Origin of the sequence: Streptomyces sp. NRRL B-24484 (assembly GCF_000717715.1) — a bacterium.
In the GTDB taxonomy this organism is placed as follows: domain Bacteria; phylum Actinomycetota; class Actinomycetes; order Streptomycetales; family Streptomycetaceae; genus Kitasatospora.
This window is the reverse complement of the sequence record NZ_JOAI01000006.1, coordinates 1-230,686: the sequence shown is the minus strand read 5'-3', so window position 1 is coordinate 230,686 and position 230,686 is coordinate 1. Positions and strand designations below refer to the sequence as shown.

Here is a 230,686-nt window from a genome sequence, read left to right as displayed (position 1 = left end):
CCTGCTGCAGGACCACCTGGTCGACCTGCTGCTGGACGCGGCGGCGATGGGCCGCTCGTACGTGGAGCGGGAGGGCGTGTCGGTGCGGCACGCCGCGCGCTTCCTGCTGGTGGGCACGATGAACCCGGAGGAGGGCGAGCTGCGGCCGCAGCTGCTCGACCGGTTCGGCCTGACGGTGGAGATCGCGGCGACCCGGGACCCGCAGGAGCGGGCCGAGGTGGTGCGCCGCCGGCTGGCCTACGACGCCGACCCGGCCGGTTTCGCCGAGCGGTTCGCCGAGGAGGAGCGGGCGCTCGCCGAGCGGATCACCGCCGCCCGGGAGCTGCTGCCGAAGGTGGAGCTGACCGACACGGCGCTGCGTCAGATCACCGCGGTCTGCGCCGCCTTCGAGGTGGACGGCCTGCGGGCGGACATCGTGATGGCCCGCACGGCCGTGGCGCTGGCGGCCTGGGCGGGTCGGACCGAGGTGCTGGAGGAGGACGTCCGCAAGGCCGCGCAGCTGGCGCTGCCGCACCGGCGGCGCCGCAACCCCTTCGACGCGCCCGGCCTGGACGAGGAGCAGCTGGACCGCACGCTGGAGGAGCACGCGGGCGCCGAGGAGGACGGCCCGGACGACACCGACCCGGACACCGATCCGGACGGCGGCGGCCCGCAGGACGGCGGCCCGGACGACCCCGGCGGCGCCCCCGCGCCGGCGGACGGACCGGACGCCTCGGCGGCCTCCGACCCGGCCCGTGACGCCTCGCAGACCCCGGAGCAGACCCCGGAGCAGGCCCCGCCGCCGCCCCGCCCGGCGCCCGGCGCCGGCCGCGAGAAGGCGCCGGTGGCGAGCGCCGACCCGTACCGGACCCGGCTGTTCAGGGTGCCGGGCACCGGCCGGGGGGCGATGGGCCGGCGCTCGGCCGCCGAGACCGACGGCGGGCACACCGTGCGGGCGCGCCGCCCGCAGGGCCGGCTGGCCCGGCTGCACCTGACCGCGACGCTGCAGGCCGCCGCCCCGCACCAGGCCGCCCGCGGGCGGTCCGGGCGGGCGCTGGTGCTGGCCAAGGACGACCTGCGGGAGCAGGTGCGCCGGGGCCGCGAGTCCAACCTGGTGCTGTTCGTCGTGGACGCCTCCGGTTCGATGGCGGCCCGGCAGCGGATGGGCGCGGTCAAGGGCGCGGTGCTGTCCCTGCTGATGGACGCCTACCAGCGCCGGGACAAGATCGGCATGATCACCTTCCGCGGCACCGGCGCCGAGCTGGCCCTGCCGCCGACCTCCTCGGTGGAGGTCGGGGCGGCCCGGCTGGAGCAGCTGCCGACCGGCGGGCGGACGCCGCTGGCCGCCGGACTGCTGCGCGCCCACGAGGTGCTGCGGGTCGAGCGGATGCGCGACCCGGACCGCCGTCCGCTGCTGGTCGTCGTCACCGACGGCCGTGCCACCGGCGGCCGGGACGCCCTGGCCCAGGCCGAGCGGGCCGCGGGCCTGCTGGCCGGGCAGGGCGTGGCGAGCGTGGTGCTGGACTGCGAGTCCGGTCACGTCCGCCTCGGCCTGGCCCGCACCCTGGCGGCCCGCCTCGGCGGCCCCGCCGTCACCCTGGACGAGCTGCGCGCCGAGGGCGTGGCGGCGCTCGTCCGCGACCACCGTTCCGTCTCCACCCAGCGAAAGGCGGCCTGAGCCGTGCCCAAGGGAGTGCCCGAGAGTGTCCCCGACGACGGCCTGACGACCCGTCAGCGCCGTACCCTGCCGATCACCGCCGTGCACACCGGCCCGGGCAAGGGCAAGTCGACCGCCGCCTTCGGCATGGCGCTGCGGGCCTGGAACCAGGGCTGGCCGATCGGGGTGTTCCAGTTCGTCAAGTCCGCCAAGTGGAAGGTCGGCGAGGAGAACGCGCTGCGCGTGCTCGGCGCCTCCGGCGAGGGCGGCACGGTGGCCTGGCACAAGATGGGCGAGGGCTGGTCCTGGGTGCAGCGCGGCATGGAGTCCAGCGAGGAGGCGGCCAAGGAGGGCTGGGAGCAGGTCAAGCGCGACCTCGCCGCCGAGACCTACCGCTTCTACGTGCTGGACGAGTTCACCTACCCGATGCACTGGGGCTGGGTGGACGTGGACGAGGTGGTGTCGGTGCTGAAGGACCGCCCGGGCAGTCAGCACGTGGTGATCACCGGCCGGTACGCCAAGGAGCCGCTGACCGACTTCGCCGACCTGGTCACCGAGATGACCAAGGTCAAGCACCCCATGGACGCCGGCCGCAAGGGCCAGCGCGGTATCGAGTGGTAGTCCGTTGAACATCCCCCGTCTCGTCGTCGCCGCGCCCTCCTCGGGCGCGGGCAAGACCACCGTCGCCACCGGGCTGATCGCCGCGCTCGCCGCGCGCGGCCTCGCGGTCTCCCCGCACAAGGTCGGCCCGGACTACATCGATCCGGGCTACCACGCGCTGGCCGCGGGCCGGCCGGGCCGCAACCTGGACGCGTTCATGTGCGGGGAGGACCGGGTCGCGCCGCTCTTCCTGCACGGCGCGGCCGGGGCCGACGTCGCGGTGGTCGAGGGCGTGATGGGGCTGTTCGACGGGGCGGCGGGCCGCGGCGAGCTGGCCTCCACCGCGCAGGTCGCCAAGCTGCTGAAGGCGCCGGTGGTGCTGGTGGTGGACGCCTCCTCGCAGTCCCGCTCGGTGGCGGCCCTGGTGCACGGCTTCGCCTCCTGGGACCCGCAGGTGCGCCTCGCCGGGGTGATCCTCAACCGGGTCGCCTCGGACCGTCACGAGCAGCTGCTCCGCGAGGCCCTGGAGGAGGGCTCCGGGGTGCCGGTGCTCGGCTGTGTGCGGCGCGCCGCCTCGGTCGCGACGCCCTCGCGCCACCTGGGCCTGGTGCCTGCGGTGGAGCGCTCCGCGGACGCGCTGCGGGCGGTGCGGGACATGGGCGAGCTGGTCGCCGCCTCGGTGGACCTGGACGCGCTGCTGGCGCTGGCCCGCAGCGCCCCGCCGCTGGACGCCGAGCCGTGGTCCGCGGCCGCCGAGGTCACCCCCGTCGCGGGCCGGCCGCGGATCGCGCTGGCGGGCGGGGCGGCGTTCTCCTTCTCGTACGCGGAGAACGCCGAGCTGCTGGCCGCGGCGGGTGCCGAGGTGGTGCCGTTCGACCCGCTGCGCGACGAGGAGCTCCCCGCCGGCACGCGCGGGCTGGTGATCGGCGGCGGCTTCCCCGAGATGTACGTGGGTGAGCTGAGCGCCAACGCGGCGCTCCGGGGGGAGATCGCCGCGCTGGCGGCGGGCGGTGCGCCGATCGCCGCGGAGTGCGCCGGGCTGCTCTACCTGGGGCGGGAGCTGGACGGCAAGGAGATGTGCGGGGTGCTGCCGCACACCGGCCGGATGACCGAGCGGCTCACGCTGGGCTACCGGGAGGCGGTCGCGCTGGCGGACAGCCCGCTGGCCGCGGAGGGGACCCGGGTGCGCGGGCACGAGTTCCACCGCACGGTCTGCGAGCCGGGCGCCGGGGAGCAGCCCGCCTGGGGCTGGCGCGGCCCGGCGGGGCCGACCGTGGAGGGTTTCGTGCAGGGTCCGGTGCACGGTTCGTACCTGCACCTGCACTGGGCGGGGGCGCCGCAGCTCGCGGAGCGCCTCGTCCGGGCGGCGCTCTGACGGCCGCCGTCCGCCGCCGTCAGTTCGGGGCGAGCCGGAAGACCGGGTAGCCGGGGGCGATCCGCAGCAGTTCGGCGTCGGAGGCGTCCGCGTCGACGCCGTCGAAGAAGACGCCCACCTCGAACTTCCAGCGCCTGAGGTAGGCGCGGAGCACCGCGGGCTTCTCGGCGTCGGGGAGTTCGGTGGCGCGGAAGGCCTCGGCGCGGCGGCCGAGCCGGAGTTCACCGGTGCCGGCGGCACGGAGGTTGCGCACCCACTGCGTGTGGCCGCGCGGCGCGACCAGGTAGCGCTGCCCGTCGTGGGTGAGCAGGTTGACGGGGGTGGTCCGCCACTCGCCGCTCTTGCGGCCGCGCACGGCGAGGACGCGGGAGCCCCAGAGGCTGAGGCCGGCGCGGGTGAGGGCGGCGACGGTGCGGTTGGACAGGCCCAGCAGGGCGGTGCTGATCCGGCCGGTGGGCATCACGTAGCGGCTGGCGGTGTCGGACACGGGAACCCCCGGGTTCGTGAGCGGCGGACTCTTCCGAGAGCAGTGCTCTCGCTCCTGGACACGACTGTGCCACCACTCCCGACCGCGGTCAAGAGCAGTGCTCTCGTTTCTGTGCAGCGATCCCTGATGTGGCAGGCTGTCCCCATGACCGCCATCAGGACCGCCCGCGAACGGGCCCGCGAGGAGCTCACCCGCGAGATCAAGCAGGAGGCCCGCCGCCAGCTCGCCTCCGAGGGCGCCCAGCGCCTCTCGCTGCGCTCCGTCGCCCGTGAGCTCGGCATGGCCTCGTCCGCGATCTACCGCTACTTCCCCAGCCGGGACGAGCTGCTCACCGCACTGATCGTCGACGCCTACACCGACCTCGCCGACACCGCCGACGCGGCCCTCGCCGCCGCACCGGCCGCCCCCCGCGCCCGCTGGCGGGCCCTGTGCACCGCCGTACGGGACTGGACGCACGCCCACCCGCACGAGTACGCGCTGGTCTACGGCACGCCCGTGCCCGGCTACCGCGCCCCGCAGGAGACGGTCGGGCCGGCCGCCCGGCTCCCGCTCGCACTGATCGCGGTGGCCGGCGAGGGCCGCGCGGACGCCGGTGCGCCGCCCCCTCCGCCCGCACCCGCCGGGCCGCTCGGCGAGCAGCTCTCCCGGCTCCGCGCGGAGCTCGCCCCCGGCCTTCCGGAGGCCGTGCTGGCCCGGGCCGCGATCGCCTGGACCCAGCTCTTCGGCATGATCGGATTCGAGCTCTTCGGGCACCTGGTCGGGTCCTTCGACCCCGCGGACGCCTTCTTCGCACACGCCGTCGAGGAGATGGCCGACCTGGTCGGCCTGCCCGCCGAGGGCTGACGCCCCGCCGGCCGCGCCCCGCGGTCAGGCCCGGGCCGGGGCGCCCCCGGTCACCGACGGGTGGCCGGGGCCGCGCAGGTCTGCGACCGGGGCCGGGCTCTCCGTCCGCACCCCGCCGGGCGCGCCGCCGCCGTCGTGCCGGCCGTCACCGGTCGCCAGGCCCAGCGCGGCCCGGACGGCCGCCGGGCGCTCGAAGCCCAGCAGCTCCTCGGCCGCGGCGAGTTCGCGCTCCAGCGCCTTCGGGTCGGTGGCGGTCCTCGCGGTCTGCAGGTGCGTCAGCGCCTGCTTCAGCTCGTCCTTCAGCGCACCGACCGGAGCCGCGGCCGACCCGCCCCAGCTGCGCCGGCCCAGGTCGCCGACCTCGGCGTCGACCGCGACGGACAGCTTCTGCGCCCAGTCCCGGTAGGCGGCCGGGTCCGCGGCGGGCTTCCCCGGCGGCTGCTCGTCGTACGCCCGGTCGACCCCGTGCTCGGCGCGGAGGTAGGCCATCTGCTCGTCGGTCAGCGCGGTGCGGTCCTGGCGGACCATGCCCTTGGCCGCGGCGCTGCCGTCGGTCAGGAAGCAGGTGGCGTAGTGGTCGTCGTCGAGCGCCCAGGTCGCCTTGTCCGGGTAGAAGAAGTGGATGTCCGTGTCCTCCGGGATCGCCCAGCTGTCCGGCGCGTAGTCGAAGATCGCCTCACCGCAGCTCTTCTGGGCGCCGGCGACGACGCCGTCCTTGCCCGGGTAGGCGTGCTCCGTGTAGCGCGGGGTGGCGTAGACCTCGCCGTAGTGCGGCTCGGAGCAGTCCACCGTGTCGACGTCGGTGAGGTCCTCGCCCCTGCCGCCGCCCAGCTTGACGAAGCACTCGCCGGCGGCGAGGTCGAAGACGCCGGTGGAGGTGGACGTGCCGGAGCCGCTCCCGTCCCGGAACGGGTCGTCGCCGAGCGGGCCGCGGTCGCCGAGGAGCAGGCCCAGCACCATCACCACGGCCAGCACGACGCCCCAGACGCCGCCGAGCACGATGCCGGCGATCGCCAGCCCGCGGCCGCGCTCGTTGCGCTCCTTGACCGTCCGCAGGGCGGCCACGCCGAAGCCGATCGCGCCGACCCACATGCAGCAGGCGAGGCCGAGGACACCCAGCACGAGCGAGGTGATCGCGTAGCCGTTCCAGGCGGTCGGCGGGCCCATCGGCGGCTGCTGCCAGCCGTACGGGCCGGCGCCGCCGCCCCAGGCCCCGCCGCCCCAGGGCACGCCCGGCGGCACGGCACCGGGCGGCACGGCACCGGGCGGCACGGCACCGGGCGGCACGGCACCGGGCGGGACCGCTCCGAACGGCGGGGTCTGCGCCGGCGGGGCGAACGCCCGGGCCAGGGCGTCGTCCCCGGCGGGCGGCGCGTACGGGTTCGGCACGGACGCGCCGAACGGCGGCGGGGTGTGCACCAGGGGCTGCTGCGGGTCCTGCGGCGGGGCGAACGCCCGGGCCAGGGCCTCGTCCCGGGCCGCCCGGTCGTCCGGCTGCGGGCTGTACGGGTCGGACGGCATGCGGGCTCCCTGTGCGCCGGTGCGCGCCGGACACTGGTCGTTCGACGGCGGCGCGAATATAGCGGATCACTCGGACGGCCGTCCGACCATATTCGGGGGCCGGACGCACCGGCCGGTGAGCCCCCTCCCGCGGCGCGGGCCCGCCGCCCGAGGGACCGTCACCGCGCCCGCTGCGGCCGCCGCCCACCGCCGGCGGATCGGCTCAGCCCAGGTCGCGGCGGTCCAGCGCGGCCAGGCCCGCCACCGTCAGCACCGCCGCGAGCGCGGTCAGCCAGAGCAGCGGAACGGCGCTGAACGCGCCGCCCGGCAGGCGCGGGACGTGCGTGAACGGCGAGAGGTCCAGCGCCCACTGCGGGAGGCGCAGGACGGGACCGAGCCAGCCGATCAGCAGGAAGAGCGCGAGGGCGCCCCAGCCGGCCGTGCTCCACCGCGGCAGCGCGCCGACCACGGCCAGCGCGACCGCCGCCGCCAGCCACACCGCGGGCAGTTGGGCCAGCGCGGCGGGCACCAGCCGGGCGGCGGCCCGCCCGGCGCCACCCATCGCGGCCCCCTGCCCGAGGCCGGTGAAGACCCCGGCGACGGCCAGCAGCACGGCGCTGCCGGCCAGCGGGAAAAGCAGGTGACCGCCGGCCCAGCGGAGCCGGGAGACGGCGGTGGCCAGGACCGGCTCGGCCCGGCCGGAGGTCTCCTCGGTGCGCAGCCGCAGCACCGCCTGCACCGCGTACCCGGCGACGACCATGCCGAAGAGGTTGGTCATGGTGCCGAAGTAGGCGTCCAGGATGCCCTGTCGGCCGCCCAGCCGGGCGATCACGTCGGCGACCCGGGCGTTGTCGCCGACCAGGTCGACGACGCCGCGGGAGACCCCGCCGAAGACCAGTCCGGCCGCGGCGAGGCCGGCCGCCCAGCCGGCCAGGGTGCCGCGGTGCAGCCGGACGGCGAGCGCGGCCGCGGTGCGCAGCGCCGGGGCGCCGGCGGCGGGGCCGGGGCGCTGCGGCAGCAGGCCGGCGCCGAGGTCGCGCCGGGCGACCAGGGCGTAGGCCGCCGCGACGGCGAGCGCGGTGCCGGCGGCCGGGAGCAGCAGGACCCACCAGCGGTCCCCGGCGAACGGGCGGACCTGCTCGGCCCAGCCGATCGGCGAGAGCCAGCCCACCCAGGCGGGACCGGCGTCGCCGACGGCGCGCAGCACGAAGGCGGTGCCGAGCAGCGCGCCGGCCAGGCCGTTGGCGGCGCGGGCGGTGCCGGCGACCTGGGCGGTGACCGCGGCGGTGCCGGCGAAGAGCATCCCGCAGCCGCCGAGCGCGAGTCCGAAGGCGAGCGAGCCGGCGGGGGCCTCGCCGGTGGCGGCGAGGCAGCCGGCGACGAGCCCGGCGAGCACCAGGTTGGCGGTGGCGGCGGCGAGCAGCGCGGCGGTGAGCGGGGCGCGGCGGCCGACCGCGCCGGCGCCGACGAGTTCGAGCCGGCCGGCCTCCTCCTCGGCGCGGGTGTGCCGGACGACCAGCAGGGTGCTCATCAGGCCGGCCAGCACGGCGCCGAAGACGCCCATCCGCCAGGCCGTCAGCCCGCCGATGGTGGACGCGTCGTGCAGGGGGCCGTAGAGGGCGCGCAGCGAGGTGTTGGCGGCGATGCCGGCGGCGAAGCGGAGCCGGGCGCCCTCGGTGTCGTACAGCGAGCGGAAGGACACCGCGGTGGAGACGACCGACGCGGCCAGGACGTAGACCCAGACGGGCAGCACGATGCGGTCGCGGCGCAGCGCGAGGCGCAGCAGGACGGGCGTGCCGGCGAGGGCGTTCACCGGGTCACCGCCGGATCCGGCGCCCGGTCGCCGTCGCCGGGGGTGCCCGGCTGCTCGTAGTGGCGCAGGAACAGCTCCTCCAGCGTGGGCGGCCGGCTGGTCAGGCTGCGCACGCCGACGGCGCTCAGGGCACGCAGCACCTCGTCCAGCCGGTCCGCGTCGACCTGGCAGCGCACCCGCCGGCCGTCGGTGACGAGGTCGTGCACACCGGTCAGTTCGGGCGGCGGGCCGGCGAGTTCGGCGTCGATCGCGGTGCGGGTGAGGTGCCGCAGCTCGGCGAGGGTGCCGGTCTCCACGGTGCGGCCGGCGCGGATGATGCTGACGCGGTCGCAGAGCGCCTCGACCTCGGACAGGATGTGGCTGGAGAGCAGCACGGTGCGGCCGCGGTCGCGCTCCTCGGCGATGCAGGTGCGGAAGACCTCCTCCATCAGCGGGTCGAGGCCGGAGGTGGGCTCGTCCAGGACGAGCAGGTCGGCGTCGGAGGCGAGGGCGGCGACCAGGGCGACCTTCTGGCGGTTGCCCTTGGAGTAGGTGCGGCCCTTCTTGGTGGGGTCGAGTTCGAAGCGCTCCAGCAGGTCGGCGCGGCGGGCCGGGTCGAGGCCGCCGCGGAGCCGGCCGAGCAGGTCGATGGCCTCGCCGCCGGAGAGGTTCCGCCAGAGGGTGACGTCGCCGGGCACGTAGGCGAGGCGGCGGTGGAGTTCGACGGCGTCCCGCCACGGGTCGCCGTCCAGCAGCCGGACGGTGCCGGCGTCGGCGCGCAGCAGGCCGAGCAGGACGCGGACGGTGGTCGACTTGCCGGAGCCGTTCGGGCCGAGGAAGCCGTGCACCTCGCCGCGGGCGACGGTGAGGTCCAGCCCGTCCAGGGCGCGCGTCCGGCCGAAGTCCTTGACCAGGCCGGTCACCGAGATGGCGGTCGTCATGGCTCGACGGTACTCTCGATTCACAGATTCGTGAAGTTCATGAATTCAGTGGATTTCCGCAAGGGCCGACCGGTCCCCGATGATGGTCCGGACGGGCGTGGCACGGGGCAGGAGGCGTGGTGGAACGGGACGGCGCGGCGGTGGGGGCCTTCGTGGAGCGCTTCGCCGCGGTGATGGCGGACGCCGGCTTTCCGCGGATGCCCGCCCGGGTCTTCACCGCCCTGCTCGCCAGCGACTCCGGCCGGCTGACGGCCGCCGAACTCGCCGACACCCTGCGGATCAGCCCGGCCGCCGTGTCCGGTGCGGTGCGCTTCCTCGGCCAGGTCAACCTGGTCACCCGCGAGCGCGAGGCGGGCTCCCGCCGGGACCGCTACCGGGTGCACGACGACGCCTGGTACGAGGCCTCCGTCCACCGCGACCGGGAGCTCGTCCGCTGGGAGTCGAGCCTGCGCGAGGGCATCGAGGCACTCGGCCCCGACACCCCGGCCGGGGCCCGGCTGGCCGAGTCGCTGGCCTTCTTCGGCTTCATGCGCGAGGAGCTGCCCGCGCTGCTCGGCCGCTGGCACGACCGGCGCGAGCAGCTGCGCACGGAGCTGACGCAGACCCAGGACGCCGGCGCGCGCTGACCCGGGCCCGGCACGCCCGCCGCGCGGCCGGCGGCGCCGCGGCGCCCGGTCAGCCGAGGTAGGCCGGGGCCACCGCGGAGCGGGTGAGGACGGCGGGGCTGCCGGAGCCGTCGGCCGGGACGGTCCAGAGGTCGGCCCCGTAGTCCCCGGCCAGGGCGTACACCAGGGTGCGGCCGTCGGCCCACAGCGCCTGGTCGTCGACGTTGCGCTGCTCGGCGGTGGCGGTCTCGGTCATGGTGGCGAGGTCGAGCACGTACAGCCGCCACGGCGCGTCCGGGGAGGCGCCGGCCACCCGCTTCTTGTAGGCGACCCGGGTGCCGTCCGGCGAGAGCGAGGGGCACTCGACGTTCTGGTGCAGGGTGGTGAGCGTCCGGGCGCCGAGGTCGCCGCGGACGAGGTAGGTCCGCCCGCCGGTCGCGACGGTGGCGTAGAAGCCGTTGTCGTCGGCGAAGGTGACGCCCCAGATGTTGGTGTCGGGGGCCTTCAGCGGCTTGCCGCCGTCCAGGACGGTGAAGGTCTCCAGGTTGTCGTACAGGGTCCGGCTGCGGGTGTCGACGATCGAGGTCCGGGTGGAGAAGTCGGTGCCCGCGTACGAGTCGCCGCTGACGAAGACCGTCCAGGCGGCCAGGTGGCCGGAGGGCGAGACCCGGGAGCGGGTGGGGATGCCCGCCGCCGGGTACCGGCCGAGCTCGTGCAGGCCCGCGTCGAGGACGACCGCCCAGTAGCGGTCCCCGAGCCCCTCCTGTTCGCCCCGCAGGCAGATGCCGGTGCCCGCGGCTGCGTGGAAGCGCAGGCACTTGACGCCGGAGGCGGTCCGCGGGCCGTCCGGCCGGTCCGCGGGCACGGCGGTGATCTCGTCGCGGTGCGGGCCCCAGGCGGTGGAGCGGAACAGCAGCCGGCGGGGCCCGTCCGGGGCGAGCGGGACGGGGCCCGGGGTGATCGCGGGACCGCCCGCCTGCTCCCGGTCCTTGCGGCCGGAGCGGTCGGCGGCGTGCAGCACCGCGACGGTGCCGACCGCCCCCAGCAGCAGGACGGCGACCAGCAGGGTCAGCAGCCGGGCGGTGCGCGTCATGCGGGGTGCTCCTCGGTGGTGCCGGTGCTGTCGGCGGTGCTGGGGGTCTCGGCGGTGCGGGAGGTCTCGGGGGTCTCGGCGGTGCGGGAGGTCTCGGGGGTCTCGGCGGTGCGGGAGGTCTCGGCGGTGCGGACCAGCAGGAAGGCGAGGCCTGCGGCCACGGCCAGCGCCGCGGCGGCGATCGCCAGCACGGTCCGCCCGCCCCAGAGGGTCCAGCCGGCGCCGAACGCCAGCGAGCAGCCGAAGCGCGCCAGCGCCTGCCCGGTGCCGACCAGGGCGAGCCCCGCGCCCTGCTGCTCAGCGGGCACCGTGGCGGAGGCCGCCGCGGCCAGTACGCCGTCGGTCGCGGCGTAGAACGAGCCGTGCAGCAGCAGCACCGGCGGCGCCGTCCACCAGGCGTGCAGCGGGGCGAGCAGCAGCCCGTACCCGGCGAGCAGCACCAGGTGGCCGAGCAGGAAGAGCCGGCGGCGGCCGATCCGGTCCGCGGCCGCGCCGAACGGCACGGCCAGCAGCAGGAAGGCGGCCGCGGTGCCGAGCGGCAGCAGCGGGAAGAGGTGCGCCGGCAGGTCGAGCCGGCGCTGCAGCAGCAGGTACAGGAAGGAGTCGCTGACGGTGGTCAGTCCGAGCAGGACGGCGGCCAGGGTGAGCCGCCGCAGCGCGGGCAGCCGCAGCAGGGCCAGCGAGTCGCGCAGGGCGGGGCGCGGCCCGTCGGCCGGTTCGGCGGTGGCGGCGCGGCCGGGGACGAAGAGCAGCAGCACCAGCACGCCGAGCGCGGCGACGCAGGCGGAGACGGCGAAGACCGCGTCGTACCCATCGGTGGCGAGCCGGAGCAGGGCGAAGGCGACCAGCGGGCCGAGCAGCGCCCCGGTGGTGTCCATGGCGCGGTGCACGCCGAACGCCCGCCCGCGGTGCTCGGGTGCGGTGGACAGCGAGATCAGGGCGTCCCGCGGGGCGGTGCGCAGCCCCTTGCCCGTCCGGTCGACCGCCAGCACCGCGCCGATCAGCGGCAGGGTGTGGGCGAGCAGCAGCAGCGGCTTGCAGGCCGCGGACAGGCCGTAGCCGATCGCGGCGACGGCCTTGTGCCGGCCCCGGCCGGCGTCCGCGGCGTGTCCGCCGACCAGCCGGACGAGGGCGCCGACGCCGTTGTTGATGCCGTCGAGCAGGCCGAAGCCGAGCGGGGAGAGCCCGAGTCCGGCGACCACGTACAGCGGCAACACCGCGCTGACCATCTCCGAGGAGACGTCGGTGATCAGGCTGACCGCGCCGAGCGCCAGCACGGTGCCGGGCACCGCGGCGGCGCGCCGCCCCGGGCGGATGCCCGGGACGGCGGCCGGATCGGTGCTGCGGCTCGCGGCGCTGTCGGCGTCACCGGTGCCTGCCCCGGTGCTGGCGGCCTTGGTGGTGGCGGCCTTGGTGCTGCGGGAGTCCGCGAGGTACACGGGCGTCAGTTCCAGATGCCGGTGATGTCGGAGGCGCTCGCGGCGTTGCCCGCGTGGCTGGTCAGGCCGGCCAGGTCCTCCAGGGTGCGCAGCGTGTTGTAGTGGTTGTAGGTGGTGGCGGTGGAGCTGCCCGCGGCGACGTGCTCGCCGTAGAAGATCGTCGGGATGCGGTTGCCGGAGAGCTTGTTGTCCTCGTCGAAGGTCACCACGAGCATGCTGTTGTGGGTCTTCGCCCAGGTCGCGTAGGCGCCCAGGTTGTTCTGGATCCAGGTGTCACCGGTGGAGACCGAGCAGTCGTGCATGTCGCTGCACAGGTTCGGCACCACGAACGACACCTTGGGCAGGGTCGTGTAGTCGGTCGGGAACTGGGTCATCGTCTTCGCCGTCGAGGTCGGCACGTTGGAGAAGCCGAACCACGGGTTGTGCTTCTGCGCGTACTTGCCCGAGCTGCTGGAGCAGACGGTCGAACCCTGGCTGGGCAGGCCCTCGTTGTAGCTCGCCCAGGTCTGGCCGGCGGCGATCAGCTCGGAGGCGAGGTTCGGCGCCGAGATGGAGCCGACGGTGACGCAGCTGTCGTCGGTGCGGCCCTGGTTGGAGCCGGAGAACAGCTGGTAGTAGTTGGGCTCGCTGGGGTGGGTGAGGCCGTAGGACTGGGTCAGGTTGGCCCCGCCCGCCTTCAGCGTGTTGTTCAGGTACGGCGCGCTGGAGCTGCCGATGACCTGCGAGTAGGCGTGGTTCTCCATGACGACGACCACCACGTGGTCGGGGGTCGGGAGCGTGGCGGCCTGGGCGGTGGCGCCGGTGGCGGCCCAGATGCCGAGCGATCCGGCGGCCATCGCGACGGCGCCTGCGAGGGCGGTGAAGGTGCGCCGGGTGTGCTTCGGGGTCCGAGCGGCGGTCATGCTGTCCTCCGTACGAGGGGCGGCAGTTGGGGGTGGTGCGAGGCAGTGCTGGCTGCGACCGGTCGAGCGGCCAAACCCTAGGCGGGGGCCGGTGGCCGGGGCCGCGCCGCGGAAGTGAAGAACGGAAGAACAGCGTCCGACGCCGGTACGTTCCATCTCACACCCGTCACGATTGACCCGCCCGTCGCGCCCGTGGTGGGATTTCCGGCAGGTCACAGGGGTTGCGGAGGCGCGGTGGTGGAGCTGCACGGCCCGCTGGTCGCCGGTGTCGGCGCCCGTCCCGGCACCCCCGCCGACGCCGTCCTGGCCCTGCTCGACGAGGCGCTCGCCGGCGCCGGACTCGACCGCGCGCAGCTCGTGCTGCTGGCCACCGTCGAGGCCAGGGCCACCGAACCCGGCCTCCGCGAGGCCGCCCGGATCCTCGGCGTCCCGCTGACCGCACACCCGGCGGCCGTCCTCGCCGCCGTGCCCGTGCCGAACCCCTCCGCGGCCGTCCGCGCCGCCCTCGGCACCCCCGGTGTCGCCGAGGCCGCCGCCCTGGCCGAGGCCCCCGGCGGGCACCTCGTGGTGCCCAAGACGGCCTCCCGGACGGCGACGGTCGCGATCGCCCGCCGCGCCGCCGCGGACACGGCCGGCAGCCCCGACCGCCCCGCGACCCCTCGGGAGAACACCGCGATGAGCACCGACTTCGACCTCCGGCACCACGGTGACGCGGAGGTCCGCGCCGCCGGCCTGGTCGACCTCGCCGTCAACGTCCGCACCGGCACGCCGCCCGGCTGGCTGCGCGACCGGCTCGCCGCCACCCTCGCCGACCTCGCCGCCTACCCGGACCCGGCCGAGGCCCGCGCCGCCGTCGCCGCCCGGCACCGCCGCCCGGCCGGCGAGGTACTGCTCACCGCCGGCGCCGCCGAGGCCTTCGTGCTGCTCGCCCGGGTCGTGGCGGCCCGTCACGTCTGCGTGGTGCACCCGCAGTTCACCGAGCCGGAGGCCGCGCTGCGGGACGCCGGGCACACCGTGCACCGCGCGGTGCTGCGCGCCGGGGACGGCTTCCGGCTGACGCCCGGCGCGGTGCCCGAGGAGGCCGACCTGGTGGTGATCGGCAACCCCACCAACCCGACCTCCGTGCTGCACCCCGCCGAGGACGTCGCCGCACTCGCCCGCCCCGGCCGCACCCTGGTGGTCGACGAGGCCTTCATGGACACCGTGCCGGGCGAGAGCGCCGCCCTCGCCGACGTGCGCGGCCTGCCGGGCCGGGTGGTCGTGCTGCGCAGCCTCACCAAGACCTGGGGCCTGGCCGGGCTGCGGATCGGCTACGTGCTGGGCCCGGCGGAGCTGATCGCCGAACTCGCCGCCGCCCAGCCGCTCTGGCCGGTCTCCACCCCGGCGCTGGCGGCCGCCGAGGCCTGCTCCGCGCCGGCCGCGCTCGCCGAGGCCGAGGAGGCCGCCCACGAGCTGGCCGCGCACCGGGCGCACCTGCTGGCGGGCCTGCGCGGCGTCCCCGGGGCCCGGGTGCACGGCACCCCGGCCTCCTCGTTCCTGCTGGTGGAGCTGGACGGTGCGGCCGCGGTGCGGGAGCGGCTGCGGGCGGCCGGGTTCGCCGTGCGGCGCGGCGACACCTTCCCGGGGCTGGGGCCGGACTGGCTGCGGATCGCCGTCCGCGACCCGGCCACCGCCGACCGCTTCCTCGCCGCGCTGGCCGCCGCCGTCGGCGACCCGCCCGCAGGCCCGGTCACCGCAGGCTGACGGCGTCCCCGCGGCGGACGGTGCCGCCCGCCAGCACCCGCGCGTACACCCCGGCGCAGGGCATCGGACCCGTGCCGGGCAGCGGCTCCACCCGGTTGAGCCGGGCCGCCGCGCGCAGCGCCTCGGGGTCGCGCGGCAGCACGCCGTGCGCCAGGGTCGGGACGGCGCAGCGCGGGGTCGCCGCCAGCACCTCCAGCCGGACGCCGGCGCCGATCCGCAGTTCGCGGCCGACCCAGGCGTTCTCCGGGAAGCCGCGCTCCCCCGGGGTCTCCACCACCAGGTTGGGACGGTAGCGGGCCGCCGCGACCGGCCCGCCGGTGCCTCCGCCGAGGGCCGCCAGGGCCGCGGTGCTGACCAGGTGGACGGGCGCGAAGTCGAAGAACGTCCCGGGCGGCGCCGCACTGCCGAGGGTGTGCACGGTGGCCGGGACGTCGGCGTCCGCGCCGCGGTCGAGCACCTCCTCGGGGACGCTGCGCTCCAGCTCGGCGCCGGGCGGTGGTACGTCGACGGCCCGTACCTCCCGGCCGAGCAGGGCGGTGAGCCCGGCCTCGTCCAACTCCCGTCCGTCGGCGGCGAGCAGGCGGATTCCGTACGGGGTGGTGCGGGCGGTGACGGTCAGCAGGGCGCGCCACAGCCGCGGGTTCTTGGCGCTGACCACGCGGCCGGTGGCGGTGTCGAGCAGGGCGCGGACGCGGTCGCCCTCGATGCCGCGCCCGGTGATCCGCGCCCGGGCGATCTCCTCGCCGAGCGCGGACTTCAGCGGGTGCCGGTGCAGGCTGCGCACCGTCCCGGCGGTCACCGGCCGGCCGCCGGGAGCTGCTCGGCCCAGCGGGCGAGGGCGGTGAAGTCCGGTGCCCGCAGGCCGTGCCGGTGGTCGATCGGCAGGGTCAGCGCGGGGGCGGGGTGGTGGGCCGCGATCCAGGCGGTGTCCTGCGGTTCGATCTCGTCGTCGACCCAGGCGAACGGCCGTCCGGCGGCCCACTCGGTCAGGTGGCGGGTCTTCCAGTGCAGTCCGTCGGGGTCGCCGTGGTGCATCCGCGGCCAGCGGACGAAGGGCAGCCGGGGCAGTCCGATCGGCGGCCCGATCCACTCGTTGGCCTCGTCCTGCCAGGTGGTGCACCAGACGAGCCGGTACGGCAGGGCGAGCAGGGCCGGCCCGTGCTCCGGGTTGAGCCAGAGCCGCAGCGGCTTCACGCGGGCGGGCGGTGTGTCGCGGTGCCGTTCCAGCCAGGAGGCGGGCTTCACCCGGTGGGTGAGGTAGCCCTCGGGCCGTCGATGCGGCTGCGCCCGGTACGGGTTGAGCGGCCCGTCCACGTCCAGCAGCAGCAGCGGCCGCCCGTCGTCGTCCCGTCGTTCCACGACCCCTCCCCCGTACCGCGGTGTCCGCCGCATTGTCGTCGGGGGCGGTGCCGCCGGGCCACCGGGTTTCGGCGGGCACGCCGCGGGGCGCGGACGGCGGTGCCGTCCGCGCCCCGGTGGTGGCGGTCCGTCAGTGGTGCGGGTGGCGGGCGGCCTGCTGCTGGAGGAGCGCGGCGACGTTCGTGACGTCGTCGATGACCTCCAGGAAGTCGTCGAAGTCGGCGGCCTGGGTGTTGTTGACGCCGGCGAAGAAGGTGTGGAGGCGGCCGTTGCCCGCGTCCAGGTAGCCGGCGACGGTCTCCGCGCCGACGGCGAGCTGCTGGTTGAGGTAGTCGAAGCCGGCGACGGTGCCGGTCTTCGCCCAGACCTTGCCCTTGGCCGGGCAGTCGGTGCAGTTGTCGGCGAGGGTGCCGTCGACGCCGAGGATCGGCAGGGCGTTGCGGAAGGTGTCCGCCTCGGGGGTGCGCAGCCAGTACGCGAGGATCTGGTTGATCGCGACGGGCGTGATCCGGTCGACGGGGTCGCCGCCGCGGCCGTCGGCGAGCTGGACCTGGGTGAGGTCGACGCCGGCCCGCTCCAGGAACGCCCGCAGGACGGGGAAGCCGTCCAGGCAGTCGTGGCTGCCGGCGGAGACGGCCATCAGGCAGATCGCCAGGTTGGCGCCGAGGTTGTGGCTGACCTTGAGGATGAGCCGGGTGTACTGCTCGAACGGCGGGGAGACGTACGCGGCGACCCGGGAGCCGGCGGGGTAGGAGGCGGGCAGCAGGTCGACCGGGTTGGGGCCGACCGGGCGGGCGCCGACCGTGACGCCGGCCCGGGCGAGCGCCTCGATCAGGGCGGTGCGGGCGAAGGCGTTCGGGTCCTGGACGTGCGAGATCCGCAGCACCGGGGCGGCGTCGGCGGCGATGGTGCCGGAGAGGGTGATCCGGGTGCCGTCCGGATTGGCGGACACCTGGATGTCGGTGGTGCCGCCGGCCGGGACGGTCCGTACGTCGGAGGTGACCTGGTACGGGGCGACCTGCGGCCGCCAGAACAGCTGGGCGGTCTGCCCGGGGGCGGTCGGGGTGGTGAGCAGGTCGATGACGTTGTCGTTGACGATCATCGGGGTGGGCGCCGGGTCGAGCGGCGGCCCGGCGGTGAACAGCCGCGGGTCGACGACGACGTTGCCGCGGACCTGGGTGATGCCGGCCGAACGGACCTGCTGCGCGATGGTGTCGAGGCCGGCCAGCGGGTTCTCCGGGGTGAGCGTGGCGCCCGGGACGTCGTTGGCGTAGGTGTGGTCGACGGGCGTGTAGGAGACCTGGCCGTCCGGCGCGGTCCGCCCGCCCATGGTCAGGTCGCCCTGCGCGACCATCGCCAGGTTGCCGGTGAGGACGGAGCCGGAGCGGGTGCCCAGCGCGTTGACCGGGGTGGTGAAGCGGTGGTCGCCGCCGAGCGTGTCCCAGACGCCGGAGACGCTCATCAGCTTGGCGACCGAGCCGGGGATGAAGAACTTGCCGCCCTGCAGGTCGTGGATCGTCCGGCCGGTCTGCGGGTCCTGCTCCAGGATCCCCCACTGGGAGTGCTGGTACCGCGGCTTGTCCAGGATCGCGGTGATGGCGGGGCCGAGGTCCTGGCGGGGCCCCTTCGACGGGGCGGCCGCACCGGTGGTCGCGGTGACCGCGATCAGCGCGGCGCCGAGGCCGGCCCACACCCGCAGGCGCCGGGTCTTCACTCGCATGCGTTCAACCATTCGGGAGTCGGAGAGCCGGTCGCACCGGGCCTGACGTCGCAGAATAGGAACGCGGGCACCGCCCGGGACGTTCAGCGCGCCGTTCGGTGACGGCACGTCACCCCGACGGGCGGCGGGTTGGTCCGATCGGCCCCGGCCGCCCTCCCCCGGGCCCGGGGCGGGACCGCGAACGGTCCCGCCCCGGGCAGCACGGTCAGCCGCGCTTGGCGAACAGCAGCTTCCACGGCGCGAGCGCCGACTCGACCTGCACGCCGAAGCTCATCTTGGAGGCGCCCTTGGTCCGCTCCTCGAAGCGGATCGGCACCTCCGCGATCCGCAGGCCGCGGCGGACGGTGCGGTGGTTCATCTCGACCTGGAAGGAGTAGCCGTTGCTGTGGACCGACGGCAGGTCGATCGCCCGCAGGGTGTCCGCCTTCCAGGCCTTGAAGCCGGCGGTGGCGTCCTTGACGTGCAGCCGCAGGATCGCGTTGACGTAGAAGTTGGCCCAGGCGGAGAGCGCCTTGCGGTGCCACGGCCACTCGGCGGCGGTCGAGCCGCCGGGCACGTAGCGGGAGCCGAGTACCACGGCGGCGTCGCCGGAGAGCAGCGTCTCGACCATGACCGGGACGACGGCGGTGGGGTGCGACAGGTCGGCGTCCATCTGCACGACCACGTCGGCGCCCTCGTCGAGCGCCCGGCTCATGCCGGCGATGTAGGCCCGGCCGAGGCCGTCCTTCTCGGTGCGGTGCAGCACGCCGACGGTGCCCGGCGCGTCGGCGACCAGCTTGTCGGCGATCTCGCCGGTGCCGTCCGGCGAGTTGTCGTCGACGACCAGCACGTGCAGGTTGGGCATCCCCAGGTCGGCGATGAGGCCGACGATGACCGGCAGGTTCTCCCGTTCGTTGTACGTGGGTACGACGACGACGACCTTGGGGGAGCTGTCCACCATGAATCAGATTCCTTGTTCGATACGTTCCGTGACGGCTCCGGTGAGTCTACGGCCGGACACCGGACCGCCCGTACGGCGGTGCGCCGGGCCCGCGCCTCAGCCGCCCGGTCGTGCGGCCGCCGGGTGCCAGGCGCGGGCGGCGGCGATCCGGCGGGTGGCGCTGGGATGGGTGCCGAAGAGCAGCACCAGCGGGCGCGGCGGATCGACGTCGGACACGTTGGCCACCGCGAGGCGCCGCTGCATCGCGATGAACTGCTCCGGGTCGTCGGTGAGTTCGAGGGCGTGCCGGTCGGCCCGGGCCTCGATCCGGCGGCTGGCGGCGGCCTGCAGCGGGCCGGTCGCGGAGCCGATCAGCGCGGCCAGTGCGAGCAGCAGCGGCAGTGAGCGCGGGTCGGCGGCACTGTCGGCGCCGGCCGCGTCCAGCAGCGGCGTCCAGTTCGCCGCCAGCCCGATCAGCACGGTGGCCGCGGCGGCCCCGGCCGCGCCGAGCAGCGTGCCGGTCAGCACGTCCCGGTGCTTCACGTGGCCGAGTTCGTGGGCGACGACGAGCTCCACCTCGCGCGGCTCGGCGGTGCTCAGCAGGGTGTCGTAGGCCACGATCCGGCGGGTCGAACCGAGGCCCGAGACATAGGCGTTGAGGGCCGTGGTGCGCCGCGACGCGTCAGCGACGAGGACGTCCCGCACCCGGACGCCGTCCCGGTCCGCGAGGCCGAGCAGGGCGTCCCGCAGCGGGCCGGCCGGCATCGGCGAGAAGCGGTTGAAGACCGGCTCGATCAGCAGCGGGTGCAGGAAGGACAGTGCCGCCACGAGCAGCGCGGCGAGCACCGCGCCGGGGATCCACCACCCGTCCGGGGAGCGGCCGGTGAGGGCGTACAGGCCGAGTGCGGCGGGCAGGAACAGCGCGAGTCCGAGGCCGAGGCCGCGCAGCGCGTCCAGCGCCCAGCCGCCCCAGCCCTGGGTGACCAGGCCGTAGCGGGCCCGGACGGCCCTGACCCGGGCCCCGAACGGCAGCCGGACGGCCTGGCCGATCACCGCCAGCGCCGCCGCACCGCCCAGCACCTCGGCGGTGCGCGAGCCGCCGAACAGGCCGCCCGCCCAGGTCACCAGGCCGGCGCCGGCCGGGGTGAGGCCCAGCACCAGGGTCAGCGCGAGCGCGGTGAGCGCACCGCCGAGCACCCACGGCACCTGGGCGCGCCGCAGCGCCCGGCCGCGGGCCACCTGCTCGGGCGTGAAGTCGGGCGTGGAGTCGGGGTCGTCCGCCATGGCACCACCCTACGGAAGGCAGCGCACGGCAGGGACGAAAGCGCCCGCCGCTCGCCTCCGCGGTGCGGAGGGAGCGGCGGGCGGGAGCTCCGGGGAGCGCGGATCAGACCTGGCCGGCCTTCTCCAGCGCCTCGCAGCAGGTGTTGATCAGGAGGCGGGTGACGACGTAGGGGTCGACGTTCGCGTTCGGGCGACGGTCCTCGATGTAGCCCTTCTGCTCCACCTCGACCTGCCACGGGATGCGGACGGAGGCACCGCGGTTCGAGACGCCGTAGGAGTAGACGTTCCACGGGGCGGTCTCGTGCTTGCCGGTCAGGCGGGACTGGATGTCGTCACCGTACTGGCTGACGTGCTCCATCACCTTCTCCTGGGAGGCGCCGAGCGACTCGCAGGCGGTGATGATCGCGTCGTAGCCCTCGCGCATCGCCTTGGTGGAGAAGTTGGTGTGCGCACCCGCACCGTTCCAGTCGCCACGGGCCGGCTTGGCGTCCAGGGTGGCGTCGATGCCGAACTCCTCGGCGGTGCGGTAGAGCAGGTAGCGGGAGATCCACATGTCGTCCGAGACGGTCAGCGCGTCGACCGGGCCGATCTGGAACTCCCACTGGCCGGGCATGACCTCGGCGTTGATGCCGCAGATCGCGAGGCCCGCGTCCAGGCAGCGGTCCAGGTGCAGCTCGACGATCTCGCGGCCGAAGACCTCCTCGGCACCCACGCCGCAGTAGTAGCCGCCCTGCGGGGCCGGGAAGCCGCCCTCGGGGAAGCCGAGCGGGCGGGAGCCCTTGAAGAAGGTGTACTCCTGCTCGATGCCGAAGATCGACTCCTGAGCGGCGTACTGCTCGGCGATCGGGCGGAGCTTCGCACGGGTGTTGGACACGTGCGGGGTGCCGTCGATCTCGAAGACCTCGCACAGCACCAGGATGTTGTCACCGCCGCGGATCGGGTCCTTGACGACCTTCACCGGCTCGAGCACGCGGTCCGAGGCGTGGCCCTCGGCCTGGTTGGTCGACGAGCCGTCGAAGCCCCAGGTGGGGATCTTGTCCGCGTTCGGCAGCACCCGAGTCTTGGAACGGAGCTTGGCGGTCGGCTGGGTGCCGTCGATCCAGATGTACTCGGCCTTGATTGCCATTGCGGTGAACCTCACTGCTTGGGTGGTGGGTGCCCGCGTAGCGTCGCAAGCCGCCGTTTCCCGGTTGTTCCTCCTATGTAACGCCCATGTGAACCAACCGTCCGCGGCGGCACGCTCACCCTCGGACAGTGCACGTCTCGGGATGTGGGCGCATCGGTGGGACGGTTGGTTCACCGGGGCCGTCAGTGACGGCGCGCGTGGGCCCGCCGGCGCCGGGTGGCCCAGAGCACCGCACCGCCCGCGACCAGCAGCGTCGCCGCTCCGCCGACCATCGCGCCGGTGCCGCTGCTGCCGGTGGATGCGAGCGCACCGGGCTGCCCGGCCGGGCCCGGCAGGTTCGCCTTCGCGGGCTTCGGAGCGGGCGAAGAGGTCTGGACCACCGGCGCCGGCACGGGCTTCTCGCAGGAGACGGAGGCCACCGTCACCCGGCCCGTCACCCGGGCGACATTGAGGTTGAGCGGATTGACGTCGACCGACACCTCCAGGGCGGAGGCCGCGGCGGTCGCCGAGGTGACCGTCTTCTTGGAGAACTCCACCTCCACCGTGCCGACGCCGGGCACGGTGACCCGGCTCGGGCTGTTGAGGCCCACGCCGACCGGCCGGCCCAGCACGGTCAGCTTCGACGGGGAGGTCACCTCGGCGGTCGGCCGCCCGTCCGCCGGGCAGGTGACCTCGGCGGAGAGCGCCTGCAGGCCGAGCAGGGTGGTACCGGGCAGGCCGGGGGCGTGCACGTTCGCGTCGGCGAGCGTCACCGAGGCCGAGGTGCCGCGGTCGTCGGCGTGCGTGACCGAGCGGCCCACGTCCGCCCTGACCAGGGTGACCGGGCGGCCGCGGTCGACGCCGTCCACCGCGGCGGTGAGCATCGAGGCGTCCCGCTCGGCGGGAGTCTGCACCTTGTTGAGGGTCGCGTCGACGGGGACGCGCACCGCCTTGTCGAGCAGCGACACCTCCAGGTCGACCTCGGCGGTGACCGCCCGGGCACTGCCCGCCGACCCCTTGGGGGTGGCGGCCCGCGCGGTGGCGGCCGGCAGCGAGAGGGCGAGCGCGGTGGCGGCGAGCGAGGCGGCGACGGTGCGGACGGAAGAACGGGACGGCATGACGGAGTGACCCCCACACATGGACAAGGAGGAGCGCGCCACCGACGTCACCCCGCGCGGGGCGCGGGAAACCTCGGGGCGCGCACCGGTCCGGGGGTAGGGGCTCGTGCTCTGGACTGACATTCAGTCTCACTCGAACCGTGCGTCACCCGAGCACCACGGAGCGTCGGTTCACTCCTTCGGGTGAGGTTGACGCCGCGGCCCGGCACGGGCGGGCCGCGGCGCCCGAGACTGACGCCAACTCCGTTACGCCAGGCGCCAGTCCACCGGCTGCGCACCCTGCCGGACGAGCTGCTCGTTGGCCCTGCTGAACGGGCGGGAGCCGAAGAAGCCGCGGTCCGCGGACATCGGACTGGGGTGCGCCGACTCGATCGACGGGATCGCGCCCAGCAGCGGGCGGAGGTTGCGGGCGGCCGAGCCCCACAGGATCGCCACCAGCGGGCCGCCGCGGGCGGCCAGCGAGCGGATCGCCTGCTCGGTGACCTCCTCCCAGCCCCTGCCCTTGTGCGCGTTGGGCGTGCGCGGTGCCACCGTGAGCACCCGGTTGAGCAGCAGCACGCCCTGCTGCGTCCACGGAGTGAGATCGCCGTTGGACGGCGGCGGGAAGCCGAGGTCCGTCCCGTACTCCCGGTAGATGTTCACCAGGCTCGCCGGGATCGGCCGGACCTCGGGCGCCACGGAGAAGCTGAGGCCCACCGCGTGGCCGGGGGTGGGGTACGGGTCCTGACCGACGATCAGGACGCGGACCTGGTCGAAGGGCTGCTGGAAGGCGCGCAGCACGTTCGGGCCGGAGGGCAGGTAGGTGCGGCCGGCCGCCAGCTCGGTGCGCAGGAAGTCGCCCATGGCGGCGACGCGCGGCGCCACGGGCTCCAGGGCGCGGGCCCAGCCGGGTTCGACGATCTCGTGCAGGGGACGGGGTGCCATGGTGATCACCCTAGCGGCCCCCGCCGACACGCCGTCGGGGAGCTTGACGTCCGGCCGTCGCCCGTACTCGCGGCCGCCGCCGGGGCCGTACCGCTCAGGCCACCACGCGGCCGCGGAGCACCACGGCCCGCGGATCGGCCAGCACCCGGACGTCCGCCCGCGGGTCCTCGGCGTACACCACTAGGTCGGCCGGCGCGCCCTCGGTCAGGCCGTCCCGGCCCAGCCACTCCCGGGCCGCCCAACTCGCCGCCGACAGCGCCTCGGCGGCCGACAGCCCGGCCTTCACCAGCTCGGCCACCTCCTCGGCGACCAGGCCGTGCGCGAGCGAGCCGCCCGCGTCGGTGCCGACGTACACCGGGATGCCGGCGTCGTGCGCGGCGCCCACCGTGTCGTACCGGCGCTCGTGCAGCCGCCGCATGTGCGCCGACCAGGCCGGGAACTTCTCCTCGCCGCCCGCCGCCAGCTTCGGGAAGGTGGCGATGTTGACCAGGGTCGGCACGATGGCCACCCCGCGCTCGGCGAACTGCGGGATCAACTCCTCGGTGAGGCCGGTCGCGTGCTCGATGCAGTCGATGCCGGCCGCGATCAGGTCCGGCAGCGAGGCGGCGGCGAAGCAGTGCGCGGTGACCCGGGCGCCCTCCTCGTGCGCGGCGGCGATCGCCTCGCGCAGCGCGTCCCCGGGCCAGCAGGCGGTGAGGTCGCCCTCCTCGCGGTCGATCCAGTCGCCGACCAGCTTGACCCAGCCGTCGCCGCGGCGGGCCTCGTGCCGGACGAACGCGGCCAGGTCGCCGGGCTCGATCTCGTGCGCGTAGTTGCGGATGTAGCGGCGGGTGCGGGCGATGTGCCGGCCGGCCCGGACGATCCGCGGCAGGTCCTCGCGGTCGTCGATCCAGCGGGTGTCGGCGGCCGAACCGGCGTCGCGGATCAGCAGGGTGCCCGCGTCCCGGTCGGTGAGCGCCTGCTTCTCGCTGGTGGCCTCGTCGACGGCGCCGTGCGCGTCCAGGCCGACGTGGCAGTGCGCGTCGACCAGGCCCGGCATCGCCCAGCCGGCGACGGTGCGGACGTCGGCGGCGTGCGCGGGGCGGTCGAAGGTGACCCGCCCGTCCACCACCCACAGCTCGTCCCGGACGTCCTCGGGCCCGACCAGCACCCGCCCCTTGATGTGCAGCACCGCGCCATCGCTCATGCTCCGCACTCTACCCACGGGCCGCTGCGGCCAGGGCGGGGAAGCAGGTGTCAGGCGACCGCCGCGAGCGCGACGAACCCGCCCCGGGCGGCGTCCCCGCCGAACACCTCGGCCAGGTCCACCTGCTCGGGCATCGCGTCGAGGGAGACCACCACGGCTCCGCCGGCCTCCGCCACCTCGGCGCACCAGGCGTCGATGTGCGCGGCCTCCTCCGGGTCGCCCGGTGCGGTGAGCGTCGGGATCACGCAGCCGGCCCCGCCCGGCCCGTCGACCACGCACATGATCAGGCTCGGCACGAGCGTCCACCCCGCGCAGACCGGCAGTCGCCCGTCGGGGCCCTCGCTCAGCGCGGGCAGCGCGGTGTGGAAGGTCGCCGCACCGAGCAGCAGCAGCGGGGGCACCGGGCCCGTGACGAAGCGGGCGTTCTCGGGGGGCAGCAGCATCCGGTCACTGTGCCACGGCGGCCCGCCGCCGTCACGGGGTGTACGACTCCACGACCGGGTGCCAGGCGTCCTGGAGCTGCGGCTGGGTGGAGCCGACCGCCCACAGGGCGCCGCCGCCGGGGACGGGGGCGACCGAGAAGAACGAGGCGCCCGCGGCCGCCGGGTCGGCCGGGTGGTACGTCCAGGCGCCGTCGCGGTACCGGAGGGTGAAGGCGGGAACGGCGGCGCCGGGCTGTTCGCCGGCCGCCCAGAGGGTGCCGTCGGGGGCGGCGGCCACCGCGTGCAGCTGCCCCTCGGCCTCGGCGGGCGGGTCGGCCGGCTGCCAACCCCGGCCGTCCCAGTGCAGCAGGTACGGCCGGGCCGGGCCGTCCTCGTCGGTGGCGGAGCCGACCGCCCACGCGTCGTCGGGGGCGAGCACCGCGACCGACTCCAGGGTGGTGCTGAGGCCGTCCTCGCCGGGAGCGTCGACGATGCGCCAGGAACGGCCGTCCCAGTGCTCGGTGAGGGGTCGGCCGGTTCCGTCCGGGTCGTAGGCGACGCCCACCGCCCACAGGCCGCCCGCCCGGTCGGCGGCCGCGCCGAGCAGCAGGGCGTCGCCCTCCGTCCCGGGCGTGGGGACGGTGCGCCAGGCCGAGCCGTCCCAGTGCAGCGCCAGCGGGCGGGGGGCGGTGGTGCGGTCCTGCGCGGTGGCGCCGACCGCCCACAGGTCGTGCGGACCGCCGGCGGCGAGCGCCAGCGGGTGCACCGACCGGTCGGCGGGCTCGGGGCCCAGCGGGACCTCGCGCCAGGCGCGGCCGTCCCAGTGCAGGGCGAGACCGCGGTCCTCGCCGGCCGCCGGGTCGCTGCGGCTGCCGACCGTCCAGACGTCGCCCGGCCCGAACGGCAGCACGGCCTCCAGGCTGCCCGCACCGCGGTGCCCGGGCACCCGCAGCCGGCGCCAGACCCGCCCGTCGTACCGTTCGACCAGCGGGGCGCCGGCGGCCTGGCTCTCCTCGTAGCCGACCGCCCAGACCGCGTCCGGCCCGAGCGCGGCGACCGAGCGGAGCTCCTGGTTGCGCGCGGCGGGCGCCGGCCGGACGGCGTGCCAGCCGGGTGCGGCGGCCGGGCCCGGGACGGCCCGGCCGGCCGGGCCTCCCGGGCCGTCCGGGCCGGCGACCGGGACGGGCGGGGCCGCCGCGGTGGCCGCCGCACAGGCGAGCGCCAGCGTGGCCGCCCGCCGGAGCAGCCGCTCCGCCCGGCCGATCGGTCCGGTCCGTGCCATGGGGTTCCCCTCCCTCGCGCACCGGCCCCGACGAACCGTGCAGCACGAGTGCACCAACCCGCGGCCGTCCGGGCGAGCCCCACCACCCGAGTCGCCGCACACTCGACCCGAACGGGTGATGCCTGACGAGGTTTCAACCCGCCTCTCGCACGCCCGGCCGACCGCGGACGGCAGCGACCGCCGGGCCGTCACGACGGCCCGGGATCTCACGACGGGTCGTCAGCCGAAGGAGACCCGGCCGAGTGCCACGGACGGCCCGGCGGGGGGGTGCGGCTGCGGTCAGTCGCCGTCGCGGGCGTGGCGGGAGAGGGCGGAGGAGGCCAGGGAGTTGTGGATGGAGAAGGCCACCGTGCCGGGCAGGTAGCGGTCCTGGGACCACTCGACGGGCGTGCCGGTGGGGTCGGTGGTGCGGCGCTTCTCGCGGAGCAGCGGGCTGCCGCGGCGGCAGCCGAGCAGGCGGGCGTCCTCGGTGTTGGCGGCGACCACGTCGATGGTGTGGTCGGCGTCGGTGAAGAGGATGCCGTGCTCGCGCAGCGGCTCGGTGTGCGAGACGGCGTCGGCGGGCAGTTCGGCGACGATCTCGCCGACCCGCGGCGGGTAGACGGTGCGTTCGACCATCACCGGCGTGCCGGAGAGGGTGCGCAGACGGAGGGTCACGTAGACCTCCGAGCCGGGCTCCAGGCGGAGCAGCTCGCACTCGGTGGCGTCGGCGGGGCGGCGGACGAGCGACTCCAGCCGGCCGCCGGGCTCCTCGCCCATGGAGCGGGCCCAGTGGGTGAAGCTGAGCAGTTCGGAGAAGCTCTGCACGCGGGCGGTGCCGAGCACCACGCGGCGGGTGCCGCGGCGGGAGGTGACGAGGCCGTCGGCGCGCAGCAGGGCGAGCGCCTGACGGACGGTGCCGCGCGAGACGCCGTACCGCTCGGCGAGGGCGCCCTCGGCGGGGAGGCGGCCGGCCTCGCCGTAGCGGCCGGCGGTGATCGCCTCGCGGAGGTCGGCGGCCACCGTGCGGTAGAGGGCGCCGGTTGCGCGGTCCGGGTCTGCTGGCACGGCGGTGTGGTCCTTCCTGGCAGGTGTCCGCCGCATTCGGCACGGGGCGGACGGCACCGACTGTAACCGTTGTCGATCACCGATCGGCGGGCCGGTCTCCACCGTTCCCGCAGCCGCCCCCTGCACTGGGGCGTCCGTTCACCTTCCCGTCACCGCCCTCCGGCGTACTTACCGGCGTCGCCGAAAGTTGGCTGGCCAACTTGGCCGGCCCGACGGCGCCTCCCCGAGCGAATCCCGCAGCAGCGCCCCTCACCCTGGAGAACCATCCGTGACCGTGCACCGCGCCCGTGCCGCCGCCTTCGCGGCCGTGCTGACCGCCGCCGCGCTCTCCCTGTCCGCCTGCGGCTCCGCGGGCTCCTCCGCGGCCTCCGGCGACGCCGGCAAGCCCGCGGCGGGCGCCAAGGCCGCCAAGGACGCCGCCTCCGCCGCCGACCTCGGCGGCATGGACGCCCTGGTCGCCGCCGCCAAGAAGGAGGGGAAGCTGCACGTCATCACGCTGCCCCACGACTGGGCGAACTACGGCAAGATCCTCGAGGGCTTCAAGGCCAAGTACGGCATCCAGGTCGAGGAGGAGAACCCGGACGGCTCCAGCCAGGACGAGATCAACGCGATCACCTCCCGCAAGGGCCAGGACCGCGCCCCCGACGTGGTCGACCTCGGCAGCGCCTTCGCCCTGCAGGCCGCCAAGGACGGGCTGCTCGCCCCGTACAAGGTCGCGGGCTTCGACAAGATCGCCGACACCATGAAGGACCCGGCCGGCCTGCGGGTCAACGACTACGGCGGCTACATCTCGATCGGCTGCGACGCCAAGCGCGTCGGCACCTGCCCGAAGACCTTCGCCGACCTGCTGAAGCCCGAGTACAAGGGCAAGGTCGCGCTGAACGGCAACCCCACCAAGTCGGGTTCGGCCTTCGGCGGCGTGTACGCGGCGGCGCTCGCCAACGGCGGCTCGCTTGACGACGTCCAGCCCGGCATCGACTTCTTCGCCAAGCTGAAGCAGTCCGGCAACTTCAACCCGGTCGAGTCGACCCCGGCCACCGTCGAGAAGGGCGAGACCCCGATCTCGATCGACTGGTCCTACCTGAACGCCGGCTACACCGACGAGTTCAAGGGCAAGGGCATCGACTGGCAGGTCTCCGTCCCCTCGGACGGCTCCTACGCCCAGTACTACAACCAGGGTGTCAACAAGTTCGCCCCGCACCCGGCGGCCGCCCGCCTGTGGCAGGAGTACCTGTTCAGCGCCGAGGGCCAGAACCTCTACCTGGGCGGCTACGCCACCCCGGCGCTGTTCGACGCGATGAAGAAGGACGGCACCCTCGACACCGCCGCGGCCGCCAAGCTGCCGACCGTCGAGAAGCCCTTCACCACCTTCCCGACCCAGGACCAGATCACGGCCGCGAAGAAGGTCGTGACCGAGAACTGGACCAAGGCGATCGCGGGCTGATCGACACCATGACCACGGCTCCCACCCCGGTGCCGGCCCCGGCCGCCGCTGACCCCAGCGGCGGCCCGGGCGCCGTGGCCGCCGGGCCCGCGACTCCCCCGCCCGCCCCCCGGGCCCGCCGCCTGCGCGGCGGAGCCTGGCTGGCCGCGCTGCCGCTGCTGGCGTTCTTCGCGATCGGCTTCGGCCTGCCCGCGATCGCCATCGCCACCGGCGCGTTCACGCTCTCCTCCGACGCCGAGGCCGGCGCCGGCTCGTTCACCACCGCCAACGTCACCGACTCGGTGCAGGGCGCCTACTGGACGGCCCTGCTGAGCAGCGTCAGGCTCTCCGCGCTCACCGCCCTGATCGGCACCGTGGTCGGCCTGCCGCTGGCCCAGGCCGTGGTGACCTCGCGCTTCCGCGCCGTCCGCGAGGCGGTGCTGACCGCCTCCGGCGTGCTCGCCAACTTCGGCGGCCTGCCGCTCGCCTTCGCCTTCGTCGCCACTCTCGGCAACGCCGGCGAGGTCACCAAGCTGTTCCACCTCACCGAGCACGGCTGGACGCTCTACGGCTTCACCGGCCTGACCGTCGCCTACCTGTACTTCCTGGTGCCGCTGATGGTGCTCACCATCACCCCGGCCCTGGACGGACTGCGCCGGCAGTGGCGCGAGGCCGCCGCCAACAACCGGGCCACCGCCCTGCAGTACTGGCGGCACGTCGCCCTGCCGATCCTGCTGCCCTCGCTGCTCGGCGGCTACGTGCTGCTGTTCGGCAGCGCCTTCGCCGCGTACGCCACCGCCGCCGCGATGGTCGGCGCGACGGTGCCCCTGATCAGCCGGTCGATCGCCGACGCGCTCTCCGGCAACGTCCTGGTCGGCCAGGGCAACCTCGCCCTCGCCCTCAGCCTCGACATGATCGTCGTCGCCGTGCTGGTGATGGCCGTCTACCTGCCCCTCCAGCGCCGGAGCGCCCGATGGCTGAGCTGACCCCGAAGGCCGTCGGCGGCCGGCGCCCGCGCCCGTGGCGCGGGGCCGTGCTGCTCGTCGCCGGCCTGTACTTCCTCGTCCCGATGGCCGCCTCGGTCTGGTTCTCGGTCGACGACCCCAACGGCGGCGTGCAGTTCGACGCCTACACCGGCCTGCTGAGCGCCCCCGGCTTCACCGACGCGCTGCTGCTCACCCTCGAACTCGCCGCCGCCACCGTGGTGGTGCTGCTGGTGCTGCTCGTCCCGGCGCTGATCGCCGCCCGGCTCGGCACCGCCCGGATGCGGGCCGTGCTCGAAGTGGTCTGCACCCTGCCGCTGGTGGTGCCGCCGGTCGCCTTCACCGCCGGCCTGATCGGCGTGCTGCGCTGGGGCCCGGACCACCTGATGGACACGCCGTTCTTCCAGACGGTCGTGTTCGTCCAGCAGCCCGAGTTCCCGCTCGTCCTGGTGATCGCCTACGTGCTGATGTCGCTGCCGCTCGCCTACCGCGCCCTCGACGCGGGGCTGCGCGCCGTCGACGTCCGCACCCTGGTCGAGGCCGCCCGCAGCTGCGGCGCGAGCTGGCCGCGCGCCGTCGTCACCGTCGTCCTGCCGAACCTGCGCGGCGCCCTGCTGAACGCCGCCTTCCTCACCCTGGCCCTGGTGCTCGGCGAGTTCACCGCCGCCTCCATCCTCGGCTACCAGCCCTTCGCGGTCTGGGTGTACTCGGTGGGCAACAGCCAGGGCCAGATGTCCGTCGCGGTGTCCGTGCTCAGCCTGCTGATCACCTGGGTGCTGCTGCTCCTGCTCGCCGCCGCCGGCCGCGAGCGCCGCCCCGCACCCGCCCGTTCCTGACCCGGAGACCCCGCATGAGCACCGCCGCCCCGCACACCCTGCCCGCCGCGACCGCCGCGGGCGGTGCCACCGTCGAGTTCCGCGGCCTGCGCCGCGCGTTCGGCGCCACCACCGCCCTGGACGGCCTCGACCTGGACGTCCGCCCCGGTGAACTCCTCGCCCTGCTCGGCCCGTCCGGCTGCGGCAAGACCACCGCACTGCGCATCCTGGCCGGCTTCGAGACCCACGACGCCGGCGAGGTCCTCGTCGACGGCAAGCCCGTCACCGGCATCCCCGCGCACCGCCGCGACGCCGGCATGGTCTTCCAGTCGTACAGCCTCTTCCCGCACCTGACCGCACTCGACAACGTCGCCTTCGGGATGCGGATGCGCGGCACCGGCAAGGCCGAACGCCGCGCCCACGCCCAGGAACTGCTGGAACTCGTCGGCCTGCCGCAGCACGCCGCCCGCTACCCGCACCAGCTCTCCGGCGGCCAGCAGCAGCGGATCGCGCTCGCCCGCGCCCTCGCCCTCACCCCGCGCGTGCTGCTGCTGGACGAGCCGCTGTCGGCCCTGGACGCGAAGGTCCGGCTCACCCTGCGCGAGGAGATCCGCCGGCTGCAGCGCGAACTCGGCATCACCACCCTGTTCGTGACCCACGACCAGGAGGAGGCGCTCTCGATGGCCGACCGGGTCGCGGTGCTGCGGGCCGGCCGCCTGGAGCAGTGCGCGGCGCCCGCCGAGCTGTACGCCCGCCCGGCCACCGCCTTCGTCGCCGAGTTCGTCGGCACCATGAGCCGCATCCCCTGCGAGCGCGCCGGCGCCGGCGTCGCGCTGCTCGGCCGGACGTACCCCGTCGACGGCGCGCTGCCCGCGGACGGCCCGCTGGAGGTGCTCGTCCGACCCGAGAACGTCGTGCTCCGCCCCGACGCGGACGGCCCCGCCCAGGTCACCGGCGCCTCCTTCCTCGGCGCGGTCACCCGGCTCACCGTCCGGCTCGCCGACGGCACCGAGGTCAAGGCCGACCTGGCCACCGAGGCGGCCGCCGCGCTGCCGCCCGGCAGCCGCGCCCACCTCGTCCTGCCCGACCGCCCCGTCCTCGTCGACCGCCGCCGCTAGAGCGGCCCCGGGGGCGCGGGGACCTGCGCACAGCGGAGGGCTCGACCCGTGTCGCCCCGGCACCGGTCCCGGACCGCGCAGCGCCCCGTGCCCCTTACGACCATCCGACTGCGTAAGGTTCACCCATGCCGCACACCCCCGCCGCCGTCCTCTTCGACATGGACGGCACGCTCGTCGACACCGAGCCGCTCTGGTGGCAGGCCGCCGCGGAGACCGCGGCCGAGCTCGGCCTCTCCCTCGACGACTCCGACCTCCCGCACGTGCTCGGCCGGGCCGCCGAGCACACCGCCGCCCACCTGCACCGGGCGAGCGGCACCGACCGGGCCGAGACCGAGCTCGTCGAGCAGCTCAACCGGGCGTTCGCCGGCAAGGTCGCGGCGGAGGTCGTCCCGCGGCCCGGCGCCCTCGACCTGCTCGCCGCACTGCGCACCGCCGAGGTGCCCACGGCGCTGGTCTCCGCCTCGCCGCGGCGCGTCGTCGACCTGGTGCTGGGCGCGATCGGCGACCGCTGGTTCACCACCACCCTCGCCGCCGAGGACACCGAGCGCACCAAGCCCGACCCCGACCCGTACCTCGCCGCCGCCGCCCGCCTCGGGCTCGACCCGGCCGCCTGCGTCGCCGTCGAGGACAGCCCGGCCGGGGTGGCCTCCGCCGCGGCGGCGGGCTGCGCGGTGCTCGCCGTGCCGTCCACCGTGCCGATCGCCGCGCACGGCCGGATCACCCTGCTCGACAGCCTCGAAGAGGCGGACGTGGCCCTGCTGCACGCGCTCGCCGCCGCCCGGCCGGCCTGATGCCGTACCTGCTGCTCGCGCTCGCCATCGCCAGCGAGGTCTGCGCCACCAGCCTGCTCAAACTCACCGACGGCTTCAGCCGGCTGTGGCCGAGCATCGGGGTGGCCCTGGGCTACGTGCTCTCCTTCCTGCTGCTCGGCCGCGCCCTGAAGCACATCCCCGTCTCGGTGGCCTACGCCGTCTGGTCCGGCGCCGGCACGGCGGCCGTCGCCGCGATCGGCGCCACCTTCTTCGCCGAACCCCTGGGCCGCCTCCAGTGGCTGGGCATCGCCCTGGTCATCACGGGCGTCGTCGTCATCAACCTCCGCGGCGGCCACTGACGCCCCGACCGGCCGGTGCCTTGTGACCCGCCGGTTCGGGGCAGGGTTCGCGGTTCGCCCGACGGGGCGTCATGTCGCGTTCACGCGGGGGCCGCCGGGGGCCGGGTCAATGGTCCGAGTTGTTCAGCCAACTCGAACCAGCTGCGCCAAGGGCGGTGCGGCGGACAGGACTTCCGTGGCGACAGGCTCGACGCTCGTCATCGCGACGCCGGCGAACCCGACCGAGGGCGACCGGATCACCTTCCACTGGACGACCGGCTCCCCGGACCCGAAGAACTGGGTGGGGATCTACGACGGCACCCGGCAGCCGGGCACTGGCTCCTCGCTGCTGTGGAAGTACACGCCCGGCGCCTCCGGGGACGTCCAGCTGGACACCTCGGCGCTGACCGGCGGCCCGTACACCGCGTACCTGCTGGCGAAGGACGGCTACGGAATCCTGGCGCAGACCGCGCCGTTCACCTTCCGCCCGAAGCCGGCGGCGCCCCGGCCGCACGCCGTGGTGGACTCCCTGACGACGGCTCAGGCGGCGCCCGGCGCGGCCGTCTCGGTGAAGCTGGCCGGCCTGTGGACGAAGGGCACCGGCACCGCCGTGTACCGGAAGGTCTCCGGCGACTCCTGGCTGTCGGTGGCCGCCGACGGCACGGTGAGCGGCACCGCGCCCGCCGCCCAGGCGCACCCCGCGGTGGTGACCGTCGGCATCAAGGACCCGGCGGGTGCGACCGACACGGTGACCGTGCAGGTCCCGGTCCGCGACCCGGCCGGGCAGCTCACCCTCAAGGCGGCGAGCTGGAACCTGGCGAACGCCGGTGCGGCGTTCACCGACGCGGTGGAGAAGCAGCTGGCGGCCGTACTCACCCAGGGCCTGGACGTGGTCGCGCTGCAGGAGACCGCCGGCACCGCCGCGCAGTCCCTGGCGACCGCCCTGGGCTGGTACGCCTACCAGAGCTCCGGCAGCGTGGGCATCCTCAGCCGCTGGCCGCTGACCGCCGTCACCGCGCCGACCGCCGCGCTGCCCGCCGCCGGCGCGACCGTGCAGCTGCCGGGCGGCCGGACCGTCCGCTTCTGGGCCGCGCACCTGGACGAGGCCGACTACGGCCCGTACGCGGTCCAGGACGGGCAGGGCGCCGCCCAGGTGCAGGCCGCCGAGGCCGCCTCCACCCGCGGCAGGCAGGCCGTCGCGCTGGCCGCCGCGGTGCAGGCCGACATCGCCGTCGGTCAGCGGGTGGTGCTCGCCGCCGACCTCGCCTCGCCCTCGCACCTGGACTGGACGGGCCAGGGCGGCCGCCCGGCGCTCGCCTGGCCGGTCACCACGGCCCTGCGGGACGCGGGCCTGACCGACGCCCACCGCAGTGCGCACCCCGACCCGGTCGCCTCCCCCGGGAACACCTGGTCGCCGACCCGGGCGGTGCGCGGCGGCAAGCCGGAGCCCCAGGACCGGATCGACCAGGTCCAGTTCGCGGGCGCGCTGACCCTCGTCGAGGCGCACACCCTCGCCACCGGCTGGCCGCAGGCCGAGCCGAACGCCGCCGCCAACGGCTGGCCGAGCGACACCGCCGCCGCCGTCGCCACCTTCACCCTCTGAGAGGCCGTGCCATGACCCCCCAGCTCAGCCGCCGCAGCTTCGTCGCCGCGACGGCGGCCACCGGCGCGGCCGCCGCCGTCGGCCTGCCCGCCACCGCCGCCCGGGCGGCCGCTTCGGTCGCCGACGTGCAGCACGTGGTGATCCTCATGCAGGAGAACCGCTCCTTCGACCACTACTTCGGCACCCTGAACGGCGTCCGCGGCTTCGCCGACAGGCAGGCCCTGCAGTTCCCGGACGGCACCGACGTCTTCCGCCAGCCCGACGCGGGCCGCAGCGACGGCGGCGCGATGCTGCCGTTCCGGATGGACACCACCAAGTACAACGCGCAGAACGCCGGCGGCCTCGCCCACGACTGGGCCACCGGCCACCAGGCCATCAACGGCGGCGCGATGAACAAGTGGATCGCCGCCAAGGGCGAGCGCGCCATGGGCTACTTCACCCGCGAGGACATCCCCTACCAGTACGCGCTGGCCGACGCCTTCACGCTCTGCGACGCCTACTTCTGCTCGATGGCCGGCCCGACCGACCCCAACCGGCTCTACCTGTGGACGGGCACCGCCGGCCCCGGCCGGGACGGCACCACCGGCCCGTGGATCGACAACACCCCGGTCACCGACAACCCCGTCGCGGACTGGACGACCTACGCCGAGCGGCTGCAGACCGCCGGGGTGAGCTGGCGGGTCTACCACAACCCGAGCAAGGACGACCGCACCGGCGACTACGACGACAACGCGCTCTCCTACTTCAAGCAGTTCCACGCCTTCCCCGCCGCCGACCCGCGGTACGTGAACGCGATGACGAAGTGGGACCTGACCGCCTTCGACCAGCACTGCAAGGACGGCACCCTGCCCACCGTCTCCTGGCTGGTCGCGCCCTACCTGTTCTGCGAACACCCCAGCGCCAGCCCGGACTACGGCGCCCACTGGGTCAACACCGCGCTGCAGTCGCTGATGTCGAACCCGGCGGTCTGGCAGCACACCGTCTTCCTGGTGATGTACGACGAGAACGACGGCTACTTCGACCACGTCGTGCCGCCCACCCCGGAGCCGGGCACGGCGGAGGAGTACACCCAGGGCCGGGCGATCGGCCTCGGCAACCGGGTGCCGCTCTGGGTGGCCTCGCCCTGGTCGCGCGGCGGCTGGGTGAACTCGCAGGTCTTCGACCACACCTCGGTGCTGCGCTTCCTGGAGCTGGTGACCGGCGTCCAGGAGCCGAACATCTCCGCCTGGCGGCGGGCGGTCTGCGGCGACCTCACCAGCTGCCTCGACTTCACCGCACCGGACTTCAGCATCCCCGCGCTGCCGGACACCGTCGCCCTGATGGCCAAGGCCGACGCCGGCGCCAAGCTGCCCGCGGTCAAGCTGCCCGCGACCGGCGCCCAGGCGATGCCCGCCCAGGAGCCGGGCAGCCGTCCGCACCGGAGGCTGCCGTACCGGCCGTGGGCGGACGCCGCGGTCGACCGCGGCACCGGCGCGGTCACCTGCACGCTGGCCAACTCCGGCACGGTGGCCTTCCCGTACACCGTCTACCCGAACATCGCGCTGCCGTTCGCCGGCACCCCGTACACCGTCCCGGCCGGCGGGAGCCGCACGTACACCTGGGACGCCGCCACCACCGACGGCCGCTACGACTTCACCGTGCACGGCCCGGACGGCTTCGTCCGCCGCTTCGCCGGGACGGTGGTGCGCGCCCCGCAGGACGACGTCGCCGTGCCCTCCGTGACCGCCGACGCCGGCACCGGCACCATCGCGCTGCGGCTCGCCAACGACGGCCGCACCGAGTGCTCGTTCACGCTGACGCCGAACGACTACGCGGGCACCGCGCGCACGGTCTGGGTAGCCCCCGGCTCGGCCACCACCGTCGACTGGCCGCTCGACCAGGGCCGCTACGACGTCGTGGTGACCGCCGGCACCGGCACCCGCTTCCTGCGGAGGTACGCGGGCACCCTGCACTGACGTCCCGCCCGCGGGACCCGGGGACGGCGAAGGGGCGGTGCGCACCCATGGGTGCGCACCGCCCCTCGTCCGCGGGTCAGCCGGCGGCGGGGGTGCCGACGTAGCCGGTCATGTCGGTGGTGGCCCAGGAGGTGCCGGCGTAGGTGGCGCTGAGGTGGCCGCCGTTGGTGGAGCCGACGGTGAAGATGTAGTGGGTGCCGTCGGGGGCGATGGCGTTGCCGATGCTGCCGCCGGTCACCGGCGTGCCGGCCAGGGCGGTCATGTCGGCGCCGGTCCACTGCCCGCCGTTCGGCAGGTAGGTCATGTGGACGTGGCCGTCGGCCGAGTCGGCCGTGACGACGCCGACCGTGCCGTCGGGCTGCAGGAACGCGGCGGGCGCGCCGCCGGCCGAGGCGGGGGTACCGGCCTGGTTGGTGAGGTCGGCCAGGGTGGTCATGTCGGCGCCCGTCCACTGCCCGCCGTTCGGCAGGTAGGTCATGTAGACGTGGCCGTTCGCCGAGTTCGCCGTCACCACACCGACGGTGCCGTCCTTCTGCACGAACGCCGAGGGCGCGCCGCCGGCGGAGACGGGCGTGCCCACCGTGGCGGTCATGTCGGCCGTCGCCCACGTGCCGGCGCTGTTGAGGTAGGTGGCGCTGAGGTGGCCGCCGTCCGCGGAGCCGCGGCTGAAGATGTACAGGGTGCCGTCGGGGGCGACCGTGTTGCTGACGCCGCCCCCGGTGACGGGGGTGCCGGTCTGCCCGTTGAGGTCGACCGTCGCCCAGTTGCCGCCCTTGGGCAGGTAGGTGATCCGCAGGTGGCCGTTCGAGCAGGTAGGTGACCTGCAGGTGGCCGTTGGCCGCGTCACGGGTGAAGGTGTACTGCGTCCCGTCCTCGGCCACCACCGAACCCTCGGCGCCCAGCGACGGAGCCGGAGCCGGCGGCGGGGTGGTCGACGGGTAGGGGTCGGCGTGGTCCGCTCCGAGGCCGGCCTTGGGACCGCACACCGGCCACGCGCCCTGCCCCTGGCCGGCCAGGACCTTCTCCCCGACGAGGATCTGCTGCTGCTTGGTCGCCTGGTACGGGTACCCGGCGTACTGGCCGCCGCCGTAGGCGAGCCAGGTGCTCCGGGAGAACTGCAGACCGCCGTAGTACCCGTTGCCGGTGTTGATGGCCCAGTTGCCGCCGCTCTCGCAGGCGGCGACCTTGTCCCAGGTGCTCACCGAGGCGGCCGAGGCCTCGCCGGCGGCGAGGACCGGGGCGGCGCAGGCGAGGAGACCGGCGGCGAGGGCGAGGGCGGGGATGCGGCGGGGGCGGGTGGTCACGGTCTGCTCCGGTGGTGTGGCGTGGCGGCGGCGGCGGGCGGCGCCGGTCGGGGTCGGTTCCGGCCGGCGATCGGCAGGGCTGGGCCGCCGGGTGCTCCCGCCCCGGTGGGCGGGGCGGGAGCACCCGGCGCGGGCGGGCCCGTCAGCCGGCGGCGGGGGTGCCGACCTGGTTGGTCATGTCGGTGGTGGCCCAGGAGGTGCCGGCGTAGGTGGCGCTCAGGTGGCCGCCGTTGGTGGAGCCGACGGTGAAGATGTAGTGGGTGCCGTCCGGGGCGATGGCGTTGTTGATGCTGCCGCCGGTCACCGCGGTGCCGGCCAGGGTGGTCATGTCGGCGCCGGTCCACTGCCCGCCGTTCGGCAGGTAGGTCATGTGGACGTGGCCGTTCGCCGAGTCGGCGGTGACGACGCCGATGGTGCCGTCGGGCTGCAGGAACGCGGCGGGCGCGCCGCCGGCGGAGGCGGGGGTGCCGACGTAGCCGGTGGCCAGGGTGGTCATGTCGGCGCCCGTCCACTGCCCGCCGTTCGGCAGGTAGGTCATGTAGACGTGGCCGTTCGCCGAGTTCGCCGTCACCACACCGACCGTGCCGTCCTTCTGCACGAACGCCGAGGGCGCGCCACCGGCGGAGACGGGCGTGCCGACGTAGTCGCTCATGTCGGCGGTGGCCCAGGCCCCGACGCTGTTGAGGTAGGTGGCGCTGAGGTGGCCGCCGTCCATGGAGCCGCGGCTGAAGATGTACAGGGTGCCGTCGGGGGCGACCGTGTTGCTGATGCCGCCTCCGGTGACGGGGGTGCCGACGTTGTCCGTGAGGTCGGAGGTGGCCCACTGGCCGCCCTTGGGCAGGTAGGTGATCTGCAGGCAGGTAGGTGACCTGCAGGTGGCCGTTGGCCGCGTCACGGGTGAAGGTGTACTGCGTCCCGTCCTCGGCCACCACCGAACCCTCGGCGCCCAGCGACGGCGCCGCGGCCGACGGCGGTGCGGAGGGCGGCGGGGTGCTGCTGCCGCCCTGCGGGGAGACGTAGCCGCTGATCCGCTGGCTGCCGTAGTACGAGCCGACGGCGGAGCTGTGGGTGGACTGGTGGACGGAGGAGGTCGCCGACCAGTTGCCCGAGACGCCGCTCTCGTTTCCGCCCACGGTGGTGACGGTCCCGTTCCCGACCGCCGTCACGACGGCGACGTGGTCGGCGTAGCCGCGGCCGTCGTAGTTGAAGAGCAGGGCGTCGCCGACCTGCGGCGTGGAGTGCAGCCCCGACCCGTACCGGCCGAAGCTGCCCGCACCGGCGGTCAGCCCGGAGACGTTGTAACCGGCCCGCGCCCACACCCACTTGGCGAAGTCCGCGCACCACGCCTCCGGAGCGCCGTTGGCGCCGGTGCAGCTGGAGTAGTAGCCCGTCCCGCCGGTGCTGTTGGTCGAGCACGCCTTCTTGCCCAGGTTGGCGTTGGCGACGCTCACGATGGTGTTGGTGTCGGCGTGGGCGGACGGCACCAGCAGACCGCCCACCATCGCGGCGGAGGCGAGCAGGGTGGCCGAGGACTTGGCGGCGATGCGGCGGGAACGCAAGGACATGGGAGAACTCCTGACGGGTCGTGGAAGAAAAGTCGAAGGGGGTGCACGCGGCCGGACACCGGCCGGGCGGCACGACGGCCGGGCGGCGGGGCCGTCGGCGCTGTGCGGGGTGCAGCGGGCACGGCGGGACGCGCCGCGGTGCCGTTGGACGATCGGAAGGGGGTGGGGCGGCCCGTGGGCACCGGCCGGAGGGCCGGGGCGGGGACGGCTGTCCTGCAGGAACAGCGGTCACGGCCACGGGTGCGCCGCGGTGGACCCGCCGGGGCGGAGGCCGGTGGCCCGCCGGTTCAGGGCAGGGCGGGTCGGGCGGTCGCCGGAGCGGGTGCCGGTGGCAGGTACCGGCGGCGCAGCAGGGGTGAGGCCAGGTGGCTCCGGTCCATCAGCGCACGGGCACGGGCGGGGCCTGCGTCCGCGTCGGCGGGGCCGGGGGTGCGGGTGAGGAGGTAGAGCAGGAGGTCGACCCGGTCGTCCTCGATGCGGGCGGAGACGTGCTGGAGGCCGTCGTCGGGCCGGGCGTGCGCCCACAGGGCGGCGAGGACCTCGGCCGCCTCACCGGGCGGAACCGGCCCGGGGCACCTGCGGCGCAGGCTGGCGTAGACGATGTCCATGGGGTGGGATCAGCCGCCCCAGCCGAGGCTGTCGGAGGTCCGCACGCCGGTCTGCGCGGCGGCGGTGGCGGCGGTGGCGCCGGCCGGAGTGGTGGGAGCGACGGCCAGGGCGGTCAGGGCGATGGCGGCGACCGCGGCGGCCTGGGCGATACGGGTGCGGATCATGGCGGAGTCCTTCGGCGTTCGAATCTGTACGGGCAAGTCCGTCGGCGCGTCCCGCGGTTGACGCTCCGTCCGGCTGCCGCCCGGCCTGTCGTCCTGGCGGCGATCACTAGCTTCGTCGCTCGCGGAAGCCACCGGAAGGGCTTCCGGGTGTCGCCAACCGGCCAGTCCGACTCCGGACATGCAGCCATGTCCACGTCAGTCAGATTCCCGTCCCGGACGGCCTGCCGGACATCGGCACGACGGTCGATCGGGGGCGATGCGACACAGGACGGAATCAGGCGACATATCCCCTGACCTGCGACGAAAGGCCACCAATTGATCTTGAAAGGGCGTGGCCGGGCTGCGAGGATGCCGTTCTGCCGCCACCGCGGCGCCTGAACCATCGATCCGGGGGGATCTCATGTTGGAGGCACTGGGCCTGTCGGCCGCCGCCACCGCCGTCTACCGGGCCATGCTCGACCACCCTGCCGACGGCGTGGACGAACTGGCCGCCCGCTGCACGCTGACGGCCGTCCAGGTCCACGGCTGCCTCGACGAACTCGGCGAACTCATGCTCGTCCGAGCCTCGGCCGACCACCCGGGGCAGATGCGGGCCATCGACCCCGCGATCGGACTCGCCGACATGGTCGCCCGCCAGGAGGCCGACCTCGCCGCCCGCCAGGCCGCCCTCGCCGCCTCCCGCGCCGCCGTCACCCGCATGGTCGCCGAACGCGCCGAACACCGCGCCTCCCACGGCGAACGGCTGCTCGGCATGGACGCCATCCACGCCCGCCTCGAACAGATGGGCCGCTCCACCACGACCGAGGTCCTCAGCAGCCAACCGGGCAACCAGCGCCCCGAGGACCTCGACGCCTCACGCCCCTCCGACAACGAGGTCCTCGCCCGCGGCGTCACCATGCGCACCCTCTACCAGGACGCCACCCGCCACCAGCCGCACGTCACCGCCTACGCGCACTGGCTGCTGGGCCGGGGAAGCGAGGTGCGCACCGCCCCCGCCGTCCCCCAGCGCCTGATCATCACCGACCGCAGCCAGGCCCTCGTCCCCATCGACCCCGCCGACAACCGCAAGGGCGCCCTCCACATCACCGAACCCGGCATCCTCCACGCCCTGCTCGACCTGTTCGAACAGGCCTGGAACACCGCCGTCCCCCTCGGCGCCACCAGCCCCGCGGACCCGGCGACCGGCCTCACCCCCAACGAACGCGAACTGCTGCGCCTGCTCGGCACCGGAGCCACCGACGACACCGCGGGTCAGCGCCTCGGCATCTCCTCCCGCACCGTCGGCCGCCACATGGCCTCCATCATGGAACGCCTCAACGCCACCAGCCGCTTCGAAGCCGGCATCAAAGCCGCCCAACGGGGCTGGCTCTGACCCGGAGCAGGCCCTCAGGGGCGCGCGGGGTCACCTCGTGTGCACGTGAAGGAACGCCCTAGTGAAGGGCGCCCCGCAGGGTGGCGATCCGGGCGGTGGCGGTGGTGAAGCCGACCCGGTCCAGCCGGCCGTCGGCCAGTGCGCCGGCCAGTGCCTGCGCCGCGAGGTCGCCCTGCCGGGCGTCGCGCGCGGAGCAGAGCACCAGGTCCATCCCGGCCGCGGCGGCCGCCACCGCCCGCTCGCCGGTGCCGCCGAAGCCGTTGAGCGCCCCGGCCTCCAGCGCGTCCGTCACCGTCACCCCGCGGAAGCCCAGCCGCTCGCGCAGCTCCCCCTGCACCACGGTCGGCGAGAGCCCGGCGGGCCGCTCGGCGTCCAGCGCCGGGTAGACCGCCCAGGAGAGCATCACCAGCGGCACCCCGACGGCCAGCGCCGCCCGGTAGGGCGCCTCCTCCACCGATCGCAGGCGCTCCAGCGGCACCGGCAGGCTCACCGGGCCGGCGTCGGTGTTCATCCCGGCCGGCGCCGTGCCCAGCCCGGGGAAGTGCTTGACGGTCGCCGCCACCCCCTCCTGCCGCTGGGCCACCGCGAAGGCCGCCGCCAGATCGGCGACCGCCGCCGGGTCCTGTCCGTAGGAGCGGTGCTTGGCGTCGATGAAGTTGCCGGGCGTCCCGTACACGTCCAGCACCGGCGCGAGGTTGACGTTCAGCCCGGCGGCGGCGAGGTTCTTCCCCGCCTCCGCGCCGGTGCGGGCGGCCACCGCCACCGCGTCCGCCGACTCGCCGACCTCCCGCGCGGACAGCTCCGGGGCACCGGGCAGCCGCCGCACCTTGCCGCCCTCCTGGTCGGTCATCAGCAGCAGCGGCGCCGTCACCGGGCTCTGCCCCTGCGCCTCGCGCAGCCGCTCCACCGCCGTCCGCAGGGTGGCGGTGTCGGGGATGTTCTCCGCGAAGAAGATCACCCCGGCGGCCCGCCCGCCGCGGACCGCCGCCAGCACTGACTCGGGGACGACCGGGCCCGGGTAGGAGTACACGATCCGCTGCCCGGCCAGCTGCTCGTCGGTCACCGGCCCGGACGCCGGGGGCGTCAGCGTCCGCCAGGTGGGCTCCGCCGAGTCGGCGGACCCGGACGAGGGCGGTTGCGACGGGCTCACCCGGGCGCTCCCCGTTCCCGGAGCGGAGGGCGACTGCGGCCGCGCGGCCGCGGAGGACTGCCCGGCACCGGTCCGCGGCGCGGTCGCGCAGGCCGCCATCAGCATCACCAGGGAGACGATCAACCAGCGGGCATGCGACGACACGGGCGCCCTCCTCGGTAGCGGCCCGGTCCGGCCGCCCCCTCACGCTAGACGGCCGCGTCCCGATCCCCGTTCGAGCCACGCACGCCGTCCGGGCGACACACCGCGGACGCCCGGGACCTCGGCGCGGGACGTCGGCGCAGGTCAGCGCAGGTCGGCCCAGGTCACCTTCCCGCCCGCCGTCGGCGCCGTCCCCCAGCGGTCCGCCAGCGTGTCGACCAGGGCGAGCCCGCGGTGGCACTCGTCGTCCTCGGCGGCGGTGAGCAGCGTCGGCGGGGTGCGGCAGGCGTCCTCGACGCTGATCCGGACCCGGCCGTCGAGCCGGCGTCGGACGGTGACCCGGATCCGCCGGCCGCCGCAGTGCCGGACGCTGTTGCCGACCAGCTCGGAGACCACCAGTTCGGCGTCCTCGACGAGGGCGGCCAGCCCGAGGTGGTCGAGGCGGGCCCGGACCAGCCCGCGGGCGAGCTGCGCCGACCGTTCCTCGCACGGCAGTTCGGCCGCGGCGGGCGGAGCCTGGCGCGTCACGGCGGTCGATGACCTCGCGGCGGTCGTCATGGGTCGCTCCTGCTCTCCCGGGACGGCGGGGGACACGGCCTGCCGCCGGTGGGGGGAAACCGGGGCAGGCCGCAGGGAGCCGTCGGATCCAGTCCCTCCAACGGCTCACGTTCAGTCAACTCGTTTACTCCACAGGAGAGAACAGTCCATGCTGTGGACAGGGTTGAACCGGTTGAACACGAGTCGAGGCCGACATGGGACGACGCACGCGTACACCGAACGCCGCTCTCGCCGCGCTGATGCGCGAGGCGGACTGGGGCAACGACCAGCTCGCCCGGGCGGTCCGCCGCACCGGCGCGGAGGCGGGGCTCAGACTCACGTACGACAAGACCACGGTGTCGCACTGGCTGGCCGGGTCGCGGCCGCGTGCGGAGGTCGCCGGGGTCGTGCGGGAGGCGTTCGCGCGGCGGCTGGGCCGGCCGGTGGCGGCCGAGGAGACCGGGCTCGGCGACCGCGAGGCCACCGATCCGGTGAGCGGGCTGGTGGCGCTCGGCCGGGCCGACATGGACCCGTCCCGCCGGAGCGTGCTCGCCGCCGGGCTGTACTCGGCGGCGCTGGCGGTGCCCGGCTTCGGCGAGGCCGCCGAGCGGATCGACCGGGCGGCCGCGGGCCGCACGGTGCGGATCGGCGACGGCGAGGTGGCCACCGTCCGGACGATGACCGACCGGCTGGCCGGCATCCTGGACGAACTCGGCGCGGCGCACGCCCGCCCGATGATGGCGAGTTTCCTGGTGAACAGCGTCGGCCCGTGGCTGCAGGCCGCCGGCAGCGACCGGTCGAAGGGCGGGATGCTCTCCGCCGCCGCGGACCTGACGTACCTGGCCGGCTGGTCCGCGGTCTACGAGCTCGCGCAGGGCCTCGGCCAGTCGTACTACGTGCAGGCGCTGCGCCTCGCCGACCAGGCCGGCGACCACGTGACGTACTGCCGGACGCTGCGCGGCATGTCGCTGCAGGCGTCCAGCCTGGGCCACGGGCCGCGCGCCCTGGAGTACGCGGACTCTGCGGCGCAGGCCGCGCCCGCCGCCGGCCCCCGGCTCACCGCCTTCCTGCGCGGCCAGCAGGCGCACGGGGCGGCGATGGTGAAGGACCGGCGGCAGGCCTTCGCCCGGCTCTCCGAGACCGAGGCGGCGCTCTCCAGGGCGGACGGCCGCAACGACGCGGTCGGCGGCTACGACCTGGCGGCGTACCAGTTCCACCTCGCGCACGTGCTGTACGAGCTGGGCGACCTGCCGGGCTCGATCTCGGCGCTGCAGACCTCCAACCGGGTCCGGCCGCGGGCCGAGCGGCAGGGCCGGGTCCACGGCCTCGGCCTGCTGGCCCGCCGCCAGATGGAGCACGGCCACGTCGAGGCGGCCGCCGCGACCTGGTCGTCCTTCCTGGACGACTACACCGGGATCAGCAGCGTCCGCGGCGACGAGCACTTCGGCGCACTGCGCAGCGGGCTGCGCCCGCACCTGGGCAACCGGGCGGTCGCCCACCTCGACCAGCGGGCCCGCGTGGTGGCCCGGCTGAAGGCGGCCTGAGGCTCCCCCGGCCCGCCGTCAGGCGCCGAGCAGCTCCGGCAGGTCGGCGACCGAGGCCAGCACGTGGGTGGCGCCGTCCGCGCGCAGCCGCTGCTCCTCGTGGGCGCCGGTGAGGACGCCGGCGACGACGGCGGCGCCGGCCCGGGTGCCGGTCAGCATGTCGTAGCCGGTGTCCCCGGCGACGGCGATCTGCCGGACGGAGTCGGTGCCGGTGCGCAGCAGCGCGGTCAGCACCATGTCCGGGTAGGGGCGGCCGCGGCCGGCGTCGGCGGGGCAGAGGGTGAGGTCGGCGAGGTCCTGCCAGCCGAGCGCCGCGAGGATCCGGTCCTGGGTGGCACGGGAGAAGCCGGTGGTGAGGACGGTCGTCAGGCCGGCTCGGCGCAGCCGCCCGATCGCCTCGGCGGCACCGGGCAGCGGGGTGCAGTGCCCGGCGTCGACGAGGTCGTGGTACGCGGCCTCGAAGGAGCGGTTGGCCCGCCGGGCGCGGTCCTCGTCGCCGAAGAGGTGCCGGAAGACGGAGATCTTGGACTCGCCCATGGTGGCGCGGACGTGGTCGAGCATGCGGGCGTGCTCGGCGCTGCCGTCGGCGACGCCGAGGTCGGCCGCGGCGGCGCGGAAGGCCTGCTCGACCAGGCCGCCGTCGGCGACGGTGGTGCCGGCCATGTCGAGGACGACGAGGCGGATGTCGGTGCTCATGCGGGGTGTTCCTTACGGCTCGGCTTACAGCTCGGCGAGGTCGGCGGTGGTCTCGGCGATGGCCGGGGAGCAGGTCATGCCGCGGCCGCCGGGCCCGGTGACCAGCCAGACGCCGTCGCGGATCCGCTCGCGGTGGACGACGCGGGTGGAGTCGAGGCACTGGGCGTAGACGCCAGCCCAGCGGCGGCGGATCCGCGGCAGCGGCCGGCCGAGCAGCTCCTCGGCGACGGCGGTGAAGTGCTCGTACGGCTCCTCGACGGTGTCGAAGCCGAACGGCTGCTCGTACTCGTGGGTGTCGCCGATGGTGAGCCCGCCGTCGGTGCGCTGGACCATGAGCAGCTGCATCCGGTGCTCGGCGGCGGTCTCGCCCTGCGGCTGGACGGCCTTCAGGGCGTCCAGGGCGGTGCCCGCGTAGGCGGGGTAGTAGCGGAAGCTGTCGCCGTCGGCGACGGAGGTGGTCAGCGGCTCGTCCAGCGGGTCGGTCTGCATCATCTGCAGCCGGACCCGGCGGACGGGCAGCTCGGGGGCGAGTTCGCGGACGAGGCCGCCCGTCCAGGCGCCCGTGCAGAGCAGGACGAGGTCGCCGGCGTGCACCCGGCCGTGGTCGTCGCGGACGGCGGAGCCGCCGATCACCTCGCGGACCTCGCGGCCGGGGAGGAAGGTGTAGCGGCCGGTGGCCTCCAGGGCGGCGCGCAGCGCGGGCTGGGCGGCGCGGGGTTCGACCGCGGCGTCGCGGGTGCAGTGCAGGGCGCCGAGGTGGTTGCCGCGCAGGGCCGGGTTGACGGCCCGGGCCTCGGCGGCGTCGAGCAGCCGGAATCCGCGTGCGGCGGCCTCCTCGCCCTTCACCACCTCCTCGGCGACGGCGAGTTCCGCCTCGGTGCGCAGCGCGGTGAGCGAGCCGTTGGCCCGGAAGTGCAGGCCGGGAACGCGCTCGCCGATCCGCTGCCACAGCTCGCGGGCGCGCTGCGCGGTGGCGAGCTCCTCACCGGAGGCGCGACCACCGACCCAGATCAGGCCGAAGTTGCGGACGGAGGCGCCGCGGGCCTCCGCCTCGCGCTCCAGGTGGACGACCTCGTGGCCGCGCTCGACGGCGTGCCAGGCGTGCATGGTGCCGAGCACCCCGGCTCCTACGACGATGACTCTCATGCGGCCAGCCTCGGGCGCCCGGGTGTCCACGGATCGTCCGGTCGGCGGCCCGCAGATGAACCGGCCGCAAAGTTGTACAGACAAGATGCACCGGTCGTTCCGCCGGACCGGGCCCCGGACCAGCCGTCAGCGCAGGCGGGCGGTGCGCTCGACCACCGCCTCGGCGCCGACCCGCACGGCGGCCCCGGGCCCGCTCCCCCGCAGCGCGGCCGTGACGGTGGCGGGGGCGCCGAGCGCGTCACCCATGTCGACCGCGACGGAGGGCACACCGGCCCCGGCCAGACGGGCGGCGACGCACGCGGTGCTGTTGACGTTGGCGATGTCCTCGGGGACACCGATCGACGGGGCGAACATCCGGGCCGCCAGCCGGCCCCCGGCGGTCGGCGGGCCGTACGCGTAGCAGCCCAGGAGACCGAGCCGGTCGCAGGCCGCCCGGAGCCGGTCGGCGTCCGGGGCGAGCGCGGCCAGTTCGGACCGGCCGGCCACCGGGACGAGCAGCCGCGGCCGCCCCGCCGAGGCGACCCGGGCACCCCCCGCGGGCCCGCCGGGCGGAAGACCGAGCGCCTCCAGCACCTCGTCGAACGCACCGGCCGCCGCGGGCCCGCACACCTCGACGGCCCCGACGTCGAACGAGGCCGTGAGCATGCCGCCGACCCGGGCCGCCCGACCTGCAAAGACCCCGGCCGCCGTCCGCACGACGGCCCGCAGCTCCCCGCCCCCGGCACGCTCGGCCAGCAGGGCCAGCGCCGCCAGCGTCCCGTGGCCGCACGCGGGCAGCTCCCCCGCGGCGGTGAAGAAGCGCAACGACACGTCCGGGCCGCCCGGCCCGGCGTCCGCCACCGAGACGAACACGGCATGCGAGGCCCCTGTCCGAACGGCCACGTCCCGCCCCACGGCCTCCCCCGCCCCGGCCCCGACCACCACCGCCGTCGGACTGCCACCGCGCCCGTCCCGCAGACAGACCCGCACGACCGTCACGGACAGACCCCCACCGTCGACCACCGCCCCAGCACAGCACCCGCCCCGGCTCCCGTAAAGACCGCCGCTGCCGGGACCGGCCGCCGTCCGGAGCCCGGCGTCAGGCCCCGGCGAGGACCCGCAGGCGGCCGTCGCGGACCTCGGCGATCCGGTCGGCGGCGGTGAGGTGGGTGCGGTCGTGGGTGACCAGCACGGTCGCGGTGGACCGTTCGCGGGTGAGGGCGGCGAGCAGGTCGACGACGGCGGCGCCGCGCTCGTGGTCGAGGGCGCTGGTGGGCTCGTCGACCAGCAGCACCTGCGGCTCGTTCATCAGGGCACGGGCGATGTTGACCCGCTGCCGCTGGCCGCCGGAGAGCCGGCCGGGGCGCCGGTCGGCCAGGTCGGCGAGACCGACCGCGTCGAGCAGGTCCAGGGCGCGGGCCCGGGCGCCCCGGGCGGGACGGCCGGCCAGGTGGGCCATCAGCTGGAGCTGTTCGACAGCGGTGAGCGAGGGCAGCAGGTTGGGCTGCTGGAAGACGATGCCGATCCGGTCGCGCCGCAGTTCGGCCCGCCCGGCTGCGGTGAGGCCGGCGGTGTCGGTGCCGTCGACGAGGACCCGGCCGCTGTCGGGGGCGATCAGGGTGGCGGCGACGGCGAGCAGGCTGGACTTGCCGGAGCCGGACGGGCCGACCACGGCGGTGAGCGAGCCCCGCGGCACGTCCAGGCCGACCCGGTCGAGGGCGGTGAGGCGGCCGTCGCCGTCGGGGTAGCTGAGGGTGATGTCGGCGAGGTGGAGGCTCATCGGGTGCTCCCCAGGGCGGTCAGCGGGTCGACGGAGGTGATGCGGCGGACGGCGAGCGCGGCGCCCGCCGAGCCGAGCGCGACCATGACCAGGGCGGGCAGCAGCAGGGTCGGCGCGTCGAGGACGAAGGGCACCGTGCCGGAGACGGCGGCGCCGGCCGCCGCCGCGATGCCGCTGCCGAGTGCGGTGCCGAGCACCAGCAGGACGGCGGCCTGGCCGAGCGCGTCGCCGGTGAGTCGGCGGGTGGAGGCGCCGAGCGCCTTGAGCACGGCGATGTCGCCGGTCCGCTGGATCGTCCAGACGGTGAAGAAGGCGCCGATCACCAGCGCGGAGATGGCGAACAGGAAGCCGCGCATGAGCTGCAGCGAGCCGTTCTCCGAGGTGTAGGCCCCGATCGCGGTGAGCGAGTCGTCGCGGCTCAGCGTGCGGGTGCCGAGCCGGGCGTCGGCGGCGGCGAGGTCGGTGCCGGGGCCGGTGCGCAGGGCGACCACCGTGGCGTGCGGGCCGTCCCCGGCGGTGCCGGGGGAGATCGTCTGCCAGTCGGCGAGGCTCGTCCAGACCACCGGGGTGTGGTTGTACGCGGCGTCCCCGGCGATCGCGGCGACCGCGAGGGAGCGGCGGGCGAGGACGACGGTGTCGCCGGCCCGCACCCCGAGTTCCTCGGCCGCGGTGGCGGAGAGCACGGCCGTGCCGTCGCGGACGGGCTGCGGGGCGAGGCCGGCGCCGGGGCGGCTGCCGAAGGCGGAGACGGCGGTGGAGCGGGGGCCGGCGACGGCCTTGGTGGTGGCGACGCCGAGCGGTTCGGCGGCGCGGACGCCGGGCACCGCCGCCCACTGCTGCCAGCTCCGCTCGGGGAGGACGGAGTCCCCGAAGGAGGGCCCCCGCCCGTCGGCCGGGGCGGCGAAGGCCAGGTGGTCGGCGTCCAGTCCGGTGACGGCGGAGACGTTGCCCCGGGCGAGGCCCGCGGTGAGGCCGGACAGCAGCCCGACCAGCACGGTGATCAGCACGACCACCGCCCCCATCAGGGCGAACCGGCCCTTGGCGAACCTCAGGTCCCTCCAGGCGACGAACATGACGGCGCGGGCTCCTTCCGCAGTGGTTCCGGTGGACGGGCTCCACTCTCGTCACCGCGCCTCGGCTTCACATCGCGCCGCGGTTCGATCCTTCGGAATCGAAGGGCGGTGACCGGAATCAACCTTTTGATCGATCGGTGGGCCGGGGGTCGCCGGGTACCGTGGAGGCACCATGAACCCCCGCGCCCTGACCCCCGTGCTGCGTGTCGTCAACCACTGCCTGCACCTGCTGGTCGCCGGGCTGCTGGCGCTGGCCGCGGCCCGGGCGGTGCACGGCGGCGGGCCGGACGCCCCGCGGGCGGTGCTCGCCGCCCTGACCGCGGGCGCGGTGTACGCGGCGGGCCCGCTCACCCCCGCGGTGGGCCGGCGGCGGGCCGCCACCGTGCTGTGGCTGGCCGCCCTGGGCGCCGCCTGGCTGGCGCTGCTGGCGGTCAGCCGGGACGGCGTGTGGCTGGCCTTCCCGCTGTACTTCGTGCAGTTGCACCTGCTGCCGCGGCGGGCCGGCCTCGCCGCGGTGCTCGCCACCGCGCTGGCCGCGGCCGGCGGCTTCGCGCTGCACCAGGGCACGCTGGAGGCCGCGGCCTTCATCGGCCCGGTGCTCGGCGCGGCGGTCGCCACCGCGACGGTGCTCGGCTACCAGGCGCTGTACCGGGAGAGCGAGCAGCGGCGGCGGCTGATCGAGGAGCTGCGCACCGCCCGGACCGACCTGGCCGCGGCCGACCACGCGGCCGGGGTGCTCGCCGAACGGGAGCGGCTGGCCCGCGAGATCCACGACACCCTGGCACAGGGCCTCTCCTCGATCCAGCTGCTGCTGCGCGCCGCCGAGCGCGCCCTGCCGGGCGACCCGGCCGCCGCCGAACGGCACGTCCGGGTGGCCCGGGAGGCCGCCCAGGACAACCTGGCCGAGGCCCGCCGGTTCGTCCGCGAGCTGGCCCCGCCGGTGCTGGACGGGCTGCCGCTGGCCGGCGCCCTGGAACGGCTCTGCGCGACCTCCGCCGACCGGTACGGGCTGCCGGTGCACTTCACGCTCTCCGGCTCCCCGGCGCCGCTGCCGGGCCCGTACGAGCCGGCGCTGGTCCGGGTCGCCCAGTCGGCGCTCGCCAACGCGGCGCAGCACGCCGGGGCCCGCCAGGTCGAGGTGACCCTGAGCTACATGGGCGCCGAAGTGGCGCTGGACGTGGTCGACGACGGCTCCGGCTTCGACCCGGCGGCCGTCACCGGCGACGGCGGGAACGGCGGCGGGAACGGGGGCGGCGGCTTCGGGCTGGCCGCGATGCGGCACCGGGTGCAGGCCCTCGGCGGCAGCCTGACGGTGGAGTCCGCGCCGGGCCAGGGCACCGCGGTGGCGGCCCAGCTCCCGCTGCCCGCCCCGGCCGGCCACCGGAGCGAGCCGACCCCCGCGGTCCACCGGGCCTCCGCGACCCACCGGACCCCCGCGGAGCCGGCCCCCGTACGGTCTGCGGACCGGGGCGTACCGGCGGCGCGCGAGGCGCAGGAGGAGCGGGTATGACCGCCGCGATCCGGCTGCTGCTGGCGGACGACCACCCGGTGGTGCGGGCCGGGCTGCGCGCCGTCCTGGAGACCGAACCGGACCTGGTGATCGTCGCCGAGGCCGCCACGGCCGAGGAGGCCGTCCGGCTCGCCGCCGAGCAGCCGGTCGACGTGGTGCTGATGGACCTGCAGTTCGGCGCCGGGATGAACGGCTCGCAGGCCACCGCCGAGATCACCGCCCGGCCGGGGGCGCCCCGGGTGCTGGTGGTGACCACCTACGACAGCGACGCCGACACCCTGAGCGCGATCGAGGCCGGCGCCACCGGCTACCTGCTGAAGGACGCGCCGCCCGCCGAGCTGGCCGCGGCCGTCCGGGACGCGGCGGCCGGACGCACCGCCCTCGCCCCGGCGGTGGCCGACCGGCTGCTGCACCGGATGCGCACCCCCGCGACGGCGCTCAGCCTGCGCGAGGTGCAGGTCCTGGAACTCGTCGCCCGCGGCCTGGCCAACCTGGACGTGGCCCGCGAACTGCACATCAGCCAGGCCACCGTGAAGTCCCACCTGGTGCACATCTACGCCAAGCTCGGCGTCGACTCCCGCACCGCCGCGGTCGCCGCCGCCACCACCCGCGGTCTCATCCGCCGCTGACCGGCCGGGGCGCGGACCGCCCGGATGCCGGGCCGCGGGCCCCGCGCCGGGCGCCCCGATCAGGCGGGTGCGCCCACGCCGAGGACACCGCCCAGCCGCCCGGCCCGGGCCCGCTCCACCAGCGGCGCGGCGCGGCCGGCGGCGGCGCCGAGCAGCACCCCGGCGGCCAGCCCGATCACGGCGCCCGCCAGCACGTCGTGCGGATAGTGCACGCCGACCCAGACCCGGGAGGCGCCCATCAGCACGGCGGCGACCGTCGCGACCGCGCCGAGCCTGCGGTTCGCCGTCCAGAGCGCCGCCGCGGCGGCGAAGGCGATCACCGTGTGGTTGCTGGGGAAGGACCAGTCCCCGGCGGCCGGACAGCTCTCCAGGGTGACCCGGACGGCCAGCTGCCGGCACGGCCGGACCTCCTCGACCGCGGACTTGAACACGGTGTCCGCGACGTAGGCGGCGACCACCACCACCGGTGCCGCAAGCGCCCGGGCCATCACCGCCGGTGCGGCGCCGCGCGCCTGCCACCAGGCGCCGAGCATGAGCAGGGCGAACACCCCGAGCCCGAGCGCCGACCAGTCGGCGATCAACCCGTCCAGCCAGCCCGGGGCGGAGCCCGCCCATCCCACGACCCGGGTGTAGAGACCGCCGTCGATCCCGCTGCCGTCGTAGGCGAGCAGTGCTGGTGTCATCGGCGGACCTCCGGTGCGCGTGCAGCGGCTCCCCGGGGACGCCGCGATCGTCTACATGGACGTAGACGGTCGACACGACTGTAGACGACCCCCGGACCGCCCGCCGCCGCACCCGGGCACCCGCCGGCCCGCCCGCCGGCGCCGACCGCCCGCGCACGCCCCCTGACGGAACGTCACCACCCGTGCACGCGGCGGCCGTCCGCGCCGGAGCCGCGCCGCCCGCAACCACGCGAACCGGCCATCATGGCCGATCCGGGACGGCAAAAATGAGAATTCCGACTCCCTCGGCATGTCCAGATCGAGCAGCCTTACCCTGTCTGCGGACCGGGGAGAGTCGACGAAGGGCGGGTGATGGGTGTGCGCAGCACGCACCGGCCTGCCCGGAACCGCCGCGCGCCGCTCTCCGCCACCGCCCTCACCACCACCTACGACCTCGTCCTCGGCGCCGGCCCGCACGACACCGACCTCGCGGGCCCCGTCCCCAGGCCCGAGATCACCGACTCCTGGGAACGGCTGCGCCGACTGGGTCTCGACCCGGACGCGGGCCGCAACGTCCGCCGGATCGGCGTCGCCGACGTCCAGCACCGCCGCCGCGCCTCACAGCTCGACACCCTGCTGCCGATGCTCCGCACCACCCTGCTGGCCTCCGACGACGCCCCCGTCCTGCTCGCCGTGACCGACCCCGAGGGGCACCTGCTCTGGCTCGACGGTGCCCGCCACCTGCGCCGCAACGCCGACGACATCGGCTTCGAGACGGGCGCCCGCTGGACGGAGGACGAGGTCGGCACCAACGGCATCGGCATGGCGCTGCGCACCGAGCGGCCGATCGCGGTGCACTCCGCCGAGCACTACCTGCGCAGCCACCACGCCTGGACGTGCGTCGCCGCACCCGTCCGGGACCCGCGCACCGGCCGGCTGCTCGGCATCCTCGACCTTAGCGGGCCCGCCCACCAGGTGCAGCCCCACCTGATGCGGCTGACCGCCACCGCCGCCCGGCTCGCCGAGGCCGAGCTCCGGGCCGCCCAACTCGAATCGCTGCACCGCCTGCGCACCCTCGCCACCGGCCTGCTCGCCCGGGTCAGCGGGCCGGCCCTGGTCGTCGACGGTGCCGGCTGGACGGCGGCCGCGGTCGGTGTCCCGCCGGTGCAGCGGTTGCGGCTGCCCGCCGAGGGCTGGGGCAGCCGACCCGTGGAGTGGCTGCCGACGCTCGGCGAGTGCGCGGTGGAGCCGCTCGGCGGCGGCTGGCTGGTCCGCCCGCTCGGCGCCACGTCCGCCGGGGTGGCCGAACAGAGCACCGGCACCCGTGTCCGGCTCGACCTGCGGCAGCCCGGACGGCCCGAACTGCACGTATCCGGCGGCGCGGGCAGCTGGTCGCACGTCCTCAGCCCGCGGCACGCCGAAATGCTGCTGCTGCTCGCGGTGCACCGCACCGGGCTGAGCGCCGCCCAGCTCGCCGAGGGCCTGTTCGGCGACCGGGCGCGCACCGTCACCGTCCGCGCCGAACTCTCCCGGCTGCGGCGCTACCTGGGCGCCCTGCTGGACCACCGCCCGTACCGGCTGACCGCCTCGGCCGCCGTCGCGGTGGACGGTCCGGCGGAACCGCTGGACCTGCTCGCGACCTCCTCGGCCCCGGCGGTCCGCGACCTCCGCACCGCCCTCCACGCCGGCACGGCCCGCCTGCCGGTCTGAGCGGCCCGCGAGGGGCGCCCGCCGGTCAGCCCGTGGCGAGGAGGGCGGCGAGTTCGGCGTCGGTCGGGCCCGCGCCCAGTTCCTCGTCGGCGGAGATCAGCGCGTAGGTGCGGTCCAGCCAGGCCCGCACCCGCGGCAGCGAGGCCTCCAGCATGGCGCTGCCGTGCGGGGAGTCCAGGGCGATGTGCAGGGTGGAGCCGTGGCAGGGGCAGTACGCCGGCCACAGCTTGATGTCGCCCTGTCCGCTGATCACGTCCATCCCGTCGCGCAGCAGGTCGCGCGAGAACACCCAGTCCGCCTCGTCGGGACGGCCCAGGTGGAAGGTGAGCAGCACCTCGCAGGGCCGCTCGGTGTCGTACCGGAAACGGGTACGCACCTCTCCCACCTGGTCGTCGTCCAGCGCGATCCGCAGGGTCATCACCTCGTCCAGCACCGCTCGTGCGGCGGTGGTTCGGCCCGGGTCGTCGCCCGTGGGGGTGGCGGCGATCGGGTCGGAGGGTACGGACAGCGGGTCGCGCGGCATGACGGTCTCTCCGAGGCGGCTGGGGTTCGCTCCAGCCTGCGGCACGCGGGCGCGCGGGGCAACGGTTGCAAGAGGTTGCACCGACCGCGGAACCGTACGATTGGACGGTGCGTCAGTTATCCGCCACAGTACGTCATTACGGTTAACACATCCGTTGCGTTCCGGGTCTGGCGGAGACCGCGGTCACCGCTGCTACATTCGTGCCCTTGTCACTGCGGCCGGGGGCCCGCGGCACCCCGGGAGCAACGGCATCGGGTGGGGAGGAGGGGAGCCGGTGGCGCTCCGCGAGGACACCGGGCCGGGCCGCACGGCCGTCCGGTACGGACGGCACAGCCGGCCCAAGCCGATCGGGGGCAGGTTCCGGCTGCCCACCATCCGCTTCTCCGGCGCGGCGGTGGCGATGTCCACGGTGGTCGGGATCAGCATCGCGACGACCTGGCTGCTGAACGAGCAGCAGGGCGTCGGACGCCGGCCCGGCATGTCCAACGTCGGTGCCAGCCCGCCGCTGCCCAGCCCGGACGGACACGGCACCACGAGCGCCGCCGCCGTGGCGGAGACCGTGCACACCGCGCCCACCGCGCCGACCCGCAGCACGCACACCGGCAGCGCGCCCGCGGCCGCCTCCGGGCGCCCGTCGGCGGCGGCCCCGGGCAGCGGCGCGCCGTCCGCGGGGGCGCCGAGCGGCTCGCCCTCGCCCTCGCCGAGCGGCACCGCGGCCACCGGCACGCCCGGCACCTCGCCGTCCCCGCAGCCGCCCGCCGCCCGGCCGCTCGCCCCGCAGCCCGCCCGGCCCGGCCCGGCCACGCCGACCGGCCGTCCGACCCCCGACGGGAAGACCGGCGTCGAGCCGCTCTCCGGCCGGGCGAACGTCGAGCTGATCGGCCCGGCCGGCACCCGGCACACCCTGCTGCTGGAGGTGCGCGAGCCGATGACCGCGCTCCAGGTGGAGCTGCGGCTGCTGCGCCCCGTGGTGCTGCCCGGCACCGCACCGTGGACGAGCCTGCCCGGGGCGGTCACCACCGTCTCCCAGGAGCGCGGCGTGCTGGTCCACCGGTACACCCTGCCGGGCGGGCTGGACATCGAGCCCGGCACGTACGCCTTCGAGGTGCTCGGCACCCGGCTGCCCGGCAGCGGCCGGCCCACGGGCACCGTCCAGGAGACGTGGAGCGCCTCGGCGTTCGTCCCCCACGGCCGCGATCCGCACGCGGTCGCCGTCCGCGGCGTCTTCGAGTGGCCGCGCGGCTCCTGACCCCGGCATGCCGTCGGTGCCCGCCCGTCCCGCGGGACGGGCGGGCACCCGCGCGGGTCAGCCCCGGTGGGCGAGCGCCCGCCGGAGGTCGTCCAGCTCGTCGGCGAGCACCCGGCGCAGGGTCGGCGTGAGGTCGGTGCGGGCCAGGCACGCCTCGGCCGCGCGGACGGTGCCCGACAGCGCCAGCCCGGTCGGGAAGAGCGAGTGGCCGAGCGCCTTCACCACCGCGCCGCCGCGCGCGCCCACCGCCGGCATCTGCTCGAAGTACCGCCGCATGTAGGCCTGCTGGAGGTCCGGGCGGCCGGAGCGCCAGAAGCCGTCCGCGGTGGCGACGAGCAGGTGGTTGGAGAGGCCGTCCGGGGTGAACAGCGTCTGCCAGGCGCGCTCCTTGGCGGCCGCGTCGGGCAGTGCGGCGCGGGCCCGGGCGGCGCCCTGCTCGCCGGTGTCGCTGGGGTCGGCGGCGAGTTCCGCGGCGATCCCCTCCTCGTCCACCGCGCCCGCTGCGGCCAGCTGCACCAGCACCGCCCAGCGGAGCTCGGTGTCGAAGGGCACGCCGCCGGGCAGGTCGCGGCCGTCCAGCCAGCCGGCCAGTTCGGCGAGCCGCTCGGGGCCGGCCGCGGTGGCGACGGCGGCGCGCAGGGCGGCGATCCGCAGGCTCTCCCCGGCGTCCGGCCGGGCCAGCACCGCACGGGCGGCGTCGTCGACCAGCGCCAGCGCGGCGGGCCGGTCGGCGGGGTCGAGGTAGCGGGCGACGACGTGCTCGGCGGCGAACTTCAGCACCGCCTCGGTGATCGTCACCTCCGTCTCCGCGGGCAGGTGGTCGGCGACCAGCCGCAGGTACCCGGCGGCCGGCAGCTCGGCCGAGCGCACCAGGTCGCGGGCGTGCTCCCAGAGCACCGCCCGGGCGAGCCCGTCCTCGATCCGGGAGAGCGAGGTGCCGACGGTCGCCGCGGAGTGCTCGTCCAGGCGGATCAGCGCCCAGGTGAGGTCGCCGTCGTTGGGCAGCAGCAGGGCCGGACGGGCGGCGCCTGCCAGCTCCGGCAGCGGGGTGCGGCCGCCGGGGGCGACGTCCGCGTCGATCCGCTCGCGGAGCACCACCGCACCGTCCGCCCGGTCGTACACGCCGACCCTCACCCGGTGCGGTCGGGTGCCGTCGTTGACCAGCACCACCGAGGCGAGCACGTCGCCCTCGGCCTCGACCTCCAGGCGCAGGGTGTCGACGCCGCTGGTCCGCAGCCAGGCCTCGGCCCAGCCGGGGACGTCCCGGCCGCCGGCGGCGCTCAGCGCGGCGAGGAAGTCGGCGAGGTCGGCGTTGCCCCAGCGGTGTTCGGCGAAGTACGCGTTGAGGCCGGCGAAGAAGGCCTTGTCGCCCAGCCAGTGCACGAGCTGGCGCAGCGCGGAGGCGCCCTTGGCGTAGGAGATGCCGTCGAAGTTGACCAGCGCCTCGGCGACCGAGCCCATCCCGGTGGCGGCGACGGGGTGGGTGGAGCCGCGCCGGTCGGCGTCGTAGCCCCAGCCCTTGCGCTTGACCGCGAAGGACGTCCAGGCGCCGGTGAAGCGGGTGGAGTCGGCGGCCGTCCGGTAGCCGAGCATCTCGGCGAAGGACTCGTTCAGCCACAGGTCGTCCCACCAGGCCATGGTGACCAGGTCGCCGAACCACATGTGCGCCATCTCGTGGCAGACCACCATGGCCCGCATCTCGCGCTGCGCCTCGGTCGGCGCGGAGCGGAAGAGCAGTTCGTCGCGGAAGACCACGCAGCCCGGGTTCTCCATCGCCCCCCAGTTGAACTCGGGGACGAAGGCCTGGTCGTACGTCCCGAAGGGGTAGCGCTCGTCGAAGAGGCCGTGCAGCCGGTCGAAGGAGGCCCGGGTGACCTCGAACAGCTCCTCGGCCTCGCGGTCGAGCTCGGCGGCGAGCGAGCGGCGGGCGTACAGGCCGAGCGGGATGCCGTCGTGCTCGGTGCGGACGGCGTGCAGCGGGCCGCCGACCACGGTGACCAGGTAGGTGGAGATCGGGCCGGTCGGGGCGATCTCCCAGCGGCCGTCGGGCAGCCGGGCGGAGCTGCCGTTGCCGATCACCGTCCAGTCGTCGGGCGCGGTGACGGTGACGGTGAACGGCGCCTTCAGGTCCGGCTGGTCGAAGCAGGCGAACAGCTGCGGCGCGAGGTCGGGGCCGAGGCTCGCGAAGACGTACACGGCGCCGTCGGCCGGGTCGGTGAAGCGGTGCAGGCCCTCGCAGGTGCGCGAGTACGCCATGTCGGCCTCGACGAGCAGTTCGTTCTCGGCGGCCAGCCCGGGCAGTGCGAGGCGGTTGCCGTCCAGCGCGGCGGGATCGAGCGGCCGCCCGTTCAGCTCGGCGCGGAGCAGCCGGGCGGGGGCGACGTCGACGAAGGAGTCCCGGCCGGGCTCCGCGCAGCCGAACCGGATCACGGTGGTGCTGCGGAGGAGCTCCTCGCCGCGGGTGAGGTCGAGGTCGACGGAGTACGACCGCACGTCGAGCAGCTGGGCACGGACGGCGGCCTCGGAACGTTGCAGAGCTGGCATTCCAGCATGCTTTCCCAGCCGGACGGGCTCGACAAGCCCTGTTCTCTCACAGCGGGAAGCGACTGACAGCGGGTCACCCCGCGTCCGGCGGCCGGGGTGCCCTAGGGTGGCCGGGGACACGCCCGGACGCCGCGAGGAGCGAGGAGGAGCACCGTGACCACGGTCCTGACCCAGGGCGGCAACGCCCCACTCAACGCCGACCGGGTGACGGTCGAGGTGACGGCGCCCAAGGCGCTCGACGTCTCCGGCCTGCTGCTGACCGAGGCCGGCAAGGTCCGGTCGGACGACGACTTCGTCTTCTTCAACGCCCCGCACGGCCCCGGTGTCACCCACCGCCCCGGGGGCGGCGGCACCCCCGACGCGATCACCGTGGACACGGGCTCGGTGCCGGAGGGCATCGACAAGATCGTGGTGACGGCGAGCCTCGACGAGGCGGGCGCCACCTTCGCCGGCACGGAGCCGACCGCCACCGTGCGGGACGCCGGCAGCGGCGAGGTGCTGGTGACGTTCACCCCGCCCAGACTCAGCAGCGAGACGGCCCTGGTGGTGGTCGAGGTCTACCGGCGCGGCGGTGTCTGGAAGGTCCGCGCGGTCGGCCAGGGCTACGCGAACGGCCTGGCCGGGATCGCCACCGACTTCGGCGTCAACGTGGAGGACCCCGGTCCGGCGGCCGCGGCCGCCCCGCCGCCGATGCCCGCCGCGCCGCCCCTGCAGGCCCCGCCCGTGCACGACGTGCAGAAGCCCGCCGCGCCGCCGCAGCCCGCCGCTGCGCCCGCCGCTCCTGTTGCGCCGTCCGCGCCGTCGATGACCAAGGTGACCCTGGACAAGGGCCGGGTCAGCCTCACCAAGGGCGGCTCGGTCTCGCTGGAGAAGGGCGGCAAGCCGTTCCTGTCCGCCGTCCGGATGGGTCTCGGCTGGGAGCCGGCGGGGCGCGGCCGCAACGTCGACCTGGACGCCTCCTGCATCGCCTTCGACGCGCAGCGCAAGAAGATCGAGACGGCCTGGTTCATGAAGCTGTCGATCTTCAACGGCGCGATCGCGCACTCCGGCGACAACCTGACGGGTGCCGGCACCGGCGACGACGAGTCGATCACCGTCCACCTGGACGGGCTGCCGCCCGAGGTGTGCGGCCTGGTCTTCGTCGTCAACTCCTTCTCCGGACAGAAGTTCACCGACGTCAAGAACGCCTACTGCCGCCTGCTGGACGCGGGCAGCGGCCAGGAGCTGGTCCGGTTCGACCTCACCCACGCCGAGTCGCGCACCGGCGTGGCCATGTGCAAGCTGGTCCGCCAGTTCTCCGGCGAATGGGTGATGACCGCGCTGGAGGAGTACGTCGACGCCAAGACGGCCCGCGGCATGGTCGACCCCGCGGCCCGCATGCTCTGACGGCCCCGCAGCACGGCATGACGAAGGGGACGGGCGCCCACACGCCCGTCCCCTCCTTGGACCGGCCGGCAGCTGTCGGCCGGTCCCACATCCCCCGCGGCTGACGGTGCGATCAGCCGCGGGTGGCCATGGCGCGCAGGAAGAAGGTCAGGTTCGCCGGGCGCTCGGCGAGGCGGCGCATGAAGTAGCCGTACCACTCCTGGCCGTAGGGCAGGTACACGCGCATGGTGTTGCCCTCCTCCGCGAGGCGCAGCTGCTCCTCGGGGCGGATGCCGTACAGCATCTGGTACTCGAAGCTGTCGGTGTCGCGCTTGTTCCACTCGGCGAGCTGGCCGGCGATCCGGACCATGCGCGGGTCGTGGCTGGCGATCATCGGGTAGCCCTCGCCGCCCATGAGGACCTTGAGCGCGCGGACGTAGGCGAGGTCGACCTGCTCCTTGCCCTGGAAGGCGACCGACTCGGGCTCCTTGTAGGCGCCCTTGCAGAGGCGGACGCGCGAGCCGGCGTGCGAGAGGTCGCGGCAGTCGGCCTCGGTGCGGCGCAGGTAGGCCTGGAGGACGACGCCGAGCCACGGGAAGTCGGCGCGCAGCTCGCGGGCGATCTCCAGGGTGGAGTCGGTGGTGGTGTGGTCCTCCATGTCGAGGGTCACCGTGGTGCCGGCCGCGGCGGCGGCCTCGCAGATCCGCCGGGCGTTCTCCAGCGCGATCTTCTCGCCGTCCGCCGGCAGGAACTGGCCGACCGCGGAGAGCTTGACCGAGACCTCGGCGTTCGCGGCGAGGCCGGTCTCCTCCAGGGCCGCCAGCAGGTGCTCGTACGCCTCCGCGGTGCCGGCCGCCTGGGCGGCGTCGGCGGTGTCCTCGCCGAGGTGGTCCAGGGTCACCCGGCGGCCGCTGGCCACGAGTTCGGCGGTGGCGTCGATGCCCTGCTGCAGGGTCTCGCCGGCGACGAAGCGCTTGACGATGGCCTGGGTCGGCGGGAACTTCTCGACGACGGTGCGCACCTGCGGGGAGCGGGACGCTGCGAGGAGGGCGGAACGGAGCATCGGTGACTCCTGGGCTTTCTTCCGGAGTGGTGGAGAGGGCGGGACGGCGGCCCCAGGGGGTGTCGCGCGCAGCGCGTCCCGTGAGGGTGGCGGCGGGCGACGGGTGGGCGGGCCGCCGTCCCGGAGGTGCAACGGGGTGTCAGCCCATGTGCGGGTAGCGGTAGTCCGTCGGCGGGACGAACGTCTCCTTGATGGAGCGGGTGGACGTCCAGCGCATCAGGTTCTGCTTGGCGCCGGCCTTGTCGTTGGTGCCGGAGGCGCGGCCGCCGCCGAAGGGCTGCTGGCCGACGACGGCGCCGGTCGGCTTGTCGTTGATGTAGAAGTTGCCGGCGGCCTGGCGCAGCACCTGCATGGCGTGCTGCACGGCCTCGCGGTCCTGGGCGATGATCGAGCCGGTCAGCGCGTACGCGGCGACGGACTCCATCTGGGCCAGCATCTCGTCGTACTTCTCGTCCTGGTAGACGTGCACGGCGAGGATCGGGCCGAAGTACTCGTCGCGGAAGTACTCGCTCGCCGGGTCCTCGCAGACCAGGACGGTCGGGCGGACGAAGTAGCCGACCGAGTCGTCGTAGGTGCCGCCGGCCAGGACCTCGACCTTCGGGTCGGCCTTGGCGCGGTCGATCGCGGCCTTGTTCTTGGCGAAGGAGCGCTCGTCGATGACGGCGCCCATGAAGTTGGTGAGGTCACAGACGTCGCCCATGGTGAGCCACTCGACCTCGTCGCGGAAGTCGTCCTTGATCTCGGCCCAGAGCGAGGCCGGGACGTAGGCGCGGGAGAGCGCCGAGCACTTCTGGCCCTGGAACTCGAAGGCGCCGCGGGTCATCGCGGTCTTCAGCACGGCCTTGTCGGCGGACGGGTGGGCGACCAGGAAGTCCTTGCCGCCGGTCTCGCCGACGATCCGCGGGTAGGTGCGGTAGCCGGCGATGTTGGTGCCGACCTCGCGCCACAGGTGCTGGAAGGTCGCGGTGGAGCCGGTGAAGTGGATGCCGGCGAGCGCGGGGTGCTTGAGGGCGACCTCGGAGACGGCCAGGCCGTCGCCGGTGACCATGTTGATGACGCCCTTGGGCAGGCCGGCGGCCTCCAGCAGCTGCATCAGGTAGTGCGCGGCGAACTGCTGCGTCGGGGACGGCTTCCAGATCACCACGTTGCCCATCAGCGCGGGCGCGGTCGGCAGGTTGCCGGCGATCGCGGTGAAGTTGAACGGGGTGATCGCGTAGACGAAGCCCTCCAGCGGGCGGTGGTCGCTGCGGTTCCACACGCCGTCCGAGGAGATCGGCTGCTCGGAGATGATCTGCCGGGCGAAGTGCACGTTGAAGCGCAGGAAGTCGACCAGCTCGCAGGGGGTGTCGATCTCGGCCTGCTGCGCGGTCTTGGACTGGCCGAGCATGGTGGCGGCGGCCAGGGTCTCGCGCCAGGGGCCGGCCAGCAGGTCGGCGGCGCGCAGGAAGATCGCGGCGCGGGAGTCGAAGGAGAGCGCCTGCCACGCGGGGGCGGCGGCGAGGGCGGCCTCGACGGCGTCCTGCGCGTCGTCCCGGGTCGCGTTGCGCAGGGTGCCGAGGCGGGCGGCGTGGTTGTGCGGCTGGACGACGTGGATCTCGTCGCCGCCGCCCATCCGGTGCTCGCCACCGACGGTCATGGTGAGCTGGAGCGGCTCCTGGCCACCCAGCTCCTTCAGCTTGGCCTCCAGGCGGGCCCGTTCCGGGCTGCCGGGGGCGTAGCTGTGGACCGGCTCGTTCACCGGCGCGGGGACCTGGGTCACAGCATCCATGGCGCGCACGCTCTCCTTCTCGTCATGGGTCGGCCGGCGGGGGTCGCACGTCGGCCTTGCGGCAACGCTATGCCGCGGCCGGGGTCCGCTTGATTGGCCGGGCCGCCAAAGTGCGGCCGATACCCTTGTACGTGTGAACAGACCAGCCGACCAGCCGAAGACCGCCGTCCGATGAGCGCCGCCCGCTCCGCGCCCGGGGCGGCCCGGTGACCGCCGTCGCGGGCCTGCCGCTGCGGCAGTTGCTGATGTCGCTGGGCGAGCCGTTGGTCGAGCTGCAGGCCGCCCCGGCCGGCCTGGACGTTCCGGTGCGCGACGTGGCGATCCTCGACCCGGAGGAGCCGCCCGCGGCCGGCCCCGGCGAGCTGGTGCTGGCGATCGGCGTCCGCGGCCGGGCGGCGCTGCCGGTGGTGCGCGCGGCGGGCCGGGGCGGGGCCGCCGCGGTCGCCGTCAAACTGGACGCGGGCGGTGTCCCGGACGCCCTGCGGGAGGCCGCCGCGGAGGCCGGGGTGGCGCTGCTGTCCGTCCGTCCGGAGACCCGCTGGGAACACCTCGACGGGCTGGCCCGGATGCTGATCGCCGGCCCCGACACCCCGGAGGCCGCCGAGCCGAACGCCGGCGACCTGTTCTCGCTCGCCCAGACCGTCGCCGTGCTCACCCACGGCGTGGTCTCCATCGAGGACACCTCCAGCCGGGTGCTCGCCTACTCCCGCTCCTCCGACTCGGACGAGCTGGACGACCTGCGCCGGCTCTCCATCCTCGGCTGGCAGGGCCCGGAGCCGTACCTGTCCAAGCTGCGCGAGTGGGGCGTCTTCCAGCACCTGCGCGGCTCCGACGCCGTGATCGAGATCGACGCCCACCCGGACCTCGGGATCCGCCGCCGGCTGGCGATCGGGATCCGGGCCGGCGCCCAGCCGCTCGGCACCATCTGGGTCCAGGAGGGCGCCCAGCCGCTCGCCGAGCAGTCCGAGCAGACACTGGTCGGTGCCGCCCGGGTCGCGGCCGGGCAGTTGGTCCGTCGGCGGCGCGAGCTGTCCGCGGACGTCCGGCTGACCCGCACCCTGCTGACCGGACTGCTGGAGGGCTCCACCGGACCGCAGTCGCTGGCCACCCACCTCGGCCTCGGCCTGCGCCGCCCGGCGACCGTGCTGGCGTACGCCGCCGACTCCCCCTCCGAGGGCGCCGACCCCGAACTCACCCGCGCCGAGGTGACCGGCCTGATCTCGGTGCACGCCGCGGCCCGGCACCGCGGGGCGCTGCTCGCCCCGATCGAGAACCGGGTGTACGTGCTGCTGCCCGAACTGCCGCCCGCACTGCCCGCCGCCACCCTGCGCGGCTGGGCGCAGGAGGTGGTCGATGCGGCCCACGAGCACCTCGGGGTGCGGCTGCGGGCCGCGATCGGCACCACCGTGGACGGCCTGGCCAAGGTGACCGAGTCCCGGGCGCAGGCCGACCGGATCCTGGACGCGATGGTCCGCGGCGGGGTCGCCCGCCAGGTCGCGGCGCTCTCCGACGTCCAGGCGGAGGTACTGGTCAGCGAGGTGCTGGCGCTGCTGCAGGAACACACCCGGCTGCGCGACCCGCGGCTGACCGAACTCGCCGAGTACGACCGGAAGCACGGCACCCGGCTCGCCGAGTCGGTGCTCGCCTGGCTGGACGCGCTCGGCGAGGTGCGGGTCGCCGCGGACGCCCTGCACATCCACCCCAACACCCTGCGCTACCGCGTCCGCCGGGCCGAACAGATCACCGGGCTCGACCTCGCCCAGCCCCAGCAGCGGCTGCTGGCGATGCTGCAACTGCGGCTGCCCGCCGAGGACGCCTGACGGGGCGTCGACGGCGGGCAGCGGACGGGTCCTTCCCCGGCCCGCGGGCCGGGGGCCGGTCAGTGGCGGCGCAGGCGGTGCCACGGGCCGGTGATCGCGAGCATGATGCCCGGCTCCTGGATGTTGGCGAACAGCGTCCCGCCGTCGGCCGAGAAGGTGACGCCGGTGAACTCGCTGAACTCCGGCGCCTGCGCGGTGCCGAGGTTGAGCTCGTTGCGGGCGATCGGGAAGGTCCGGCCCTCGTCCGTGGTGCCGAACAGGTGCTGCTGGCCCTCGCCGTCCTCGGCGATCACCAGGCCGCCGTGCGGGGAGACGGTGATGTTGTCCGGGCCGTCGAAGTTCCCGTTGTCCGCCCAGACGTCCTTGTTGACGCCGAGCAGCACCTTCAGGGTGACGGTGCGGCGGGCCGGGTTGTAGAACCACACCTGGCCGTCGTGCTGGACGGGGCTCTCCTCGCGGGCGTAGCTCGCCACGAAGTAGGTGCCGCCGTCACCCCACCACATGCCCTCCAGCTTGCGGGAGCGGGTGACCTCGCCGTCCTTGAACTGCTTGCGGACGGAGACCGTCTTCGCGTCGCGGTCCGGCACCTTCACCCAGTCCACGCCGTAGGTGGTGCCGATCTCCGTCGCCCGCGACAGGTCGTCGACCGGCTTGCCGTGCGAGTCGAAGCACGTGAAGGCCTCCAGCACACCGGCGTCGTCCGCCAGCGTGCGCAGCCTGCCCCGGCCGTGGTGGAAGCCGGCCGGCGGGGTCCACCGGTAGAGCAGGCCGTTCGGGCCGGACGCGTCCTCCGTCAGGTACACGTGGCCGCGCTTCGGGTCGACCACCGCCGCCTCGTGCGGGTAGCGGCCGAAGGCCTTGACCGGCTTCGGGTCGCGGTTGGCGTCCTGGTCGTACGGGTCCACCTCGAAGATGTAGCCGTGGTCCTTGGTCATGCCGTTCTGGCCGGCCCGATCCTCGGTCTCCTCGCCGGACAGCCAGGTCCCCCACGGGGTGGCGCCGCCCGCGCAGTTGGTGGAGGTACCGGCGATGCCGACCCACTCGCGGACCTGCCTGCCGTGCTCGGCGACCTCGACGACGGTGCAGCCGCCGGCCGCGGCCGGGTCGTAGACGTGGCCCTCCAGCAGCGGCACCGGGTGCGGCCAGCTGCTCCGCTTCCCCTTCAGCTCGTGGTTGTTGACCAGCAGGGTCGCGCCGTGCCGGCCGGGGAAGGCCGCGGTGCCGTCGTGGTTGCTGGGCGTCGACTCGCCGGTGACCAGCGTCGTCTTCCCGGTGTACGTGATGATCCGGTAGCTGAAGCCCCTGGGCAGCGCCAGGACGCCCTCCGGGTCGGACACCAGCGGGCCGTAGCCGAGCGCGGTGTGCGCGCCCTTCCCGGCCGCCGGGGCGTCGCCGCCGAGCGGGGCCGCGATCGCGCCGGGGGCGGTGGCCAGCACCTCGGCACTGCCGGCGATGAGGACACCGGCACCGAGCACGGTCGAGCGGTTCACGAAGTCCCGGCGGGACAGCGACATGTCGGTCACTCCAGAGGGTGGGCGTACGGGAAGGACGCGCAGCAGACTCTTCGCGGCGGGTGAACCCGGCATGAACCGGGGGCTGCGGCACCGTGGTGTTTTGCCGTCCTGATGCGAACCCATGACCTGCTCTTCACCTGGGACCGCTGTGCTCAGCCCCGGCGCAGCAGTCGCCAGTCCTCCCAGGACTCCAGCCAGAGCGCCTCCGCACCGTCCGCACCGCCCGGCTCGCCGCCCGCCCACAGCCGCGCCCAGGCCAGCTGCGCCGACAGGCTCGGCACCTCGCTCGCGAAGGCGGTGTACCGGACGGACTCCGCGACCGCCGCCTCGCCCTCCGCCGTCCCCACCAGCCAGTCCGTCCGCTGGGCCAGCCGGGTCAGCTGGTTGACCATCGCGGAGACCGCCTCCACCGCCTCCGGCCGGCTCTCCGACGCCAGCCGCATCTGCTGCCGCACCGCCGCCTCCCAGCGCTCCGCGCCGGCCTCCCCGCGCAGCCGCCGCGGCATCCGGCCGGAGCGCCGCGAGCACAGCTGCGCCTCCATCGCGATGGCCTCCTGGATGCTGTGCTCGATTACCGCCCGGTGCGCCTCCAGCCCGGTGACCGGCGGCAGCTCCCGCTCCTCCACCGGCACGGTGCGCCCGCTCCGGCGCTCCGACAGTTCCCGTGTCAGGGCGGTGCGGCCGCGGACGAAGGGCTCGGTGTCGACGACCCGGCGCAGCTCCACCCCGCCCGGCGGCAGCCCCCGCACGGTGACCGTCACGGCGACACCGTCCACCTGCAGCCGGCCGGCCCAGACCGGCGAGCCCCCGGCCACGGGGTCCGCGCCGTCGGGTCCGACCGGCCGGCTGTCCTCGTGGATCTCCACCGGGAGCGGCTCGCCGTCGACGGAGATCCAGCCGCGCAGCGCCCTCGTCCGCCCCGGCCCGTCACCCTCGTCGATGTCCAACTGGTCGTACACGCGGTCGCGTTCGTCCTCGACCAGGTCCTCCAGCTCGGGCAGCGGCGGCCCGGCGGGGTCGGCGGCGTGGGTGCGCACCGAGACGTACGGTCCCTGCGGGCGGGTCCAGTCCCCGCGGCGCAGCTCGACCCAGCGGAGCCGGCCGTCGAGCACCTCGTAGCCGGCCAGGCAGTCCCGATCGGCGGGGCCGCCCGTCCCACCCGGTTCGACGGCGGCGTACAGCGGGAAGTCCGCGCCGGCCAGCACCTGGCGGTCGTGCTCCTCGTGCTCCAGGTCCTCGCGGCGCTGCAGGTCCTCGCGGTGCGCCCGCCCGCCGTGCCGGCCGGGGTGCTCCGGGGCCCGCCCGGGGCCGGCGGGGGCGTCCTCGGGGTCCTGGGGCCCGCCCACGTGCCGTCTGGTCATGCTGGCCGCACCCCCGGTCCTCGCCGCGCCGACCGCGGCGGCCGCCGGGCGCGGACCCGGCCACCGCACCGCGTCCGCCCCACGATACGGGTCGGCGCACCTGGCAGGCCATCAGGCCGCACGACCCGCCGACCGCCCGGGAACACCCGCCGGATGTCGGCGGCGCTGCCTACCCTGAGCGGCATGACTTCGACCTCCGACTTCCCGGCCCGGATCAGCATCGTCACCCTCGGGGTCACCGACCTGGGCCGGTCCACGGCCTTCTACGAGGCGCTGGGCTGGCGCCGCTCGGCGGCGTCCAGCCCGGAGATCGTCTGGTTCCGCACCGCCGACTCCGTCCTCGGCCTCTTCCCCACCGAGGAGCTCGCCGCCGACGCCGGGGTGCCGGCGGCGGGCGAGCCGTCCTTCCGCGGGGTGACCCTCGCGGTGAACCTGGAGTCCACCGCGAGGGTGGACTCCGCACTCGCCACCGCGGTCGCCGCCGGCGCCACCGTGGTCAAGCCCCCGACCGCCACCTCCTGGGGCGGCTACTCCGGCTACTTCGAGGACCCGGACGGCCACCTCTGGGAGCTGGCCCACAACCCCTTCTTCCCCTTCACCGAGGACGGCAGCCTCGACCTGCCGTAGGCCGACCGACGAACGGGCGCGCCAACCGGGAGCCGTCGACCGCCCGTTCGGGTTCCGCCGAACGGGCGCGTCACGGTGTGCTGCTCATTCCGCCGTTACCCGCGCCCTACTGGGTGGCGAAGTCCGACCACGGTCGGGCACCGGACGCGACGTCGCAGACCTCGGAGAACGACGTGAAGAGTGCTGCGTCACCCTTACCCGTCCAGAAGAACCTCCACGACACGGCGGGGTCTGGGCTCAGCATGAAGATGCCCTCGCTTGCCTCGGCGTTGACCGCCACCGGCACCAACGCCACCCCCTCGGGCACACCCTCGTCAAGGTGGACCTCCGTGTCCAGGACGGCCTGCAGGAATTCCTCGGCCCGAGCCAGCACCGCGGAGGCCGGACGGTCCCCGCAGCCGAGGACCGACATATTGAGGTGGAAGTGCTCCATTCCATCGGTGTACGCAAGGAATTCGGCGTAGGCGGATTCCACCGGCATCCCGATCGACCGTTCGAGGGCCGCGATGTCCTGCGCGGTCGCCGGGGGGCGAAGGGCGGGCGACCCGGAGCCGCTTCCGGCGTTCTCCGCCGACCATTCGAGCCCACGCACGTGAACCAGCCGCGCGATCCACTCTTGCATCACAACCGTCCTCGCTATCGGGTGATTTCACAGATGCCGTGCGCACCGGCCGAGACGGACCCGCTCACGCGTTCCGTGGTGTACGTGCTCGGATTGCCCGCCACTCCCGCGTAGAAAAACTCGGTCGGCTTGTAGCCGAGCTCGTACTTCTGTGCATAGGAGCCAACCGTACTGTTCACCCGGGTGTCCTGCTGGTGCCAGCAGTACGGGGACCACTTGCCGGACCACGTCGTGTCTGGCAGGTGCCCTGCCACCTTGCCGTTGTACTCGTACGGCGTTCCCTCGACCTCCTTGATGTGCTTGTCCTTGACCTTCTCGGCCAGGTACTCCAGGTCGAGGCACGGCTTCCGGCCGGACCTGTCGGCGCCGACGCACTCCGCCTTGGGCGAGACACGTCCCTTGGGGGAGAGGTACTGGCGTGTCGCGTTCAGCGCGGCAATGTGGTCCTTCAGCTCCTCGATCTGCTCGGCTGTGGCTCCAGACGGTGCTCGAAGACAGACGATGCCTGCCTGACCGCGCTGCGCCCGAGTCTTCTGAAGGTGCTTGGTGCAGTCATCCTGCTGGTCGTCCGTGTCGGTTCCCCCGCCTGACCCGGGACTCGCTCCCGGCGCGGGCTGCGTCGCGTCCGCCTGGTCCGGAGTCAGCCCACGATCGTCCTGGGAGTTGTTCAGCATGTCCCAGATCTCGTAGATCCGGGTGACCGTCTTGATGAGTTCCTGGTAGTCGGGGCGCTTCCACTCCGGGGCCGGCGGGCGGCGGTCGGTGTTGGGCCTGGGGTTGACCCGCGGGAGCGGCTTGGGCTTGGTGGCCACCCGCGGGTGGGTGCCCCCTCCGCAGTGGCTGCGGCAGCGGCCGTCGTCGGTGTCCGTGTCAGGTGTCGCGGCATCGGCGGCGGCAGCAGCTGCGGCAGCTGCAGCCGCGGCGGCCGCACCCGCGTTGCCACGGCAGTAGAGGTAGTAGCAGCCTGCGTCCCACGCCTGCGGCGGCGAGTAGGTCGTGGCGCTGGAGCCTGCGTGGGAGTCCGCCCACTGGTTGCTCTTGTAGTTGTCGTACGCCTTGTCCGCCGCGATGGCGGTACCGCCGATGACGATCGTGGTTGCGGTTGCCGCCGCCACGGCCTCCCAGATCGCCATTCCACCGAGGATCACGAGCGGGAGGAAGTGCCCGGACGGGTCCGTGTTGAGGGTCGGGTTGCCGTTGCCGTAGGTGTAGCGGTTGGCCTGGACGGACGGGCTGGGGTCGAGCTGGTAGCTGTCGCGGCTGGTGAAGTTGCCGGCACCGGGCTGGTACCAGCGGGCGTGCATGTTGACCTGGCCGGTGGCGGGGTCGGTCCAGCCGCTCTGGTAGCCGAGGCTGGTGCCGGTGCCGGTGCGGGCGACCGGCTTGCCGAACGGGTCGTAGGCGGTGCTGGAGCCGACGGAGGTGCCGGCGGTGTTGAGGGTGGCCGTCACGTCGGTGTGGCGGTCGGTCCTCAGACGCTGGGCGCCGTTCGGGTCGGCCGCACCGGTGGCCGTCCCGGAGGCGTCCCGGGTGTAGCGCCAGGTGCCGTCGGAGATGAGGTTGTTGGTGCCTCCGTCGTAGGCGAGGCTGGTGCTGCCGCGCAGGATGAGGCGGTCGAGGCCGTCGTAGGTGTAGCCGGTCGAACCGTCGGTGACGAGTCGGCCGAAGGCGTCGAACTTCTCGGTCTGCTCGGGGCTCGTGCCGGTGGTGGTTCCGGCGAGGGTGCCGCGCGCCGTGTAGCGGTAGGTGCTGGTGCCGTCGGCGAGGAGGCGGTTGCGCTCGTCGTAGGTCGAGGTGGCGGTGCCGTTCCCGGTGCGGTTGCCGGCGTTGTCCCACGCGTACGCGGTGGTGGTGGTGCCGTTGTTCCAGGAGGTCAGGCGGTCGGCCTGGTCGTAGGTGTAGCGGTTGTCGGTGGTGGGGTCGCCGGGCTTGCCGGTGACGGCCTTGCGGGTGAGGCGGTCGTCGAGGTCGTACTCGTACGTGGTGCCGGTGACCGGTGTCCCGGCCGTGTCCTCCTGGACGACCCGGTCGCTGCTGAGCCGGCCGAGGCCGTCGTACGCGAGGTAGCGGCCGGAGGTGGCCTTCCACTTGGTGGTGTCGGCGGGGTCGCGGGTGACGTAGTACTGGGTCTTGAGGCGTCCGTCGCCGTCGTAGCCGTACCAGAGCTGGGAGGCGGTGAGCTGGTCGCTGGACCAGGCGACCTGGCCGTCGGCCTTGTAGCCGAAGGTGGCCCAGCCGGTGGTGCTGTCCCAGCGGTCGGTCGTCCGCCCGTCCTTGTCGTACGCCCATTCCTGGTCGACGCCGGAGATCCGGGCCCCGGTCAGCTGGCCCCGGTCGTTGTACGAGAAGGTCTGGGTGCTGACACCGGCGCCGTTGGCCTCGACCATCCGGCCGGCCTTGTCGTAGGCCAGGGTGCGGTCGGCGGTGGCGGCCTCCGCGCCGCTGCCGGTCTCCTTGGTGAGCCGGCCCATCGGGTCGTAGCTGCGGGTGCGGACGACGCCGCCGGGTTCGGTGAGCTTCACGGCCTGGCCGGCCACGTCGTAGGCGGTGGTCCAGGTGCGGTCGGCGGCGGCCGGGTGGGCCGCGGTCGAGGGCTCGACGGTGGACTCCGGCAGGCCCCAGGGGGTGAAGGTGTAGCCGGTGGTGTTGCCCTTCCCGTCGGTCAGACGGGTGCGGTTGCCCGCGGCGTCGTAGCCGAAGGTGGTGGTGATCGTCCGGCCTGCCGCCACCGGCTCGACCTGCTTGGTCAGCCGGCCGATCGGGTCGTAGCTGCGGGTGGTGACGGCGCCGGTGGTGGGGCTGGTGCCGGTGAGCAGGTGCCCTTCGAGGTCGTAGCCGGACTGGCGGGTGCGCAGCACGGTGCCGGCGGGGTCGAGGTCGACGAGCCGGGTGGCGTTGCCGAGGCCGTCGTAGCCGTAGGTGGTGGCCTCGCCGAGCGGAGCGGTGGTCTTCACGGTGCGGCCGAGGCCGTCGTAGTCGGTCCTGGTGATCCGCCCGACGGCGTCGGTGACGGTCACGGGCTGGCCCGCGGCGTTGTAGGTGGACGCGGTCACGTTTCCGCCCGCGCTGGTGAGCGAGGTCTGGTTGCCGGCGTCGTCCCAGGCGTACCGGGCCGTCAGGTTCTGCAGGGTGGGCTTGCGTTCGACCACGGTCGCGGTGAGGGTGCGTCCGAGCTGGTCGTAGGTGGACTCGGTGCGGCCGCCGACGGGGTTGGTGACGGACAGCTGCAGGCCGGTCGGGGTCCACGTGGAGGCCCAGGTCGGCGGGTTGGCGTCGACCGGGGGCTGCAGGGTGCCGAGCGAGTTGGGGTCGGTCCGCTGGACCTGGTGGCCGAGCCGGTCGTAGCCGAAGACGGTCTTGCGGCCGGCGGCGTCGTAGGACGCCGACACCCGGGACAGCTTGTCGAACTCGGTGCGGGCGACCGCCACGAGCGGGGCCGACGCCCCGGGCGGGGTGTAGTCGGGCAGGCGGGTCTCGGTGACCCGGCCCATCCGGTCGGTGGTGCGGGTGGTCGTCCGGCCGAGCGCGTCCTTGGTGGAGACCGCTTCGCCGAAGGTGTTGTAGCCGGTGGTCGCGGTGGGCCGGCCGGCCACCGCGGTGCCCGCGGTGTTCTCGTTCGAGACGGTGGGGGACGCCGTGGTGGTGAGGCGGCCCAGCACGTCGTACTGGTAGGTGGTGGTGAAGGCGGCGGGGTCGGCGCCGGACGCGTTGCCGTTGGGGCTGGTGCTGGAGGTCACCAGGCCGCGCTGGTCGTAGGTGAAGGTGCTGACGGCGGTGGGCCCGCCGGCCGTGGAGGAGAGTTCGCTGCGGGTCATCCGGCCCGCGGTGTCGTAGGTCGCGGTGGCGACCCGGTTCTCCGTGGCACCGGCCTTGCTGGTGGTGGAGGTGACCCGGTCCTCGGCGTCGTAGCCGAGCGTCGTGGTCCGGTCCAGGCCGCCGGGGTCGAGCACGGTGCGGGTGGTGCGGCCGGCCGCGTCCACGGTGGACTCGGTGGTGGTGCGACCGCCGCCCGTCACCTGCTTGACCAGGTGCCCGGCGCCGTCGTACTCGTTGCGCTCCAGCACCACCGGGTGGCCGGACCCGTCGGACTGGGTGACCGCGCGGGCGGTCACGGTGGCGGTGAGGCCGTCGTCGAAGTAGGTGTAGTCGGTGCTGGAGCCCATGGCGTCGGTGACGGACGCCAGGCGGCCGGCCGGGTCGTAGGCCCGCGACTCCGCGGTGATCGTCCGGACGGGCTGTCCGTCGCCGTTCCAGCCCTCGACGAGGGTGTCGGCGAGCTGGCCGGTCGGGGTGTAGGTGAAGCGGGTGATCTGGCCCAGTGCGTCGCTCACGGAGTTGACGCGGCCGACGGTGTCGTAGCCGTACGTGATGACGCCGCCCTCGGCGTCGGTCTCGGTGGCGGGCCGGCCGAGCGGGTCGTAGGTGGTGCTGGTGGTGCGGGCGGTGTCGCCGCCCAGCAGGTCGGACGTGGTGGCGGACAGCACGCGGCCGTCCTCGTCGAACTCCCGCGTGGTGCGGGCCTGGTGGGCGGTGCCCGAGACGGCGTCGACGGTCCGCGGGCCGGTCTGCGCGATCTCGCGGGAGAGCGCGTCGTAGGTGGTGCCGCTGCTCACTCCGCCGGGCTGAGCGTCGGAGTACTCGGTCTCGCCGATCTTGCGGCCCATCGGGTCGTAGTCGTACGTGGTCCTGAGGCCGGACGGCTCGGTCGTGGACGCGAGGTCGCCGGAGGCGAGGTAGCCGAAGGAGGTGGTCGCGCCCGAGGCGGTGACCTGAGTGGCGACCAGGCCCGCCGGGGTGGTGCCGCCGCCCGTGGCCGGCTCGCTGCCGGTGGTGTAGGTGGTGCGGCTCACCCGGCCGTCGGGCAGGGTCGTGCTCTCGGCGAGGCCGAGCGCGGTGTAGCCGATGGTGGTGCGGTACCGGTTGTCCGTGGGCCCGCCGGAACGGGCGTCGCGGGTCTCGGTCGGCTTGTCGTTGCGCGGGTCCTTGTCGTTGTCCCTGTTCAGGAAGTACGAGGTGTAGCTCGTCCAGCAGGAGTTGGCGTCGCGGCAGGTGGTCTTCGAGACGGTGTTGCCGCGGGCGTCCTGGCCGGTGATCGTCGAGTGCCCGTTGGGGTCGATGACGGTGTGCAGGAAGCCGCCGGTGTCGTACGAGTACGTGGTGGTGCCGCCGGAGGCGTCGGTGCGCGAGATGAGGCGCATGCCGCGCTGGGCGTCGTGGACGTCGGTGGAGACCGCGCCGGACGGGTCCGTGACGGTCACCAGGGACGCGAGGCCGGTCGCGGCGGAGAGCGAGCGGGCCTGGTAGTGCGCGGCGACCCGCTCGGCGGTCAGCGGGTGCTGGTAGAACGCGACCTCGTCGATGCTGCCGGTGAAGCGGCTGACCTCGGCGGGAGCGGACGGCCAGCCCTTGACGGTGCCGCCGCCGACGTAGGTGTGGACGTTGGCCTGGTGGTTGACCGCGCCGGACTGGGTGCCGAGCGGGGCGCCGTCCAGGTAGAGGGTCTGCTGGGTGCCGTCGGCCGAGAGCACCGCGTGGTGCCAGGCGCCGTCGGTCACGGTGGCGGGCGAGGTCACGCTGCCGGCACCGCCGAAGAAGCGGCCCCACAGCTTGTTGTCACTGCCGACGTACAGCAGCGGTGACCAGTCGCCGCCGGCACCCGCCGGGTCGTCGATCGTCCGGGACTGGTCGCCGAGCACGACGCCGGGCTTCGTGGTCTGGAACCACAGCTCGACGGCCGGAGTGGCCGACGCGTGCAGGATCGCGGAGGGAACCTCCGCCACCGAGTCGGACGCACCGGTGAACTGCGCGGCCCGGCCGTCGCCGACGCCGAACACGCCGGAGGCCCCGCGCTGGACGCCGTTGCCGTAGCTGCCGTTGCCGTTGTTGGCGGCGACCTCGCTCACGACGGTGCTGCCGGACGTCTCGTCCAGCCGCCAGAAGGCGGCCGGAGCGTCGGCGACCACGGAGCCCCGGTAGCCGATGCCCTGCCCGGCGACCTGGGCACTGCGGGCCCGGTAGTGGGCGAGTGCGTCGGCCGCGGTGAGCGGGTGCTGGTAGACCGCGACCTCGTCGATGCCGCCCGTGAAGTGGCTGATGTCGGCCGGGGCGGACGGCCAGCCCTTCACGAAGCCCGCGCCCACGTAGGTGTGCACGTTGGCCTGGTGGTCGACCGCACCGGACTGGGTGCCCACCGGGACGCCGTCGAGGTACATCGTCTGCTGGCTGCCGGCCGCGGAGAGCACGACGTGGTGCCAGGCGCCGTCGGTGACCGGCCCGGAGGAGGTGATGCTGCCGGCTCCGCCGAAGAAGCGGCCCCACAGCTTGTTGTCACTGCCGACGTACAGCAGCGGCGACCAGCTGCCGCCGACCCCGGACGGATCGTCGAGCGTCCGGGACTGGTCGCCCAGCAGGGCGCCCGGCTTGGTCGTGTTGAACCACAGCTCCACCGCGACGTCCTTCGACGCGTGGAGGACGCCCTCGGGGATCTCCACCTGCGCCTGGGCGCTCCCGTCGAACTGCGCGGCGGTGTCGTCCGTGGTGGAGAACACGCCGGGGGCGCGCTTGGTCACGCCGTCGCCGTACCCGCCGTCGAGGCCGCTGCCGACCTGGCTGACGGCCACCGCGCCGTCGCGCTCGCCGAGCCGCCAGTACCCGGCCGGGCCGTTGGCGCCGACCGCGTTGTTGTAGAGGAAGGAGCCGCCGGTGTAGCCGGGCGCGGAGACCTTCCAGGCGTTGCCGGCCCCGTCCTTGACGGCGGTGACCCGGTCGGTCGACGCGTCGTAGGAGACCTGGGCGGACGTGCGCCCGGACGGCAGGACCACCTTGGCCAGCTGGGCGCTGCCGCCCCGCAGGGCGGAGTGCTCCGCGGCGGCCTGGTCGGTCACCGGGTAGTCGTAGACCGCGACCTCGTCGATCTGGCCGTTGAACCAGGACATGCCGCCGTTGCCGCCGGGCCAGCTGCCGGTGTAGCCGCCGCCCAGGTAGGTGCGGTCCATGTCGAGGTGGTCGATGGCGCCGGAGGTCACGCCGACCTTGGCGCCGTCGAGGTAGAGGGCGGCGCTGTTCTGGGCGCTGGACAGCACGACGTGGTGCCAGGCGTTGTCGGTCACGGTTCCGGAGGAGGTGACCGGTGCGCCGGACATGTTGAACTTGCCGCGGAGCTTGTTGTCGGAGCCGACGTACAGGGCGGGCACCACGTTGTACGGGGGCTCGGCCATCGTCCGGTTCTGGTAGCTGAGGATGACGCCGGGCGCACCGGTGCGGAACCACAGCTCGATCGAGCGCTGGGTCGATCCGCTCACGGTCTTGAGCGGCAGCTCGACGTAGGAGGACCGGCCGTTGAAGGAGGCGGCCTTGTCCGACGAGCCGGCGACGGGCCCGTCCGCGCCCCAGGTGACGTCGGTGGCCTGACCGGGTGCGCGGTCGGTGACCCGGGCGGCGTTGGAGACGCTCGCGCCCTCGGTCTCGCCCAGGCGCCAGTAGCCGATCGGGCCTGCGTCCTGCACCGCGGCCTGGTAGCGGGAGCCGGTGCCGTACTCGTAGCCGGTGCAGCCCTTGTCGGCCGTGGTGGCGACGCCGGGCGGGCAGACCTTCACCAGCCGGTCGCCGCTGTACACGTAGCTCCAGGAGCCCGCGGCTCCGGACGCGGTCACCGAGGTGACGTGGGAGCCCGTCCAGACGAAGTCCAGGTACCGGCCGGAGAGGAGGTCCTTGGCCCGGCCGAGCCTGCCGTTGGCGTAGGTCAGCTCCTGGGCGTGGCCCGCGCCGTCCGTGACCTTCACCAGGCGGCCGGCCGCGTCGAAGGTGTGGACCTTGCCGGTGCGGTCGGTCAGCGTCCAGCCGCCGCCGGTCTCCTTGCGGAGGTCGGCGGCCATGCCGCCGCCGGTGACGTAGGCGTTCTTGGCGGCGTCCCAGGCGAACCGGGCGCGCGAGCCGTTGGAGGAGGTCAGCAGGACGTTGCCGGGCAGCGCGAGCCAGGAGCTGGACTCGACCTGGATCCGCATGTCCCAACGGGTGGTCCAGCCCGCTCCGAAGGCGCCGTCGGTGCGCGGGTCGAGCGAGTTGTAGCTCCGGGTCACCGAGAGCTCGGGCCCGACCGTCGGCAGGGCGGCGTCCGTCGCGGCGTTGGTGTAGTTGCCCACGGCGGCGTTGAACGAGCGGCCGGCGTCGGCCGCGGTGCTGTACTGCGCGGGCTGGGGCAGCAGCGTCCGCAGGAAGGAGGCCTGGGACTTGGGGCTGGCTCCGTCGCCGTCGCCGGCCTCCGCGTACCAGGCGTACTGCTCGTTCCAGGTCAGCCAGCCCTCGGGCACCACGAAGCTGCTGGACGGGAGCCACGCGGACTGCTTGCAGTCGACGCGGGCGTCCTGGCCGACCACGCGGCAGACCTCGTAGCGGTAGTCGAGGTTGGGCTTCGGCGACCGGTCCGGGTCGGTGCCCTCGGCGGTGAGGGTGGGCTGGAGCTGCTGGACGACCGAGTGCGACGCCGGCGCGAGCCTGGTCAGCGACGGCAGCATGTTGACGGACGAGAAGCGGATGGTCGGCGGAGCGATGCCGTTGTCCGCGTAGAAGTTGCTGTGCTGGTAGTCGTCCATCGTCCAGGCGATGGTGTACGTGCCCTGCGGCAGCGCCCGGATGTGCGCGTCGAACATCGCACCCGCCGACGGCGGGGTGTCCGACGGCACGGAGGTCCAGGCGATGTTGGTGCCGTAGTTGGTGATGTTGTTCCCGTTCTGGTCGAACAGGAGGTACGACATCTTGTAGTTGCTGCTCGGGGTCCAGGTGTCCTGACCGCGGTTCCACGCGCGGATCCGGAAGATGCCCTCCTGGGTCGCCGTCACCGGCTGCACCCAGCCGAACAGTTCGTAGTCGGCGCCGTACTTGGACCAGGTGACGTCCAGGCTGGGGGCGGTCGTGGAGTTGTTCTCGCTGTCGAACTTCTTCCAGCCGTAGGCGTCGCGGTCGTCGGCCTTCACGGCGAGGCCGTAGTTCGCCTGCCAGCCGTGCGTCCACCGGTTGACCAGGTCCTTGCCCTCGGCACCGAGGTCGATGGACCGCCAGTTGGGCTGGCACACCCAGTTGCCGGTGTTGTTCGGCCGCCAGCCGAACGCGAAGCTGTCCGACACCAGGGCGCTGCCGACGGACGGTCCGGGCCAGGTGCGGACGGAGCCCTGCGACCAGTCCGAGGTGATCGGGTGCACCGTCACCGGGCGGGCGTTGCAGGAGTAGGACCAGTTGTTGTACAGCGCCAGCTTGGCGTTGAGGATCGTGGCGTTGCGCAGGGTGTTCTCGACACCGGTGAACTTCAGGAACGACGCCGCCTTGGTGGAGCCGTCGTACGTACCGACCTTGAGCAGCGAGTCGGAGGAGAAGTCGGCGTTCTGTCCGGACAGCACGTAGGTGCCCTGGACGGCCTTGGCCGAGTACACCGACGGGTCGACCTTGACCGGGAACACCCGCTCGGACGCCTTCAGCCACGCCTGGTCGAGGACCATCCGCAGGATCCGGGTGCCGCCCTGCTCGGCCAGCTCGTAGCGGACGCCGCCGGAGACTGCGCCCTGGCCGCCGGAGTTCGGGGCCCCGTTGGAGTCCTCCATCCATCCGGAGGGCATCCGGCCCCGGACCGCACCCGACGCGTCGGTGAGGACGAGCGCACCGCCCGCGTCGATCGACGGCGTGACGCCCTGGAGGCGGAGCGGGAACTCCCAGACGGCGGGCGCGGTCGCGTCGTTGAGGATCAGCGTCTCCTTGAAGGAGTCGCTGCCGGCCTTGACGGACAGATCGGCCTTCGGAGCCACTCCGGCGTAGGTGACGGTGTCGCCCTCGGCGGCGCCGCGGACGGCCGCCGCACCCTTCAGGGCGTAGCCGACCGAGGCCCCGTCGCCGAGGTCCAGCCTGACCAGCGGATCGGCGTCGGCCCGGACGGCGAGACGCACCTCGCGCTCGCCGGACTTGGTGATCCACGCGTCCTGCACGGCCTCGGCGCGCCCGAGCGAACCGTGGCCCGCCGGGATGAGTGAGGTGTCGATCGGAGTCCACGACCCGTCGGCCCTGCGGAAATTCACGGGATTCGTGTAATACCGCGTGGTGAACGTTCCGTCGGCGTTCTGGAAGGTGCGCTCGCGTTCGCCGCGCTTCGTGGCGATCTCCCGGCTCTTCGCCGGGTCGAATGCGTCGCCGAGCCCCTCGGGGGTGGGCGGCGCCGCGACGACCTCGGTCTTCGGGGCGGCCGGTGCGGGCGCCTTGGCGGCCACCGGCCGGACGGGTCCGGCGGCGTCCTCGGCGAGTTCTCCGGCGGCGGGCGCGTGGCCCGCACGGCCGCCGGCGGCGTCGGCGTCGGTCTGGCCGGAGGCCGCGCGGTGCGACAGCCCGGAGGCCGTCCTGCCGCCCTGCCGGGGCAGCGCTCCCGGGTCGGCCGCGACCTTGTCGCGGGCCGCCCACAGCCCGGCGGCGACCGCCCCGTCGGCTGCGCCGAGCACGGCCAGGCACACACACACGAGAACGGCAACGAAGCGACGCAACGTCAACACTTGGACTCCACCCCGGGATTACGCAGATCCCCAGAGGTATATCCATGAATGGATTCCGAGCGTTAGCTGTGAGCAGCCTGTGCAGGCATCGAGTGACGAGTATCACATTCGCAAAATTCAGGTAATGCAGCAATGGGCCATAAATCGTCCACAGTCGAATTCTTGGCTGCTCGGTCCGCACGAGAACTTCCCGGAATGCAACGGCGCCCCCACCGGCCGTCCGACCGGTGGGGGCGCCGCGGCCCGGAGTCCGTTACCCGTTGCCCTGCTGCGACTTGGCCTTGAAGGCGGCCTTGCGGGCCTCCTTCGCGACGGCGCGGTCGGTGTGGAGCTCGCCGACGGTGTCGAGGACCTGGGCGGTGTAGGGGTGCGGCACCCGCCACAGCTCGCCGAAGAAGGAGGCCGGGTTGTCGGTCACCGGCAGGCCGCCGACGAGCTCGCGGAGCTGGCCGGCGTCGCCGCGGCCGACCAGCAGCACCGCGGCGAAGTGGTCGACGGTCCGCCAGAGCGCGACCGGCCGGTCGGCGGCGGCGACGTCCCGGCCGTGGGTGCGCAGCAGTTCGCGGGCGAGCCCGCCCAGCTCCGGGTCGTCGACGACCTCGGCGAGGGCGGTGTCCCCGGCCTCGCCGAGACCGTCGATCGCGGCCGCGGTGTACATCCGCCGCACCGGGCTGTGCGCGTCCAGTCCGCGGGAGGCGGCGAGCAGCTCGCGGGCGCCCTCCAGCGGCTCGCGCCGGGCCAGCCAGACCTGGACCTCGCGGTCGGGCAGCACGTTCGGGGACTCGGCGAGTCCGCGCAGCAGCGCGGCGGCGTCGCCCTGGGCGAGGTCGCCGATCAGCGGGGCGTCGTAGCCGTCGGCGAGCAGCCACTCGCGAACGCCGTACTGGCCGAGCGGGGTGAGCCGGACGAGACCGAAGCGGGCGGCGTCCTCCTCGGTGGGCTCCCCGTCGGCCGCCCCGGCGTCCGGCCCGGCCTCCGTGCCCTCGTCCTCCTCCTCGAAGAGCTCCGGGTCGATCGGCCGGTGCTCGACCAGGCCGAGTTCGGCGAGGTCGGCGAGCATCGGGTCGAGTTCGACCATGAGGTCGGTGATCTGGCCGAGCATCTCCTCGTCGGGCTCCTCGCCCTCGGGGACGACCAGCAGCGCGGCGAGCACGCCCAGCGGCACGGTCTCCTCGCCGGGCTCGGCGAACGCGGTCAGCTCGTACAGCACCTGGAGCGCCTCGTCGAGGAGCTCCGCGGCGGCCTCGCTGGCCTCCTCGACCTCGGCGAGCGCGCTCTCGGCGGCCTCCTCGTCGGCGGCGTCGCCGCCGCCGCCGTCCCCCGCGTCCTCGCCCTCGATGTCGAGCAGGTCGGTGTCGACGGCGAGCTCGCGGACGATGCCGGCCGCGGTCAGCCACAGGTCGAGGACGGTGGACGGGTCGCCCGCCTCGGCGTCCGCGACCTCCTCCATCGGGACGGCGACGTGCTCGCCGGCCTGGGTGGTGCCGAGCTCGACCAGGTCGAGGTCGCACGCCAGCGACCAGGCCCGCAGCACCTCGACCACGGCCTCCTCGGACACCTCGCCGTCCTCCGGGGCGAGCCCGATCAGCCGGGCGGCCGGCCCGCGGTCGTCCTCGACCAGGTCGCCGAACTCGTCCACGACCCGGTGCGGGGCGGCCCAGCGGGCCAGCTTGACGGCCTGCGCGATCAGCGGGACGGCCAGCGCGGCGGCGGCCAGCTCCGCCTCCGGCGGCAGTGCGATCGGCGGGACGAGCACCGCGGTGTCGTCGAGGTCCTCGTCGTCCTCGTCGCGGCCGCCGGCCCCGTACAGCTCGGCCAGGTCGTAGTCGGCGGGCAGCAGGCTCTCGGCGGGTGCCGCCTGCGGCCCGGCACCGGCCGAGTGGTCAGGGGTGTTGCGGCGTCGTCCGGCCATCGTTGGCGATCTCCCGTGGTGGCTGTGGTGGGCCCGGGCCGTCGCGTGTCGGCCCATCCACTCAGCGTATCGGGCGGCGCGGCCCACTGCCGTGCCCGCGGGGCGCGCGCCGCCCGGGGTGTGACGGAAAACCGCCGGTCGACGGGGGTCCGAACGGCCCGGCGCCCCCGCTCGGGCGCGTAAACTGCTGCGGGCGCCGCGCACACCCCGCGCGGGCCCCTCGGGCAACGAAGCCCTTCTCCCCTCCGTTCCCTCCCACGGGCCGGAGGGTCCGTACGCTCACCGCGCCGCCCGGGCTCGTTGTCGCGGCCGCCACCCCTGGCCACGTCGTCCCCGGTGGTGCCCGGCCACAGGAGACCCCTGCCATGGCGGACCTCTCCCCCGCCGGCCCCGGCCTGCGCTCCGCGCACTTCCCCGGACGCCGACTGTCGGAGGCCCTGCTCCCCCCGGAACTCGCGCCGCGCGCGCAGCTCCGCCTCGCCGCGATCAGCCGCTGGAACGCGCTGCGCGGCATCCGCGTCGGCCTGGTGGCCGGCGCCCTGCTGCTGATGCTGGTCGGCGCCAACCTGGCCACGCCGATCTACCCGCTGCTGCAGCAGCAGCTCGGTCTGACCCCGCTGCACACCACCGTGCTGTTCACGGTCTACGTCTTCGCGCTCGTCCCGGTGCTCGCCGTGGTCGGCCACTGGTCGGACCACCTGGGCCGGCGGGCGCTGATCCTGCCGGCGGTGGCACTGGCCGCGGTCGGCGACCTGATGTTCGCCAACGCGCACGGCTTCGGCCTGCTGGTGGCGGGCCGCGCCGTCCAGGGCGTGGCGGTCGGCCTGTCGACCGGTGCCGCCGGTGCGGCGCTCGGCGACCTGCTGCCGGACCGGCCGTCGCTGGCCGCGAAGCTGACCCTGGCCTGTTCGGCGGGCGGCGTGGCGCTCGGCCCGGTGGTCGGAGCGACCCTCGCCACCGGTGCGCACCCGCTGCTGACCCCGTTCCTGCTGCACGCGCTGGCGCTGCTGGCGCTGTGCGTGCCGCTGGCGATGGTGCACCCGCGGATGCCCGGCCGGGTACGCCCGCCGGCCGCGCCGCCGCGCATCACCACCCCGGCCCACCTGCGTCCGCAGCGGCTGCGGCTGCCGCGCCGTGGCCGCCGGACCTTCCTGCTGGCCGCCGGTGCGGGCTTCGTCTCGTACGCGGTCTTCGGGGTGTACCTGTCGCTGGCGCCGGCCTTCGCCGCCCGGCTGCTGCACACGGACTCGCACCTGACCGGTGCGGTGGTGGCGGCGCTGCTGCTGGGCTCCTCCGCCGCGGCGCAGCTGCTGGTGCCGCCGACCTCGGACCGTCCGGTGATCGCCGCGGGCCTGGGCGGTCTGGCGACCGGCCTCGCGCTGGTGGTGGCCGCCGGGTACACCGGCACGCCGGCGCTGCTGTTCATCGGCAGCGTGCTGGGCGGGGCCTGCCAGGGCGTGGCGTTCCGCTCGCTGTTCACGACGGCGGTCGCGGCGATGGACCCGGAGCGCCGGGGCAGCGAGCTGTCGGCGCTGTGGGTGATCGTCTACCTGGGCAGTTCGCTGCCGATCGTGGCGGTCGGCTGGCTCACCCAGCGCTACGGCCTGCTGCCCGCTGTGAGCGGGTTCGCGACCGTGGCGGCGCTGCTCTGCCTCGGGCTGGCGGCGGCCGTGGTGCTGCCGCGGGGTGCCCGCAGGCCGTAGGAGTTGTTGTCGTCGTCGACGAAGGCCCGGACGCTTCCGCTGACCAGGCCGAGCACGAGGAACAGCACGACCAGCGCCTTGGCCCCGCCGGTGAGGATCAGCGGGCGGGTCGCGGAACGGGCTGCCGCCACCGGCGGCAGCCCGTCGTCGCCGAACAGCCGCTTCGGGTAGGCCGGGGTGAGCAGCAGCACGTAGGCGCCGAAGCGCATCGCGTAGCGCAGGGCCGCGGCGGTCGCGCCGAACAGCGGCTCGGGCATCCGGCCGAGGATCAGCGCGATCAGCCAGACCACGAAGGAGATCGCGTACCAGCCGCTGAGCACCAGGCTCTGCACGATCGCCGCCGGGATCATCAGGATCAGGCGGAAGAACACGGCGAGCCGGTTCAGCTCGCCGGGCCGCAGCTCCACCCGGACGGGGTAGTCCTCCGGGCGCCAGGCGAACGGCGGGTAGTCGTCGACCAGCAGCATGGCGGAGGCCCGCACCCGGGTGTCCCAGCCGATGAAGCCCGAGAGGTACTCCTCGATCGGCTCCGGCAGCCGGCCGAGGAACAGCGCGCCGAACCAGCCGACGATCACGGCCGGGATCGCCAGCACCCCCAGCACCCACACCACGACGAACTGCGGGATCAGCAGCAACCAGCGCAGCAGAACGGTCCAGCGGCGCTGCGGCCCGGCCTTCGGGACGTCCAGCTCGGGGAGGAATTCCAGCGGCGCGCTGCCCTGGGGGACCTGCCAACTGCCCGTCGCCACGCTGTGCTCCCTGGTCTCGACCGGTGGGGACGAGGGGATGACATTCCCGGTCGGGACGGGCCCCGACACCTGCCCGGACCCGTACGGCGCAAAGGGACGGCCCGGCCGGGAACGCCGCCGCCCCCGGCCCGGCGAGCGGGACGGGGGCGGTGCGGTCCGCGCGGGGCGCGCGTCAGACGTTGAAGCCGAGGGCGCGGAGCTGGTCGCGGCCCTCGTCGGTGATCTTGTCGGGGCCCCACGGCGGCATCCAGACCCAGTTGATGCGCAGGTCCTTGACCAGGCCGTCGGTGGCGGTCTTCGCCTGGTCCTCGATGACGTCGGTCAGCGGGCAGGCCGCCGAGGTGAGCGTCATGTCGACGGTCGCCACGTCGTCCTCGTCGATGTGGATGCCGTAGATCAGGCCGAGGTTGACCACGTCGATGCCGAGCTCGGGGTCGACGACGTCCATCAGGGCCTCGTGGAGGTCCTCGACGGAGACGGTGCCGGCGGTGGTGAAGGCGACGGGGGTGTCGGCCTGGGGCTCGGCGGCCTGCTCGGCCGGGGTCTCGGTGTCACTCATGGGAGAGTCCGTCCGTTTCAGTCGTTGATGGCGGGCTGCTCGCCCAGGGCCTTGGCGGTGGCGTCCTTCCAGGCCATCCAGCTCAGCAGGGCGCACTTGACCCGGGCCGGGTACTTGGAGACGCCGGCGAACGCGACGGCGTCCTCCAGCACCTCCTCGTCGCCCTCGGCCTGGCCCTTGCTCTGCATCAGCGCCAGGAAGGCCTCCTGGACGGCCTGGGCCTCGCCGACGGTCTTGCCGACGACCAGGTCGTTCAGCACCGAGGCGCTGGCCTGGCTGATCGAGCAGCCCTGCGACTCGTAGCTGACGTCCGCCACGGTGGCGCCGTCGAGCCTCACCCGCAGGGTGATCTCGTCGCCGCAGGTCGGGTTGACGTGGTGCACCTCGGCGTCGCCCTCCCGCAGCCCCTTGCCGTGGGGGTTGCGGTAGTGGTCCAGGATGATCTCCTGGTACATCGAGTCGAGCTTCATCCCGTCACCTCAGCCGAAGAAGTTGCGGACGTGGTGCAGGCCGTCGATCAGCGCGTCGACCTCGCCCGGCGTGGAGTACAGGTAGAACGACGCCCTGGTGGTCGCCGGAATTCCGTACCGCAGGCAGACCGGCCGTGCGCAGTGGTGACCGACGCGCACCGCGATGCCCTGCTCGTCGAGCACCTGGCCCACGTCGTGCGGGTGGATGTCGCCGAGCGTGAAGGAGATCGCGGCGCCGCGGTCCACGGCCGTGCGGGGGCCGATGATCCGCAGGTCCGGGACGTCCAGCAGGCGCTCGATCGCGTACTCGGTGATCGCGTGCTCGTGGGCGGCGATCTTCTCCATGCCGATGGCCGACAGGTAGTCGACGGCCGCGCCGAGGCCGACCGCCTGGGCGATCGGCGGGGTGCCGGCCTCGAACTTGTGCGGCGCCGGGGCGTAGGTGGACGAGCCCATGGTGACGGTCTCGATCATCTCGCCGCCGCCGAGGAACGGCGGGAGGTCCTCCAGCAGCTCCTGACGGCCCCACAGCACGCCGATGCCGGTCGGGGCGAGCATCTTGTGGCCGGTGAAGGCGACGAAGTCGGCCTCCAGCGCCTGCACGTCCAGCACCATGTGCGGGGCGGCCTGCGAGGCGTCGATCACGACCAGCGCACCGACCGACTGGGCCTTGCGGACGATGGTCTCGACCGGGTTGAGCGTGCCCAGCAGGTTGGAGACCAGGGTGAAGGAGACCACCTTGGTCTTCTCGGTGATCAGCTCGTCGATGTTCGACAGATCGAGCCGGCCCTCGTCGGTCAGCCCGAACCACTTCAGCTTCGCGCCGGTGCGCTGCGAGAGCAGCTGCCACGGGACGATGTTGGAGTGGTGCTCCATCTCGGTGATCACGATCTCGGCGTCCGCGTCGACGCGGTAGGGCTCGTCGGCCCAGCCGAGCATGTTGGCGACCAGGTTGAGCGACTCCGAGGCGTTCTTGGTGAAGATCACCTCGTCCCGGCTCGGCGCGTTGACGAAGGCCGCGACCTTGTCGCGGGCGCCCTCGTACAGTGCCGTGGCCTCCTCGGCCAGCACGTGCACACCGCGGTGCACGTTGGCGTTGTGCCGCTCGTAGTACGCGTTCAGCGCCTCCAGCACCTGGCGCGGCTTCTGCGAGGTCGCCGCGTTGTCCAGGTAGACCAGCGGCTTCTCGTCGTGCAGCAGGCGCTGCAGGACGGGGAAGTCCTTGCGGATCGCGTCGGTGTCGAGGAGCCCGGTCAGCGCCGAGCCGGTATGAGTCGTCGTCACTCGGAAGCGCCGCCCTTCACGTAGCTCTCGTAGCCCTCTTCCTCCAGCTTGTCGGCCAGCTCGGCACCGCCGGACTCGACGATGCGGCCTGCCGCGAAGACGTGGACGTGGTCGGGCTTGATGTACCGCAGGATGCGGGTGTAGTGGGTGACCAGCAGGGTGCCGACCTCGCCGGTCGAGCGGACCCGGTTGATGCCCTCGGAGACGACGCGCAGCGCGTCGACGTCCAGGCCGGAGTCGGTCTCGTCGAGGATCGCGATCTTCGGCTTGAGGAGCTCCAGCTGGAGGATCTCGTGGCGCTTCTTCTCACCGCCGGAGAAGCCCTCGTTGACGTTGCGCTCGGCGAAGGCCGGGTCCATCTGGAGCGCGGCCATGGCCTCCTTGACCTCCTTCACCCAGGTGCGCAGCTTGGGGGCCTCGCCGCGGATCGCGGTGGCGGCGGTGCGCAGGAAGTTGGAGACGGAGACGCCGGGGACCTCGACCGGGTACTGCATGGCCAGGAAGACGCCCGCGCGGGCCCGCTCGTCGACGGACATCTCCAGCACGTCCTCGCCGTCCAGCAGCACCGAGCCGCCGGTGACGGTGTACTTCGGGTGCCCGGCCAGGGAGTAGGCGAGGGTGGACTTGCCGGAGCCGTTGGGGCCCATGATGGCGTGGGTCTCGCCCTGCTTCACGGTCAGGTCGACGCCGCGGAGGATCTCGCGCGGGCCGTTCTCGGCCTCGACGGAGACGTGCAGGTCGCGGATTTCAAGCGTTGCCATGGGGCTCAGGACTCCTGGTTGACGGAGACGAGCACGTCGTCCCCTTCGATCTTTACGGGGTAGACGGCGACCGGCTTGGTGGCGGGCAGCCCGGACGGCTTGCCGGTGCGCAGGTCGAAGCTCGATCCGTGCAGCCAGCACTCGATCATGCAGTCCTCGACCTCGCCCTCGGACAGCGAGACGTTGGCGTGCGAGCAGGTGTCGTTGACGGCGAAGACGCCCTCGTCGGTGCGGACCACCGAGACCGGGACACCGTTGAGCTCGACCCGGCGGGGGACGTCCTCGGCCAGGTCGCTCAGCGCACACGCCCGGAGGAAGCTCATGCGACCGTCGCTTCCAGCTCGGCCTCGATCTTCTCCATCAGGTGGTCCTGGATCTCGGCGACGCCGATCTGCTGGACGAGCTCGGCGAAGAAGCCGCGGACGACCAGGCGGCGGGCCTCCTCGGCCGGGATGCCGCGGGCCTGCAGGTAGAACAGCTGCTCGTCGTCGAAGCGGCCGGTCGCGGAGGCGTGGCCGGCGCCGACGATCTCGCCGGTCTCGATCTCCAGGTTGGGGATCGAGTCGACCCGGGCGCCGTCGGTGAGCACCAGGTTGCGGTTGAGCTCGTAGGTGTCGGTGCCCAGCGCGGCGGCGCGGATCAGCACGTCGCCGACCCAGACCGCGTGCGCGTCCTGGCCCTGAAGGGCGCCCTTGTAGACCACGTTGGACCGGCAGTGCGGGGTGTCGTGGTCGATGACCAGGCGGTGCTCCAGGTGCTGGCCGGCGTCGGCGAAGTACAGGCCGAACAGCTCGGCCTCGCCGCCGGGGGCCGCGTAGGTCACCCGCGGGTGGATGCGGACCAGGTCGCCGCCGAAGGTCACCGCGACGGACTTGAAGGTGGCGTCGCGGCCGACCAGGGCGGTGTGCTGGGCGGCGTGCACCGCGTCGCGCTCCCAGTCCTGGACGGAGACGAAGGTGAGCTTGGCGCCCTCGCCGACGAGCAGCTCGACGTTGGCGGCGCGGGTGCCGGTGCCGGTGTGGTTGATCACCACGACGGCCTCGGCGAACGGCTTGACGTCGACGACCACGTGGGCGAAGCGGACGCCGCCCTCGCCGTGCACGTCGATCTTCACCGGCTCGGTGAGCACCTGCTCCTTGGGGACGGTGACCACCAGGGCCTGCTCGAAGGCGCTGAACGCCTGGGCGGCGACCCGGTCGACCGGCTTGCCGGCGGTGCCGAGGCGGGCGTCGTCACGGCCGACGGTCTCGGCGGTGACGCCGTCCGGCAGGGCCAGTTCCAGCTTGTCCTGGCCGGTGGCGCCCTCGGCGGCGGTGCCGTCGTGCAGACCGTTCAGGCGGTGCAGCGGGGTGAACCGCCAGTCCTCCTCGCGGCCGTGCGGCACGGGGAAGTCGTTCACGTCGAAGGACGGCTTGACCGCGACGCGGGCGTCGATCGGCTGCTGCACGGCGGTGCTGCGGCCGGTGCCGGGGCCGGCCAGCTGCGCGCCGGCGGTGCCGACCTCGATCGAACCGGCGGTGGTGGCACCGCTAGGGGTGTTGACGTCAGCCATGGCTGTCGTAGTGCTCTCTTCCTGGGGAACGGGACGGACGGGGGCGGCGGGGCGTCAGCCGACCGCACCCTCCATCTGCAGCTCGATCAGCCGGTTGAGCTCCAGCGCGTACTCCATCGGCAGCTCGCGCGCGATCGGCTCGACGAAGCCGCGGACGATCATCGCCATGGCCTCCTGCTCGGTCATACCGCGGCTCATCAGGTAGAAGAGCTGGTCCTCGCTGACCTTGGAGACCGTCGCCTCGTGGCCCATGGAGACGTCGTCCTCGCGGACGTCGACGTAGGGGTACGTGTCGGAGCGGGAGACGGTGTCGACCAGCAGCGCGTCGCAGAGCACGTTGGACTTCGCGCCGTGCGAGCCCTCGCCGATCTCGATCAGGCCGCGGTACGAGGTGCGGCCGCCGCCGCGGGCCACCGACTTGGAGACGATGGACGAGGAGGTGTGCGGGGCCATGTGGACCATCTTGGCGCCCGCGTCCTGGTGCTGGCCCTCGCCGGCGAAGGCGATGGAGAGCGTCTCGCCCTTGGCGTGCTCGCCCATCAGGTAGACGGCCGGGTACTTCATGGTGACCTTGGAGCCGATGTTGCCGTCGACCCACTCCATGGTCGCGCCCTCGTACGCCACGGCACGCTTGGTGACCAGGTTGTAGACGTTGTTCGACCAGTTCTGGATGGTCGTGTAGCGGCAGCGGCCGCCCTTCTTGACGATGATCTCGACGACCGCGGAGTGCAGCGAGTCCGAGGAGTAGATCGGCGCGGTGCAGCCCTCGACGTAGTGGACGTAGGCGTCCTCGTCGACGATGATCAGCGTCCGCTCGAACTGGCCCATGTTCTCGGTGTTGATCCGGAAGTAGGCCTGCAGCGGGATGTCGACGTGCACGCCCTTCGGCACGTAGATGAACGAGCCGCCCGACCACACGGCCGTGTTCAGTGAGGCGAACTTGTTGTCACCCACCGGGATGACGGTGCCGAAGTACTCCTTGAAGAGCTCCGGGTGCTCCTTCAGCGCGGTGTCGGTGTCCAGGAAGATGACGCCCTGCTGCTCCAGGTCCTCGCGGATCTGGTGGTAGACGACCTCGGACTCGTACTGCGCCGCGACACCGGCGACCAGGCGCTGCTTCTCCGCCTCCGGGATGCCCAGCTTGTCGTACGTCGCCTTGATGTCGGCGGGCAGGTCCTCCCAGGACTCGGCCTGCTTCTCGGTCGAGCGCACGAAGTACTTGATGTTGTCGAAGTCGATGCCCGACAGGTCGGAGCCCCAGGTCGGCATGGGCTTCTTACCGAAGAGCTTCAGGCCCTTGAGACGCAGGTTGAGCATCCACTCGGACTCGTTCTTCTTCGCCGAGATGTCGCGCACGACCTCCTCGCTGAGACCGCGCTTGGCGACCGCGCCGGCCTCGTCGGAGTCGGCCCAGCCGTACTCGTAGGTGCCCAGGCCCTCGAGCTCGGGGTGTGCGATGTCAGTCATGCGAATTTCCTCCGCGCGGACGAGCCGTTTCATTGGGGGACGTACCGGCAGTCGGCACGGCACCGGGCGCCCGCTCGGCGGACGACGGTGCGGCACCGGATGCCGGCACATAGGTGGTGCAGACCCCGTCGCCGTGGGCGATCGTGGCCAGTCGTTGCACATGGGTGCCCAGGAGCTGCGAGAAGACCTCGGTCTCGGCCTCGCAGAGCTGCGGGAACTGCTCGGCGATGTGCGCGACCGGGCAGTGGTGCTGGCAGAGCTGGGCGCCCGCCGGGGCCTTCGCGGCCGCGGCGGAGGGCACGCGCCGCACCGTGGCAGCGTACCCGTCGGCGCTCAGCGCCTCGGCGAGCGCCTCGGCGCGGTGACCGGCCGCGGCCTGCTCCAGGCTGCTCAGGTACTTCTGGCCCTGCTTGGCGAAGCGGGCCCGGGCGAAGGCGGCGACCGCCTCCTCGCCCGCCGTGCCGCCGCCCACCGACTCCGAGATCCAGCGCAGGGCGTCGGCGGCGATCTGGTCGTACGCCTGGTAGAAGGCGTCCCGGCCGGACTCGGTCAGGGCGAACACCTTCGCCGGACGGCCGCGGCCGCGGCTGCCGTAGACCCGCTGCTCACGGGACTCGACCAGGCCGGCGGCGGCCAGCGAGTCCAGGTGGCGGCGGACGGCCGCGGCGGTCAGGCCGAGGCGGCTGGCCAGGTCGGCCGCGGAGGAGGGGCCGTGGTCGAGGATCGAGCGGGCGACCCGGTCCCGGGTCGCCCGATGGCCCTCCAGCAGGACCTCCGCCGCCGTCGCGGGCACGGCGCAGCCGGGGGCCGTCTCGGCCGCTCCGTCCTGTGCCGGGTGCTCGCGCATGTTTTTCACAACACCATTGTTGCGTAATTCGTTCCGGAGGAACAAGCCGTGATCCACGCCTCAGCGGTGTCCTCAATCACGCAGGTAAGGCTTACCTGACCCGCATGGACGGGCGGCGGCGGCCCGGTGTCCGGGGCCCGGCCGGCCGCCTCTTACACTCGCCGGTATGCGACTCGAACCCGCCGTAGAGGTGGCCGGGCTGGTCAAACGGTACGGCGAGAAGACGGCCGTCGACGGCCTCGACCTCACCATCGCCCGCGGCACCGTCACCGCCGTGCTCGGCCCGAACGGCGCCGGCAAGACCACCACCGTCGAGATCTGCGAGGGCTACCGCCGCGCCGACGCCGGCACCGTCCGGGTGCTCGGCCTCGACCCGGTCGCCGACGGCGCTGCGCTGCGCCCGCGGATCGGCGTGATGCTGCAGTCCGGCGGCGTCTACCCGGGCGCCCGCGCCGTCGAGATGCTCCGGCACACCGCGAAGCTGTACGCCGACCCGCTGGACGTGGACGCCCTGGTCGAGCGACTCGGCCTCGGCTCCTGCGGGCGCACCGCCTACCGCCGGCTCTCCGGCGGGCAGCAGCAGCGGCTCGCCCTCGCCATGGCCGTGGTCGGCCGCCCCGAGCTGGTCTTCCTGGACGAGCCGACCGCCGGCCTCGACCCGCAGGCCCGCCGCGCCACCTGGGAGCTGGTCCGCGAGCTGCGCCGCGACGGCGTGACCGTGGTGGTCACCACCCACCACATGGACGAGGCCGAGCAGCTCGCCGACGCGGTCGCGGTCGTCGACCGCGGCCGGGTGGTCGCCGCCGGCTCCCCGCAGGAGCTCTGCCGGGCCGAGGACGGCGTCCGCTTCGACGCCCCCACCGGCCTGGACCTGGACGGCCTGCGGGCCGTCCTGCCGTCCGGCGCGGTCGCCGTCGAGGCGGCCCCCGGCTCGTACCGGGTGGACGCCCCGGTCGACCCGCAGCTGCTCGCCGCCGTCACCGCCTGGTGCGCCGGGGCGGGTGTCATGCCGGAGGGGCTGGCCGTGCAGCGGCGCAGCCTGGAGGACGTCTTCCTGGAGCTGACCGGACGGGAGCTGCGCTCGTGACCGACTACTCACCGCGGCCGGCGGCCGCCCCGGTCGGCCGGATGCTGCTGGCGCAGACCGCGCTGGAGACCCGGATGCTGCTGCGCAACGGCGAGCAGCTGCTGCTGACGGTGATCATCCCGACCGTGCTGCTGGTGCTGTTCAGCGCCGTCGACATCGTCGCCGCGGACGGCCCCGGCAAGCGGGTCGACTTCCTGGCGCCCGGGCTGCTGGCGCTCGCCGTGATGTCCACCGCCTTCACCGGGCAGGCGATCGCCACCGGCTTCGAGCGGCGCTACGGCGTGCTGAAGCGGCTCGGTGCGACGCCGCTGCCGCGCTGGGCGCTGCTCACCGCGAAGACCGGCTGCGTGCTGGTCACCGAGGTGCTGCAGGTGGCGCTGCTGACCGTGATCGCGCTGGCGCTGGGCTGGTCGCCGCAGGGCGGTCCGCTCGCCGTCGCCGGGCTGCTGGTGCTCGGCACCGCCGCCTTCTCGGGCCTGGGCCTGCTGATGGCCGGCACGCTGAAGGCGGAGGCCACGCTGGCCGGCGCGAACCTGGTCTTCGTCCTGCTGCTGCTGATCGGCGGCGTGGTGGTGCCGCTGTCGCGCTTCCCGGAGGCCGTGCGGCCGGTGCTGGAGCTGCTGCCGATCAGCGCCCTCTCGGACGGGCTGCGCTCGGTGCTGCAGTACGGCGCCGGGGTGCCCTGGTCGGACCTCGGGGTGCTGGCCGTCTGGTCGGTGCTGGGGCTGGCCGCGGCGGCGCGGTTCTTCCGCTGGGAGTGAGTCCCGGCGCGGCGGTGCCCCCGTACCCCTCGGGTGCGGGGGCACCGCCGCGTCCGGGGCCGGTCAGGCGCGGCGCCGGCGGACGGCGAGGACGATGCCGCCGCCCGCGGCCAGCACCAGGGCGCCGCCTATCGCCAGCGGGACCACGCCGTCGGCGCCGGTGAAGGCGAGCCCGCCGGTGGTGGAGCCGGTGGTGGCGGGCGGGGTGGCCGGGATGGAGCCCGAGGGCGTCGGGGACGGGCTGCTGCCGCCGGTGGTGCCCCCGGTGGAGGTCCCGCCGTTCGTCGACGCACCCGTCGCACCTGTGGTGCCCGTGGTGCCGGTGGAGCCGCCGCCGGTGGTGGCCGGCGGGGTGGAGCCGGAGGGCGTGGGCTTCGGGGTGTCCGTGCCGGGCAGGCAGCCCGCGAACGGGTAGTGGTGGGTCTCGGCCCCGCCGCTGCCCTTGAGCGACTCGGCGATCACCGAGCCGTTGACCGGGCCGCCGGAGCCGAGGTCGAAGGCGGCGTTCGGGGCGAGCACGCTGCCGGGCCAGGCGTTGCCGCTGTTCTTGACGACCTTGGTGGCGGTCGGGAAGTTCCACAGCAGGCGGGCCCGGACGGCGCCGCCCGAGGCGGACCGGCTCTTGTCGTCGAGCACGTACGTCGCGGCCGCCGCGTCCCACAGGAAGAAGCCGGTGGTGTGCGCCGCCGCCTGGTCGTAGCCGTCGCCGGTGACGCTGACCACGGTGACCGCGCCGACGGGCACGTGCAGGTAGACCTCCTCGGCGCCCTGGAGCTGCGCGGCCGTCAGCACGAAGGCGTTGAGGCCGGCGTCGGTGCCGGTGAGGGTCAGGGTTCCGCCGGCGGCCTTGATCGCGGTGCCGGGGGTGGTCAGCTTCGCCAGGTCGGTGGAGACCGCGCGCAGCTTCGCGAACTCGGCGGCGAAGTCGATCGGCGAGGCGCCGTGCACGACCGTGCCGTGGTGGGCCTCGGCGGTGCCGGCGAGCGTGCCGCCGTACACGCCGTTGCCCTGCATGACCTGGACGCCGCCCCTGATGCCGCCGGCCACCACCAGGGCGTTGCCGCCGGGCAGGGCGGCCACCTGGGCGGCCGTCAGCTCGTTGCCCACCGAGAAGCCGCCGCGGAAGTCGGCGTTGCCGCCGACCGCGACCGCGCCCTCGGCGTCCGGCGAGTGGGTGTCGTCGCCCTCGACGAACTCGCCGTACAGGCCGGCCGTGCCGAGGCCCGGGCAGGTGCCGCCGGACGGGGCGGCGTGCGCGGCCGGGGCGAGGGCGCCGAGGGCGAGGGATCCGCCGAGCACCAGGGCGGCGACGGGTCGGGATATGCGCATGGGAAGGGGGCTCCGCGGAGAGAGTGGGAGTGATCAGTGCGCACTCTCCCGACCCTCCGGGCCATTGGTCAAGACCAATGCCCGAGGTGCGCCGATTGCCCCCGTTCCTCCCGCGGTTCCGGCGGCGCCCGGCGCTCCTCCCGCCGAGGGGCCGCCAGCGGCGGGGCCGTCCGCTCCCGCACCGGCGGCACACCGGGGACCGATCGGGCGATCGCACACGGCAGTCCGGTCCGCACCCGAGGCGCCCACCGCACGTCTCGATCCGGTCACAAGCTCACCGCATATCTCCCCACATCGGACATTGACACTGATTCAGGTCGACCGGGTGCACTACGGTCTGGCAGGCGGCGGTTCAGCGCGCCCGCCTGACCCTGGAGGGCCCGGATCCCGATGTCGATCTCCCAACCCCGGACGGACGACCCGGCTGCCATACCCACCGGAGCCGAGCCGGCACCGGTCTTCGTGGACGAGTCCGGGACCCGCGGCCGCCTCCTGCGGCACCTGGGCTGGATGGTCGGCGGCAGCGGGCTGCTCTTCACCGTCGGCATGGTGGTCAGCCTCTTCGGCGCCGTCGCCCAGGCCCCGCCGCTGGAACTGCCCGACTCGCTCGCCTCGTCCACCGCGGTGCCGAGCCCGCAGCCCGTGCCGACCGTGTCGGCGAGCCCCTCGCCCACGTCCTCCAAGGCCACCCAGATCGGCCACCCCGGCGCCTCCGGCAAGCCCAGCGGTTCCGCGTCCAAGTCCGGCACCGCCAAGGCCACCGCCTCGCACTCCGCGGGCACCAAGACGTCCACCACCGCCAAGCCCGGCACCACGGTGAAGACCGGCACGACCGCCAGGACCGGCACCGCCACGACCACCACCGGCCACTGAACCGGCACCCCGTACCGGCCCACCAGGAACACCCATGCCCCGCAGTCAGCACCGTCGGCAGTCGGTCCTCCGCGCCCGCCGCCTCGCCGCCCCGCCGCTGAGGCCCTTCCTGCCCGCGGCCCTCGCGGTCTGCCTGCCCGGTCCGGTGCTGCTCCGCGGCACGGCGACCGACGCGGTGTTCCACGACGGGCGCACCGGCGTGCTCGCCGCCCAGGGCCTGCTCGCCCTCGTCGCCGTCCTCGCCCTGCGGCTCGGCCGCGAGGCGCCCGGGCACCCGATCACCCCGCCGGTCCAGCGGACGGTCCACCGGCGACCCCTGTACTTCGTGCCACCGCAGTCGTCGATCACCGCCGTCACCGGCGGCCGACCGCGTCGGCACAACCTGCGGCGTACCGGCGAGGTCTCCGCCCCGATCGTGGAGGTTTGACCGTGTCCGAGCCGACCGAGCGGCCCGATCCGGCCGAGAGCTTCTTCACCCCGCGCAAGCGCCCCCAGCCCGGCGAGGGCACCGACCGTCCGGCCGCCCCGGGCCGTCCCGGCGCGCCCTCCGGTCCCCCGCCCGGCGCCGCCGGCGCGCCCCGCGGCACCGGCGGCCCGGGCCGTCCCGACCCGACTGGCCGCCCGCAGGGACCGGGTGCGCCCAACGGCCCGCAGGGACCGGGCAACGGGTACCGCCCGCAGGGGCCCGGCCCCCGCACGGGCGGGCGCCCGGGCGCCGGCGAGCGCCCCTCCGCACCCCGGAGCGGCTTCTCCCCCGACGAGACCATGGCCCTGCGCGTCCCCCCGCCGCCCGGCGGCCGCGGCGGCCTGCCCCCGCAGCGCCGAGGCCCCGGGTCCGCCGGGCCGGGCCGTCCGCAGCCCGGCCCGGAGCACACCGGGCCGCGCCCCGCCCCGGCGGCCGCGCAGCGCACCGCCGAGCGGCCGGTCTTCGACGAGCCCGCACAGGACGGCCCCGCCGGGGGCGACTGGCCGGCGCCGCCCACCGCGGCCCGCAACTCCGTGCCCCGGCACGACGAGACCCTCAAGCTCCGCGTCCCGGACGAGCTCGCCGCGCTCGCCAAGGCCTTCGACGCCCAGTACGCCCGCCCGCCGGGCTCCCCGGCCGAGGAGGAGGAGCAGGAGGCCTCCCCGGAGGCGAAGCCCGCCCGCAGCGGTGGCGGCCGCGACCGCTACCTCGACCTGCTGCGCGGCCTGGCCCTCGTCCGCGTGGTGCTCTACCACAACTTCAGCTGGGCGTGGCTGCCGCTGGTCTTCCCGTCCATGGGCGTGATGTTCGCGCTGGCCGGCTCGCTGATGGCGCGTTCGCTGAAGCGGCCCGCGCTGACCGTCATCCGCGGCCGACTGCGCCGCCTGCTGCCGCCGATGTGGCTGTTCGGCGTCGTGATGATGACCCTGTGGATCCTGGACGGCTGGGGCCCGGACTCCGAGGGCCACCCCAACTGGTGGTGGGGCAAGCTCGCCTTCTGGATCCTGCCGATCAGCACCCCGCCCTACCCCGTGGGCGAGCTGCACGGCTTCGGGCTCATGGAGGACAGCTGGGGCACCCAGGTCGGCGTTCCGCTCTGGTACCTGCGCGCCTACCTCTGGTACGTGCTGCTGTCGCCGCTGATGCTGCGCGCCCTGCGCCGCTTCCCGCTGGTGACCGTGCTCACCCCGCTGGTGCTGACCTTCTTCTCCGGCCTGCTCCCGGAGGACGGCCGGATCTGGGAGACCTACTCCGACTTCACGATCTTCGGCTCCTGCTGGATCCTCGGCATGGCCCACAACGAGGGCCTGCTGAAGAAGATCCCGCAGTACGTCGCCCCCTCGGTGGCGCCGCTCGTCATGGTCGCCGGGTACTGGTGGTACGTCAGCCGGCCGGCACTCGACCCGACCGAGGTCGGCGACCTGGAGGGCGTGCCGATCGCCCAGGCCGTCTGGTCCTTCGGCTTCGTCCTGCTGCTGCTCCACCTCAGCCCGTCCTGGGAGCAGTGGCCCCGGCGCCTGGAACCGTTCAACGGCATCATCAGCCTGCTGAACGCCCGGGCCGTCAGCGTCTACCTCTGGCACACGCTCGCCCTGGAGCTGTCCGTCCCGGTGATCGACCAGCTCTGGCGGGTCGACTACCTCGCCGACAACTGGGGCTCGGTGCTCGGCAGCCCCTATCCGCAGCTCTTCGCGGCGATCCCGCTGATCGGGCTGTTCGTCCTCAGCTTCGGCTGGATCGAGGACGTCGCGGCGAAACGCTCGCCACGGCTGTTCCCGTACCCCCGCAAGTCCCGCGGGAGGCGGCGGGCCGCCGGCTGACCGCCGCGGCCGGGCCGCGGTCGGTGATCGGATAAGGGCAATCTAGGATGAAGCGGTGTTCACCCCCACCGCACTCCTCGCCGACCGCTGGCACCCGACGGCCGCGACCGTCCGCCGGGCGGCGCTGTCCGCCCTGGTGATGAGCGTGGTCATCGTGCTCACCGGCGGCGCCGTACGGCTCAGCGCGTCCGGCCTCGGCTGCACCACCTGGCCGCGCTGCACCGGCGAGAGCATCACGCCGACGCCCGAGATGGGCATCCACGGCGTCATCGAGTTCACCAACCGGATGCTCACCTACGTGCTCTGCGCGGCGATCGCCTGGGCCACCCTGGCCGCGCGCTGCGCCGCGCCGTGGCGCCGCTCGCTCACCCGGCTCGGCTGGGCGCAGTTCTGGCTGGTCATGAGCAACGCCGTGATCGGCGGCATCACCGTGCTCACCGGTCTGAACCCGTACGTGGTGGCGGTGCACATGGTCGCCGCGATGGGCCTGGTCTGGGTCGCCGTGCTGATGTGGGAGCGCACCGCGGAGGGCGACGGCACCCCCGAACTCCTCGTGCCCCGGCCGCTGCTGCAGCTGTCGTACGTCCTGGTCGCCGTGGTCGGCCTGCTCGTCACGGCGGGCACCCTGGTCACCGGCGCGGGCCACCACCCCGGCTCCTCCAGCGACGTCTGGCGCATCCCGGTCGACTACGACCGCCTCGCCCAGGCCCACGCCGACCTGGCCTTCCTGTCGATCGGCCTCGTGCTGGCCGCGGTGTTCGTGCTCGCCGCGGTGAAGGCCCCGCGGGCGGCCCGGGCGCGGGTGCGGGACCTGCTGGTCGTCCTGCTGCTGCAGGGCGTGCTCGGCTTCGTCCAGTACTTCACGGACGCCCCCGAGGTCATGGTCGGGCTGCACATGGTGGGCGCCGCCCTCACCTGGGCCGCCGCCCTCCGCATCCCGCTCGCCCTGCGCACCCGCCCCGCGACCGACCCGGCCCCCGTCCCGGCCCAGCTGGTCCCCGCGAGCTGACCGGCCGGACGCAGGGCGCAGAACAGGGGCGCGGTTCCCCGCGCCCCTGCGTGGTTCTCGGCAGGCCTCAGATCTGGATGCCGGCCATCCGCTTCCACTCGTAGGCGCTCGTCTTCACCTTGAGGCCGAGCTCGCCCTCGAAGCTGTCGTGCAGGGTGACGCCGGCGAGCTGGGCCGCACGCTGCCCGATGGCGTAGGTCGGGGCGACCTGGTCGCCCCAGGCGCCGTCCGCACCGACGAGCACGATCCGGGTGGCGGTGCGGCCGACGTACTCGACGACGCCGTCCGCGCTGCCGCCGTGCTGGGCGGTGAAGGCGGTGATGTGCTTGGCGATGCGCTTGGCGCGCCGCTCGGCGCGCGCGTCCTGCGCGGTGGGGGTGGCGGTCTCTGCGCTGGTCATGCCCGCATGCTACCGAGCGGTAGAACGCGTGGCGACGGCGGCGAGGTGTGCGGCGGGCCACACCGGCGCGCCCTACCCTGGCAGGATGACCTTCGATGGCTGGCCGGCCGAGGCGCTCGAGTTCTACGAGCAGCTGGAGGCCGACAACTCCAAGACCTTCTGGACGGCGCACAAGGACCGCTACGAGCGGTCCGTCCGGGCCCCGATGGCCGATCTGCTGGACGCCCTGGAGGACGAGTTCGGGCCGGGCAAGATCTTCCGTCCCAACCGGGACGTCCGGTTCAGCGCCGACAAGTCGCCGTACAAGACGCACATCGGCGCCTTCCTGGAGGCCGGCGGCTACGTCCAGCTCTCGGCGGACGGCCTGGCCTGTGGCAACGGGATGTACCAGCTGGCGACGGACCAGCTGACCCGCTACCGGGAGGCGGTCGCGGAGGACGTCACCGGCGCCGAGCTGGAACGGGTGGTCGCGGCGGTCGGGGCGGCCGGGCCCTCCGTGGTCGGCCGGGACCCGCTGAAGTCGGCGCCCCGCGGCTACCCCAAGGACCACCCGCGGATCGGGCTGCTGCGCAACAAGGGCCTGATCGCCTGGCAGGAGTGGGAGCCCGCCGCCTGGCTGGGCACCGCGCAGGCGTACGAGCGGATCACCGGCTTCCTGCGCGCCTCCCGCCCGCTCAAGGACTGGCTGGACGGACACGTCGGCCCGAGCGAGCTCCCGCCGCGCTGACACCGGCGCAGCCGCCCGACACCCCTGTCCGCACCCTGGCCGCCCCGCACCGCCTCTGGTAGACCTGCCGCATGCAGCCCTCCCGAGGTGACGCGACCACGCCCGACTCCCCCGTCCGCGGCCGCTACGACGTCGTCGTGGTCGGCGGCGGCCACAACGGCCTGGTGGCCGCCGCCTACCTGGCGCGGGCCGGCCGCAGCGTGCTGGTGCTGGAACGGCTCGGCCGCACCGGCGGGGCCGCGGTCTCCACCGAGGCCTTCCCCGGGGTCGCCGCCCGGCTGTCCCGGTACTCGTACCTGGTGAGCCTGCTGCCGCAGAAGATCGTCGCCGAGCTGGGGCTGCACTTCGCGGTGCGGCCCCGGCGGATCTCCTCGTACACCCCGACCGTCCGCGGCGGACGGCCGACCGGGCTGCTGGTCGACCGGGCGGACGACTCCCGCACCGCCGCGTCCTTCCGCGCCCTGACCGGCTCCGACCGGGAGCACGCGGCCTGGCAGGAGTTCTACGGGCGGACGTCCGTGGTCGCCGAACGGGTCTTCCCGTCCCTCACCGAGCCGCTGCCCACCCGGGCGGAGCTGCGGCGGCGGATCGACGACCCGGCGGCCTGGGAGGCGCTGTTCGAGCGGCCGATCGGCGAGGCCGTGGAGGGCGCCTTCGCCGACGACCTCGTCCGCGGCGTGGTACTCACCGACGCCCTGATCGGCACCTTCACCCACGCCCACGACCCGGGGCTGGCGCAGAACCGCTGCTTCCTCTACCACGTGATCGGCGGCGGCACCGGCGACTGGAACGTGCCGGTCGGCGGCATGGGCGCGCTCACCGACGCACTGGCGGACGCCGCCCGGGCCGCCGGCGCCGAGATCCGCACCGGCTGCGAGGCGACCGCGATCGACCCGGGCACCGCCGGGGGCACCGCCGAGGTCGCCTTCCACCACGACGGCCGCGAGCACCGGGTGGGCGCCGGGACGGTGCTGTGCAACGCCGCCCCGCAGACCCTCGCCCGGCTGCTCGGCGAGGCACCGCCGGAGCCCGCCCCGGAGGGCTCCCAGCTCAAGGTCAACATGCTGCTGCGCCGACTGCCCCGACTGAGGGACACCGCGGTGGACCCGCGGGACGCCTTCGCCGGCACACTGCACCTGGCGGAGTCGTACGGCGAACTGGAGACCGCCTACCGGCAGGCGGCCGAGGGGCGGATGCCCTCACCGGCGCCCTCCGAGATCTACTGCCACTCGCTGACCGACCCGTCGATCCTGGGTCCGGAGCTCGCCGCGCAGGGCTTCCACACCCTCACCCTGTTCGGGGTGCACCAGCCGGCCCGGCTGTTCGCCGACGACCCGGAGAAGGCCCGGGCGGCCGCACTGGAGGCGGTGCTCGCGCCGCTGCAGGAGTGCCTGGACGAGCCGCTGGCCGACTGCCTGGCCGTGGACGGCGAGGGCCGGCCCTGCATCGAGGCGAAGAGCCCGCCGGACCTGGAGGCCGACCTCGGCCTGCCCGGCGGCAACATCTTCCACCGCGAGCTGGCCTTCCCCTGGGGCGAGGACCCGGCCGACCGCTGGGGCGTCGCCACCGCCCACCCGAACGTGCTGCTCTGCGGGGCCGGCGCGGTGCGCGGCGGCGGCGTCAGCGGGATCCCCGGCCACAACGCCGCGATGGCCGTCCTCGGCCGGTAGCCGCCCGACCGGGCCGGTCCGGTACGACGGAGCGACGGAGCCCCGGGGCGCAGGCCCCGGGGCTCCGGTCGGTCTCAGGCGTTCGCCGTCACTTGACGAACGGGTCCACCGCGATGACCACGAACAGCAGGGTCAGGTAGGTGATGGACCAGTGGAAGAGCCGCATCTCCTTGAGCTTGGCGCCGACCACCCCGGCCTTGGCGCGGGCGTGCAGGCCGTGCGCCTCCTTCAGCCAGAACGCGCCGAGCACCACCGCGGAGACCGGGTACAGCCAGCTGGTGTGGCCGAGCGGCCACAGGGCCAGCGAGACCGCGACCATCACCCAGGAGTAGGCGACGATCTGCCGGGCGACGGCCAGGTTGCCCTTGATGACGGGGAGCATCGGCACGCCCGCCTTGACGTAGTCCTCGCGGACCTTCATCGACAGCGGCCAGTAGTGCGGCGGCGTCCAGAAGAAGATCACCAGGAAGAGCACCAGCGCGGACCAGGAGAGCGAGTTCGTCACCGCGGCCCAGCCGACGAACACCGGCATGCAGCCGGCGATGCCGCCCCACACGATGTTCTGGGTCGTGCGGCGCTTCAGGCCGAGGGTGTAGACGAACACGTAGAAGAGCAGTGCGCCCAGCGCCAGCGCCGAGGAGAGCGCGTTGACCAGCAGACCCAGCCAGAGGGTCGAGCCGATCGCCAGCGCGATGCCGAAGACCAGCGCCTCGCGCGGGGACACCATGCCGGTGACGATCGGCCGGCGCTCGGTGCGGGACATCACCGCGTCGATGTCGCGGTCGATGTACATGTTGAGGGCGTTGGCGCCACCCGCGGAGAGGTAGCCGCCGACGACGACCTCGACGACCAGCCACGGGTCGGGTACACCGTGCTGTGCCAGGAACATCACCGGGACGGTGGTGATCAGCAGCAGCTCGATGATCCGCGGCTTGGTCAGTGCGACGAATGCGCCGACACGGGCCCCGAACGGCCGGTGCGCAGGCGTCGCCCCGACCGCCCCGGCGGGGCGGGATTCGACGGCGGTCACGAACACCCCAACTCACGATGAACTTCCACAGGCGTCCCCTGGGCCCGTGGGCTCCGGTGCGTCCGCGCTGCGCGTACCACGCCACCTTAGACGCTCCATATGTCCCGTCCCGCCCCGGGGTGCCCCGGCGAGCCGGAGCCGCACACCCGCGGGTGAATCGCCGCAGTTCGCGCCGCGGACGGCCGGGCCGCCCGTCTTGCCCCTCGGACGAGCGGACCGTTCGGGTCCGGGTGAGGGTAGGACAGAGCCCGCGAAGCCCTTCGGGAATGCCGATAGCGCCACCCCGGTTGCCCCGGCACGCAAGGTGAGGCCCCTTGTGAGCGGTAGGCTCGCACAGAGAAGCGGGATCAACCCTCCGTGACCGGCACCAGCGAACGTCAGGACCACAGCGACGTGGCCGACCGGTCCCCTTCACGGGGTCACTCTTCACCACCAGGAAGGAGCCCTGAGACAGGGTGAGCACCACGCCGACGAACGCATTCGAATGGACCGAACTGGACCAGCGGACCGTCGACACGGCCCGCGTCCTCGCGATGGATGCCGTGCAGAAGGTGGGCAACGGGCACCCCGGCACCGCGATGTCGCTGGCCCCGGCTGCATACGTGATCTTCCAGCGCTTCCTGCGGCACGACCCCACCGATCCGGCCTGGGTCGGCCGCGACCGCTTCGTCCTCTCCCCCGGGCACACGTCGCTGACTCTCTACACCCAGCTCTACCTCTCCGGCTACGGGCTGTCCCTGGACGACCTGAAGGCCTTCCGGGTCGCCGGCAGCCGTACCCCGGGTCACCCCGAGCACGGCCACACGGCGGGTGTCGAGACCACCACCGGCCCGCTGGGCCAGGGCATCGCCAACGCGGTCGGCATGGCGATGGCCGCCCGCTACGAGCGCGGCCTGTTCGACCCGGAGGCCGCCGAGGGCGAGTCCCCGTTCGACCACACCGTATGGGCCATCGTCTCCGACGGCGACCTGGAGGAGGGCATCTCCGCGGAGGCGTCCTCGCTGGCCGGCCACCAGAAGCTGGGCAACCTCGTCGCGCTCTACGACGACAACCACATCTCCATCGAGGGCGACACCGAGACGGCCTTCTCCGAGGACGTCCTCGCCCGGTACGAGGCGTACGGCTGGCACGTCCAGCGGATCACGCCGAAGTCCGACGGCGACGTCGACGTGCAGGCGCTGGCGACCGCGCTGGCCGCCGCCAGGGCCGAGACCGAGCGCCCGTCGATCATCGCGATGCGCACCATCATCGCGTGGCCGGCCCCGAACGCCCAGGACACCGCCAAGGCGCACGGCTCCGCGCTCGGCGACGCCGAGATCGCCGCCACCAAGAAGGTCCTCGGCTTCTCGCCGGAGAAGACCTTCGAGGTCACCGAGCAGGTCGTCGAGCACGCCCGCCAGGTCGTGCACCGCGGCAAGGCCGCCCGTGCCGAGTGGGAGGCCTCCTTCCACGCGTGGCGGGCCGCCAACCCGGAGCGCGCCGCCGAGTTCGACCGGATCCAGATCGGCGAGCTGCCCGACGGCTGGGAGAAGGCCCTGCCGGTCTTCCCGGCCGGCAAGGACGTCGCGACCCGCAAGGCCTCCGGCGACGCGCTGAAGGCCGTCGGCAAGCACGTCCCGGAGCTGTGGGGCGGCTCGGCGGACCTCGCCGAGTCCAACCTCACCACCATCGACGAGGAGTCCTCCTTCCTCCCGGCGAGCAACCCGCTGAAGACCGCCTCGCCGTACGGCCGGACGATCCACTTCGGCATCCGCGAGCACGCCATGGGCGCGATCATGAACGGCATCGCGCTGCACGGCCGGACCCGCATCTACGGCGGCACCTTCCTGGTGTTCTCCGACTACATGCGCCCGGCCGTCCGCCTCGCCGCCCTGATGAAGCTCCCCGTCACCTACGTGTGGACGCACGACTCCATCGGCCTCGGCGAGGACGGCCCGACCCACCAGCCGGTCGAGCACCTGGCCGCGCTGCGCGCCATCCCCGGCCTCGCGGTGGTCCGCCCCGGCGACGCCAACGAGACGTCCGTCGTCTGGCGCACGATCCTGGAGCGGCAGACCAGCCACCCCGGCCCGGTCGGCCTCGCGCTCACCCGCCAGGGCGTGCCCACCTACGACCGCGAGGTGTTCGGCTCCGCCGAGGGCGCGGCCAAGGGCGGCTACGTGCTGGCCGAGGCCGAGGGCGCCTCGCCGAAGGTCATCCTGATCGGCACCGGCTCCGAGGTGCAGCTGGCCGTCCAGGCCCGCGAGGCCCTGGAGGCGGACGGCATCCCGACCCGCGTCGTCTCGATGCCGTCGGTCGAGTGGTTCAACGAGCAGGACCAGGCGTACCGCGACAGCGTGCTGCCGCCGAACGTCCGTGCCCGGGTCTCGGTCGAGGCGGGCATCGCCCAGGGCTGGCGCGAGCTGGTCGGCGACGCCGGCCGCATCATCAGCCTGGAGCACTTCGGTGCCTCCGCCGACTACAAGGTGCTGTTCCAGGAGTTCGGCCTGACCGCCGACGCCGTGGCCAACGCCGCCCGCGCCTCGCTCCGCACGGTCGAGGCCGTCTCCCGCTAGCAGCGCCCTCCAGGCCGGGTGTCCGACCGCACATCGGACGCCCGGCCTGTCTGACGACCCCACAGCAGACGTACGAAAAAGAGGATGTAGCACCATGACTGACGCTCTGAAGCGCCTCAGCGACGAAGGCGTGGCGATCTGGCTGGACGACCTCAGCCGCGAGCGGCTCAACAGCGGCAACCTGGCCGAGCTGGTGCAGGAGAAGCACGTCGTCGGTGTCACCACCAACCCGACCATCTTCCAGAAGGCCATCGGCGGCGGCAGCGCCGCGTACGACGGCCAGCTGACCGACCTGGCCGTCCGCAAGGTCTCCGTGGACGAGGCCGTCCGCATGATCACCACCTCGGACGTCCGCGACGCGGCCGACGTGCTGCGCCCGGTCTACGACGCCTCCAACGGCCGCGACGGCCGGGTCTCGATCGAGGTCGACCCGCGCCTGGCGCACGAGACCGCGGCCACCGTCGCCGAGGCCAAGCAGCTGTGGTGGCTGGTCGACCGCCCGAACGTGTTCATCAAGATCCCCGCCACCGAGGCCGGCCTGCCCGCCATCACCGAGGTGATCGCCAGGGGCATCAGCGTCAACGTCACGCTGATCTTCTCGCTGGAGCGGTACCGCGCCGTGATGGACGCCTACCTGTCCGGCCTGGAGAAGGCCAAGGCCGCCGGCCTCGACCTCTCGCAGATCGAGTCGGTCGCCTCCTTCTTCGTCTCCCGCGTGGACACCGAGATCGACAAGCGCCTCGACAAGGTCGGCGGCGACGCCAAGGAGCTGCGCTCCAAGGCCGGTGTGGCCAACGCCCGCCTCGCCTACCAGGCGTACGAGGAGGTCTTCGGCCCGGTCGACGCCAAGCGCGACGGCTCGGACCGCTGGAAGGCCCTGGAGGCCGCCGGCGCCAAGCCGCAGCGCCCGCTGTGGGCGTCCACCGGCGTCAAGGACCCGAACCTGCCGGACACCCTGTACGTGACCGAGCTGGCCGCACCCGGCACCGTCAACACCATGCCGGAGGCCACCCTCAACGCCACCGACGACCACGGTGTCGTCACCGGCGACGCCATCACCCCGAACTACGCCGACGCCAAGGCCGTGATGGACGCCGTCGCCGCGGCCGGCGTCGACTACGACGACGTCGTCCAGCTGCTGGAGGACGAGGGCGTCGAGAAGTTCGAGGCCTCCTGGAAGGAACTGCTGGACACGGTCGCGGCCTCGCTCGCCGCGCACGGCGACCAGAACTGACACGACTGCTCACGACCTAGCGCACGGAGAGCGGAGCCAACACCAGTGAGCAACACCCCTGCTTTTCCCGATGTCGAGGGGGCCGAGGTCGGGCAGGGTGACCCCCTGCAGCCCTCCAACCCGCTGCGCGATCCGGCGGACCGCCGGCTGCCGAGGATCGCCGGGCCGTCCGGCCTGGTGATCTTCGGCGTGACCGGCGACCTGTCGCGCAAGAAGCTCATGCCGGCCGTCTACGACCTGGCCAACCGAGGCCTGCTGCCGCCGGGCTTCTCGCTCGTCGGCTTCGCCCGCCGCGAGTGGGAGGACGAGGACTTCGCGCGGGAGGTGCACGACGCGGTCAAGGAGCACGCGCGCACGCAGTTCCGCGAGGAGGTCTGGCAGCAGCTCGCCAAGGGCATGCGGTTCGTCCAGGGCGACTTCGGCGACGACGAGGCCTTCGACACCCTGCGGAAGACCATCGAGGACCTCGACCGGGCCCAGGGCACGGGCGGCAACTTCGCCTTCTACCTGTCGGTGCCGCCGAAGTTCTTCCCGACCGTCGTCCAGCAGCTGAAGAAGCACGGCCTGACCGACCCGCCGAAGGGCTCCTGGCGCCGCGCGGTGATCGAGAAGCCGTTCGGCCACGACCTGGAGAGCGCCCAGGAGCTGAACCGGATCGTCCACGAGGTCTTCCCCCGGGACGAGGTCTTCCGGATCGACCACTACCTCGGCAAGGAGACCGTCCAGAACATCCTGGCGCTCCGCTTCGCCAACCAGATGTTCGAGCCGATCTGGAACCGGTCCTACGTCGACCACGTGCAGATCACCATGGCCGAGGACATCGGCATCGGCGGCCGCGCCGGCTACTACGACGGCATCGGCTCGGCCCGCGACGTCATCCAGAACCACCTGCTCCAGCTGATGGCGCTCACCGCCATCGAGGAGCCCGCGTCCTTCCACCCCAAGGCCCTGGTCGCCGAGAAGCTCAAGGTGCTCAGCGCCGTGAAGCTCCCCGCCGACCTCGGCAAGCACACCGTGCGCGGCCAGTACGCGTCCGGCTGGCAGGGCGGCGAGGAGGTGGTCGGCTACCTGGACGAGGACGGCATCAACCCCGAGTCCAAGACCGACACCTACGCGGCGATCAAGCTGGAGATCAACAACCGGCGCTGGGCCGGCGTCCCGTTCTACCTGCGGACGGGCAAGCGCCTCGGCCGCCGGGTGACCGAGATCGCGGTCGTCTTCCAGCGCGCCCCCTACCTGCCGTTCGACTCCTACGCCACCGAGGAGCTGGGGCAGAACGCCCTGGTCATCCGGGTACAGCCGGACGAGGGCGTCACCGTGCGGTTCGGCTCCAAGGTGCCCGGCACCGCGCTGGAGGTCCGCGACGTCACGATGGACTTCGCCTACGGCGAGTCCTTCACCGAGTCCAGCCCGGAGGCGTACGAGCGCCTGATCCTCGACGTGCTGCTCGGCGACGCCAACCTCTTCCCGCGGCACCAGGAGGTCGAGCTCTCCTGGCAGATCCTCGACCCGATCGAGCGGTACTGGGACGCCCACGACAAGCCCGCGCAGTACGCGGCCGGCACGTGGGGCCCGATCGAGGCTGACGAGATGCTCGCACGAGACGGCAGGAGCTGGCGCCGGCCATGAAGATCGACCTGACCCACACCACCTCCAGCCGGATCAACGCGGCGCTGATGGACGCCCGCCGCGCCAGCGGTTCCACCGCGGCCGGCATGGTGCTCACCCTGGTGATCGTGACCGACGAGGGCAGCGCCTACGACGCCCTCAAGGCCGCCAACGACGCCTCCCGCGAGCACCCCTCGCGCACCCTGGCGGTCATCAAGCGGGCCGGGCGCTCGCCGCGCGCCCGGGCCGAGACCCGCCTGGACGCCGAGATCCTGGTCGGCAGCGACGCGGGCTCCGGCGAGACGGTCGTCCTGCGCATGCACGGCGAGCTCGCCGCGCACGCCCAGTCGGTCGTCCTGCCGCTGCTGCTGCCGGACGCCCCCGTGGTCGTCTGGTGGCCGGACAACGCCCCGCTGCACCCGGCGAACGACCCGCTCGGCGCGCTCGCCCAGCGGCGCATCACCGACGCCGTCACCGCCGAGTCGCCGGTCGGCCAGCTCGCCCAGCGGGCCGCCAGCTACACCCCCGGCGACACCGACCTCGCCTGGACCCGCATCACCGGCTGGCGCTCCATGCTGGCCGCCGCGCTCGACCAGCGGCCCACCGCGATCACCGGCGCGGTCGTCGAGGGCGAGTCGTACAACCCCAGCGTCGAGCTGCTCGGCCTCTGGATGACCAACCGGCTGCGGGTCCCGGTCGAGCGGATCGTCACCGGCGGCCCCGGCATCACCGCCGTCCGGCTGCGCACCCAGGACGGCGAGATCGTCCTGGACCGTCCCGACGGCCTGATGGGCACGCTGTCCATGCCCGGATCGCCGGACCGGATGGTCGCGCTCAAGCGCCGCGACACCGCCGAGCTCATCGCGGAGGAGCTGCGCCGGCTCGACCCGGACGACATCTACGCGACGGCCGTCCGCACCCCGGTGGACCGGCTGCGCGAGAAGCTTCCGGAGGAGGCCTCACCGTCGGCCGACGCCGTCCCGGCCGAGGTCGCGGCCCCGGCCCGGGTCACCGCCAAGCTGCCGGCCGACAAGCCGGTCGAGGCCGAGGCAGTGGACGCCGAGCCGGTCGAGGCCGAGGCAGTGGACGCCGAGCCGGTCGAGGCCGGGTCGGCGGCGAAGAAGCCGGCCGGCAAGAAGGCCGCCCCGCGCAAGCGGAGCGCCTCGTGACGGCGGCGACCCCGCAACTGGTGGTGCACCGGGACAAGGAGCTGATGGCGCAGGCCGCGGCGGCCCGGCTGATCACCCGCATCGTGGACGCCCAGTCCGCCCGCGGCACCGCCTCGGTGGTGCTGACGGGCGGGCGGAACGGCAACGCCCTGCTGGCCGCGATCGCCGCCTCCCCGGCGCGCGACGCGGTCGACTGGGCGCGGCTCGACCTCTGGTGGGGCGACGAGCGCTTCGTCACGGCCGCCGACCCGGACCGCAACGCCGTGCAGGCGCGTGCCGAGCTCCTCGACCGCGTCCCGCTGGACCCGGCGCGGGTGCACGAGATGCCGGCCTCGGACGGCGTGGACGGCTCGGACGTCGAGGCCGCCGCGGCCCGGTACGCCGAGGAGCTCGCCAAGGCCGCCGGCCCCGGCGAGCACGCCGGGGTGCCGGCCTTCGACGTGCTGCTGCTCGGCGTCGGCCCGGACACCCACGTCGCCTCGCTCTTCCCGGAGCACCCCGGTGTCCGGGAGCAGGAGCTCACCGTGATCGGCGTCCGCGGGGCGCCGAAGCCGCCGCCCACCCGGATCTCGCTCACCCTCCCGGCGATCCGGGCGGCCCGTGAGGTCTGGCTGCTCGCCGCCGGCGAGGACAAGGCGGGGGCGGTCTCCCTCGCCCTGCGCGGCCCCGGGGAACTCCAGGCACCCGCCTCCGGCGCCTACGGCACCGCCCGGACCCTCTGGCTGCTCGACCGCTCCGCAGCGGCCGAACTGCCGCCCCAGCTGTACCCGCCGGCCTCGGCCTGAGGAAGCCCCGGCACACGCGTGCGCCCCGCCGGACAGGTCGTCCGGCGGGGCGCAGGTGCGTCCGGGGTCAGGCGGCGGCCGGAGCGGCCGTCCGCTCACCGGCGGCCGGCCCGGCCTCCGGGACGGGCGGGGTCGGCCGGCCGCCGGCACCGCGGTCGTCCAGCCGCCGGATCAGCCTCCGGCCGAGGGCGATCATCGGCTGCTCGACCCGGTGGTACAGCACGTCCGCCGCGAGCAGCGCGAAGGACGCCACCACCAGGCCGGCGAGCGGGGAGTTGTGACGCAACTCGGGTGCCATGCCGAAGACCGCGGACGCGGCCAGCACCTGCACCAGGTAGAGGCCGTACGAGCGCTCGCCGACGAAGACCAGCGGGCGGCGGGAGAGCAGCCAGCGCCCGGCCCCCGGACCGAGCAGCGAGGGCAGCAGCAGCGCCACGCCCACGCCGTAGACCACCACGGTGTGGCCCTGGCCGTGCAGGACGGCGGTGAGCCGGGGCACCGACAGGTGGAGCAGCACGAACGCGGCGCCGACCACGGCCCCGGCCACCGGGTGGGTCAGCGGGGCGAGCAGGGCGAACCCGCGGCGGCTGTGCAGGACGAGGGCCAGCAGGGCACCGGTCATCAGCACCGCGTAGTGGACGGCGAGCGACTCCCACGCCGGGGAGAACGGCACCAGCAGCACCGCGATGCCGAGCAGCGCCACCGGGATCCGCAGCCGGAGCGCGACCGCACCGGCCAGGATCAGCGCCAACGGCCAGACCAGGTAGAACTTCTGCTCGATGCCGATCGTCCAGGAGTGGAGGAACGGCGTGCCGGGAGCCAGGTCGTACTCGTTGAGGAAGGTCGCATAGTGCGGCAGGTGGTCGCGGAGCAGCCGCCACGACCCGCCGTGGCGGAACTGGGTGGCCACGGTCGCCGCCAGGACGACGTAGTACAGCGGCACGATGCGGAAGATCCGGCGCAGGTAGAAGTCGCGCAGGGAGATCCGGCCGGTCCGGTCGCGCTCACGGAGCATCAGCGTGGTGATCAGGAACCCGGAGACCACGAAGAAGACGTGCACCCCGATCCAGCCGGAGAGGAACGCCGCCCGCGGCCCGGCGAAGTGGAAGAGCACCACGATCACCGCGGCGAAGGCGCGGAGACCGTCGAGCGCGTCGAACCTGCGCATCCCCAGGTACTCGGCGTGGGTCAGCTTGCGCACGGGTCACTCCAGGTCGGTGCTACGGGGGACGGTACGCCGGGAACACGCGAAGGGCGCCACCGGTGACGGCGGCGCCCTTCGCGTGTTCCCCTCAGATCTCGCCGCGGAGCTTGGCCAGCGCCTCGGCCAGGATGGCCTCGCCGTCGGCGTCGGTGCGGCGCTCGCGCACGTACGCGAGGTGGGTCTTGTACGGCTCGTTGCGGGCCGGCGCCGGGGGGTTGTGCTCGTCCTGGCCTGCCGGGAACCCGCAGCGCGGGCAGTCCCAGGTCTCCGGGATCGCCGCCTCGGCGGCGAAGCTGGGGCGCGTCTCGTGCTTGTTCGCGCACCAGAAGGAGATCCGGGTACGGGGGGCGGACTCGCCGCGCTCCGCCTCGCCCATGGGGCCTGCGCCGACTCTGCTTCCTCGGATGGCGTTGCCACTTGCCACGGTTGGACTCCCTGCGTGCTGGTGCCGCCCGGCCGCGGCAGTGCGGACGGTGGCGAAGTCGTCCTAGTGTAAGCGGCAGTTAAAGCTCTGCCACCACCGCCTGACAAACCGGGCTCCGGCCCGCGCGGACGGGGCCGGACGCGACGTCGGCTACTTGTACTTGAGCAGCAGGCTCAGCACCACGATGCAGGCGAACCAGGCGAGGCCGACCAGGATCGTGATGCGGTCGAGGTTCCGCTCGGCCACCGCGGAGCCGCCGCCGGTGGACATCGCGCCACCGCCGAACATGTCGGACAGGCCGCCGCCCTTCCCCTTGTGCAGCAGCACCAGGAGGATCATCAGCAGGCTGAAGATGATCAGGGCAATCGAGAACCCGAGAACCACGGCGGGACCAACTCTCTCGTATCTTCGGCGAAGGGGCCGGGCCGCGTGGAAGCGGTCCGGCCCCAAAGCCTACGTTGCTGCGGCGGCGTTAGCCTACTGCCTGCTCGCGGTAGCGCACGATCTTGACGAACTCCTCGGCGTCCAGCGAGGCACCGCCGATCAGACCGCCGTCGACGTCCGGCTTGGCCATCAGGCCGGCCGCGCTGGAGGACTTCACCGAACCGCCGTACAGGATGCGGACCTTGCCGGCCAGCTCCGCGTCGTACAGCTCGGCCAGGCGGGCGCGGATCGCACCGCAGACCTCCTGGGCGTCCTCCGGGGTCGCCACCTCGCCGGTGCCGATCGCCCAGACCGGCTCGTACGCGACGACGACCGTCTCCGCGTCCGAGGCCGGCACGCCCTCCAGCGCGCCGTCCAGCTGCGCCAGGGTGTGCGCGACGTGGGTGCCCGCCTTGCGGACGTCCAGCGGCTCGCCGATGCACAGGATCGGCGTGATGCCGCTGCGGTAGGCGGCCTTCACCTTGGCGTTGACGATCTCCTCGTTCTCGCCGTGGTACTGGCGGCGCTCCGAGTGGCCGATCACCGCGTAGGTGCACTTCAGCTTGGACAGCATCGGGCCGGAGATCTCACCGGTGTAGGCGCCGGAGTCGTACTGCGAGATGTCCTGCGAGCCGTACTTGATCTTCAGCTTGTCGCCGTCGACCAGCGTCTGCACCGACCGCAGGTCGGTGAACGGGGTCAGCACGGCGACCTCGACGGCCTCGTAGTCCTTGTCGGCCAGCGCGAAGGCCAGCTTCTGGGTGTGCTGGATGGCCTCGAGGTGGTTGAGGTTCATCTTCCAGTTGCCCGCCATCAGCGGGAGGCGCTCAGTCATCTTCCTCAGCCTTCCAGGGCGGCGAGACCGGGGAGGGTCTTGCCCTCCAGGTACTCGAGGCTTGCGCCACCGCCGGTCGAGATGTGCCCGAACTTCGTCTCGTCGAAGCCCAGGGTGCGGACGGCCGCGGCGGAGTCGCCGCCGCCGACCACGGTGAACGCGTCGGAGTCGATCAGGCCCTGGGCCACGACCCGGGTGCCCTCGGCGAACGCCGGGTGCTCGAACACGCCCATCGGGCCGTTCCAGAACACGGTCTTCGCGTCGGCGATCTTCTCCGCGAACAGCTGTGCCGTCCTCGGGCCGATGTCCAGGCCGAGCGCGCCGTCCGGGATCGCGTCCACGTCGACCACGGCGAAGTCCTCGACCGGGGCGCCGTTCTTGACGTCCGGGAACGAGCCGGACACCGCGGTGTCCACCGGGATCACGAACTCCACGCCCTGCTCGGCGCCGCGCTTCAGGTAGTCCTGGACGACCGGGATCTGGTCCTCCTGCAGCAGCGAGGCACCGACCCCGTGGCCCTGGGCCGCGATGAAGGTGTACATCATGCCGCCGCCGATGAGGATCTTGTCGGCCTTGCCGAGCAGGTTCTCGATCACGCCGACCTTGTCGGAGACCTTCGATCCGCCGAGCACCACCACGTACGGGCGGGCCACCTCGTCGGTGAGCCGCTTCAGCACGCCCACCTCGGTGGCGATCAGGTCGCCGACCGCGTGCGGCAGCCGGGCCGGCAGGTCGTAGACCGAGGCGTGCTTGCGGTGCACCGCGCCGAAGCCGTCGCCCACGTAGAGGTCGGCCAGGGCGGCCAGCTCGTCGGCGAAGGCGCCGCGCTCGGCGTCGTCCTTGGCGGTCTCGCCCGCGTTGAAGCGCAGGTTCTCCAGCAGCACGACCTCGCCGTCGGCCAGGGCGTCGACCGCGGCCTTCGCGCTCGCGCCCACGGTGTCGGTGGCGAAGGCCACCGGGACGCCGAGGATCTCGCCGAGGCGGACGGCCACCGGCGCGAGGGAGTACTGCGGGTCGGGCTCGCCCTTCGGGCGGCCCAGGTGCGAGGCCACGACCACCTTGGCGCCGGCCTGCACCAGCTTGGCGATGGTCGGCGCGACGGCGCGGATCCGGCCGTCGTCGGTGATCGTCCCGCCGGACAGCGGCACGTTCAGGTCGGCGCGGACGAACACCCGCTCGCCGGCGACCTGGAGGTCTTCGATCGTCTTCACGGTCTTGGGTCTCCCGAGGAAGGTGGTGCGTGTCGGCGGCACGGCGGCGGGCCACCGGATGACACGACGGGCGAGGGTCGGGACGCGAAGCGGGGGCCCGGACGGCGTCAGCCTTCCGGGCCCCGCACCTCACATCACGTCAGCTCCCGCGCAGGGGTCAGAGCTGGCCGCCGACGAGCGTGGTCAGGTTGACGAGACGGTTCGAGTAGCCCCACTCGTTGTCGTACCAGCCGAAGATCTTGACCTGGTTGCCCTGGGCCATGGTCATCAGGGAGTCGAAGATCGTGGAGAACGGCGAGTTGACGATGTCGGAGGAGACGATCGGGTCCTCGGTGTACTGCAGGATGCCCTTGAGGTCGCCCTCGGCCGCCTTCTGGAAGGCCGCGTTGACCTCCTCGACGGTGACCTCGCGCTCCAGGGTCACCACCAGGTCGGTGATCGAACCGGTCGGCACCGGGACGCGCAGCGAGGTGCCGTCGAGCTTGCCCTTGAGCTCGGGCAGGACCAGGGCGGTGGCCTTGGCGGCACCCGTCGAGGTCGGGATGATGTTCAGCGACGCGGCACGGGCGCGGCGCAGGTCCTTGTGCGGGAAGTCCAGCGTGACCTGGTCGTTGGTGAACGCGTGGACCGTGGTCATCAGACCCTTGACGATCCCGAAGTTCTCGTTCAGCACCTTCGCCAGGGGGGCGACGCAGTTGGTGGTGCAGGAGGCGTTCGAGATGACGGTGTGGTTCGCCGGGTCGTACTTGTCGTCGTTGACGCCCATGACGATGGTGACGTCCTCGTCCGTCGCGGGCGCCGAGATGATGACCTTCTTCGCGCCGGCCGTGACGTGCTTCTTTGCAAGCTCGGCCTTGGTGAAGATACCGGTGGACTCGATGACGATGTCGACGCCCAGCTCGCCCCAGGGGAGGTTCGCGGGGTCGCGCTCGGCGACGACCTTGAAGGTCTTGCCGTCCACGGTGATGCTGTCGGCGGTGTGGGAGACCTCGGACTGCAGGGTGCCGAGGATCGAGTCGTACTTGAGCAGGTGCGCGAGGGTCTTCGTGTCGGTCAGGTCATTGACACCGACGATCTCGATGTCCGCGCCCTGAGCCTGAACCGCACGGAAGAAGTTGCGGCCGATGCGGCCGAATCCGTTGATGCCTACCCGGATCGTCACGAACCGATCTCCTCTTAGGTACGCCGGACTGAATTCCGACGGGGGTTGAAATGGGATGTCCCCGACCACCCATGACCCTACCTCCCCGCGGCTCCGCCGGGCACATCGCCTCTCCGCCCCGGACGGCCCTGAGCGAGCCGTCGGATTACCCGCTGGTAACTCCTGTGACCCCCGTGCACAAAGGGGCGCGGGGAACGGCGCGAATCACCGGACGCGGTGTCGCGCCTTCCGATTCGCGCGGTTCCCCGCGCCCCTTTATGTGTCCGAATAGCGACACCGATTGTCAGCTGAGCGCCATCTCGTCGGTGAGGTTGGCCTCGGTGCTCGGCAGCCCCAGCTCGGCGGCGCGCTTGTCGGCCATCGCCAGCAGGCGGCGGATCCGGCCGGCCACCGCGTCCTTGGTGAGCGGCGGGTCGGCGAGCGCGCCGAGCTCCTCCAGCGAGGCCTGCTTGTGCTGCATCCGCAGCTGGCCCGCGGCCGCCAGGTGCTCGGGCACCTCGTCGCCGAGGATCTCCAGCGCGCGCTGCACGCGCGCGCCCGCCGCGACCGCCGCGCGCGCCGAGCGGCGCAGGTTGGCGTCGTCGAAGTTCGCGAGCCGGTTCGCGGTGGCACGGACCTCGCGCCGCATCCGGCGCTCCTCCCACGCGAGCACCGCCTCGTGCGCCCCCAACCGCGTCAGCAGCGCGCCGATCGCGTCACCGTCCCGGATGACCACCCGGTCGACGCCGCGGACCTCGCGGGCCTTGGCCGGGATGCCCAGCCGGCGCGCCGCGCCGACCAGGGCGAGCGCCGCCTCCGAACCCGGGCAGGTGATCTCCAGCGAGGAGGACCGGCCGGGCTCGGTGAGCGAGCCGTGCGCCAGGAAGGCGCCGCGCCAGGCGGCCTCGGCGTCGCAGGTCGCCCCGGACACCACGGCCGGCGGCAGACCGCGGATCGGCCGTCCGCGCCCGTCCACCAGGCCGGTCTGCCGGGCCAGCAGCTCGCCGTCCTTGACCACCCGGACCACGTACCGGCTGCCGCGGCGCAGCCCGCCCGGGGCCATCACCACCAGGTCGGAGGAGTGTCCGAAGATCTCCAGCAGGTCCTTGCGCAGGCGCCGGGCCGCGATGGCCGTGTCCAGCTCCGCCTCGATCACGATCCGGCCGCTCACGATGTGCAGACCGCCTGCGAACCGCAGGATCGCCGAGACCTCGGCCTTCCGGCAGCACGCCCGGGTGACCGGGAGCCGGGAGATTTCGTCCTTCACCGCAGGAGTCATCGCCATGGGCCGATCCTTCCATGTGTCCGGAAAATCCGGTCGTACGCAGCCGCCAGGAGCTCCGGGTCGTGTCGCGGGGTTCCGTCCGCCCGGGCGACCCGGCCGAGCACCAGGGCCGCGCCCATCCGCTCGGCGGCCTTCTCCAGCCCGGCCAGGTCGGCGAGGCCGAAGGCCCCGCCGGTGACCGCCCGCTCGTCGACCAGCACGGCGTCCACCGCGAGGTCGGGCGCGTGGTCGGCGATCACGTCGAGGTGCCGCTGCGGGCTGAAGCCCTCGGTCTCGCCCGGCTGGGGCGCGAGGTTGAGCGTGAGCAGCCGGCGCGCGCGGGTCCCGACCAGCGCCTTGGCGAGCTCGGGCACCAGCAGGTGCGGCAGCACGCTGGTGAACCAGGAGCCCGGGCCGAGCACCACCCAGTCCGCCTCCAGCACGGCCTCGACGGCCTCCGGCACGGCGGGCGGCTCCTCCGGCAGCAGCCGGACCGACTGCACGGTGCCGGGGGTCACGGCGACGCTGGCCTGGCCGCGGACGGCGGTGAGCTCGTGCGGGCGGGCCGGGTCGTGCCCGCGGACCTCCGCCTCGATGTCCAGCGGGACGGCCGACATCGGCAGCACCCGGCCCTGCACGTTGAGCAGCCGGCCGACCCAGTTGAGCGCCTCGACCGGGTCGCCGAGCTTCTCCCAGAGGGCGACGATCAGCAGGTTGCCGACGGCGTGGCCACCGAGGTCCCCGTCGCCGGTGAAGCGCTGCTGGATGACCTCGGACCAGGTGCGGCCCCAGTCGTCGTCGCCGCAGAGCGCGGCGAGCGCCTTGCGCAGGTCGCCCGGGGGCAGCACGCCGAGCTCGGTGCGCAGCCGCCCGCTGGAGCCGCCGTCGTCGGCGACGGTGACAACGGCGGTCAGCTCGTTGGTGAGCCGGCGCAGCGCGGACAGCGAGGCGGACAGCCCCTGGCCGCCGCCGAGCGCGGTGATTTTGGGCGCGCCGGGACGCGACTTCTGGGCAGCCGGACTGCCTCCGGCCGGGGCTCGCTCGCCAGACCTCTGCTGGAACTGCCGTGCTGGCGAGTATCCCGTCACACCGACCCCATGTTCCTGTCTCGTGCTCCCGTGGGCCGGGCCGCGGGCGGCCCGCCGGGGTCAGCCCCGGCCGGTCACTCCCGGCCCATGTCGCGGTGGACGAGCACCGTTTCGACGCCGTCCGCGATCAGACGCCTGGTCAGCCGCTCGGACATGGCGACGCTGCGGTGCTTGCCACCGGTGCAGCCTACGGCAAGAGTCATGTAGCGCTTGCCCTCCCGGCGATACCCTTCGGTCACGATCCTCAGCAACTCTGCGTAGCCGTCCAGGAACTCCTGGGCACCGGGCTGCTTGAAGACGTAGTCGGCCACGTCGCTGTCGGTGCCGGTGTGGGCCCGCAGCTCGGGCACCCAGTGCGGGTTCGGCAGGAAGCGGCAGTCGACCACCAGGTCGGCGTCGACCGGCAGGCCGTACTTGAAGCCGAAGGACATCACGGTGGCGCGCAGCTCGGGCTCGTCGTGGTCGGCGAACTGGGCGTCGAGCTTGGCGCGCAGCTGGTGGACGTTGAGGTTGGAGGTGTCGATCACCAGGTCGGCCTCGCCGCGCAGGTCGCGCAGCAGCTCGCGCTCCTGGGCGATGCCGTCGACGATCCGGCCGTCGCCCTGCAGCGGGTGCGGGCGGCGGACGGACTCGAAGCGGCGCACCAGCGCCTCGTCCGAGGAGTCCAGGAAGACGACGCGCAGCCGCACGCCGCGCTTCTCCAGCTCCTCCAGCGAGGTGAGCAGGTCGTCGAAGAAGCTGCGGCCGCGGACGTCGACGACGGCACCGATCCGGGGCACCGAGCCCTGGGAGCGGGCGCCGAGGTCCACCATGGTGGGGATCAGCGCGGGCGGCAGGTTGTCCACCACGAACCAGCCCAGGTCCTCCAGGCACTTGGCCGCGGTGCTCCGGCCGGCGCCGGACATACCGGAGATGATCACCAGCTCCGGTGCGTTGTCGCCCACGTCGGACACGTTCACTTCGGTTCCCCGCTCTCGGTGGTTCGCTTCGGAAGAACGCCCCGGACCCGTCGGTGCTTCCCGGCACCGCCGGCGGGGGCGGTGCCGGGGTCCGCGCGGCGACGGGCGTCATCGGCCGTCATGGCGTCTCCCGGGGTGCGCCGGCCCCGGCAGGGTCGGCGCTGTCGTCAATGATCTCGCCGGTGGCGGTGTTCACCGCGAGTGCGGCAGGTGGCCGGGAGGCCAACGCGGCCGCAACAGTCTCCGCGGTGCGGCGGCCGATCCCGGGCACCTCGCACAGCTCGTCCACGGTGGCGGCCCGCAGCCGCTTGAGGGAACCGAAGTGCTTGAGCAGTGCCTGGCGGCGGGTCTCGCCGAGCCCGGGCACGGCGTCCAGCCCGCCGGTGGTGAGCCGCTTGGAGCGCTTGGAGCGCTGGTAGGCGATGGCGAAGCGGTGCGCCTCGTCGCGCACGCGCTGCAGCAGGTAGAGGCCCTCGCTGGTGCGCGGCAGCACGACGGGGTCGTCCTGGCCGGGCAGCCAGACCTCCTCCAGCCGCTTGGCGAGGCCGCAGAGGGCGACGTCGTCGATGCCGAGCTCGTCGAGGGCCCGGCGGGCGGCGGCGACCTGCGGCTGCCCGCCGTCGACGACCAGCAGCTGCGGCGGGTAGGCGAAGCGGCGGGGGCGGCCGGTCTCCGGGTCGACGGGGCCGGCGGCGGCGTCCTCGGCGAGCCCGTCCGTGCCGTCGGCGCCGGTGATGCCCGTGATGCCGTCGGGAGCCCCGTCGGGGCCGGTGTCCTCGGGGACGACCCACTCGCCGGTCCGCTCGCGTTCCCGGAGGTAGCGGCGGAAGCGGCGGCCGATCACCTCGTGCATCGAGCGGACGTCGTCCTGCCCGGCGAAGCCCTTGATCTGGAAGCGCCGGTACTCGCTCTTGCGGGCCAGGCCGTCCTCGAAGACGACCATGGACGCGACCACGTCCTCGCCCTGCAGGTGGGAGATGTCGAAGCACTCGATGCGCAGCGGCACGGAGTCGAGCTCCAGCGCGTCGGCGATCTCCTGGAGGGCGCGGCTGCGGGTGGTGAGGTCGGAGGCCCGCTTGGTCTTGTGCAGCGCGAGCGCCTGCTGGGCGTTGCGGTGCACGGTGGCCATCAGGTCCTTCTTGTCGCCGCGCTGCGGGACGCGCAGGTCGACCTGGGCGCCGCGCAGGCCGGTGAGCCACTCGCGGACGGGCCCGGGCGGCTCGGGCAGCGCCGGGACGAGCACCTCGCGGGGCACGTTCTCGGTGCCGGAGCCGTACAGCTGCTGCAGGGCGTGCTCGACCAGGGAGGCGGTGTCGACGTCCTCGACCCGGTCGGTGATCCAGCCGCGCTGGCCGCGGACCCGGCCGCCGCGGACGTGGAAGATCTGGACGGCGGCCTCCAGCTCGTCCTCGGCGAGGGCGAGCACGTCGGCGTCCGTGCCGTCGGCGAGGACGACCGCGTTCTTCTCCATGGCGCGCTTGAGGGCGCCGATGTCGTCGCGCAGCCGGGCCGCCTTCTCGTACTCCATGGCGGCGGCGGCCTCCTGCATCTGCTGCTCCAGGCGGCGCAGGTACCCGCCGGTGCGGCCGGCCATGAAGTCGCAGAACTCCTCGGCGAGGTCGCGGTGCTCGTCGGCGGTGACCTTGCCGACGCAGGGCGCGGCGCACTTGCCGATGTAGCCGAGCAGGCAGGGCCGGCCGACCTGGCTCGCGCGCTTGAAGACGCCGTTGGAGCAGGTGCGGACGGGGAAGACCCGGAGCAGCAGGTCGACGGTCTCGCGGATGGCCCAGGCGTGGCCGTACGGGCCGAAGTAGCGCACGCCCTTCTTGTGTGCCCCCCGCATGACCTGCACGCGGGGGAACTCCTCGTTGAGGGTGACGGCGAGCTCGGGGTAGCTCTTGTCGTCGCGGTACTTGACGTTGAAGCGGGGGTCGAACTCCTTGATCCAGGAGTACTCCAGCTGCAGCGCCTCGACCTCGGTGCCGACCACCGTCCACTCGACCGAGGCGGCGGTGGTGACCATGGTGGCCGTGCGCGGGTGCAGACCGGCGAGGTCCTGGAAGTAGGAGGAGAGCCGGGGGCGCAGGCTCTTGGCCTTGCCGACGTAGATGACCCGGCCGTGCTCGTCGCGGAACCGGTACACCCCGGGTGAGAGCGGGATCGCACCGGGCGCCGGACGGTAGGTGGACGGGTCTGCCATGCCCCCTACCGTACCGACTGCCGATGACCGCCCGTGGCCGGTTTCCCGGGGTGCGGCCGCGAACCGATCAGGCGGGTGTGACCTGGACGTTGTTGTTGACGACGGCCACCTTGTAGGAGGGGAGCGGCTTGGGCGCGGGGCCGCCCTCGACGGCGCCGTCGGTGATCGAGAAGCGGCTGCCGTGGCAGGGGCAGTCGATCGTCTTGTCCTTGACCTCGTCGACGATGCAGCCGGCGTGGGTGCACTTGGCGCTGAAGGCCTTGTACTCGCCCGCGGCGGGCTGGGTGACCACGATCTTCTGCTCGCGGAAGACCTTGCCGCCGCCGACCGGGATGTCGGCGGCCGGACCGAGCTCGACCGGGGCGGCGTTCTGCGCCTGGGTGCCGCCGGAGCCGCCCGTCGAGCCGGACGAACCCGAGGACCCGGAGGACCCCGAGGACGAGCAGCCGGTGACCGCGACGGTGCCGCCCGCGGCGAGCACGGCTGCCGCGCCGCACAGCAGGGTGCGGCGGGAGGCGGCGGGGCCGCGGTCGGTCTCGGCGGCGGAGGCGGTGGCGACGGGCTCGTTCATGCGGGCGGCTCCTCGGACGCGGGTACGGGCGGACCGGCCGCAGTCTATGCCCCGTACCTGGGCGTTCCGCCCGGTCGAGCGGTACTGACACACCACCTCCCCGGCCGGCGCGGGGCCGGGGAGGTTCGGTGAGCGTGTGCCCCGCTACTTCTTGGCGGCGGCCCGCTTGCGGGCGGTGCCGGCGCCGGCCTTGGCGGTGGTGCCGGCCACCTTGGCGGTGGTGTCCGCGGCCTTGGCCGCCGTGCTGCGGCTGCCGCCGCGGCGGGCGGCGGGGACGGCCGCGTCGGAGACCCCGGCAAGGATGTCCCGCAGGAACTTGCCGGTGTGGCTGGCGGTGACCGCGGCGATCTCCTCCGGGGTGCCCTCGGCGACCACCGTGCCTCCGCCGCTACCGCCCTCCGGGCCCATGTCGACGATCCAGTCGGCGGTCTTGATGACGTCGAGGTTGTGCTCGATGACGACCACCGTGTTGCCCTTGTCGACCAGGCCCTCCAGCACCTTGATCAGCTTGCTGATGTCCTCGAAGTGCAGGCCCGTGGTGGGCTCGTCGAGGACGTACACGGTGCGGCCGGTGGAGCGCTTCTGCAGCTCGGAGGCGAGCTTGACGCGCTGCGCCTCGCCGCCGGACAGGGTCGGGGCGGACTGGCCGAGCCGGACGTAGCCGAGGCCGACGTCGTTGAGGGTGCGCAGGTGCCGGGCGATGGCCGGGACGGCCTCGAAGAAGGCCAGCGCCTCCTCGATCGGCATGTCCAGCACCTCGGCGATGGACCTGCCCTTGTAGTGGACCTCCAGCGTCTCCCGGTTGTAGCGGGCGCCGTGGCAGACCTCGCACGGGACGTAGACGTCCGGCAGGAAGTTCATCTCGATCTTGATGGTGCCGTCGCCGGAGCAGTTCTCGCAGCGGCCGCCCTTGACGTTGAAGGAGAACCGGCCGGGCAGGTAGCCGCGGACCTTGGCCTCCTGGGTCTCCGCGAAGAGGCGGCGGACGTGGTCGAAGACGCCGGTGTAGGTGGCCGGGTTGGACCGCGGGGTGCGGCCGATCGGCGACTGGTCGACGTGCACCACCTTGTCCACCAGGTCGGTGCCGGTGATCCGGGTGTGCCGGCCGGGCACGCTGCGGGCGCCGTTGAGCTCGCGCGCGAGGTGGGTGTAGAGGATGTCGTTGACCAGCGTGGACTTGCCGGAGCCGGAGACGCCGGTGACCGCGGTGAAGGTGCCGAGCGGGAAGCCGACCGTGACGTCCTGCAGGTTGTGCTCACGGGCGCCGTGCACGACGAGCTGGCGCTTCTTGTCCCGCGGGCGGCGGACCGCCGGGGTCGGGATGGAGCGCCGGCCGGAGAGGTACTGGCCGGTCAGCGACTCGTCGTTGGCCAGCAGCTCCTTCAGCGAGCCGGAGTGCACGACCTTGCCGCCGTGCTCGCCGGCGCCGGGGCCGATGTCGACGACCCAGTCGGCCGTCTTGATGGTGTCCTCGTCGTGCTCGACGACGATCAGGGTGTTGCCGATGTCGCGCAGCCGCACCAGCGTCTCGATCAGCCGGTGGTTGTCCCGCTGGTGCAGGCCGATGGACGGCTCGTCGAGGACGTAGAGCACGCCGACCAGGCCGGAGCCGATCTGGGTGGCGAGCCGGATGCGCTGGGCCTCGCCGCCGGAGAGGGTGCCCGCGGCGCGGTTGAGCGAGAGGTAGTCCAGGCCGACGTCGACCAGGAAGCGCAGCCGCTCGTTGACCTCCTTGAGGACCCGCTCGGCGATCTTCTTGTCGCGCGCCGTCAGCTTCATCGCGCCGAGGAACTCGGCGCAGTCGCTGATCGACATCGCCGAGACGTCGGCGATCGACCTGTCCTGGATCGTCACCGCGAGCACCACGGGCTTGAGCCGGGTGCCGTTGCAGGCGGGGCAGTGCACCTCGCGCATGTAGCCCTCGAAGCGCTCCCGGCTGGAGTCGCTCTCGGCCTCGGAGTGGCGGCGCTGCACGAACGGCACCGCGCCCTCGAAGGAGGTGGTGTACGAGCGGTCGCGGCCGTACCGGTTGCGGTACTTGACCTCGACCTGGGTGCGGTGGCCGTACAGCAGGGCCTTGCGGGCGCGGGCGGGCAGCCCGGCCCAGGGGATGTCGGTGCGGAAGCCGAGCTCGCCGGCGAGCGCGTCGGTCAGGCGCTGGAAGTACTCCTTGGTGTGGCCCTGGGACCACGGGTGGATGGCGCCCTCGTCGAGCGACTTCTCCTCGTCCGGGATCACCAGCTCCGGGTCGACCTCCATCCGGTTGCCGAGGCCGGAGCACTCCGGACAGGCGCCGAACGGCGAGTTGAAGGAGAAGGAGCGGGGCTCCAGCTCCTCGAAGGAGACGTCGTCGTACGGGCAGTAGAGGTGCTCGGAGTACATCCGCTCGCGCTCGGGGTCGTCGTCCGGGAGGTCGACGAAGTCGAGCACCACCATGCCGCCGGAGAGCTTGAGCGCGGTCTCGACGGAGTCGGTGAGGCGGCGCTTGGCGCTCTCCTTGACCGTCAGTCGGTCGACGACCACCTCGACGGTGTGCTTCTCCTGCTTCTTGAGCGTCGGCGGCTCCGTCAGCTGGACGGTCGCGCCGTCGACCCGGGCCCGGGCGTAGCCCTTGGACTGCAGGTCGGCGAAGAGGTCGACGAACTCGCCCTTGCGCTCGCGCACCACCGGGCTGAGCACCTGGAAGCGGGTGCCCTCGGCGAGCTCCAGCACCCGGTCGACGATGGCCTGCGGGGACTGCCGGGCGATCGGCCGCGAGCAGTGCGGGCAGTGCGGCTTGCCGATCCGGGCGAACAGCAGGCGGAGGTAGTCGTAGACCTCGGTGATGGTGCCGACCGTGGACCGCGGGTTGCGGCTGGTGGACTTCTGGTCGATCGAGACCGCGGGCGACAGGCCCTCGATGAAGTCCACGTCCGGCTTGTCCATCTGGCCGAGGAACTGCCGGGCGTAGGAGGACAGCGACTCGACGTAGCGGCGCTGGCCCTCGGCGAAGATCGTGTCGAAGGCCAGCGAGGACTTGCCGGACCCGGAGAGGCCGGTGAAGACGATGAGGGAGTCGCGGGGCAGGTCGAGCGAGACGTTCTTGAGGTTGTGCTCGCGAGCACCGCGGACGATCAGGCGGTCGGCCACTGCTTCTGGCGCCTTTCTCCGGGGAGGTGGGGCTTCTGGGGACTTCTGGGCTTCTGAAGAACTGCTGCTGGGACTTCGCGGCTTGCTGCTTCGGGGCATGCGTACGGGCGGTCGGCGCGTCCTCGGATCCCACCGCGGCCCGGCCCTGGCGGCCGCGGCCGCACGGTGGCGGCAGCGAGCGTGCCCCAGGGAGGGCAACCAGCTGGGCGGGCGATTTCTTCCGACTCGGGACAGCCAGCCTATAGCTCAGGCGTTCGAATATCGACCTTGTCCAGTGGAGACCACCCGAATGAGTGATGCGACCTCGACACGTTGATCATCAACGCGGGGAAAGCCCCTGCTCGGAGCCGTCGGCGGGCGGTAGCGTCGCCGTGACAACGACCGGCGGCCCCCGCGGGAAACGCCGGACGCACCACGGCACCACCCGGGAGACCCCCATGACCGACCCCGCAGCCACCGGCGTCCTGCCCGAGGAGGCGGCCGCCCGGGCCGCCGAGAGCCTCAAGGCCGTCGCCGAGGGCACCGACCACCTGCTGCGCACCGTCGCCGACCTCGACCCGGACGCCGTCGCCGGCCCCTCGGCCCTGCCCGGCTGGACCCGCGGCCACGCGCTGGCCCACCTGTCGCGCAACGCCGACTCGCTGGTGAACCTGCTGGAGACCGCCCGCACCGGCGTCGACGTCCCGCAGTACGCGAGCCCCGACGCGCGCGAGCAGGGCATCCGGGACGGCGCGGGCCGCCCGCTCGACGAGCAGCTCGCCGACCTGCGGCGGAGCTCCGAGCGGCTGGCCGCGGCGGCCGAGGGCCTGCCGGACGCCGCCTGGACCGTCCCGCTGCGGCACCGCACCGGCTACGTCTTCCCCGCCTGCGACGTGCCCTGGAAGCGGCTGATGGAGGTCGAGTACCACCACGTCGACCTGGACGCCGGCTACACCCCCGCGCACTGGCCGGAGGCCTTCGCCTCCGCCGAGCTGGCCCGCCTCGCCGCCCGGCTGGACGGCGCCGAGGGGCTGCCCGGCGTCGCGCTGACCGCCGAGGACACCGGGGCCCGCGCCAGGATCGGCGAGCCGACCGGCCCCGAGCTGACCGTGGAGGGCCCCGTCCGGGCGCTCACCGCATGGCTCTCCGGCCGCTCCGACGGGGACGGGCTGCAGGTGCACCGGGCCGGTGTGCTGCTGCCCGATCCGCGCACCGTGCTGCCGCAGCTTCCGCCGCTGAACTGAACAGGCGATGATGCAGGTGACGGACTTTCAGCCGGGACCCGGCCGCACCGCGGTGCCCGGCCACGACGACCGAGGAGCAGAGCGATGACCTACCACGGAGCGGTCAAGGTCGGCGGCCCGCCCGACGTACGGGAGCTCGCCCACCTGATCGTCACCAAGGTGGCGGTCGGACCGTACGACAACAACGCCTACCTGCTGCGCTGCCGGGCCACCGACGAGCAGCTGCTGATCGACGCGGCCGCCGACGCGCCCACCCTGCTGGAGACGGTCGGCGAGAGCCTGGCCACGGTCGTCACCACCCACCGGCACCACGACCACTGGGCCGCGCTGGCGGAGGTGGTGGCCGCCACCGGCGCCCGCACGGCGGCCGGCCGGATCGACGCCGAGGCCATCGACGTCCCCACCGAGCTGCTGCTGGACGACGGCGACGTGCTGCGGGTCGGCCAGGTCGAGCTCACCGTGCGCAAGCTGGTCGGCCACACCCCCGGCGCGATCGTGCTGGTCTACGACGACCCGCAGGGCCATCCGCACGTGTTCACCGGCGACTGCCTCTTCCCCGGCGGCGTCGGCAACACCTGGAAGGACCCGGAGGCCTTCGCCAGCCTCTTCCGCGACGTCAACGAGAAGATCTTCGACGTGCTGCCGGACGAGGCCTGGGTCTACCCCGGCCACGGCAACGACACCACGCTCGGCACCGAGCGCCCGCACCTCGGCGAGTGGCGCGAGCGCGGCTGGTGACCGTCAGGTGACCGGAGGCGCGCGGCCGGGCCCGACGGTCGAGGCCGAGCTCAAGGCCGTCGTCCGCGACCCCGCCGCCGGCCGGGCCCGGCTCGACGCCCTGGCCGGCCCGGCCGGGCCGAGGTGTACCGGCACACCTACTGGGACCTGCCGGACGGCTCGCTGGCCGGCGGCGACCGCGAACTGCGGCTGCGCACCGTCACCGGCCCGGCGGGCAGCCGCACCCTGCTGACCCGGAAGGACGCCCGGGTGGACGCGGCATCCGGCGCCGAGCCGGAGGCCGAGACCGCCGTCGGCGACCCGGCCGGCACCGCCGCGGTGCTGCACGGCCTCGGCTACCGGCCGGCGCCGGCCTTCGAGAAGCACTGCCGCAACCACCCGCTGCACCGGGACGGCCGGGAGCTGCCGGCCACCCCGGTCGAGGTCCCGGAGCTCGCCGGGGTCTTCCTGGAGGTGGAGACGGTCTGCGGCGAGCAGGAGCTGCCCGCCGCGCTGGCGGCGGTCCGCGGCGTCCTCGCCGAACTCGGCGTGCCGCCGGCGGACCTCACGTCCGAGGCGTACACGGACGCGGTGGCCGCCGCACGCGGACGCAGCGGCGGGGTGTGACCGGTCCCCGCGGTCGCACCCCGCCGCTGCGGGATCGGGTGGGTCAGACGTCCGCGCCGTCGCGCTCCCGGGCCGCGGCCAGTGCCTCGCGCTGCTGCCGGCGGGAGGCGATCAGGCTGGTGACCGTGGTGACGGCGAGCACCGCCACGATGAAGCCCAGCGAGACGCCGATGCTGACCTCCGGCACGTGCACGCCGCTCTCGTGCAGCGCGTGCAGCACCAGCTTGACGCCGATGAAGCCGAGGATCACCGACAGGCCGTAGGCGAGGTGGACCAGCTTCTTCAGCAGGCCGCCGATCAGGAAGTACAGCTGGCGCAGGCCCATCAGCGCGAAGGCGTTCGCGGTGAACACGATGTACGGGTCCTGGGTCAGGCCGAAGATCGCGGGGATGGAGTCCAGGGCGAACAGCACGTCGGTGGTGCCGATCGCCAGCATGACGATCAGCATCGGGGTCATCAGCCGGCGGCCGTTCTCCACGACGAACAGCTTGGTGCCGTGGTACTTGTCGGTCGCCGGGAAGCGCTTCTCGATCGCCTTGAGCAGGCGGTTCTCCTCGAACTCCTCCTCCTCGTCGGAACGGGCGTCCTGGATGAGCTTCCAGGCCGTCCAGACGAGGAAGGCGCCGAAGATGTAGAAGACCCACGAGAAGGTGGAGACCAGGGCCGCGCCGCCGGCGATGAAGACCGCCCGCAGCACCAGCGCGATGATCACGCCGAACATCAGCACGCGCTGCTGGTAGATCCGCGGCACCGCGAACTTGCCCATGATCAGGATGAACACGAAGAGGTTGTCGACGCTCAGCGACTTCTCGGTGACGTAGCCGGCGAAGAACTCACTGGCGGGCTGCGAGCCGTACTGCTTCCAGAGGAAGGCGCCGAACAGCACCGCGAGGACGATCCAGACGGTCGTCCAGATCCCGGCCTCCTTGACGGAGACCTCGTGCGGTTTGCGGCCGCCGATGAAGAAGTCGGCCACGATCAGGGCGACCAGCACCCCGATCGTGCCGATCCACAGGCTGAGGGAAACGTCCACGTCTGCTCCTCCGGCAGGTAGGCGAACAGGCATCGTCACTGCCGGAGGTCTCCTCCACCCTGCGGCTCACCGAAGGAGCACGCGGGCCGGCACCCCGGGACACCCGATGGGCGGACGTCCGTGATGACGGGGCTGCCGCTGGGGAGTACTCCCCTCCGTCTCCGCCGAGGCTAACAGAATTCCCAAGACAAGGTAAAGAAGGTAAAGAACCGTCAGGCGCGGAGCCGCTCCGGGGGCGCCCCCGGAGGTGTCCGTCGGCTCAGAGGAAGGGCTCGATCGCGGGCAGCATGTCCTGGAAGGTCCTGGCCCGCGCCGGTGCGCCGATCGCCTGCATCGCCCAGCCGCCCTCCGGCTCGCGGTACACCTTCGCCATGATCTGGCCGGTGTGCCGGCCGCCCGCCGCCAGCTCGTAGCGGGCCAGTTCCTGCCCGGTGGACTCGTCGACCAGCCGGCAGTGCGCGTCCTGCACCTCGGCGAAGCTCTGGCCGGTGTACGAGCTGACGGTGAAGACGATCTGGGTGATGTGCACCGGCACCCGCATCAGGTCGACCAGGATCGCCTCGTCGTCCCCGCCCCCGCCGGCGCCGCCGGTCAGGTTGTCCCCGGTGTGCTGCACGGAGCCGTCGTTGCTCGCCAGGTGCTGGAAGAACACCACGTCGGACGGGGTGCGCTCGGCGTACAGCAGGGCCGAGGCGTCCAGGTCGACCTGGCGGCTGCGGCTGCCGAACAGGCCCTTGCGGACGGCGGCCCGCCAGCCCAGGCCCATCCGGACGACCGTCAGCGACTCCCCCGAGCTCTTCTGCAGGCTGACGCTCTGCCCCTTGGCCAGATTCACCGACACGGTGCTTCCCTCTCTCTCCTCGGCCGGCGGGAGCGGTCCCACCGTGCCCGGACGGAACACCCCGTTGCCGTCCCCCGGCTGAGGCCCCCAGTGCCCTGCGGCCGCACCGCCGCCGCCCGCCGCACCCGCGCGGCCGGATCCTGTTCGACGACCGGTGCCCGCAGGCCAGCCTAGGGCCTGCGGGCACGCGTCATGCAGGGTGCTCCCGCACCCCGGGGTGCTCCCCGTGGGAGCGCGTCCGGCCGGGCTCAGGCCATCCCCGCCTCGCGCATCTGCCGGAGCTCCTTCTTCAGCTCGCCGACCTCGTCGCGCAGCCGCGCGGCCACCTCGAACTGCAGCTCGGCCGCGGCCGCGTGCATCCGGTCGGTGAGGTCCTGGATGAGCTGGGCCAGCTCCGCCGCGGGCAGGCTCTTGGCCGGCTTGCGGTCCGCCCCGAGGGCCGGGACGGGCGTGCGGGTCTTGCCGCCCGACGCGCGGTAGCCGGTGGAGAGCAGCTCCTCGGTGTCCACGTCCTCGCGGGCGAGGGTGTCCAGGATGTCGCCGATCTTCTTGCGCAGCGGCTGCGGGTCGATGCCGTTCGCCTCGTTGTAGGCCTGCTGCACGGCCCGGCGGCGGTTGGTCTCCTCGATCGCGAGTTCCATCGCCGGGGTGATCCGGTCCGCGTACATGTGGACCTGGCCGGAGACGTTGCGCGCCGCGCGGCCGATGGTCTGGATCAGCGAGGTGCCCGACCGCAGGAAGCCCTCCTTGTCCGCGTCCAGGATCGCCACCAGCGACACCTCGGGCAGGTCCAGGCCCTCGCGGAGCAGGTTGATGCCCACCAGGACGTCGTACTCGCCGGCCCGCAGCTCGCGCAGCAGCTCGACCCGGCGCAGCGTGTCGATGTCGCTGTGCAGGTACCGCACGCGGATGTCCAGGCCGAGCATGTAGTCGGTGAGGTCCTCCGCCATCTTCTTGGTGAGGGTGGTGACCAGGACGCGCTCGTCCCGCTCGACGCGGGTGCGGACCTCGTGCACCAGGTCGTCGATCTGGCCCTCGGTGGGCTTGACGATCACCTCGGGGTCGATCAGGCCGGTCGGGCGGATGATCTGCTGGACGGCGCCGTCGCCGCGGGACAGCTCGTACTTGCCCGGGGTCGCCGAGAGGTAGACCGTCTGCCCGATCCGCTCCAGGAACTCCTCCCACTTGAGCGGGCGGTTGTCCATCGCGGAGGGCAGTCGGAACCCGTGGTCGACCAGGGTCCGCTTGCGGGAGGCGTCGCCCTCGTACATCGCGCCGATCTGCGGCACCGTCACGTGCGACTCGTCGATGACCAGGAGGAAGTCCTCCGGGAAGTAGTCGAGCAGGGTGTTCGGCGGGGAGCCGGGCGAGCGGCCGTCGAAGTGCATCGAGTAGTTCTCGACGCCCGAGCAGGTGCCGATCTGGCGGAGCATCTCGAGGTCGTAGGTGGTGCGCATGCGCAGCCGCTGGGCCTCCAGCAGCTTGCCCTGCTTCTCCATCACCGCCAGGCGCTCGCCGAGCTCCTTCTCGATGTCGTTGACCGCGCGCTCCATCCGCTCCGGGCCGGCGACGTAGTGCGAGGCGGGGAAGACGTAGATCGAGTCGTCCTGGCTGATGATCTCGCCGGTCAGCGGGTGCAGCGTGTACAGCGCCTCGATCTCGTCGCCGAACATCTCGATCCGGACGGCGAGCTCCTCGTAGACCGGGAAGATCTCGATCGTGTCGCCGCGGACCCGGAAGGTGCCGCGGGTGAAGGCGAGGTCGTTGCGGGTGTACTGGATGTCGACGAAGCGGCGGAGCAGTGCGTCCCGGTCGATCTCCTCGCCGACCCTGAGCGGGACCATCCGGTCCACGTACTCCTGCGGGGTGCCGAGGCCGTAGATGCAGGAGACCGAGGCGACCACGACCACGTCGCGGCGGGTGAGGAGGGAGTTGGTCGCGGAGTGCCGCAGCCGTTCGACCTCCTCGTTGATCGAGGAGTCCTTCTCGATGTAGGTGTCCGTCTGCGGGACGTACGCCTCGGGCTGGTAGTAGTCGTAGTACGAGACGAAGTACTCGACCGCGTTGTTGGGCAGCAGCTCGCGGAACTCGTTGGCCAGCTGGGCGGCCAGGGTCTTGTTCGGCGCCATCACCAGGGTGGGGCGCTGCAGCTTCTCGATCATCCACGCCGTGGTGGCGGACTTGCCGGTGCCGGTCGCGCCGAGCAGCACCACGTCCTTCTCGCCCGCCCGGATGCGGCGCTCCAGCTCGGCGATCGCCGCCGGCTGGTCGCCGTTGGGTCGGTAGGGGCTGACGACCTCGAAGGGCGTCACTGACCGCTCGATACTCGTGATGGGTCGCACGGGTCCACCGTACGACCCGCCACCGACAATCCGCGGACGAATGGGGGCCGGCCCCCGCGGGCACGGGCCCGGGGCCGGCCCGCGAGGGATCAGCGGGCGCTGTCCCGGGCGAGGGCGACGAGGCGGGAGACGGCTCGGAGGTACTTCTTGCGGTAGCCGCCCTTCAGCATCTCCTCGGGGAAGACCCGGTCGAAGGGCACGCCGGAGGCGGTGACGGGCAGCTCGCGGTCGTACATGCGGTCGGCGAGGACGACCAGCCGCAGGGCGGTGGACTGGTCCTCGACCGGCCGGACGCCGCGCAGGAAGACGGCGTGGACGTCGTCGAGCATGGCGCCGTAGCGGCTCGGGTGGACGTTCTTGAGGTGGTCGAGCAGGGCGTCGAAGTCGTCCAGCGAGGCACCGGGAGCGGTGGCGGCGCGGGCGGTGACCTCGTCGTCGGTGTACGGCGCGGGGGCGTCGGGCAGGCCGCGGTGGCGGTAGTCCTGGCCGTCGATCCGGACGGGCCGGAAGTGCGCGGAGAGGCCCTGGATCTCGCGGAGGAAGTCGGCGGCCGCGAAGCGCCCCTCGCCGAGCTTGTCGGGGAGGGTGTTGGAGGTGGCGGCGAGCTTGACGCCGTTCTCGACCAGGCGGCTGAGCAGGGTGGAGACGAGGACGGTGTCGCCCGGGTCGTCCAGCTCGAACTCGTCGATGCAGAGCAGCCGGTGCCCGGAGAGGGTCTCGACGGCGCCCTTGAAGGTGAGCGCGCCGACCAGGTTGGTCAGCTCGACGAAGGTGCCGAAGGCCTTGGGCCCGGGGGTGGCGTGCCAGAGCGAGGCGAGCAGGTGGGTCTTGCCGACGCCGTAGCCGCCGTCGAGGTAGATCCCGGCCGGGCCGGCCGGGGCCGCGGGGCCTCGCCGGAACCAGCTGCGCTTCGGGGCGGCGCCGCTGCCGTTGAGGGAGGCCGCGAACTGCTCCAGGACCTGCACGGCCTCGTACTGGCTGGGCTGGGTGCTGTCCGGGAGGTAGCTGCCGAAGCTGACGCCGGCGAACCGCGGCGGCGGGACCATCTCGGCCACCAGGCGCTCGGCGGGCACGACCGGCCGGCGGTCGGTGAGGGCTGTCACGGTGGCCGTCTCGGGGGCGGTCGCGTCGGCGTGGGGGGCTGCGGGCACGGTAGTACAGCGTACGCCCCGTGGAAGACTCGCCACCATGCAGCTCTTGATGAATCCGCTCACAGCCCCCGTCGCCGACCCGGCCGCGCTGGAGTCGCTCGCCGCCCTCTACGCGTACCCGGACGGGGTCCGCGCGGGGCGGCCGTGGCTGCGCGCCAACATGGTGTCCAGCCTGGACGGCTCGGCCCGGCTGGGGGGCCTGTCGGAGGGCCTGTCGAGCGCGGCGGACAAGCGGATCTTCGGGGTGCTGCGGGCGCTCGCGGACGTGGTGCTGGTCGGGGCGGAGACCGTCCGGGCGGAGGGCTACCGGCCGGCCCGGGCCCGGAAGGAGTTCGCCGCGGCCCGGGCGGCGGCGGGCCAGGACCCGGCCCCGGCGATCGCGGTGGTCAGCCGGCGGCTGGCGCTGGACCTGTCGGCGCCGCTGTTCACCGAGCCGCTGGTGCGGACCGTGGTGATCACCACGGAGGACTCCCCCGCCGAGGCCCGCCGGGCGGTGGCCGGGGTCGCGGACGTGGTGGTGGCCGGCGAGCGGTCGGTGGACCTGGCGGCGGCGGTGGCCGGGCTTGCGGCGCGCGGCTGGACGCGGCAGCTGACCGAGGGCGGCCCGCGGCTGCTGGGCGGGCTGGCGGCGGCCGGGCTGCTGGACGAGCTCTGCCTGTCGCTGGCGCCGCTGGTGACGGCCGGCGACGCGCCGAGGATCGCGTACGGCGCCGCGGTCGAGGAGGCTCGGGCGATGCGGCTGGAGTCGCTGATCGAGGAGGGCGGCTTCCTGTTCACCCGGTACGTGCGGGTCGAGGACGGTCCGGTCGGCCCGGTCGCTCCGGCGGCGGGGTGACCCAGACGGCCGCTGTGGCCCGTGTGGTGCGTGTGCAGCGTGAGGAAAGCTTCCGCCGGGCAAGATGAGGGCAGCGGACCCGGGGGCCTGCACTGTACGAAGGGACTCACGTGTTCAAGACCGTACTGATGATCGAAAAGGCGCTGTCCGACGCGGACGTCGAGCTGGTCACCACCCTGCACGGCGACGAGAAGGTCTCGTTCGTCGTGCTGATGCAGCCGCGGGGGAAACAGGACGAGCTGCTGAGAGCACTCGACGACGTGGCGCTGGGCCATCTCGACAAGGCGGTGCACGAGCACGACGACGAGTCGGTGCCCACGGTGGCCGAGGAGTCCCTGGAACACAGCCTGCGCCACCTGCGCGAGGCGGGGGCCGAGGCGACCGGCCGGGTGGTGGAGGAGAACCCGCTCGACGGGCTGCGGAGCGTGGTCGAGGAGCACGGCGCCGACGAGGTGCTGGTACTGACCTCGCCGCACTTCGTGGAGGAGTTCTTCCACCGCGACTGGGCGTCGCGGGCACGGCACAAGGTCGGCGTGCCGGTCCTCAAGCTGTTCGCCAGCGACTCCTGAGCCGCTCCGCCGGTGGTGCAGAATCGTCCTTGCGGAACCACCGCGAGGACGGTTCCCGTCCTCCAGTCCCCGGCTGTACGGAGCATCCCTTGAACGACGCCGCGCACGACCTGCACGCCCCGCACTTCATCGGCATCGGCGGCGCCGGCATGTCCGGACTGGCGAAGATCCTCGCGGTACGGGGCGCCAAGGTCTCCGGCAGCGACGCGAAGGAGTCCGAGACGGTGCTGGCGCTGCGCGCGCTCGGCGCCGAGGTCGCCGTCGGCCACGCCGCCGAGAACCTGCCGGCCGGCACCAGCAGCGTGGTCGTCTCCAGCGCTATCCGCGCGGACAACCCGGAGCTCGCGGCCGCCCGGGAGCGCGGGATCCCGGTCGTGCACCGGTCCGACGCGCTCGCCGCGCTGATGGGCGGCCGCCGCGCGCTCGCCGTCGCCGGCACCCACGGCAAGACCACCACCACCAGCATGCTGGCGGTCAGCCTCGGCGAGCTCGGCCTCGACCCCTCGTACGCGATCGGCGGCGACCTGGACGCACCGGGCTCCAACGCGCACCACGGCACCGGCGACATCTTCGTCGCGGAGGCCGACGAGAGCGACCGCAGCTTCCACAAGTACGCGCCCGAGGTGGCGATCGTCCTCAACGTGGAGCTGGACCACCACGCCAACTACGCCTCGATCGAGGAGATCCACCAGTCCTTCGAGACCTTCGTCGGCCGGATCGTGCCCGGCGGCACCCTGGTGGTCTCCGCCGACCACGAGGGCGCCCGGGAGCTGACCCGCCGGGTCCGCGGCCGGGTGGGCCTGAACGTGGTGACGGTCGGCGCCGCCGAGGACGCCGACGTGCGGGTGCTCTCGGTCTCGCCGCGCGGCATGACCAGCGAGGTCACCGTGGAGCTGGGCGGCGAGGAGCTCTCCTTCACCGTCTCCGTGCCGGGCCGGCACTACGCGCACAACGCGGTCTCCGCGCTGGCCGCCGGCGTGGCGCTCGGCGTGCCCGCCGCGGACCTGGCGAAGGCGCTCGGCAGCTACACCGGCGTGCGCCGCCGGCTGCAGCTCAAGGGCGAGGCCGCCGGTGTGCAGGTGATCGACTCCTACGCGCACCACCCGACCGAGATGGCCGCCGACCTGGAGGCGATCCGCGAGGCCGCGGGCGCCGGCCGGGTGCTGGTGGTCTTCCAGCCGCACCTGTTCAGCCGCACCCAGCAGCTGGCCGTGGAGATGGGCGACGCGCTGGCGATGGCCGACGCCTCGGTGGTGCTCGACATCTACCCGGCCCGCGAGGACCCGATCCCCGGCGTCACCAGCGAGCTGATCATCGACGCCGCCCGGAAGGCCGGCGCCGACGTGGCCGCGGAGCACGCCTTCGCCGCCGCCCCGGACCGGATGGCCGCCCTGGCGAAGCCGGGCGACCTGGTGCTCACCATGGGCGCGGGCGACGTGACCAACCTGGGCCCGGAAATTCTCGCCCGCCTCGCGGACGTTGCACCCGGTGCCTGATGGGAGGACTTCCGTGACCCACGAGATCCAGAAGACCGACGCCGAGTGGCGTGCCGAGCTGTCGCCCGAGGAGTACCGCGTGCTCCGCGAGGCCGGCACAGAGCCCGCCTTCACCGGCGAGTACACCGACACCAGGACGGTCGGCGTGTACGGCTGCCGGGCCTGCGGCGCCGAGCTCTTCAGCAGTGAGACGAAGTTCGAGAGCCACTGCGGCTGGCCCTCGTACTACGCGCCGCTGGCCGAGGACCGCGTCGAGTACATCCAGGACACGTCCTTCGGGATGCGCCGGGTGGAGGTCCGCTGCGCCCGCTGCGGCAGCCACCTCGGCCACGTCTTCGAGGGCGAGGGCTACGAGACCCCGACCGACCAGCGCTACTGCATCAACAGCATCTCGCTGACCCTCCGGCCCGCCGAGTAGCACCGGCCCCGGCAGCACGCTCCCGCACGCCCTGTCACCACAGCTCCACACCGTGCCAGACTGATCATCGGTCGAACGCACGAGAGGACAACGGTGGCAGGGCGTCGCACTTCCGGAGTACTGGCCATGCTGGCGGAGGCACAGCGCCAACAGCACCGCCGGGAGGAGGCGCAGCGCCGCGCCGACGCGGCCGCGCAGCGGCAGTACGAGCGGGCCCGCCGGGAGGCGGAACGGGCGGCCGCCCAGGGCCAGCGCGAGGCGCTCAAGGCGTACCGGCAGAGCCGGGAGGCGGACGCGGCCCGGCGGACGGCCGAACTGGAGGACCGCGTCGCGTCGCTGCGCGGCACGCTCGCCGCGGGCCTGCGCGGGCAGCCCTTCTCACCCGCGGACCTGGCGGCGCCCGCGGCCGCCTTCGACCCCGGGCAGCTGGGCGTGCCGGTGCCGATGCCGGACCAGTCCTGGTACCTGATACCGCCGCTGAGGGACGGGCAGATGTTCAACCCGGCGGCCCGCCGGGAGTGGGACGAGCAGGCGGCGCAGGCCCGCGCCCGGTTCGAACAGGACTGGTACGCGGCGCAGGCCGCCGAGCAGGAACGGCAGCGCCGGCTCGCCGAGTACCGGGCCGAGTTCGACGGCTGGCTGGCCTCCCGGCAGCAGCTCGCGGCCCACGCCGGGCAACTGGTGGCCGGACTGCGCTCGGGCGCCCCGGAGGCCGTCGAGGAGTACTTCGAGACGGCGCTCGGCTGGCGCGACGACTGGCCCGAGGGCTTCCCACACACGGCCGAAGCCCGCTGGGACGCCGGGGCCCGCCAACTGGTCGTGGAGTGGCCGCTGCCGGACTTCTCGGTGGTGCCGGCCGTCGCTCGGCACCGGTACGTGAAGGCCGACGACCGGGACGCCGAGGTGGCCCGCCCGGCCGGCGAGCGGCGGACGCTCTACCGGGAGGTCGTGGCGCAGTGCGCGCTGCGGGTCCTGGCCGAGGCGTTCCGGGCGGACGACGGCGGCCTGCTCTCCTCCGTCGTGGTGCACGGCGTCGTGGAGGCCGTCGACCCGGCGACCGGCCGGGAGGAGAGCCGCTGCCTGGTCTCGGTGGCCGCCGAACGGGCCGACTTCCTCGCGCTCGACCTGGAGCGGGTGGAGGCCGTGGACTGCCTGGTGGAGGCGCTGGACGGCCGGCTGTCCGCGCGCCCGGACAAGCCGGAGGGCGTCCGGCCGCACGCCACGGGCTCGCCGTCCGCGGCCGCGTCCGCGTCCGCACCGGCCGGCGACGAGGGGCCGGACCTGTTCACCATGGACCCGATCGCCTTCGAGGAGCTGATCGCCGAACTCTTCCGCCGCCGCGGCCTGCGCACCCGGACGACCGCCCGCAGCGGCGACGAGGGCGTGGACGTGCTGGCCGAGGACCCGGACCCGATCACCGGCGGACAGATCGTCATCCAGGCCAAGCGGTACCGGCACACCGTGCCGCCCACGGCCGTCCGCGACCTGGACGCCACGATGGCCCGCTGCGGCGCCAACCGCGGCATCCTCGTCACCACCTCCGGCTTCGGCCCCGGCTCCCGGCGCTGGGTGGAGGGCCGGCCGCTGACCCTGGTGGACGGGCCGATGCTGGTCGCCCTGCTCCGCGAGCACGGGCTGCCCGGGCGGCTCGGGGCGGACGGCGCGGCGGGCCGCGGCACCGGGCGGCGTTCGGCACCCGCCGCCGTGCCCACGGCGACCGCGGCGGTCCGGGAGCCCGCGGCGCCGACGGTGCTCGCGCCCGGGCAGAACGCGGTGTTGCCGGAGAGTGCGCTCGGAGCGCTGACCGTCCGTTTCTCCTCCGCGGGCGCGGATGCCGATCTGACCCTGTTGCTGCTCACCGCCGAGGGCGTGGTGCGTTCGGACGGGGACTTCGTCTTCTACCACCAGCGCAGTGCGGCGGGCGGGGCGGTGCTGCTCGGCGAGAAGGCGGCCGCGGGCGGCCGGCGCACGGAGTCGGCGGTGCTGCGGCCGGCGGACCTCCCGGCGGACGTCCACCGGGTCGCCGTCTCCGTCAACATGGACGCCGACACCGGTCTGACCTGCGCCGGGCTCACCGACGCGGACCTGCTGCTGCACGCCGCGGACGGCACCGCGTGGTCGTTCCGGCCGCCGTCCGACCCCGCGGTGTCGGCGATGCTGGTCGCCGAGGTCTACCGGCACCGGCCCGCCGGCGGCCCGGAGGTGTGGAAGGTCCGCGCAGTCGGCCAGGGCTGGGCGGACGGCCTCGCCGGCCTGGCCCGCGCCCACGGCGTCGACGTCGGCTGAAGGACGCCTGAGCAGGCACCACGTCAGGGGCAGCACCTCGGGGGTGCTGCCCCGCGCCCCTGGGGTGCCGGCCGATCACACGGGGAGCCGGCGGCTGTACTTCCATTCGGCGGCGCAGCGTTGGTAGCCGAGCCAGTCGTTGACCGCCAGCATCGGGGCGTTGCCGCCGTCGTTGTGGGTGAAGGCGGCGGTGATGCCGGCGGCGCGGGCCCGGTGGAGGGAGTCGGCCTTGGCGAGCTTGGCGAGGCCGCGGCCGCGGTGGGCCCGGACGGTGGTGGTGAAGGAGGACCAGTAGCGGCCCTCGCCGTCGGTCTGTGCGGCGGAGAAGCCGACCGGCCGGCCGCCCGCGAGCACCACGGTGGTGAGCTCCCGGTCGAGGTCGGGCCGGTGCCAGATCTCGTCCAGCCAGGAGGCGTAGCCCTGGTCGGCGAGGTCGACGTCGCCGGGCTCGTCCCGGGTGCCCTCGACGTCGACCAGGTAGAGCGGGTGCGGGTCGTCCGCGAAGTCGGCGGCGGTGCGCAGTTCGACGCCGGCGGGCCGGGCCGGGAGCGGCGGCAGTGCGGCGGTGAGGTCGCGTTCGGCGAAGTAGGCGACCCGGCCGCAGGTGTAGCCGCGGCCGGCGGCGAACGCTTGCGCGGCCGGTTCGTCGTCCACCCAGCAGTGCGCGTGGCGGACTCCCTCCGCGGCGAGCGCCTGTTCGGTGGCGGCCAGCAGGGCGGTGCCGGCGCCCCGGCGGCGGCGACCGGGGACGACGTGGACGGCGGCGAAGCCGTGGCCGGGCTCCTCGCTGTCCGGGTAGGCGCCGAACCGGGCGGTGGCGACGATCTCCCCGTCCGCCTCGGCGACCAGCATCCGCAGGTGGGGCTGGGCGGCGACCTGCCAGGCGACCGTCTCGGGGGTGGTGACAAGATACGGGCGGCCGGCGCGCAGGGCGGCGCAGGCCGCCGTCGCGTCGTCGGGCCGGAAGGCGCGGATCGTGAGCGTCATAGACACGTCACGTTAACGACTCGGCTGCCTCCGCGCCCTCGAATATCGGTCTCCAGGACGGGAGTTGCCCGCGAATCGGGCGGCTCCGGGGAGAAAGCTCAAGTTCAGCTCTGAGTTCGGCTGCCGGTGGTTGGCAGCCGTGTCCGGCCGGTACACCCTCAGCAGCGGACACAGGCGGTGGGGGAAGCAGGAGAGACGCAGGAGAGGGGGGAGCGCGCATGGCGCACTCGACGGAGCCGCCCCGGCTGGGGGTGGGGATCGGCTGGCGGGCGGAGATCGACACCGCGGTCGAGCGGCTGCCCGGCGTGGACTGGGTGGAGGTGGTCGCGGAGAACGTCTGCGCCGACCACCTGCCGCGTTCGCTGGAGGTGCTGCGGGGGCGCGGCGTCACGGTCGTCCCGCACGGGGTTTCGCTCGGCCTCGGCGGTGCCGAGCCGCCGGCCGCGCACCGGCTGGAGCGGCTGGCCGGGGTGGCCGAGGCGCTCGGTGCGCCGCTGGTCACCGAGCACCTGGCCTTCGTGCGGGCCGGCGGGATGGAGTCCGGCCACCTGCTGCCGGTGCCGCGTTCGCGGGACGCGCTGCGGGTGGTCGCGGAGAACGTCCGGATCGCGCAGGAGCAGCTGCCGGTGCCGCTCGCGCTGGAGAACATCGCGGCGCACCTGCGCTGGCCGGACGACGAGCTGACCGAGGGCGAGTTCCTCGCCGAGCTGGTGGAGCGGACGGGCGTGCGGCTGCTGGTCGACGTCGCCAACCTGCACACCAACCGGGTCAACCTGGGTCTGGACGTCGGCGCCGAGCTGGCCCGGCTGCCGCTGGAGTCCCTCGCCTACGTGCACGTCGCCGGCGGGGTGGAGCGGGACGGCGTCTGGCACGACACCCACGCCCACCCCGTCACCGAGCCGGTGCTGGAGGTGCTCGCCGACCTGTGCGGGCGCGCCGTGCCGCCCGGTGTGCTGCTGGAGCGCGACGACGCCTTCCCGCCGCCGGCCGAGCTGGCCGGCGAACTCGACGCGATCCGGGCCGTCCTGGAGCGTGCGCCGCTCGCCGAGGGGGTGCGGCACGGTGGCTGAACCCGACGAGTACCTGGCGCGCGCGGACGACGCCGAGCTGGCCCTGGCGCGGGCCCGGCTCGCCGCGCGGCAGACCGGGCTGATGGCCGCGCTGGTCGCGGGCGGGCCGGTGCCGGAGGGCTTCGACCCGGCGCAGGTCGCCACCCAGGCCCGCGGGCTGCTCGCCAAGCGGCGGGACACCACCGCGCGGGTGGTGCCCGAGCCGGCCCGGATCCTCGGCGCCGACTGGCGGCCGCTGTTCGAGCGGTACGCCCGGCAGGGCCCGCAGCGCGGCGGGTACCGGGCCGACGCGCGGGAGTTCGCCGTCTGGGCGCTGGCCGCGCAGCCGGCCGCCGCCTGGCGGGAGGAACTGGAGCACTGGCTGCGGCCCGCGGCCGGGGCGAAGGCCCCGGGACCGCTGCGGGCGGCCCGGGCGGTGTCGGCGTGCACGGTGCTGGCCCGCGCGGTGCACGACCGGCTGCGCCGCCGCGGCGGCGCGGCCACCCACGGCCGGCCGGCCCCGTCCCGGGGCTGAGCACGGCACCACCGGGTCCGCCGGACCCGTTCGACCCACGGGGGAGACAACGATGTGGAGCACGGAGTTCACCGTGGCCCTCGTCCTGGTGCTGGCCACCGGGACGGCAGTGGGCGTCACCCGCGCGCGGCTGCGCCGGGTGCCGCACCCGCAGGGCCTGTCCGGGCGCGGCCTGGAACTGATGGAGACGGCCTTCCTGGCCGGCGGCCCGACCCGGGTCGCGGTCACCGCACTGGTGCGGATGCAGCAGGAGGGCCGGGTGATCGTGGCGCGGTCCGGCCTGGTCACCGTCACCGACCCGGCGCCCCGGGACGCCGTGGAGGCGGCGCTGATCGACGCGGCCGGCCCCGGGCGGCAGCAGGACGCCGACGTGCTGCGCCGCCAGGTGGCGCGCAGCACCGCCGTCCAGGAGATCGGCGACCGGCTGGCCGACCGCGGCCTGATGCGCCGGCCCGACCGGCACCGGGCGGTGGTGCGGGCCCGCCGGCTGATGGGCCTGGCGCTGCTGGCGACGGTGGTGCTCGGCATCTTCGCGATGGTCGCCTGGACGGACCGCACCTTCGAGGGCCGGTACACCGGCCCGCCGCCGGTCTTCCCGTTCGCGGTGCTGCTGATCGCCGGCGTCTTCTTCATGGTCGCGACCAGGCCGGACAAGGGCCGGGTCACCCCGGCGGGCCGCCGCCAGCTGTCGATGATGAAGGAGGGCGGCGCCTGGCGCCCGTACGACGTGGTGGCGCCGGTCGCCGCGCTCGCCGTGCTCGGCGCACTCGCCCTGGAGGGCACCGACGAGCTGGACGAGGAGATGCGGGCGGCGCTGACCGCCCGGCAGCTGGCCTCCTCGTCCTCGGCCTCGTCCTCGTCCTGCTCCACCGCGACCTGGTGCGGCTCCGGTTCGGACAGCGGTTCCTCGTCGAGCTGCGGCTCGTCCAGCTGCGGATCCTCGTCGTCGAGCTGCGGTTCGTCCGGGAGCTCCTGCGGGTCCTCGGGCAGCTCCTGCTCGTCGGGGAGTTCCTGCGGCTCCAGCTGCGGCGGCGGGTGCGGCGGATCCTGATCCGGCTTGTCACAGTTTCGTATCGCGGGCGGGGCACGTGTTCCCCGCCCGCCCCTGCCGGGGCTAGAACAAGCCCATGTGGGTGCTCCTCCTCATCCCGGCCTGCGCGGCTGCCGCGTTCTCCTGTCTGCAGCTGGTCCGGGCCGCCACCAGGGCCGACCTCCTCGACGGCTTCGGCCCCCGGCCTCCCGAGGCGGTGGGGATCGGCCTGTACGAGACCGCCTACCTGGCGGGCGGCCCCGGCCGGGTGGTGGAGCTGGCGCTGGTGCTGATGGCCGGCCGGGGCCGGCTGCACCTCGCGCACACCGGCTGGACGACCGTCGTCGACCCGCGCGGCCGCAGCCGGCTGGAGCGGGCGCTGATCGAGCAGATCGGCCCGGAGGGCCAGTGCCGGACGGCGCCGCTGCGGGCCTCGCTGGCGGCGCACCCGACCGTCCGGGAGATCGGTGACCGCCTCGCCCGGGCCGGGCTGGCGACGCCGGAGACCGTCCGCCGGGACACCTCGCGGGCGGTGCGACAGGTGCGTATGGCGCTGCTGCTGTGCGTCCTGCTACTGGCGGCCTCGCTCGCCCTCGCCGCCCCCGGCAGTGGGGACGCCGGCGCGGCGATCGCCTGGTTCTCGCTGCCGCTGATCCTCACCTGCGGCACCCTGCTGATGGCCCGGGTCGACGTGCACACCTACACGCGGTTCGCGGCGCCCGCGGGCCTGGAGGTGCTGCGCACCGCGCGGGTGCCCCGCCAGCTCGGCCACACCCGCGACCCGGAGCAGGCGCTGCTCACCGCGGTGGCCATCGTCGGCCCGGCCGCCCTGACGGACGAACGGCTGCGGGCGGCGCTGCGGACCTGAGTCCGCGGCGCCGCCCGCAGCCGTGACCGACCGGGCCGTCCCCGGCGGGCGCGGCTCAGACCAGGCCGGCGAGGAGCTCGGAGACGGGCTTGCGGCGGCCGGTGAAGAACGGCACCTCCTCGCGGACGTGCAGCCGGGCCCGGGACGGGCGCAGGTCGCGCATCAGGTCCACGATCCGGTGCAGCTCGTCGGCCTCGAAGGCGAGCAGCCACTCGTAGTCGCCGAGGGCGAAGGAGGCGACGGTGTTGGCCCGGACGTCCGGGTAGCCGCGGGCCATCTTGCCGTGCTCGGCGAGCATGGCGCGGCGCTCCTCGTCGGGCAGCAGGTACCACTCGTAGGAGCGGACGAACGGGTAGACGCAGACGTAGTCGCGGGCGTGCTCGTCGGCGAGGAACGCCGGGATGTGCGACTTGTTGAACTCCGCCGGGCGGTGCAGCGCCATGTTCGACCAGACCGGCTCCAGGGCGCGGCCGACGGCCGTGCGGCGGAAGCGGTTGTACGCCTCCTGCAGGTCGTCCGAGCTCCCGGAGTGCCACCAGACCATGACGTCCGCGTCGGCGCGCAGGCCGGACACGTCGTAGGTGCCGCGCACGGTGACGTCCTTGGCGGCGAGCTGGGCGAAGAGCTCGTCCACCTCGGCGGCCAGGGCGGCACGGTCCTCGGGCAGCTCACCCTTGAGCTTGAACACCGACCACATGGTGTAGCGGATGACCTGGTTGAGGTCGCGGGCCTTCTTCTTCACGGGCTGCTGTTCAGTGCTCTCAGTCATGTCCTCATTGTCCCTTCCGGGGCCCCGGCGCCGTCCGCCGGGGTCAACAACTCGTTGACGGCGCGGCGGGCGCTGCCGACGCAGGCGGGGATGCCCACCCCGTCGTAGGCGGCGCCGCAGACCGCCAGCCGGCCGGCCCCGGCGACCAGCCGGCGGATCCGGGCCGTCCGGTCCAGGTGGCCCACCGGGTACTGCGGCAGGCCGGCCCGCCAGCGGGTGACCGCGGTGGCGTACGGCGCGGCGCGCAGCCCGGTCGCCTCCTCCAGGTCGGCCAGCGAGCGGGCGACGAGCTCCTCGTCCGGCAGGTCGAGGGCGGCCTCCTCGCGGTGCCGGCCGAGCGAGGTGCGCAGCAGGAAGGACCCGGGGGCGGCGCGGTCCAGCCAGCCCCACTTGTGCGAGGAGAAGGTCGAGGCCTTGATCGCCCGTCCGTCCACCGGCGGCACCAGGAAGCCGCTGCCGTACGGGAGCGCGGCCGCGTCGGCGCGCTCGAAGACCATGGTGACCAGGGCCATCCCGGCGTACTCGACGGCGTCCAGCTCGGCCGCGGCGGCGGGGACGTCGGGGCGCAGCAGCGCGGCGGCCTGCGGGGCGGGCACGGCCAGCACCACGGCGTCGGCGTGCAGCACCTCGCCGCCGACGGTCACCCGCCAGCCCTCGGGGGTGCGGCGCAGCCCGTCGACGGGGCTCGCGGTGCGCAGGTCGGCGCCGGCCCCGCGCAGGTGGGCCGCGGCCGCCTCCGGCAGGGTGCCGAGGCCGCCGCGGATGCCCTGGAAGACCGGGCCGGCGTCGGGGCGGGCCCGGCCGACGAGCTCGTGCACGCCGTCGACGAGCGGGCCGCCGCTCCGGGCGAGCGGCAGCAGCTGGGGGACGGCGGCGCGCAGCGAGATCTCGTCGGCGTGGCCGGCGTAGACGCCGCCGAGCAACGGTTCGACGAGCCGGTCGACGACCTCGCGGCCGAGCCGGGCGGAGACGTACGCGCCGATCGCGACGTCCTCGCCGACGGTGCTCGGGCGCTCGTGCCGGGCGCGGTCCAGGCCGGCGGCGGAGAGCACCTCGGAGGCGGCCAGCGCGTCGAGGTCGCCGGGCACGCCCATCAGCTGGCCGCCGGGCAGCGGGCGGAGCGCGCCGCGGGTCCAGATGGCGGCCTTCGCGCCGGTGGGCGGCTCCAGTGCGTCGGCGAGGCCGACGGCGCGGGCGAGTTCGACGGCCTCGGGGCGGCGGGCGAGCATCGACTCGGCGCCGAGGTCGACCCGGACGCCGCCGACCTCCCCCGCCATCAGCTTGCCGCCGAAGCGCTCGGACGCCTCCAGCACGGTGACCCGGTACGGGCCGTCGGTCAGGAACACCGCTGCGGCGAGTCCGGCGATGCCGCCGCCGATCACCACGACATGAGGTTCTGCCATGTCCCGCAGTCTCGCACTCCTTACCCCGCGGCCCCGGGCTGCCCCGCTCGGCCGCGCCGGAGCGGCCCGGCCGCACTGTCGCCGGTCCGTCAACTCCGCTGCACGGCACGGCCGGTGTACACCGGGACGAGGCCGGACCGTGACCGGTTCGGGATCACCGGGACGGGTCCGGCCGGGCCGTCGGGGCGTCCAATGGTGCGACCGGCGCGGAACGCCGCGCGGAGGGACCAGGGGAGGACGGACATGGGGCGCACGGACACGGGGCGGGCGGGCAGACGGGTGCTGGCGGGCACCGCGCTGGCGGCGGTGCTGCTGCTGAGCGGGTGCGGTGCGGAGGGGGGCAGCCGGTCCTCCTCGGACGCCGCGGCGCCCGCCCAGGCGGCGGCGCCGAAGGCCGCGCCGACTGCGGGCGGCGGTGCGGCCGGGGCGGGGTCGGCGGACCGGCCGGCCGGTCAGCCGACCGCGGCGGGCACCGGCAACCCGTCCGGAGCCCCGGTGGGCAACGCGGCCGACCACCGCTACATCGCCTACTCCGGCCGCCTGGTGCTGCAGTTGAAGGCCGGGGACAAGGGCGGCACGGCGGACGCGGTGCGCCGGACGGCCGCCGAGAACGGCGGCTACGTCGGCAGCGAGTCGCTCTCCGACAGCGACGGCGCGGAGGCCGGGCGGCTGGTGCTGCGGGTGCCCTCGGCCCGCTACCAGCAGGCGACGGACCGGCTGGCCGGCCTCGGCACGGTGGTGTCCCGCAGCAGCGACGCGGACGACCTCACCGGGCAGGTGGTCGACACCGAGAGCCGGCTGAAGACCCAGCAGGCGTCGGTGGACCGGGTGCGGGCGCTGCTCGCGGACGCGAAGTCGCTCTCCGAGGTGGTGTCGCTGGAGAGCGAGCTGACCCGGCGCGAGGCGGACCTGGAGTCGCTGAAGCAGCGCCTGCAGGAGCTGGGTTCGCAGACCTCGCTGTCCACCATCACGGTCGAGCTGCGCCGGGCCGCCGATGCGCCGGCCGCGGCGGCGAAGCCGGAGCGGGGGCTGTGGTCGGCGGTCGGGCACGCCTTCGCGGGCGGCTGGCACGCCCTGCTGCTGCTGGTCCGCGGGCTGCTGGTGGCGCTGGCCGCGCTGGCGCCGTTCCTGGCGGTGCTGGCCCCGGCGGCCTGGCTGCTGCGGCGCGGGCTGAAGCGGCGGGCGGCGTCCCGTCCGGCGCGGCCGGCACCGCCGGTGCCGCCGGTGCCGGTCTGGGGGGTGCCGCGGCAGGCCGGTGCTCCGGTCCATGCCCCGGCGCCCGCACAGCCCGAGGACCCGCAGGCGGGTGCCGGGCCGGAGGGGCCGGCCGGTCCGCAGCAGGCGGACGGGGAGTGACGGGGCGGCGGGGCCGGGCGACCGGCCCCGCCGGGCCGGTCAGCGGGCGCTGGCCTCGTGCACGAAGGCGACCAGGCGGGTCAGCGCGTCCGGGTCCATGGTCGGCATGACGCCGTGGCCGAGGTTGAAGATGTGGCCGCTGTCGCCGAGCGCGGCGGCGGCGTGCAGCACCTCGCGGGCCTTGGTCTCGACGACGTGGGTGGGGGCGTAGAGCACGGCCGGGTCGAGGTTGCCCTGCAGGCCCTTGTCGGGGCCGACCCGGTCGGCGGCGACGTTCAGCGGCACCCGCCAGTCGACGCCGACCACGTCCGCGCCGGCCTGGCCCATCAGCCCGAGCAGTTCGCCGGTGCCGACGCCGAAGTGGATCCGCGGCACGCCGTAGTCGGCGACCGCCTCGAAGACCTTGGTGCTGGCGGGCATCACGGACCGGCGGTAGTCGTCCGGGGCGAGCGCGCCGACCCAGGAGTCGAAGAGCTGCACGGCGGAGGCGCCGGCCTCGATCTGGATCTTCAGGAAGGCCGAGGTGATCGCGGCCAGCCGGTCCACCAGGCCCGCCCAGAGCTCGGGCGCGCCGTACATCATGGCCTTGGTCTTCTCGTGGCTCTTCGACGGGCCGCCCTCGACCAGGTAGCTGGCCAGCGTGAACGGGGCGCCGGCGAAGCCGATCAGCGGGGTGCCGCCGAGCTCGTCGACGAGCAGGCCGACCGCCTCGGTGATGTACGGCATGTCGTCCGGCTCCAGCGGGCGCAGCCGCTGCAGGTCCTCGACCGTGCGGATCGGGTCGGCGATCACCGGACCGACGCCGGGCTTGATGTCCACGTCGATGCCGACGGCCTTGAGCGGCACCACGATGTCGCTGAAGAAGATCGCCGCGTCCACGTCGTGCCGGCGCACCGGCTGCAGGGTGATCTCCTTGACCAGCTCGGGCCGCATGCAGGAGTCGAGCATCGGGATGCCCTCGCGCACCTTGAGGTACTCCGGCAGCGAGCGGCCCGCCTGCCGCATGAACCAGACCGGGGTGTACGGCACCGGCTCGCGGCGGGCGGCGCGCAGGAAGACGGAGTCGTACGCGGCGCCGCGGCGCACGGTGGACTGCTGGTCGGTCTCGGCTGCGGGGCTGGCCGCGGGTGTCTCGCTCACGGGTCAAATCTTCGCACGCGCCGTGCGCGCGGCGGCCGCGGGCGCCTCGTAGGTTCGTCCGAGATGTCCGACCCGTGACGCTACGGCGCGCCGCACCGCGGGAAGTTGCTCGGATTGGGGCCGCGGGCGACCTAGGCTTCCCTCCATGGCAGCGGTCGGCGGACACCCCGCACAAGGTGGCGGAACGGACAAGGAGGCGGCGCCGATCGAGTTCCGCCGTGCGGTCGAGGCGCTCGCGGGCGCCCGGCTCCGGCCCGAGGTGCAGCTCTCCCCCGCGCCGGCGCCCCGACGGCTGGCACCGTTCGCGTGGGCGGTGACCGCCACGGTCGAGGTGGACGGCGACGAGCTCGCGGACGGCCGGCTGGTGCTGCTGCACGACCCCGCCGGGCAGTCCGCCTGGAACGGCGACTTCCGGGTGGTCACCATGACCCGTGCCGAGCTGGAGCCGGAGATCGCCGGCGACCCGATGCTCGGCGAGGTCGGCTGGGCCTGGCTGATGGACGCGCTGCAGGCGCACGGGGCCGGGTACGCGGAGCCGGGCGGCACGGTGACCCGCTGCGCCTCGCACTACTTCGGCGCGCTGGCCGAACGCCCAGCGTCGACCGAGATCGAGGTGCGGGCGTCCTGGACGCCGGCCGACAAGCGGTTCGAGCGCCACCTGGCGGCCTGGGGCGACCTGCTGTGCATCTGCGCCGGCCTGCCGCCCGCCGCGGGGGCGCCGATGCCGATGCCGGACGCCCCGTCACTCGGCGGCGTGGTGCCGATGCCCGCCCGACGCCGGCCCCGCCCGCACTGAGGGTCCGTCCGCACCCGGATCCGCCCCCGTCCGGGCCCCTCCGCGGGGACCGGGCGGCGCAACGACCCCTGTCGGGACCGGGCCGTTTCCCTTCCGGGGGACGCCCCGGACGGTCGGGCGCAGCGCCACTCCCAGGGCTGATGGAGTGTGACTTCCGTCCCGGTCCGTGTCAATTACCCGGTTGAAATTGATCATTTCGATCCGGTTGCGATCGAATCCGTGCGATTCCAGGGCATGTCGTATCAGTCACCTGCGCGATTTGTCCGTATTGTTACTCACTAGATCGTGATCTTTCGCTAAAGCCGGGCACGGATGATGCCGAAGGTGTCAGTGACCCTTTCCGAACGCGGAACACTCCGACCGCCCCCATCGGGGTTCCGTCCGCCACTCCCCACAGGAGGCCTGGTGTCGGTCCTTCTCGAGCACCCCGCAAACGTGGTCGCGTACCGTCCGACGAAGCCCACCGCCATGGTGGTCATCGCCGACCCGCGCGTCCGAAACACCGTCACCCGGCACCTGTGGGCCCTGGGTGTGCGCGACGTGATCGAGGTCTCCTCGATCGCCGAAGCCCGCCCGCGGGTCGCCACTCCGCGCGACATCTGCATCGCCGACGTGCACCTCCCGGACGGCTCCGGGCTGACCATCCTGGCCGAGACCCGCGCCGCGGGCTGGCCCAACGGCCTCGCGCTCTCCGCGGCCGACGACATCGGGGCCGTGCGCTCCGCGCTCGCCGGCGGCGTCAAGGGCTACGTGGTCACCGGTACCCGCACCAACCTCGCCATGCCCGGCCGCCCCGGCATGCCGCTCGGTGCCGCCCACCTGGCCGGCCGGATGCGCCGCCCCGGCATGCCGGGCGTCCCCGGCGCCCCCGGAGCGACGGGTGCGCCCGGAGCCCCCGGTGCGCCGGGTGCCCCCGGTGCGCAGCCCACCGCGTACCGGGAGCTGTCCGGCCGCGAGGTCGAGGTGCTGAGGCTGGTGGCGGAGGGCCAGTCCAACAAGGCGATCGGCGTGGCGATGGGCCTGTCCGCACTGACCGTCAAGAGCCACCTCGCACGGATCGCCCGCAAGCTGGGCACCGGCGACCGGGCCGGCATGGTCGCGGTCGCGCTGCGCACCGGCATCATCCACTGACGCCCGGACCGGCCCGGCCCCCGCGCGGGCCGGCTCCGGCGCAACCATCCGGCGGAGGCCCGGAGGAACGTTTCCTCCGGGCCTCCGCCCGGTCCCGGACGGGTCCGCGGACCGGTCCACGGCAGGTGGAGGACCTGTCAGGGGCCGGTGACCGGCCGGCCACGGGCCGGGGGCATATGTCGGAACGCGGTCTGACCAGTCCGACAACACTCCCGGCCCCGTACGCCGTCGTACCCTTGGGGGGTGACCGACGCCGTAGCAGCCATCCCAGAAGAGACAGCCCCGGTCCCGCTCCTCGAACCGCGGGAGGGGCTGCCACCCGTCGTCGCCGACGAGCAGGCGCTCGCCGCCACGGTCGCGGCCTTCGCCGCCGGACGGGGCCCGGTCGCCGTGGACGCCGAGCGCGCCTCCGGCTACCGCTACGGCCAGCGGGCCTACCTCATCCAGCTCCGCCGGGCCGGCGCGGGCACCGCGCTGATCGACCCGATCGCCTGTCCCGACCTGCACGCCCTCGGTGCGGCCCTCGCCGACGCCGAGTGGGTGGTGCACGCCGCCACCCAGGACCTCCCCTGCCTCGGCGAGGTCGGCATGCGCCCGCGGTCGCTGTTCGACACCGAGCTGGCCGGGCGGCTCGCCGGCTTCCCCCGGGTGGGCCTCGGCCCGATGACCGAGAGCGTCCTCGGCCTCTCCCTGGCCAAGGAGCACTCCGCGGTCGACTGGTCCACCCGCCCGCTGCCCGAGCCGTGGCTGCGCTACGCCGCTCTGGACGTCGAGGTGCTGGTCGAGCTGCGCGACGCACTCGAGCAGGAGCTGGACGCCCAGGGCAAGCTCGACTGGGCGCTGCAGGAGTTCGCGGCGCTCGCCGCCGCGCCGCTGCCCGCCCCGCGGGTCGACCCCTGGCGGCGCACCTCCCAGCTGCACAAGGTCCGCCGCCGCCGTCAGCTCGCCGCCGTCCGCGAGCTCTGGCAGACCCGCGACCGGATGGCCCGCGAGCGCGACGTCTCCCCCGGCCGGGTGCTGCCCGACGCCGCCATCGTCAACGCCGCCCTGGCCATGCCCACCAACGCCGCCGGCCTGGTCGCCGTGCAGGGCTTCGGCCCGCGGGTGAACCGGCGCCAGGTCGACCAGTGGCTGGCCGCGCTGCAGCGGGCCCGCGAGCTGTCCGAGTCGCAGCTGCCGGCCGCCACGGCACCGCACGACGGCCCGCCGCCGCCGCGGGCCTGGGCGGACAAGGACCCGGTGGCGGCGGCGCGGCTGAGCGCGGCGCGCGCCGCGGTGTCGGCGATGGCCGAGGAGAAGCACCTGCCGGCGGAGAACCTGATCACGCCGGACCTCGTGCGGCGGGTCTGCTGGGAGCCCCCGGCGGTGTCCGACGCCGAGAACATCGCCGCCTCCCTGCGCCGCCTCGGTGCCCGCCGGTGGCAGACCGACCTGGTCGCCCCGGCCCTCGCGACCGCCTTCGACCAGGCCGCGAGCTAGGGCGCAGCCCGCGATCAGGGGCAATCACAGGGCGCTGGGGACTGCGCGACCCGGAAGGTGCGGACCGTCGCCTTCCGGGTCGCGCCGTTCCGCCCCCGACTCTCGGCCGGGAGGTGCCCCCGGCGCCCCTGTTCCCGCTCTCCCGACGGGTGTGCTGGGGGACACACCCCGTCCGGGGGGTGTGGCCCCTGGGCAAGTTAGTTACCGGCGGGTAGCATGGCTCTGAAGCAGCGCCGCTCCACCCGTGGGCCGTGCGGACTGCGCTTAACGTCATGTCCCCTGGGAGGAGAGCCCCCGTGCCTCGTACCGTGAGGGACGTCGTCTTCGTCGACGGCGTCCGCACCCCGTTCGGCAAGGCCGGCCCGAAGGGCATCTACCACGAGACCCGCGCGGACGACCTGGTCGTCAAGTGCATCCGTGAGCTGGTGCGCCGCAACCCGAACCTGCCCGTCGAGCGCATCGACGAGGTCGCCGTCGCCGCGACCACGCAGATCGGCGACCAGGGCCTGACCATCGGCCGCACCGCCGGCCTCCTCGCCGGCCTGCCGCAGTCCGTTCCGGGCTACGCGATCGACCGCATGTGCGCCGGTGCGATGACCGCCGTCACCACCACCGCCGGCGGCATCGCCTTCGGCGCGTACGACATCGCCGTCGCCGGCGGCGTCGAGCACATGGGCCGCCACCCGATGGGCGAGGGCGTGGACCCGAACCCGCGCTTCGTGTCGGAGAAGCTGGTCGACGAGTCCGCCCTGTTCATGGGCATGACCGCCGAGAACCTGCACGACCGCCTGCCGCACATCACCAAGGAGCGCTGCGACGCCTACGCCGTACGCTCCCAGGAGAAGGCCGCCAAGGCGTACGCCAACGGCGACATCCAGCCGGACCTGGTGCCGATCGCGATCCGCAACACCAACCCCGAGGTCGGCGAGACCGGCTGGGGCCTGGCGACGACGGACGAGCCGATGCGCCCCGGCACCACCATGGAGTCGCTGGCGAACCTCAAGACCCCGTTCCGCCCGCACGGCAACATCACCGCGGGCAACGCGGCCGGCCTGAACGACGGCGCCACCGCCTCGCTGCTGGCCGCCGAGGACGTCGCCGAGGAGCTCGGCCTGCCGATCAAGATGCGGCTGGTCTCCTTCGCCTACGCCGGCGTGGAGCCCGAGGTCATGGGCATCGGCCCCGTCCCGGCGACGCAGAAGGCGCTGGCCAAGGCCGGTCTGACCATCGACGACATCGGCGCCTTCGAGATCAACGAGGCCTTCGCCGTCCAGGTGCTCTCGCTGCTCGACCACTACGGCATCGCCGACGACGACGAGCGCGTCAACCCGTACGGCGGCGCGATCGCCTACGGCCACCCGCTGGCCTCCACCGGCGTCCGCCTGATGACGCAGCTGGCGCGCCGCTTCGAGCAGCGCCCCGACATCCGCTACGGCCTGACCACCATGTGCATCGGCTTCGGCATGGGCGGCACGGTCATCTGGGAGAACCCGCACTTCGAGGGGAACAAGTGACCGTGAGCACCACCGAGCTGCTGAAGCGCGCCGCCGAGCTGTTCCCCGGCGAGGTCGTCACCACCGCGCACGTGCGCCACCTGGACCTGCCGAAGCAGGCCGGCAAGCTGGCGCTGATCACCCTGGACAACGGCTTCGACCACACCAAGCCGACCACCTTCGGCCCGGGCTCGCTCGCGAAGCTCTCCGAGGCGCTGGACCAGGTCGAGGCCGAGGCCGCCGAGGGCAAGATCGCCGCGGTCGCCATCACCGGCAAGCCGTTCATCTTCGCGGTCGGCGCCGACCTCAAGGGCGTCGAGGTGCTCAAGGAGCACGGCGACGCGCTGGCCATCGGCAAGGGCGGCCACGACGTCTTCAAGCGGATCGCCGCGCTGCCCGTCCCCTCCTTCGCCTACTACAACGGCGCGGCGATGGGCGGCGGCGTCGAGGTCGGCCTGCACTGCACCTACCGCACCGTGAGCTCCGGCATCCCGGCGTTCTCGCTGCCGGAGGTCTTCCTGGGCCTCGTCCCGGGCTGGGGCGGCTGCACCATCCTGCCGAACCTGATCGGCCCGGCGAAGGCTGTCAAGGTCATCGTCGAGAACTCGATGAGCCAGAACAAGCAGCTCAAGGGCAACGAGGTGTTCGAGCTCGGCATCGCGGACGCGATCTTCGAGCCGGCCGACTTCCTGGAGCAGTCGCTGCACTGGACGGCCTCCGTGCTCACCGGCGAGACCGCCGTCGAGCGCGAGGAGATCGACCGCGGCAAGGCCTGGGACGACGCCGTCGCCTGGGGCCGCCTGGTCGCCGATGCCAAGGTGCACGGCGCCGCGCCGGCCGCCTACAAGGCGCTCGACATCATCCAGCAGGTCAAGGACGAGGACCTGCAGGCCGGCTTCGACGCCGAGGACGTGGCGCTGGCCGACCTGATCATGGGCGGCGAGCTGCGCAGCGGCATCTACGCCTTCAACCTGGTGCAGCGCCGTGCCAAGCGCCCCTTCGGTGCGCCGGACAAGTCGCTGGCCCGCCCGGTCAGCAAGGTCGGCGTCGTCGGCGCGGGCCTGATGGCCTCGCAGCTGGCGCTGCTGTTCGCCCGCCGCCTGGAGGTGCCGGTCGTGCTGACCGACATCGACCAGGAGCGCATCGACAAGGGCGTGGGCTACGTCCACGCCGAGGTCGACAAGCTCCTCGCCAAGGGCCGGATCAACGGCGACAAGGCCAACAAGCTCAAGGGCCTCGTCTCCGGCCACCTCGACAAGGCGGTCGCCTTCGGCGACGCGGACTTCGTGATCGAGGCCGTGTTCGAGGAGATGGGCGTCAAGCAGAACGTCTTCGCCGAGCTGGAGGCCGTGGTCTCTCCGACCACCATCCTGGCGACCAACACCTCCTCGCTGTCGGTCACCGAGATGGCCTCGAAGCTGGAGCACCCGGAGCGGGTCGTCGGCTTCCACTTCTTCAACCCGGTCGCGATCCTCCCGCTGCTGGAGATCGTCCGCGCGGAGAAGACCGACGACGCCTCGCTGGCCACCGCCTTCGGTGTCGCCCGGAAGCTGAAGAAGACGGCCGTCCTCACCAAGGACGCCCCGGCGTTCGTGGTGAACCGGATCCTGCTCCGCTTCATGGACGCGATCCAGGGCGCCATCGACGAGGGCACCCCGATCGAGACCATCGAGAAGGCCGTGCTGCCGCTCGGCCTGCCGATGTCCCCGATCGTGCTGCTGGAGCTGGTCGGCCCGGCCATCGCCCTGCACGTGTCGGAGACCCTGCACCGGGCCTTCCCGGAGCGGTTCACCGTCTCCGAGAACCTCGGCAAGCTCGTCAAGGCCGGCAAGCGCGGCTTCTACGTCTGGCAGGACGGCCAGCAGGTCCTCGACCCCGAGGTCCTGGAGCTGCTGACCTTCGGCGACACCGTGCTGACCGAGGAGCAGGTCCTCGCCCGCGCCCTGGAGGCGGTGGCGCAGGAGATCGGCCTGATGCTGGACGAGGGCGTCGTCGGCGAGGCGCAGGACATCGACCTGTGCATGATCACCGGCGCCGGCTGGCCCTTCCACCTGGGCGGCATCACGCCGTACCTGGACCGCGAGGGCGTCTCGGAGCGCGTGAACGGCAAGCGCTTCCTCGCCCAGGGCCTGGCCTCCGTCCCGGCCTGAGCCCCGTAGCGACACGAAGGCCCCCGCCCCCCGGCGGGGGCCTTTCGCACGTCCTGGAAAGCCCTGGAGGCCCTGGAAGGCCCTGGAGGCGCCCTGAGGGCGTACCGGGCCGCCCCGAGGCGGCCCCTGGGCGCCCCGGGCCGTCTCCGGCGGGGCTACTTCTTCTTGAGGCGGTAGATGACGGTGTCGCCGGTGACGCCGACGACCTCGTAGTGGGTGTCGAGCAGGCTCTCGATGCGGGGGATCAGCAGCGGCTGGTAGGGGGCGGTGCCGGAGTCGTCGACGACGATCTCGGGCAGGCCCTTGGCGGCGAGCTCCTCGTCGAAGGTCTGCCAGGCCTCGCTGACGCTGTACTGCTCGCCGACCTTCTGGCCGTCCTTGCCGCCGCTGTAGTTGGTGAGGAAGCCCGCGGTCAGGTACCGGCTGGCGGGGCGACGGTCGGCCAGCCAGTACAGCTCCGGGTGCATGCCCCAGACCAGCACGGTGTCCTTCGGCGTGGTCTGCTTGGCGACCGCGGTGGCGACCTCGGTGGTCTGGGTGAGCTTCTGGCCCGGCCAGAACACCGCGAGGCCCCAGAAGAAGGTGCAGGCCACCGCCGAGTACGTGAGCACCGGCCGCCAGCGCACCGCCGAGGTGGAGACCGCGCCGACGCCGAGCAGCACCAGCGGCGGCATCAGCTGCAGGTAGTAGTGGCCGAAGAAGTGGAAGCCCACGCTGACCGCGACCGCCGAGGAGAGCAACCACACCCACAGGTCGGTGGTGGAGCCGTGCTCCTCCCCCGCCCCGGGGACGCTGCGGCGGCCGCGCCGCAGCCACAGCCGGTACCCGATCGGCACCACGAAGCCGAGGCCGGCGGCGAGCAGGATCGCCGAGTTGCCGAGCGCCCGGCCGGTCATCTGCAGCCAGGCGCCGCCGAGCGAGGCGTAGTCGCCGCTGCCGGTGACCACCCAGAACAGGAAGCCCTTGGGCTTGGTGAGGATCAGCGCGACGAGCGCTATCGGCAGCGCGAAGCCGAAGCCGATCGCGGCCAGCACCGGGGGCCAGCGCACCCCGCGCCGGCGGGCGTCCTGCAGCATCATCCACAGCACCGGCAGCAGCACGGCACCGCCGGTCTGCTTGGTCAGCGAGCAGAGCGCCACCGCGATGCCCGCGGCCAGCCAGCGGCGCCGCTCGGCGTACCGGAAGGCGGCGACCATCGCAGGCAGCATGAAGACCTCGAAGGTCGCCGCCTGGGTGTCCTCCGGCGACAAGCCGATGGACAGCAGCAGGTAGAGCACGCCGGCGGCGCCGCCGGCCCGGTTGCCCCAGCGGCCGCGGGCGATGGAGGCCAGCAGCACGGCGGTGAGCAGGTGGGCGACGATCGCCAGGCTGCGCAGCGGCCAGAGCGAGCCGGAGCCGAAGAGCGCGAAGCAGGCCTGGTACAGCCAGGGCAGCAGCGGGGGCTTGCGGTCGACGACGGTGTCGTAGAGCACGCCGCCGTCGGCCAGCATGCGGGCCTGGGTGGCGAGGTAGCCCTCGTCCGGGCTCCACACCGGCCGCAGGAACGACGGCACGTGGGTGGCCGCGGCGAGCAGGGCCAGCACCGGCACCAGCCTCGTCCAGTAGCCCGTGCGGACCTGCTCGCGGAGGCGGGCGGTCGCGGTGGGGCTGCTGGGGGTCGGTGTGGGCACGGGTGACAACCTACCCGGCGCCCCCGTCGGCGGGCGCGCCGGATCGGGATCGCGCCCGATCTGCCCGGTTCGTGACGTGCCGGAGCCCCGGGTGCGGGGCAACCGCTCCCGGGGCTCCGGCACGATCGGGCGTCAGGCCTGGACGGGCTGCGCGTCGAGGCGCGCCACGAGGGCGGTCACCTGACGGGCGACGTCCGGGGCGGTGAGGCCGATCTCGGCGAGGATCTCCTCGCGCTTGGCGTGGTCGAGGAACTCCTGCGGGATGCCGAAGTCGCGCAGCGGCAGGTCGACGTCGGCGTCGCGCAGGGCCTGGGCGATCGCGCTGCCGACACCGCCGACGCGGCCGTTGTCCTCGACGGTGACGACGACCCGGTGCTCGGCGGCGAGGCCGGGCAGCGCCTTGTCGACCGGCTTGACCCAGCGCGGGTCGACGACGGTGGAGGTGATGCCCTGGGCGTCGAGCAGCTCGGCGGCCTCCAGGCAGAGCGGGGCCATCGCGCCGACGGAGACGATGAGCACGTCGGCGCGCCTGTCGCCGCCGCCCTCGCCGCTCTCGCGGAGCACGTCCATGCCGCCGACCTTGCCGACCGCGGGGACGGCGGGGCCGACGCTGCCCTTGGAGTAGCGGACGACGGTGGGCGCGTTGGGCACCTCGACGGCCTCGCGCAGCTGGGCGCGGACCTGGTCGGCGTCGCGCGGGGCGGCGAGCCGCAGGCCCGGGACGGTCTGCAGGATCGACATGTCCCACATGCCGTTGTGCGAGGCGCCGTCGGTGCCGGTGACGCCGGCCCGGTCGAGGACGAAGGTGACGCCCAGCTTGTGCAGCGCGACGTCCATCAGCACCTGGTCGTAGGCGCGGTTCAGGAAGGTCGCGTAGACGGCGACGACCGGGTGCAGGCCGTTGGTGGCCAGGCCGGCGGCCGAGACGGCGGCGTGCTGCTCGGCGATGCCCACGTCGAAGATGCGGTCCGGGTAGGCCTTGGCGAAGGGCGCCAGGCCGACCGGGTGCAGCATCGCGGCGGTGATCGCCACGATGTCCTTGCGCTCGCGGCCGAGGGCGACCATCTCCTCGCCGAAGACGGAGGTCCAGTCCTTGCCGGAGGACTTCACCGGCAGGCCGGTGTCGGGGTGGATGACGCCGACCGCGTGGAAGCGGTCCTCGTCGTTGTTCTCGGCGGCGTGGTAGCCGCGGCCCTTCTCGGTGATGCAGTGCACGATCACCGGGCCGCCGAAGCCGCGGGCCTTGGTGAACGCGGACTCCAGCGCCACCAGGTCGTGGCCGTCGATCGGGCCGATGTACTTGAGGCCGAGGTCCTCGAACATGCCCTGCGGGGCGATGAAGTCCTTCAGGCCCTTCTTGGCGCCGTGCAGGGTGTCGAACATCGCCTGGCCGACGACGGGGGTGCGCTGCAGCGCGTCCTTGCCCCAGGACAGGAACCGCTCGTAGCCCTGGGTGGTGCGCAGGGTGGCGAGGTGGTTGGCCAGGCCGCCGATGGTCGGGGAGTACGAGCGCTCGTTGTCGTTGACGACGATGACGACCGGCAGGTCCCTCGCGTCCGCGATGTTGTTGAGCGCCTCCCAGGCCATACCGCCGGTGAGCGCGCCGTCGCCGATGACGGCGACGACCGGGCGGTCCTTGTGGCCCTGGATCTTGTTGGCCTTGGCGAGGCCGTCGGCGTAGCCGAGGACGGTCGAGGCGTGCGAGTTCTCGATCACGTCGTGCTCGGACTCGGCGCGCGACGGATAGCCCGACAGGCCGCCCTTCATCTTCAGCCGGGAGAAGTCCTGGCGGCCGGTGAGCAGCTTGTGGACGTAGCTCTGGTGGCCGGTGTCGAAGAGGATCCGGTCGCGCGGCGAGTCGAAGACCCGGTGCATCGCGATGGTGAGCTCCACCACGCCCAGGTTCGGGCCGAGGTGGCCACCGGTCTTCGAGACCTCCTCGACCAGGAAGCCCCGGATCTCCTCGGCCAGGTCGGCCAGCTGCGCCGGGGTGAGCCGGTCGAGATCGCGCGGTCCCCTAATGCGGGTCAGCAGGGCCACCCGTTCCTCCTCGTTCACTGTTCCCAGACCTCTCTGTCCGGCCTGGCCGGGCTTCCCCGACTGCAAGAGTCTAATGTCCGGCTGGCGGACACCATGCGGCGCATGGGGGCTCCGGTTACACATGACGGGGCCCGGCACCCGATCGGTTCGGGTGCCGGGCCTCACACTGCTCCGGGCGTGTCGTCAGCCCCGGCCGCTGGACTTCTGGGTGCGGCGGGAGACGGAGTCGAGCACGACGGCGCCGAGCAGCACCGCGCCGGTGATCATGTACTGGATCGCCTGGTTGACGTGCACCAGGTCGAGGCCGGTGATGATCGACTGGATGACCAGGATGCCCAGCAGGGCGGACCAGGTCTTGCCGCGGCCGCCGAAGAGGCTGGTGCCGCCGATGACGGCCGCCGCGATCGAGTTCATCAGGACGTTGCCGCCACCGAGCAGCTTGTCCGCGGAACCCTGCTGGGAGGCGATGAACAGGCCGCCGAGGGCCGCCATGCCGGCCGAGATCATGAAGACCGAGATCCGGACCCAGGCGACGTTGATGCCGGCCCGGCGGGCCGCCTCGACGCTGCCGCCGACCGCGAAGATCTGGCGGCCGTAGGAGGTGCGGCGGAGCACGAAGTCGGTGATGACGACGACCGACAGGAAGATCACCAGGGGCAGCGGCAGGCCGCGGTCCTGGTTCAGCATGTAGGCGGCGACCAGGGCGATCACCGCGATCACGCCGGTGCGCAGGGCGATCTCGCTCATCGGGCGGGCCGGCAGGCCGGCGTCGCCGCGGCGCTTGGCGTCCAGGAACTGGCCGGCGCCGAAGAGCGCGATGCCGAGAACCGCGAAGCCCCAGGTGAAGGCGACGTCGCCGTCACCGAGGAAGTAGGTGTCCAGGTTGGCGAGCACACCGTCGTTCAGGACGTTGACGGTGCCCTTGTCGCCGAGGACGAACATCTGCAGGCCGCTCCAGGCGAGCAGGCCCGCCAGGGTGACGACGAAGGCGGGGACGCCGATCTTGGCGAAGAAGAAGCCGTGCAGGGCGCCGATGGCGAGCGCGGCGACGATCGCGATCAGGCAGGCGAGCCACTCGTTGAGGCCCGAACGCACCGAGAGGACGGCGGCTATCGCGGCGGAGACGCCGGCGACCGAACCGAGGGAGAGGTCGATCTCACCGAGCAGCAGCACGAAGACGATGCCGACGGCGATGAGGCCGGGGCCGGCGACCCACTTGGTGATGTTGGTGAGGTTGTCGGCGTTGAGGAAGTCGCCGGTGATGCCCTGGAAGATGGCGCCGATCAGGATCAGGCCGAGCACGACCGGGACGGAGCCCAGGTCGCCGCTCTTCATCTTGCGCTTGAACTCGGCGACGTAGCCGGCGAAGCCGGCCTCGCGGACGAGCAGGCGCGGGTCGACCGCGGGGGCGGCCGGGGCGGCGGCGGGCTCGGGAGCCTTCTCCGCGGCGTTGGTGGTCTGGTCGGTGGTCACTTCGCTTCCTCCGCGATACGTGCCTGGCGCCGGGTGACGGCGTTCTCGGTGGCGCCGGTGATGGCGGAGATGATCTCCTCGTGCGAGGTGCTGGCCACCTCGAAGACGCCGTTGTTGCGGCCCAGGCGGAGCACCGCGACGGTGTCCGCGACGGCCTTGACGTCGGCCATGTTGTGGCTGATCAGGATCACGCCGAGGCCGCGGTCGCGCAGGCGCTCGACCAGGTCGAGGACCTGGGCGGTCTGCTCGACGCCGAGGGCGGCGGTGGGCTCGTCCAGGATGACGATCTTGGGGTCGCCGACCAGGGCGCGGGCGATCGCGACGACCTGGCGCTGACCGCCGGAGAGGGCCGCGATCGGGATGCGGACGCTGGGGATGCGGATCGACAGGGTGTCGAGCAGCTCCTTGGCGCGCTTCTCCATGGCGACCTCGTCGAGCGCGCCGAAGCGGCGCAGCTCGCGGCCGAGGAAGAGGTTGCCGACGACGTCCAGGTTGTCGCAGAGCGCGAGGTCCTGGTAGACGGTGGCGACGCCGAGGGCCTGGGCGTCGTGCGGTCGGTTGATCGCGACCTTGCTGCCCTCCCACTCGATCGCGCCCTCGTCGATGGGGTGCACGCCGGCGATCGTCTTCACCAGCGTCGACTTGCCTGCACCGTTGTCGCCCACCAGGGCGACGACCTCGCCGGCGTGGACCTCCAGGTGCACATCGGTGAGCGCCTGAACGGCACCGAAGCGCTTGGAGACACCGCGCAACGCCAGTACGGGTGCGCCTGTCACGTGAACCATCTCCTTCGTTCCGTGCCAGCCCCCGGATATGGGCATGACACGGCCTGCCGCGCGCCGACCCGGGCGCGAAGGTTAGTGCGAGAAAAGGGGTGGGGACCGGCCGGGGCCCGGTGGGGCCCCGCCACGGGGGCGGGGCCGGCCCCGCCGCGAGGTGGGCGCTCCCGCCGGGGAGCGCCCACCCGGGTGGACTTACTGCAGGCCCGCGGCCTTGCAGCCCTCGGCGTAGGCGCCGGTGCAGATGTCGGCGACGTTGTACAGCTTGTCGGCGATCACGGTGTCCTTGATGTTGGCCTTGGTGACGACCTTCGGGTCGAGCAGCTTGGCCGGGATGCCCTTGTCGGTGTCGCTGTCGATGCTGGCGGAGGCGACGGCCTTGACGTCCTTGCCCTGCAGCAGCGCGACGGCGAGCTCGGCGGCCGAGTCGGCCAGCGGCTTGTACGCCTTGTAGATGGTGTACGACTGCTCGCCGCTGACGAGGCGCTGGATGGCGTCGAGGCCCGCGTCCTGGCCGCCGACCGGAACGTTGATGTTCGCGGACTTCAGCTGGGTGATGATCGCGGCGGCCATGCCGTCGTTGGCCGAGTAGACGGCCTGGAAGCCGTCCTTGCCGAGCTGGGTGATCGCGGCGCCGATCTTCTGGCCGGCCACGGTGGGCTTCCACTCACCGGACTGCTCGTAGACGACCTTCTTGACCTTGCCGTCGAGGACCTTGTGCGCACCGGACTTGAACTTGCCGGCGTTCGGGTCCGCGTCGTCACCGTTGATCATGACGATGTTGGCGTCGGCGGCCTTGGCGCCGAGGGCGTCCAGCAGGGCCTGGCCCTGCAGCTCGCCGACCTTCTCGTTGTCGAAGGAGACGTAGGCCGAGACCGGGCCGGTGGCCAGGCGGTCGTACGCGATGACCTTGACGCCCTTGTCGGCCGCCTCCTTCACCCAGGACTGGGTGGAGGCCGCGTCGAACGCGTCCAGGATGATGACCTTGACGCCCTGGGCGATCAGGGTGTCGAACTGCTGCTTCTGCTTCGCGGCCGAGCCCTCGGCGTTGCTGTACTTAACGGTGCAGTCGCCGCACAGCTCCTTGACCTTGGCCTCGATGAACGGCTTGTCGAAGGACTCGTAGCGGACGGAGGAAGCGTTCTCCGGAAGCAGCAGGCCGATCGACTTGCTGTCGCCGCTCTTGGCGTCGTCCTTCTTGTCGCTGCCGGCCTTGCCACAGGCGGCCATGGAGAGGGCCATCGAGACAGCAGCGGTGCCGATGACAGCGCGACGCATCATTGCGTTCATGGTGGGGGTGCCTCCCTGACAGTGCCGCAACCTTGCGGCGAGGTTGAGTGGAGTCAACCCGGCCCGCACCTTGTCGTCAATAAGTAAAACCGCAACTGCGGTGATCCGAACCCTTTCGTTATCTTCCTGAAGGCGAAGCCGAGATCAAACGACCGCGGCCCCCGCCTGCCGGGGCAGGTCGGGGGCCGGTCTGCGCAGCTCAGAGGCGGCGCGGGGGTCGCTCGGCGGCCGTTCGGCGGGCCGCCCGCGGTGTCTCAGGCACTGGACGCGGACGCCAGCCCGGTGTGCCGGATCGCGCCCGATTCGCCCATCTCGCTCATCACCAGGGCGAGCGCGCCGAGCACCTCCGCCCGGCCGCCCAACGTGCCCGGAACGACCGAGAGCTGCCGCGCCGCACTGGGGATGGCGTACCGCGCCACCGAGTCCCGGATCGGGGAGAGCACCAGCTCACCGGCCTCCGCGAGTTCGCCGCCGAGGATCACCCGACGCGGATTCAGCAGGTTGCACAGGGTGGCGACGCCCGAGCCGATCTGCCGGCCGGCGTCCGCGATGACGCGCCGGCAGCCCAGGTCGCCCTGCTGCGCCAGCTGCACCACCTTCGTGAGCGTCAACTCGCCCGGGTGGCTCGCGTTCAAGAGGTTGAGCAGGTAGCGCGAGCCGACGAAGGTCTCCAGGCAGCCCCGGTTGCCGCAGCGGCAGACCGGGCCGGCCTCGTCCAGCGTGATGTGCCCGATCTCGCCGGCGGTGCCCCCGGGGCCGCGGTAGATCTGCCCGTTGATGACCAGTCCGGAGCCGACGCCGCTGGCCACCTTGATGTACGCGAGGTCGCTCAGGCCGCGGCCCGCGCCCCACACCAACTCGCCCAGTGCACCCAGGTTGGCGTCGTTGTCCACGTACACCTGCATGCCCAGGCGCTGGGAGAGCTCCCGCCCCGGGTTGACGCCCGTCCAGCCCGGCAGGATCGCCGTCGAGCCGAGCGCGCCGGTCTCCACGTCGATCGGGCCGGGCACGCCCAGGCCCACGCCGATCACCTTGTCCGGGCGGAACCCGGCCTGCGACAGCAGCCGCCCGACCAGCGTCTCCGCCCGGTCGAAGCCCTGCTGGGCCGACACGTCGGTGTCGATCGGTTCGCTCTCCTCGGCCAGCACCCGGTGCGCCAGGTTGCCCACCGCGACGCGCAGGTGGGTGTGGCCGAAGTCGACGCCGACCACGATCCCGGCGTCCCCGCTGAGCGAGACGCTGCGCGCCCGTCTGCCACCTGAGGAGGTGTCGGCCACCACGACGGTGCCGCTCTCCTTCAGCTCGCGGACGATGTTGGACACCGTCGCCGCCGACAGCCCTGTGGACCTGGCGATCTCGGCCTGGGTCAGCGAGCCGGCCATCCGCACGGCCCGCAGCACCCTCTCGAGGTTCGCCCGGTGCAGCGAGGACTGCGATCCCGGCGTGTCCATCGACATGATTCACCCTCCCAGGGCACGGGAACCCGACCGCTCCCGTCCCTGCCGCGCCCTTGCGGCGGAGCTCGTTGTGGCCGGCCGGGCCGTCACCCTGCGGTGTCGAATCCTCAACCGGGCGTTCATCTTCAACTTCTGAACTCTAAGCTCAGCCAAGTCCGCAATACAGAGTCAAGGGCGAATGCAGATCGTTGCGAAACCTCAGCCGCCGCCCTACGTCGAGTGTCGTAGCCGAACGCCCGAACCGCCCGACGACCCCGGAAATCGCAGGTCCGCGCGGGGGACGCTCGTGAAAGGATGCCCCCAACCAAGCCTGACGAAGGAGTCCTGCGAGTGCCTGGCACCAACTTGACCCGTGAGGAGGCCCGTACCCGGGCCGCACTCCTGCATGTGGAGTCGTACGACATCGAGCTCGACCTGGGCTCGGCCCCCGAGGGGGGCACCTTCCGGTCCACCACCGTGGTCCGCTTCTCCGCCACCACCCCGGGTGCCGCCACCTTCATCGACCTGGTCGCGCCGAGCGTCTCCGAGATCGTGCTGAACGGTGAGTCGCTGGACCTCGCCAACTTCGCCGACAGCCGGATCGCACTGCCCGCCGTCCGGGCCGAGAACGAGCTCCGGGTGGTCGCCGACTGCGCCTACACCAACACGGGCGAGGGCCTGCACCGCTTCGTCGACCCGGTCGACGGCGAGACCTACCTGTACACCCAGTTCGAGGTCCCGGACGCCCGCCGGGTCTTCGCCGCCTTCGAGCAGCCCGACCTCAAGGCGGCCTTCCGCTTCACCGTGACGGCCCCGGCGGGCTGGGTCGTGGTCTCCAACTCCCCCAGCCCCGAGCCGGCCGGCGAGGGCGCGACCCGCACCTGGGCCTTCGAGCCCACCCCGCGGATGTCCACCTACGTCACCGCGCTGGTGGCCGGCCCCTACGTGGGCGTCTTCGACGAGTATGTCAACGGCGACCAGCGGGTGCCGCTCGGCGTGTACTGCCGCCCCTCGCTGCGCGAGTTCCTGGACGCCGAGGCGATCTTCGACGTCACCAAGCAGGGCTTCGACTACTTCCAGGAGAAGTTCGACTTCGCCTACCCGTTCGCCAAGTACGACCAGCTGTTCGTTCCGGAGTTCAACGCCGGCGCGATGGAGAACGCGGGCGCCGTCACCCTGCGCGACCAGTACGTCTTCCGCTCCAAGGTCACCGACGCCTCCTACGAGATGCGCGCCGCGACGATCCTGCACGAGCTCGCCCACATGTGGTTCGGCGACCTCGTGACGATGGAGTGGTGGAACGACCTCTGGCTGAACGAGTCCTTCGCGACCTTCGCCGAGGCCGTCTGCCAGGCCGAGGCCCCCGGCTCCAAGTGGCCGCACTCCTGGACGACCTTCGCCAACCAGATGAAGACCTGGGCGTACCGGCAGGACCAGCTGCCGTCCACCCACCCGATCATGGCGGAGATCAACGACCTGGAGGACGTCCAGGTCAACTTCGACGGCATCACCTACGCCAAGGGCGCCTCGGTGCTCAAGCAGCTGGTCGCCTACGTCGGCCAGGACGCGTTCTTCCAGGGCGTGCAGGCCTACTTCAAGCGCCACGCCTGGGGCAACACCACCCTGCCCGACCTGCTCGGCGCCCTGGAGGAGGCCAGCGGCCGCGACCTGAAGACCTGGTCGAAGGCCTGGCTGGAGACCGCCGGCATCAACGTGCTCCGCCCCGAGCTGCGGATCAACACCGACGGCGAGATCGAGTCCTTCGCCGTCCTCCAGGAGGCCCCGGCGCTGCCCGCCGGAGCCCGCGGCGAGGCCGTGCTGCGCCCGCACCGGATCGCGGTCGGCCTGTACGAGCTGGTCGACGGCTCCCTGGTGCGCACCGACCGGATCGAGCTCGACGTCGACGGCCCGCGCACCGAGGTGCCCGAGCTGGTCGGCCGGCACCGCCCCGCCGTCCTGCTGCTCAACGACGACGACCTGTCCTACGCCAAGGTCCGCCTCGACGAGGACTCGATGGCCGTCGTCACCGGCCACCTCGGCGACTTCGCCGACTCGCTGCCGCGCGCCCTGTGCTGGGCCTCCGCCTGGGACATGACCCGCGACGGCGAGCTCGCCACCCGCGACTACCTCGCCCTCGCCCTCTCCGGCCTGCAGCGCGAGTCCGACATCGGCGTCGTGCAGTCCGTGCAGCGCCAGGTCAAGCTCGCCCTGGAGATGTACGCCGACCCGGCCTGGCGCGAGGAGGGCCTGCAGAGCTGGGCCGCCGCCGCCGAGGAGCAGCTGCGCGCCGCCGCCCCCGGCAGCGACCACCAGCTCGCCTGGGCCCGCACCCTGGCCGGCGCCGCCCGTACCGACGCCCAGCTCGGCCTGCTGGCCGGCCTGCTCGACGGCTCCGAGGTGATCGAGGGCCTGGCCGTCGACACCGAGCTGCGGTGGAGCCTGCTGGCCCGCCTGGTCGCCACCGGCCGCGCCGACGACAAGGCCGTCGACGAGGAGCTGGTGCGCGACAACACCTCCTCCGGCCAGGAGCACGCCGCGAGCTGCCGGGCCGCCCGCCCGACCGCCGCCGCCAAGGCCGAGGCCTGGGCCTCCGTGGTGGAGTCCGACAAGCTCACCAACTACGTCCAGGAGGCCGTCATCGGCGGCTTCCAGCAGCCCGACCAGCGCGAGCTGATCGCCGCCTACCGCGAGAAGTACTTCGCCGCGGTCAAGGGCGTCTGGGAGAGCCGCAGCCACGAGATCTCGCAGCAGATCATCGTCGGCCTGTACCCGGCCTACCAGGTCGAGCAGGCCACCCTGGACGCCACCGACGCCTGGCTGGCCTCGGTCGACCCGGCGCCGGCGCTGCGCCGCCAGGTCGTGGAGTCCCGCGCCGGCATCGAGCGCGCCCTCCGCGCGCAGGCCGCCGACCGCGCGGCCGGCGAGCGCCACTGACCGTTCCGGCGGCCGGGCGGGTGCGTCCCGCCCGGCCGCCGGCGGTCACACCGGCGGTCACACCGGCGGCACCGGCCCGGCGGCCGGCAGCCGGACGGTGAAGACGGTCCGGCCCGGCCGGCTCGCGGCGTCCACCGTGCCGCCGTGCGCCTGGACGACCGCCTGCACGATCGACAGGCCGAGCCCGGTCGAACCGGTGGCCCGCGACCGGCCCCGGTCCCCGCGCACGAACCGCTCGAAGACCCGGTCGGCCAGCTCCGGCGGGATCCCCGGTCCGGTGTCGGCGACGGACAGCCGCACCTCCGCGCCGGCCCGTTCCAGGGCGAGCTCGACCACCGTGCCGGGCGGCGTGTGGGTGCGGGCGTTGGCCAGCAGGTTGGCCGCCACCTGGGCCAGCCGGTCGGCGTCCCCGCGGACGAGCACCGGCTCCTCCGGCAGCACCAGCCGCCAGCGGTGGTCCGGTCCGGCGGCGCGGGCGTCGGCCACGCCGTCCAGCGCGATCCGGGTCAGGTCGACCTCCCGGTCGGCGAGCGGCCGGCCCGCGTCCAGCCGGGCGAGCAGCAGCAGGTCCTCGACGATGGCGCCCATCCGCCCGGCCTCGGCGCCGATCCGCTCCAGCGAGTGGACCACCGGTTCGGGCACCGCACCCGGATGGCGCAGCGCCAGCTCGGCGTGGCCGCGGACGGCGGCGACCGGGGTGCGCAGCTCGTGGCTGGCGTCGGCGGTGAACGCCCGCAGCCGTTCCTCCACCGCGTGCCGCCGGGCGAGCGCGGCACCGACGTGACCGAGCATCCGGTTGAGCGCGGCACCCACCCGGCCGACCTCGGTCGCCGGGTCGTCGTCGGGCACCCGCTCGGAGAGGTCGACGGCGCCGCTCGCGAGCGGCAGCGTGCTGACCCGCTCGGCGGTGGCGACCACCCGGTCCAGCGGCCGCAGCGACCAGCGGACCCAGAGCGCGCCGGCCACCCCCGCCGCGGAGACGGCGATCGCGAAGACGGTGAGTTCAAGCGTCGTCAGACGGTCGACGGTGTCCTCGACCTGACCCAGCGGCAGGCCGCTGACCAGCACGTCGCCGTCCCGGCCGGCGACCGCCTGCATCCGGTACGGGCCCTCCAGGGCCGGCAGCCGGACGGTGCGGGCCGGGCCGCCGACCGGCAGCGCGGTCAGGGCGCGCTGATCGGCCGCGGAGAGGGCGACCGTGTCGTCGGCGTTGGGGCGGTCGGCGTCGTCGGCGTCCCCGTCCACCACACCGGCCGCGGTGGCCCGGCCGTCGAGCAGCCGGGCGCCGAAGGTGCCGGGGGTCTGCGCCCGGGTGTCGGTGGCGCCGCCCCGGTCGGCGTGCTCCAGGCTCGCGGCGTACCGGCCGCCGGTGTCGGAGAGCTGCTGGTCCAGCCGGTCGACCAGGAAGTGCCGCAGGGCCGCGGTGGTGGCGAAGCCGACCGCGGCGCAGGTGACGACCAGCAGCACCAGAAGTCCGGCGATCAGCCGGGCCCGCAGCGTCCGCGGCACGAGCCGGCCGGCCCGCGCGCGCAGCCGGGCGGCCCCCGTCCGGACGGTCCGCTGCCGGGCGGCCGTCACGGGGACGCCTTGATCAGGTAGCCGGCGCCGCGCACGGTGTGGATCATCGGCGTCCGGCCGGCGTCGATCTTCTTGCGCAGGTAGCTGATGTACAGCTCCACGACGTGCGCCTGCCCGCCGAAGTCGTACGACCAGACGGCTTCCAGCAGCTGCGCCTTGCTGAGCACCTGCCGGGGGTGGTGCATGAGGTGGGTCAGGAGGGCGTACTCGGTGGGGCTGAGGTCGATCGGCTCGCCGCCGCGGGTGACCTCGCGGGCCTGCTCGTCGAGGACGAGGTCGCCGAGGACCAGGGCGTGCGCGGGCGGCCGCCCGGCGGGGGCGGGCGGGGCGGCGCGGCGCAGCAGTCCGCGCAGCCGGACGACCACCTCGGCCAGGCTGAACGGCTTGGTGACGTAGTCGTCGCCGCCCGCCGCGATCCCGGCGATCCGGTCCTCGACTGCGTCCCTGGCGGTGAGGAAGAGCACCCGCACCTCGGGCCGGGCGGCGTGGATGCGGCGCAGCACCTCCATGCCGTCGAGGTCGGGGAGCATCATGTCGAGCACCACGGCGTGCGGCCGCCAGGCGGCGGCGGTGCGGACGGCGGCCTCGCCGGTGGTCGCGCCGACGGCCTCCCAGCCCTCGTAGCGGAGCGCCCCGCAGACCACCTCCACCAGGTCCGGTTCGTCGTCGACGACGAGGACCCGCCAGGCCTGCCGGTCGGCGGAGTCGTCCATGGTGCTCCCTCGGTGTGCTGTCACGGGCTCTCATTCTGGCCCGCCGCGATGAGAAAGCGCTGAGATCCCCGAACGCCTCCCCTGGCCGACGCACCAGGCCTGACCTGCACGGACGTGCTCGATGAGGGCCTGTGGGAGGCTGCGCACTCAGAGGCAACTGAGAGCTTGCGGTGCCATCGTGGGCCACCTCGGCGGCACTCGCCGCCGGGTTCGAAGGAGGTTCCCGATGGCCACCGCAGCCCCACCGCGGTCCGCGGCCCGGACGCACCGGGCCGTCCCGCGCCGTCCGGTCGCCGCCGCGCCGACCGTCGTGCTCGCGCTGATCGCGGCGGGAGCGCTCGGCGTCGCCGCGCTCTGGTGGAAGGACACCGCCTCGGTCGCCGGCGCGGCCGGCTGGCTCACCAACGCGGGCCGGCTCTCCGGCCTGCTCGCGGGCTACGCGGCGCCCGTGCTGATCCTGCTGATGACCCGGCTGCCCCCGCTGGAGCGGGAGGTCGGCGCCGACCGGCTGGCCCGTTGGCACGCCTTCGGCGGCCGCTGGATGGTCGCCATGGTGACCGTCCACGTGCTGACGATCACCTGGGGGTACGCGCTCACCAATGACCGGGGGGTGGTCGCCGAGGGCGTCGACATCGTCTTCCACTACCCCGAGATGATCAAGGCGACGCTGGGCACCCTCCTGCTGCTGGGCACCGGCGCGGTCTCCGCCCGGGCCGCCCGCCGCCGGCTCTCCTACGAGACCTGGTACTACCTGCACCTGGCCACCTACGTGGCCGTCGCGCTCACCTTCGGCCACCAGCTCGCGACCGGGGCGGACTTCGGCGACCCCAAGGCCAAGGCCCTCTGGTACGGGCTGTACTTCGGCACCGCCGTCCTGGTCGGCTGGTACCGGCTGGCGCGGCCGTGGCTGCTCGACCGCCGGCACCGGCTGCAGGTCGCCGAGGTCCGGGCGGAGGCCCCCGGGGTGGTGTCGCTCTTCCTGACCGGCCACCGGCTGGACGAGCTGCGGGCCGAGCCCGGGCAGTTCTTCCGGCTGCAGTTCCAGGCACCCGGACTGCGCTGGGCCGCCAACCCGTACTCGCTCTCGGCGCCGCCGCACCCGAACTTCCTCCGGTTCACCGTCAAGGACCTCGGCGGGCACAGCGCCGCGGTGGCCGCCCTGCGACCCGGCACCCGGGTCCGCGCCGAAGGCCCGTACGGGGCGTTCACCGGCCGGCTGCAGCGGGAGCAGCGGGTGCTGCTGCTCGGCGCCGGTGTCGGCATCACCCCGCTGCGGGCGCTGTTCGAGACCCTGCCGGGCCGGGTGACCCTGGTGCAGCGGGCCAGCCGGCCCGAGGACCTGATGTTCCGGGAGGAGCTGGAGGCCCTCGCCCGGCGGCGCGGCGGCCGGGTGCACGCCCTGGTCGGGTCGCGCAGCCGGATCGGCGACCTCGGCACCGCCCTGCGCCGGCTCGTCCCCGACCTCGCCGACCACGAGGTCTACCTGTGCGGACCGGAGGGGATGGCCGAGGAGGCCGTCCGCTCGCTGCGGGCCGCCGGCGTGCGGCCGAACCGCATCCACCGCGAGTCCTTCGCCCTCTGATCCCCCCGTCCCCCAGGAGGACCCCATGCGCCGAGCCGTCGTCAGCAGCGCCGCCACCGCGGCCGGAATCGTGCTGCTGCTCTCCCTGAAACCGCACGAGGGGGCCGGGGCCGCCGCGGTGATCAGCTCGGGCGGCACGGGCGGCGCCACCGACACCTCGTCGGGCTCCTCCGGCAGCTCGTCCGGCAGCTCGTCGGGCACCTCCGGCTCGACGGGCTCGACGAGGACGGTCACCGGGGACGCCGCGAACACCCGCTACGGACCCGTCCAGGTCAAGGTCACCCTCGACGGCAGCAGGATCACCACCATCGACGTGGTCCAGTACCCCTCGAACGACCACCGCGACCAGGAGATCAACAGCTATGCGCTGCCGCTGCTGAACCAGGAGGCGATAGCCGCCCAGAGCGCACAGATCGACGTGGTCAGCGGCGCGACCTTCACCAGCGACGGCTACACCCGCTCCCTGCAGAGCGCCCTCGACAAGGCCGGGCGGTGAGGCGGACGTGCTGCGCCGTGCCGAGCCGGTGATGGGCACCGTCTTCTCCTTCGCCGTGCGCGACCCCGGCCCGGACACCGCCGGGGTGCTCGACAGGATCGCCGAACGACTGCACCGGATCGACGCGGTCTTCTCCCCGTACCGCGCCGACAGCGACATCAGCCGCCTCGACCGCGGCGAACTCGCCCTCGACGCCTGCGACCCGGAGGTGCCGGCCGTGCTCGCCGCCTGCCGGGAGGTGGCGGCGGAGACCGACGGCTGGTTCACCGAACGGCCCGGCGGGCGGCTCGACCCGAGCGGCTGGGTGAAGGGCTGGGCGGTCGAGGAGGCCGCCCTGATGCTGCGCGCCTCCGGCTCCCGGGAGCACTGCGTCAGCGGCGGCGGGGACGTGCAGACCGCGGGCGGGCCGTGGCGGATCGGGGTCGCGCACCCGCTGCGGCCGGGCCGGCTGACAGCCGTCCTGGGCGGCCGCGGCCTGGCCGTGGCCACCTCCGGCACCGCCGAACGCGGCGCGCACGTCGTCGACCCGCACACCGGCCGCCCCGCCGCCGGCCTCGCCTCGCTCACCCTGGTCGGCGACCCCGGGACCGGCATCGCCCGGACGGACGCCTGGGCGACCGCGGCCTTCGCCATGGGACCGGACCGTGCCCTCGCCTGGGCCGCCCGCCGGCCCGGCGTCGAGGCGCTCGCCGTGCTGCCCGACGGCACCAAGCGCTGGACGGACGGCCTGCGGCGCCACCTCCCGGCCACCGGCCCCGCCGACTGGCACCCGGCCGCCGCCTCCTGACCGCCCCCGCGTGTCGGCCGCAGGCCCGGAAACTCCCCCGGACATGCCGGAGCGCCGCCGGGGCGGGGCCCCGACGGCGCTCGGACGGACGTGTTACTTCTTCTTGCCCTTGTTCTTCAGCGAGGGCAGGCAGACCAGGCCGGCGATCAGCAGGAAGAGCGCGATCGGCAGCAGCACGTAGATGCCGACGACCTCGGCGGTGCTGATCCCGGAGCCCGGCTGGTCACCGTCGTCGCGGGTCAGGGCCATCGCGGGCGACGTCATCAGCATCATCAGCGTGGCCGCCGCGGTGACCGCACCGGCGCGCATAGCGTTCCTCTTGTCCACGTTGTCACCGTACCGGCCGCTCACACGGCGCCGCGCGGCGGGGTGGGCCTTCCGAGCCGGGCCGCCGGGCCGGCCACCAGGCGGGCGGTGGAGGGGGCTCCGGCGAGGGCGTCGAGGGTGACCGGGCGGCCCTCCCGGTCGGCCACCGGGAGGCGCCAGTTCGGGTACTGGTCCCAGGTGCCGGGCAGGTTCTGCGGGCGCGGGTCGTCGACCGCGTCCGGCAGCCAGACGCCGACCAGGGCGGCCGGGGTGGCCAGCAGGAAGGCGTACAGCGCCTCCGGCGTCGGCTCGGCGCCCTCGGCGAGCAGGCCGCGGGCGGTGAGTTCGGCGGCCCACTCGGCGAGTTCGGTCCGGGCCGCGTCCTGCTCCTCGCCGAGCGGGCGGGCGAGCAGGCCGAGCCGGTGGCGCAGCTCCACGTGCTCGCCGCCGATCCGGGCCGCGGTGGGCGGCAGGTCGTGGGTGGTGAGGGTGGCCAGGCAGCCGGCCCGCCAGCGCTCCGGCGGGAGGATCTCGCCCTTGGCCCGCCAGTCCCGCTCGAACCAGAGGACGGAGGTGCCGAGGACGCCCCGGGAGGCCAGCTCCTCGCGGACGCCCGGCTCCACCGTGCCGAGGTCCTCGCCGATGACGTACGCGCCGGCCCGGTGCGCCTCCAGGGCGAGCACGCCGAGCATGGCCTCGGCGTCGTAGCGGATGTAGGCGCCGCGGGTGGGCGGGTGGCCGGCCGGCACCCACCAGAGCCGGAACAGGCCCATCACGTGGTCGATCCGCAGGGCGCCCGCATGCCGGGCGGCGGCCCGCAGCAGTTCGGCGAAGGGCCCGTACCCGGTGGCGGCGAGCGCGTCGGGGCGCCAGGGCGGCAGCCCCCAGTCCTGGCCGTGCGCGTTGAAGGCGTCCGGCGGGGCGCCGACCGAGATGCCGTGGGCGAGCACGTCCTGCAGGGCCCAGGCGTCGGCGCCGTCCGGGTGCACGCCGACGGCGAGGTCGTGGATCAGACCGACCGCCATGCCGGCGTCCTCGGCGGCCTGCTGGGCCCGGCCGAGCTGCTCGTCGACCAGCCAGGCCAGCCAGCGGTGGAAGCCGATCCGGTCGGCGAGCTCGGCGCGGGCGGCGGCGAGGTGCGGGCCGTCGGGGCGGCGCAGGCCCTTCGGCCAGGCGTGCCAGTTCGGGCCGTGCTGCTCGGCGAGGGCGCACCAGGTGGCGTACCGCTCCAGCCACTCGCCCTCGCGGGCGGTGAAGGCCTCCAGTGCGGCCCGGCGGCCGACCGTCCGGGGCACCGCGTACAGCGCCTCCAGGGCCTCGCGCTTGAGCGCCCAGACGGCGTCCCGGTCGATCAGGCCGTCGTGGTCGAGCACCTCGGCGCGCAGCCGGCCGGCCCGTTCGGCGGCGTCACGGACGACGGCGTCCGCGTACGCGTACTCGGGCACCGCCTCGATCCGCAGGTGCACCGGGTCGGCGAAGCGGCGCGAGGACGGGCGGTAGGGGGAGGGGTCGGACGGGGCGCCCGGCATGCCCGCGTGCAGCGGGTTGATCTGCAGGAAGCCGGCGCCGTGCGCGTGGCCGGCCCACTGCGCGAGGTCGGCCAGGTCGCCGAGGTCGCCCATGCCCCAGGAGCGGTCGGAGAGCACCGAGTACAGCTGGGCGAGGAAGCCCCAGCTGCGGCCGGGCGGCGCGGCCAGCCGTTCGGGGGCGACGATCAGGGCGGCGGAGGCCTCGCGGGGGCCGGCCTTGGCGGTGAGGCGGTGCCGGCCGAGCGGCAGGTCGGCGGGCAGCCAGTGCGAGTGGCCCTTCGGGAGGTCCCAGTGGCCGCCGTCCTCCAGTTCGACGGCGAGCTCGGCCTCGGCGGGGACGTCCAGGGCGGTGCGGCGGCCCTGACGGACCACCACCGTCGGGGGCAGCAGCCGGGCCGCGGTCTCCACCCGGTGCCGGTGCAGTCCGGCCCGGACGGCCTCCGGCGTCGAGGCGTCCACCCCGAGCGCGGCCAGCACCGCGACCAGGGTGTCCGATCCGACCGGGACCGTCCCGCCGCCCGGGTTGTACGTGCTGTCCACCCCGTACGCGTGCGCCAGCGCCACCAGGTCCGGCGGCGGGGGCGGTGCGTCCTCGGCGGGGACCTGCTCCCCGGCTGCCTGGTCACGGTCAAGGTATGCGGCCACTCGCGGCTCCCTGGAGTCGGGACATCACCGAACGCGAACAGGCACAGTCCTACCCGCCCGCACCCCGTGCGACCCCGACCGACACGGCGCCGAGGGGGCGCGCCGACGCGGGATCGGCGGACGCGCGCCGGGCCGGGCCCGGTCACGGGCCGGCAAGTACGCAAATCGGGCATACCAGCCAACGGCGTTGACACCCGGCCGGTCACCTGGTGGGCTGAGGCGGGTACGGCGGTGACACGGGTGGCGGGCCCGGTCGCCCGGCCGTCCCGGGGCGCGGAGGAGGTCCGGTGCAGGCACGGGTGTCGGTGGCCGCCGGGCGGCGGCTGAGGCAACAGCTGGACCAGAGCGCCGCGCTGCGCGAACTCCTGAACCACCCGGCCGCGCTGACGGCGCGCCGGACGGCCGCCCGGACGGCCCGCCAGCTGGCGCCCCGCGCCGCGGACCGCTTCATCGCCGACATCAAGGGGACCGAGCCGCTGCTCGCGTCCGTCCGCGCCGAGCGGCGCTCGCCCGCCGGCCGGCGCCGCAGCGCCCTGCAGCTGGCCGCGACGCTGTCCGCGGCCGCCGTGGTCGGCGGTCTGCTGGCGGGTCCGGCGGCCCTCGCCGCACCGTCGATCGGCGACCGCCCCGTGACCAGCGCCCCGGTCACCCCGCTCGGCTCGATCACCGAACCGCAGGTGTACCCGCGCCCGCAGCAGCTGCAGGCCGCGGGCGGCGCGGTCTCGGTGCCGGACACCGTGTCCCTGGTCGCACCGCACCGCGCCGACGGACCGGCCCTGGCCGCCGTCCGGCAGGTGCTCGGCACCGCGGGCGCCACCGACATCGTCGAGGCCGACCCCGGCGCCTCCCCCGTCGCCGGCTCGCTGGTGGTGTACGTGGGCGGCCCCGGCGAGGGCGCGGGCGGCGACGCCGACCAGGTCCTGCGCCGGCTGGCCGCGGCCGCCGGACGGGCCGCCTCCGACGTGTCGGTGACCGGGCTGCCGGCCGGCGGCTACGTGCTGGCGGCCGGGCAGCTGCCCGCCGCGGGCGGCGGGACGTACGGCGCGGTGGTGCTGTCCGGCGCCGACGCGACCGGCACCTTCTACGCGGCGCAGAGCCTGCGGCAGCTGCTCGCGCCGATCCTGAACGGCCAGGGCCAGGGCCCGGCCGAGGCCGGCCGGGGCTTCCCCGGGGTCGTCCTGCGCGACTGGCCGACGGGCGCGCCCGTCCGCGGCACCGCCGAGTCCTTCTACGGCACCCCGTGGACCACCGCGGAGCGCCTGGAGCAGATCGACTTCCTCGGCCGCACCAAGCAGAACTTCTTCCTGTACGCACCCGGCGCCGACCCGTACCGGACCTCCCGCTGGCGCGAGGCCTACCCGCAGGCGCAGCAGGACGCGCTGCGCCGGCTCGCCGAGCGGGCCCGGGCCAACCACGTGGTGCTCGGCTACTCGATCGACCCCGGCCAGTCGTTCTGCTACAGCTCCGGCAAGGACGTGGACGCGCTGGTCGCCAAGCTGGACGGGCTGCGCCGGCTCGGCTTCGGCGCGTTCCAGCTGCAGTTCCTGGACGTCAGCTACGACGAGTGGCACTGCCCGGGCGACCGCCGCACGTACGGCACCGGCCCCGCCGCGGCCGCGAAGGCGCAGGCGGAGCTGGCCGCGAAGGTGCAGCAGCGGCTGATCGCCGCGCACTCCGAGCTGGCGCCGCTGTCGGTGGTGCCGACGGAGTACCAGAAGCAGGGCGCGACGCCGTACCGCAAGGCACTGGCGGCGGCGCTGCCGGCGGGCGTGCAGGTGGCGTGGAGCGGCGGCGCGGTGATCGCGCCCAAGGTGACGGGCGACCAGCTGGCCGAGACGGCGGCGCTCTTCGACCGTCCGCTGGTGACCATGGACAACTACCCGGTCAACGACTCCACGCCGGACCGGCTGTTCCTCGGCGGCTACACCAGCCGCGACCCCGCGGTGGCGACCCGGTCGGCGGTGCTGCTGACCGCGGCGATGGCGCAGCCGGTGGCCTCCCGGCTGCCGCTGGCGACCGCCGCGGACTTCGGCTGGAAGCCCGAGGGCTACCGGGCCGCGGACTCGGTGAAGCAGGCGATCCACGCCATGTCCGGCGGCGGCGCGGCCGAGGCGGCGCTCTCGGCGCTGGCCGGGAACAGCTCGTCCTCGCCGCTGGACAAGCAGGAGTCGGGCTACCTGGCGCCGCTGATGGAGCGTTTCTGGGCGGCGCTGGAGCCGTCCTCGGGCGGCACCCCGGACCGGGCGGCGCTGCAGGCGGCGGCCGCGCCGCTGCAGGCGGCCTTCGCGACGATGGCGGGCGCGCCGCAGGCCCTCGCCGGCGACGCGGTGGCGCAGGACGCGGGCCCGTGGCTCGTCCGGCTGGCCACGTACGGGCGGGCCGGGCAGGCGGCGGTCGCGATGCTGATCGCGCAGCGCGGCGGCGACGGCAGTGCGGCCTGGCAGTCCCGGGTCGACCTGCGGCAGCTGCGCGAGCAGCTGGGGCAGGGCACGGTGACGCTGGGCGCCGGAGTGCTGGACCCGTTCCTGGAGCGGGCGCTGAAGGACGCGGACACCTGGGCCGGTGTGGACGCCGGGGCGGGCACCCCGACCACCACGATCGGCACCGCCAACGACCACGGCCCGGCGCTGATGACGGACGGCGCCCCGGACACCTTCTACTGGAGCGCGTCCCCGCCGCAGGCCGGCGACGCGGTCGGCCTGGACCTCGGCAACGGCCGGCCGCTAGGCCGGGTGACCGTGCTGATGGGCTCGTGGGGCGACGGCCCGGACGCGGCGACGGCGGCCGACGACTACCTGCGCGACGGGGTGCTGGAGTACTCCACGGGCAGCGGTGGCTGGAAGCAGCTGGCGGTGGTGCACGGCCAGAAGAGCGTGTCGGTGACGGCTCCGGCCGGCACGGTGGCGAAGGCGGTGCGGCTGCGCGCGCGGACGGCGCAGAAGACCGCGGTGGCCGTCCGGGAGTTCTCGGTCGCGGCGCCCGACGACACGCCCGCGGTGGTGACCGGCCCGGCCGCCGCGCCGGGCTCCTCGCCGGACGCGGTGCTGGACGGCGACCCGGACACGGCGTTCCGCGCCGCGGAGGCGCCGACCTCGATCTCGGAGCCGCTGACGGTGGAGCTGGGCGCGGCCCGGCCGCTGGACCGGGTCACCGTGCTGACCGACCCGACGGTGCAGGCCGTCGCGACGGTGGCGGTGCGCGGCACGGACGGTCTCTGGACGGCGATCGGCACGCTGAAGCCGGGCTACAACGAGCTGCCGGCGGGCGGCCGCCCGGCCGACGCGATCCGGCTGGTGTGGGCGCCCGGCTTCCAGGCGCCGGTGGTCAACCAGATCGTGCCCTGGTACGCGGACACCCCGGCGGCGCGGCTCAGCCTGTCGGACTCCAGCCTGGACGTGGTGACCGGGCAGGCGGTGCCGCAGGTGACGAAGGCGGTGCTGGAGACCGGCCGGCCGGAGGGCACCAGCGGCGAGCTGAAGGTGGAGGTGCCGGCGGTCGCCAAGGGGCTGACCGTCACCCAGGGCAGCGCGGTGGCCGTGCCCCGCGGCGGCCGGGTCGGGGTGCCGCTGCAGGTGGTGGCGGCGGCCGGGACGCCCTCGGGCACCTACCGGCTGCCGGTGACGTTCACCGCGGGCACGCTGACCGTCCGGCAGGACCTGCTGGTGCACGTGGTGCCGCCGGCCGGCGGGCCGGACCTGGCGCGGGGCGCGACCGCCACCTCCTCCGCGGACGAGACGTCGGCCTTCCCCGCCGCCAACGTCAACGACGGCGACCCGCGGACCCGCTGGTCCTCGCCGGCGACCGACGGCGCGTGGGTGCAGCTGGAGCTGCCGCAGGCGGCCCGGCTGGGCTCGGCGGTGCTGCACTGGCAGGACGCGCACGCGGCCGCCTACAAGGTGCAGACCTCGGCGGACGGGGTGACCTGGACGACGGTGGCCACCGTGGACGACGGCGAGGGCGGCGTGGAGACGGTGCGCTTCGACGCGCCGGGCACCCGGTTCCTGCGCGTGCAGGGGGTGACCCGGGCGACGAAGTACGGATACTCGCTGTGGGGCGTCGAGCTGTACGCCGTCACCGGCTGAGCAGCTCGGCCAGTGAGGTGAGGGCACCGGGGGTGCGGCCGGTCCGGTCGATCAGCCGCGCCTGGAACCCGGCGGCGCGGGCCCCCTCGACGTCCTCGACGGGGTGGTCGCCGACGTGCAGGATGCGGGCCGGTTCGACGCCGAGCCGCTCGGCGGTGATCCGGTAGATCGCCGGGTCGGGCTTGGAGCGGCCGCAGTCGACGGCGCGGACGACCACGCGGAAGTAGGGGTCGAGGCCCGTCCAGGAGAGTTCGGCGTTGCCGTTGGTGGTCAGCGCGAGCGGCATCCGGGCGGCGAGCGCGGCGACGACCTCCGCGACCTCGGGGAAGAGCCGGGTGGAGCGGGCGCGGGCGGCCATGAAGGCCAGGAACATCCGGTCCGCGAGCTCCGGGCGGCCGGGGGAGCGGCGGCGGACGGCCTCGGCGAAGGCGGCCCGGCGCAGCTCGGGCAGGGTGGCGCCGGGCAGGTCGGCGACGACCTCCTCGCGGATCCGCTGCAGCCAGTCGACCTCCACCGGCGGCCCGCCGAGCTCCGCGCCGAGCAGCTCGGCGGCGTGGGCGATGGCCGGCGCGAACGCGGCGGCGAAGTCCCAGAGGGTGTCGTCGCCGTCGAACGAGACGGCGTCGAAGGACGGGTGCTCGAACGGGACGGGCTCGAAGGGGACGGGCTCGGTGGTACGGGGACGGCTCTCGGGCGGCACGGTGCGGGCTCCAGGGATGCAGACGGCGGGCCGCCGACGCTCCCGCTGAGGGGTGCGCCGGCGGCCCATGAGGCGTACCGAAGTGTGACGGGCAGGCCCTTGTCTGTCAGGCGGAGAGCGGTTCCGGCTCTCCGCGGCGGCGGGTCGGGTGGGTCCTCGTGGCCGGAGCCGGCAGGGCACCCGCGTGGTCGATATGGTCGTGGTGCTCGTACTCGCGGAACTGGTCGAGGCCGCCGTAGGGCTCCAGGTAGGGGCGCCAGCGGGGGTCCTTGATGCCGGTGCCGATGACGCGCCAGGCCAGGCCGCTGGGCGGCGCGGGGGCGCGCTTCATCCGCCACCCCAGTTCGGTGAGGTGGCGGTCGGCCTTGACGTGGTTGCAGCGGCGGCAGGCCGCCACCACGTTGTCCCACCGGTGCTGGCCGCCCCGGCTGCGCGGAATGACGTGGTCGACGCTGGTCGCGGCGGCCCCGCAGTACACGCAGCGCCCGTGGTCGCGGGCGAACAGTGCGCGGCGGGTGAGCGGGACGGGCCCGCGGAAGGGGACCCGCACGAAGCGGGTCAGACGGACGACGGACGGTGCCGTCACGGTGGTGGTGGCGCTGTGCAGTGTGGTTCCGGAGTCCTCCAGGCTGACCGCCTTGTGGTTGAGGACCAGGATGAGGGCGCGGCGGGTGGAGACCACTCCGAGTGGTTCGTACGACGCGTTGAGGACCAGGACATGCGGCACGGATGCCTCCTTGGGCGCCTGCGGCGCGTGGCTCGCGCCGGGACGAGCGGGTGATCGCATTGCGGCGCGATCTCCCCCAGTGTCGCCTTACGCCTTCGTACGGCGCCACCACTCCTGTGTAACGGACCGGATGTGGAATCCGTCATAGGACGTATGCCCGCGCGCCGGGTCCGGTGCACGCGTCGCCGCCGGTGAGGGGGTGTGCGCGGGGGCCCGGGCAGGCTGACGGGCCGTCCGGGGGTGCCCGCGCGGGCCGCTAGGGTTGGACGGGACGGTCCGCCAGCCGGGCCGTGCCGGCGTCGCGCGCCGGCCGTACCCCGCACCACGGAAGGCCCGCACGTGTTCCGCTCCGGTGTCACCGGCCTCCTGGCCGAAGCCACCCCCTCGCCCGCCCAACCCACCCTCGACCTGAAGCTGCCGACCAGCGCCGAGGAGGTGACGGCCTCCACCAAGCAGGCCGCCAGCTGGTTCGACCAGAACTGGCAGAGCTGGGTCGAGGGCGGTGTGCGGATCGTCTTCATCGTGGTCCTCGCGCTGGTGCTGCGCGCCGTCGTCCGCAAGCTGATCACGCAGCTGGTGTCGCGGATGGGCCGCCCCGCGGAGGACGAGGACGAGATGATGGGCCGCCTCGGCGGCCTGCTGGCCAACAGCGGGGTGGTGAACACCGAGCGCCGCCAGCAGCGCTCCGAGGCGATCGGCTCGGTGCTGCGCAGCGTGGCCTCGTTCAGCATCCTCGGCACGGCGGCGCTGATGGTGCTCTCGGCGCTGGGCGTGAACCTCGCCCCGCTGCTGGCGAGCGCCGGTGTGGCCGGTGTGGCGATCGGTTTCGGCGCGCGGAACCTGGTGACGGACTTCCTGTCCGGCGTCTTCATGATCATGGAGGACCAGTACGGCGTCGGCGACGAGATCGACACCGGGGTGGCCAGCGGCACGGTGCTGGAGGTCGGCCTGCGGGTGACCAAGCTGCGCGGTGTGGGCGGCGAGATCTGGTACATCCGCAACGGCGAGGTGAAGCGGATCGCCAACATGAGCCAGGGCTGGGGCACCGCAACGGTGGACGTCCAGGTCGGCTACAAGGAGGACCTGCTCCGGGTCGAGGGGCTGATCGTCGAGGCGGCCGAGCAGCTGTCCAAGGAGACCCCGTACGACGAGCTGATCTGGGGCCGGGTCAAGGTGCTGGGCGTGGACTCGGTGGCGACCGACTCGCTGGTGCTGAAGGTCGAGGCGCGGACGACGCCGGGCCGGTCGGCGCAGGTGGCGCGGGCGCTGCGGCAGCGGCTCAAGCAGGCCTTCGACGAGGCCGGGGTGCGGCTCAAGGACGAGGCGGTCACGGTGTCGGCGACGCCGGTCGCCGCCGTCACCGCCGCGGAGATCGCCGCGCCGTCGGCGCTCTCGGACCCGCTGTCGCCGCAGTCCGCCGCGGTCAAGCCGATACCGGCGCAGTCGGTGGAGTAGCCCCGGCGGCAGATCTTCGGCAGGGCCCCGTTCCCGGGTGGGAGCGGGGCCCTTTCGCGCGCCCGGGCCGCGTACCCGGGGTAACGCTTCGACATCGGGTCATTGACACCTGCTCCGGCCGGGATCTACGGTCCTCTCGAAGCAATTGGAAACTTTCCTAACAGTTCACCGCGTCACCCGGCGGACCCGCGGGTGACCGTGCCGCCCCCGCAGAGGAGGATCGAGCCGTGACCGACACCACCCGACCCCCGCTCGCGGGCACCCCGAGCCTGCTCCGCGCGATCAACGACCGCGCCGCCCTGGAACTGCTGCTCGCCAACGGGCCGCTCTCCAGAACCCAGATCGGCACCCTCACCGGCCTCTCCAAGCCGACCGCCTCCCAGCTGCTGACCCGGCTGGAGGCCGCCGGCCTCGTCGTGCCCGTCGGCACCACGGCGGGCGGGCCCGGGCCGAACGCGCAGCTCTACCAGGTCAACCCGGCCGCCGGGTACGTCGCCGGACTGGACGTCACCACCACCCACGTGCGGATCGCCGTCGCCGACATCACCGGCACCACGCTGGCCGAGCACCAGGTCGCCACCAAGGGCTGGTCCGCCGCCGGCACCGTCGAGAAGGTCGGCGAGGCCCTCGCCGCCACCGTCCGCGGGGCCGGTCTCGCGGAGGGCAGCCTGCACCGGGTCGTCATCGGCGTGCCCGGTGCGCTCGACCCCGTCACCGGCAAGCTCCGCTACGCCTCCCACCTGCCCGGCTGGCACTCCCCGCGGCTGCTCGCCGACCTGGAGGCCGCGCTCGGCACCCCGTTCTCGATCGAGAACGACGTCAACCTGGCCGCCATCGCCGAGCAGGCCCTCGGCGCCGCGCTCGGCTGCGAGGACTTCGTCCTGCTCTGGGCCGAGGAGGGCATCGGCGCCGCGATCGTCATCGCCGGGCGGCTGCACCGCGGCTTCACCGGCGGCGCCGGCGAGGTCGGCTACATGCCGGTGCCGGGCGCCCCGGTCGTCCGCGACGTGCGGCGGCGCAACTCCGGCGGCTTCCAGGAGCTCGCCGGCGCCGACGCCGTCCTGGAGCTCGCCGCCGCGCACCACCTGACCGCGGGCACCGCCGAGGAGGCCGTCGCCCTGGCCCTGCGGACCGAGGGCGACGGCGACGCCTTCCTCGCGGAGCTCGCCGAGCGGATCGCCGTCGGCCTCGCCGTCATCGTCTCCGTCGTCGACCCCGAACTGCTGGTGCTCTCCGGCGGCATCCCCACCGCCGGCGGCGAGCGGCTGCGCGCCCTCGTCGAGGAGGCGCTCGCCCTGATCTCCATCCCCCGACCCGAGGTGCGCTGCAGCGCCGTCCCGGGCTCCCCCGTCCTGCACGGCGCGCTCCAGCGCGCCCTGGCCGCCGCCCGGGAAGCGGTCTTCTCCACCCACTGACCCGCACCACCGCCACGCCACCGTCTCCCGCACACGGGCCGAGGGGCGATGCCCCCTGCCCGCGTCCCCCCAGGAGGACCCCGAAGTGCACACTCCGCGCAGAACCCGCCGGACGCTCGCCGCCGCCACCGGCGCCGCCGCACTCGCCCTGCTCACCGCCTGCACCGGCACCCCGCAGGGCGGCGCGGACGACGGCTCCGCCGAGGGCAAGGACGTCACCATCACCTTCTGGCACGGCTGGAGCCAGGAGAACGAGACCAAGGCGATCGACGCCAACATCGCCGCCTTCGAGAAGCTCCACCCCAACATCCACGTCAAGGTCGTCGGCAACATCGCGGACGACAAGAGCGAGCAGGCGCTGCGGGCCGGCGGCGCCGACGCCCCCGACGTGGTCTCGTCCTTCACCACCGACAACGTCGGCAAGTTCTGCTCGGCCAAGGTCTGGGCCGACCTGACGCCCTTCCTGAAGAAGGACGGCATCGACCCGGCGAAGACCTTCCCCGCCGCGATGCTCTCCTACAGCGCCTACCGCGGGAACCAGTGCTCGCTGCCGCTGCTCGGCGACGCGTACGGCCTCTACTACAACCGGACCGCCTTCGCCGCGGCCGGCATCACCGCCCCGCCGAAGACCTTCTCCGAGTTCGAGGCGGACGCCGTCAAGCTGACGTCCGCCCGGGGCGACGGCTACCAGCAGCTCGGCTTCATGCCGAACTACCACGGCTACGAGTCCACCCCCTCGCACTTCCTCGGCCAGTACGGCGCGGGCTACTTCGGGCAGGACGGCAAGTCCGACATAGCCGCCGACCCGAAGGTCGCCGCGATGTTCACCTGGCAGAAGGGCCTGGTCGACAGGCTCGGCGGCTTCGAGAAGCTGGAGAAGTACCGCACCGGCTTCGGCGACGAGTTCAGCGCCAAGAACCCGTTCACCACCGGCCAGGTCGCGATGGCCCTCGACGGCGAGTGGCGCACCGCCTCGCTCGCCGAGGACAAGCCGGCCTTCGAGTGGGCGACCGCGCCCTTCCCCGTCCCGGACGACCAGGCGGCCTCCTACGGCCGCGGCTACCAGACCGGCACCATCATCGGCATCGCCAACGGCAGCCGGAAGCAGACCGCCGCCTGGCAGCTCGTCAAGTACCTGACCACGGACACCGACGCGGTCGTCGGCTTCGCCAACGCCATCCACAACGTGCCCAGCACCTTCGCCGCACTGGACTCGCCGAAGCTCGACGCCGACGCCGACTTCCGCACCTTCCTGGCCATCGCGAAGAACCCGAACTCCTCGACCACGCCCGCCTCGGTCAACGGCGGCGCCTACCAGGTCTCCCTGCAGAACCTCGGCTACGCGTACGAGTCCGGCCGGCTCTCCGACCTGAAGGCCGGACTCGCCGCCACCGCCAAGGAGATCGACGCCGCCATCGACCAGGCCCAGTGACGGACGCGCCATGGCACTCCTCGACACCCCCCGGCCGGCACTGCTGCGCCGCAAGCGCCGCCGGGAGCGGGCCCGCACCCTGGCCTTCCTCTCGCCCTGGCTGATCGGCTTCGGCCTGTTCTTCGCCTACCCGCTGGTCTCCACCGCCTACTTCTCCTTCATGAAGTACGACGGCTTCACCGCGCCCACCTTCAACGGCCTGAAGAACTGGACGTACCTCTTCGCCCACTACCCGTTCTTCTGGCAGGGCCTGCGCAACACGCTGTGGCTGGTGGCCGTCATGGTCACCCTGCGGGTCGCCTTCGGCCTGGGCGTCGGCGTGCTCATCACCAAGGTGAAGACCGGTGCGGGCCTCTTCCGCACCGCCTTCTACCTGCCCTACCTCGCCCCGCCGGTGGCCGCCACGATGGCCTTCGCCTTCCTGCTCAACCCCGGCACCGGCCCGGTGAACCACCTGCTCGGCGACCTCGGTCTGCCGCAGCCCGGCTGGTTCACCGACCCCGACTGGTCCAAGCCCGCGCTGACCCTGCTCGCCATGTGGGGCATCGGCGACCTGATGGTGATCTTCATGGCGGCGCTGCTCGACGTGCCCAAGGAGCAGTACGAGGCCGCCGAGCTCGACGGCGCCGGGCCCTGGCAGCGGTTCCGCTTCGTCACTCTGCCGAACATCACCCCGATCGTGCTGTTCGCGGTGGTCACCGGGGTGATCCAGGCCATGCAGTACTACACCCAGGCGATCGTCGCCGGGAAGGTCGCCAGCGGCGTGATCGGCGGCTCCGGCCAGCAGTTCGAGCCCGGCTACCCGCACGGCTCGACCTGGACCCTGCCGCAGATGGTCTACAACCTCGGCTTCCAGCGCTTCGACACCGGCACGGCCTGTGCCGCCGCCCTCGTCCTGTTCACGATCTCGATGGCCTTCACCGCCCTGCTGCTGCGGCGCGGCTCCGGCCTGGTGGAGGACTGAGCCATGACCCTCAACCCCGCCCTGCCGCTGCCGGCCGGCGTCCGGACGGCCGCCGCCCGCACCGCCCGCCGCCGCGCCGCCCTCGAATGGGTCGCCGTGCACTCCCTGGCGATCGCCGCCGCGCTGTTCTTCCTGCTGCCCTTCGTCTTCGTGCTGCTCACCTCGGTGATGAGCGACCGTCAGGCACTCACCTCCGAGCTGTGGCCCACGAGTTGGCACTGGGAGAACTACGCGCAGGTCTGGCGCACCCCCGGCTTCCTCACCTGGTGGCGCAACAGCCTGCTGTACGCGGGCCTCGGCACCCTGCTCACCGTCGTCTCCAGCCTGCCCGTGGCGTACGCCCTGGCCAAGTTCCGCTTCCGCGGCCGGCGGCTCGCCCTGATGGCGGTCGTCTCGATGATGATGCTGCCGCCTCAGGTCACCGTGATCCCGATGTACCTGTTCTGGGCCAAGCAGCTCCACCTCACCGGCTCGCTCTGGCCGCTGGTGGTCCCGATGGCCTTCGGCGACGCCTTCTCGATCTTCCTGCTGCGGCAGTTCCTGCTGACCGTCCCGAACGAGTACCTGGAGGCCGCCCGGATCGACGGCTGCGGCGACGTCCGCACCCTGCTGCGGGTCGTCCTGCCGATGGCCCGGCCGGCGATCGCCGCCGTCGCGCTCTTCCAGTTCTTCTCCTGCTGGAACGACTACTTCGGCCCGCAGATCTACGCCAGCGAGAACCCGGGCGCCTGGACGCTGAGTTACGGCCTGGAGTCGTTCAAGGGCGCCCACCACACCGACTGGAACCTCACCATGGCCGCCACCCTGCTGGTGATGGCGCCGGTGATCATCCTCTTCTTCTTCGCACAGAAGGCCTTCATCGAAGGCGTGACACTGACAGGGGTCAAGGGCTGATGTCCGCACTGAAGTTGGCAATCGTCGGCGGCGGTTCCACCTACACACCCGAGCTGATCGACGGCTTCGCCCGGCTGCGGGACACCCTGCCGATCGGCGAGCTCGTCCTGGTCGACCCGGCCGCCGACCGGCTGGAGCTGATCGCGGGCCTCGCCCGGCGGATCTTCGCCCGGCAGGGCCACGACGCGCGGGTCACCACCGCGTCCGAGGTCGCCGCCGGCGTGCAGGGGGCGGACGCCGTCCTGCTGCAGCTGCGGGTCGGCGGACAGACCGCCCGCAACGAGGACGAGACCTGGCCGCTGGAGTGCGGCTGCGTCGGCCAGGAGACCACCGGCGCGGGCGGGCTGGCGAAGGCGCTGCGCACCGTCCCGGTGGTGCTGGACATCGCCGAGACGGTGCGCCGGGCCAACCCGGACGCCTGGATCGTCGACTTCACCAACCCCGTCGGCATCGTCACCCGCGCCCTGCAGACCGCCGGCCACAAGGCCGTCGGCCTCTGCAACGTCGCGATCGGCTTCCAGCGGAAGTTCGCCGGCCACCTCGGCGTCGAACCCGAGCGCGTCCGCCTCGACCACGTCGGCCTGAACCACCTCACCTGGGAGCGCGGCGTCACCCTGCTCGACGCCCCCGGCGCCGCCACCGGCCGCGAGGTGCTGCCCGAACTGCTCGCCGGCCACGGCGAGGCGATCGCCGCCGACCTTCACCTGCCGGTCGACGTCGTCCGCCGGCTCGGCGTGGTGCCCTCGTACTACCTGCGCTACTTCTACCAGCACGACCGGGTGGTCGAGGAGTTGAGGGTGCAGGGCTCGCGGGCCGCCGCGGTCGCCGCGATCGAGCGGCAGCTGCTGGAGATGTACGCCGACCCGGCCCTGGACACCAAGCCCGAGCTGCTCGGCAAGCGCGGCGGCGCCTTCTACTCGGAGGCCGCCGTCCAGCTGATCGCCGCACTGCTCGGCACCGACGGCACCACCGGCGTGCAGGTGGTCAACACCCGCAACGACGGCGTACTGCCCTTCCTGCCCGACGACGCGGTGATCGAGGTGCCCGCCGAGGTCGACCCGCAGGGCGTGCGCCCGCTGCCGCAGCGTCCGGTCGAGCCGCTCTACGCGGGCCTGATCGCCGCCGTCACCGCCTACGAGCACCTGGCGCTGGACGCCGCGCTCAAGGGCGGCCGGGACCGGGTCTTCGACGCCCTGCTCGCCCACCCGCTGGTCGGCCAGCTCGACCTCGCGGACCGGCTCACCGACCGGCTGATCGCCCACAACCGCGCCCACCTCGGCTGGGCGTGACCCGACGATGACCGCCTCGCACCACCCCGGGGAGAACCGATGAACCGCCAGCACGACGCCCCTCTCCCCGGCGTCCTCGCCGTCGACGCCGGGAACAGCAAGACCGACGTGGCGCTGGTCGCCGCCGACGGCACGGTGCTCGGCTCCGCCCGCGGCGGCGGCTTCCAGCCGCAGCTCGACGGCGCCGACGAGGCCATCGGCGGCCTCGCCCCGCTGGTCGAGTCGGTCGCCGCACAGGCCGGTCTGAGACCCGGCGCCCCGGTGGCCGCGCACGTCTCCGCCTGCCTGGCCAACGCCGACCTGCCGGTCGAGGAGGAGCGGCTGCTCGCCGCCCTGGAGGCCCGCGGCTGGGGCACCACCAGCGCCGTCGCCAACGACACCTTCGGCCTGCTGCGGGCCGGCACCGACGGGCCGCGCGGCGTCGCCGTGGTCTGCGGCGCCGGCATCAACTGCGTGGGCCTGCTGCCGGACGGGCGCACCGCCCGCTTCCCCGCGCTCGGCCGGCTCACCGGCGACTGGGGCGGCGGCGGCGGACTGGCCGCCGAGGCGATGTGGCACGCCACCCGGGCCGAGGACGGCCGGGGCGCGGCGACCGGGCTCGCCGCGGCGATCGGCGCGCACTTCGGACGGCTCTCCGCCACCGCGGTGGCCGAGGGGATGCACCTCGGCGAGATCGCCGCGGAGCGGCTGCACGAGCTCGTCCCGGTGCTGTTCGCCGCCGCGGAGGCGGGCGACCGGGTGGCGCTCGGCCTGGTCGACCGGCAGGCCGACGAGATCGTCCGCTTCGCCGCCGTCGCGCTGCGGCGGCTCGACCTGCTGGACGAGGCCGTCCCGGTGGTGCTCGGCGGGGGCGTCCTCGCGGCCCGGCTGCCGCTGCTGGTCGACAACGTGACGGCCCGGCTGGCCACCGCCGCGCCGCTCGCCGAGCCGCGGATCGTGGTCGCCCCGCCCGTCCTCGGCGCCGCCCTGCTCGGCCTCGACCGGATCGGCGCCGACGAGCGGGCGCAGCTGCGGCTGCGCGCCGCGTACGAACCGGTGCGCCCGGCGGCGGCCTGACCGGCCGTCCGGATCCCGCGGCCCGGGTGGGCGCGTCCCGATCCCCCGCCGCCGTCCCCGGGGCCCGCACACCCCGGGGGCGGCGGCGGGTCCGCCGGTGGTGCGCGGACGGCCGACCGGTCAAGGACCGGTCAAGAATCCAGGTGCGGAGGTTTGAACGTTGATAGGACCGTCCGACGAACGCTACGCTCCCGGCTTCGTACGGCGCCCGTCCACGGGGCGCCCACCCGATCCCCAGGGGGAACCGCCAGATGGCGATCCGTAAGTCCACCATGCAGGAGCAGGTCGCCGAGGCGATCGCCGCGATCGAGCCGAACGACCGGCCCGTCGTCACGTTCCACACCGTCACCGGCCCGAGCCCGTGGCTGATGAGCCAGCTCGGCCTGATCGGCCAGCTGTTCGTGAAGTACTACTTCGTCACCCTGACCGAGCGCGTGGTCGTCGTGCACCGCGCCTCGCGGATGAGCAACCGGCCGCAGGAGCTGGTGCACGTGGTGCCGCTGGAGCAGGCGCGCACCCTGATCACCGAGGTGAAGCGGGCCGCGATGTGGAGCTCGATGCAGTTCCACTTCCCCGGTGAGCAGAAGGCGACCCGCCTGAACGTCGCCCGCTACTGGCGCACCGAGCTGGACCAGTTCGTGCCCGCGCTGACCGGCGTGCAGATCACCGGCTGAGCCGTCCGCCAGGACGCACCGGAGGCCGGGACCCCGAGGGTCCCGGCCTCCGCCGTGTCCGCGGTGCGCGCCTCAGCGGTCGCCGAGGTGCTCGTCCGCCCAGGCCGCGAGGATCTTCGCGCAGGCGTCCACCGACTCGCGCCAGGTGTGCGCGGCGCCGTCGTCGGCCTCGTCGCTGACGTACTTGACCAGCCGCACCGGCACCTCGGCCCGGCGGGCGACGGTGGCGATCGCGTAGCCCTCCATGTCGACCAGGTCGGCCTGCTCCGCGAGCCGGTCGCGGGCGGCGCCGTCCGAGACGAAGAGGTCGCCGGTGGCCAAAGTCGGGCCGACGCCGTCGTTGAGGGTGATCGGCGCGCCGTAGCTGCGGCCGGTCAGCGCGCGCAGCACCGGGGTGTCGATGTCGTGCTGCAGCACCCGGGAGACCTCGTGCATGGTGCCGGCCAGGCCGGGGCGCAGCGCACCCGCCGTCCCCAGGTTCACCACCTCGGCCGGCCGGACCGCCCCGGCCAGCACGGTGGCCAGCGCGGCCGTCGAGTTGATCTTGCCGATGCCGGTGAGCAGCACGGGGAGGCGCTCGCCCAGGTGGGCCGCCTCCTCCCGGACGGCGACGACGAGCAGCGGACGGTCCGGGGTGATGGTGCCGAGCAGACGCATGCCGCCATGCTACGGCCGCCCCCGCGGCGCCCCGGGCGGGAGGGTTCGGGCCCACGGACGGGAGGGTTCGGGCCCGTGGGCGGACCGCTGCGCGCACGGAACGTCCGCGTTCGGGCGGATCGGCCCTTTGGCGCAGTCTCAAGATCGGCACAACTCGCGTGTGATCGTCACATCCGGCGGCCATACTGCTGGCATCAGGGGGCCGGCGTCCCGCGGGGCGCTCGGGGACACGGGGTACACAGGGGGGGTGGGGCGGGTGACGGGACCTGCGGTCGTCGAAGGCACGGCGCCGTTGCCGGAGCCGGCGGGGCGCGGCTCCGCGGCACGGCTGCCCGGGCTGCAGGACGCCGGCGAGCGGCTGGCCGCCCTGCGGCGGGCGGCGGACACCCCGCCGGGCCGGCTGCGGCTGGCCGGCGCGGCGCTGGTCGCACTGGTGCTGCTGTTCGGGGGGACGGCGGCCTGGCAGGCCGACCGGCGGGCCGCGGCCACCGACCTGGTGGTCGGGCACAGCCAGCCGCTCAGCCGGGACGCGGCCGAGATCTACCGCTCGCTCGCCGACGCGGACACCACCGCGGCCGGCGGCTTCCTGCTGGCCGGCGACGAACCGGCCGGGCTGCGCAAGCGCTACGAGGACGACCTCGCCACCGCCGCCGAGCTGCTCACCCGGGCCGCCGCCCGGACGGCCGCCAACTCCGAGGCGCAGCACCGGATCGACGAGCTGAGCCGGCAACTCCCCCAGTACGCGGGCCTGGTCGAGACCGCCCGGGCCGACAACCGGCTGGGCCTGCCGCTCGGCGGGGCCTACCTGCGGTACGCCTCGGGGCTGATGCAGAACACCATGCTGCCGTCCGCGCAGCAGCTGGTCGCCGCCGAGTCGGGCCGGCTCGACGCCGACTTCGACGCGGCCGCGGCGATGCCGGCGGCGGCGCTGCTGCTGGGGCTGGCCGCACTGGCCGCGCTCGGCGGGTACCAGGTGCTGCTGTTCCGCCGGACCAACCGGGTGTTCAACCCGGGGCTGGTGGCGGCCTCCGCTGCGGTGCTCGCCGCGCTGCTGTGGCTGACCGTCGGCGGCACGGTCGCCTCCGCCTCGCTGACGGCCGGCCGCACCGCGGGCGCCGAGCCGCTGCAGGTGCTGGGCCAGGCCCGGACGGAGGCCCTGCAGGCCCGCGCCGCGGAGAACCTGAACCTGGTCGCCCGCGGGGCGAGCGACAGCTACGGCAAGCGCTGGCAGGCGGTCACCGGGTCGCTCGGCGGTGCGCCGACGCCGGGCGGCGGCCGGGCCGGCGGCGGCACCCTGGCGCGGGCCGCCGAACTGGCCCCGGCAGGCGAGGCGGAGCGCCGGCTGGGCGAGGCGGCGAAGCAGTTCGCGCAGTGGGACTCCCGGCACGACGCGGCCGCCGCGAGCGACCGGGCCGGCGACTACGAGGCGGCGCTGCGCGCCACCGTGGCGGTGGCCTCGGACACCACCACGGAGGCGGCCTGGGCCGCGATGGACCGGCAGCTGGCCGCGGCCGGCGAGGCCGAGCAGGCCCGCTTCGCCGCGGAGACCTCCGGCGTGGCCGGCGGGTACGAGGTGCTCGCCGCAGGGGCGGCGGTGCTGGCCGTCCTGGCGGCGGCGGGCGTGGTCAGGGGCATCGGCCGCCGACTGGCCGAGTACCGGTGAGGGGGCGGGGGATGACGGTGCGTACGGTGACGGTCCGCAGGAGGCGGGCGGGCATCACGGCCTGCGCGGCGGCCCTGACGGTGGCCGGCGGGCTGCTCGCGGGCGGCCCGGACTCGTCCGGCGGGCACGCCGCGCCCGCAGTGGTGCGGGCCGCCCCGGCGGCGGCCGCCGCGCCCGTGCTGGCGCCGTCCGCGGACTGCGACGTGACGAAGAGCGCGCCGCCGGCCGAGGACCCGGACGGGGCCGCGATCCGGCGGATCCGGCAGCGCGGCACGCTGGTCGTCGGCGTCGACCAGAACAGCTACAACTGGGGCTACCGCAACCCGCGGACGGGCCGGATCGAGGGCTTCGACATCGACCTGGCGCACGCGATCGCCGCGTCGCTGCTGGGCGACCCGGAGAAGATCACCTTCCGCACGGTGCCGACCGCCCGCCGGATCGACGCGATCAAGAACGGCGAGGTGGACCTGATCACCCGCACCATGACCATCACCTGCGAGCGGCTGAAGGACGTGGCGTTCTCCGCCCCGTACTTCCGCACCGGCCAGCAGGTGGTGGTGCCGCGGGCGGCGAAGGCGACCTCACTGGCCGCGGCCTTCAAGGGGCGGCGGGCCTGCGTGGCCGCGCAGTCCTCCTCGGAGGCCGAGCTGAAGCGGGACCCGCGGGGCACCAGCGCGGTGCGGGTGGTGGAGAACCAGCTGGACTGCCTGGTGCTGATGCAGCTCGGCCAGGTCGACACCACGCTCACCGACGGTTCCCTGGCGGCCGCTCAGGCCGCGCAGGACCCGACCGTGCAGGTGCTCGACGAGTCCGTCTCCGACGCCTACATGGGGGTGGCGGTCAACAAGGCGGCACCCGATCTGGTGGCCTGGGTGAACCAGGTGCTGGCGGAGTACCGCGCGGGCGGAGGGTGGCAGCGCAGCTACGCGCACTGGCTGGCGCCCACCATGGGTGCCTCCGCCGCACCGTACCTGCCGTAGTCTCGTCACCCCGTCCCCCGTCACCGATCGTCGCGTCACCCGACCGTCCCGTCGACCGATCGTCCCGTCATCCGTCGCCCCGTCACACGAAGCACCGTCACCGGGGGCCGCGCCGCAGGGCGCGGGAGGTGCCGCACCGGCGCCGGGCGACCGCACCGGAGAGGAAGGACCGTTGGCAGGAACTGCCGGCCCGGCGATGAGCCGGGAGGAGGTGGACCGCGCACTCGCGCGGCTGGGCGCCGAGCGCGACGCCGTGGAGGCGGCGCTGCTCGACCTGCAGGACCATCCGGGCCGCCGGCTGCTGGAGGGGGCCGCCCTCACCGGGCGCACCGGGGAGCGCTGGTCCGTCGCCGGGCAGGGCCTGTCCGTGCTGTGGGCGCTGTTCGACCGCTACTCGGAGGCGCTGGCCTCGGCGCGGGCCGTCCGCTCGCGCCGCAACCGTCCCGGCTCCGCCGAGCTCGCCGAGCTCGGCGAGCTGCTCGGCGGTGCCTCGGTCACAGTCTCCGGCGGGCAGCTGCCGGACGGCGGCGCCCGGCTCGGCGCACCGGCCCGGCTGGTCGAGCGGATCAGCCTCGCCGAACTGCTGGACCGGATGAACGCGTGGTACGCGACGGTGCTGGAGGTGGTCGCCGCCGCGGACGCGGTCTGGTCGGCGCTGCCCGCCCGGATCGACCTGCTGCTCGCCGAACTGCACCGGGTGCAGATGCTGGCGCTGTCGGTCGGCGTGCGGCCCGGCGGCCACCCGCTCGCCGACGACCTCGCCGAACTGGCCGAGGACCTCGCGGCGCAGCGCACCGAGGTGGTCTCCGACCCGCTGGCGCTGTGGCGGCCCGCCCGGGTGCCCGCACAGCGGGCGGAGGACGGGCCCACCGGGGCGGCGACGACGGCCGGCACGGTCGCCGGGGTGGTCGACACCTCGCGCTTCGACCGGGCGGGCCGGGCGCTGGACGACGTCCGGGTCGAGCTGGAGGGGCTGCTGCGGCTGCGCGACGAGTCGCACGAGCGGCTGCAGCAGGTCGCCGACCTGCTGCAGCGGGCCGACGCCACGCTGGCCGAGGCCCGGCGGGCCCGCGGCGAGGTGCTGGCGAAGATCGCCGCGACCGAGGTGCCGGCCGTGCCGGGCCCGGCCTCGGCGCTCCGCGAGCGGATCGGCCACGCCGTCGAGCTGCAGCACGGCGGTCAGTGGTACCGGCTGGGTCCGCTGCTGGACGCCCTGGAGGACGCGGCCGCCAAGGAGCTCGCGCGGGCCCGGCACTCGCTGACCGAAGTGGCCCAGCCGCTGGCGGTGCGAGCCGAGCTGCGGGGGCGGCTGGAGGCGTACCGGGCGATGGCGGCGCGGCTGCGGATCACCGAGGACCCGGAGGTCGTCGAGCGGTTCGAGAAGGCGCGCTGGCTGCTGTGGAGCGCGCCGTGCGACCTGCGCGCCGCGGCGGAGGCGGTCGCCCGCTTCCAGCAGGCGGTGCGGCCGGCGCCCGCGCTCCCGGCCGGTCCCGCGGCAGCGGACGGCGCGGGGGTTGCGGGCGGTCCGGGGGTTGCGGGCGGCGGGAACGGGCAGGACCACCAGGCCCCGACGGTGCAGGACGGCCGGCCGGGGAACGTCGAGGGGGGCGGGGAAGGCGATGGGTGAGGCGTGCACGCGGCCGGAGTGCTCCGGCAGCGGCGTGATCGACGCGGACGGCTACTGCGACGAGTGCGGGCTGGCCGCCGTCGCGGGCACCGCACGGGCCGCGGGGGCGGCGAACACGGCGGCCGCACCGGCCGCGGCCGGCCCGGCACCGGGGCGGTGCACCCGGGACTGCCCCGGCACGATCGACACGGACGGCTACTGCGACGAGTGCGGGCTGGCCGCCGAGGCCGGGGCACCGCAGGTGCCCGCGGCCCGGGTCTCCCCCGACTCCGCGCACACCGGCCCGTCCCGTCCCGGCTCGTCCCGGACGGGCTCCTCCCGGACGGGCTCCTCCCGGACGGGCTCCTCCCGGACGATGTCCGGCCGTTCCCGTTCGCACCGCTCCGCCCGGACGGGATCGGGGCGCTCGGTCTCGGTCCGCAGCAGCGGCGGCACCGGCGGGACGGGCCGCCGCGGCAACCTGGGGGCCGGCCTGGTCACGGTGCCCGCGGTGCCGCGGCCCGACCCGTCCGCGGCGGTGCTGGAGAACCCGGAGGTGCCGGAGCGCAAGCGGTTCTGCTCCCGGTGCGACGCGCCGGTCGGCCGCTCCAAGGGCGAGCAGCAGGGCCGGCCGGAGGGCTTCTGCACCAAGTGCGGCACGGCGTACTCGTTCACGCCCAAGCTGCGCCGCGGCGACCTCGTCGGCGGCCAGTACGAGGTGGTGGGCTGCCTGGCGCACGGCGGACTCGGCTGGATCTACCTGGCGATCGACCGCCGGGTCAGCGACAAGTGGGTCGTCCTCAAGGGCCTGCTGGACACCGGCGACGAGGACGCGCTGGCGGTCGCGCTCGCCGAGCGGCGCTTCCTCGCCGAGGTGGACCACCCGAACATCGTCCGCATCATCAACTTCGCCGAGCACCCGGACCTGCGGACGGGCGGCTCCGACGGCTACATCGTGATGGAGTACGTCGGCGGCAAGTCGCTGAAGGACATCGCCAACGAGCGCCGCACCCCGGACGGCCGGCGCGACCCGCTGCCGGTCGAGCAGGCGATCGCGTACGCGCTGGAGGCACTGCCCGCGCTCGGCCACCTGCACGCCCGCGGCCTGGTGTACTGCGACTTCAAGATCGACAACGTGATCCAGAGCGAGGACTCGCTCAAGATCATCGACATGGGTGCCGTCCGGCGCCTCGACGACGACGGCCCGATCTACGGCACCGTCGGCTACCAGGCGCCCGAGATCGCCACCGACGGTCCGACACCCGCCTCCGACCTCTACACGGTCGCCCGCACCCTGGCCGTGCTCAGCCTCGACTTCCGCGGCTACGACACCACCCACCGGCACGACCTGCCCGGCCCCGACGAGGAGCCGCTCTTCGCCGCCTACGAGTCGTACTATCGGCTGCTCGTCCGGGCCACCGACCCGGACCCGGCCCGCCGCTTCGGCTCCGCCGAGGAGATGGCCGACCAGCTCACCGGCGTCCTGCGCGAGGTGCTCGCGCTGCAGGACGGCCGCCCGCGGCCCGCGCTCTCCACCCTGTTCGGGCCCGAGGTGCGGGTGCCCGACACCGAACTCGCCGCCGGCCCGCTCGACCCGGCCGCCGCCGCCCTCGCCCTGCCGGTGCCGCGGGTGGACACCGCCGACCCGAACGCCGGCTTCCTCGCCGCACTGGCCGGCACCGCCCCCGGCGAGGCGCTGGCCGCACTCGCCACCGCGCCCGCGCCCTCGCTGGAACTGCGCCTGCGCGCGCTGCGCGCCCACCTCGAACTCGGCGACCCCGAGGCCGCCGCACGCGACCTCGCCGCCGTCGAGCAGGACCATCCCGGGGACTGGCGGGCCGTCTGGTACCGCGGACTCACCGCGCTGGCCGCCGGCAGCGCCGAGGCCGCCGCCGAGGCCTTCGACGCGCTGTACGACGCGTTCCCGGGCGAGGCCGCGCCCAAGCTCGCCCTCGCCCTCTGCGCCGAACTGCTGGGCAACGGCGAGGACGCCGCCGCCTTCCACCGCCTGGTCGCCACCACCGACCGCAGCTACGTCGGCGCCGCCTTCGGGCTGGCCCGCGTCCGCCTCGCGGCCGGCGACCGGGCCGACGCGGTCGCCGCCCTGGAGGCGGTGCCGGAGGCCTCCGCCCACCACACCGCCGCCCGGATCGCCGCCGTCCGCGCCCGGCTGCGCGACCGCCCGGCGACCGATCCGCTCGGCCCCGACCTGGCGCGCTGCTCCGAGCAGATCACCGCGCTCGGCCTGGACGCCCGGCGGCACGAGGAGCTCTCCGTCGAGCTGCTGGACGCCGCCCTCGGCTGGGTCGTCGCGGGCCGCCCGGACACCGCCGGAGAGCCCGCCGCGGGCACCGCGGAACCGGCGTACGAAGTGCTCGGACATCCTGCCGGTGAACGGGAACTGCGCTTCGCCCTGGAGCACTCCTACCGGGTGCTGGCACGGTTGTCCGACCGGGCCGAAACAAGGATCGAGATGGTGGAGCGGGCCAACCGTGCCCGTCCACGGACGTGGGTGTGATCAATGCCGCAGCAGCAGACCGTGTGCCCGAGCTGTGCCGAGCCGCTGGGCCCGGACGACGCCTACTGCGGCGCGTGCGGACACAGCACCGCCGAACCCGCCGCACCCGCCGGGGCACGGGTGGTGACCGACGTCCGGGGCCCCGGGGCCACCGTCCCCGACCTGCAGCCGGCCGGGCCGGCCGCGGGCACCTGCGCGCACTGCGGGGCCGCCGGCCTCGCCGCCGACGGGTACTGCGAGTCCTGCGGCAAGGCCCAGCCGAAGCCGCGCGACCACCAGGAGCGGGCCATGGCCGGCGTCGCCGGCGTCAGCGACCGCGGCCTGCGCCACCACCGCAACGAGGACGCCTTCACCGTCGCCGGCACCTCGCTGCCCGGCGGACGGCCCGCCGTCGTCGCCGTGGTCTGCGACGGCGTCTCCTCCTCGGCCCGCCCGGACGAGGCCTCCGCGACCGCCGTGGACGCCGCCTCCGAGTCGCTGCTCAGCTCGCTCGAACGCGGCGTCGACCCGACGGCCGCGATGCGCCGCGCGATCGCCGACGCCGCCCGGGCCGTCACCGAACTCGCCTACGACGACAAGAGCCGCGCCCGGCCGGACGGCGGCCTCAACGCGCCCGCCTGCACCTACGTCAGCGCCGTCGCGGCGGACGGCCTGGTCACCATCGGCTGGGTCGGCGACACCCGCGCGTACTGGATCCCGGACGACCGCGAGTCTGCCGAGCCCTACCGGCTCACCGAGGACGACTCCTGGGCGGCCCGGATGGTGGCCGCCGGGCTGATGGGCGAGGCCGAGGCGTACGCCGACCCGCGGGCGCACGCCATCACCGGCTGGCTCGGCGCCGACGCCGAGGAGCTGCTGCCGCACACCGTGGCGTTCACCCCGCACGTGCCCGGCGTGGTGCTGATCTGCACCGACGGCCTGTGGAACTACGCGGAGGCCGCCACCGACCTGGCCTTCTTCGTCCGCGCCGACGCCCGGACGGAGCCGCTGGCCGCCGCCCGCTCCCTGGTCGACTTCGCCGTCACCGCCGGCGGGCACGACAACATCACCGTCGCCGTGCTGCCGATCACCCCGGGCGAGGCCGAGCACGAGCCGACCCTGCTCGACCTGCCCGTGCAGCGTCCCGCCGCCGAGGCGGCCCCCGCACCGCAGGGGCACGACGCCACCCTGGCGGACGGGCCGCACCCGGCCCCGCCCGCACCGTCCGCACCCCCGGCCCCGCCCACGCCCCCGATGCCGCCCTTCCCGCCGGCCCCGGCCCCGCGCGACTGACGAGGGCCCCACCCGGGCGCGCCGCAGCAGCGGCGCGCCACCGCCCGCGCGCCCGCCGCACGGGCGCGGCCCGACGACGCCCGCCCCCCTGACGGCGCACCACCACGCACGACCGCACGACCCCACCGCACCACGACTGCACCACGGCCCGACCGCACGACGCCCCGACCGCACGACGACCACGGCACGACGACCCCACCGGACCCGCCCGCCCGCTCGACAGGAGCCCTCAGCCCATGGCAAGTCTGTCCAAGCCGAACGCGCCCCGATTCGACGTCGACATCTTCCAGAACGAGTACCTCGCCGAGGGCGCCCGCGAGGTCAACGCGATCGTCACCGTCACCGCCACCGGCGGCGGCACCTCCGGCGGCCGGCTGCCGGCCTCCGCGGACGGCGGCGACGCCGCCGTGGTGATCATGATCGACTGCTCCGGCTCGATGGACTACCCGGCCTCGAAGATGCGCAACGCCCGCGAGGCGACCGCCGCGGCGATCGACACCCTGCGCGACGGCGTCGCCTTCGCCGTGGTGGCCGGCACCCACGAGGCCAAGGAGGTCTACCCGGGCGGCGGCGAACTGGCGGTCGCCGACCCGTCCGCCCGGGCCGCCGCCAGGACCGCCCTGCGCCGGCTCACACCGATGGGCGGCACCGCGATCGGCACCTGGCTCGCGCTCGCCCACCGCCTCTTCGAGAGCCGCCCGGAGCGTTCCATCCGGCACGGCATCCTGCTCACCGACGGCCGCAACGAGCACGAGAAGCCCGCCGAACTGCAGGCCGTCCTGGACCGGGCCACCGGGTGCTTCACCGCCGACTGCCGCGGCGTCGGCACCGACTGGGAGGTCGACGAGCTGCGCCGGATCTCCTCCGCGCTGCTCGGCACCGTCGACATCGTCGCCGAGCCCTCCGGCCTGGCGGACGACTTCCGGGCGATGATGTCCACCGCCATGGGCAAGCAGGTCGCGGACGTCGCCCTGCGGATCTGGACCCCGGCCAACGCCGTGGTGAAGTACGTCAAGCAGGTCGCCCCCTCGGTCGAGGACCTCACCGGCCGCCGCACCGGTGCCGGGCCGCGGGCCGGCGACTACCCGACCGGCTCCTGGGGCGACGAGAGCCGCGACTACCACGTCTGCGTCGAGGTGCCGGCCGCCGCGGTCGGCGACGAGATGCTGGCCGCCCGGGTCAGCCTGGTGCTGCCGCGGCCCGACGGCACCGCCGAGACGCTCTCCCAGGGCCTCGTGCGGGCCGTGTGGACCGATGACCTGGCCTCCTCCACCCGGATCAACCAGCAGGTGGCCCACTACACCGGTCAGGCCGAGCTGGCCTCGTCCATCCAGGAGGGTCTCGCCGCTCACCGCGCCGGGGACGTCGACCGGGCCACCGCCAAGCTGGGCGCGGCCGTCCGACTCGCCCACGCGACCGGCAACGACGGCACGTTCCGTCTGCTGGAGAAGGTGGTCGACGTGGTGGATCCGAAGGAGGGTACGGTTCGATTCCGTAAGAACGTGAGCGAGGCCGACTCGATGACACTCGAGACCCGGTCGACCAAGACCGTGCGAGTGAAGAGATGACCGGCCGATTCCCTGGGCCGGACCTGCTGATGTGGGGGATTTGATGCCGATCTGCCCTAGGGGCCATGAGTCGCAGGCCGAGGACTGGTGCGACTTCTGCGGCTTCCCGATGACTCCGCCGCCCGGTCTGGCCGTCCCGGGCGCCCCGCCGGCCCAGGGCTCGCCCTTCGGTGCGCCCGCCGGGTCCGGCTACCCGCCGCCCCCGCCCGCCTCCGCCCCGCCGGGGCCGCCCCCGGGCGGTCCGGCCTACGGCGGCCAGGGCGGGTACGAGCGGCCCTCCTACGAGCCGTCCGGCCGTGACTCCGGTTACGGGCAGCCGCCCTACGAGGAGCCGGTCTACGAACGGCGCGGCGGCCTCGGCGGCCTGTCCATCGGCGGCTCCTCGCACGGCGAGCCCTCGCACGGAGGCTCCCCCGACATCACCGCGGGCCTGGTGACCTGCCCGATCTGCCGCAGCCCGCAGACCGGCCGGTACTGCGAGGAGTGCGGCTACGACTACGACCTGTCCGCACCGCAGCGTCCGCCGGCGCCCACCCCTCCCCCGGCGGCCCCGCCCACGGCTCCGCCGCCGCCCCCGCCGGCCGGGCCGCGCGGCGGCTACGGCTACCCGCCGCCGGCCGGCGCCCACGCCCCCGCTCCGCCCGGCCGTGACTCCGGCTACGGGCAGCCGCCCAGCCTGGAGAAGCAGGGCTTCGACCGGCCGGCCCCGCCGCCGTTCGCCGAGCCCGACGGCTACGAGCGGACGGGACCGGTGTACGCCGAGCCCGCCGGCGGACCGGGCAGCGACGGCTTCGGGACGTCCTTCCGGCTGGCCCCGCCCGGCCCGGGCCAGCAGGGCCAGCAGAACCACCAGGGCCAGCCGGGCCCGCACGGGCAGTACGACCAGCACGGCCACCAGGGGCACCCCGGCGCCGGCCAGGCCCCGCCGCCCCCGCCGGTCCGCACCCAGTGGATCGCGGTGGTCAGCGCCGACCGGGACTACTTCGCCGACATGATGGCGCGCAGCGGCCCGGACGCGTCGGGGCTGTTCTTCCCGCCGTACTGCCCCGAGCGGCGCATCCCGCTGACCGGCCGCGGCCAGCTGCGGATCGGCCGGCGCAGCCAGCAGCGCGGCACCGTGCCGGAGATCGACCTGTCGGTGCCGCCGGAGGACCCGGGCGCCTCGCACCAGCACGCCATGCTCGCCGAGCAGCCCGACGGCAGCTGGGTGCTGGTGGACCAGGACTCGACCAACGGCACCACCATGAACGGCGGCGCCGACCCGGTGCCGCCGCACACCGCGATCCCGCTGAACGACGGCGACCGGATCCACGTCGGCGCCTGGACGACGATCACGCTGCACCGCGCCTGACGCCCCCTCGGGCGGGGCCGGTCCGCAACCGGCCCCGCCCGACGGGTTTTCCGCGGGCTTTGCACGCCAACCACCACCGCACCGGCACGCGAACCCCTAATGTCGTGCACCATGACAGCTGCTATATCCGCGGACGGAATACGGAAGCGGTACGGGGACGTCCAGGCCGTCGACGGTGTGTCACTCACCGTCGAGGCGGGCGAGTTCTACGGGATTCTCGGACCGAACGGGGCCGGCAAGACCACCACTCTGGAGATCCTGGAGGGGATCCGCGAGCCCGACGAGGGCCGCGTCGAACTGCTGGGGCTCGCGCCCTGGCCGCGCAACACCGCACTGCTGCCGCGCATCGGCGTGCAGTTCCAGGCGTCGTCGTTCTTCAACCGGCTGACCGCCCGTGAGACGATCCGCACCTTCGCCTCCTTCTACGGCGTCGGACCGAAGCGGGCCGACGCGATGCTCGACAAGGTCGGCCTGGCCGACTCCGCCGCCGTCCAGACCGAGAAGATGTCCGGCGGCCAGGCGCAGCGCCTGTCCATCGCCTGCGCCCTCGTCCACGACCCGGAGCTCGTCTTCCTGGACGAGCCCACGACCGGTCTCGACCCGCAGGCCCGGCGCAACCTCTGGGACCTGCTGCGGGACATCAACGCCGAGGGCCGCACCGTCGTCCTCACCACCCACTACCTCGACGAGGCCGAGGTCCTCTGCGACCGGGTCTCGGTGATGGACCACGGCAAGGTGCTCAAGACGGGCGCACCCGCCGCACTCGTCCGGGAGATCGACGACACCGTCCGGATCAGCGTCGAGTCCGGGCTGCTCGCCGCCGACACCGCGCGCGACCTGTTCACCGCGGCCGGCGCCGAACTGGCCGGGCTGGAGGACGACGGCGTCTCGCTGTCGGTCTCGACCCGCATCCCGGCGCCGGTGCTGTCGGTGCTCGCCGAGCAGAACGCGCTGCGCGGCCTGGAGGTCCGCGGCGCCACCCTGGAGGACGTCTTCCTCCGCCTGACCGGACGGGAGTACCGGGCATGACCGCGACCGCCCCCACCGCGACCGAACGCGAGCCGGCCGCCCCGGCCCCCGGGGCGCCAGAGCGCGCCAGCGCCTTCGTCGGACTCGCCCGGGTCATGCTGCTGGGCTTCGTGCGCGACCGCGGCGCGCTCTTCTTCACCCTGATGATGCCGCTGATCTTCCTGCTGATGTTCGGCACGCTCTTCAAGAGCGCGGGCGCCCCGCACGTGAAGGTCGCCCAGGTCGGCGCCGTCCAGGTGCTCGACTCCGTGCAGGGCGACGACCGCAGGGAACTGGAGAAGGTCCTCACCGTCACCCGGGTCGACGACGAGGCCGCCGCCCTGGAGAAGGTCCGCAAGGGGGACCTCGACGCCCTCGTCGAGCAGGGGCCGAACGGCCAGGTCGTGGTCCGCCACAGCGCCGCCGACCCGGTCAAGGCCGGTAGCGTCCAGGCGATCGTGGACAACCTGGTGAAGGCCGCCAACCAGGCGGCGTCCGGCAAGCCGCCGGCGTTCACCATGCAGTCCGTCCAGGTCGAGGACCGGTCGCTCAAGCCGATCCAGTACCTCACGCCGGGCCTGCTCGGCTGGGCCATCGCCTCCGGCGCGGTCTACGGCGCCTCCTTCACCCTGATCAACTGGCGCACCAAGCGGGTGCTGCGCAGGCTGCGGCTCGCACCGGTCTCCATCCCGGCGGTGATCGGCGCCCGGGTCGCGGTGAACTGCGTGATCGCCCTGGCCCAGACGGCGATCTTCCTGCTCATCGCCACCACGCCGTTCTTCGGGCTGAAACTCAGCGGCGACTGGTGGCTGATCGTGCCGCTGGTGCTCTGTGCCACCGTCGCCTTCATGTCGATCGGCCTGCTCACCGGCGGGCTCGCCAAGACCGAGGAGGCGGCGAACGGCATCAACCAGCTGATCATCCTGCCGATGTCCTTCCTCGGCGGGGCGTTCATCCCGATCGACGGCAGCCCGGGCTGGCTGCAGACCGTCTCCAAGGTCTTCCCGCTGCGCTACCTGGTCACCGCCTCGCAGTCGGTGCTCAGCCGCGGCGGCGGCGTCATGGACGCGCTGCCCGCGATGGGCGGACTGCTGGCCTTCTCGGCCGTGCTCTGCCTGATCGCCTGGCGCTTCTTCAACTGGGACGACGTGTAGTCGCGGCGCCACGGGGACGCACCGGACCCGTGACGGGCGGCGGGGGTCGTAGGCCGGAAGACCGGTGTACGGCCCCCGCGGCCGTCTGCGACCATGGTCGGGTGAACGAGACCCGGCAGAACACTCTTCCCGAGGAGACCTTCTTCGACGCGGTCGGCGGCGAGGCCACCTTCCGTCGGCTGGTGCACCGCTTCTACCAGGGGGTCGCCCAGGACGAGCTGCTGCGGCCGATGTACCCCGAGGAGGACCTCGGCCCGGCCGAGGAGCGGTTCGCGCTCTTCCTCATGCAGTACTGGGGCGGGCCACGGACGTACAGCGACGAGCGCGGCCACCCGCGGCTGCGGATGCGGCACGCCCCGTTCAAGGTCGACCGCGCCGCGCACGACGCCTGGCTGCGGCACATGCGCACCGCCCTCGACGAGCTGGACCTGCCCGAGGACGCCGAGCGCCAGCTCTGGGACTACCTGACCTACGCCGCCGCCTCGATGATCAACACCGCGGGCTGAGCGGGGCCGGGCCTCGCCCTGCACGATCCGGAAGAAGGACCTACCGCAGCGGGCTCAGGCCCAGGCCCGCGCCGGGCGCGGCCGCGCTGCGGACGGCGACCGAACCGGCCGGCGCGCTCAACCGCAGCCAGCCGCCCGCACGGTGCGCGGTCAGCGGCACCGCGGGCCGCAGGAATCCGATCACGTAGGCCGCGTGCGCGGCACGCAGCGGAAGCTCCGGGACGGCACTCAGCGGGCGCGACCAGATCTCGTCGGCCAGCGCGTCCAGCACCTGCCGCGAACGGTGGTGCTCCGGAATCTCCTCGCTGCGCCGGCGGAACTCGCCGACCGCGGCGGACACCTCCGGCAGCACCTCGAAGGCCTGCGGTTCGGCGACCGGCTGCCAGCCCGTCCGCGGCGGCAGCAGACCGGCCCACGCCGGTCCGGTGACCGGCGGCGGCACCGCCACGGTGCCGCTCTCCACGTCCACGGCCTCCAGCAGCTGCCCGGCCGAGACGGTGGTGTCCGTCCCGGACGTCGGGCCGGCCAGCCGCGCGGTGCGGACGGCGATCGCTCCCGCGGAACCCAGCGGGAGCCGGCCGAAGACCGCCAGGACGCCACCGGACTCCGGGCCGGGCACGGCCTGCAGGCGGACGGCGGCCGCCCTGTCGAAGCGCAGCAGCCGGCCCAGGAACGCGGCGAGGTCCGCCGCCCCGCCGCTCTCGGCGAGGACGAGTGCGGCGGGCCGACCGGTCACGGGGGTGCTGCTCACGTCGCTGGTCACGTCCGGATCAGGCCGCGGCCACGGCGGCGGGCACCGCGTCCATGAAGCGGGAGAGGAACTCCCGCTCGACCGGGCTGATCCGGCGCGGCCGGCCCTCGGCCAGGTCGTAGGGGACGACGACGGTGGAGGCCTTCACGTAGACCGTCTCGGTGCCGTCCGGCGCGGTGTCCTTGATCTCGTAGGACACCGTGAGGGAGGCGCCGCCGATCTTGGTGACCCAGGTCTCGATCGTCACCGGGGCGGGACGGTGCACCAGCGGCTTCTTGTACTCGATCTCGTGGCGCGCCACCACCGAACCGCCCGCGAACTCGCCCGCGCCGGCCTCGGCGGCCTGGGTGAACATGAAGTCGATCCGGGCCTCCTCCAGGTAGCGCAGGAAGACCACGTTGTTGACGTGGCCGAAGGCGTCCATGTCGGACCACCGCAGGGGGCAGGCGTAGATGTGGCGTGCCACGAAGGATCTCCTCAGACTTCCGGTCGCCCGCGGCCGGGCCGCGGGCGGGTGGCCGGGCGGCCGCCCCGAGGGGCAGCCTGCCCGGCCCTTGTTGCGCCGGCGTTGCCGGCGGCTGTTGTCGCGGGGACGGTCAGCCGCGGGTCAGCTTCTTGTAGGTGGCGCGGTGCGGGCGGGCGGCGTCCGGGCCGAGCCGCTCGATCTTGTTCTTCTCGTACGACTCGAAGTTGCCCTCGAACCAGAACCACTTGCTGTCGCCCTCGTAGGCGAGGATGTGGGTGGCGACCCGGTCCAGGAACCAGCGGTCGTGGGAGATGACCACGGCGCAGCCGGGGAAGTCGAGCAGCGCGTTCTCCAGCGAGGAGAGCGTCTCGACGTCCAGGTCGTTGGTGGGCTCGTCGAGGAGCAGCAGGTTGCCGCCCTGCTTGAGGGTGAGCGCCAGGTTGAGGCGGTTGCGCTCACCGCCGGAGAGCACGCCGGCCGGCTTCTGCTGGTCCGGGCCCTTGAAGCCGAACGCGGAGACGTAGGCGCGGGACGGCATCTCGACCTGGCCGACGTTGATCCAGTCGAGGCCGTCGGAGACGACCTCCCACAGGGTCTTCTTCGGGTCGATGTTGGCGCGGTTCTGGTCGACGTAGCTGATCTTGACGGTCTCGCCGACCTTGACCTTGCCGTCGTCCGGGGTCTCCAGGCCCTGCAGCATCTTGAACAGGGTGGTCTTGCCGGCGCCGTTGGGGCCGATCACGCCGACGATGCCGTTGCGCGGCAGGGTGAAGCTCAGGTCGTCGATGAGCAGCTTCTCGCCGAAGCCCTTGGAGAGGTTGTCCACCTCGACGACGACGCTGCCCAGGCGCGGGCCCGGCGGGATCTGGATCTCCTCGAAGTCCAGCTTCCGCATCTTGTCGGCCTCGGCCGCCATCTCCTCGTAACGGGCGAGACGGGCCTTCGACTTGGCCTGGCGGCCCTTGGCGTTGGAGCGGACCCACTCCAGCTCTTCCTTGAGCCGCTTGGCGCGCTTGGCGTCCTTCTGGCCCTCGACCTTGAGACGGGTCTGCTTGGTCTCCAGGTAGGTGGAGTAGTTGCCCTCGTAGGGGAACGCGCGACCGCGGTCGAGCTCCAGGATCCACTGGGCGACGTTGTCGAGGAAGTACCGGTCGTGGGTGACCGCGACGACGGTGCCGGCGTACTTGGCGAGGTGCTGCTCCAGCCAGTTCACCGACTCGGCGTCGAGGTGGTTGGTGGGCTCGTCGAGGAGCAGCAGGTCGGGGGCCTCCAGCAGCAGCTTGCAGAGCGCGACGCGGCGCTTCTCGCCACCGGAGAGCTTGGTGACCGGCCAGTCGCCGGGCGGGCAGCCCAGGGCGTCCATGGCCTGCTCCAGCTGGGCGTCGAGGTCCCAGGCGTTGGCGTGGTCCAGGTCCTCCTGGAGGCGGCCCATCTCCTCGAGCAGCGCGTCCGAGTAGTCGGTCGCCATCAGCTCGGCGATCTCGTTGAACCGGTCGAGCTTGCCCTTGACCTCCTTGACGCCGTCCTGGACGTTCTCCAGGACCGTCTTGGACTCGTCGAGCGGGGGCTCCTGGAGGAGCATGCCGACGGTGTAGCCCGGCGAGAGGAACGCGTCGCCGTTGGACGGCTGCTCCAGCCCGGCCATCATCTTCAGCACCGTGGACTTACCGGCGCCGTTGGGGCCGACGACGCCGATCTTCGCTCCGGGGAGGAAGGAGAGCGTCACGTCGTCAAGGATGACCTTGTCGCCGTGTGCCTTGCGCACCTTGCGCATGGTGTAGATGTATTCCGCCACGTGAGATCGCTCCGGCGTCGTCGGGTGTATTCGGCTTGCAGCCTTCCATTGTGCCGCACTGCGCGGCGCCGCCCGAACTCCCGCCGGTCACACGGGCCGGACCGCACCGGGTGCGGGGCGGCGGCCCCGACCGGGCGGTGCGCCGCGGTACGGGGCCGGGGCGGTGCGCAGCGGTACGGGCCGGGCGGGGCGGTACGGGGGCGGGCAAGGCGACGGCCCCGCCCTCCGGTGTCGGAGGACGGGGCCGGGCCCGGTGTCACGTCCCGGGTGTCACCCCGGGGGTCGCACCGCGGGTGCCACGGCCGTGGGAACGGCCCGCACCCCGGGTGGTTCAGGCCGCGGAGCGACCGTGGCGGCCGCGACGGCGCAGGGCGAACACCGCACCGCCGCCGGCGGCGACGAGCAGGGCCGCGATGCCGGCGATCATGCCGGTGTGGCTGCCGCCACCGGTGCTGGCCAGGCTGCCGCCGGTGGTCGAGCCGGTGGTGCCGCCGGTCGTACCACCGGTGGTGGTGCCGCCCGTGGTGCCGCCGTTCGTGCCACCGGTGGTGCTGGTGGTCTTGCAGTCGAGGATGCCCTTGAACTCCTCGGTCAGGTTCGGGCCGCTCACCTTGATGTCGTAGGTGGCGTCCTCGGCGACCGGCACGAGCACGGTCTCGGTCTTGCCGGCACCGACGGTGACGGACTTGCCCGGGGTGATCGTGACGGTGGCCTGCTCGTCACCGCTGTTGGTGACGGTGACCTGGACGCCGTTCTTGGTGCAGTCGACCTTGGAGGTGGCCTCCAGCAGCGGGCCCTTGGCCTGCGTCCAGGTGGCCTTGGCGGTCTTGGCGACGCTCAGCTCCTCGGAGCCGGCCAGGATCATGGTCTGGCTGTGCTTGTCCGGGGTGTAGCCGACGCTCAGGAAGACGCGGCCGGTGGGCACCGAGGTGGTGGCCGAGGCCTTGACCGTGGCCGAGCCGGCCGCGGTGCCCGAGGGGACGTCCAGGAACAGCTTGGTGTCCTTGGCGATCGGGCCCTTCAGGTCGGAGACGGACTTGCCGTCCTGGTCGACCAGCTTGACCTTGCCGCCGGAGGTGTCGCCGGACAGCGCCAGCTTGACCGCCGAGGCGCTGCTGTTGAGGGTGAACGGGCCGAGCTTGCTGCCCGACTTGCCGTTCACCGACGCCGGGTCGAGGTCCAGCGAGGGCGCCGGCTCCTCCTTCAGACCGGTGTTCTTGCTGCCCGCCAGGTAGTCGGTGAGCTGCTTGGCCTCGGCGTCGACCGGGGTGGCCGCGGTCTTGTTGTCGGAGTAGCGCCAGATCGCGGCCTGGGTGCCGGCCGCGGCGTCCTCCTTGGTGAACTCGCCCTTGATGCCGACGGCGGCCTTCACCGCGTCGAGCGAGAGCTTCGGGTAGGAGTGCTCGAGGATCCAGCGGATCTTGCCCGCCGCCTCGGCCTTGCCCGGGGCGCCGAGCGAGCTCGACGCCCAGTTCGACTCCTGGTACTTGACCGCGTCCTTGATCCGGACGCCGTGGTCGATGTCGATGCAGTACGTCTGGATGAGCTTGCCGTCATCCGTCTTCAGCGTGAAAAGACCGCCCTGGATCACGTGGCCGCCACCGGTGTCGACGGCCCCGCTGACCATGGTCGGCTGGATCGTCGCGGTGATGCCCGCGCCGCCGTCGGCCGAAGCTGCGCCGGCGAACGACAGGCCGCTCGCCACGGCGATGCCGGTCGCGAGCATGACAGTACCTATGCGGGAGACAGCCCGCTTCTGGCTGTGGAACATGAGTGATCCCTCCGGGCCGGGCCCTGCCGATGGCAGCCCGCCCTGCAAAGCGGTGCCCCCTGTGACACCGCTGCACATGTGTGGACCCGACGCATCATATTGAGGGTTGAGACGCTTCCCATAGTTGTGCGGAACCAGGACAGTTCCGTTGTCGTTCCGTTATCAAGCCGTCGGGGAACCGTTTTGGTTGACGCTTCACCAGATCCAACGGATCGTCATCGCACCGTCCTTGCAGCGACCCTGTCGCCCCCTCCGCCCGCCGCCTCCCGCCGGCGGCGACGGGCGGTCAGTCGGCGTCGGCACCGGACGCACCCGCGGCACCTGCGAGCACCGGCGGTGACGCCGGACCAACTGCCCCCGCCGGCCCGGCAGTCGTCCGGTCGGCCGCCCGCCGGGCCTCCACCGCGGCGACGATCCACTCCGGCACCGCCTCGCCGACCGGCGCGGGATCACCCACCCGCCGGCCGCCCGAAGGACCGAACGCATCCGAACCGACCTTCTCCCGGTCGGGCCGTCCGCGGACGGCCCACCGGAAGGCGGAGGTGCCGCGGGAGAGGTCGTGGCCCACTGAGCGGGCGTCGATCTCCACCGCCGTCCGGCGGCGGTCCTCCTCGCCCCACTCGCGGACCCGCAGCCGGCCGCTGACGACCACCGGATCGCCCTTGTTCACCGAACTCACCAGATTGGTCGCGAGCCATCGCCAGGCCACCACCGTCACCCAGGTCGTCTCGCCGTCGACCCAGTCGCCGGTGCCGCGGTCGAAGCGGCGCTCCGTGGTGGCCATCCGGAAGTTGGCCACCGGCACGCCGGCCGGCGTCTGCGCGTAGGTGACCGTCGACGCGACATTGCCGACGATCGTCACCAGGGTCTCATTCACAAGAACTCCCTCCGGGCGGAAAATGTCCGAGCCGAATCGCTCGCACCCGGATGCTGTCGCACCGGCGGAATTTCCGGGCGGCCCGGCGGAAACCTGTGGAAAACCCCGGGGTGTGGAAAACCGGACCCACTCGGGCGAGTGAATATGAACAGGAATTCGAGATTCCGCGAACGACCCATCCTGCGAGGTCATGACAACGCCGCACCCGGTCCACACCGTGCACGGGGCCCCTAACGGGTGGCCGCCGCCCGCTTCCGACCAGGTCATCCAACCGAAGTAACCCAAATCCGACCCCCACCGCACGGACGCCGGGGCGATTCACACGCCGAATCCATAACAGGTGAGGAGGCAGCCCCGTAACGACTGCACAACGTCCGGGTCCAGATCCCCTCAGACCGCTGCACGTCCGGCCGCCACCTGCGATTATCGGACCGCTCCACCGGGGCCGACACACCCGAAGCGGTGCCGGAAGGCCCGACGGAGGATGCAGTCACCCTTATCCTGTCCCGGGCGTCCCGTGCCGGACGGGCCGAGGCCCCACCCACCCAGCCGTACCCGGGAGCCCCGCGCGGGCCCCGCCCGAACGCCCGCCGGTCTGCCGCCGCCCAGGTCGGCACCCCTGCGGGCCGCGCCAGTCTTGCCCCCATAGCTCAGCGGATAGAGCACCCGCCTTCTAAGCGGTAGGTCGCAGGTTCGAATCCTGCTGGGGGCGCCAGCACACCGGCACCGCCGCCGCCTCGCACCGCCGCCGTCCCGCACGACGGCCCTCCGCCGGTTCCGGCCACCCCTGCGTCCCCGCACCCCGCACCCCCGTGCCCCCGTGCCCCCGCGCACGGGATCAGCCCGCGGCCACGCCCGCGAGGTACCCGTCCAGCAGCGCGGCCTGGCGCTCCGCCGGGAACTCCTCCGGCGCGAACAGCGCCTGCACGACCAGCCCCAGGACGAAGGACTGCGCGGCGGCCGCGATCTCCTCCGGCGTCCGGCCGGCGGGCAGTTCGCCCAGCCGCTGGGCATCGGCGACGAGTTCGGCCATCCGCCGGCGGGATCGCCGGTAGCGCCCGGCGTGCTCCTCGGCCAGCCCGCCGTCGGCCAGCGCGGCGTCCCAGGAGCCGACCCAGATCCGGTTGTCGGCGGCGCTCGCGGCGTCCAGCGGCAGCACGTCCAGCAGCACGGCGCGCAGCATCGGCAGGCCGCCGGCCGGGGCGGTGCTCTCGGCCGCGGGGCGCGGCCGGGCCGCCGTCCGCCGGTCCAGCACCTCCAGCGCATGGGCCACCAGGGCCCGCTTGTTGGGGAAGTAGTGGGTGAGCAGCCCGGTGCTGGCGCCCATCTCGGCGGCCACGGCACGCAGGGTGAGGCCGCCGAAGCCGCGGTCGGCCAGCACCCGCCAGACCGCCTCGGAGACGTCTCGGCGGCGGGCGTCGTGGTCTCCACGGGCTGGCGTCATGCGCGCTATGGTACCTACCAAACGTTTGTTACGTACCGGCGGCGCGATCCGCCGCCGGTCGCCGCCGACCGGAGGGACGACCGCCGTGTACGCCGTACCGCTCGCCGAGGATGCCGAGCTGTGCCCGCTGGAGCCGTGGCAGGCCGCGGAATTCTTCGACCACATGGAGCGCGCCCGGGGCAACACCGCCCCGTGGATCCCCTGGGCCACCCGGTCCACCGATCTCGAATCGGCCCGGGCGACGCTGCAGGGATTTGCCGATCGGCAGGCTGCCGACACCGGCCGGATCTTCGGAATCCGGCTCGGCGGCACGCTGGTCGGCGGTGTGATGTTCGTGCGCTTCGACGTCGCGTCCGGGGTCTGCGAAATCGGGGCGTGGACGGAAAAGGACGGGGAGGGCCGCGGTCTGATCAGCGCCGCCGTCCGCCGGCTGATCGACTACGCGCTGGTCGAACGCGGGATGCACAAGGTCGAGTGGTGGAACAGCAGCGGCAATTCACGCAGCCGGGCGGTGGCGCAGCGGATGGGCATGCACCACGACGGCACCATGCGCGAGCACGTGCTGCACGGCGGGGTCCGGCAGGACTACGAGGTGTGGTCGGTGCTGGCCCGCGAGTGGCGGGCCGACGGCGGCGGCGCGCAGTCCGGGTGACCCGGCCGGCGGCCCGGCCGGCCCCGGGGAAAACCGGATGACAGCGGGTGCTCCGCCGACGGACGATCGGGGGCCGGCCGGTGCCGGCACAGAGTCCGCCGAGCCGAGGAGGCCCTTCGCATGGTCCAGCGCAGCATCGTCCCGAGCCTCTTCCCGCCGCCCGGCTACGCGCACACGGCGGTGGTGGAGCCCGGCACCCGCCTGGTGTTCCTGGCCGGCGGGGTGCCGCTGGACGCGGACGGGAAGCTGGTCGGCCCCGGTGACGGCCCGGCGCAGGCCCGCCAGGTGCTGGCCAATCTGGAGGAGGCGCTGCGGCACGCCGGCAGCACCCTCGCCGACGTGGTGGCCAGCACGGTGTACGTGGTCTCGCCCGAACCGGGTCCGCTCTCCGAGGTGTGGGACGTGGTGAACGCCTCCGCCCTGGCCGACGGTCCGCACACGTCGACGCTGCTCGGCGTGGCCTGCCTCGGCTACACCGGCCAGTTGGTGGAGATCACAGTGACCGCCGTGGTCCGCGAGGACGCCGCTGTGGAAGGGTGAGGGGCATCCCGATCAGCCCCCGGAGGCAGTGATGGTCCACGTGTTGGAGACCGGTGTCGCCGGCCTGCGTGCGGAACTCGACGGCCCGGTGGCCACGCTGGTGCTGGACCGGCCGGAGCGGCGCAACGCGATGACGCTGGCGATGTGGCGGGGCCTGCCGGGAGTGCTGGGGCTGATCGCGGCGCAGCCGGGCGTGCGGGCGCTGCTGGTGACGGGGGCGGCCCGGACGTTCTGCGCGGGCGCGGACATCGGGGAACTGTCCGAGGTGTACGGCGATCCGGCGCACGCGGACGCGTACCACGCGGACAACGTGGCGGCGGAGGAGGCGCTGGCGGCCTTCCCGCACCCGACGGTCGCGGTGGTGCACGGTGCCTGCGTGGGCGGGGGCTGTCAGCTGGCGGTCGCCTGCGACCTGCGGTTCGCGGCGCACGACGCGCGGTTCGGGATCACCCCGGCGAAGCTGGGCGTGGTGTACCCGTCGGTGCCGACGGTGCGGCTGGCCTCGCTGGTGGGGCCGGCGCGGGCCAAGTACCTGCTGTTCTCGGGCGAGTTGGTGACCGCGGAGCGGGCGGAGCGGTTCGGCCTGGTGGACGAGGTGCTGCCGGCCACCGAACTGGACGGCCGGGCGAGGGAGTTCGCCGGTCTGCTGGCGAAGCGCTCGCCGCAGACGATCGGTGCCGTGAAGGCCGCGCTGTCGGTCGTGCCGCAGGAGGCGGCCGCGGCGGTTGCGCCGTGGGAGCGCGAGTCCCGTGAGGCGCCGGACGTCCGGGAGGGCCTGGCCGCCTTCCTGGAGCGGCGCGAGCCCCGATTCTGAGGCCGGGGCCCGGCGCCGCCGCCCGGGTCAGCGGATCGGCATCCCCGAGATGGCGCGGGAGATGACCAGCCGCTGGATCTCGCTGGTGCCCTCGAAGATGGTGTAGATGGCGCTGTCGCGGTGCATCCGCTCGACCGGGTACTCGCGGGTGAAGCCGTTGCCGCCCAGGATCTGCATGGCCTGCGAGGTGACCCACTTCGCGGTCTCGCCGGCGTAGAGCTTGGACATCGAGCCCTCGGCGTTGTGGAAGGGCTGGTTGGTGGCGGCCATCCAGGAGGCCCGCCAGACCAGCAGCCGGGCGGCGTCGATCCGGGTCTTCATGTCGGCGAGCTGGAAGGCGACGCCCTGGTTGTCGATGATCGGGCGGCCGAACTGCACCCGGGTCTTCGCGTAGTCGAGGGCGACCTCGTAGGCGGCCCGGGCGATGCCGACGGCCTGCGCGCCGACCGCGGGGCGGGACGCCTCGAAGGTGGCCATCGCGGCGTTCTTGCCCTTGGCGCCGCCGGCGCCGGCGGCGCGCTCGCGGGCCCGGGCGAGCCGCTCGTCGAGCTTCTCCTTGCCGCCGAGCAGGCAGTGGCCGGGCACCCGGACGCCGTCGACGACGACCTCGGCGGTGTGCGAGGCGCGGATGCCGTGCTTCTTGAACTTCTGGCCCTGGGATAGGCCCGGGGTGCCCGGCGGGACGACGAACGAGGCCTGGCCGCGGGCGCCGAGGGCCGGGTCGACGGTGGCGACGACGACGTGGACGTCGGCGATGCCGCCGTTGGTGGCCCAGGTCTTGGTGCCGTTCAGCACCCACTCGTCCTTGGCCTCGTCGTAGACGGCGCGGGTGCGCAGGGCGGAGACGTCGGAGCCGGCGTCGGGCTCGGAGGAGCAGAACGCGGCGACCTTGACGTCGTCGGGGGTGCCGAACATCTGCGGGGCCCAGGTGCCGATCTGCTCGTCGGTGCCGTTGGCGAGCACGGCGACGGCGGCGAGTGTGGTGCCGACGATCGCCAGGCCGATGCCGGCGTCGCCCCAGAAGAGCTCCTCCATGGCGATCGGGATGCCGACCCCGGAGGGGTCGAAGTACTGCTGGGCGTAGAAGTCCAGGGAGTAGATGCCGATCTTGGCGGCCTCCTGGATGATCGGCCAGGGGGTCTCCTCGCGCTCGTCCCACTCGGCGGCCGCCGGCCGGATCACGTCGGCGGCGAAGCCGTGCAGCCAGTCGCGGACGGCGGTCTGGTCCGGTCCGGGGTCCAGGGAGAAGGTGCTCATCGGGAATGCCTCCGCAGGAGCGTGCACGAGGGGAAGGGCGGGAGCGGCGGCGCCGCAGCATGGTGTTACCTCGGGTAACATCGGGGGAGTCTGCTACTCATTGGTAGCGATGTCAACGCTCGACCGAGGAGGACGCAGCACCGTGTCGACCCCCGCCGCAGCACCGGCCGGCGAACCCCGCCGCGAGCAGCTGCTCAACGCCGCCGACCGGGTCGTCCAGCGCGAGGGGCCGGGCGCCAGCATGAACGCCATCGCGGCCGAGGCGGGCATCACCAAGCCGATCCTCTACCGGCACTTCGGCGACCGGAACGGCCTGATCGCCGCCCTGACGGAGCGCCACACCGCGGGCCTGCTGGAGACCGTCCGCGCGGCGCTGAGCGAGCCGCTGGAGCGCCGCGACCAGGTCGAGCACGTCATCGACACCTACCTGGCGGCGATCGAGTCCCGCCCCCAGGTGTACCGGCTGCTCACCCACCCCGAGCCTGGCGACCCGACCGGCGCCGGGAACGCACTGGCGCCGGCGCTGAAGCAGATCGCCGAGGAGATCACCCGGGCCGTGCAGACCCAGGTCGACCTGGGCGCCGACACCCCGCTGCTCTCCGAGGCCTGGGGGCGCGCGATCACCGGGATGGTGCTGGCCGCCGGGGACTGGTGGCTGGACCGGCGGCCCTGCCCGCGGCCGCGGATGGTGCAGGCGCTGGCCGACCTGCTCTGGGGCCGGCTCGCCGCGGCCGCCGCCCTGCCGCCGGTGGTGGCACCCCCCGCACCCGGCCCCGAGGACGCCGCCGAGCCGGCCGCACCGGAAGAAACCTGAGCACTGCTCACCTCTTGCGGCGGCGGGAGCTGACGGCGCATCATCGCGCTCACACCCACTCCCCCGTGCGAGGTGGCCCGTGCGCGTCCTCCGTACCGCTGCGGCACTGCTCCTGACCGCCGCCGTCCTGCTCGGCGCCGCACCCCCCGCGGCCGCCGCACCCGCCCCGGGTGCCGGCCGGACACCGGCCGGCACCGTCACCACCCCCGACGGGCGGACGCTCTTCACCGACCGGGACGGCCGCGTCCTGCAGCTGCGCGGCTTCAACCTCGACAAGTACGCCGAGGCCGACGCCGCCGACCTGGGCGACATCGCCGCCCGGGGCTTCACCCTCGTCCGGATCGCCGTCTCCTGGACCCGCCTCGAACCGGCCCCCGGCCGTTACGACCGGGGTGAACTCACCCGCGTCCACCGGCTGCTGGACGCCGCGGCCCGGCACGGGCTGCTCGCCGTCGTCGACTTCCACCAGGACGTCTACGGGCCCGCCTTCGGCGGCGGCGACCGCGGCGTCCCGGTGTGGGCGACCCGGGACGACGGACTGCCCTTCGAACCCGACCCGGACGACTGGTTCGCCGGCTACTTCCAGCCCGCCGTGCAGGCCGCCTTCCGCCACCTCTACGACGACGCCGACCTGCGCCGCGCCCAGGCGGCGCTGTACACCACCGTCGCCCGCGAGCTGCGCGGCCACCCGGCCCTGCTGGGCTACGACCTGTTCAACGAGCCGTTCGGGCCGGTCGACGGCGACCCGGCCGACCCCGCCGTGCTGGCCGCCGCCGCGGCCGAACTGGAGCAGGGCCGGCTCGCCGGCATGTACCGGCGGCTGATCACCGCGGTGCGCCGGGTCGACGACCGCGCCTGGCTGTTCGTCGAGCCGACCGTGCTGGTCGGCCAGGGCGTGCCGACCCGGCTGCCGCAGTTCGCCGACCCCCGCCCGGGCGCGGCCCGGATCGGCTACGCCCCGCACTTCTACGACACCGCCGTGGAGGCCGGGCAGGACTGGGACCCGGCCGGCGGCTTCGTCGGGCGCTACACCGAGGCGGTCACCGCCTACCCGCGGGCCGGCCGGCTGCCCGTCCTGGTCGGCGAGTGGGGCCCGCCGAGCGCCCGCACCCCCGGCAACGCACGCCTGGTGGAGCGCCAGGTCGCCGCCATGACGGGCTTCGCCGCCGGCTGGACGATGTGGTACTGGTGCCGCGGCGACGGCGGGTACTGCGCACTCGGCCCGGACGGCCGCCCCGCCCCCGGCGACGGCCCCGCCTTCGGCCCGTACGCCACCGCCCTCGGCGGGCGGCCGTCCGCCGAGTCCTTCGGGGGCGGCCGCTACCGCCTCGCCCTCGCCACCGGGCGGCGCGGCACGGCGACCACGATCGCGGTGCCAGCCGGCGCCTTCCCGCAGGGGTTCCGGGTGCAGGCCCCCGGCGCCCGGGTCGAGGTCCGGCCGCCGCAGGGCGACCGGGCCGGGTCGGTGCGGCTGGTGTACCCCGCCGCCCGGCCCGGCACCCCGGTCACCGTGCTGCTGACGCCCTGACCGCCGGGGCCGTGCGCCCCGCCCGGCCGGCTCAGGCCAGGCCGCGGCGGGCCAGCAGCGGGCCGATCTCCGGGTCGCGGCCGACCACCGCGCGGAAGCAGTCCAGCGCCGGCCGGCTGCCGCCGCGGGCCAGCAGCTCGCGGCGGAACACCTCGCCGCTCTCCCGCGCCCCGAGGCCGTTCGAGGCGAACCACTCGACGGTGTCCGCGTCCAGCACCTCCGACCAGATGTACGCGTAGTACCCGGCGCTGTACTCGCCCGAGAACACGTGGCTGAAGTACGCCGTCCGGTAGCGCGGCGGCACCGCGGCCACCGCGAGGCCGGCCCGGGCGAGCGCCTGCGCCTCGAACTCCTCGGCGTCCGCGACCTCGGTGCCGGCCGGCAGGGTGTGCCAGGCCCAGTCGATCACGGCCGCGCCCAGGTACTCGACGGTGCGGAAGCCCTGGCCGAAGGACTCCGCCGCCGCCATCCGCTCCACCAGCTCGGCCGGCAGCGGCTCCCCGGTGGCGTGGTGGCGGGCGTAGTTGGCCAGCACCTCCGGCCGGACCATCCACATCTCGTTGACCTGGGAGGGGAACTCCACGAAGTCGCGCGGCACTTCGGTGCCGGCGAACAGCGGGTAGCGGACGTCCGAGAACAGCCCGTGCAGCGCGTGCCCGAACTCGTGGAAGAGCGTGCGCACCTCGTCCCAGGTGAGCAGCGCCGGCTCGCCGGGCGCCGGCTTCGCGATGTTGAGGTTGTTCACCACCACCGGGCGCTTGCCCAGCAGGTGCGACTGCTGGACCAGTTCGTTCATCCAGGCGCCGCCGCGCTTGGAGTCGCGGGCGAAGAAGTCGCCGACGAACAGGCCGAGCGAGCCGCCGTCCCCGTCGAACACCTCGAAGACCCGGGCGTCCGGGTGGTACGCCACCAGCTCCGGCCGCTCCTGCAGCACCACCCCGTAGACCAGCTGCGCCGCGAAGAACACGCCGTCGTGCAGCACCCGTTCGAGTTCCAGGTAGGGGCGCAGCTCCGCCGCGTCCACCCGGTACGCGGTCTGCCGCACCCGCTCCGCGTAGTACGCCCAGTCGTGCGCCGCGATCGAGGTGAGGCCGTCCGCGCGGGCGGCGGCGAGCAGTTCGGCGGCCTCCCGCTCGGCGTTGGCCACCGCCGGGCCGGCCAGCCGGGCGAGCATCGCGTCGACCGCGGCCACGCTGCCCGCGGTCTCGTCGGCCACCACGTACGCGGCGTGGCTCGGGTGGCCGAGCAGGGCGGCGCGCTCGGCCCGCAGCCCGGCCGTCCGGATCGCCAGCGGCCCGTTCGTGGCGGCCGCCCGGCCGAGCGAGGCCGCCAGCAGCCGCTCGCGCATCGAGCGGTCGGTGAGCTGGGCGAGCTCGGTCTGGTTGGAGAAGTTCTTCAGGCTGAGCACGTACGAGCCGTCCCGGCCGAGCGCCCGGCCGTTCTCGGCGGCCGCGGCGACCGCGTCCGCGGACAGCCCGGCGAGCCGCTCGGGCCCGTCCAGCACGATCGCCCGGGCCCGGGTGTCGTCCATGAGGTTGCGGCGGAAGGCGGTGGCGGCGGCGGCCAGTTCGGCGTTGATCTCGCGCAGCCGCTGCTGGTCGGCGGCGGGCAGCTCGGCGCCGGCCCGGACGAACGCGGTGTGCCGGCGCTCCAGCAGCCGCAGCGACTCCGGGTCGAGGCCGAGCTCGGAGCGGCGGCGGTACAGCGCGTCGATCCGGGCGAACAGCCCGGCGTCCAGGTGCACGGCGTCCCGGTGGCGGGCCAGCCGCGGGCTGATCTCGGCGTCCAGCTCCTGCAGCCCCGGGCTGGTGTCGGAGTCCCCCTGGTTCTCGAACGCGACGGCGACCCGCTTCAGCAGCGCACCCGAACGCTCCAGCGCCACGACCGTGTTGTCGAAGGTCGGCGGCTCCGGGTCGGCCACGATCCCGGCGATCTCGGTGAGCTGCAGCGCCATGCCCTGCTCGAAGGCCGGCAGGTAGTGCTCCTCGCGGATCTCGGCGAAGGGCGGCAGCTCGTGGACCAGGGTGCTGGTCGGGAAGAAGGGGTTGTCGGTCATTTCGCCGACCCTATGCGCTGTCACCACCGCTGCCTACGGCCTCCGGAGGCGGCTTCCGACCGCTGGCGGAACCTCGCCGCGGGCCCGGCGCCCGCCCCTCCGGGCGCCGCGCCGGTCGGGCCCTGTCGGTGCCGCGCGCTACGGTCGGGGCAAGGGCCTCCCCGGCCCCACCCGGTACGACGTACGAGTACCCCGAGCGAGGAAGGAGGCCGCCGATGGCCCCCCGGTACGCCCTGGTCCCCGACCAGCACGGCCCCGGCGGCCGGCTGCAGCCGCTCGGCGAGGACGGCACCCCGCTCGGCCCGCCCGGGCACGCACCCGCCCTCGCCGACGCCGTCGCCGAACGCGAGGCCGCCGACCGGCCGCGCTGGGTGTTCGCCGCCACCGACGGCGCGTACGCGCCGCTGCTGCCCGTCCGCCTCGCCCGCAGCCACGACCTGCGGCTCACCGAGCCGCTGCTGCTCGGCCTGGAGGGCCGCTTCGGCGAGCCCCGCTCGCTCGGCGCCGCCTGGGCCCGGCTGCGCGGGCTGCCCGTCCCCACCGACCTGCCGGAGAGCGGCGCCGAGGACGAGCAGGACGGCCTCTTCGCCCCCGACCGGCTGCAGCTGCCGCCCGGCACCGACGCGCTGGCGGCCGTCGTCGCCGTCCACGCCGAGCAGCAGCGCCGCACCGCCGCGATCGCCGACCCCGGCGAACGCCACCGCTTCCGGCTGCTGGCCGCCGCCGAGTCGGCCGGCGGCCTGCTCGCCGCCGAGATGGCCCGCGACGGCCTGCCCTGGCGCAGCGACCTGCACGACCGGCTGCTGACCGAACTGCTCGGCCCGCGCCCGCAGGTCCCCGGCGCCCCGCCGCGCCGGCTGGCCGAACTCGCCGCCGAACTGCAGCGGTCCCTGGGCGGGCGCCCGTTCAACCCCGACTCGCACGGCCAGGTGCTGCGTGCCTTCGCCGACCGGGGCATCCAGCTCGGCTCCACCCGCAGCTGGGAGCTGCGCCGGGTCGACCACCCGGCCGCCGAGCTGATGATCCGCTACAAGGAGCTGTCCCGGCTGCACGCCGCGCACGGCTGGGCCTGGCAGGCGGCCTGGGCCCGCAACGGCCGGTTCCGCCCCGAGTACGTGGTCGGCGGGGTGGTCTCCGGCCGCTGGGCGACCCGCGGCGGCGGCGCCCTGCAGATCCCGCGGATCCTGCGCCGCGCCGTGGTCGCCGATCCCGGCTGGTCCCTGGTCGTCGCCGACGCCGCCCAGCTCGAACCGCGCGTCCTCGCCGCCCTCTCCGAGGACGCCGGCCTCGCCCGCACCGCCGCCCAGGGCGACCTCTACGAGGCGCTCGCCGCGACGGCCTTCCACGGCGACCGGTCCAAGGCCAAGCTCGGCCTGCTCGGCGCGATGTACGGGCAGACCAGCGGCGACATCGGCCCGCTGCTGGCCACCCTGCGCCGCCGCTACCCCGCCGCGATGGGGTACGTGGAGGCCGCCGCCCGGACGGGCGAGGACGGCGGCATCGTCCGCTCCCGGCTGGGCCGCACCTGCCCGCCGCCGTCCGCGGACTGGCTGGACCTCACCGAGGCGCCCGAGACGGCGGGCGAGGCCGGCGGCCGTTCCGCCCGGGCCCGCGGCCGCTTCACCCGCAACTTCGTGATCCAGGCCAGCGCCGCGGACTGGGCGCTCGCCCTGCTCGCCGCGCTGCGCCGCCGGCTGGCCGGGCTCGCCTCCGGCGCCGACCGGCCGCACCTGGTGTTCTTCCAGCACGACGAGGTGGTGGTGCACACCCCGGCCGACCTCGCCGACCGGGTCGCCGAGGAGGTCGCCGCCGCGGCGGAGGAGGCCCGGCTGCTGGTCTTCGGCGACACCCCGGTCCGCTTCCCGATGAGCACCGCGGTGGTCGACTGCTACGCCGACGCCAAGTAGGGCCCGGCCCCGGTCAGAGCTTGCGGTGACCGCGGGCCTCCTCGGCGGCGGCCACCACCTCGTCCAGCGGGGCGCCGGCGGAGGCGGTCACGGTCGCGGCCACGGCGCCCTCGACGAACGGCGCGTCGACCAGCACCGCGCCGGGCCGGTCGGCGAGCACCAGCCGGGCGGTCAGCACGGCGCTGCCCAGGTCGGCGAGGACGGCGACCCCGCCGCCGCCGTCGGCCTCGGCGAGCGCCCGGGCGATCTTCTCGTCACTGGTGCCGAGCCCGCCGTCGGCGCTGCCCGCGGCGAGCGCCACCCGCACGGCGCCGGCGCCCAGCTCGGCCAGCAGCTCGGCCAGGCCGGCGGCGAGCGCGGGGCTGTGCGAGACCAGGACGATGCCCACCGGTGCGGTCATGCCCGCACCCTAGCCCCGGTGCGGTGGCTCCGGGCGGGGCCGGCTCCGGGGCGTTCCGGCGTGTCGCAGCCCCCGGTGACCGGGGGTGCCGGGCGTAACGTCGGGCGCGGAGAGCCGGGCCCGAGGGAGTGCCGCGTGAAGAAGCTGATCAACAGTCCGGAGACGGTCGTGGCGGACGCCCTCGCCGGGCTCGCCGCCGCCCACCCCGAGCTGGTGGTGGACACCGCGGCCCGGGTGGTCCGCCGGGCCCGCCCCGGCGCGCCCGGCAAGACGGCCCTGGTCTCCGGCGGCGGCTCGGGCCACGAGCCGCTGCACGTCGGCTTCGTCGGCCCGGGCATGCTGGACGCGGCCTGCCCGGGCGAGGTCTTCACGTCGCCCGTCCCCGACCAGATGCTGGCCGCCGCGCGGGCCGTCGACACCGGCGGCGGGGTGCTGTTCGTGGTGAAGAACTACACCGGTGACGTGATGAACTTCGCCCTGGCCGCCGAGCTCGCCGCCGAGGAGGACATCGAGGTGGCGACCGTCCTGGTCGACGACGACGTGGCCGTGCAGGACTCCACCTTCACCGCGGGCCGCCGCGGCACCGGCGCGACCCTGGTGGTGGAGAAGGCCGCCGGGGCGCTCGCCGAGCTGGGCGCACCGCTCGCCGAGGTCGCCGCCCTCGGCCGCCGGGTGAACGCCGCCTCCCGCTCCTTCGCGGTCGCGCTGACGGCGGCGACCGTGCCGGCCGTCGGCCGGCCCGGGTTCGACCTGCCGGAGGACGAGATCGAGGCCGGTGTCGGCATCCACGGCGAGCCGGGCCGCCGGCGCGAAGCGATGCGCCCGGCCCGGGAGCTGGCCGCCGAGGTGGTCGACACCGTCCTGGCCGACCACGGGCTCGCGCCCGGCGACGAGGTGATCGCCCTGGTCAACGGCATGGGCGCGACGCCGCTGCTGGAGCTGTACGTGGTCTTCGGCGAGGTCGCGGCCCGGCTCGCGGACGCCGAGGTGGGAATCGCCCGCAGCCTGGTCGGCAACTACGTCACCAGCCTCGACATGGCGGGCTTCTCGCTGACCCTCACCCGGGCCGACGCCGAGCTGCTCCGGCTCTGGGACGCACCGGTCGACACCCCCGCCCTGACCTGGTCCTGACCCGGTCCCGACCTGACCCGACCGCCGCCCGGCCGACCGGCAGGAGAGCCGCATGGAGCTGGACACCGCCCGCACCGAGGCCTGGCTGCGTGCTGCGGCCGCCGCCGTGACCGACCGGGAGGCCGAACTCACCGAGCTGGACACCGCGATCGGCGACGGCGACCACGGCAGCAACCTGCGCCGCGGCTTCACCGCCGTCCTGGCCGGCCTGGACACCGCGGGCACCGGGGGTGCGGCGGACGCCGACCGCTCCCCCGGTGCCCTGCTGGCGGCAGCGGGCCGGACCCTGATCTCGACGGTCGGCGGGGCCTCCGGGCCGCTCTACGGCAGTGCGCTGCGCGCGGCCGGCCGGGCGCTGCCGGGGGCGACGGCCGGCCCGGACGAGGTGGCCGCGGCACTGGCCGGGGCGCTCGGCGCGGTCCGGTCGCTCGGCGGGGCGCAGCCCGGGGACAAGACGATGGTCGACGCCTGGGCGCCGGCCGTCGCGGCGTTCGCGGCCACGGCGGGGCAGGGGCTGGCGGCGGCTTCGGCTGCGGCGGCCGCCGCGGCGGAGCAGGGCGCGCGGGCGACGGTGCCGCTGGTGGCGCGCAAGGGCCGTGCCTCGTACCTGGGGCCGCGCAGCGCGGGCCACCTCGATCCGGGGGCGGTGTCGTCGGCGCTGCTGTTCGCCGCACTGGCCGAGGCCTGCCGGGAGCCGTGACGGGGCCGTCTTCAAGGGCGTACGGATGCCGCACAGGGCGCCCGAGCCCCCCCGGAGACACGTCCTAGCGCTCGTGGTGCGGGACGTGCGGGTGCTGCGGCTGGTCGCCGGGGCGGCTGACCAGCATCAGCAGGGCGTCGTCGCCGAGTTCGCCGCCGGTGTGCAGCAGCAGGTCGGCGTAGACCCGGCCGACCGCGGACTCCAGTTCGGCGGCGGAGCGGGCGGTGCCGCGCACCAGCGGGCCGACCCGTTCGGCGAGCGGGTAGAACTCGCCGGTGCGGTGGTGGCGGGCCTCGACCACGCCGTCGGTGCAGAGCACCAGCACGTCCTCGGGCCCGAAGGGGTACCGGACGGCGGTGGGTTCGCCGGTGGCGAGCGGGCCGAGCCCGAGCGGCACCCACGGGTCGGCGGCCTCCAGCACCGCGACGGTGCCGTCCGCGGCGACCCGGATCGGCGGGACGTGTCCGAAGTGCAGCAGTTCGACCGTGCCGGCCGCGCCGAACTCGGCGAACAGGGCGGTGGTGAACTCCCCGTCGGGCACGTGCCGCTCGACGCTCGCCTCGATCCGGGCCGCGACCCGGTTGAGCTTGTCCTCGTCGTAGGCAGCCTCGCGGAAGGCGCCGAGCACCACCGCCGCGGTCTGCACCGCGCCCAGCCCCTTGCCGCGGACGTCGCCGACCAGCAGCCGGGTGCCGTGCGGGGTGTCCAGGGCGGAGTAGAGGTCGCCGCCGATCCTGGCCTCGTCCGCGGCCGAGACGTAGCGCACGGCGAGGCGCAGCGGTCCGACCTTGGGCCCGGGCCGGCGCAGCAGGGCGCGCTGGGCGGCCTCGGCGACGGAGCTGACGGCGGCGAAGGCGGCGGCCCGGCGCATGCGCAGTTCGGCGATGTAGGCGCTGATCGCGGTGAGCGCGACGTAGCTGACCATGGCGCCGATCAGGAAGCGGCCGTCGTGGAAGTTGGCGACCTGGTCGTAGTTGCTGAGCCACAGCAGCGAGAGGAAGCCGACGCCGCAGACCAGCAGGAGTTCGACGGGGGTGAGCAGCAGTGCGGAGATGGGCGGCACGACGACCATCAGCGGGGCGAGGTAGCGGTCCTGGCCGGTGAAGAAGTCGACCAGCGAGATCGTCAGGACGGCGAGGAGCGCCGGGGCTGCGCGGCGGCGGAAGGAGAGGTCCTGGAGGTCGGTGGCGAGCATCGCGGACTTGCGCCGGGCCGGGGCCAGCCCGGTGGCGTCGCGCACGGCGGCGCGCTGGACTCGGCTGCTCCGGAACACATACCGAACATATCGGACAGGGCGCCGGATCGCGCCGCCCACGGCCGCCCGCCGGCGGGGTGACATCCGTGCGCACGCCGGATGCGCGGAGCGCGCCTGCACGGCCACCGCCCGTCGCGGCGGTGTACGTTCCGAGGTCCACGCCACAGCCGACCCGCCGCGCGTGGAATACCCCTGGGGGGTATGGTGTTGGCAGAGGCAGGCGCACGGCAGCAGGCCGCGCCCGACACCGCCCGGAGGCACCCATGTCCAGCACCGTCACCTACACCGTCGCCGGCATGAGCTGCGGCCACTGCGAGAAGTCGGTGACCGCCGAGGTGTCCGGCATCGCCGGTGTCACCGAGGTCGCCGCCGACGCCAAGGCCGGCACCGTCACCGTCTCCTCCGCCGCCCCGCTCGACGACGAGCAGGTCCGCGCCGCCGTGGACGAGGCCGGCTACGAGCTCGTCGGCCGCACCGCCTGAGACCGCCGCGGGGGGCGCGGCCCGAGCCCGCGCCCCCGGTACGCTCGTCCGAGGAGATGAGATGAGCACGACCATGCACGCCACCGGGGACACCGCCCAGCAGCGCGTCGAGCTGTCGATCGGCGGGATGACCTGCGCCTCCTGCGCCGCCCGGATCGAGAAGAAGCTCAACCGGATGGACGGCGTCGAGGCCACCGTGAACTTCGCCACGGAGAAGGCCCGGGTGGACTTCGCCGCCGGCGTCACCGTCGACGACCTGATCGCCACCGTCGAGCGCACCGGCTACACGGCGGAGCCCCCGCCGCCGCCCGCCCCCGAACCGGCCGACGAGCGCCAGGCCGACACCGCGCGCGAGCCGGACCCGCTGCGCGAGCGGCTGCTGGTCAGCGCCGTGCTGACGGTGCCGGTGGTGCTGCTGTCGATGGTCCCGGCCCTGCAGTTCGACAACTGGCAGTGGCTGGCCTTCGCCCTCACCGGCCCGGTCGTCGTGTACGGCGGCCTGCCCTTCCACCGCGCCGCCTGGACCAACCTCCGGCACGGCGCAGCGACCATGGACACCCTGGTCTCGCTCGGCACCCTCGCCGCGTTCGGCTGGTCGGTCTGGGCGCTGTTCCTCGGCGACGCCGGCATGCCGGGGATGCGGCACGGCTTCACCCTCGCGGTCGGCACCGGCGACGCCTCCTCCACGCTCTACCTGGAGACCGCCGCCGCCGTCACCACCCTGATCCTGCTCGGCCGCTGGCTGGAGGCGCGGTCCAAGCGGCGGGCCGGCGCCGCCCTGCACGCCCTGCTGGACCTCGGTGCCAAGGACGTCGCCGTGCTGCGCGACGGCCGCGAGCAGCGCGTCCCGGTCGCGCAACTGACCCCCGGCATGCGCTTCGTGGTCCGCCCCGGCGAGAAGATCGCCACCGACGGCACCGTCGTCGAGGGCGCCTCCGCCGTCGACGCCTCCATGCTCACCGGCGAGTCCGTCCCCGTCGAGGTCTCGGTCGGCGACACCGTCACCGGCGCCACCGTCAACGCCGGCGGCCGCCTCGTCGTCGAGGCCACCCGGGTCGGCGCCGACACCCAACTCGCCCGGATGGCCCGCCTGGTCGAGGAGGCGCAGAACGGCAAGGCCGCCGCCCAGCGCCTCGCCGACCGGATCTCCGCGGTCTTCGTACCGGTCGTCATCCTGATCGCGCTCGGCACCCTGGTCACCTGGCTGCTGCTCGACGCCGACCCCACCGAGGCGTTCACCGCCGCGGTCGCCGTGCTGATCATCGCCTGCCCGTGCGCGCTCGGCCTCGCCACCCCGACCGCCCTCATGGTCGGCACCGGCCGCGGCGCCCAGCTCGGCATCCTCATCAAGGGCCCCGAGGTGCTGGAGACCACCCGCCGGGTCGACACCGTCGTCCTCGACAAGACCGGCACCGTCACCACCGGCCGGATGTCCCTGGTCGCCGTGCACACCGCCGACGGCACCGACGAACGGCAGGCACTGCGCCTGGCCGGCGCCGTCGAGCACGCCTCCGAGCACCCGGTCGCCGCCGCCATCGCCGCCGCCGCGGCCGAGCGCACCGGCCAGCTGCCGCCGGTCGAGGACTTCGCCAACGTCCCCGGGCTCGGCGTGCAGGGCACCGTCGAGGGCCGCACCGTCGTCGCCGGCCGCGAGGCGCTGCTCACCGGCCGCTCGCTGCCGCTGCCGCCGGAGCTGGCCGCCGCCCGCGCCGCCGCCGAACGGGCCGGCCGCACCGCCGTCGCGGTCGGCTGGGACGGCTCCGCCCGGGCCGTCCTGGAGATCGCCGACACGGTGAAGCCGACCAGTGCCGGAGCCGTCGCCGACCTGCGCGCCCTCGGCCTGCGCCCGGTGCTGCTCACCGGCGACAACCGGGCCGTCGCCGAGGCCGTCGCCGCCGAGGTCGGCATCCCCGCCGAGGACGTCCTCGCCGAGGTCCTCCCCGAGGAGAAGGTCGCCGCGGTGAAGCGGCTGCAGGCAGAGGGCCGCTCGGTCGCCATGGTCGGCGACGGCGTGAACGACGCCGCCGCGCTCGCCCAGGCCGACCTCGGCCTCGCCATGGGCACCGGCACCGACGCGGCGATCGAGGCCGGCGACCTCACCCTCGTCCGCGGCGACCTCCGCGCGGCCGGCGACGCGATCCGGCTCGCCCGCCGCACCCTCGGCACCATCAAGGGCAACCTGTTCTGGGCCTTCGCCTACAACGTCGCGGCGATCCCGCTCGCCGCGGCCGGGCTGCTCAACCCGGTCGTCGCCGGCGCCACCATGGCCTTCTCCTCGGTCTTCGTGGTCACCAACAGCCTGCGGCTGCGCCGCTTCGACGCCTCCTCCTGAGCCACCGCACGGTGACGGCCCCGGGCGGAGATCCGCCCGGGGCCGTCACCGTCGCGCTCAGCGGCCGAGCAGCTCGCCACCGTTGCAGTGCAGGATCTCGCCGGTGATGAACCCGGCCTCCGGCGAGGCCAGGAACTGGACGGCCGCGGCGACCTCGAACGGCTCGCCGATCCGCCCGAGCAGGGTGCGCGCGGCCCGGCGGGAGACCTCCGCCTCGTCCAGCCGCGGCCCGAAGAACTCGGTGCCGGAGACGGTGCCCGGGGCGACGATGTTCGCGGTGATCCCGGACGGGCCCAACTGGGCCGCCAGGAAGTTGTTCCAGGCGTGCAGCGAGGCCTTCGCCGCCCCGTACGAACCCGCGCCGCGCAGCGCCGCGATGGAACTGACCGTCACCACCCGGCCGGAGCCCGGCGTCAGCCGCTCCCGGATCGACTCGGTGAGCAGCACCACCGTGAGCACGTTGCGCTCGAAGTCGCCCCGCCAGCGCGCCAGCACGGCGTGCGGGCCGGCCCCGATCACGGTCTCCCGGCTGCCCGCGTTGTTGACCAGGACGTCCACGGTCGCCGGCAGGGAGTCCAGGGCGTGCTCCACCGCGTCCGGGTCGGCGAGGTCGCAGACCAGGGTGGAGACGTTCTCGCCGAGCTCGGCGGCCGCCCGGTCGAGCACCGCGCGCCGGCGCCCGACGATCACCACGCGCTCCCCCGCCTCGGCGAAGCGGCGGGCCACCTCGTACCCGATGCCGGTGCCACCACCGGTGACGACGACGTTCCTGGTCATCTGCGCACTCCCTCCCTGCCCCGACGCCACCGCGGGCGCGTGCGGACGCTCCGTACCGGAATGAGTCGATTCCTATCACGCTGGGTTGCGAAGGCTGCGGGGAGGGTGACGCAGCGCGCCGGAAAGCGTGTGATAAGGGGACGGACCGCTCGGCCCGGTTCCGGCACCGCGCGCACACGGAGCGTGGAGAGAGGCAAGTCACACTCCGGGAACGTAACTCCCGGACCCCGGATACGTCATACCGTGTGTACTGCGGCGGTTTTCTCCGGCCCCGCGGCGGTGTGGCGAACGGCTTCACGCCTCCGCACCGGCCGGGCTGCCGCGAACGGGGCTCCGGCGGGCCCCGGTACCGTCGCCGACGGGTTCGGCGGCACAGCGCACGGCGCCGGGGTGCGAAGGTCAGGGACGCTTTGAGCGGCCGTCCCTGGCGCGGTCGCACCCGGGTGCCGTGCGCCGGGTCTTCCCGGCGGACCTCCTCGGTCCGCCGGAACGCCGAAGGGCCCGGCCGCCCCGAGGGGAGCGGCCGGGCCCTTCGCACGTACCGGGTCAGCGCTCGCCGAGCTCCACGTAGTCGCGGATCGCGGTGCCGGTGTAGATCTGCCGCGGACGGCCGATGCGGCTGGTCGGGTCGTTGATCATCTCGTGCCAGTGGGCGATCCAGCCGGGCAGCCGGCCCAGCGCGAACAGCACGGTGAACATGCTGGTCGGGAAGCCCATCGCGCGGTAGATCAGGCCCGTGTAGAAGTCCACGTTCGGGTACAGCTTGCGCGAGACGAAGAAGTCGTCGCTGAGCGCGTGCTCCTCCAGCTTCAGCGCGATGTCGAGCAGCTCGTCGCTCTTGCCGAGCTGGCTGAGCACCTCGTGCGCCAGGAGCTTGACCTGCGCGGCGCGCGGGTCGAACGCCTTGTACACGCGGTGGCCGAAGCCCATCAGCTTGACGCCGTCCTCGCGGTTCTTCACCTTGCGGATGAACGCGTCGACGTCGCCGCCGTCCTTCTGGATGGCCTCCAGCATCTCCAGCACGGCCTGGTTGGCGCCGCCGTGCAGCGGGCCCCACAGCGCCGAGATGCCCGCCGAGATCGAGGCGAACAGGTTGGCGTGGCTGGAGCCGACCAGGCGCACCGTCGAGGTCGAGCAGTTCTGCTCGTGGTCCGCGTGCAGGATCAGCAGCTTGTCCAGCGCGTTCACCACGACCGGGTTGAGCTCGTAGTTCTCCGCGGGGACGGCGAACGTCATCCGCAGGAAGTTCTCGACGTAGCTCAGGTCGTTGCGCGGGTAGACGAACGGCTGGCCCATCGCCTTCTTGTAGGCGTAGGCGGCGATCGTCGGGAGCTTCGCCAGCAGACGCACCGTCGACAGGTGGCGCTGCGCCGCGTCGAAGGGGTTGTGGCTCTCCGGGTAGAAGGTCGACAGGGCGCCGACCACCGACGACAGCATCGCCATCGGGTGGGCGTCCCGCGGGAAGCCCTGGTAGAAGCGCTTGACGTCCTCGTGCAGCAGCGTGTGCTGGGTGATCTCGGTGTTGAAGGCCGACAGCTCTTCGGCCTTCGGCAGCTCACCGTTGATCAGCAGGTACGCGGTCTCGATGAAGTTGCCGCGCTCGGCGAGCTGCTCGATCGGGTAGCCGCGGTAGCGCAGGATGCCGTTGTCACCGTCCACGAAGGTGATCGCGGACTTGTAGGCGGCGGTGTTGCCGAAGCCGTTGTCCAGGGTGACCAGGCCGGTCTGCGGGAGCAGCTTCGAGATGTCGAAGCCGGCGTTGCCCGCAGTGCTCTCGACGACGGGGTACTCGTACTCGCCGTCCTGGTACCGCAGTACTACCGAGTTGTCGCTCACGTCTTCCTCACCGACGAAATGAATCCTCATCCGAGTGCCCTGACGTTCCTACGATCCCCCATCCGGAGGACAGCCGCGCACCCGGGGTGGGCCGAAAAGGGGCCCGCCATACAAAACCTGTCGCCGAAGCCGGTGTGAACCGGACAAGATCGGCACCAGACCAGGTTCCGCCCTAAATCTCTTCACGTCAAGACAACCTGGGACCGTACCGCACCCCCGGGGGATCATCCAATCGCCAGCCGATGATCAAGCGCGGAGTGCCGGCGACCTGCACTGACGGCCCTCACGGCCTGCCCGATCGCCCTCCGTGACCCCACCAGTACAACCAGTCTCTTCGCCCTCGTCACAGCCGTGTAGAGAAGATTTCGCTGAAGCATCGACCATGCCGATGTAGTGACCGGAATCACCACCGCCGGATACTCGCTGCCCTGCGACCGGTGGATCGTCACCGCGTACGCGTGCGCCAGCTCGTCCAACTCGTCGAACTCGTACGGCACCTCCTCGTCCTCGTCGGTGCGCACCGTCAGCCGCTGATCCTCCACGCTCAGTGAGACGACCACCCCCACCGTGCCGTTGAACACACCGTTCTCCCCCTTCTCGTAGTTGTTCCGGATCTGCGTGACCTTGTCCCCCACCCGGAAGGTCCGCCCGCCGAACCGCCGCTCCGCCAACCCCTCCCGGGCCGGCGTCACCGCCGCCTGCAGCAGCGTGTTCAGGTTCCCCGCCCCCGCCGGCCCCCGGTGCATCGGCGCCAGCACCTGCACGTCCCGCCGCGGGTCCAGGCCGAACCGCTGCGGGATCCGCCGCGCCACCACGTCCACCGTCACCCCCGCCGCCCGCTCCGCGTCCTCCTCCGCGAACAGGAAGAAGTCCGGCAGCCCCTCCGTCACCGGCGGCAACCCCTCGTTGATCCGGTGCGCGTTGGTCACCACCCCCGACTGCTGCGCCTGCCGGAAGATCCGCGTCAACCGCACCGACGGCACCGGGCTCCCCTCCGACAGCATGTCCCGCAGTACCTCGCCGGCCCCCACCGACGGCAGCTGGTCGACGTCCCCCACGAACAGCAGGTGCGCCCCCGGCGCCACCGCCTTCACCAGCTTGTTCGCCAGGATCAGGTCCAGCATCGACGCCTCGTCGACCACCACCAGGTCCGCGTCCAGCGGCCGGTCCCGGTCGTACGCCGCCTCCCCGCCCGGCCGCAGCTCCAGCAGCCGGTGCACCGTCGACGCCTCCGCCCCCGTCAGCTCCGCCAGACGCTTCGCCGCCCGCCCGGTCGGCGCCGCCAGCACCACCTTCGCCCGCTTCGCCAGCGCCAGCTCCACCACCGACCGCACCGTGAACGACTTCCCGCAGCCCGGACCGCCGGTCAGCACCGCGACCTTCCGGGTCAACGCCAGCTTCACCGACTCCCGCTGCTCCGGAGCCAGTTCGGCACCCGTCCGGCGCGCCAGCCAGGCCAGCGCCGCCTCCCAGTCCACCCCCGCGAAGCCCGGCAGCCGGTCACCCTCCGCGTTCAGCAACCGCAGCAACTGGTTCGACAGCGACACCTCCGCCCGGTGGAACGGCACCAGGTACACCGCCGTGACCGGCTCCCCGCCCTCCCCCGGCACCCGCTCCCGGACGACCCCCTCCTCCGTCACCAGCTCCGACAGGCAGTCGATCACCAGCCCCACGTCCACCTGCAGCAGCTTCACCCCGTCCGCGATCAGCCGCTCCTCCGGCAGGTAGCAGTGCCCCTGGTCGCTGCTCTGCGACAGCGCGTACTGCAGCCCCGCCTTCACCCGCTCCGGCGAGTCGTGCGGGATCCCCACCGCCTGCGCGATCCGGTCCGCCGTGAGGAAACCGATGCCCCACACGTCCGCCGCCAGCCGGTACGGCTCGTTCTTCACCACCCCGATCGAGGAGTCGCCGTACTTCTTGTAGATCCGCACCGCCAGCGAGGTCGACACCCCGACCCCCTGCAGGAAGACCATCACCTCCTTGATGGCCTTCTGCTCCTCCCACGCCGCCGCGATCATCCTCGTCCGCTTCGGCCCCAGCCCCGGCACCTCGATCAGCCGGCCCGGCTCGTTCTCGATGACCTCCAGGGTGTCCACCCCGAAGGCGTCCACGATCCGCTCCGCGAAGCGCGGACCGATCCCCTTGATCAGTCCCGACCCCAGGTACCGCCGGATGCCCTGCACCGTCGCCGGCAGCACCGTCGTGTAGTTCTCCACCGCGAACTGCCGCCCGTACTGCGGATGCGACCCCCAGCGCCCGAACATCCGCAGCGACTCGCCGGGCTGCGCCCCCAGCAGTGCCCCCACCACCGTCAGCAGGTCGTTCCCGCCGCGCCCGGTGTCCACCCTGGCCACCGTGTAGCCGGTCTCGTCGTTCGCGTAGGTGATCCGCTCCAGCACGCCCTCGACCTGGGCGAGCTGCCGCGGGGCACCCGCCGGCGCCGCGCCCTGCTGGCCGGCGCCCTGCTGGCCGGCATTCTGCTGCGCGGCGTTGTGCTGCGCGGTGCGCTGCTGCCCGGCCCGCTGCTGCTCCGTGGTCACGAGGCCCTCCCCGTACTGGCGACGCCCCGGCGCCGGCGACCGTTGTGTCACGCACGGTACCTCCCGACGCGGACAGCCGAGCCCCCCACCGGCGAGAACGCCGCTCCCGGGGGCGCGTCCCGCGGTCACTGCGCGACCCCACACCACCCCGCGGGATGACGGACCGTCGGACCGGCGTAGGGTCGGTCCGTGAGCGGCCTCGTCATCCGGCCCGCGACCGAGGCCGATCTGCCCGCCGTCGTGGCCATGCTGGCCGACGACCCGCTCGGCGCCACCCGCGAGTCCCCCGACGACCTCGCGCCCTACCGCGCGGCCTTCGCCCGGATCGCCGACGACCCCCACCAGCACCTGGTCGTCGCCGAACGCGACGGCCGCACCGTCGGCACCCTGCAGCTCACCGTCGTCCCCGGCCTCTCCCGCCGCGGCGCCACCCGCACGATCGTCGAGGGTGTCCGGATCCACTCCGGCGAACGCGGCAGCGGCCTCGGCAGCACCTTGATCGAATGGGCCGTCGAACGCTCCCGCGAACTCGGTGCCACCCTCGTCCAGCTCACCTCCGACGCCACCCGCACCGACGCCCACCGCTTCTACGAGCGTCTCGGCTTCACCGCCTCCCATTTGGGCTTCAAGCGCGCCCTGCCACCCCGGGAGTAGCCGCCACAGGGTGGCCGAGCGGCCCATCGGGACTGTCGTACCCCCTGGCAGACTTGGTCGATGATCGACACTCGCGCACCGATCGCGGCCTACTGGAACGCGGCCGCCGACACCTTCGACGACGAGCCCGACCACGGCCTGCGCAACCCCGCCACCCGCGAGGCCTGGGCCGCCCACCTGCACGGATGGCTCCCGGAGGCACCGTCCCACGTCCTCGACCTCGGCTGCGGCACCGGCTCGCTCTCCCTCCTGCTGGCCCGGCAGGGCCACCACGTCACCGGCGTCGACCTCGCGCCCGCCATGATCGACCGGGCCCGCGCCAAACTGGCCGCCGCCGGCCTCGAAGCCGCCTTCCACGTCGGTGACGCCGGCGACCCGCCCGCCCGGCCCGGCGGCTACGACGCCCTGCTCTCCCGCCACCTGGTGTGGACCCTCCCCGACCCGCCCGCCGCACTCCGGCACTGGGTGAGCCTGCTGCGGCCCGGCGGCACGCTGCTGCTCGTCGAGGGCCGCTGGCGCGAGGCGGGTGACTCCACCTCTCCGTACGCTCCCGGGGCCCATCCGCTCCCGTGGGCCGGCGGCGTCCGCGCCCAGGACCTCGCCGACACGCTGCGTCCGCTCGTCGCCGAACTGTCGGTGACACCGCTCAGCCAGGAGGCGACCCTCTGGGGCGGCCCGGTCTCCGACGAGCGGTACGCCCTGGTCGCCCGGATCTGATCCGGAAATGCGAGAAGCCCCGCCCGGTGTCCCCGGGCGGGGCTTCTCAGAAGAATTGTTCGGCGGCGTCCTACTCTCCCACAGGGTCCCCCCTGCAGT

187 protein-coding genes, 1 tRNA gene and 3 pseudogenes (1 of these 191 cut by a window edge) are annotated in these 230,686 nt (G+C 74.1%); 91 read left to right on the top strand and 100 right to left on the bottom strand.

Annotation, left to right across the window (positions count from 1 at the left end; all coding sequences use genetic code 11):
• The 3 genes in view from IE98_RS0108345 to IE98_RS0108335 are tightly spaced (at most 4 nt apart) and all read left to right on the top strand, a layout consistent with a single transcriptional unit that may run on beyond the window.
• Positions 1-1,657 carry the 3' portion of a putative cobaltochelatase gene (locus IE98_RS0108345; protein ID WP_030266667.1) on the top strand. Its footprint begins 422 nt before the window's first position, so the window shows 1,657 of its 2,079 coding nt (coding positions 423-2,079); its start codon lies off the left edge, out of view; it ends in the stop codon at positions 1,655-1,657.
• Between the two features lie 3 nt (positions 1,658-1,660).
• Positions 1,661-2,257: a cob(I)yrinic acid a,c-diamide adenosyltransferase gene (gene cobO / locus IE98_RS0108340; RefSeq protein ID WP_030266664.1), complete on the top strand. Its 597-nt coding sequence runs from the start codon at positions 1,661-1,663 to the stop codon at positions 2,255-2,257.
• Positions 2,258-2,261: 4 nt separating this feature from the next.
• Entirely contained in the window at positions 2,262-3,611 is a 1,350-nt protein-coding gene (locus IE98_RS0108335; protein WP_030266661.1) for a cobyrinate a,c-diamide synthase, read from the top strand.
• A gap of 19 nt (positions 3,612-3,630) precedes the next feature.
• Here the strand turns inward: IE98_RS0108335 and IE98_RS0108330 are convergent, their stop codons facing one another.
• Positions 3,631-4,071 (bottom strand): nitroreductase family deazaflavin-dependent oxidoreductase, encoded by a 441-nt coding sequence (locus IE98_RS0108330; RefSeq protein ID WP_030266658.1) that lies wholly within the window; start codon positions 4,069-4,071, stop codon positions 3,631-3,633.
• 171 nt (positions 4,072-4,242) lie between these two features.
• Here IE98_RS0108330 and IE98_RS0108325 point away from each other — a divergent pair, with 171 nt between their 5' ends.
• On the top strand, positions 4,243-4,941 hold the full coding sequence (locus IE98_RS0108325) for a TetR/AcrR family transcriptional regulator (protein WP_030266654.1): 699 nt from the start codon (positions 4,243-4,245) through the stop codon (positions 4,939-4,941).
• 24 nt (positions 4,942-4,965) lie between these two features.
• Here the strand turns inward: IE98_RS0108325 and IE98_RS0108320 are convergent, their stop codons facing one another.
• The 3 genes from IE98_RS0108320 to IE98_RS0108310 form a co-directional block, all read right to left on the bottom strand.
• Positions 4,966-6,462, bottom strand: a complete 1,497-nt coding sequence (locus IE98_RS0108320) for a DUF4190 domain-containing protein (protein ID WP_030266651.1) — start codon at positions 6,460-6,462, stop codon at positions 4,966-4,968.
• A 202-nt stretch (positions 6,463-6,664) separates the two neighbouring features.
• Positions 6,665-8,254 carry an ABC transporter permease gene (locus tag IE98_RS0108315; protein ID WP_030266648.1) on the bottom strand — a complete coding sequence of 530 codons (1,590 nt, stop codon included), beginning with the start codon at positions 8,252-8,254 and terminating at the stop codon, positions 6,665-6,667.
• On the bottom strand, positions 8,251-9,174 hold the full coding sequence (locus IE98_RS0108310) for an ABC transporter ATP-binding protein (RefSeq protein WP_030266645.1): 924 nt from the start codon (positions 9,172-9,174) through the stop codon (positions 8,251-8,253). Before IE98_RS0108310 ends, IE98_RS0108315 begins: the two co-directional genes overlap by 4 nt.
• Positions 9,175-9,293: 119 nt before the next feature.
• Here IE98_RS0108310 and IE98_RS0108305 point away from each other — a divergent pair, with 119 nt between their 5' ends.
• Entirely contained in the window at positions 9,294-9,800 is a 507-nt protein-coding gene (locus IE98_RS0108305) for a GbsR/MarR family transcriptional regulator (protein WP_420706173.1), read from the top strand.
• Positions 9,801-9,849: 49 nt separating this feature from the next.
• Here the strand turns inward: IE98_RS0108305 and IE98_RS0108300 are convergent, their stop codons facing one another.
• The 3 genes from IE98_RS0108300 to IE98_RS0108290 are packed head-to-tail and all read right to left on the bottom strand — an operon-like array spanning position 9,850 to position 13,213.
• Positions 9,850-10,872 carry a TolB family protein gene (locus tag IE98_RS0108300; protein ID WP_030266638.1) on the bottom strand — a complete coding sequence of 341 codons (1,023 nt, stop codon included), beginning with the start codon at positions 10,870-10,872 and terminating at the stop codon, positions 9,850-9,852.
• Positions 10,869-12,311: an MFS transporter gene (locus tag IE98_RS0108295; protein ID WP_078660849.1), complete on the bottom strand. Its 1,443-nt coding sequence runs from the start codon at positions 12,309-12,311 to the stop codon at positions 10,869-10,871. Before IE98_RS0108295 ends, IE98_RS0108300 begins: the two co-directional genes overlap by 4 nt.
• A 5-nt stretch (positions 12,312-12,316) precedes the next feature.
• Entirely contained in the window at positions 12,317-13,213 is an 897-nt protein-coding gene (locus IE98_RS0108290) for an alkaline phosphatase family protein (protein WP_030266633.1), read from the bottom strand.
• Positions 13,214-13,447: 234 nt separating this feature from the next.
• Between IE98_RS0108290 and cobC the strand changes: the two genes are divergently transcribed.
• Positions 13,448-14,956 (top strand): Rv2231c family pyridoxal phosphate-dependent protein CobC, encoded by a 1,509-nt coding sequence (gene cobC, locus IE98_RS0108285; RefSeq protein ID WP_234443451.1) that lies wholly within the window; start codon positions 13,448-13,450, stop codon positions 14,954-14,956.
• Here the strand turns inward: cobC and IE98_RS0108280 are convergent.
• The 12 genes from IE98_RS0108280 to IE98_RS0108225 form a co-directional block, all read right to left on the bottom strand.
• A complete protein-coding gene (locus IE98_RS0108280) occupies positions 14,943-15,740 on the bottom strand; it encodes an MOSC domain-containing protein (RefSeq protein WP_030266627.1) in 798 nt (265 codons plus the stop codon). The two genes, cobC and IE98_RS0108280, sit on opposite strands and share 14 nt — an antisense overlap.
• A gap of 11 nt (positions 15,741-15,751) precedes the next feature.
• Positions 15,752-16,348, bottom strand: a complete 597-nt coding sequence (locus tag IE98_RS0108275; protein ID WP_030266625.1) for a hypothetical protein — start codon at positions 16,346-16,348, stop codon at positions 15,752-15,754.
• Between the two features lie 97 nt (positions 16,349-16,445).
• Entirely contained in the window at positions 16,446-18,035 is a 1,590-nt protein-coding gene (gene dacB, locus IE98_RS0108270) for a D-alanyl-D-alanine carboxypeptidase/D-alanyl-D-alanine-endopeptidase (RefSeq protein ID WP_030266623.1), read from the bottom strand.
• A 205-nt stretch (positions 18,036-18,240) separates the two neighbouring features.
• Positions 18,241-18,975 carry a polyprenol monophosphomannose synthase gene (locus IE98_RS0108265; RefSeq protein ID WP_030266621.1) on the bottom strand — a complete coding sequence of 245 codons (735 nt, stop codon included), beginning with the start codon at positions 18,973-18,975 and terminating at the stop codon, positions 18,241-18,243.
• A 96-nt stretch (positions 18,976-19,071) separates the two neighbouring features.
• Positions 19,072-20,238, bottom strand: a complete 1,167-nt coding sequence (locus tag IE98_RS0108260; RefSeq protein ID WP_030266618.1) for a M48 family metalloprotease — start codon at positions 20,236-20,238, stop codon at positions 19,072-19,074.
• A 103-nt stretch (positions 20,239-20,341) separates the two neighbouring features.
• A complete protein-coding gene (glnII, locus tag IE98_RS0108255) occupies positions 20,342-21,364 on the bottom strand; it encodes a glutamine synthetase GlnII (protein ID WP_030266616.1) in 1,023 nt (340 codons plus the stop codon).
• Between the two features lie 182 nt (positions 21,365-21,546).
• The gene (locus IE98_RS0108250) at positions 21,547-22,461 is read right to left on the bottom strand and encodes an SCO1860 family LAETG-anchored protein (protein WP_052390270.1); all 915 of its coding nucleotides are present in this window, start codon (positions 22,459-22,461) and stop codon (positions 21,547-21,549) included.
• A gap of 246 nt (positions 22,462-22,707) precedes the next feature.
• A complete protein-coding gene (locus IE98_RS0108245) occupies positions 22,708-23,385 on the bottom strand; it encodes a uracil-DNA glycosylase (protein ID WP_030266610.1) in 678 nt (225 codons plus the stop codon).
• Between the two features lie 94 nt (positions 23,386-23,479).
• Positions 23,480-24,571, bottom strand: coding sequence for an amidohydrolase family protein (locus IE98_RS0108240; RefSeq protein WP_030266607.1), 1,092 nt, complete (start codon positions 24,569-24,571; stop codon positions 23,480-23,482).
• A 50-nt stretch (positions 24,572-24,621) separates the two neighbouring features.
• Positions 24,622-25,014 (bottom strand): hypothetical protein, encoded by a 393-nt coding sequence (locus tag IE98_RS0108235; RefSeq protein ID WP_030266604.1) that lies wholly within the window; start codon positions 25,012-25,014, stop codon positions 24,622-24,624.
• A 31-nt stretch (positions 25,015-25,045) separates the two neighbouring features.
• Positions 25,046-26,275, bottom strand: coding sequence for a hypothetical protein (locus tag IE98_RS0108230; protein WP_159400853.1), 1,230 nt, complete (start codon positions 26,273-26,275; stop codon positions 25,046-25,048).
• Between the two features lie 279 nt (positions 26,276-26,554).
• Positions 26,555-27,322 carry a GntR family transcriptional regulator gene (locus IE98_RS0108225; RefSeq protein WP_030266597.1) on the bottom strand — a complete coding sequence of 256 codons (768 nt, stop codon included), beginning with the start codon at positions 27,320-27,322 and terminating at the stop codon, positions 26,555-26,557.
• 268 nt (positions 27,323-27,590) lie between these two features.
• Between IE98_RS0108225 and IE98_RS0108220 the strand changes: the two genes are divergently transcribed.
• From IE98_RS0108220 to IE98_RS0108185, 8 genes are all read left to right on the top strand, one after another.
• Positions 27,591-28,766 carry an ABC transporter substrate-binding protein gene (locus IE98_RS0108220; protein ID WP_030266594.1) on the top strand — a complete coding sequence of 392 codons (1,176 nt, stop codon included), beginning with the start codon at positions 27,591-27,593 and terminating at the stop codon, positions 28,764-28,766.
• An 8-nt stretch (positions 28,767-28,774) separates the two neighbouring features.
• Positions 28,775-29,731, top strand: a complete 957-nt coding sequence (locus IE98_RS0108215; protein ID WP_078660847.1) for an ABC transporter permease — start codon at positions 28,775-28,777, stop codon at positions 29,729-29,731.
• The gene (locus IE98_RS0108210) at positions 29,719-30,564 is read left to right on the top strand and encodes an ABC transporter permease subunit (RefSeq protein ID WP_030266588.1); all 846 of its coding nucleotides are present in this window, start codon (positions 29,719-29,721) and stop codon (positions 30,562-30,564) included. Before IE98_RS0108215 ends, IE98_RS0108210 begins: the two co-directional genes overlap by 13 nt.
• Before the next feature lie 14 nt (positions 30,565-30,578).
• The gene (locus IE98_RS0108205) at positions 30,579-31,661 is read left to right on the top strand and encodes an ABC transporter ATP-binding protein (protein WP_052390269.1); all 1,083 of its coding nucleotides are present in this window, start codon (positions 30,579-30,581) and stop codon (positions 31,659-31,661) included.
• 125 nt (positions 31,662-31,786) lie between these two features.
• Positions 31,787-32,452 carry an HAD family hydrolase gene (locus IE98_RS0108200; protein ID WP_030266580.1) on the top strand — a complete coding sequence of 222 codons (666 nt, stop codon included), beginning with the start codon at positions 31,787-31,789 and terminating at the stop codon, positions 32,450-32,452.
• Positions 32,452-32,772, top strand: a complete 321-nt coding sequence (locus IE98_RS0108195) for a DMT family transporter (RefSeq protein WP_030266578.1) — start codon at positions 32,452-32,454, stop codon at positions 32,770-32,772. The genes IE98_RS0108200 and IE98_RS0108195 overlap by 1 nt, the downstream gene beginning before the upstream one ends.
• Before the next feature lie 175 nt (positions 32,773-32,947).
• Positions 32,948-34,354 carry an endonuclease/exonuclease/phosphatase family protein gene (locus tag IE98_RS0108190; protein ID WP_030266575.1) on the top strand — a complete coding sequence of 469 codons (1,407 nt, stop codon included), beginning with the start codon at positions 32,948-32,950 and terminating at the stop codon, positions 34,352-34,354.
• Between the two features lie 11 nt (positions 34,355-34,365).
• On the top strand, positions 34,366-36,309 hold the full coding sequence (locus tag IE98_RS0108185; protein ID WP_030266572.1) for a phosphocholine-specific phospholipase C: 1,944 nt from the start codon (positions 34,366-34,368) through the stop codon (positions 36,307-36,309).
• A gap of 76 nt (positions 36,310-36,385) precedes the next feature.
• Here the strand turns inward: IE98_RS0108185 and IE98_RS0108180 are convergent, their stop codons facing one another.
• From IE98_RS0108180 to IE98_RS0108170, 3 genes and pseudogenes are all read right to left on the bottom strand, one after another.
• Positions 36,386-37,156: a hypothetical protein gene (locus IE98_RS0108180; RefSeq protein WP_030266569.1), complete on the bottom strand. Its 771-nt coding sequence runs from the start codon at positions 37,154-37,156 to the stop codon at positions 36,386-36,388.
• Between the two features lie 193 nt (positions 37,157-37,349).
• Positions 37,350-37,511: pseudogene (locus tag IE98_RS52510) on the bottom strand (transglycosylase family protein); the annotation flags it as partial.
• Between the two features lie 244 nt (positions 37,512-37,755).
• On the bottom strand, positions 37,756-38,508 hold the full coding sequence (locus IE98_RS0108170) for a hypothetical protein (protein WP_030266567.1): 753 nt from the start codon (positions 38,506-38,508) through the stop codon (positions 37,756-37,758).
• Here IE98_RS0108170 and IE98_RS48945 point away from each other — a divergent pair.
• The gene (locus tag IE98_RS48945; protein WP_159400852.1) at positions 38,496-38,633 is read left to right on the top strand and encodes a hypothetical protein; all 138 of its coding nucleotides are present in this window, start codon (positions 38,496-38,498) and stop codon (positions 38,631-38,633) included. The genes IE98_RS0108170 and IE98_RS48945 overlap by 13 nt on opposite strands.
• A gap of 113 nt (positions 38,634-38,746) precedes the next feature.
• Here the strand turns inward: IE98_RS48945 and IE98_RS50625 are convergent.
• From IE98_RS50625 to IE98_RS48940, 3 genes and pseudogenes are all read right to left on the bottom strand, one after another.
• Positions 38,747-39,115: pseudogene (locus IE98_RS50625) on the bottom strand (CHAP domain-containing protein); the annotation flags it as partial.
• Positions 39,116-39,465: 350 nt separating this feature from the next.
• Positions 39,466-39,786: a hypothetical protein gene (locus tag IE98_RS44340; RefSeq protein WP_052390268.1), complete on the bottom strand. Its 321-nt coding sequence runs from the start codon at positions 39,784-39,786 to the stop codon at positions 39,466-39,468.
• A gap of 9 nt (positions 39,787-39,795) precedes the next feature.
• On the bottom strand, positions 39,796-39,951 hold the full coding sequence (locus tag IE98_RS48940) for a hypothetical protein (RefSeq protein ID WP_159400851.1): 156 nt from the start codon (positions 39,949-39,951) through the stop codon (positions 39,796-39,798).
• Positions 39,952-40,351: 400 nt separating this feature from the next.
• Here IE98_RS48940 and IE98_RS0108150 point away from each other — a divergent pair, with 400 nt between their 5' ends.
• Positions 40,352-41,323: a helix-turn-helix transcriptional regulator gene (locus IE98_RS0108150; protein ID WP_030266564.1), complete on the top strand. Its 972-nt coding sequence runs from the start codon at positions 40,352-40,354 to the stop codon at positions 41,321-41,323.
• A gap of 58 nt (positions 41,324-41,381) precedes the next feature.
• On the opposite strand, the gene IE98_RS0108145 is transcribed toward IE98_RS0108150, so the two are convergent.
• Complete coding sequence (locus tag IE98_RS0108145) at positions 41,382-42,617, bottom strand: glycoside hydrolase family 3 N-terminal domain-containing protein (RefSeq protein ID WP_234443450.1); 1,236 nt, start codon at positions 42,615-42,617, stop codon at positions 41,382-41,384.
• A 141-nt stretch (positions 42,618-42,758) separates the two neighbouring features.
• Complete coding sequence (locus IE98_RS0108140; RefSeq protein ID WP_030266559.1) at positions 42,759-43,172, bottom strand: ATP-binding protein; 414 nt, start codon at positions 43,170-43,172, stop codon at positions 42,759-42,761.
• 194 nt (positions 43,173-43,366) lie between these two features.
• Between IE98_RS0108140 and IE98_RS0108135 the strand changes: the two genes are divergently transcribed.
• On the top strand, positions 43,367-44,695 hold the full coding sequence (locus tag IE98_RS0108135; protein ID WP_030266556.1) for a hypothetical protein: 1,329 nt from the start codon (positions 43,367-43,369) through the stop codon (positions 44,693-44,695).
• Between the two features lie 18 nt (positions 44,696-44,713).
• On the opposite strand, the gene IE98_RS0108130 is transcribed toward IE98_RS0108135, so the two are convergent.
• From IE98_RS0108130 to IE98_RS0108110, 5 genes are all read right to left on the bottom strand, one after another.
• Complete coding sequence (locus tag IE98_RS0108130; protein ID WP_030266553.1) at positions 44,714-45,391, bottom strand: phosphonatase-like hydrolase; 678 nt, start codon at positions 45,389-45,391, stop codon at positions 44,714-44,716.
• Between the two features lie 24 nt (positions 45,392-45,415).
• Entirely contained in the window at positions 45,416-46,537 is a 1,122-nt protein-coding gene (locus IE98_RS0108125; protein WP_030266549.1) for a TIGR03364 family FAD-dependent oxidoreductase, read from the bottom strand.
• 126 nt (positions 46,538-46,663) lie between these two features.
• Positions 46,664-47,506, bottom strand: coding sequence for a PhzF family phenazine biosynthesis protein (locus IE98_RS0108120; protein ID WP_267882323.1), 843 nt, complete (start codon positions 47,504-47,506; stop codon positions 46,664-46,666).
• 109 nt (positions 47,507-47,615) lie between these two features.
• Positions 47,616-48,296 carry an ABC transporter ATP-binding protein gene (locus IE98_RS0108115; protein WP_030266544.1) on the bottom strand — a complete coding sequence of 227 codons (681 nt, stop codon included), beginning with the start codon at positions 48,294-48,296 and terminating at the stop codon, positions 47,616-47,618.
• Entirely contained in the window at positions 48,293-49,369 is a 1,077-nt protein-coding gene (locus tag IE98_RS0108110; RefSeq protein WP_030266542.1) for an ABC transporter permease, read from the bottom strand. The genes IE98_RS0108115 and IE98_RS0108110 overlap by 4 nt, the downstream gene beginning before the upstream one ends.
• 172 nt (positions 49,370-49,541) lie before the next feature.
• Between IE98_RS0108110 and IE98_RS0108105 the strand changes: the two genes are divergently transcribed.
• Both IE98_RS0108105 and IE98_RS0108100 read left to right on the top strand, forming a co-directional pair.
• Positions 49,542-50,879 (top strand): sensor histidine kinase, encoded by a 1,338-nt coding sequence (locus tag IE98_RS0108105; RefSeq protein ID WP_063748884.1) that lies wholly within the window; start codon positions 49,542-49,544, stop codon positions 50,877-50,879.
• Positions 50,876-51,508, top strand: a complete 633-nt coding sequence (locus IE98_RS0108100) for a response regulator (protein ID WP_030266537.1) — start codon at positions 50,876-50,878, stop codon at positions 51,506-51,508. Before IE98_RS0108105 ends, IE98_RS0108100 begins: the two co-directional genes overlap by 4 nt.
• A gap of 59 nt (positions 51,509-51,567) precedes the next feature.
• On the opposite strand, the gene IE98_RS0108095 is transcribed toward IE98_RS0108100, so the two are convergent.
• Positions 51,568-52,191 (bottom strand): phosphatase PAP2 family protein, encoded by a 624-nt coding sequence (locus IE98_RS0108095; RefSeq protein ID WP_030266534.1) that lies wholly within the window; start codon positions 52,189-52,191, stop codon positions 51,568-51,570.
• Between the two features lie 357 nt (positions 52,192-52,548).
• Here IE98_RS0108095 and IE98_RS0108090 point away from each other — a divergent pair, with 357 nt between their 5' ends.
• Positions 52,549-53,880, top strand: coding sequence for a helix-turn-helix domain-containing protein (locus IE98_RS0108090; RefSeq protein ID WP_159400850.1), 1,332 nt, complete (start codon positions 52,549-52,551; stop codon positions 53,878-53,880).
• Positions 53,881-53,905: 25 nt separating this feature from the next.
• Here IE98_RS0108090 and IE98_RS0108085 read toward each other — a convergent pair whose 3' ends face one another.
• Positions 53,906-54,403 (bottom strand): SsgA family sporulation/cell division regulator, encoded by a 498-nt coding sequence (locus IE98_RS0108085; protein ID WP_030266529.1) that lies wholly within the window; start codon positions 54,401-54,403, stop codon positions 53,906-53,908.
• Positions 54,404-54,677: 274 nt separating this feature from the next.
• Between IE98_RS0108085 and IE98_RS44335 the strand changes: the two genes are divergently transcribed.
• On the top strand, positions 54,678-55,652 hold the full coding sequence (locus IE98_RS44335) for a hypothetical protein (RefSeq protein WP_030266526.1): 975 nt from the start codon (positions 54,678-54,680) through the stop codon (positions 55,650-55,652).
• 57 nt (positions 55,653-55,709) lie between these two features.
• Here the strand turns inward: IE98_RS44335 and pepN (IE98_RS0108075) are convergent, their stop codons facing one another.
• Entirely contained in the window at positions 55,710-58,196 is a 2,487-nt protein-coding gene (gene pepN, locus IE98_RS0108075) for an aminopeptidase N (protein ID WP_030266523.1), read from the bottom strand.
• 165 nt (positions 58,197-58,361) lie between these two features.
• Between pepN (IE98_RS0108075) and IE98_RS0108070 the strand changes: the two genes are divergently transcribed.
• Entirely contained in the window at positions 58,362-59,582 is a 1,221-nt protein-coding gene (locus IE98_RS0108070) for a TerD family protein (protein ID WP_030266521.1), read from the top strand.
• Positions 59,583-59,694: 112 nt separating this feature from the next.
• Here IE98_RS0108070 and IE98_RS0108065 read toward each other — a convergent pair whose 3' ends face one another.
• Positions 59,695-60,624: a proline dehydrogenase family protein gene (locus tag IE98_RS0108065; protein ID WP_030266518.1), complete on the bottom strand. Its 930-nt coding sequence runs from the start codon at positions 60,622-60,624 to the stop codon at positions 59,695-59,697.
• 139 nt (positions 60,625-60,763) lie between these two features.
• Positions 60,764-62,392 carry an L-glutamate gamma-semialdehyde dehydrogenase gene (gene pruA, locus IE98_RS0108060; RefSeq protein ID WP_030266515.1) on the bottom strand — a complete coding sequence of 543 codons (1,629 nt, stop codon included), beginning with the start codon at positions 62,390-62,392 and terminating at the stop codon, positions 60,764-60,766.
• Between the two features lie 206 nt (positions 62,393-62,598).
• Here pruA and IE98_RS0108055 point away from each other — a divergent pair, with 206 nt between their 5' ends.
• Positions 62,599-64,212, top strand: a complete 1,614-nt coding sequence (locus IE98_RS0108055) for a PucR family transcriptional regulator (protein WP_030266513.1) — start codon at positions 62,599-62,601, stop codon at positions 64,210-64,212.
• A gap of 59 nt (positions 64,213-64,271) precedes the next feature.
• On the opposite strand, the gene IE98_RS0108050 is transcribed toward IE98_RS0108055, so the two are convergent.
• Together IE98_RS0108050 and IE98_RS0108045 are read right to left on the bottom strand one after the other, a co-directional pair.
• Positions 64,272-65,726 carry an alkaline phosphatase PhoX gene (locus IE98_RS0108050; RefSeq protein WP_030266511.1) on the bottom strand — a complete coding sequence of 485 codons (1,455 nt, stop codon included), beginning with the start codon at positions 65,724-65,726 and terminating at the stop codon, positions 64,272-64,274.
• 152 nt (positions 65,727-65,878) lie between these two features.
• On the bottom strand, positions 65,879-67,087 hold the full coding sequence (locus IE98_RS0108045) for a hypothetical protein (RefSeq protein WP_159400849.1): 1,209 nt from the start codon (positions 67,085-67,087) through the stop codon (positions 65,879-65,881).
• Positions 67,088-67,270: 183 nt separating this feature from the next.
• On the opposite strand from IE98_RS0108045, the gene IE98_RS0108040 reads away from it, so the two are divergent.
• Complete coding sequence (locus IE98_RS0108040; protein WP_030266506.1) at positions 67,271-67,714, top strand: VOC family protein; 444 nt, start codon at positions 67,271-67,273, stop codon at positions 67,712-67,714.
• 106 nt (positions 67,715-67,820) lie between these two features.
• Here IE98_RS0108040 and IE98_RS0108035 read toward each other — a convergent pair whose 3' ends face one another.
• The 3 genes from IE98_RS0108035 to IE98_RS0108025 all read right to left on the bottom strand — a co-directional run bounded on the left by IE98_RS0108035 (position 67,821) and on the right by IE98_RS0108025 (position 80,774).
• Positions 67,821-68,336 (bottom strand): SMI1/KNR4 family protein, encoded by a 516-nt coding sequence (locus IE98_RS0108035; RefSeq protein ID WP_030266503.1) that lies wholly within the window; start codon positions 68,334-68,336, stop codon positions 67,821-67,823.
• Between the two features lie 14 nt (positions 68,337-68,350).
• Positions 68,351-78,811, bottom strand: coding sequence for a LamG-like jellyroll fold domain-containing protein (locus IE98_RS0108030; RefSeq protein ID WP_159400848.1), 10,461 nt, complete (start codon positions 78,809-78,811; stop codon positions 68,351-68,353).
• Between the two features lie 304 nt (positions 78,812-79,115).
• Entirely contained in the window at positions 79,116-80,774 is a 1,659-nt protein-coding gene (locus tag IE98_RS0108025; RefSeq protein ID WP_052390264.1) for a hypothetical protein, read from the bottom strand.
• Positions 80,775-81,139: 365 nt separating this feature from the next.
• Here IE98_RS0108025 and IE98_RS0108020 point away from each other — a divergent pair, with 365 nt between their 5' ends.
• Positions 81,140-82,477 carry an MFS transporter gene (locus IE98_RS0108020; RefSeq protein ID WP_052390263.1) on the top strand — a complete coding sequence of 446 codons (1,338 nt, stop codon included), beginning with the start codon at positions 81,140-81,142 and terminating at the stop codon, positions 82,475-82,477.
• Here the strand turns inward: IE98_RS0108020 and IE98_RS45635 are convergent.
• From IE98_RS45635 to IE98_RS0107975, 9 genes are all read right to left on the bottom strand, one after another.
• Complete coding sequence (locus IE98_RS45635) at positions 82,372-83,226, bottom strand: DUF4389 domain-containing protein (protein WP_030266490.1); 855 nt, start codon at positions 83,224-83,226, stop codon at positions 82,372-82,374. The two genes, IE98_RS0108020 and IE98_RS45635, sit on opposite strands and share 106 nt — an antisense overlap.
• 172 nt (positions 83,227-83,398) lie before the next feature.
• Complete coding sequence (locus IE98_RS0108010) at positions 83,399-83,785, bottom strand: metal-sulfur cluster assembly factor (RefSeq protein ID WP_078660845.1); 387 nt, start codon at positions 83,783-83,785, stop codon at positions 83,399-83,401.
• Positions 83,786-83,802: 17 nt separating this feature from the next.
• On the bottom strand, positions 83,803-84,255 hold the full coding sequence (sufU, locus tag IE98_RS0108005) for a Fe-S cluster assembly sulfur transfer protein SufU (RefSeq protein WP_030266483.1): 453 nt from the start codon (positions 84,253-84,255) through the stop codon (positions 83,803-83,805).
• 9 nt (positions 84,256-84,264) lie between these two features.
• A complete protein-coding gene (locus tag IE98_RS0108000) occupies positions 84,265-85,512 on the bottom strand; it encodes a cysteine desulfurase (RefSeq protein ID WP_106976542.1) in 1,248 nt (415 codons plus the stop codon).
• Positions 85,513-85,535: 23 nt separating this feature from the next.
• Positions 85,536-86,300 carry a Fe-S cluster assembly ATPase SufC gene (gene sufC / locus IE98_RS0107995; RefSeq protein ID WP_030266477.1) on the bottom strand — a complete coding sequence of 255 codons (765 nt, stop codon included), beginning with the start codon at positions 86,298-86,300 and terminating at the stop codon, positions 85,536-85,538.
• A gap of 5 nt (positions 86,301-86,305) precedes the next feature.
• Positions 86,306-86,623 carry a bifunctional 3-phenylpropionate/cinnamic acid dioxygenase ferredoxin subunit gene (locus IE98_RS0107990; protein WP_030266474.1) on the bottom strand — a complete coding sequence of 106 codons (318 nt, stop codon included), beginning with the start codon at positions 86,621-86,623 and terminating at the stop codon, positions 86,306-86,308.
• Positions 86,620-87,852, bottom strand: coding sequence for a Fe-S cluster assembly protein SufD (gene sufD, locus IE98_RS0107985; RefSeq protein WP_030266471.1), 1,233 nt, complete (start codon positions 87,850-87,852; stop codon positions 86,620-86,622). The genes IE98_RS0107990 and sufD overlap by 4 nt, the downstream gene beginning before the upstream one ends.
• 54 nt (positions 87,853-87,906) lie before the next feature.
• The gene (sufB, locus tag IE98_RS0107980) at positions 87,907-89,319 is read right to left on the bottom strand and encodes a Fe-S cluster assembly protein SufB (RefSeq protein WP_030266468.1); all 1,413 of its coding nucleotides are present in this window, start codon (positions 89,317-89,319) and stop codon (positions 87,907-87,909) included.
• Entirely contained in the window at positions 89,312-90,166 is an 855-nt protein-coding gene (locus tag IE98_RS0107975) for a helix-turn-helix transcriptional regulator (RefSeq protein WP_052390262.1), read from the bottom strand. The genes sufB and IE98_RS0107975 overlap by 8 nt, the downstream gene beginning before the upstream one ends.
• Positions 90,167-90,332: 166 nt before the next feature.
• Here IE98_RS0107975 and IE98_RS0107970 point away from each other — a divergent pair, with 166 nt between their 5' ends.
• Entirely contained in the window at positions 90,333-91,253 is a 921-nt protein-coding gene (locus IE98_RS0107970; protein WP_030266463.1) for an ABC transporter ATP-binding protein, read from the top strand.
• A 41-nt stretch (positions 91,254-91,294) separates the two neighbouring features.
• Positions 91,295-92,014, top strand: a complete 720-nt coding sequence (locus IE98_RS0107965; protein WP_052390284.1) for an ABC transporter permease — start codon at positions 91,295-91,297, stop codon at positions 92,012-92,014.
• 63 nt (positions 92,015-92,077) lie between these two features.
• On the opposite strand, the gene IE98_RS0107960 is transcribed toward IE98_RS0107965, so the two are convergent.
• Positions 92,078-93,343: a choice-of-anchor A family protein gene (locus IE98_RS0107960; protein ID WP_030266457.1), complete on the bottom strand. Its 1,266-nt coding sequence runs from the start codon at positions 93,341-93,343 to the stop codon at positions 92,078-92,080.
• Between the two features lie 390 nt (positions 93,344-93,733).
• Between IE98_RS0107960 and IE98_RS0107955 the strand changes: the two genes are divergently transcribed.
• Genes IE98_RS0107955 through IE98_RS0107940 form a run of 4 tightly spaced genes read left to right on the top strand, consistent with a single transcriptional unit; the run spans position 93,734 to position 97,511 of the window.
• On the top strand, positions 93,734-94,216 hold the full coding sequence (locus IE98_RS0107955; RefSeq protein WP_030266454.1) for a hypothetical protein: 483 nt from the start codon (positions 93,734-93,736) through the stop codon (positions 94,214-94,216).
• Between the two features lie 34 nt (positions 94,217-94,250).
• The gene (locus IE98_RS0107950) at positions 94,251-94,643 is read left to right on the top strand and encodes a hypothetical protein (RefSeq protein ID WP_030266451.1); all 393 of its coding nucleotides are present in this window, start codon (positions 94,251-94,253) and stop codon (positions 94,641-94,643) included.
• Positions 94,644-94,645: 2 nt separating this feature from the next.
• Positions 94,646-96,502, top strand: a complete 1,857-nt coding sequence (locus IE98_RS0107945) for an acyltransferase family protein (RefSeq protein ID WP_267882321.1) — start codon at positions 94,646-94,648, stop codon at positions 96,500-96,502.
• Between the two features lie 55 nt (positions 96,503-96,557).
• Entirely contained in the window at positions 96,558-97,511 is a 954-nt protein-coding gene (locus IE98_RS0107940) for a COX15/CtaA family protein (protein ID WP_052390261.1), read from the top strand.
• A gap of 67 nt (positions 97,512-97,578) precedes the next feature.
• Here IE98_RS0107940 and IE98_RS0107935 read toward each other — a convergent pair whose 3' ends face one another.
• On the bottom strand, positions 97,579-97,911 hold the full coding sequence (locus tag IE98_RS0107935) for a hypothetical protein (RefSeq protein ID WP_030266442.1): 333 nt from the start codon (positions 97,909-97,911) through the stop codon (positions 97,579-97,581).
• A gap of 85 nt (positions 97,912-97,996) precedes the next feature.
• Here IE98_RS0107935 and IE98_RS0107930 point away from each other — a divergent pair, with 85 nt between their 5' ends.
• Both IE98_RS0107930 and IE98_RS0107925 read left to right on the top strand, forming a co-directional pair.
• A complete protein-coding gene (locus IE98_RS0107930; protein ID WP_030266439.1) occupies positions 97,997-98,638 on the top strand; it encodes a DUF2461 domain-containing protein in 642 nt (213 codons plus the stop codon).
• Between the two features lie 71 nt (positions 98,639-98,709).
• On the top strand, positions 98,710-100,308 hold the full coding sequence (locus IE98_RS0107925; RefSeq protein ID WP_052390260.1) for a phytoene desaturase family protein: 1,599 nt from the start codon (positions 98,710-98,712) through the stop codon (positions 100,306-100,308).
• An 88-nt stretch (positions 100,309-100,396) separates the two neighbouring features.
• Here the strand turns inward: IE98_RS0107925 and IE98_RS0107920 are convergent, their stop codons facing one another.
• Positions 100,397-101,338, bottom strand: coding sequence for a heme o synthase (locus IE98_RS0107920; protein WP_043173708.1), 942 nt, complete (start codon positions 101,336-101,338; stop codon positions 100,397-100,399).
• Between the two features lie 455 nt (positions 101,339-101,793).
• On the opposite strand from IE98_RS0107920, the gene tkt reads away from it, so the two are divergent.
• From tkt to pgl, 5 genes are all read left to right on the top strand, one after another.
• On the top strand, positions 101,794-103,893 hold the full coding sequence (tkt, locus tag IE98_RS0107915) for a transketolase (protein ID WP_030266424.1): 2,100 nt from the start codon (positions 101,794-101,796) through the stop codon (positions 103,891-103,893).
• Between the two features lie 94 nt (positions 103,894-103,987).
• Positions 103,988-105,127 (top strand): transaldolase, encoded by a 1,140-nt coding sequence (gene tal, locus IE98_RS0107910; RefSeq protein ID WP_030266421.1) that lies wholly within the window; start codon positions 103,988-103,990, stop codon positions 105,125-105,127.
• Between the two features lie 105 nt (positions 105,128-105,232).
• Positions 105,233-106,756, top strand: a complete 1,524-nt coding sequence (gene zwf / locus IE98_RS0107905) for a glucose-6-phosphate dehydrogenase (RefSeq protein WP_030266418.1) — start codon at positions 105,233-105,235, stop codon at positions 106,754-106,756.
• Positions 106,753-107,904, top strand: a complete 1,152-nt coding sequence (gene opcA, locus IE98_RS0107900; RefSeq protein ID WP_030266415.1) for a glucose-6-phosphate dehydrogenase assembly protein OpcA — start codon at positions 106,753-106,755, stop codon at positions 107,902-107,904. The genes zwf and opcA overlap by 4 nt, the downstream gene beginning before the upstream one ends.
• A gap of 44 nt (positions 107,905-107,948) precedes the next feature.
• The gene (gene pgl / locus IE98_RS0107895; RefSeq protein WP_052390283.1) at positions 107,949-108,689 is read left to right on the top strand and encodes a 6-phosphogluconolactonase; all 741 of its coding nucleotides are present in this window, start codon (positions 107,949-107,951) and stop codon (positions 108,687-108,689) included.
• 67 nt (positions 108,690-108,756) lie between these two features.
• Here pgl and IE98_RS0107890 read toward each other — a convergent pair whose 3' ends face one another.
• The 12 genes from IE98_RS0107890 to uvrA all read right to left on the bottom strand — a co-directional run bounded on the left by IE98_RS0107890 (position 108,757) and on the right by uvrA (position 123,138).
• Positions 108,757-109,890, bottom strand: coding sequence for an acyltransferase family protein (locus IE98_RS0107890; protein ID WP_052390259.1), 1,134 nt, complete (start codon positions 109,888-109,890; stop codon positions 108,757-108,759).
• 91 nt (positions 109,891-109,981) lie between these two features.
• On the bottom strand, positions 109,982-110,269 hold the full coding sequence (locus tag IE98_RS0107885) for an RNA polymerase-binding protein RbpA (protein ID WP_030266405.1): 288 nt from the start codon (positions 110,267-110,269) through the stop codon (positions 109,982-109,984).
• Positions 110,270-110,467: 198 nt separating this feature from the next.
• The gene (gene secG / locus IE98_RS0107880; RefSeq protein ID WP_030266403.1) at positions 110,468-110,701 is read right to left on the bottom strand and encodes a preprotein translocase subunit SecG; all 234 of its coding nucleotides are present in this window, start codon (positions 110,699-110,701) and stop codon (positions 110,468-110,470) included.
• 88 nt (positions 110,702-110,789) lie between these two features.
• Positions 110,790-111,575 carry a triose-phosphate isomerase gene (gene tpiA / locus IE98_RS0107875; protein ID WP_030266401.1) on the bottom strand — a complete coding sequence of 262 codons (786 nt, stop codon included), beginning with the start codon at positions 111,573-111,575 and terminating at the stop codon, positions 110,790-110,792.
• A gap of 5 nt (positions 111,576-111,580) precedes the next feature.
• Positions 111,581-112,786, bottom strand: coding sequence for a phosphoglycerate kinase (locus IE98_RS0107870; protein ID WP_030266398.1), 1,206 nt, complete (start codon positions 112,784-112,786; stop codon positions 111,581-111,583).
• A 157-nt stretch (positions 112,787-112,943) separates the two neighbouring features.
• A complete protein-coding gene (gene gap, locus IE98_RS0107865) occupies positions 112,944-113,948 on the bottom strand; it encodes a type I glyceraldehyde-3-phosphate dehydrogenase (RefSeq protein ID WP_030266396.1) in 1,005 nt (334 codons plus the stop codon).
• A 283-nt stretch (positions 113,949-114,231) separates the two neighbouring features.
• A complete protein-coding gene (gene whiA / locus IE98_RS0107860; protein ID WP_030266394.1) occupies positions 114,232-115,212 on the bottom strand; it encodes a DNA-binding protein WhiA in 981 nt (326 codons plus the stop codon).
• Positions 115,203-116,279: a gluconeogenesis factor YvcK family protein gene (locus IE98_RS0107855; protein WP_030266392.1), complete on the bottom strand. Its 1,077-nt coding sequence runs from the start codon at positions 116,277-116,279 to the stop codon at positions 115,203-115,205. Before IE98_RS0107855 ends, whiA begins: the two co-directional genes overlap by 10 nt.
• A gap of 74 nt (positions 116,280-116,353) precedes the next feature.
• A complete protein-coding gene (gene rapZ / locus IE98_RS0107850) occupies positions 116,354-117,184 on the bottom strand; it encodes an RNase adapter RapZ (RefSeq protein ID WP_234443457.1) in 831 nt (276 codons plus the stop codon).
• A gap of 172 nt (positions 117,185-117,356) precedes the next feature.
• Positions 117,357-119,438 carry an excinuclease ABC subunit UvrC gene (gene uvrC, locus IE98_RS0107845; RefSeq protein ID WP_030266385.1) on the bottom strand — a complete coding sequence of 694 codons (2,082 nt, stop codon included), beginning with the start codon at positions 119,436-119,438 and terminating at the stop codon, positions 117,357-117,359.
• 67 nt (positions 119,439-119,505) lie between these two features.
• On the bottom strand, positions 119,506-120,009 hold the full coding sequence (locus IE98_RS0107840; RefSeq protein WP_030266383.1) for a Rieske (2Fe-2S) protein: 504 nt from the start codon (positions 120,007-120,009) through the stop codon (positions 119,506-119,508).
• 144 nt (positions 120,010-120,153) lie between these two features.
• Positions 120,154-123,138, bottom strand: a complete 2,985-nt coding sequence (uvrA, locus tag IE98_RS0107835; RefSeq protein ID WP_030266381.1) for an excinuclease ABC subunit UvrA — start codon at positions 123,136-123,138, stop codon at positions 120,154-120,156.
• Between the two features lie 437 nt (positions 123,139-123,575).
• Here uvrA and IE98_RS0107830 point away from each other — a divergent pair, with 437 nt between their 5' ends.
• The 3 genes from IE98_RS0107830 (at position 123,576) to IE98_RS42155 (ending at position 125,705) form a co-directional block, all read left to right on the top strand.
• Positions 123,576-124,361: a maleylpyruvate isomerase family mycothiol-dependent enzyme gene (locus tag IE98_RS0107830; protein WP_078660843.1), complete on the top strand. Its 786-nt coding sequence runs from the start codon at positions 123,576-123,578 to the stop codon at positions 124,359-124,361.
• 84 nt (positions 124,362-124,445) lie between these two features.
• The gene (locus tag IE98_RS0107825) at positions 124,446-125,099 is read left to right on the top strand and encodes an MBL fold metallo-hydrolase (RefSeq protein ID WP_030266376.1); all 654 of its coding nucleotides are present in this window, start codon (positions 124,446-124,448) and stop codon (positions 125,097-125,099) included.
• Between the two features lie 123 nt (positions 125,100-125,222).
• Positions 125,223-125,705, top strand: coding sequence for a class IV adenylate cyclase (locus IE98_RS42155; protein ID WP_078660842.1), 483 nt, complete (start codon positions 125,223-125,225; stop codon positions 125,703-125,705).
• Positions 125,706-125,748: 43 nt separating this feature from the next.
• Here IE98_RS42155 and IE98_RS0107815 read toward each other — a convergent pair whose 3' ends face one another.
• The 4 genes from IE98_RS0107815 to zapE form a co-directional block, all read right to left on the bottom strand.
• Positions 125,749-126,738 carry a TerC family protein gene (locus IE98_RS0107815; RefSeq protein ID WP_030266374.1) on the bottom strand — a complete coding sequence of 330 codons (990 nt, stop codon included), beginning with the start codon at positions 126,736-126,738 and terminating at the stop codon, positions 125,749-125,751.
• A 259-nt stretch (positions 126,739-126,997) separates the two neighbouring features.
• Positions 126,998-127,579 (bottom strand): TerD family protein, encoded by a 582-nt coding sequence (locus tag IE98_RS0107810; RefSeq protein WP_030266372.1) that lies wholly within the window; start codon positions 127,577-127,579, stop codon positions 126,998-127,000.
• A gap of 248 nt (positions 127,580-127,827) precedes the next feature.
• Positions 127,828-129,921, bottom strand: coding sequence for an excinuclease ABC subunit UvrB (gene uvrB / locus IE98_RS0107805; RefSeq protein ID WP_030266369.1), 2,094 nt, complete (start codon positions 129,919-129,921; stop codon positions 127,828-127,830).
• 89 nt (positions 129,922-130,010) lie between these two features.
• Positions 130,011-131,111 (bottom strand): cell division protein ZapE, encoded by a 1,101-nt coding sequence (zapE, locus tag IE98_RS0107800; RefSeq protein ID WP_078660841.1) that lies wholly within the window; start codon positions 131,109-131,111, stop codon positions 130,011-130,013.
• Here zapE and IE98_RS0107795 point away from each other — a divergent pair.
• The 5 genes from IE98_RS0107795 (at position 131,110) to IE98_RS0107775 (ending at position 136,676) form a co-directional block, all read left to right on the top strand.
• Entirely contained in the window at positions 131,110-131,907 is a 798-nt protein-coding gene (locus IE98_RS0107795; protein WP_030266363.1) for a dihydrofolate reductase family protein, read from the top strand. The two genes, zapE and IE98_RS0107795, sit on opposite strands and share 2 nt — an antisense overlap.
• Positions 131,908-132,017: 110 nt before the next feature.
• On the top strand, positions 132,018-132,476 hold the full coding sequence (locus IE98_RS0107790; RefSeq protein WP_030266359.1) for a hypothetical protein: 459 nt from the start codon (positions 132,018-132,020) through the stop codon (positions 132,474-132,476).
• An 89-nt stretch (positions 132,477-132,565) separates the two neighbouring features.
• On the top strand, positions 132,566-133,972 hold the full coding sequence (gene murC / locus IE98_RS0107785) for a UDP-N-acetylmuramate--L-alanine ligase (RefSeq protein ID WP_030266356.1): 1,407 nt from the start codon (positions 132,566-132,568) through the stop codon (positions 133,970-133,972).
• Positions 133,973-133,985: 13 nt separating this feature from the next.
• Complete coding sequence (msrB, locus tag IE98_RS0107780) at positions 133,986-134,390, top strand: peptide-methionine (R)-S-oxide reductase MsrB (protein ID WP_030266353.1); 405 nt, start codon at positions 133,986-133,988, stop codon at positions 134,388-134,390.
• Between the two features lie 126 nt (positions 134,391-134,516).
• The gene (locus tag IE98_RS0107775; RefSeq protein WP_030266349.1) at positions 134,517-136,676 is read left to right on the top strand and encodes a restriction endonuclease; all 2,160 of its coding nucleotides are present in this window, start codon (positions 134,517-134,519) and stop codon (positions 136,674-136,676) included.
• 75 nt (positions 136,677-136,751) lie between these two features.
• Here IE98_RS0107775 and IE98_RS0107770 read toward each other — a convergent pair whose 3' ends face one another.
• Entirely contained in the window at positions 136,752-137,663 is a 912-nt protein-coding gene (locus tag IE98_RS0107770; protein WP_030266346.1) for a GNAT family N-acetyltransferase, read from the bottom strand.
• A gap of 218 nt (positions 137,664-137,881) precedes the next feature.
• Between IE98_RS0107770 and IE98_RS46040 the strand changes: the two are divergent.
• From IE98_RS46040 to IE98_RS0107755, 3 genes and pseudogenes are all read left to right on the top strand, one after another.
• A pseudogene (locus tag IE98_RS46040) lies at positions 137,882-139,247 on the top strand (DUF692 domain-containing protein).
• Positions 139,248-139,299: 52 nt separating this feature from the next.
• Positions 139,300-140,298, top strand: a complete 999-nt coding sequence (locus IE98_RS0107760) for a TIGR04222 domain-containing membrane protein (RefSeq protein WP_030266344.1) — start codon at positions 139,300-139,302, stop codon at positions 140,296-140,298.
• A gap of 76 nt (positions 140,299-140,374) precedes the next feature.
• Positions 140,375-141,145, top strand: a complete 771-nt coding sequence (locus IE98_RS0107755; RefSeq protein WP_030266340.1) for a TIGR04222 domain-containing membrane protein — start codon at positions 140,375-140,377, stop codon at positions 141,143-141,145.
• 55 nt (positions 141,146-141,200) lie between these two features.
• Here the strand turns inward: IE98_RS0107755 and hemQ are convergent, their stop codons facing one another.
• Together hemQ and hemG are read right to left on the bottom strand one after the other, a co-directional pair.
• Complete coding sequence (gene hemQ / locus IE98_RS0107750; RefSeq protein ID WP_030266329.1) at positions 141,201-141,914, bottom strand: hydrogen peroxide-dependent heme synthase; 714 nt, start codon at positions 141,912-141,914, stop codon at positions 141,201-141,203.
• Positions 141,911-143,317 carry a protoporphyrinogen oxidase gene (gene hemG, locus IE98_RS0107745; protein ID WP_030266326.1) on the bottom strand — a complete coding sequence of 469 codons (1,407 nt, stop codon included), beginning with the start codon at positions 143,315-143,317 and terminating at the stop codon, positions 141,911-141,913. Before hemG ends, hemQ begins: the two co-directional genes overlap by 4 nt.
• 243 nt (positions 143,318-143,560) lie before the next feature.
• On the opposite strand from hemG, the gene IE98_RS0107740 reads away from it, so the two are divergent.
• Positions 143,561-144,673 carry a DUF4349 domain-containing protein gene (locus IE98_RS0107740; RefSeq protein WP_159400847.1) on the top strand — a complete coding sequence of 371 codons (1,113 nt, stop codon included), beginning with the start codon at positions 143,561-143,563 and terminating at the stop codon, positions 144,671-144,673.
• A gap of 39 nt (positions 144,674-144,712) precedes the next feature.
• Here IE98_RS0107740 and hemE read toward each other — a convergent pair whose 3' ends face one another.
• Positions 144,713-145,759 (bottom strand): uroporphyrinogen decarboxylase, encoded by a 1,047-nt coding sequence (gene hemE, locus IE98_RS0107735; RefSeq protein ID WP_052390281.1) that lies wholly within the window; start codon positions 145,757-145,759, stop codon positions 144,713-144,715.
• 199 nt (positions 145,760-145,958) lie between these two features.
• On the opposite strand from hemE, the gene IE98_RS0107730 reads away from it, so the two are divergent.
• From IE98_RS0107730 to IE98_RS0107710, 5 genes are all read left to right on the top strand, one after another.
• Positions 145,959-146,609, top strand: a complete 651-nt coding sequence (locus IE98_RS0107730; RefSeq protein ID WP_030266318.1) for a DUF3000 domain-containing protein — start codon at positions 145,959-145,961, stop codon at positions 146,607-146,609.
• Positions 146,610-147,014: 405 nt separating this feature from the next.
• Entirely contained in the window at positions 147,015-147,740 is a 726-nt protein-coding gene (locus IE98_RS0107725; protein ID WP_030266317.1) for a response regulator transcription factor, read from the top strand.
• A 243-nt stretch (positions 147,741-147,983) separates the two neighbouring features.
• Positions 147,984-149,219, top strand: coding sequence for an HRDC domain-containing protein (locus IE98_RS0107720; protein ID WP_030266315.1), 1,236 nt, complete (start codon positions 147,984-147,986; stop codon positions 149,217-149,219).
• A gap of 296 nt (positions 149,220-149,515) precedes the next feature.
• Entirely contained in the window at positions 149,516-150,733 is a 1,218-nt protein-coding gene (locus IE98_RS0107715) for a thiolase family protein (RefSeq protein ID WP_030266311.1), read from the top strand.
• Positions 150,734-150,735: 2 nt separating this feature from the next.
• Positions 150,736-152,862 (top strand): 3-hydroxyacyl-CoA dehydrogenase NAD-binding domain-containing protein, encoded by a 2,127-nt coding sequence (locus IE98_RS0107710; RefSeq protein ID WP_030266308.1) that lies wholly within the window; start codon positions 150,736-150,738, stop codon positions 152,860-152,862.
• 155 nt (positions 152,863-153,017) lie between these two features.
• Here the strand turns inward: IE98_RS0107710 and IE98_RS0107705 are convergent, their stop codons facing one another.
• The 6 genes from IE98_RS0107705 to IE98_RS0107680 form a co-directional block, all read right to left on the bottom strand.
• Positions 153,018-154,532 carry an ArnT family glycosyltransferase gene (locus IE98_RS0107705; RefSeq protein ID WP_030266305.1) on the bottom strand — a complete coding sequence of 505 codons (1,515 nt, stop codon included), beginning with the start codon at positions 154,530-154,532 and terminating at the stop codon, positions 153,018-153,020.
• Between the two features lie 132 nt (positions 154,533-154,664).
• Positions 154,665-156,572 carry a 1-deoxy-D-xylulose-5-phosphate synthase gene (gene dxs, locus IE98_RS0107700; protein ID WP_030266302.1) on the bottom strand — a complete coding sequence of 636 codons (1,908 nt, stop codon included), beginning with the start codon at positions 156,570-156,572 and terminating at the stop codon, positions 154,665-154,667.
• Positions 156,573-156,755: 183 nt separating this feature from the next.
• Positions 156,756-158,045, bottom strand: coding sequence for a sugar ABC transporter permease (locus IE98_RS0107695; RefSeq protein ID WP_030266299.1), 1,290 nt, complete (start codon positions 158,043-158,045; stop codon positions 156,756-156,758).
• The gene (locus IE98_RS0107690) at positions 158,042-158,830 is read right to left on the bottom strand and encodes an ATP-binding cassette domain-containing protein (protein ID WP_030266296.1); all 789 of its coding nucleotides are present in this window, start codon (positions 158,828-158,830) and stop codon (positions 158,042-158,044) included. Before IE98_RS0107690 ends, IE98_RS0107695 begins: the two co-directional genes overlap by 4 nt.
• A 189-nt stretch (positions 158,831-159,019) precedes the next feature.
• The gene (locus tag IE98_RS0107685) at positions 159,020-160,114 is read right to left on the bottom strand and encodes a sugar ABC transporter substrate-binding protein (protein WP_030266293.1); all 1,095 of its coding nucleotides are present in this window, start codon (positions 160,112-160,114) and stop codon (positions 159,020-159,022) included.
• 254 nt (positions 160,115-160,368) lie between these two features.
• Positions 160,369-161,565, bottom strand: coding sequence for an ROK family transcriptional regulator (locus tag IE98_RS0107680; RefSeq protein ID WP_030266291.1), 1,197 nt, complete (start codon positions 161,563-161,565; stop codon positions 160,369-160,371).
• A 336-nt stretch (positions 161,566-161,901) separates the two neighbouring features.
• Here IE98_RS0107680 and pepN (IE98_RS0107675) point away from each other — a divergent pair, with 336 nt between their 5' ends.
• On the top strand, positions 161,902-164,484 hold the full coding sequence (pepN, locus tag IE98_RS0107675) for an aminopeptidase N (protein WP_030266288.1): 2,583 nt from the start codon (positions 161,902-161,904) through the stop codon (positions 164,482-164,484).
• Between the two features lie 57 nt (positions 164,485-164,541).
• On the opposite strand, the gene IE98_RS0107670 is transcribed toward pepN (IE98_RS0107675), so the two are convergent.
• Both IE98_RS0107670 and IE98_RS0107665 read right to left on the bottom strand, forming a co-directional pair.
• Positions 164,542-166,017 (bottom strand): sensor histidine kinase, encoded by a 1,476-nt coding sequence (locus tag IE98_RS0107670; RefSeq protein ID WP_030266285.1) that lies wholly within the window; start codon positions 166,015-166,017, stop codon positions 164,542-164,544.
• 41 nt (positions 166,018-166,058) lie between these two features.
• Positions 166,059-166,775, bottom strand: coding sequence for a response regulator transcription factor (locus IE98_RS0107665; RefSeq protein WP_030266282.1), 717 nt, complete (start codon positions 166,773-166,775; stop codon positions 166,059-166,061).
• Between the two features lie 226 nt (positions 166,776-167,001).
• On the opposite strand from IE98_RS0107665, the gene IE98_RS0107660 reads away from it, so the two are divergent.
• Genes IE98_RS0107660 through IE98_RS0107650 form a run of 3 tightly spaced genes read left to right on the top strand, consistent with a single transcriptional unit; the run spans position 167,002 to position 169,640 of the window.
• Entirely contained in the window at positions 167,002-168,357 is a 1,356-nt protein-coding gene (locus IE98_RS0107660; RefSeq protein WP_030266279.1) for a ferric reductase-like transmembrane domain-containing protein, read from the top strand.
• 25 nt (positions 168,358-168,382) lie between these two features.
• The gene (locus tag IE98_RS0107655; protein WP_030266276.1) at positions 168,383-168,853 is read left to right on the top strand and encodes an FMN-binding protein; all 471 of its coding nucleotides are present in this window, start codon (positions 168,383-168,385) and stop codon (positions 168,851-168,853) included.
• A 31-nt stretch (positions 168,854-168,884) separates the two neighbouring features.
• Positions 168,885-169,640, top strand: a complete 756-nt coding sequence (locus IE98_RS0107650; protein ID WP_052390280.1) for an FAD:protein FMN transferase — start codon at positions 168,885-168,887, stop codon at positions 169,638-169,640.
• 93 nt (positions 169,641-169,733) lie between these two features.
• On the opposite strand, the gene IE98_RS0107645 is transcribed toward IE98_RS0107650, so the two are convergent.
• Both IE98_RS0107645 and malQ read right to left on the bottom strand, forming a co-directional pair.
• Complete coding sequence (locus IE98_RS0107645) at positions 169,734-169,967, bottom strand: hypothetical protein (RefSeq protein ID WP_078660853.1); 234 nt, start codon at positions 169,965-169,967, stop codon at positions 169,734-169,736.
• Between the two features lie 20 nt (positions 169,968-169,987).
• The gene (malQ, locus tag IE98_RS0107640; RefSeq protein WP_078660839.1) at positions 169,988-172,120 is read right to left on the bottom strand and encodes a 4-alpha-glucanotransferase; all 2,133 of its coding nucleotides are present in this window, start codon (positions 172,118-172,120) and stop codon (positions 169,988-169,990) included.
• 287 nt (positions 172,121-172,407) lie between these two features.
• On the opposite strand from malQ, the gene IE98_RS0107635 reads away from it, so the two are divergent.
• The gene (locus IE98_RS0107635; RefSeq protein ID WP_052390256.1) at positions 172,408-176,202 is read left to right on the top strand and encodes a beta-N-acetylglucosaminidase domain-containing protein; all 3,795 of its coding nucleotides are present in this window, start codon (positions 172,408-172,410) and stop codon (positions 176,200-176,202) included.
• Here the strand turns inward: IE98_RS0107635 and IE98_RS44330 are convergent.
• Complete coding sequence (locus IE98_RS44330) at positions 176,192-176,902, bottom strand: HAD family hydrolase (RefSeq protein ID WP_052390255.1); 711 nt, start codon at positions 176,900-176,902, stop codon at positions 176,192-176,194. The two genes, IE98_RS0107635 and IE98_RS44330, sit on opposite strands and share 11 nt — an antisense overlap.
• Before the next feature lie 106 nt (positions 176,903-177,008).
• The gene (locus IE98_RS0107625; protein ID WP_030266259.1) at positions 177,009-177,629 is read right to left on the bottom strand and encodes an HNH endonuclease; all 621 of its coding nucleotides are present in this window, start codon (positions 177,627-177,629) and stop codon (positions 177,009-177,011) included.
• A gap of 408 nt (positions 177,630-178,037) precedes the next feature.
• Here IE98_RS0107625 and IE98_RS0107620 point away from each other — a divergent pair, with 408 nt between their 5' ends.
• The 8 genes from IE98_RS0107620 (at position 178,038) to IE98_RS0107585 (ending at position 186,808) form a co-directional block, all read left to right on the top strand.
• Positions 178,038-179,084, top strand: a complete 1,047-nt coding sequence (locus IE98_RS0107620) for a mechanosensitive ion channel family protein (protein WP_052390279.1) — start codon at positions 178,038-178,040, stop codon at positions 179,082-179,084.
• A 227-nt stretch (positions 179,085-179,311) separates the two neighbouring features.
• On the top strand, positions 179,312-180,499 hold the full coding sequence (locus IE98_RS0107615; RefSeq protein ID WP_030266253.1) for an ROK family transcriptional regulator: 1,188 nt from the start codon (positions 179,312-179,314) through the stop codon (positions 180,497-180,499).
• A gap of 85 nt (positions 180,500-180,584) precedes the next feature.
• The gene (locus IE98_RS0107610) at positions 180,585-181,931 is read left to right on the top strand and encodes an extracellular solute-binding protein (RefSeq protein WP_030266249.1); all 1,347 of its coding nucleotides are present in this window, start codon (positions 180,585-180,587) and stop codon (positions 181,929-181,931) included.
• 10 nt (positions 181,932-181,941) lie between these two features.
• A complete protein-coding gene (locus IE98_RS0107605) occupies positions 181,942-182,895 on the top strand; it encodes a carbohydrate ABC transporter permease (protein ID WP_030266246.1) in 954 nt (317 codons plus the stop codon).
• Between the two features lie 3 nt (positions 182,896-182,898).
• Positions 182,899-183,789 carry a carbohydrate ABC transporter permease gene (locus tag IE98_RS0107600; RefSeq protein WP_030266243.1) on the top strand — a complete coding sequence of 297 codons (891 nt, stop codon included), beginning with the start codon at positions 182,899-182,901 and terminating at the stop codon, positions 183,787-183,789.
• A gap of 8 nt (positions 183,790-183,797) precedes the next feature.
• On the top strand, positions 183,798-185,078 hold the full coding sequence (locus tag IE98_RS0107595) for a 6-phospho-beta-glucosidase (protein WP_030266241.1): 1,281 nt from the start codon (positions 183,798-183,800) through the stop codon (positions 185,076-185,078).
• Between the two features lie 39 nt (positions 185,079-185,117).
• Positions 185,118-186,134 (top strand): N-acetylglucosamine kinase, encoded by a 1,017-nt coding sequence (locus tag IE98_RS0107590; RefSeq protein WP_030266239.1) that lies wholly within the window; start codon positions 185,118-185,120, stop codon positions 186,132-186,134.
• Positions 186,135-186,385: 251 nt separating this feature from the next.
• On the top strand, positions 186,386-186,808 hold the full coding sequence (locus IE98_RS0107585; protein ID WP_030266237.1) for a hypothetical protein: 423 nt from the start codon (positions 186,386-186,388) through the stop codon (positions 186,806-186,808).
• A 72-nt stretch (positions 186,809-186,880) separates the two neighbouring features.
• Here the strand turns inward: IE98_RS0107585 and IE98_RS0107580 are convergent, their stop codons facing one another.
• Positions 186,881-187,465: a nucleosidase gene (locus tag IE98_RS0107580; RefSeq protein WP_030266234.1), complete on the bottom strand. Its 585-nt coding sequence runs from the start codon at positions 187,463-187,465 to the stop codon at positions 186,881-186,883.
• 256 nt (positions 187,466-187,721) lie between these two features.
• Between IE98_RS0107580 and IE98_RS0107575 the strand changes: the two genes are divergently transcribed.
• From IE98_RS0107575 to IE98_RS0107530, 10 genes are all read left to right on the top strand, one after another.
• Positions 187,722-189,128, top strand: a complete 1,407-nt coding sequence (locus tag IE98_RS0107575; protein WP_234443448.1) for a CHASE3 domain-containing protein — start codon at positions 187,722-187,724, stop codon at positions 189,126-189,128.
• 11 nt (positions 189,129-189,139) lie between these two features.
• Positions 189,140-190,108 carry a glutamate ABC transporter substrate-binding protein gene (locus IE98_RS0107570; protein WP_063748883.1) on the top strand — a complete coding sequence of 323 codons (969 nt, stop codon included), beginning with the start codon at positions 189,140-189,142 and terminating at the stop codon, positions 190,106-190,108.
• Positions 190,109-190,304: 196 nt separating this feature from the next.
• A complete protein-coding gene (locus tag IE98_RS0107565) occupies positions 190,305-191,735 on the top strand; it encodes a hypothetical protein (protein WP_234443453.1) in 1,431 nt (476 codons plus the stop codon).
• Entirely contained in the window at positions 191,728-194,232 is a 2,505-nt protein-coding gene (locus IE98_RS0107560; protein ID WP_030266220.1) for a serine/threonine-protein kinase, read from the top strand. The genes IE98_RS0107565 and IE98_RS0107560 overlap by 8 nt, the downstream gene beginning before the upstream one ends.
• A 3-nt stretch (positions 194,233-194,235) precedes the next feature.
• On the top strand, positions 194,236-195,504 hold the full coding sequence (locus IE98_RS0107555; RefSeq protein WP_063748882.1) for a PP2C family protein-serine/threonine phosphatase: 1,269 nt from the start codon (positions 194,236-194,238) through the stop codon (positions 195,502-195,504).
• A 236-nt stretch (positions 195,505-195,740) separates the two neighbouring features.
• Positions 195,741-197,072, top strand: a complete 1,332-nt coding sequence (locus tag IE98_RS0107550) for a vWA domain-containing protein (protein WP_030266215.1) — start codon at positions 195,741-195,743, stop codon at positions 197,070-197,072.
• Positions 197,073-197,115: 43 nt separating this feature from the next.
• Positions 197,116-198,423 (top strand): FHA domain-containing protein, encoded by a 1,308-nt coding sequence (locus IE98_RS0107545; RefSeq protein WP_030266211.1) that lies wholly within the window; start codon positions 197,116-197,118, stop codon positions 198,421-198,423.
• A gap of 111 nt (positions 198,424-198,534) precedes the next feature.
• The gene (locus IE98_RS0107540; RefSeq protein WP_030266209.1) at positions 198,535-199,452 is read left to right on the top strand and encodes an ABC transporter ATP-binding protein; all 918 of its coding nucleotides are present in this window, start codon (positions 198,535-198,537) and stop codon (positions 199,450-199,452) included.
• Positions 199,449-200,585: an ABC transporter permease gene (locus IE98_RS0107535; protein WP_234443447.1), complete on the top strand. Its 1,137-nt coding sequence runs from the start codon at positions 199,449-199,451 to the stop codon at positions 200,583-200,585. The genes IE98_RS0107540 and IE98_RS0107535 overlap by 4 nt, the downstream gene beginning before the upstream one ends.
• Before the next feature lie 101 nt (positions 200,586-200,686).
• A complete protein-coding gene (locus IE98_RS0107530; RefSeq protein WP_030266205.1) occupies positions 200,687-201,091 on the top strand; it encodes a globin in 405 nt (134 codons plus the stop codon).
• 40 nt (positions 201,092-201,131) lie between these two features.
• On the opposite strand, the gene IE98_RS0107525 is transcribed toward IE98_RS0107530, so the two are convergent.
• From IE98_RS0107525 to IE98_RS0107505, 5 genes are all read right to left on the bottom strand, one after another.
• Positions 201,132-201,854 carry a hypothetical protein gene (locus IE98_RS0107525; protein ID WP_234443446.1) on the bottom strand — a complete coding sequence of 241 codons (723 nt, stop codon included), beginning with the start codon at positions 201,852-201,854 and terminating at the stop codon, positions 201,132-201,134.
• 7 nt (positions 201,855-201,861) lie between these two features.
• Complete coding sequence (locus IE98_RS0107520; protein ID WP_030266202.1) at positions 201,862-202,308, bottom strand: acyl-CoA thioesterase; 447 nt, start codon at positions 202,306-202,308, stop codon at positions 201,862-201,864.
• Between the two features lie 130 nt (positions 202,309-202,438).
• Entirely contained in the window at positions 202,439-204,103 is a 1,665-nt protein-coding gene (ettA, locus tag IE98_RS0107515) for an energy-dependent translational throttle protein EttA (protein WP_030266199.1), read from the bottom strand.
• A gap of 331 nt (positions 204,104-204,434) precedes the next feature.
• On the bottom strand, positions 204,435-205,829 hold the full coding sequence (locus tag IE98_RS0107510; protein ID WP_052390252.1) for a Cys-Gln thioester bond-forming surface protein: 1,395 nt from the start codon (positions 205,827-205,829) through the stop codon (positions 204,435-204,437).
• Between the two features lie 331 nt (positions 205,830-206,160).
• The gene (locus IE98_RS0107505; RefSeq protein ID WP_078660836.1) at positions 206,161-206,751 is read right to left on the bottom strand and encodes a single-stranded DNA-binding protein; all 591 of its coding nucleotides are present in this window, start codon (positions 206,749-206,751) and stop codon (positions 206,161-206,163) included.
• Between the two features lie 639 nt (positions 206,752-207,390).
• On the opposite strand from IE98_RS0107505, the gene IE98_RS0107500 reads away from it, so the two are divergent.
• Positions 207,391-207,466, top strand: a tRNA-Arg gene (locus tag IE98_RS0107500).
• 123 nt (positions 207,467-207,589) lie between these two features.
• On the opposite strand, the gene IE98_RS0107495 is transcribed toward IE98_RS0107500, so the two are convergent.
• On the bottom strand, positions 207,590-208,195 hold the full coding sequence (locus tag IE98_RS0107495) for a TetR/AcrR family transcriptional regulator (RefSeq protein ID WP_030266190.1): 606 nt from the start codon (positions 208,193-208,195) through the stop codon (positions 207,590-207,592).
• Positions 208,196-208,280: 85 nt separating this feature from the next.
• Here IE98_RS0107495 and IE98_RS0107490 point away from each other — a divergent pair, with 85 nt between their 5' ends.
• The 3 genes from IE98_RS0107490 (at position 208,281) to IE98_RS0107480 (ending at position 210,201) form a co-directional block, all read left to right on the top strand.
• Positions 208,281-208,847 (top strand): GNAT family N-acetyltransferase, encoded by a 567-nt coding sequence (locus tag IE98_RS0107490; RefSeq protein ID WP_030266187.1) that lies wholly within the window; start codon positions 208,281-208,283, stop codon positions 208,845-208,847.
• A 120-nt stretch (positions 208,848-208,967) separates the two neighbouring features.
• A complete protein-coding gene (locus tag IE98_RS0107485) occupies positions 208,968-209,387 on the top strand; it encodes a RidA family protein (RefSeq protein WP_030266184.1) in 420 nt (139 codons plus the stop codon).
• Between the two features lie 31 nt (positions 209,388-209,418).
• Entirely contained in the window at positions 209,419-210,201 is a 783-nt protein-coding gene (locus tag IE98_RS0107480; protein ID WP_052390251.1) for an enoyl-CoA hydratase/isomerase family protein, read from the top strand.
• 27 nt (positions 210,202-210,228) lie between these two features.
• Here the strand turns inward: IE98_RS0107480 and IE98_RS0107475 are convergent, their stop codons facing one another.
• Positions 210,229-211,458, bottom strand: coding sequence for an acyl-CoA dehydrogenase family protein (locus tag IE98_RS0107475; protein ID WP_030266179.1), 1,230 nt, complete (start codon positions 211,456-211,458; stop codon positions 210,229-210,231).
• Positions 211,459-211,567: 109 nt separating this feature from the next.
• Between IE98_RS0107475 and IE98_RS0107470 the strand changes: the two genes are divergently transcribed.
• Together IE98_RS0107470 and IE98_RS0107465 are read left to right on the top strand one after the other, a co-directional pair.
• Positions 211,568-212,272 carry a TetR family transcriptional regulator gene (locus tag IE98_RS0107470; protein ID WP_078660835.1) on the top strand — a complete coding sequence of 235 codons (705 nt, stop codon included), beginning with the start codon at positions 211,568-211,570 and terminating at the stop codon, positions 212,270-212,272.
• 79 nt (positions 212,273-212,351) lie between these two features.
• Positions 212,352-213,800, top strand: a complete 1,449-nt coding sequence (locus tag IE98_RS0107465) for a glycoside hydrolase family 5 protein (protein ID WP_052390249.1) — start codon at positions 212,352-212,354, stop codon at positions 213,798-213,800.
• 31 nt (positions 213,801-213,831) lie between these two features.
• On the opposite strand, the gene IE98_RS0107460 is transcribed toward IE98_RS0107465, so the two are convergent.
• Positions 213,832-215,856 (bottom strand): M3 family metallopeptidase, encoded by a 2,025-nt coding sequence (locus IE98_RS0107460; RefSeq protein WP_030266170.1) that lies wholly within the window; start codon positions 215,854-215,856, stop codon positions 213,832-213,834.
• A gap of 215 nt (positions 215,857-216,071) precedes the next feature.
• Here IE98_RS0107460 and IE98_RS0107455 point away from each other — a divergent pair, with 215 nt between their 5' ends.
• Positions 216,072-217,763: a bifunctional 3'-5' exonuclease/DNA polymerase gene (locus tag IE98_RS0107455; RefSeq protein WP_030266167.1), complete on the top strand. Its 1,692-nt coding sequence runs from the start codon at positions 216,072-216,074 to the stop codon at positions 217,761-217,763.
• 13 nt (positions 217,764-217,776) lie between these two features.
• Here the strand turns inward: IE98_RS0107455 and IE98_RS0107450 are convergent, their stop codons facing one another.
• Positions 217,777-218,163 carry a PTS-dependent dihydroxyacetone kinase phosphotransferase subunit DhaM gene (locus IE98_RS0107450; RefSeq protein WP_030266164.1) on the bottom strand — a complete coding sequence of 129 codons (387 nt, stop codon included), beginning with the start codon at positions 218,161-218,163 and terminating at the stop codon, positions 217,777-217,779.
• 135 nt (positions 218,164-218,298) lie between these two features.
• Here IE98_RS0107450 and dhaK point away from each other — a divergent pair, with 135 nt between their 5' ends.
• Both dhaK and dhaL read left to right on the top strand, forming a co-directional pair.
• Positions 218,299-219,294: a dihydroxyacetone kinase subunit DhaK gene (gene dhaK / locus IE98_RS0107445; protein ID WP_030266161.1), complete on the top strand. Its 996-nt coding sequence runs from the start codon at positions 218,299-218,301 to the stop codon at positions 219,292-219,294.
• Between the two features lie 52 nt (positions 219,295-219,346).
• On the top strand, positions 219,347-219,994 hold the full coding sequence (gene dhaL / locus IE98_RS0107440; protein ID WP_030266159.1) for a dihydroxyacetone kinase subunit DhaL: 648 nt from the start codon (positions 219,347-219,349) through the stop codon (positions 219,992-219,994).
• A 64-nt stretch (positions 219,995-220,058) separates the two neighbouring features.
• Here dhaL and IE98_RS0107435 read toward each other — a convergent pair whose 3' ends face one another.
• Entirely contained in the window at positions 220,059-221,267 is a 1,209-nt protein-coding gene (locus tag IE98_RS0107435) for a PP2C family protein-serine/threonine phosphatase (protein WP_234443445.1), read from the bottom strand.
• Positions 221,268-221,512: 245 nt separating this feature from the next.
• Between IE98_RS0107435 and IE98_RS0107430 the strand changes: the two genes are divergently transcribed.
• Positions 221,513-221,731, top strand: a complete 219-nt coding sequence (locus tag IE98_RS0107430) for a heavy-metal-associated domain-containing protein (RefSeq protein ID WP_030266153.1) — start codon at positions 221,513-221,515, stop codon at positions 221,729-221,731.
• A gap of 61 nt (positions 221,732-221,792) precedes the next feature.
• Positions 221,793-224,063: a heavy metal translocating P-type ATPase gene (locus IE98_RS0107425; protein ID WP_030266151.1), complete on the top strand. Its 2,271-nt coding sequence runs from the start codon at positions 221,793-221,795 to the stop codon at positions 224,061-224,063.
• Between the two features lie 57 nt (positions 224,064-224,120).
• Here the strand turns inward: IE98_RS0107425 and IE98_RS0107420 are convergent, their stop codons facing one another.
• The 3 genes from IE98_RS0107420 to IE98_RS0107410 form a co-directional block, all read right to left on the bottom strand.
• The gene (locus tag IE98_RS0107420) at positions 224,121-224,840 is read right to left on the bottom strand and encodes an SDR family NAD(P)-dependent oxidoreductase (protein WP_030266149.1); all 720 of its coding nucleotides are present in this window, start codon (positions 224,838-224,840) and stop codon (positions 224,121-224,123) included.
• Positions 224,841-225,386: 546 nt separating this feature from the next.
• Positions 225,387-226,676, bottom strand: a complete 1,290-nt coding sequence (locus tag IE98_RS0107415; RefSeq protein WP_030266147.1) for a citrate synthase — start codon at positions 226,674-226,676, stop codon at positions 225,387-225,389.
• A gap of 224 nt (positions 226,677-226,900) precedes the next feature.
• On the bottom strand, positions 226,901-229,075 hold the full coding sequence (locus IE98_RS0107410; RefSeq protein ID WP_030266143.1) for an ATP-dependent RecD-like DNA helicase: 2,175 nt from the start codon (positions 229,073-229,075) through the stop codon (positions 226,901-226,903).
• A gap of 330 nt (positions 229,076-229,405) precedes the next feature.
• On the opposite strand from IE98_RS0107410, the gene IE98_RS0107405 reads away from it, so the two are divergent.
• Both IE98_RS0107405 and IE98_RS0107400 read left to right on the top strand, forming a co-directional pair.
• Complete coding sequence (locus IE98_RS0107405; RefSeq protein ID WP_030266140.1) at positions 229,406-229,870, top strand: GNAT family N-acetyltransferase; 465 nt, start codon at positions 229,406-229,408, stop codon at positions 229,868-229,870.
• Between the two features lie 60 nt (positions 229,871-229,930).
• Positions 229,931-230,587 (top strand): class I SAM-dependent methyltransferase, encoded by a 657-nt coding sequence (locus IE98_RS0107400; RefSeq protein ID WP_030266137.1) that lies wholly within the window; start codon positions 229,931-229,933, stop codon positions 230,585-230,587.
• Positions 230,588-230,686: the final 99 nt, after the last annotated feature.

Coding starts and splice junctions, on each gene's coding strand:
- IE98_RS0108330 (WP_030266658.1), bottom strand. CDS start 4,071: ATGCCCACCGGCCGGATCAGCACCGCCCTGCTGGGCCTGTCCAACCGC.
- IE98_RS0108325 (WP_030266654.1), top strand. CDS start 4,243: ATGACCGCCATCAGGACCGCCCGCGAACGGGCCCGCGAGGAGCTCACC.
- IE98_RS0108320 (WP_030266651.1), bottom strand. CDS start 6,462: ATGCCGTCCGACCCGTACAGCCCGCAGCCGGACGACCGGGCGGCCCGG.
- IE98_RS0108310 (WP_030266645.1), bottom strand. CDS start 9,174: ATGACGACCGCCATCTCGGTGACCGGCCTGGTCAAGGACTTCGGCCGG.
- IE98_RS0108300 (WP_030266638.1), bottom strand. CDS start 10,872: ATGACGCGCACCGCCCGGCTGCTGACCCTGCTGGTCGCCGTCCTGCTG.
- IE98_RS0108290 (WP_030266633.1), bottom strand. CDS start 13,213: ATGACCGCCGCTCGGACCCCGAAGCACACCCGGCGCACCTTCACCGCC.
- IE98_RS0108275 (WP_030266625.1), bottom strand. CDS start 16,348: ATGCGGCGGACACCGCGGTACGGGGGAGGGGTCGTGGAACGACGGGAC.
- dacB (WP_030266623.1), bottom strand. CDS start 18,035: ATGCGAGTGAAGACCCGGCGCCTGCGGGTGTGGGCCGGCCTCGGCGCC.
- IE98_RS0108265 (WP_030266621.1), bottom strand. CDS start 18,975: ATGGTGGACAGCTCCCCCAAGGTCGTCGTCGTCGTACCCACGTACAAC.
- IE98_RS0108260 (WP_030266618.1), bottom strand. CDS start 20,238: ATGGCGGACGACCCCGACTCCACGCCCGACTTCACGCCCGAGCAGGTG.
- glnII (WP_030266616.1), bottom strand. CDS start 21,364: ATGGCAATCAAGGCCGAGTACATCTGGATCGACGGCACCCAGCCGACC.
- IE98_RS0108250 (WP_052390270.1), bottom strand. CDS start 22,461: ATGCCGTCCCGTTCTTCCGTCCGCACCGTCGCCGCCTCGCTCGCCGCC.
- IE98_RS0108245 (WP_030266610.1), bottom strand. CDS start 23,385: ATGGCACCCCGTCCCCTGCACGAGATCGTCGAACCCGGCTGGGCCCGC.
- IE98_RS0108240 (WP_030266607.1), bottom strand. CDS start 24,571: ATGAGCGATGGCGCGGTGCTGCACATCAAGGGGCGGGTGCTGGTCGGG.
- IE98_RS0108235 (WP_030266604.1), bottom strand. CDS start 25,014: ATGCTGCTGCCCCCCGAGAACGCCCGCTTCGTCACGGGCCCGGTGCCC.
- IE98_RS0108230 (WP_159400853.1), bottom strand. CDS start 26,275: ATGGCACGGACCGGACCGATCGGCCGGGCGGAGCGGCTGCTCCGGCGG.
- IE98_RS0108215 (WP_078660847.1), top strand. CDS start 28,775: ATGACCACGGCTCCCACCCCGGTGCCGGCCCCGGCCGCCGCTGACCCC.
- IE98_RS0108210 (WP_030266588.1), top strand. CDS start 29,719: ATGGCTGAGCTGACCCCGAAGGCCGTCGGCGGCCGGCGCCCGCGCCCG.
- IE98_RS0108205 (WP_052390269.1), top strand. CDS start 30,579: ATGAGCACCGCCGCCCCGCACACCCTGCCCGCCGCGACCGCCGCGGGC.
- IE98_RS0108200 (WP_030266580.1), top strand. CDS start 31,787: ATGCCGCACACCCCCGCCGCCGTCCTCTTCGACATGGACGGCACGCTC.
- IE98_RS0108195 (WP_030266578.1), top strand. CDS start 32,452: ATGCCGTACCTGCTGCTCGCGCTCGCCATCGCCAGCGAGGTCTGCGCC.
- IE98_RS0108185 (WP_030266572.1), top strand. CDS start 34,366: ATGACCCCCCAGCTCAGCCGCCGCAGCTTCGTCGCCGCGACGGCGGCC.
- IE98_RS44340 (WP_052390268.1), bottom strand. CDS start 39,786: ATGGACATCGTCTACGCCAGCCTGCGCCGCAGGTGCCCCGGGCCGGTT.
- IE98_RS48940 (WP_159400851.1), bottom strand. CDS start 39,951: ATGATCCGCACCCGTATCGCCCAGGCCGCCGCGGTCGCCGCCATCGCC.
- IE98_RS0108150 (WP_030266564.1), top strand. CDS start 40,352: ATGTTGGAGGCACTGGGCCTGTCGGCCGCCGCCACCGCCGTCTACCGG.
- IE98_RS0108140 (WP_030266559.1), bottom strand. CDS start 43,172: ATGACGACCGCCGCGAGGTCATCGACCGCCGTGACGCGCCAGGCTCCG.
- IE98_RS0108135 (WP_030266556.1), top strand. CDS start 43,367: ATGGGACGACGCACGCGTACACCGAACGCCGCTCTCGCCGCGCTGATG.
- IE98_RS0108130 (WP_030266553.1), bottom strand. CDS start 45,391: ATGAGCACCGACATCCGCCTCGTCGTCCTCGACATGGCCGGCACCACC.
- IE98_RS0108125 (WP_030266549.1), bottom strand. CDS start 46,537: ATGAGAGTCATCGTCGTAGGAGCCGGGGTGCTCGGCACCATGCACGCC.
- IE98_RS0108115 (WP_030266544.1), bottom strand. CDS start 48,296: ATGAGCCTCCACCTCGCCGACATCACCCTCAGCTACCCCGACGGCGAC.
- IE98_RS0108110 (WP_030266542.1), bottom strand. CDS start 49,369: ATGTTCGTCGCCTGGAGGGACCTGAGGTTCGCCAAGGGCCGGTTCGCC.
- IE98_RS0108105 (WP_063748884.1), top strand. CDS start 49,542: ATGAACCCCCGCGCCCTGACCCCCGTGCTGCGTGTCGTCAACCACTGC.
- IE98_RS0108100 (WP_030266537.1), top strand. CDS start 50,876: ATGACCGCCGCGATCCGGCTGCTGCTGGCGGACGACCACCCGGTGGTG.
- IE98_RS0108095 (WP_030266534.1), bottom strand. CDS start 52,191: ATGACACCAGCACTGCTCGCCTACGACGGCAGCGGGATCGACGGCGGT.
- IE98_RS0108085 (WP_030266529.1), bottom strand. CDS start 54,403: ATGCCGCGCGACCCGCTGTCCGTACCCTCCGACCCGATCGCCGCCACC.
- pepN (WP_030266523.1), bottom strand. CDS start 58,196: ATGCCAGCTCTGCAACGTTCCGAGGCCGCCGTCCGTGCCCAGCTGCTC.
- IE98_RS0108065 (WP_030266518.1), bottom strand. CDS start 60,624: ATGCTCCGTTCCGCCCTCCTCGCAGCGTCCCGCTCCCCGCAGGTGCGC.
- pruA (WP_030266515.1), bottom strand. CDS start 62,392: ATGGATGCTGTGACCCAGGTCCCCGCGCCGGTGAACGAGCCGGTCCAC.
- IE98_RS0108050 (WP_030266511.1), bottom strand. CDS start 65,726: ATGTCGCTGTCCCGCCGGGACTTCGTGAACCGCTCGACCGTGCTCGGT.
- IE98_RS0108045 (WP_159400849.1), bottom strand. CDS start 67,087: ATGACCAGACGGCACGTGGGCGGGCCCCAGGACCCCGAGGACGCCCCC.
- IE98_RS0108040 (WP_030266506.1), top strand. CDS start 67,271: ATGACTTCGACCTCCGACTTCCCGGCCCGGATCAGCATCGTCACCCTC.
- IE98_RS0108035 (WP_030266503.1), bottom strand. CDS start 68,336: ATGCAAGAGTGGATCGCGCGGCTGGTTCACGTGCGTGGGCTCGAATGG.
- IE98_RS0108025 (WP_052390264.1), bottom strand. CDS start 80,774: ATGGCCGGACGACGCCGCAACACCCCTGACCACTCGGCCGGTGCCGGG.
- IE98_RS0108020 (WP_052390263.1), top strand. CDS start 81,140: ATGGCGGACCTCTCCCCCGCCGGCCCCGGCCTGCGCTCCGCGCACTTC.
- IE98_RS0108010 (WP_078660845.1), bottom strand. CDS start 83,785: ATGAGTGACACCGAGACCCCGGCCGAGCAGGCCGCCGAGCCCCAGGCC.
- sufU (WP_030266483.1), bottom strand. CDS start 84,255: ATGAAGCTCGACTCGATGTACCAGGAGATCATCCTGGACCACTACCGC.
- sufC (WP_030266477.1), bottom strand. CDS start 86,300: ATGGCAACGCTTGAAATCCGCGACCTGCACGTCTCCGTCGAGGCCGAG.
- IE98_RS0107990 (WP_030266474.1), bottom strand. CDS start 86,623: ATGAGCTTCCTCCGGGCGTGTGCGCTGAGCGACCTGGCCGAGGACGTC.
- sufD (WP_030266471.1), bottom strand. CDS start 87,852: ATGGCTGACGTCAACACCCCTAGCGGTGCCACCACCGCCGGTTCGATC.
- sufB (WP_030266468.1), bottom strand. CDS start 89,319: ATGACTGACATCGCACACCCCGAGCTCGAGGGCCTGGGCACCTACGAG.
- IE98_RS0107975 (WP_052390262.1), bottom strand. CDS start 90,166: ATGCGCGAGCACCCGGCACAGGACGGAGCGGCCGAGACGGCCCCCGGC.
- IE98_RS0107970 (WP_030266463.1), top strand. CDS start 90,333: ATGCGACTCGAACCCGCCGTAGAGGTGGCCGGGCTGGTCAAACGGTAC.
- IE98_RS0107965 (WP_052390284.1), top strand. CDS start 91,295: ATGCTGCTGGCGCAGACCGCGCTGGAGACCCGGATGCTGCTGCGCAAC.
- IE98_RS0107960 (WP_030266457.1), bottom strand. CDS start 93,343: ATGCGCATATCCCGACCCGTCGCCGCCCTGGTGCTCGGCGGATCCCTC.
- IE98_RS0107955 (WP_030266454.1), top strand. CDS start 93,734: ATGTCGATCTCCCAACCCCGGACGGACGACCCGGCTGCCATACCCACC.
- IE98_RS0107950 (WP_030266451.1), top strand. CDS start 94,251: ATGCCCCGCAGTCAGCACCGTCGGCAGTCGGTCCTCCGCGCCCGCCGC.
- IE98_RS0107935 (WP_030266442.1), bottom strand. CDS start 97,911: ATGACCAGCGCAGAGACCGCCACCCCCACCGCGCAGGACGCGCGCGCC.
- IE98_RS0107930 (WP_030266439.1), top strand. CDS start 97,997: ATGACCTTCGATGGCTGGCCGGCCGAGGCGCTCGAGTTCTACGAGCAG.
- IE98_RS0107925 (WP_052390260.1), top strand. CDS start 98,710: ATGCAGCCCTCCCGAGGTGACGCGACCACGCCCGACTCCCCCGTCCGC.
- tal (WP_030266421.1), top strand. CDS start 103,988: ATGACTGACGCTCTGAAGCGCCTCAGCGACGAAGGCGTGGCGATCTGG.
- opcA (WP_030266415.1), top strand. CDS start 106,753: ATGAAGATCGACCTGACCCACACCACCTCCAGCCGGATCAACGCGGCG.
- pgl (WP_052390283.1), top strand. CDS start 107,949: ATGGCGCAGGCCGCGGCGGCCCGGCTGATCACCCGCATCGTGGACGCC.
- IE98_RS0107885 (WP_030266405.1), bottom strand. CDS start 110,269: ATGGGCGAGGCGGAGCGCGGCGAGTCCGCCCCCCGTACCCGGATCTCC.
- tpiA (WP_030266401.1), bottom strand. CDS start 111,575: ATGACTGAGCGCCTCCCGCTGATGGCGGGCAACTGGAAGATGAACCTC.
- whiA (WP_030266394.1), bottom strand. CDS start 115,212: ATGGCGATGACTCCTGCGGTGAAGGACGAAATCTCCCGGCTCCCGGTC.
- rapZ (WP_234443457.1), bottom strand. CDS start 117,184: ATGTCCGGCGCCGGCCGGAGCACCGCGGCCAAGTGCCTGGAGGACCTG.
- uvrC (WP_030266385.1), bottom strand. CDS start 119,438: ATGGCAGACCCGTCCACCTACCGTCCGGCGCCCGGTGCGATCCCGCTC.
- IE98_RS0107840 (WP_030266383.1), bottom strand. CDS start 120,009: ATGAACGAGCCCGTCGCCACCGCCTCCGCCGCCGAGACCGACCGCGGC.
- IE98_RS0107830 (WP_078660843.1), top strand. CDS start 123,576: ATGACCGACCCCGCAGCCACCGGCGTCCTGCCCGAGGAGGCGGCCGCC.
- IE98_RS0107825 (WP_030266376.1), top strand. CDS start 124,446: ATGACCTACCACGGAGCGGTCAAGGTCGGCGGCCCGCCCGACGTACGG.
- IE98_RS0107795 (WP_030266363.1), top strand. CDS start 131,110: ATGCAGCTCTTGATGAATCCGCTCACAGCCCCCGTCGCCGACCCGGCC.
- zapE (WP_078660841.1), bottom strand. CDS start 131,111: ATGGTGGCGAGTCTTCCACGGGGCGTACGCTGTACTACCGTGCCCGCA.
- IE98_RS0107775 (WP_030266349.1), top strand. CDS start 134,517: ATGCTGGCGGAGGCACAGCGCCAACAGCACCGCCGGGAGGAGGCGCAG.
- IE98_RS0107770 (WP_030266346.1), bottom strand. CDS start 137,663: ATGACGCTCACGATCCGCGCCTTCCGGCCCGACGACGCGACGGCGGCC.
- IE98_RS0107760 (WP_030266344.1), top strand. CDS start 139,300: ATGTGGAGCACGGAGTTCACCGTGGCCCTCGTCCTGGTGCTGGCCACC.
- IE98_RS0107755 (WP_030266340.1), top strand. CDS start 140,375: ATGTGGGTGCTCCTCCTCATCCCGGCCTGCGCGGCTGCCGCGTTCTCC.
- hemQ (WP_030266329.1), bottom strand. CDS start 141,914: ATGACTGAGAGCACTGAACAGCAGCCCGTGAAGAAGAAGGCCCGCGAC.
- hemG (WP_030266326.1), bottom strand. CDS start 143,317: ATGGCAGAACCTCATGTCGTGGTGATCGGCGGCGGCATCGCCGGACTC.
- IE98_RS0107740 (WP_159400847.1), top strand. CDS start 143,561: ATGGGGCGCACGGACACGGGGCGGGCGGGCAGACGGGTGCTGGCGGGC.
- IE98_RS0107730 (WP_030266318.1), top strand. CDS start 145,959: ATGGCAGCGGTCGGCGGACACCCCGCACAAGGTGGCGGAACGGACAAG.
- IE98_RS0107690 (WP_030266296.1), bottom strand. CDS start 158,830: ATGGTTCACGTGACAGGCGCACCCGTACTGGCGTTGCGCGGTGTCTCC.
- IE98_RS0107685 (WP_030266293.1), bottom strand. CDS start 160,114: ATGAACGCAATGATGCGTCGCGCTGTCATCGGCACCGCTGCTGTCTCG.
- IE98_RS0107680 (WP_030266291.1), bottom strand. CDS start 161,565: ATGGACACGCCGGGATCGCAGTCCTCGCTGCACCGGGCGAACCTCGAG.
- IE98_RS0107665 (WP_030266282.1), bottom strand. CDS start 166,775: ATGGACGACTCCGCCGACCGGCAGGCCTGGCGGGTCCTCGTCGTCGAC.
- IE98_RS0107660 (WP_030266279.1), top strand. CDS start 167,002: ATGGCCACCGCAGCCCCACCGCGGTCCGCGGCCCGGACGCACCGGGCC.
- IE98_RS0107655 (WP_030266276.1), top strand. CDS start 168,383: ATGCGCCGAGCCGTCGTCAGCAGCGCCGCCACCGCGGCCGGAATCGTG.
- IE98_RS0107650 (WP_052390280.1), top strand. CDS start 168,885: ATGGGCACCGTCTTCTCCTTCGCCGTGCGCGACCCCGGCCCGGACACC.
- IE98_RS0107605 (WP_030266246.1), top strand. CDS start 181,942: ATGGCACTCCTCGACACCCCCCGGCCGGCACTGCTGCGCCGCAAGCGC.
- IE98_RS0107600 (WP_030266243.1), top strand. CDS start 182,899: ATGACCCTCAACCCCGCCCTGCCGCTGCCGGCCGGCGTCCGGACGGCC.
- IE98_RS0107590 (WP_030266239.1), top strand. CDS start 185,118: ATGAACCGCCAGCACGACGCCCCTCTCCCCGGCGTCCTCGCCGTCGAC.
- IE98_RS0107585 (WP_030266237.1), top strand. CDS start 186,386: ATGGCGATCCGTAAGTCCACCATGCAGGAGCAGGTCGCCGAGGCGATC.
- IE98_RS0107580 (WP_030266234.1), bottom strand. CDS start 187,465: ATGCGTCTGCTCGGCACCATCACCCCGGACCGTCCGCTGCTCGTCGTC.
- IE98_RS0107570 (WP_063748883.1), top strand. CDS start 189,140: ATGACGGTGCGTACGGTGACGGTCCGCAGGAGGCGGGCGGGCATCACG.
- IE98_RS0107565 (WP_234443453.1), top strand. CDS start 190,305: ATGAGCCGGGAGGAGGTGGACCGCGCACTCGCGCGGCTGGGCGCCGAG.
- IE98_RS0107560 (WP_030266220.1), top strand. CDS start 191,728: ATGGGTGAGGCGTGCACGCGGCCGGAGTGCTCCGGCAGCGGCGTGATC.
- IE98_RS0107555 (WP_063748882.1), top strand. CDS start 194,236: ATGCCGCAGCAGCAGACCGTGTGCCCGAGCTGTGCCGAGCCGCTGGGC.
- IE98_RS0107550 (WP_030266215.1), top strand. CDS start 195,741: ATGGCAAGTCTGTCCAAGCCGAACGCGCCCCGATTCGACGTCGACATC.
- IE98_RS0107545 (WP_030266211.1), top strand. CDS start 197,116: ATGCCGATCTGCCCTAGGGGCCATGAGTCGCAGGCCGAGGACTGGTGC.
- IE98_RS0107540 (WP_030266209.1), top strand. CDS start 198,535: ATGACAGCTGCTATATCCGCGGACGGAATACGGAAGCGGTACGGGGAC.
- IE98_RS0107535 (WP_234443447.1), top strand. CDS start 199,449: ATGACCGCGACCGCCCCCACCGCGACCGAACGCGAGCCGGCCGCCCCG.
- IE98_RS0107510 (WP_052390252.1), bottom strand. CDS start 205,829: ATGCTCGCGACCGGCATCGCCGTGGCGAGCGGCCTGTCGTTCGCCGGC.
- IE98_RS0107495 (WP_030266190.1), bottom strand. CDS start 208,195: ATGACGCCAGCCCGTGGAGACCACGACGCCCGCCGCCGAGACGTCTCC.
- IE98_RS0107485 (WP_030266184.1), top strand. CDS start 208,968: ATGGTCCAGCGCAGCATCGTCCCGAGCCTCTTCCCGCCGCCCGGCTAC.
- IE98_RS0107480 (WP_052390251.1), top strand. CDS start 209,419: ATGGTCCACGTGTTGGAGACCGGTGTCGCCGGCCTGCGTGCGGAACTC.
- IE98_RS0107475 (WP_030266179.1), bottom strand. CDS start 211,458: ATGAGCACCTTCTCCCTGGACCCCGGACCGGACCAGACCGCCGTCCGC.
- IE98_RS0107470 (WP_078660835.1), top strand. CDS start 211,568: ATGTCAACGCTCGACCGAGGAGGACGCAGCACCGTGTCGACCCCCGCC.
- IE98_RS0107460 (WP_030266170.1), bottom strand. CDS start 215,856: ATGACCGACAACCCCTTCTTCCCGACCAGCACCCTGGTCCACGAGCTG.
- IE98_RS0107455 (WP_030266167.1), top strand. CDS start 216,072: ATGGCCCCCCGGTACGCCCTGGTCCCCGACCAGCACGGCCCCGGCGGC.
- IE98_RS0107450 (WP_030266164.1), bottom strand. CDS start 218,163: ATGACCGCACCGGTGGGCATCGTCCTGGTCTCGCACAGCCCCGCGCTC.
- dhaL (WP_030266159.1), top strand. CDS start 219,347: ATGGAGCTGGACACCGCCCGCACCGAGGCCTGGCTGCGTGCTGCGGCC.
- IE98_RS0107430 (WP_030266153.1), top strand. CDS start 221,513: ATGTCCAGCACCGTCACCTACACCGTCGCCGGCATGAGCTGCGGCCAC.
- IE98_RS0107425 (WP_030266151.1), top strand. CDS start 221,793: ATGAGCACGACCATGCACGCCACCGGGGACACCGCCCAGCAGCGCGTC.
- IE98_RS0107420 (WP_030266149.1), bottom strand. CDS start 224,840: ATGACCAGGAACGTCGTCGTCACCGGTGGTGGCACCGGCATCGGGTAC.
- IE98_RS0107400 (WP_030266137.1), top strand. CDS start 229,931: ATGATCGACACTCGCGCACCGATCGCGGCCTACTGGAACGCGGCCGCC.